We start from the raw sequence: 230686 nt of genomic DNA, 5'->3' as shown, positions 1-230686 counted from the left end.
AACTTGGGTATCAGAAGTGGAGTGATGAATGATGAGAATTCTAGTAATGAGTGACACGCACGGCGACGCCACAGTGATTGAACGCGTCGTTCAACATGAACAAGATGTCGATGCGGTATTCCATTGTGGCGATAGCGAATTATCTTTTGGAGCTACTGAATTTCGTAATATGTACAAAGTTAGAGGCAATTGCGATTACGATAAGCAATTTGCAGACGACGTTATTGCCGAAATCGATGGCCAAACAATCTATATGACACATGGCCATTTATACAATGTTAAAACAACATTATTACCACTTTCATACCGTTCAGCAGAAGTATCCGCTAACATCGTGTTATTTGGTCACTCACACTTGCTAGGAGCAGAGTTAATAGATGATACACTGTTTGTTAACCCAGGCAGCCTTCGCTTGCCTAGAGGGCGCAAGGAGAAGAGCTATGCCATCATCGAATTTGACGGTGCCAAATGGCAGGTCACATTCAAAACAGATACACATGAAAACATTTCACAAACGAGTTTTTCTATATTTTAAAAATAGTGTTGACATTATTTGAAATTCATTATATACTAAGTCTTGTCTTTCCCGTTGGAACGCGGGATTGCACATTACGTCTCAGTAGCTCAGCTGGATAGAGCAACGCCCTTTAAGTAATAGGAGCCTTTATACGGAAAAAAAACGTATAAAGTGGACGGTACCGTATCGGTGAAACCTTAACAGATCATGCTGATGGCAATACCGAGGAAACGAGATGATTCGAAGGACGACTTCGTAGGTAGAATCATTGAAGCTATACATACATATGCATAGTGAGAGGTTCCGTAGAGACTAAACGTACCGCACCTGAAACGGTGAAGTTATAGTCCAGACCATCAAACTGCACAAGCAGGTAGTGAAAACTATAGTGGTAAGCTAAGGCGTTGGTCGGGGGTTCGAATCCCTCCTGGGACATACTAAAGAAGCGGTGGAAACCGCGTTATATCAAGCCTCTTAACGATTTAGAGAATCGGTCAAAGTGGCGGTCAAATATCGGAATGTGATTCCGTTAAAACCGTTGCATATCGACTTCCTAAAACGTTAGGAGGTTTTTTTGTGTCTAAAAAACGCGATGGCTTAAATGTTAGCGCAGATTTAAACGGAATATTTGATTCGCGTTATAATGCTGCCAAATCCGTAGGCTTGACCGTGGAAAAGGCGCTAGAAATCGTTATTAAACAAATGACAACGGCAGGCTTACGACCTCGCACAATCAGCGATTATGAAACGTATGTAAAGGATTTTTCGAATAAAACAGGTGTTGAGTCACTAACGGACATGTCGGTGGATTCCATTTACGAATGGCTGGCACTAATGAACGTAAAGCCACAAACAAAGCTGTTCCGTCTTAAGTGTTTACGGGCGTTCTTGGGACGTTGTTACGATAACGGTTGGATTGCGGATAAATTTTGGCGAAATATTAATATTCGAGTTGATACCCCAGTCAAAGAAGGTGCGACAAATGACGATGTGCCTACATTATTGAGGATTCTCGATCTGACTGATTTCGTACAGTTACGTGATGCCGCGGCAATTTTAATAAAGTATCAGACTGGCCTTAGATTAGCGACAGTTACAGAGTTAGAAGAACATCATATTGACTTAGACGCGAAGTTACTTCGATTAGACGGCTCGATATTAAAGAATCGTAAAATGCTAATCCTCCCGTTTGATGATCGGCTTGCAAGAATACTCGACGCTCTTATGAAACAAAATGCGATTATTAGAAGTGAAAAATGTACAAAGAATCGGCTTATCTTTATTACGCAACAAGGTACTAAAATAGCGACCTCGCAGTCCAGCAACAATATTTCAAAACGGTTGAATATGTACAAGCGACAATATGGTCTTACGAATATTAACGCCCATGCACTGCGTAGAGGATTTGCAAAGGATATTTACGAGAAGTCGGGCGGGGATATTGCGCTAGTGTCTAAAGCGTGAGGGCATAGCGATTTTGGGGTTACAACAAGATATTATCGAAAATATTAAAGAATTGGTTATTGGAAGAAATGTATGGGTTATACTTTCTGTCATAATTTCAATGTTCGGACCTTATTTTTTAGGGAAATATAAAGAGAAAACTAAAAAAGTAAATGAAATGTTACCAATTATTTTACAAGAATATGTAAGCCCTATGTATAATGATTTAGTTAATACGGATATGAATAATATTGATGAAATCCGCAAATTTATTGACAAGTATGCTGAAAAGGAATCTTTATATAAGATTTCTGAACCATCGATTATTCATGGATTTTATCATACGAGGATTTTATTAAAATAAATAAAAGATGTTCCGATAACCAATGAAATTTTAGAAGAATTTAGAACATTATTTAATAGAATAGAAGATTACTATTGGTTTTTAATTCAAGAAATTACTGGGGATGTATATGGGAAATATGAAGGTTATGAAAAAAGTATTGTTGATAAATTAGAGAGAATATTAGTTCCTAGAATTAAAGTATGGTTAGATAAGATATTTGCCATTACTTTTCTTTTGATATTAATACACATGTTATTTACTATATTTAACATATATGAAACGGTACCTACCTTACCAAATTACATATTGAAATTATTTTTTATATGGAATATTACAATAGCTATGCTGGTGTATCTCTTTAACTTAAAGTATTACTCACGTTATAAAAATAATATTAGGAATAAACGTAGTATAAGTAATTCTATAGGCATAGGTAACATACTATATGACTTTGCTAAATTACAAGATGAAATTAATGCTAATGTAAAACAGCAAATGGAAACTGAACAAAGGTTACTTAATCCTAGATTATTCATCAATTAACACAGAATCCCGCCGAAAAGCTGATTAGTCAGCTTTTCGGCGGGATTCTCTTTTTCACTTAAAAAATGAAAAAAGAATCCATTTCTGTTAAGGTTAAATCGCCTAAGAACTAGCCAAAAGAAAGGATTCTTCTAATGATTAGATTACCGCAAACGACGCTTCATTTCAATCGCCAACTGAAATTATCCAATGATGGCGGCGAATTATCTTCTGATACAGGACATTTTTTATTCCGTGAGTTTGATGAAAAAATCGGCTTCTCCCAAACGATTGCCAAACATCTTCATTTAAAAGATGAACGCTCTTTTTGTATTCATCCAAACGAACATCTACTTCGTCAAAAAAGTAAAGAATGAATGGATTTTTACAATTGGGCGCCATTATTGAACAAGAGTTGGCGCCCATATTATACATAAGGGCCATATGATTCTGTAATAAGAATCTGGTTTTTTTAGTAATAAGGCTTAATGATAAGTACCTGTGTGAGAAACTTTCACGCACAGGTACTTTTTTATTGTTCATATATTTCACTTGAGATTGCATGTTCTGTTAATGGGAATATATAAGTCAGTGAGACAATAGCGAAAATTAGGTATACTCAATAGAAATACAACCAAACACTATACATGTAAAGACAGGTGATCATGATGAATGAAGGTAAAAGAATTTTAATTATTGAAGACGATCAAGAAATCAGTAAGCTGCTAAGCGTCATGTTAACAACAGCAAGTACAGATACGGTGTTAGCTTATTCGGGAACAGAAGGTCTGCTGCAGTTGCAAACTACTAGTTTCGACTTAATTGTATTGGACTTAATGCTGCCGGGAAAAAGTGGTGAGGAATTGATAGAAGAGATTCGAGAAGAAAGTTCAATTCCGATCATTGTCATTTCAGCCAAAGTGGATATCGAGAATAAAGTGAACGTATTGAAGATGGGCGCGGATGATTATATAACCAAGCCGTTTAATCAACAAGAGGTGGTAGCGAGAGTGGAAGTTCAATTGCGAAAGTCGAGTCTTCATCCGCTGCCGACAACGAAGATGGTGTGGCGAAAGCTGACTATGAATACAGAAAAACTGTCCGTGTCTTTAAATCAACAAGAACTGCAGTTGACCAATGCAGAATTTGATATTCTGTCTTTATTTATGCGTAATCCGGAGCGAGCGTTTTCTAAAAAGGACATTTATGAAAGCATTTGGAAAGGAACGTACTTTGGAGATGACAACACTATAAGTGTTCATATTTCGAATCTCCGCAAGAAGATTGCCGAACTTACTTCTCACGAATATATCAAGACGATTTGGGGGATCGGATTCATGCTTGTGTAATTCCTTATGAATTCTTTATGGTTTGCTTACAGTATGTTAAAGAGATCTGCGCTAAAGTATAGGTATCAAGAAGTTTAGCAAAGGAGTCACTAACATGGAGACTATTATTCAAACGTATCAACTAACGAAGACGTTTAAAGACGCGACCATCATCAAACCCCTCGATTTCTCATTACGAAAAGGAGAAATTTGTGCTCTAATCGGACAGAATGGATCAGGGAAATCGACGCTATTTAAAATGCTTGCAGGCCAATTACGTCCAACTGCAGGAGACATTCACTTGTTCGAAAAAACTGGAAGAGACGTAGCACAAGCAAGGAGAAGGATGGGCTTCTTAGTAGAAACGCCTGTCTTCTTCCCGGATTTTACTGCCTCTCAAAATCTGGAGTATTTCCGAATTCAGCGCGGCGTCGTTGAAAAGAAGCGTGTAGATGAAGTCTTGGAGATTGTCAGCCTCGCAAAAGAAAAGAGAAAACGGTTTAAAGACTATTCTATGGGCATGAAACAGCGATTAGGTATAGCTCTTTGCCTTCTGAGCAGTCCCGATTGTTTAGTTCTGGATGAGCCGATCAATGGGTTGGATGCAGAAGGTATTCGGGAAATTCGTAATTTATTGGTAAAACTGAATCAAGAAAAACAGATAACGATATTTATTTCCAGTCATATTTTAACAGAGTTACAATTGTTGGCGACACGTTTTGTGTTTATTAAGAACGGTGTCATTGTCGAGGATGTAAGTAAAGATTCACTACAAGAGAAAAGCCAGAAACAACTTCAACTTACGGTCGATGATACAGCTAAAACAGCGCAATTATTGGAACAGACATATGTAGATATCCAATTCAAAGTGCTTCCTAATCAAGTGATCATCATCCACAATCATGTCGAGTGCAGCGGAGACATCAATCGTCTATTACTGGATAATGGAGTATCCGTGAGTGAGTTCCGAATAGAAGCCCGGAATTTAGAGGAATACTTCTTGGAACTGGTTGGGGGGCATGGTCATGATTAATTATCTGAAAAGTGAGCAGTACCGCTTAGTGCGTAAAAAAACGCTGCATATAACCAGTCTCGTTTGCTTATTGCTGATTGTAGCCGCAGCAACTGTGCTGTACTATAATCAAAAGGCTGATCCGAATTTCCCTTATGCCACGACTCGATTTTTCTATTCGAATGTCATCGGCAGCGGTGGGCTTATTATCATTGTAAGCTTTCTCTATAATTTCAGTCTTACCGGCAAGGATGCAGCCTTACTGAAAAATGCAGTTTCTTTTGGTATATCCAGGAATACGATCTTCTGGTCCAAACTATTCATGACTTTAAGTTATTTCTTATTAATTAGTGTCTTGGGTATAGGTTTAATGATTGGATTGGGAGAGACGCTGATGACGAGTGATAGTCAGTCGGTTAAAGACTTTTTAACAGCACTCGTCAATATTTTGCCGATTGTATTCAGTGCATTTTTCCTCATACATTCGTTGAAAATGTTGAAGGTCGGTGAAGTCTATATCTTTATTCTCATGCTGCTAATCTTTGTGTTTTCGGGTGACTTGCTGCGAATCTTATTCCGACCGTTTACAAGTTTACATGAGGTATATAAGTATGCACCAGATACCTTGTTACATGAGAACTTACTAAATTTCATGAATCATACCGTACAATTCGGTTACCAACACTGGATTACAGGTGTGCTACTTTCTTTGATAGCTTTATTGATTGGAGTCACAAAGTTTGCGAAACAACCGATTGATTGAGAAAGGATGAATGAACGTGAGCAACTGGTTGATTATCATATTACTGATTTCACTGCTACTTGTTATGGTTGGAATATCTCTAGTACTTCATTGGGATATTAAAAAGATGACGAAACAATTAGAAGAAATCATTGGGAACTTCGGGACAAATGAAGTAGTTCGCACCAATACCCATAATAAGAACCTGGCCCGATTTGCTGCGAAAATCAACCAGCTCATTCATTTGTTTAAGCAAGATCAGCAGCACAATCACACTAGAGAAATGAATCTAAAGCGAGAAATCACCAATATCTCACATGATTTGCGAACACCTTTAACGTCTATCAAAGGGTTTTCGGAATTGTTATCTAATCCATCGTTAACTGAAGCAGAAAAGGACGAGTATCTGGCTGTTGTTCAAAAGAAAATCGATAATCTGACCAATGTTGTGGATTTGTTCTATGAACTCTCGCAACTGGATTCCTTGGACAAAAAAATGGTCATGGAGAAGAATTTTCTGGATCAAATAGTGGTAGAAGCGATGCTGACGTTTTATGGTGAGTTTGAGAAGAAGCGATTGCAAGTGCAGATAGATGAACATGCAGTTTCACCTATTCTGGCAGATAAGAAAGCTACAGATCGGATTGTAGCCAATATCATTCAAAATGCGCTAGCCTACAGCAAAAGTACTGTAACGATTGATTTGATAGAAGACAATGAGTATATCCGATTACGGGTTACAAATGACGTGGAGACGTTTAATGTTGCAGAACTTCAACGAATTTTTGATAGGACATTCAGGATGGACTCTAGTCGCACCGGCGAGCAACTTGGCTTAGGCTTGCATATTGTTCAGCAGCTTATCGAGAAACAAGGAGGAAACGCCGTCGCTGATGTTACTGGAGACGAATTTATACTAGAAGTTTCGTTTAAGAAGTGGGAGTAGGTTCGGTTATTCAAGTTGGATTAGAGCGCGATATAGATTTCGCACTAACGGGCATATTTAAAATAATTTAAGACGATGCTAGAACGTAATGGGCAGATGTAAAATGATGGCTAATAACAAATTTTATTTTATATTTGCGGCAATATTTCTTTCGGTATTATTAGTCGGTTGCAATCGTAGTACAGCTATAGACAAAGCTGAACAATATATTTCAACCGTCGAACAAATCGATATCCCAAATGACGTAAGAGTAATTGGCTTAGGAGAAGCGACACATGGGAACGTTGAACTTCAAGAGTTGAAAAAAGATGTATTCGAAGCTTTAATTAGAAACGAAAGTGTTCAAGTATTTGTGTTAGAGGGTGATTTTGGAGGTGGGCAGCAGATTAATCACTTCATTTTAGAAGGGAAGGGAACCGCTGAAGAAGCCGTGAACGCTCTTGATTATCACATTTATAAAACGGAGCAAATGATCGAATTTGTCCAATGGATGCATGATTATAATGCAACGGTGAGCGAAGATGGGAAGATATACTTTTATGGTAATGATATGCAACGCTATGATTACAATAAAAAAGGTCTGCTTGACTATTATAAAGTTGTAAATATTGATGCAGCAAACAAATATACAGATCAATTAGAAAACGTTTCAAACAATACAATGAGGGAGTTATCGCCAAAAACAGAACAAACCAACTAAAGTGATGGTATAATTTTGAAAAGATTAAGAGGTGAGCTATTATGTCGGAAGTGAAATTTGTTGAACTTCAAAAAGAACTTTTTTATTTATTTGAAAAAAGAAATTTTGAGGATGCCTATTCGCTTATTAATAAAGCACAAATAGAATTTCCTGAAAGATTAGAAAAAACAATTTATTGGAAAGCCTGTGTTTATTCTATTCAAGAGCAACAAGAGAATGCTGTTGCGGTCCTTGACGAAGGCTTAAAACAAGGGGTGTGGTGGAACCCGCATACATTAACTCGTGATCCAGATTTAAATAGATTACAAAATCTCGAAGAATTTAAGTACATAGTAAAGAAATGTGAGGACATCTAAGAAAGTAATAGACATAGTTCTGAATCGCAACTATTTACTTATGGTAATCAAAAATCAGATATAGGAATATTTTCTTTACATTGGAGAGGTTCGAGTGTAAAGGATTTTGCTCCTTATTGGTTTGACGATAATAGGTTAAATGATTATCTCTTTGGATTTCTTCAATCGTCTCAAGCCTATGGATACAATGCTTATTGTTGGGATAATCAAGATGTTGCACTTGAAGAAATTGCAAAATCATTTAAGGATTTTAAAGAAAATCACAACACAAAACAAGATATTCTTGCAGGTGCTTCTCAAGGAGGTAAATTAGCAATCGAGCTAAGTCTGAATAATAATCGTTTGGGCACTAAAGGATTTATTGCTGTAATACCAGCAATTCAAGATGTGTCATCAATAGAATGTCTATTAAAAGAAAATAGGGTAACAAATTTAAAGGGTTGCATAATCACGGGAGATAAAGACCCTTTTTATAATAAAACCCTTGAACTAATGCCGATTTTGGAGGCATACGACATACAGTGCAAATTAATTGTTAAAGAAGGATTAGGGCATTTCTTCCCTAGTGATCTTACTGCTTTATTAAAAGAAGCTGTTGAATATATATCGCAACCCGTATCACGCTAATAACTTGTTTTTTTATTGTGAATATTACTGGGATATGAATAGTGGTTTTTTGAAACAATCTGTTTTATAGCTTGATAATTGGGCTTTTGGATTAGAGAACATAAATGCAAATGAACGTAGCAGGCGGTATGCAAAGGATTTACTGGACAAGGAGAACTAAGTTTAGCTTTTATCACGAAAGCTCTAGTACACTACGATATAACGCTTATAACGCAGTGCCTAGACTAAGGTTTAGTGGAAGTTGTGGATAGTTTGAAGTAGATGCATTTCAATACGAATTTGCAACTACTTACTAAAATTATTACGTTTGATGTTGGCATCACATATTTTATGTGATGCATTTTTTAGTTTATTTAAAAATATAGAAAACACCTACAAATGATTTTAGGAGTAGTCGATACACTAATTTCAAATTTGTAGGTGTTTTACTTTGTCTTGCACCATCATCTAGAATTGACAAGTAATTGAGTATAAATTTATTATACTTAAATAATATTTTCATCCTTTATAAATTAAAAAAGCAACTGAGAAATTAATCCTAACCTATAATAATAGGTAAATGTAATGAATATTCAAAAATATATATATTGTGAATATTCATTTTTTAAGTATAATGTTCCTAGGTTGTGGGGGATACTTTACATATCAAAATGTTTTATGTTATTATCAAATGTCTGTAAAAAATATAGATGCTAATTATTTCTGATTTATATTATTTTTGAGTAAGGTCTTACCTTGCACTGGAAAATGTTTAACAAAAGTAGGAGGAAAATATGAACTTTGTTTTTTTAATCACGGGTTTACTGTTCGTATTTCTAATGGGTTACATATTTAGTTATGATCGCAAAGGAATACAGATACGTCCGATTATTATGATGCTGCTAGCACAATTAGTGCTTAGTTTTTTTATTCTTAACACTACTATAGGCTTGAGCATTATTGGAGGTGTTTCAAAGTTATTTGAAACATTAATGGGCTATGGTGTTGAAGGTGTTAACTTTGTATTTGGTGGAATGGAAAATGAGCCGGGAAGTGTGTTTTTCTTAAATGTTCTTTTACCAATTGTGTTCATCTCTATACTAATTGGTATTTTAAACTACATTAAGGTACTACCGTTCATTATCAAATATATAGGTCTAGGTATGAGTAAACTGAATGGTATGGGTAAGTTAGAAAACTACATAGCTGTATCATCTGCCTTATTTGGACAATCAGAAGTATTTTTAACTACGAAAGAGCAACTTGGTAAAATCTCTAAGCAACGATTGTATACATTATGTACTTCTGCTATGAGTGCTGTAAGCGTTTCCGTTATCGGTGCATACATGACCATGTTAGATCCTAAGTATGTTGTAGTAGGAATCATAGTCAATATTTTCTCAGCATTGATTGTTGCGAATTTACTTAATCCGTATAAGTTAAAATCAGAGGAAGATTATACGGTAGTAAGTGAAAATGCTGAACACAAAGAAAAAGAATCTTTCTTCCAAATGATTAGCGAAAGTGTTATGGATGGATTTAAAGTAGCGATTATTGTAGGTGCTATGCTAATTGGATTTATTGCTTTAATGACGATGATAAATAATCTGTTTGACCTAGTGTTCCACATTTCATTCCAAGACATCCTTGGTTATGTGTTTGCTCCAATTGCTTTCATCATAGGTATTCCTTGGTCTGAAGCTGTTGCAGCTGGTGGTATTATGGCGACTAAACTTGTCACGAATGAGTTCGTAGCGATTCTTAGTTTTAAAGATATGGCTGGAAACTTGTCGGATAAGACAATTGCGATTGTATCTGTATTTTTAGTGAGCTTTGCAAACTTTAGTTCAATCGGGATTATTACAGGTGCTGTTAAAGCTTTACATGATAAAAAAGGATCAGAAGTTGCATCATTCGGTCTAAAATTACTCTTTGGATCGACGCTTGCATCGATTCTATCCGCAACTTTAGTTGGTTTATTTATATAATTAACTGTGTTAATTGATGTTGCTGATTTTCATCTGTTACTAACGGGTGCGTCCGTATTGTAAACTTCAGCCAGAACTTTCTGGTTGAAGTTTTTTATTTTGGATTTAATTTATCAGTAGCTATGGGAGAACGTAAATGAACGCAGTGTTTAAGAATTTTTTATGTCATTTTGTCATTTTTGGAGCTATAGGTATTGTTAAAACAATCCGCATGTCTGAAAATACCTTGGCAGAGATAGCTTCATCAAGTTCTTCCGTCTTTTTTGAGACATGGTTGGAATGGTCAATAGTCGCATGAATATTTTCATGGCCAAATCTAGGAAATATTGATGGAATGTGAATCCGCGTTTTTTCGTATGTATATCTTTCCTTAAAAGTTATAAAGAAAGAGTAGCAAATAGCTACCCCTGTTGTATTGTTTAACGCTAGAAACTAGATTAAATCACGTGTTAGTCGAATTGCTTTTCCAATAATTTTCGCTGGATTATCCTCGGTTATGATGGTCGGTTCATACTGTGGATTATCTGGCATTAACATTATTATATTGCCCTGTTTTTTTACTCTTTTCAAGGTTGCTTCTGTGTCACCATTTAAAAGCACTGCAGAAATTTCTCCGTACTCAATAAAATTTTGTTCTCGGATCAACACTTTAGAGCCGTTTGGTATAGTAGGTTCCATCGAATTTCCTTTTGCGATTAAACCAAATAAATTGCCGCTTGGTAAACTATCGGCAATTTCGTACATAAAACCTTCTATATTTTCTTCTGCTAATATTGGATCCCCACAAGCGATAGTTCCTAGTATAGGTATTCGAACAGTTTGTGGAGATGTTTCAATTAAGTTAGTTGGATTTTCTTGCAGTATATAACTTTTAGGTAAATTAAAGTGGTCGGCTATTTTTTGTATAGCACCCATTCTTGGTGTGGATTTACCTAAAATCCATTTACCTGCAGCGGACTCACTTACACCAGCAATTCTTGCTAATTCGTTTTGATTCAAATTATATTCTGTTAATATTCTTTTTAAATTTGCTGAAATTATTGACTCCATTTGATTTTCTGCCACGTAATCACCTCTTTTTGTAATTAAATTATAGCATTTAATTATAGTTGTGTGCAATTTTTCTATACATATATAGAATTAAATTATATAAAGACTTGCAAGTAGAATTAAATTCTAGTAATATTGATTTCAAGAAGGGGGGAAAGCATATGGATGGCATCCAAATTTCACTGAAGGCAGCGAGAGTCAATGCTGAACTAACATTAGTAGACGCTGCAAAACGTATTGGTATATCACCAACCACATTGATTAAATGGGAAAAGCATCCGGGTAATTTAACACCCAATCAACAGAAAATTATCGAAAAAGTGTATAAATTCCCTACTGATTATATTTTTTTCGGGGGATAAAATAGAATTAAAATCTAATTTCATAAAACTTGACCCTCTAATTTCATTCTTGAAGAAGGCACTCATTGGTAATGTTGGGCTTGAAGAATTGAAGCAAGAATAATTATAAGGAATATATTGGTTAATGGTCAAACTTGAAAGGGAAATTAGTAGAAATCGGTGATCAATCAAAGAGAACATACTCATCCGTCCACAGTTTCATAGCCAGCTAGAATTGGGTTTTTCACAATGCTGAAATGTCGGAATTTTAAGGGAATAACCTCTATATGATTTTCAAGAGAGGGGTATGATTTTTGAAAATCAAAGTGAATAGAAAGATTAAATTACGTGGAAAAATCAATGATTTCTTCTTTAACGAAGAGGAGCTGTGCAGTGTAATTTTAGCATGTAGAAAGTTTTTACACCAAAAATTAGTTGAGGAGAGGAAGCTAAATGAAATCAACAGGTATTGTCCGTAAAATTGACCGATTAGGAAGAATTGTAATTCCTATAGAGTTACGTAATGTATTAGGAATCGAGGATAAGGATTCCTTGGAAATTTTTGTAGAAGGTAATCAAATTATCTTTCAAAAGTTCAAGTCTTATGATGAAAAGGTGATAGCGACACGTTTTAGATTGAAGGAGTTAATCCAGTATGAGACAGATCCTGGTAAATTAAAAACACTTACGGATGCCATAGAGCTACTAAAGTAAAATGACCAATAAAAAAGCTGATTACCTAGGCACTGTTAATCGGCAACAAAATAAGAAGGTATTTATCAACTAAAGTTAAATGCCATTCCAAAAACACTTCTTAAATGCTAACTGATTTTGATATTTTTAACAGCAATGATTTTCCGATTTACAAAAAAACAAACGTTTGGATTAAGTTCAATTGGTCCATAGGTTTGTTTTTTACTATACATAAGTTTTAACACAAATTTTTTATTAATAGTTTCACCTAAACATTCATGCACCTATTCACGAAATCTTGTCACGTTTCATAATAAGGGCAATGTTTACTAACTTTACGGATGAAACGTATGATATTTTTACGGTTTGAAAAATACCTTCTCCATATTCAAAGGATCAAAAAATATACGATATCCATTATAAATAGTGGACAAGCCATAACGTTGTTGGTATTTTTCTATAGCGTTATGCAAATATTGTGGGGTTATTTCTAAATGCAAACAAATGTCTTCCACTGTTGTATGATCTGTAACGTAACATTCAATTAATTTGTCTAAGGAAACAATCTTTTCATAACCCCATCTTCTAGCTACAAGCTCCAATTTCTGATTTTTAACATCTTCTAATTTTGTAATGTCCCCGTAGGTCGTTTCATAATGCCCGATTTCTTCGGCTAACACACAATGTTTTTCGTAAAGGCTTAAACGTTTATTTATTAATATTTGATTATCTATATAAAGTCCAGATAAACCTTTGGGCATTAATATAGATTCTGTGATGATTAAATGTTTATATTGCGCTATTAAAGCTTCGTATGACATATATTCACCTCATTATTTGCGTTGTGATTTAATAAAGTCGATGTAGTTTTTAATATCCTCCATTTCTTCTTCTGTCACGTCATCATCAATATGTGCTGCAATCGTTTCAATCGTTTTTTCTTTTAATGATAGTACTTTATTCGTTGCGAATGATGGGTCTATTTTGGATTTTTCAACGTTTAAAGCATTAGCGATTTTTTCGACATTTACAGGATTGATAAGCGTTTTGCAATTCAAATAATCGGAAAGAGTGCTTTTGGAGATGCCTGAAAGCTCACTCAGTTTGATTTGATTTAAGCTGTTCATTTTTATAAGTTCTTTTATATTTTTGGCAATCTCCTTTTTGAGCGGTAAATCTCTGTCTAGCATTTTGCTTCCTCCTATAATCCAAGTTATATAAATTCATCATAAAGTATAACCTCATAATAAACAAGAAAAAATCCGTAAAATTTCGGAATTAATATAAAACATCCGGATAAAACCGTTTTACAATCCGGTATTTTTCGGATAATATACAGGTAAGCACAAAAAGTAGCTGAGGATATGATGGCGGCATTATGTGCTAGAAGAGTGAATGTAGGGTATACACTTATTGAAGGTGCAGAAGCATTGGGCATTAACAAAGACACTCTTTCGGAATAAAAAAACACTACACATATATCTAGAAGTTTATTGTCAAGTATCTAAAAATGATATCGAGTCAATTCAGATTCTATTTTATTTGATATATAATCCGAATTTTATCGGATTTTAAAAGAGGATTAGATTGCCGAGCATCTTTCTGGCAGATCAAGTTTTAAGTTAAAGCGATTAAAATGGATCAGTTTCTAAAGTATAATTCCAGCGCATTTTTTCATCAGTGTATGGAAAACTACAAGTGGATATATGAATCCGTAAATTTAGGGAGGCATTGGCATGAAACAATTTGAGCATTTAATAAATTCAAAGTTTGTAGCTGTCTTAGGAAATTTGGATAAGCAATTAAATTCGCAAAATGTTGCAATACAGGAGAGTGAGGAAGCGGCTGAAACCATTATTTATAAGGGCAAGAAGCTGCGGAAAGTTTTTCGTAAATCCAACCCTGGCGACTATATTCGCTTTCATCATCTACCTCATTCGAACAGTCTCGAAATGAAAACTGTGAACGGGAAAATTTATAAAGTATATAAATCTGGTGGATACATGGATGGTGGCTTGTATTTCGACGAAGAAGGTAATGAAGTGGATGTGCTTGGTTGGATAGAAGATCCGGCTCCAGATGTATTTGAAATATGTGGTGTATGTGAAGCATCAGTCAATGTTCCTCTCATCAATCAACTCAACGAACAATTAACTATCAACAACCTGCACTCGATTATAGAAATGACCCAAGAACTGAATGCATATAAGAAGACCTACCAACAACAAGCTATTGGTTATTATTTTGCAGTAGATAGTACAAGTATACAGCTAACAGATAATACATTCTTGTCACTTTTTAATGATTATACAAGTGAAAATTTCGATGAAAGATATACAAAACTATCAGCTATAAATAATGGGGTGGAGGTGTTTTGTTTACAAGATAAGACTGAAAGGATTTTTGAGGGAAATAACAAAAGTTAATAATTCCATATAGCGAAAGAGGCCCCTATGCATGTTGCTACATGTATAGAGGGACCGCTTAAAAAAATGAACAGATCATTCTTCATCAGGAGGTTATCAAGACAAATCTATTCATTAATTAATGTATTAATGAATCATCGCTCCAAGTATTGCCTTCATTAGCACAAGAAGTGGCTTAAACGAACCATTTGCAAAAAATCTACTATTGGTTGCTAATTTCTAAACATATGAGAGACGGACAAAAATGGATTTATAAAATATATAAAGAATGGTTGAAGCAAATACAAGAGACAACAGAATTGGGTGTTGTGGAAACTACTGATTATTTAATTAGTTATGTAGATTTGCAGAGAAGTAGGTGAATACATTTTATATTTCGAATGGTCAGTACAAGATAGATTGTTATGTAAAAGGAGCAAAAAACCGCTAACACTATAAAATCTAATTGATCACTACTAGCAGAATGAAGATAATAATTAGGTATTAATAACTAATTTTGTAAAATATTAAATAATTATTTGATTTAGAACTAATGTTCGTATATTGTTGGGTTGTAAGTACTTACAAAATTCAAACAAAGGGGATGTTAGTATGGTGAAAATCTTTATTGATCCAGGACATGGTGGGAGCGATTCAGGAGCAACAGCAAATGGGATTCAGGAGAAAGATATTACGCTAAAAATTGGGATGAAAATTAGAAACATTCTGACAGCAGAATATAGTAATGTATCTATCTTAATGTCTCGTACAGGAGACACTTTCCCAAGTCTGTCGGATCGAACGAACGCAGCAAATGGATGGAGTGCGGACTATTTCCTATCGGTCCATATTAATTCTGGCGGAGGAACTGGGTTTGAAAGTTATGTATATCCAGGGGTTGGCGCACCCTCTACAACGTATCAAAATTACATTCACTCAGAAGTTCAAAAGTTGAACCAATTAACGGATCGTGGGAAAAAACAATCCGATTTCCATGTATTACGCGAATCAAATATGCCTGCGATTTTAACTGAAAATGGCTTTATCGATACTGCAAATGATGCTGCTAAAATGAAAAGTGATGCTTGGATTACGAATATAGCACGTGGGCATGTAAATGGTTTGGTTAAGTGCTTTAATCTCCCAAATAAAGATTCAGCTACTTTTCATACAGTGGTTTCAGGAGATACCGTTTATTCGTTGGGTATAAAATATGGTAGTACAGCTGATCAGATCAAAGAATGGAATAGTCTTGACAGTAATTATACGATAAACGTTGGACAAGTATTAAGAGTGAAATAGCAAAAAAATATCATAAAAGCATATCGAACAGGGTGTGTTTTTTACTATATGGAAAAGTTGGCGCAGGCTTGTAACATATGAGGAATTGTTAAAAAAGGAGAAAGGCTATTAGTATTTTTACTTATTAAATTAATAGTTAGGAAATTTTTCCTAACTATTAATTTTAGTTCGGACAGTATCAAATGGTTTCAATATATCTTCCAATGAAATTGGCCAGTACTGGATTTAATTCTAACTCTCTTGCCCAAACAGAAAGTTGGCCAACATGATGAATTTCGTGAGCAATTATATGGTGCAAAATCTAATTCAGTGTATATGTATCTTTATCCCATGGTACAGTTACAAGTTCATCTTTTAACTTTTCTAAATTTGTTTGTAAAAGCCGACTATTTCATCATGAAATGTATCTGGGAGAGATTTAACTGCATCAAGGGTATTGTAATTATTAAAATGAATAACGATATCTTCTTTACCTTGAATAGCATTAAGCCAGCTATATTCAACGTCAATGACATGAAATAGAGTATATAAAATACTGCCTGTTCCCCCGATGCGCTCTTTTAATAAATCTTTGCTTGTTAATTGATTACACCATTCAAACCATTCGTCTCTTACCTGCCAGTTATACTCAAAAAAAATTTATCATTAAGAATACTCCCAAATTTATGTTTGTGTAATAAAAATTAACTTTTTCATCCTTAATACCTTCTTTTTACTACTCAAAAAATCCTGCGTTATATACACAAATTACTCAATTTTTTACAAACGGTTCATCGTTGTTTTAAGGCAAAAACGCGTTCATAATATACAATAGTTAACATAAAAGATATATAATTCAATTATTATGGTGATAGGAAGTAAAATTATAAAGGAGAGGTGAAGTATGACAGAAACAAATAAATCTTCAAGAGGTGAACTTAAAGAGAATATTAAGTTTTCCATAATAATCCCTGCACATAATGAAGAAAAATACATTGGAAAATGTTTGGATTCAATTACTGAGGCATCAAAAGCATTTACAAATCAGACAGAAGTTATAGTTGTAGTAAATCGTTGTACTGACAAAACTGAGGAAATAGCACAGTCTTATAATTGTATTACATTAAAAAATAACGATAAAAACTTATCTAAAATCCGAAATGCGGGTGCTGAAATAGCGAGAGGTGAAATAATCATCACTATAGATGCTGATACCCAGATGACAGAGAATATGTTATCTAATGTAGATAAGCACTTAGCTTCAGGAAAATACATTGGCGGTGGGGTAAACGGGAAGTTTGAACGAGTTTCTTTAGGAATCATCGTATCTGCAATATTAATAATAGTCCCACTGCTCTTTAAGTATGGACCCATATCTGTAGGGATTTTCTGGTGCTATAAAAAAGACTTTATGGCAATCAAGGGATTTAATGAAAGAATGCTTATGGCGGAAGATGCGGATTTTGCTAAACGATTAAAAGAATGGGGCAAGAAGAATAATAAAAAGTACGGTACAATTAAAAATGGCATGATTACTTCATGCAGAAGATTTGATGCATATGGAGACTGGGCTTTACTCAAACAACCGCAAATAATTTTAGCCTATCTAAAGGGAAATGATCGAAAATATGCGGATAAAACATATTATGATAACCAAGAAAGATAGCTATGAGGCTTCGGTAGCAAAAAAACATGGAATGCATTAGTGAAATAAGATGAAAAATTCAATAATGCAATTTAACAAAACTAAAAATAATACGAGTCCTATAGATTTTTATATTTAGGTTAGGGGCTCGATCTCTTTAGAGTTTAGAGGAAACACAAATTAGACATGTCTAATTTGTGTTTCCTTTTTTATTTTTATCCAATTAAAGCATCCGTCTATTTCAGTAAGAAAAATTTAAAAGGACATATATCACCCGAATAGGGCGAAATAATTTTGAGGTAAATTTATGTTAACCCCTAAAAAACAATTGAATTCAAGCGGTGTATTAATCACCAAATGCAAATGTTAAAGCTGTCTCGCAAACAATTTTTCCATCAACTGTAGCTATTCCTTTTCCTTTCCCAATAGGACCTATTACACGAGTAATTTCAACTTCGAGACGTAGTTGATCTCCTGGCTTTACTTGCCGTTTAAATCGACATTTATCTATACCAGCTAAAAGACCTAGTCGTCCTTGATTTCCTTCTTTCGTGAGCATAACAACTGCACTTACTTGAGCTAATGCCTCTACAATTAATACTCCTGGCATAACCGGATAATTAGGAAAATGCCCATTGAAAAACTCTTCATTTGCAGTCACATTTTTAATGCCAACTGCTCTTTTTCCCTCTTCTAATTCTAAAACTCTATCTACTAAAAGAAATGGATAGCGATGCTTAATAATATCTTTAATTCTTTGAGTATCAAACAATACTTAATCCTCCATTACCATAAATTAAATTCCACTTTATTTTAACACCTAGTCTTATAAGTAGGTAATATTATTTTCTTTGACGAATCTACATTTACATTATGTGCAAAAAGTAAAAGCTAATAAATTCGGATAGATTTTTTATTTCTGTACAACTTTGATTTAATAATATTGTTATAGGTTTTGTTGAAAAGGAGAATAGAAGATGTAGTTTATATCTGATTTTCAAGAATATGACGAGCGTTGGTTAAGATGCAGGGTGCTTTCTAAATGATATTCTTCTATTGTATAAATTCTCATCACTCTCTCTATTTAATTATGTTTCAGTAGAAAAAATGTTAACAAATGAAGTAACGGTGACGTTAGGGAATTTTGATATGAATTATTCTTTTGGGACTATTGTGGAGGCTATTTGCTTAATAAGAATTTTATATAAACTGTATTCAAAACGACTGTAGACAATTTTGCTCGTATCTTAGGGAAATAGACTGCATAAGCTATTGGTCAAAGGTGATTTTTATTGAACTTGATCAAAATAAAAAAGGGGATGTATATGCAGAGAAAGCTTTCCTTATTATTGAAAGTAGTCATGCTAATGCTTAGCGTATTACTATTTGGCAATACGATTGACGCTGGTACTCAGGATGTATCCCAACTCAGAGATGACGTTGAAACCATTATAAAGGAAAAGTTGGACGGGGCAGAGGTGAGTATTTCTGTACGCCAGAAGGATTCTGGGCAGATGCTGTATTCATACAAAGGGAGTAAAGAGATTAAACCGGCGTCGAATATGAAGTTGTTGACATCTGCGGCGGCATTAGATGTGCTTGGCAACGACTATCGTTTTAAAACACAGTTATATACGAATGGTAAAATTGTGAATGGGCTTTTAAAGGGTGACTTGTACATAAGAGGAGAGGGTGACCCGACATTATCTAAAGAGGATTTGGAGCAGTTTGCAAAGACATTAAAGTCTAAAGGTGTGCAAACGGTGGATGGTCATTTAATAGGGGATGATACTTGGTTTGATGATGATTTACTAACGCCGGGAATTGAATGGGATGATGAGCCCTATTATTATGCCGCTCCGATTACAGCGCTAACGACTGCACCTAATACAGATTACGATACAGGAACAGTTATTGTGGATGTTGCGATAAAAGAAGGTGCTAAAGTTCCTACCATTAAAGTTACGCCATATATCGGGAATATGAAACTTATCAATAAGGTGAAAACGGTAGACGCAAATGAAAAGAACACATTAGAAATTACGCGACACTACAAGTCCAACCAAATTGTTATTAGTGGAAATTTACCAATAGGTCAAACAGAGCGAGAATGGATCACTGTAGAGCACCCGACATTATACACATTATCTTTGTTTCAAAAAGTTTTAAAGGATGCAGGTATTAAATTTAATAGTGAGCATGTGATTAAGTTATCCAAGACGCCTAAAATAGCTACTTTACTTGCGGGAAAAAAATCGATACCGCTTAAAGAAATCATGATTCCATATATGAAGCTGAGTAATAATGGGATTGCAGATATTTTAGTGAAAACAATGGGGCGAGTGGAGAAGAGTGAAGGTAGTACGAAAGCAGGGTTACAAGTCGTAAGAAAATATGGTGAATTATTGAAACTAAATATTCGGGCATGGACCTTTGAAGATGGCTCCGGCATGTCCCACAAGAATAGTGTATCGAGTAATGAATTTACGCAATTACTTTACAAAGTGCAAAAAGAAAAAACTTGGTATAAAACGTTTTACACTAGTTTACCAGTAGCGGCAAATTCTGAACGTATGATTGGTGGCTCGTTACGTAATCGCTTTAAGGATCCAGTAACAGCTGGAAAGGTATTTGCAAAAACAGGTGGCTTAAATGATGTCAATACATTAAGTGGTTATGTCCAAGCAGATAGCGGAAAGTGGTACATTTTCAGCATCCTTGTACAAAATAAATCAGACACCATTCCTGCCATTGATGATATTGTAACGGTCATTGCAAAAGAATTATAGGTAGAAAATAGCACCACCTAGTTGACGTATCAAATCAACTAGGTGGTATTTTTATGGTTTTACTACTAATGAAAAGTGTATGTGCATAGAGTATGTTTGAGGTGGTTATATGAAAAAAAATGAAGAAAATAAAATGAATAAAAAGGAACAACAGCTACAACAGTTCATACGTGAAAATGAGGGGGAAATTTTAACTTCAAATGAAGGGGTTAAAATTTCTGATGATGAGAATTCATTAAATGCAGGCGACCGTGGTCCAACGTTAATTGAAGATTTTATATTCAGAGAAAAAATGGCTCATTTTGACCGAGAACGTATTCCTGAAAGAGTTGTGCATGCCCGTGGATATGGGGCGTATGGTGAATTTGAATTGTATGCTTCACAAAAAGAATTAACAATGGCAAATTTCCTTCAAAACCCTGCTGTCAAAACCCCGTTATTTATTCGCTTTTCACAGGTAGCGGGTTCTAAAGGAGTAAATGAAACGAATCGAGATGTTCGTGGATTTGCGATTAAATTTTATACCGAAGAAGGTAACTTTGATTTAGTAGGAAATAATATTCCGGTGTTTTTCATCCAAGATAGCATTAAGTTTCCTGATTTGATCCATGCTGTTAAACCTGAGCCTAATAATGAAATTCCACAAGGACAAACAGCGCATGATACATTTTGGGATTTCATAGCAAACAACCAGGAGTCTGCGCATATGGCCATGTGGATCATGTCTGACCGTACAATTCCTAGAAGCTTCCGAATGATGCAAGGCTTTGGTGTAAATACATTCCGTTTAGTTAATGAACAGGGTAAATCAAGGTTTGTAAAATTTCATATAAAGCCAGTACTCGGTTTACGATCTCTTATTTGGGATGAGGCACAGAAAATAGGTGGTGCTGATTCGGATTATCATAGAAGGGATTTATGGACGAATATTGAAAAAGGCAACTATGCAGAATATGAACTCGGTATACAGGTACTAGAAGAGGAAGATGAATTTAAGTACGACTTTGATATATTAGATGCAACGAAAATATGGCCTGAAGAAGATATACCGGTTAAAATAATTGGCAAAATCACATTAAATCGCAATGTTGACAATGTATTCGCGGAAACGGAGCAAGTCGCACTTCACCCTGGAAATATTGTGCGTGGTATTGATTTTTCAAATGATCCCCTATTACAAGGGCGTCTGTTTTCTTATTCGGATACACAGTTCTATCGTGTAGGAACGAATCATCAGGAATTACCTATTAACCGTCCGATATGTCCGTTTCATAATAATCAAAGGGATGGTGCTGCGCGATATATCATTGATAAAGATCGAATAGCTTATCATAAAAACTCTCTTGCAGAAAATACACCGTATACTGTTCCGGGTTCAAAAGGTGGATTTGTCACCTATCCTTCTTTCGTCGAAGGGAGAAAGGTGAGGGCAACTGCTAAAAGTTTTGAAGATCATTTTTCACAGGCAAGAATGTTTTGGAATAGCATGTCACCTATAGAAAAAGATCATATTATGCATGCTTTTAGCTTTGAATTAGGCAAGGTGCAAAGTGTCTCTGTGCGTCAACAAGTCGTTAATATGTTAGCTAGAATTAGTACAGAATTGGCGACATATGTGGCTAAAGCTATAGGTGCTATTGTTCCGAATGTACAGGAGTCTCAAGTGACAAAATCATCACCGGCCTTAAGTCTATTTAACACTAAAGTTTTTCCAAATACTTTAAAAGTAGGTGTAATTCTTGAAACCGGGTTTAATGGTAGAGAGACTTCCTATTTCTTAGAGCAATGGAAACAAGCAGGACTTCAACCTGTTATTATTCATGATGAATTAGGTGTAGTAAGAGGTACTGACGGGGTTGAATTGAAAGTGGATGATAGCTTTTTAACTGGATCACCGCTTTTGTATGATGGACTGTATATTGGGGCAGGGCAAGATGTAAGTGACAATTTCCTGTGGAAAACGAAGTCGTATGTGATAGAAACATATAATCATTTCAAACCGATTGGCGCTTCAAAGTTGGCTGCACCAATCTTACAATCAATTGGTATTTTAGGGAAGCCAGGCGTTTTAGTCGAACAGAATCCAACAACGTTTGCGAATCAATTTATAGAAGCGATGACGATACACCGTTTCTGGCAACGTGCCTGATAATAATCGAATAATTTAGCGGAATAATCCAGGAAATCCTTAACTTAAGGGTGTCCTGGATTTTTATTTATGAGAAATAAACAAAATAACTAGGCATTTGTCACTCACGTATAAAAATCGCATACAATACTTTGAAACAAATTCTTTTGGGAAAAGGGGCTCTTAGTCAATGGCAAATTCGGATATGGATTTTACTAAGCCGGATGTGGAATTTTTCTTTGATATAAATAAAAACCGACTATTTACGCGAAACAATGAAAATTTTATTAATAGTTTAGGGAGAAATAATTTAAATACGCTAGGCAATGTGTCACTCTTTGATATTTTTCTAAGTAAAGACCGGATTATTGAGCCACATTATCACCAAAATGCTTCAGAATTGGTTTACTGCATTTCAGGATCTGCAGTGGTTTCTTTAATAAATCCTTTTACTAATAAAGTCTCACATATACCGATTACTCCTGGGCAAGTCGCCAATATTCCTCAAGGTTGGTGGCATTGGGAGATAGGTACTAAAGAAAATACGCATTTACTTGCTATATTTGATGCCCCTTATCCGGAATCTATATTAGGATCAGACCTCCTTACAAAAACACCGATTGAAGTGCTTGCATATGCTTATTGTTTAGATCTTAATCAATTGAAAAAAACGCTAGCTCCTTTAAATAACGAAACAATACTTATTGGGCCGACAGATAATTGCGGGGCACAACCTGAAAATATCAACATAGAACAACCTAGTGACCCTATGAGTAATTATCACCCTTATTATAATGCGGTACAGAATCCTTATTATTACGGGGGAGGACATTGATTATTCTCTGCTTGCTTTTGCTACTAAAAATCAAAAAAACGCTCCTAAAAATAGTTAATAATGAAAAACATTTGGCACGAAATTAAAACAACAAGGCTATTAAATAGTAGTCTTGTTGTTTTTTTGTAACTAAAGTAATCTGTAAATACAGGTGTGTTCATTAACCAATTTAAACCATTACTATTAAAGTGGTAGGGTGATATCCGCTACGGGATAGCACCGATCCGTGCAGGGTCTCGGTTCGCTTGCATTTCCCGCAGGAGTCGAGCACCCTCCGCTACAATCAATTAAAACAGGTAGTTACATACGTTAATATTGAACATAAAAAAAACTATTTTAATGGTAAATGACAACCTAATATTACCCTAATTAACACACCTGCTGTAAATATTTACTGAATTATTATTATCAAAAATATAAAAAGGCCACTCGCAATGAGTAGCCTTATCCATTTGCAATGTCTATAAAATTAACTAGCTGAAGGTATCGTGACAATCTAAATGAAAAGACGCCACCCAAAGGATGACGGCTTAGTTTTTTATTTAAATAGATTAATTGTCGTAATTACGATTGGTATAGCAAAGACGTCAATTAAGAATGCACCAACAATCGGTACGATTAAGAATGCTTTACGTGATGGACCATAACGGTTTACAACTGCGGACATATTTGCCATCGCATTTGGTGTTGCCCCGAGTCCATGTCCTGCAAAACCTGCAACCATAACAGCTGCGTCGTAGTTTTTTCCAAGTATACGGAATAATACGAAGATCCCAAACACCACGATAAATAGTACTTGGACAAAGACAATTGCAAATAACGGTAAAGCCAAATCTGCAATTTCCCATAATTTAATGCTCATTAATGCCATTGATAGGAAGATACCCAAAGTCACGTCACCGATTAAGTCGATACTCTTCATATGAATAGAATTTGGATTCACTTTGTCTAAAACATTACGTACAATGACAGCAGTGAACATCGCTCCGACATATCCTGGAAGGACAAATCCTGTTGCTTCTGAGAACAGTGTCCCTAAGTAAGTGCCGACAGCCATACAGAATGTAATGATAAATACTTGGAATAAGAAAGATTCAGATGTAATTGGAGAGTCATTCTCCTCATAGCTTGCAACTTCCGCGTCTTCTGAAGGTTTTAAATCATGTTTAGTGATTAAATATTTTACAATCGGGCCGCCTATAAGTCCACCAGCTACAAGCCCACATGTTGCCGCTGCTGCTCCAATAGTCATTGCAGAGGAAATACCTAAACCTTCTAATGTTTCACCAAATGCCGCCGCTGAACCGTGTCCACCTTCCATCGACACAGCACCCGCCATCATACCAATCAAGGGATGAAGGCCAAATAACGAAGCCAGTGAAACACCAATTATATTTTGCATAAGTGCTAAAAATCCACAAGCTATCCAGTAGATAACTAGTAATTTACCGCCGAGTTTTATTAATTTAAAACTAGCGCCTAAACCAATTGTCGTGAAAAAAGTAATCATAAATAGACTTTGTAGAGAAGTATCTAATACGATTTCTAATGTGTCTGTTGCTTTTAAAATAGTGGCAAGTGCAGCGAATATTAAGCCTCCAACAACAGGTGCTGGAATACAAAAACGCTTTAAAATGCCAAACTTTTTAATGAAAAAATTGCCTAATGTTAATAGTGCAACCGCTATAAAGACAGTTGTAATTTGATTAAACTCTAACATCTATGATTCCCCTTATGAAAAGATACTATTGCTTCGTTGACGAAATAAGCGCCTAGTTTTGTTGTTCTGCCGTCTTCGTCTAACGATGGATTTACTTCACAAATATCAAATGATACTGTCTTTTCTTGACTTGTCACAAACTGAATAATGGAACGTACAATTTGGGGTGATAATCCGAATGGAGATGGAGCGCTTACACCAGGAGCAAATGCGGCATTCAATACGTCGGTGCAAAGAGTCAACAAAACTGCATCATGGTTGTTGATAAATTCTTTTAATTGTTTCAAATAAAGTTGGGATGTGTCACCAAGTAGTACATCTTCATAAATATATTCGACACCCAGTTCATCAGCTTTTTCGAACAATTCCAATGTATTACCGTAGCGCTGAATACCAATTACGAAATAGTCAGTCTCGGAATCTTGTTCTAAAATTTGACGGAACATTGTACCTGAAGATGGCTCAACTTCATACGAGCGTAAATCAAAATGCGCATCGATATTCACAATACCAAGCTTTTTATCCGCTCCAATTGATTCTCTTACTCCTAAATAATGACCATATAATGTTTCATGGCCTCCTCCTAGAACGATACAAGTGGATTTATTATCTAAGATTTTCGAAACAGCTTTACTTAGTTCAATTTGAGCTTCCTCAAGATTCGTTCCTTGACAAGCTATATTCCCAGCATCTAGTAAACGATTGTCCACAGGTAGTACCCACGGTAAACTTGATAAGGAATTTCTTATAGCGTTTGGAGCACTTACTGCTCCGAGACGACCTTTATTTCTTCTGACACCTTCTTCGCATTCAAAACCTATAATGGTAGAACTAGGTGTATTGCTTTGTGCGATATTTTGGATGTTAATCGGTTCGACGACTTGATGATATCGAAAACTCACTCTGTTCGTCGGATGATCTATACGTCCTTGCCATTGTTCTTTATTTATCATTGTGTACATATATTCCACCTCAATGTTTTGAATTATGAAAATTGACCATTTGTTCATTATATATTTCATTATTTATAATTCCTAATATATAATTATTATAAAACGATAGTTAATAGCTATAAATAGTGAGGGTTATAAAGATGGATTTAAAACGATTAAATTATTTTGTGACAATTGTTAACTGCAAAAGTTATTCAAAAGCAGCGGAAAAACTGCATATCTCGCAACCTTCGCTTAGTAATGCGGTGAAGAAATTAGAGCAGGAAATCGGGGCACCGCTACTAGAAAGAAGTACACGGAAATTTGTCCTAACTGATGCTGGTGAACTGTTGTATTTGAGAGCCTCTGACATGCTATCCCAGATGAAAATTATGAACAAAGAGATGGAAGAAGTGATTGTAGAAGGCAAAGGTGTAATTGTACTTGGTATTATTGAATCGATTAAGACTTGGTTGCCAAGCATAATTTACTCATATAAACAGCGCTACCCTGTAATGGTATTTAAGCTTTTTGATGTGTTAGGAGCAGAGCATGTCATTAGATCACTAAAAAGTTATTCATCACATGCGATTATTACGAATCAGCTAATTTATGATGAGGATATCGTGTCGATTCCGCTATATACGGAGCGGCTTGTCGCAGTGCTACCATATGATCATCCGTTGTCACAAAAAGAGTTGTTGCATTTAGATGATTTGGAACAGGAAACTTTTATTATTAGTACGGATGGGTTTCAAACGAGGGCTGATGTTATTAATGCCTTCAAAACAGATAATTTGCAATTGAAGATTCATTTTGAAATTGAGCGCTTTGAGACAGCGCTATCTTTAGTGCGGGAAAATCTAGGGATTACAATTGTTTCTGAGAACTATGTTAATGGGGCGGTGGATAAGAGGATTATTCAAAGACCGATTGATCACCCAATGCTTGAGCGAACTGTTTATCTTGCCTATATGAAAAATCGCCATCTGCCTATTGCGATGCAACAATTCATACAAGCAGTTGAACAAAATTTCTAGACTGTAAAATATTATTAATAATTATGCTGGTAGAGTCTGGATGTAGCTATTATGTTTACTAAGAGCACTAGAAGTTAATAATAGTATAAAATAGCATGATTTTGATTTTTACTACGATAGATATATCGAGTTTCTACCTATAAAAAATATAAGAAAAATCTCTTGGGAATCACAATACTTTTTTATCATATATTACGTTCCCTATGTTCATTTACTATGAAATAAATTTTGACGTTGAAAAAGAAAATGTTTTTGTGAAAAAGCAACATATGATAAAATGGAGTGGGAGAGTGAGCATACTTGCGAAAAAAACGACGCAATATTCAAAAACAAGACAATGTCATCGTATTTCCCGGTACTATAGAAAAGCTAATTGCGGATGGGCATCATTTTGCAGAGCATTATCAATATGATTTAGCTGTGCAAGCTCTAAGTGAAGCTTTACAGTATACAGAAGGCGATGAAAGTACGCTCAGTGTATATGCTTTCTCCTTATATGAAACGCGAGACTTTGAAAAAGCGAAAGAGGCATGCGAGAAATTACTCGCTGTCGGACCTAATAAATACATAGAAGCGATGGAGCTATATCTTACTGTCTGTATGGAACTGAAAGAGTTCAATCAGGTGGAAGAATTGATCAAATCGTTACTTGAAGAACAGGTGATTCCTGAGGAGTCAATTCCTAAATTTATTCGCTTGCAAGAATTAAATGCCCGCATTGCGGAAAATATCATTCAGTCTAGTGAACCGGATGTTGAGGTGAAGATTGATGATGCTCAGTTTCAAAAGGATCACTTTTTCTCCCTATCGTATATGAGACAATTTCAATTGTTGCAAACTGTTCGTCAAGTGAATGTTCGTCATATAGAACAGGAGATTATAGCAATCATTGAAGATGAGCGAGTGCATCCTTTATTACAAAGTGAAGCGCTACTACTGCTAGTCAATCAACAGGTTAATACGACAGTCACAGTGACAAAATTCAATGTGCAACTTACTGTGAATCCTGCTGAACTAATGGCACCAAATGCCTTGCCGGTTACACATCAAGTTATGGATCTTGTCGAGGACGAGCTACAGCAGGAGCCATCAGCACTAGATATGGTACAGTATTTAATCACTAGGCATATTGCTGTGACTTATCCGTTTGAATGGTTTGATTATGATGCGCGGGAAATAGCGGATGGCTACACTGATTTTGTGCATGCAATGTTTGGTGAAGTGAAGGAAACCGACTACGACTTAATGGACTTTTTCCAAAAGTTGGAGCAACTTTCTGAACTACCTGACATATGAAATAAGTTGAAAGTATAGCTATCTATGATATACTAAAATGGTTGTCAAAATCGTAAAAACGAATCAATTGTCTAACATTTGAAATTATTTTTGGAGGTATTATAAATGTCAGTAAAATGGGAAAAACAAGAAGGTAATACTGGATTATTAACAGTGGAAGTATCTGCTGAAAAAGTTAACGAAGCTTTAGATCAAGCTTTCAAAAAAGTAGTAAAACAAATTAACGTACCAGGCTTCCGTAAAGGTAAAATGCCTCGTCAAATGTTCGAACAACGCTTTGGTGCTGAGTCTTTATACCAAGATGCATTAGAAATCTTAGTAAACTCAAACTATCCATTAGCGCTTGATGAAACTGGAGTAGAACCAGTTGATCAACCAGAAATCGACTTCGAAACGATTGCTAAAAACGAAGCGTTCACATTCACTGCTAAAGTAACTGTTCGCCCAGAAGTAACTCTTGGTGATTACAAAGGTTTAGAAGTAACTAAACAAGAAACTTCTGTAACTGATGAAGAAATCGAAGTTCAATTACAAGAGCAACAACAACGTTTAGCTGAACTAGTTGTTAAAGAAGATGAAGCAATCGTTACTGGCGATACTGCTGTAATCGATTTCGAAGGTTTCGTTGATGGCGAAGCATTCGAAGGCGGAAAAGGCGAAAACTACTCACTTGAAATCGGTTCTGGTTCATTTATCCCAGGATTTGAAGAACAATTAGTAGGTGCAAAAACTGGCGAAGCGAAAGAAGTTGAAGTAACTTTCCCAGAAGAATACCATGCTACTGAATTAGCTAACAAACAAGCTACTTTCAAAGTAACTATTAACGAAGTTAAAGGTAAAGAACTTCCTGAGCTAAACGATGATCTTGCAAAAGAAATCGACAGCGAAGTTGAAGGTTTAGAAGCTCTACGTACTAAACTTAAAGAAAAAACTGCAGCTGAGAAAGTAACAGCTTCAGAAACAGCTCTACGTGACGAACTTGTTGAAAAAGCAGCTGGAAATGCAACAATGGATATTCCGGAAGCTATGATCAACACTGAAATTGATCGTATGATGCAAGAATTCACTCAACGCCTTCAAATGCAAGGTATGAATCTTGAACTTTACTTCCAATTCTCAGGTCAAGATGAAGCAGCACTTCGTGGACAAATGAAAGCTGATGCTGAAAGCCGCGTTCGTGTATCATTAGTACTTGAAGCAATCGCTGAAGCTGAAAAAATCGAAGTAACTGAAGAAGATTTAGCAGCTGAGTTAGAAAAAATGTCTGCTCAATTTGGTATGGACGTTGAACAAATTCAAACTGCTTTAGGTGGTACTCATGTTCTAGAACACGATATCAAAATCCAAAAAACAGTTGAATTCATAGCTAACAACGCAAAAATTACTGAATAATATATAGCAACATGAAGTGATAGGACAAGGTGCGTGATTTTTAGCGTACCTTGTTTTATCACATACATAATAAGCACTTTGTGATACATAAAGAGAATTACGAAGCGACATGAAATAAGGTATTCGAAATCATTATATTTGATAATGTCAACGGAATCTTGTAACATTGTTGCTTGAATAGGGGTGAAATAATTGTTCAAATTTAATGATGAAAAAGGCAATTTAAAATGCTCATTCTGTGGCAAACCACAAGAACAAGTTCGTAAACTAGTTGCAGGACCAGGTGTATATATTTGTGATGAATGTATCGAGTTGTGTTCTGAAATTGTAGTTGAAGAACTAGGCACAGAAGAAGAAGTAGAACTAAAAGATATTCCGAAACCAAAAGAAATCCTTGCGATTTTGGATGATTATGTCATCGGTCAAGAGCGTGCAAAAAAAGCCCTTTCTGTTGCAGTATATAATCACTATAAACGTGTTAACTCAAACAGTGTAATTGACGATGTAGAACTTTCAAAATCAAATATTGTGTTAATCGGACCAACTGGTAGTGGTAAAACGTTACTAGCCCAAACATTAGCGCGTATTATTGATGTACCATTTGCTATTGCAGATGCAACATCTTTAACTGAAGCAGGATATGTTGGTGAGGATGTTGAGAATATTCTTCTTAAACTGATCCAGTCTGCAGATTACGACATTGAACGTGCTGAAAAAGGGATCATCTATATTGATGAAATCGATAAAGTAGCACGTAAATCAGAAAATCCATCGATTACACGTGATGTATCTGGTGAAGGTGTTCAACAAGCTCTTCTTAAAATCTTAGAAGGTACTGTTGCAAGCGTCCCTCCTCAAGGTGGACGTAAACACCCACATCAAGAGTTTATCCAAATCGATACAACGAATATTCTATTCATCGTTGGTGGTGCATTCGACGGAATTGAGTCAATCATTAAACGTCGTTTAGGCCAAAAAATAATTGGCTTCGGTTCAAACGATAAGAAAAATGAACCAGAAGATAATAACTTGATGAAACATTTAATTCCAGAGGACTTATTAAAATTTGGTTTAATTCCTGAATTTATTGGTCGTCTACCTGTTTTGGCGAGCCTTGAGCAGCTTGATGCTGATACGCTTGTTCAAATTTTAACTGAGCCTAAAAACGCGCTTTCTAAGCAATATCAAAAAATGATGGCACTTGATGATGTTGAACTCGATTTCGATCAAGATGCATTATTGGAAATTGCAAAAGAAGCAATCGAACGCAAAACAGGCGCTCGTGGATTACGCTCAATTATCGAAAATATTATGTTAGATGTTATGTTTGAATTACCTTCTCGTGATGATATTGCAAAATGTATCATTACAAAAGAAACGATTACAGAGAAGGCTCGTCCAAAACTTCTTCTTGAAGATGGAACTGAGTTAGAAACAGACAACGAGAAAACATCTGCTTAATCCCTGATTGAAAAGCTGGCTTCGATTAAGTGCCAATTAGCACTGCTCGAATGCCGGCTTTTTTTAAATGAAAATTCAGTTCATAAGGCTCATAAAAGTGCAAAGTTGAAATGGTAATCATTTCTTTACTTAAGAATGTTTGATTTGCGGGTAAATCGGACAAAATCTAATGGAGGTGATCACCCGTATGACTGAAGTGAAAAAGACGAAAAATATCCCATTATTACCTTTAAGAGGTTTACTCGTTTATCCCACAATGGTGTTACATATCGATGTAGGTCGTGAGCGTTCTGTTGCAGCTCTTGAGCAAGCAATGTTGGATGATAATCTTGTCTTTTTAGTGACGCAAAAAGAAATGAACATTGAAAATCCAACGTCAGACGATTTATACACAATCGGTACAGTCGCATATGTAAAACAAATGCTGAAGTTACCAAATGGCACAATCCGTGTATTAGTTGAAGGTTTAAATCGTGCGAAAGTAAATGATTACCGTGACGATGAAAAGTATGCAGTTGTGGATATTGAAAACTTTGATGACGCAAAAAGTGTTGATGTTGAAACAGAAGCATTAATGCGTACACTGCTTACTTATTTCGAAAAATACTCAAAAGCATCGAGCAAAATTACAACTGAAACTTATGATACAGTTGCTGATATTGAAGAGCCAGGACGCTTTGCGGATATGGTTGCTTCTTATTTGCCGTTGAAGATCAACGGTAAACAAGAAATTCTTGAAATCACTGACGTAAAAGAACGATTAGAAATTTTAATCCAGCGTTTACATGATGAGCAAGAAGTATTAAATCTTGAGAAAAAGATTAGCTCAAAAGTAAAACGTGCGATGGAAAAAGCTCAAAAGGAATTTTATTTACGTGAACAGATGAAGGCTATTCAAACGGAGCTTGGTGATCGTGAAGGCAAAACAGGTGAAGTGGCTGAGCTGAAAAAGAAAATTCAAGAATCGGGCATGCCTGATTCTACTTTAGAAGTTGCATTTAAAGAATTGGATCGTTATGAAAAATTGCCTGCAGCTGCAGCTGAAAGTGGAGTTATTCGTACTTATATTGATTGGCTCATTGCTGTACCATGGCAAGAAAAGACGGAAGATAGACATGATGTGAAAATGGCTGGAAAAGTTTTAAATCGTGATCATGAAGGTTTGGATAAAGTGAAAGAGCGTATCCTTGAATACTTATCAGTACGCCAACTGAAACAGTCACTACGTGGTCCGATTTTATGTTTGGCAGGACCTCCTGGAGTAGGTAAAACATCTTTAGCTAAATCAATTGCAGAAGCATTAAATCGTAATTTCGTCCGTATTTCACTTGGTGGTGTACGTGATGAATCGGAAATTCGTGGTCATCGTAGAACATATGTAGGTGCAATGCCAGGACGTATTATTCAGGGAATGAAAAAGGCAGGTACAGTGAATCCGGTATTTTTACTTGATGAAATTGATAAAATGTCGAATGATTTCCGTGGTGATCCTTCAGCTGCTATGCTTGAAGTGTTAGATCCAGAGCAAAATAATACATTTAGCGATCACTATATTGAAGAAACGTATGATTTATCAAATGTATTATTCGTTGCGACCGCAAATGATTTAAGTGCGATTCCTGGACCTTTGCTTGACCGTATGGAAATCATTTCAATTGCAGGATATACAGAGCTAGAAAAAAATGAAATTACGAAAAAACATTTGATTCCGAAACAATTAAAAGAGCATGGTTTAACGAAAACGCAATTGCAAATTCGTGACGATGCGATTATCGACTTAATTCGCTATTATACTCGTGAAGCAGGCGTTCGTGGCTTAGAACGCCAAGTTGCAACACTATGCCGTAAAGCAGCAATGCAAATTGTTGCAGGCGATAAGAAACGCGTTGTAATGGCTGCAAAAAACCTAGAAGATATTTTAGGGAAACATCGCTTCCATTATGGACAAGCTGAAACGGAAAACCAAATAGGTGTAGCGACTGGACTAGCGTATACAACTGTTGGCGGTGATACATTACAAATCGAAGTGTCTTTAACTCCAGGTAAAGGGAAATTGCAGTTAACTGGGAAACTTGGTGATGTAATGAAGGAATCAGCGCAAACTGCGTTATCTTATGTTCGTTCGAAATCAGAAGATCTGAATATTGATGCGGAATTCTTCGATAAGCACGATATCCATATTCACGTGCCAGAAGGTGCAGTGCCAAAGGATGGCCCATCAGCAGGTATTACGATGGTGACAGCTATTACATCTGCCATTACGAAACGTCCAATTCGTCGAGAAGTAGGAATGACAGGTGAAGTGACACTACGAGGGCGAGTGTTACCAATTGGTGGTTTGAAAGAGAAGACGTTAGGGGCGCATCGTGCAGGCTTAACGACAATTATTTTACCGAAAGACAATGAACGCGATCTTGATGATATACCAGAGAGTGTTCGTGAACAGCTTTCATTTAAGATAGTGTCAAACGCGGATGAAGTACTGAAAATAGCGTTAGACGGAGGAGAAGTATGAAAGTTCACAATGTAGAAATGGTCATTAGTGCAGTACGACCAGCACAATATCCAGAGGATGGTCTGCCAGAGTTCGCTTTGGCAGGACGATCCAATGTAGGGAAGTCATCTTTTATCAATCGTATGATTGGACGTAAAAGCATGGCCCGTATTTCATCAAAACCAGGGAAAACGCAAACGCTAAACTTTTATAAAATTGAAGAGCAGCTATTTTTTGTGGATGTTCCAGGTTATGGTTATGCAAAGGTTTCGAAATCTGAGCGTGAAGCTTGGGGCAAAATGATTGAACAATATTTTACAAGTCGCCCAATTTTAAAGGCAGTTGTGTTAATTGTAGATATTCGTCATAAGCCAACAGTTGATGACTGTATGATGTATGATTTTTTAAAGCATTATAATATTCCCGTTATCGTTGTTGCAACGAAAGCAGATAAAATTGTAAAAGGTAAATGGGATAAGCATAAAAAAGTCGTAAAAGACGTTTTAGATATGGACCCAAGTGATCCGCTTATTTTATTTTCATCTGAAAAAAGCATGGGTATGGACATTGCTTGGGCAGAGATTGAAAAAAGAATGTAAGAGTCTCATAGAAAGGGTACAAGGGTTAGATTCTTGTGCTCTTTTGTTATGTAAAGAATAGTTATGCGATTGTAGGGAAATTACTATTTAGAGCAAGGAGGTTGTCGTTCGACATTTTTTTTGATACACTTACATTATAATTATTATAAATAAGACGCATTATCCTATTTGCATTTCATATGCTGTTCACAATTAGAACTAGTAGTGAGTAACATTTATGCTATAATAGGAATCGTTGAATTAGATGAACGTGAGAGGTGTATAATTTCATGCATGCCATTGTAGTAGGCTTGAATTATAAGACAGCTCCAGTAGAAATTCGTGAGAAATTCTCTTTTATTGAAAGTGAATTGTCGAATGCTATGAGAGCTCTTCAAAGTCAAAAAAGCATATTAGAAAACGTAATCGTATCTACTTGTAACCGTACAGAAGTGTATGCTGTTGTCGATCAATTGCATACGGGACGACACTATATAAAACAATTCTTAGCTGACTGGTTCAAAGTGCCTGTTGAAACTTTTTCAGCACATTTGTACATTCGTGAAGACGAACAGTCAATGGAGCATTTATTCCGTGTGACTGCTGGAATTGATTCTATGGTACTTGGTGAGACACAAATCCTTGGACAAGTGCGTACAAGCTTCCTAAACAGTCAAGAAATCGGTGCAACAGGTACGGTGTATAATAAGTTATTTAAGCAAGCGATTACATTTGCAAAACGTGCGCATGGTGAAACAGCTATCGGCGAAAATGCAGTGTCTGTTTCTTATGCAGCCGTAGAGCTAGCGAAGAAAATCTTTGGCTCACTAAAACAAAAGCATGTCGCTATTTTAGGCGCAGGTAAGATGGGTGAGCTAGCGATCCAAAATTTGTATGGTAGCGGTGTAGGCAAGGTAACTGTCATTAACCGTACATTCGAAAAAGCGGAATTACTTGCTTCTAAATTTGAAGGTACAGCAAAATCAATGAAAGAGTTACAATGTACATTACTTGAAGCTGATATTTTAATCAGTTCAACTGGTGCGACTGAATATGTGATTGATTTTGAATTAATGCAATTTGTAGAACGTTTAAGAAAAGGAAAACCTTTATTTATGGTAGATATCGCCGTACCTCGTGACTTAGATCCACGCATTGGAGATTTACCAAATGTCTTCCTTTATGATATCGATGATTTGCAGGGCATTGTTGAGGCGAACTTAGCTGAACGTGAACGCGCTGCTAAGCAAATTACGTCAATGATTGATACAGAAATTGTCGAATTTCAAGATTGGTTATCAACGCTTGGTGTTGTTCCTGTAATTGCTGCGCTTCGTAAAAAAGCGGCAACAATTCAAGAAGAAACAATGCTAAGTATTGAAAATAAAATGCCTGATTTAACAGATAGGGAAAGAAAAGTATTAAGTAAACATACGAAATCCATCATTAACCAATTATTAAAAGAACCAATATTGCAAGCGAAGGAAATGGCTAGTTCAGCGAAAGCAAAAGAACAATTACAGCTATTCCAACAAATTTTCGGAATTGAAGATGCTGTACAAGATGAAGTAAAACAGCACCAATTAGAAGAAAAAAACCGTATGCAAAAAATAGCAGAAGAAGACCAATCTTCTAGTCCTGGATTATCATTTTAATGAACATTTCTAGGAGGCGTTTTCGTATCTGTATGGTAAACTAATAGATGCGAAAACGTCTTTTTTTCGAGCGAAAGTCAAAGATAAAGGAGTAAGTTTATGGCTGATTTGACGATGGCAAGGCTCCATGAAGCGATGGTCGTCTTATATGCAATCAGTCTTGTATTCTATTTTATAGATTATTTAAATAAGGATGCAAAAGCTCACCGAGTTGCATTTTGGCTACTTTCCATCGTATGGATGTTACAATCAGTATTTTTAGTACTGTACATAGTGGAAACACATCGTTTCCCTATATTATCGTTGTTTGAAGGAATTTATTTTTATGCATGGTTATTAATCACGATATCAATTCTTTTACATTGTGTATATCGTGTAGATTTACCTGTATTCTTTATCAACGTAATAGGATTTATCTTTATGACGATCCATACATTTGCACCAACGCAAATTGCACAATCACCAGTAGGAGAAGCTTTAAGCTCGGAGCTTTTATTTATCCATATCACATTTGCAATACTTTCGTATGTGGCTTTTTCACTATCGTTTGTTTTTTCGACATTATATTTGATTTTATATAATGTATTAAAGAAAAAGAAATGGACAAAGCAGTGGACGAGACTACCATCATTACAGCAAACTGAGAGTGGAATGACAGCTTCTCTATTAACGGGTATTCCGTTATTATTAATAAGTTTAATTTTAGGCTTACAATGGGCATATTTAATATTAGATAACCTATCTGTATTTGACGTAAAAATTATTGGCTCATTTATTTCATTGTTAGTATATTGTTTCATCATATATGGAAATCGAAAAGGGAAATTACATACGACTAGTTATGCATGGGCTCATGTGTATGCGTTTTTATTCGTAATTATCAATTTCTTCCTCGGAAGTAAGTTGTCTAATTTCCATCTTTGGTATTAAAGGGAAGGTTGGTTTATTGTGAGAAAAATAGTAGTAGGTTCAAGAAGAAGTAAGCTCGCTTTAACGCAAACAAATTGGTTTATCAATCAATTAAAACAAGTGGGTGTACCATTTGAATTTGAAGTAAAAGAAATCGTTACAAAAGGTGACCAAATTTTAGATGTCCAACTTTCTAAAGTAGGCGGTAAAGGGCTATTTGTAAAAGAAATCGAGCAAGCACTTTTCGATAAAGAAATCGATTTCGCCGTTCACAGTATGAAAGATATGCCTGCAGTTCTTCCAGAAGGGCTTGTTATTGGCTGTATCCCACCACGTGAAGACGCACGTGATGCATTCATCTCAAAAGGGCATGTGAAATTTGCCGATCTACCAAAAGGTGCTGTAGTCGGAACAAGTAGTTTACGCCGTAGTGCACAATTATTAGTGCAACGTCCAGATATCGAGATTAAATGGATTCGAGGGAACGTGGATACACGCTTAGCGAAACTTGAAACAGACGAATACGATGCAATCATTTTAGCAGCAGCAGGACTTAATCGTCTTGGTTGGAGCGAAGATGTTGTAACGGAATATTTATCTGCTGAAATGTGCGTCCCAGCTGTTGGACAAGGTTGTTTAGGTATTGAGTGTCGCGGTGAAGATACTGAATTATTAATAGAACTTGCAAAACTAACAGACAAAGCAACTTGGGAAGAAGCACATGCAGAGCGCGCCTATCTTGCGGCAATGGATGGCGGTTGCCAAGTGCCAATCGCAGGTTATGCAAAATATGACGGAAAACAAATAGAGTTAACTGGTTTAGTAGCAGCTCCAGATGCCTCTGTTATTTATAAAGAAACAGTGACAATGGAAGATGCTAAAGTAGTTGGTGAAGAAGTTGCTCGTATTTTAACTAAGCAAGGAGCCTTTGATTTAATTCAAAAAGTAAAGGCTGAGCAAGATGCTAACTGATTTACCTCTTAGCGGAGACAAAATCGTATTAACAGGCACGCATATTACAGCATCAGTGAAGAAGCAAATTGAACAACTAGGCGGTCAGGCTATACACCTACCGCTTATTACTGTTCATGAAATAGAAAACGACATGGACCGTGAACAGCTAGAGAAAAGTCAGCAGTACGATTGGTTGATTTTCACTAGTCAAAATGCGGTCCTTGCCTTTACACATAAAATACAGCGTTTTCATTTTCAAGCTTCAGATTGGTCTTGTAAAGTAGCTGCTGTTGGAACGAAAACAGCTGAAGTACTTGAAGCAATCGGCTTTGACATTGATTTTATGCCAACAATCTTTAGTGCAGATGTATTTGTTCAAGAGTTCCCAGCCGTTGCAGGGGATCGTGTAACCTGCCAGTTCTTTAAAGGTTCAATGGCAAAGGATACGATTGTCAAAGGCTTATCTTGTCATGTTGATGAATGGACCGTCTATGAAACGGTTCAAACGATGGAGCATACGGCAGAGCTTCTAACACTATTAAAAGAATCAACGAATGTAAGTGTTGCTTTTGCAAGCCCCTCTGCAGTGGACGTTTTTGCTAAGCATATTGCAAAGACGATAGGCTGGCAATCATTTTTGGTCCTAGCAATAGGTCATATAACGGAACAAGCACTGTTACAAGTGGGTGCTAAAGCTGATGTAATGCCAACAACTTATACAATGAAAGCGTTGATTCAAGAATTAGCGAATAGAAAGGAACATCTAAAATGAAAGAAATCACATTTAAAAGACATAGACGTTTACGCCAATCCGCTACTATGCGTTCAATGGTAAAAGAGACATATTTGCATAAAGAAGATTTTATCTACCCAATTTTCGTTATGGATGGCGAAAATATTAAAAATGAAGTATCTTCAATGCCAGGTGTTTTCCAATTTTCAATTGACCGTTTAGGCGAAGAAATGGATGAGGTAGTATCACTAGGTATTCCTTCAGTTATTCTTTTTGGCCTACCAGCTGAAAAAGACGAAGTAGGTTCTCAAGCATTCCATAATCATGGTATTGTCCAAGAAGCTATACGTTTTGTGAAAAAGAATTATCCGGAAATCGTTGTTATTGCGGACACTTGCTTATGTGAATTTACTTCTCATGGGCACTGTGGAGTTGTTAATGACAAAGAACAAATTTTAAATGATCCTTCACTAGATTTATTAGCAAAAACAGCAGTATCACAAGCAGAAGCAGGTGCAGATATTATTGCACCGTCGAATATGATGGACGGTTTCGTCGCGGCTATTCGCAAAGGTTTAGATAATGCTGGATTTGAAGATGTTCCAATTATGTCCTATGCAGTAAAATACGCTTCAGCATACTATGGCCCGTTCCGTGATGCTGCTGACGGTGCACCGAAATTTGGTGACCGTAAAACGTATCAAATGGATCCTGCAAACCGTATAGAAGCAATGCGTGAAGCAACTTCAGATGTAGAAGCAGGTGCAGATTTCTTAATCGTAAAACCAGCATTAGCCTATTTAGATATCGTACGGGATGTACGTAATAACTACGACTTACCGGTTGTCGCTTACAATGTAAGTGGTGAATATGCGATGGTCAAAGCAGCATCTATAAATGGCTGGATTGATGAAAAACAAACTGTTCTAGAAACACTTCTTGGTATGAAACGCGCGGGTGCAGATTTAATCATCACTTATCACGCGAAAGACGCAGTTCGTTGGATGGAGGGTAAATAATGACACGTTCATATGAAAAATCAAAACAAGCTTTTAAAGAAGCTGTAAATTTAATGCCTGGTGGCGTAAATAGCCCCGTTCGTGCATTTAAAGCAGTAGACATGGATCCAATCTTTATGGCTAGCGGTAAAGGCGCTATTATTACCGATATCGATGGTAATGATTATATTGACTATGTACTATCATGGGGTCCACTAATTATTGGTCACACACATCCTGATGTTGTAGCTGCTATTCAAAAAGTAGCTGAAACAGGTACGAGCTTTGGTGCTTCTTCATTAGTAGAAAATGAATTGGCAAAAGTTGTGATTGACCGCGTACCTTCAATTGAAATGATCCGTATGGTATCTTCAGGTACAGAAGCAACGATGAGTGCAATCCGTGCTGCACGTGGTTTCACAGGACGCGACAAAATTTTAAAATTCGAAGGAAGCTACCATGGACATGGTGATAGCTTACTTATTAAAGCTGGTTCAGGTGTAGCAACGCTAGGTTTACCAGACAGCCCCGGTGTGCCAATGGGAATCGCTCAAAATACATTAACTGTTCATTATAACGATTTAGAAGCTGCTAAACTTGTCTTCGAAAAATTCGGAGAAGAGATCGCTGCTGTAATTGTTGAACCAGTTTGCGGTAATATGGGCGTTGTTCCTCCACTACCTGGCTTCCTAGAAGGATTACGTGAATTAACAACAAACGCTGGCTCATTACTAATCTTTGATGAAGTTATGACTGGTTTCCGCGTTGGTTATACTAGTGCACAAGGACATTTTGGTGTAACACCAGATCTAACTTGTCTAGGTAAAGTAATCGGTGGTGGTTTGCCAGTAGGTGCTTTTGGTGGTAAACGTGAAATTATGGAGAAAATTGCTCCAGCAGGTCCAATCTATCAAGCAGGTACATTATCAGGTAACCCACTTGCAATGTCTGCAGGTTTAGCGACAATTAGTCATTTAAAACCTGAAACATATGATTACTTTACAAAATTAGGAGACCAATTAGAAGCAGGTTTCCGCGAAGCTGCAGAAACGTATAACATTCCTCACACAGTAAATCGAGCGGGCTCAATGATTGGTTACTTCTTAACAAATGAAAATGTTATTAACTTTGAAACAGCGAAAACATCTGACTTGCAATTATTTGCTGAATACTATGGTTTAATGGCGAATGAAGGTATCTTCTTACCTCCTTCACAATTTGAAGGCGTGTTCATTTCTACTGAACATACTGAAGAGCACATTGCAAAAACTGTTCAAGCCTTCCAAAAAGTATTTAAACAACTTGCTCGCTAATTAAAATATATGAAAAAGACCTTCTCAACGATGAGAAGGTCTTTTTTAGTGCATTTTAGGACTTGAATATTTAGATAAATAACAAAGGAGGGTAGTTGCGCAACAAAGGGTCTTATTTACGCAACAAACAACTGACTTAGCGCAACAAAGGGTCTTATTTGCGCAACAAATAACCGATGTAGCACAACAATTCTCCTTATTAGTACAACAACCCCTTCTACATCCATCCCGCAATGCATAATCACAATGTCACCTAGCATATAATCTATTAGAATATGAAGGAGGGCAAGCTATGCAACATATTTCCTGGGAAATCGCAGAGGGGTTTAATTTCCCCGAAAGTTTCGGTAAACCACAAGAAGCGTCAAATGTAAAAATCACACCTCGCTGGACACAGGAGGAGTCAGGTGAATCTGTTTTCTTAACCGGTATCTATCATATTTCCGCAAATGTAGCATTTGCAAAAGGAGAAGAACCACATCATGGCACTTCAACTTGGACTACAATTGAAGACTTAGATATGCAAGGTGAGTCAGGCTATTTTGAATATGCAGTGCCACTACATGTGAATTTACCAAAAGAACGAGTGAATAGTGATGTACCCGTACAATTAAAAGTAGACAAAATTGCGACTACATTCCAAGGTGATGGTAGTTGTCACTTTAACTGGCAAGCAACATGCCACTATGATGAACCACAAGTAGCTGTTGCCGAAGTAATAATTGAAAATTCTCCGTCACCAGTTGTTCAGGAAGTAATAGAGGAACCACAATCAGATGTATTTTTATGGGATTTAGAAGATACGTATACGATTAAATCATATGCACTAAAGGAAATCCGTAAATAGTAAATACCACAGTAACACTAAGAACATGAGCAAAATAATATCCCATGTCGTGGGAATAATAATCACGCGGATGCATTGAAAGCAGCAAATAGGGATGATTATATGCCGGCAGTAAAAACGTGTTCTTCGTAGCCAAGGTGGCAGGCAATAAGGGTTATATCTTCGACGTGACATGAAATTCAAACCTCCTTTCTAAAAAACTTGAAAATGCATTCGGTTTTCGATACAATTAGGTCATCTTAATATAGATGCATAGATAGGGAAGAGTAGAATGCATGGTGTTTGCCAAAGAGAGGAAACGTTTGGTGCGAGTTTCCGCTTACACACATTTGAAGGTCGCCCTGGAGCAGTTTCTGTGAACCTTATAAAGCTTAGCAGAAGCCGGTTAGAAGCCGTTATACAATGAAGTGTCAGCACGTTTTTTGTGTTGAAATAAAGGTGGTACCGCGAATTCAACTCCTTCGTCCTTTTTAGGCGATAGGAGTTTTTTTATTTGCAAAAAACTACAGAACACTTCGTTGTTAACAAGAAAATTAAAAGGAGGTCGTCAAATTGACAGAACAACAAACGACAACAATGCCTACGAAATACGATCCGCAGTCAATCGAACAAGGACGTTACGAATGGTGGCTAAAAGGAGAATTTTTTAAAGCACAACCTGAAAGTGGCAAAGAGCCATATTCAATCGTAATTCCACCGCCAAACGTAACAGGTAAACTGCACTTAGGTCACGCTTGGGATACGACATTACAAGATATCCTAATTCGTATGAAACGTATGCAAGGGTACGATGCACTTTGGTTACCAGGTATGGACCATGCGGGTATTGCAACGCAAGCAAAGGTAGAAGCAAAACTTCGTGAAGAAGGTATTTCTCGTTATGACTTAGGTCGCGAAAAATTCGTCGAAAAAACATGGGAATGGAAAGAAGAATATGCAGGTCATATTCGTGAGCAATGGTCGAAAATGGGCTTAGCTTTAGATTACTCTCGTGAACGATTTACATTAGATGAAGGCCTTTCTGATGCGGTTAAAGAAGTATTCATAAAACTGTACGAAAAAGGTTTAATCTATCGCGGTGAATATATCATCAACTGGGATCCAGCAGCTAAAACAGCGTTATCTGATATCGAAGTTATTTATCAAGATATTCAAGGGGCATTCTATCATATGCGTTACCCATTAGCTGATGGTTCGGGTGAAGTAGAACTTGCGACTACGCGACCTGAAACGATGCTTGGAGATACTGCAATTGCCGTGCACCCGAAAGACGAGCGCTACAAACATTTAATCGGTAAAAACGTTATCTTACCAATCGTAGGTCGTGAAATCCCAATCGTTGGTGATGAATATGTTGAGATGGAATTCGGTACAGGTGTTGTGAAAATTACACCAGCTCATGACCCAAATGACTTTGAAGTAGGTAACCGCCATGATTTACCACGTATTCTTGTGATGAACGAAGACGGCTCTATGAATGATAAAGCTGGTAAATACGAAGGTATGGACCGCTTCGAATGCCGTAAGCAAATCGTTCGAGACCTGCAAGATATGGATGTATTATTCAAAGTTGAAGAACATATGCACTCGGTAGGGCACTCAGAACGTTCTGGTGCGGTTGTTGAGCCATATCTATCTACACAATGGTTCGTTAAAATGCAACCACTTGCAGATGCATCATTAGAGCTTCAAAAAGACGAAGTAGGCAAAGTTAACTTTGTTCCTGCACGCTTTGAAAATACGTATTCTCGTTGGATGGACAATATTCGTGATTGGTGTATTTCTCGCCAACTTTGGTGGGGACATCGCATTCCAGCTTGGTTCCATAAAGAAACGGGCGAAATTTACGTAGGTAAAGATGCTCCAGCTGACGATGAAAATTGGGATCAAGATACAGACGTTTTAGATACATGGTTCTCATCTGCGTTATGGCCATTTTCAACTATGGGCTGGCCTGACGAAACAAACGAAGAATTTAAACGTTATTACCCAACAAATACATTAGTAACGGGTTATGATATTATATTCTTCTGGGTTTCTCGTATGATTTTCCAAGGTATTGAGTTCACAGGCAGACGTCCATTTGAGGATGTTTTAATTCATGGTTTAGTTCGTGATGAACAAGGTCAAAAAATGTCTAAATCCCTAGGTAACGGCGTTGATCCAATGGATGTTATCGAAAAATACGGTGCTGACTCATTACGTTACTTCTTAGCAACTGGTTCTTCACCAGGTCAAGATTTACGCTATTCAAATGAAAAAGTGGAAGCTGTTTGGAACTTCTCAAACAAAATTTGGAATGCTTCACGTTTTGCATTGATGAATATGGAAGGCATGACATATGATGAAATCGATTTAACTGGTAAAAAATCAGTTGCAGATCAATGGATACTAACTCGTTTGAATGAAACAATTGAACAAGTAACAAACTTAGCTGAGAAATTTGAATTTGGTGAAGTAGGTCGTCAATTATACAACTTCATCTGGGATGATTTCTGTGACTGGTACATCGAAATGGCGAAATTGCCATTATACGGTGAAGATGAAGCAGCGAAGAAAACAACGCGCTCTGTATTAGCATATGTTTTAGATAATACAATGCGCCTGTTACATCCATTTATGCCATTTATCACTGAAGAAATTTGGCAAAACCTACCTCATCAAGGCGAATCGATCACAGTAGCTGCTTGGCCGACAGTTGATGAAACATTAACTTCACAAGGACAATCGGCTAACATGAAATTATTAATGGATATTATCCGTGCTGTTCGTAACATTCGTGCTGAAGTACAAACACCAATGAGCAAAAAGGTACCTCTTTATGTTTCAGCTAAAGATGCTGCAACACTTGCTGTACTTGAAGATAACAAAGCATATATTGAAAAATTCTGTAACCCAGAGCCATTAATACTTGGCGAAGGCATTGAAGCTCCAGGTCAATGTATGTCAGCAGTTATTTCCGGTGCAGAACTCTTCTTACCTCTTGAAGGTTTAATCGATGTAGCGGCTGAAATCGAACGTTTATCACATGAACTTGAGAAATGGGATAAAGAAGTGAAACGTGTTCAAGGTAAACTAAACAATGAACGCTTCATTTCAAAAGCGCCAGAAGACGTTGTAGCTGCTGAACGTGAAAAAGAAGCAGACTATATTGAAAAATATGCAACAGTTGAGAAACGTATTAACGAATTAAAAAATATGTAAGAAAAAAATTGCTCAAGCATAATGCTTGAGCAATTTTTTTAATGAGCAAAATGTTAAAACAAATATTGGTCAGAAAATTATGAAAAGTATTGTGATGTCATTATGAAGTAAAACCTTTTCATTTTCGATAAGGATTCCTCGTATTACGAAAAGGCAAGCGGTAATTATAACCAAGATGTAATGTAAGTATTGACCGTTGAAATGCCTTATAATAGGAAGGTGACAAATTAGATATTAAGCACAATATACATACCAGGAGTGTTGAATCGTGTTTACAAATATAGAACAGTGTGTCGATTTTCTATCTTCATTAAAAAAAGGTAATAGTACTTCTATTCCATTAGAAGTCGTTAAATCACTTTTACATGAATTTGGCGACCCCGAGCGTACATTTAAAACAATTCACGTTGCGGGATCAAACGGTAAAGGCTCGACTTTAAATGCGTTAAAGGAAATATTAATGCACAGTCATGTTGAAAAAATAGGTTGCTTTGTCTCTCCGCATTTAGAGCGCATAAATGAGCGTATTACAATTAGTAACACGCAGATTTCAGACGAACAATTCCTCTATTACGTCAATAAAGTATTTGCAGCAATTGATGCAAAGAATGGCGTATATCCAAGCTTCTTTGAAATAATGACAATTGTAGCATTTCTCCATTTTGCAAATGAAAAAGTAGATGTGGCACTTATTGAAACAGGTATTGGTGGTAGCTTAGATTCGACAAATGTAATCGATCCACTTGTATCAATTATTACGACGATTTCTTTAGAGCATACAGCGATTTTAGGTGACACCTATGAAAAAATTGCCTATCAAAAGGGCGGTATTATTAAAGAAAATAGACCAGTTGTGACAACAGTAGAAAACGTGGAAGCATTAGCGGTTCTTCGCAAAATTGCAGAAGAACAGCACGCTCCTATAGCAATTTTCAATGAAGATTTTACAGCGATAAAAACCGCTCAAAAAGAACACACGCAGCTATTTAATTATGCTAAAGGCGATTATGTAATAAATGACATTGAATTACGTATGGCGGGTCCTCATCAAATAAACAACGCTTCATTAGCTATTACAACTGCCTTATTACTAAATGAATATGAGAACTTTTACATTACAGAAGAAGCCATTCGTATAGCGTTAAAAGAAGCAAAATGGGCGGGGCGTTTTGAAGAGTATGCACATCATATTGTAATTGATGGCGCACATAATCCTGAAGGAACGAAAGCATTGATAGCTACTTTAAAAGCTACTTATCCAACCCGTGAATATGATTTTATCTATGCGGCATTACAAGATAAGGATCACCAGAATAGTATTAAAATGATGGAGGAAGTCGCATCCTCTATGACATTTACGCAAATTAACATGCCAAATGCTGAGTCAGCAAAAGAACTTGCTGCATTATCGCATCATCACAAAACGCATTTTGATGCTAATTGGGAGAGCGCTTTGAAGCAGGCAGTTGAGCAAAAAGACGAAGAGCATGTATTGGTTATAACGGGTTCTCTCTATTTTATTTCAGAAGTACGAACTTTTTTGAAAAGTAAAGTTGAGCAATAACGAGGTGCCAAAATGATACCAAAATTAGACCATTATAAAAAAAAATGGGACGTGCACAGTGACGTCTCCATTAAACCAGGATTAACAGCGATTACAGAAGCATTAAAATTAGTCGGTAATCCGCAAGATAAGCTCTCTGTTATTCATGTAGCAGGTACAAATGGTAAAGGTTCCACGATTACATTTATAGAGCATATATGCCAAGCTCATGGCCTGTCTACAGCTACGTTTATGTCACCATGTATTGAAGACGTACATGATCAAATCAAGTTAAATGAACAACCAATTACGCCAGCAGAAATGGATGAGGTATTTCACATTATGGCGGATGCGGGACTAGATGATAAGCTTACAGATTTTGAACTTCTAACTGTAGCAGCTTTTCTGGCATTCGAGCGATTTGCACCTGACATTGCCATTATTGAATGCGGCATGGGAGGACGTTTTGATAGCACAAATGTTGTGATGCCTATTGTGTCAGTTGTTCCGAGTATCGCATTAGAGCATACGAATTTCTTAGGAACGACAATTGAAAGCATTGCGATGCACAAATCAGGCATTATAAAAGAAGGAAAGCCAGTAGTGACAGGGGCCCTCCCAGTAGAAGCGATGACTGTATTTACAACAGAAGCAGAGAAACTTCGTTCAGCATTACTTGTTTGCAATGAAGATTTCAACGTTTTAGAGGAAAATGCGACGGAAACATATATTGCAGAGGACATACGTATAATAAGTTTAATTCGTACGATGCCCGGTCTTCATCAGCGTAGTAATATGGCGCTAGCAATTACAGCATTTAACATAGTTGCACAAGAAAAAGGAATTAATATAAATGTTGAAGCCCTGCGTAATGGAGTGGAGGATGCTCAGTTAGCGGCACGCTTTGAACAACTTGCACCACAGCTTTATGTTGACGGAGCACATAATCCAGCGAGTGCGAAAAGTTTAGTAGAGACGATCCACGAAAAATTCCCGAATGAGCCAATTCATTTTATCGTTGGCATGTTAGGAGATAAAAATGTCCAAGGGGTTCTTGAAGAATTGGAAAAAGTAGGGACAACTTTTGCTTTTGTTGACGTTGCAAATGAACGTGCAATAGCTGCTAAAGATTTAAGTGAAATTAGTAAAGCTGAAAATAAATCGACAACATATGACATTTTAACTACTGTAAAAGAGAGAATGTTGTTGAATGAAGTGATTATCATGACTGGTTCCTTATATTTGCTTGCAAAATGGCGAAAAAAATTGAAGGAAACATTGAAGTGAATTTCAATAAATGGATGACTTTGGTAAAATGTTTTGCTATAATTACTTGAATGTAGGTATAAATGCTTATTAGAAGGGGTGCGAGAAGTGAATTTATCACTGAGATTCAAAAGGACAGTATTTGCTTTGTGGTTGGCTCTTGTCCCGCTTAGTTTATATTTGGTGTATCACTATTTCCCTCCACCAGCATACATTGAGTGGCCTAATTTTATCGGATTCGTAACTTTAGCAATAATAACTGCCATTTTTCCATTTGTCATAAATGGAGTGCCTTTATTTTTAATACAGTGGGTACACTTAGCGATTTTTTTGAAGTACGGCTTATTTGTAGAGTTAATCGTATTCCAAATTGTACTTATTCCATTCTCATACCGAGCCAAGTTACCAAGGTCAGAATTTTACCGAATTCCATGGAATTCGATTATGTTTTTCATTGTATCATTTATTAGTGGGGTATTTTTTATATTAATTGGTGGGAAATTTGGTTCGCTTAGTATTTGGCATATCGTAATCTTTGGTATTTTATATTTAATTATTAATACGTTAGTGAATCATGTTTTACTGAAATTTAGCTTAATCGTTATGAAAAAGCGAACACCATTTCTGACAAAAGATGATTATTGGGATTATTTGAGTATGCTATTCACTTTTCCTATGGGGTTATCACTATATTTACTGTTGGAATATGTTGGTTCCGTATCTTTTATTTTACTAGGTGCTCCGTTTCTTGTAGTAGCTCAAATTTTAAGAATGTATAGTACATCAGAAACAGCTAATCATTATCTTTCGATGACAGCTCATTTTGGCCATCAATTAGCGGATCATTTAACGAGTGATGAAGTTGTTGATTTATTTATGAAAAAAACAATTGAAATAATGCCTGTGGATCATGCTTATATTATTAATATTTGTGAAGATAATTTACAATTTCATAGAGCGCATACAAATGGTACAGATACGACTTTAGAGCTTTCACATGGCAATATTTTGAAAAGTCCCATACAAAAAATAGTGGACACTGAACAAACGATTGTCTATAGTCAGCAGACTGAATGGATAAGCATGGGGTTGGGTTTCTTACCTGTTGCAACGCAAAGTATAGTAATGATGCCAATCTCAAGAAATCAAAAAATGGTAGCAATCTTACTGCTAGCTTCAAATAAGAAAAAGTTTTTTGAAGAATATCAAATTCAGATTTTAGATTTATTATGTTCGTATTTTGCCGTTTCGGTAGAACGCTCGAGATATATGGAAGCAACATTGAATAAAAGTGAACGATGTGGTTTAACTGGGCTATACAATTACCGTTATTTTGAGGAGCAGCTTACGAAGAAAATGCAATCACTACTTGATGGTGAAATACGCCAACTATCGTTAATTATGCTGGATATTGACCATTTTAAAGGCATTAATGATACGTATGGCCATCAAAGTGGCAATATCATTTTATGTGATTTTGCTAGGTTACTAGAAGATGCAGTAGGAGACCATGGAGTATTAGCGCGCTATGGTGGTGAAGAATTCGTAATCTTACTACCGAATATGTCTAAAGGTGAGGCGTTTAATCTAGCGGAGGAGATTCGAATGGAAGTACAACAATCATCATTTGGAATCGAATCCGATTTAGGAGTCGAGCGTAAAAAAGAATTCGTTTCAATTACAACGAGCGTCGGCGTTTCAACTGCACCTGAGGATTGTGATAAGCCGATTTCTCTATTGAGGAATGCTGACAGAGCATTGTATGTAGGAGCTAAGCAAAAAGGTAGAAATCGTGTTGCGGAGTATGTGAAATAGGGAGAGTGAAGAGGCGATTCAAAGTCAATTTTCTGACTTTGAATCGCCTTTTTTGTTAATTTACAAGATTATCATGTTGAACATAAATAAAGTGATTGAAGTATAATGCACATACTTCCCTCGTTTAGTTAGATAGAATTAAAAGTAGAGAGAGCATTTCCAATGCGGATTGGAAATGTATTCAGTCAAGCATAAATATAAAAAATCTATTAATAGGGATAAACGAGTATAGAAATATTATTCTTCTAATATGTTCTCGCTAGAAGTTAATCTATTTCTTATATCAGGATCATTTATAATCGTTTCACCTATTAAGTTGTTAGAGGGGTGGGTGATTTTAGATCCTCCATTCATATTAAAAGTTTTACCAATAACAGATCCAATTATATCAAAGCCAGCTCCCATATAAATATCTGCATTTGGTGCAAGGATATATTGATTTGTAACGACATTGGCTCCGCCATCAAGTTTTACAGAAGAACCGCCAGATAAAATATCACCTATTATTATAGATCCAGCTGTTAGGTTCATATTTGCCTGTTTTGCATAAATTATTCCATATAATTTTGAAGCGCCAGAGAAATTAACTGGATACTGACCTTGATAATATATCTTTGCTTGTTTTGTATTATTGGATGTTGAAAGGATATCTCCTTTGACTTCATGTATTTTATCTTTTGCATAAATAGATAACTTAACTCCATTCTGGATTGTTATCTTTCCATTAGCCTCTAATGAAAGTCCATTAGTATAAATAGATAAAGAACCATTTCCAATAATAGTTAAATTAGAGTTGATAGAAAAAGTATCATCAATATAGAGCTCGCGATTGGAATTACCAATATCAATTGTAAATTCATTATTGGTTATCCTAATTTTATCGAAGCGTTGATCTTTGTTGATAGGGTAGATATCACCATCGTGATCATGAGTAGGATCTAAAAATTTATCTTCTGCGTATGCAGGTTTTTGACTATCAGTTTTCAATGAAAATTTATCATCTGGAAAATCTGGTAATTCATGAATAGGTACATTTTGAACTAATAGCTTTTCTAACAGATTTTCTTTAACTAGTAATGATTGCTCATATCTTGCTATATCTTTCTCATCATTTGAATATTTTACAGGGTTTAGAACTTCATAGGTTAAACAATCTGCATCAGGACCTGGATGTACTAGTTCAGTTGGTTTTGAACAGATCTTAGATCCACCAGAATGCATTTTAAATTGGTCTTCCTCTGCTGTAGCGACCTGTCCGAAAATACTACCATTATTCATAGATAAACTACCTTTTGTATGAACAGCGTATTTTGAAGTATAGTCTACATCAATATTTAACGCTACGTAAAAGTTTTGATGTAGAGTTCTCGTGTTTTTACTAGCAATTATCCCTTTGGATGTGATTTTATACTTTAATGTCTTGTTACTAAGGTTCTCACTCGAAACGGTTACAATTGCCTTTGGTTCATGATTGTTATTTTTCTCGAAATTAAGGAATGTGGTATCTGATAGAGGGATCTTATTTTGTACTTTGGTTAAAAACTCTTTTTCAAAATCAAATTTCTCTCTTTCTGATTGTTTCTCGCCAGTTTTAATTTCAGTAGAAAGATCAAGATATTCCTTTTTAGTGGCATCAAAAGCTGTCTTCACAATTTGATTCAATTGTTCTCGTCTCTGCACCAGCCCCGCTTCAGCAATATAGTAAGTCGCCTGGTCTATTCGTTCATTGTCAGAAATCTTCATTGTATTAGCAGTAGTGCTCATCAGTGCTAGACCAAGCACGGACGTAACAATCAGTACCATTAGGACTATGATCAGTGTATAGCCTTTTTCATTTCTTAAAGTGTGGTTTTTTTCAAATAAATCCCTCATTAGCTTCCACTCCTAACGACTATTTTTGTTTCAACCATTTTGCCATCAAGGTTTTTAATTTTAATATTCCATGAATTGTCTACGTATTTAACATGAAAGTTCCCGATATTTGTGGCAAAAGGTTCAGTGTTTTTGGTGATGCTATTTGTGCTTGCATCGAATCTGTACTCTATGTCTTTTATTTTTATCCCATCACTAATGGGGGTGATATCAGTCGTTTTTCTCATTTCTTTTGTAATCACTTTTAAGACATAAGAAACCTCATTGAGCTGTTGATTTTGATCTAATTGTTTGTCATATTGTTTGTAGCTTGATGCTTGTACATTAAATATTAAAGTAGCCACTAAGGCGGTTAAGACGATAGCAGCTAGTATTTCTACTAATGTTACACCTTTTTCATTGTGTACTATATTCCTCATTGTTTCCCTCATTTCCCTACGAATACATTTTCCATTTTTGCTTTCAGGGTATGCTCATTGTTTTCATAGACTTCAATGACGATATTCTTCAAATTAGGTGCACTGTTATTTTCTTTTAGCTTCAATTTAATAGTGATTTTGGAGTCCTTTTTAGCAAAGCCTGAACCATTCGGATCTTTTTCGTAATCTAAGCTTTGGATTGCTTGTTCGAGGATTTCCCTCACATCGTTATTTTTTTTCATTTCCATTTCTCTTTTAATAGCACTATAAATATCTTCCATCTCTGTTTGTGCAATATAAGTCGCACTTACCATATTTTCTGAGCTTTTCCCTGTTTTCGCTGTTTGTATAAAAAAAGTAAAAAATGCTGTCAATAAGATCGCCAATATAACAAAGGATGCCGTGACTTCGATCAGTGTGAAGCCTTTTTCATTTAAATGTGATTTGGTATTGAATATAGACATTATTACGAACCTTCCTTCTTTAGGTGAGTAGAACATATCTTTTATTAAAGAATATTAAGCCTTATAACTAGTGGAATATTTATTATTTTTAATTTGATCATAAATCCAACCCATATAAATTAAATAGTTAACCATAAATCATTATATAACTTTAATCATGCCTTTTCTGTGATATATAGCACATATAATTTCGATAATCCTTAAAAGTGAATTAAGAGTTGTGATAAAAGTCATATCTTTTTTTGGGATTTATATATACAATGTGTTTGGAATTGAATATATAAGCCTGTTTAAAAGGCAGATGTTAGGGGAATTTGGATATGAGGTTGTTTTCGAAAATTACAACAGTTGTAGTGCTAATATTCGGTCTTCTATTTTCAATAGAATATATCGATATAAAAGCACTAGCTGCTCCAAAGGGATCTACTATTGGGAATGTGGCTGTGGAAGAATTGTCGAAGAAAGAAATGAAACAGCAGTTGAATACAGCTATTGCTAACTGGTTAGATGCTGAAATTTATATAACTGTTGGAGAGGATGAGATTTCTTTAACCGGAGAAGATTTTATTTTCGATATAAATACATCTATTAAGCAATACGGAATACATACAGAAAGACCATGGTATGCGTTTTTTAGGGAAAAAAGAATCATACAAGAACCTTTAATAGTTGAAGCAAACTCTACTTTGATAGAAAAAATTGAAAATCAAACAAATGCAAAAGATGAAGATCTAACTGCTCGAGTTCTTGAAGCAGCGTCTTATTTGAAGAAATCTCCTATTAAGATTGATATTAAAGATTTATCGATAGAGGATGAGGATGTTGAAAGAATTGCTTTTGAAAAAATTGCATTGAATGACAGCCAAATGGCAGGTGCAAAGGATATTGCCGCTCGATTAAATGGATATATAATTGAGCCGGAAATTGAACTTTCATTTAACGACTTAGCTATTAATGCTACTAATAATCAGGATGTAATGTCTCTCGTAGCATCAGGATTGCACAGTGCAGTACTACAAAGTAGCTTTGAAATATCGGAAAGACATCAAGCAAGCGAAGTGCCGACCCATGTAAAACCAGGATATGAAGCAATAGTTAATCCTATCTTAAAGAAGGATTTTCGATTTATTTCACATAGTAAAGTACCAGCGAAAATTGTTGCGACAGTAAAATTAGAGAAATTAAAAATAGAATTATATTCACTACCAGGTAATCCAAAAGTGTCTGTCTTTGAAAAGGATAATAGGAGCGTCAAGCCTCGTACTATTTATCGATATTCTTCTTATTTGGAAGAAGGAGAAAGAGGAACAGCCCAACAATCAAAATCAGGCCTACAGCTATTGATTTATCGCACGATTACTAATGATGATGGAGATGAAAAGGCCGAATTAATCAGTCAGAACTACTACGCTCCGAAAAATGAGGTCATTGAGCTGTCATCAAAACAAACAACTATTGATATAGATTCGACAAGCTTGGAAGAAGCTCCAGAAGAATGTGATACAAATGATGCTTCATATATGTGCAATTCAACGAATGATAAGCGTAAAAAAGCAACAAAGAGTAAAAACGGTAGTCCTCTTCCGGAGGGAAGCTATTATACAGAAACAGGGGATATTGTAATACCTGGTAATACAAAATAAGGTGGCAAAGAGGTGAATGAACGATGAGCCGTGTGACGAGAAAAAGACTAGGAGATTTATTAGTTGAAGCAAACGCCATTACACAGGAGCAGTTAGATTATGCCCTACAAAATAGAAATGCTAATGAAAGACTAGGAGATTTTCTAATTCGAGAAAATTTACTAACAGAGCAATTATTAATTGAAGTACTAGAATTCCAATTAGGTGTACCTCATATTAGTATCAGTCAATATGCAATTGAACTAGAGCTTATTCAACTAGTACCAAAAGAATTAGCTAAACGTTCGTTATTAATGCCTTTGACGCGTGAAAAAAATAAATTACTCATTGCAATGGCCGACCCAATGGATTATTTCGCGATTGAAGAGGTTCGTATGGTGACGGGCTGCCAAATAGAAACGAGTATTGCGACGAAGGATGATTTATACCGTTCTATTTCTAAATATTATGATTTACAGGAAACAATGGATGCTGCGTTGAATGATTTTATACCTTTAGAAAAGGATGAAGAAACCGAAATTCTTGACGATGATTCTCCTATTGTTAAGTTAGTTAACCAAATTATTTCGAGTGCTGTTGTCCAGAGAGCTAGTGATATTCACTTTGACCCGCATGAAACAGAACTTTGTATTCGTTTACGTATTGATGGTGTATTAAAAACCGAGCGTTCCCTTCCAAAGCATATGCAAAATATGATCATCGCGCGTATTAAGATTATGGGGAATTTGAACATTACTGAAAATCGCTTACCACAGGATGGACGAATAAAAGCGAATATTAATCTTCATCCAGTAGATATTCGACTATCTACGTTACCTACTATTTATGGTGAAAAAGTTGTTATGCGTGTTTTAGATTTGAATAACTCGCACGGAGATATTAATAAGCTAGGTTTTTCGGCCAATAACTTAGTAAATTTTAATGGAATGATTTCAAAACCGAATGGAATTGTACTTATTACAGGTCCAACGGGTTCTGGTAAATCTTCCACATTATCTGCGACACTGCATCATTTAAATGGTGAAGATGTCAATGTAATTACAGTTGAGGATCCAGTTGAATATCAAATGGATGGGGTGAACCAAATTCAAGTTCGTGAAGAAATAGGATTGACCTTTGCTACCGGCTTAAGATCTATTTTACGTCAAGACCCAGACATCGTCATGATAGGTGAAATACGAGATTTAGAAACAGCTCAAATTGCGACGCGAGCATCTTTAACAGGTCACTTAGTATTAAGTACGTTACATACGAATAGTGCGGTTGAATCAATTTCAAGATTGTTTGATATGGGAATCGAGCCGTTTTTAATCTCTTCTTCAGTTGTCGGGATAGTGGCGCAGCGTCTTGTTCGGCGTGTCTGTCGTGATTGTGGTGAATATCATAACTTATCAATGCAGGAGTTGGATATCTTTGCAAAGCATAGTATTCGCGTTGAGAAAGTGAAGAGGGGTATTGGCTGCCCTTCATGTAGTAATACAGGGTACAGAGGGCGACTAGCGATTCATGAATTATTAGTAGTTGATGACCATGTGAAAGAATTAATATTAAACAAAGCGAGTATCGTAGAGCTTAAGAAGCATATGTATACCCAGGGTTATCGCACATTGTTGGAGGATGGACTGTTGAAAGTAGCAGAGGGCATCACAACGACGGAAGAAATATTACGTGTAGCAACAGATAATTAGGATGTGAGGAAATGACAAAATCAATCGTAGAATTACTTACTTATGCGGATGACAGTAATGCTTCAGATTTACATGCAACTGCAGGTGTACCACCATATTACCGTATTAATGGTCAACTGCAATCGTATGGAGAAGAGAAGCTGACACCTGAAGATTTAGAGTTAATGATTAAAGAAATTCTACCTCCACATAGACAGGAAGAATATGAAATAAAAGGTGAAGTCGATTTCAACTACTCACTACCAGGAAGATGTCGTTTCCGTATGAACGCTTATCATCAGCGTAATAGCTGCACTTTAGCAGCACGTAAAATTACATCTGAAATTCCAACTATCGAGCAATTAGGTATGCCTAAAGTATTGAAAAACTTATGTAGTAAACCTCAAGGTCTCATTCTTGTGACAGGTCCAACAGGTTCTGGTAAATCAACTACTTTAGCTGCAATGATCGATTATATTAATACGCATAATGCTAAGCATATTATTACGCTGGAAGATCCGATTGAATATTTGCATAAACATAAAATGTCGATTGTTAATCAAAGAGAAGTAGGTATAGATACGTTGAGTTTTACGACTGGCTTACGTGCAGCTCTTCGTCAAGATCCAGACATTATTTTAGTGGGAGAAATGCGTGATCATGAAACGATTTCAACAGCTATTACGGCTGCTGAGACAGGTCACTTAGTAATGGCGACACTGCATACAAGTAGTGCGCCAACTACGATTGATCGTATTATCGACGCTTTTCCACCTCATCAACAAAGTCAAATTCGTATTCAACTTGCTAATGTATTACAAGGCATTATTTCACAGCGCTTGTTTAAACGTATAGACAAGCCAGGTCGAGTAGCAGCAACAGAAATCTTAGTGCATACTTCGTCTGTTTCTAATTTGATACGTAATGATAAAGTACATCAAATCCCTAATGTTATGCAAACAAACCGAGCGCTTGGTATGCATACGATTGATAGTTCTATCCAACAGCTTTTAGCGAAGAAAATAATTGATTTTGAAATTGCCAAAACATATTTGAATGCAGGTGAATTTGCATGACAGTATATCGCTATAATGGGAGGTCATTAAAGGGAGCTGCCGAGAAGGGGATTATTGAAGCTGATTCAAAGCAATTAGCTGTTAAGAAATTACGAGATAAAGGTATTAACCCCCGACAAATTGAAGAGTCTAAAAGTATTTTACACAAAGACCTATCGCTTGGTAGTGGTGTGAAAAATGAGGACTTTGTTATTTATTGTCGTCAATTTGCAACGCTAATTCGTGCTGGAATTTCAATTGTAGAAGCAACGCGAATTTTAAGTGCACAAACGTCTAGTAAAGCTCTAAAAAAAGCCTTGAATGCTGTGGAAGAAGATATTCGCTCCGGTATTTCTTTTTCTGCTTCAGCAACCAAATCCCCAAAGGTTTTCCCAACGCTCTTTATCAATATGATGAAGGCTGGTGAAGCGACAGGTAATTTGGATGACACATTAGATCGCATGGCTTTTAGCTATGAGAAGTCGTTTAAATTGAAGAAAAAGATTCAGTCTGCTATGACGTATCCTATTGTTCTCGTAATATTAATCATCTTTGTCGCGGTCTTTATGCTACTATGGCTCGTTCCTAGATTTACAGAATCATTTGCTAGCTTCGGAGCGGAGTTACCAACGATTACGTTGATTGTTTTAGCATTTAGTGATGCATTGAGAAAATTCTGGTGGATCCTTTTGCTCGTAACCATAGCGGCAATGGGAGGATTTGTTTTCCTATATAAGAATAATAAGCAATTCCATTTTTATACGCATTATGCATTACTGAAAATTCCTATTTTCGGAAAAGTGCTTCAAAAGTCTGCGATTGCTCGTATGACAAGAATGCTGTCAACATTGTTTAGTAGCTCAGTGCCGATATTAAGTGCTTTAGCGATTGTAGAGAAAATTATTGGTAACCCTGTTATTGAAGAAGTTGTTAGTAAATCTAAGCGTTCATTAGAAAAAGGGAGTTCACTTGCTGAGCCGTTAGAGCAAAGTTGGGTATTCCCGCCGCTCGTCACGCAAATGGTGTTCATTGGTGAGCAAACGGGTTCTTTAGATTATATGCTAGAAAAAATTGCAGAGTTTTATGAAGATGATGTAGATCGCACTGTTGACTCATTGAAATCATTAATCGAACCTGTGATGATTTTACTTTTAGCAGCTATTGTAGGGTTTATCGTGGCGGCAATTATGTTACCAATGTTTAGTTTATACGAACAAGTTTAATAGATTTCAATTGAAGGGAGGTGAAAAAAGAAAATGTTAAATGAACGCGTACAACAAACAGCTAGTAATCAAGTTACATATAAAAAAGAAGGAGGTTTTATCATGAAAAAGATAAAACAAATGATGAAAAATGAAAAAGGTATGACATTAATAGAACTTTTAGCAGTAATCGTTATTATCGCGATTATCGCATTAATCGCTATTCCTGCGATTGGTAATATTATTAATAACTCTAAAGATAAAGCTATTTTATCTGATACATCTCAAATTATTGCAGGTGCTAAAATTGCTATTGCTGATGGAGCATGTGGTGGTGATAGTGCAATAAATTGTGATGAAAAAGTTTTAGCAGACTATATTGAAAAAGCTGATTTAGAAACGGGAGCTACTTACTTAGTTACAAAAAGTAATAGTGAGTATACGGTAAAATATAGCGGCCTCACGAAACTCACTGCAAAAGGAAAATACAGTGGATTAGCAGGGAATACAGGAATCACCAGCAAAGATTTAGCTGATTATATGAAAAATGGTAAAACGTCCAAGTAATCTTAATGTTTAGCTGATTATTAATCGCTTATTAAATAATTAGAATACAGTAGCTATTTGCTACTGTATTCCCTTTAATCTTTCGTTTGGGAAAGCCTATTACTCCCCCGGGCTTTCTCAAACGAAGTATTAAAAGGAGGTACGCTTATGATTTATAGAAAGAAAAAGCGACAGTTGTCGCTTGTATATAATGATTATGCAATGCAAGTTTTATCCGTAAGTTCGAATGATCTAACCCAGGCTATAGTAAAAGGGATTCCATTAGATGAAGGTATCGTGGTGGATGGTGTAATTGAGGATGAACTTGCTTTTTTTGAAGTTTTAAAGGAGCAAGTAAAACAGTGGGGTCTTAAAGGCCAAGCAGTGCGCTTTTTTGTGCCGGATCGTACAGTCATGATGAAAGTGATCGATCACCCACAAGAATTAAAGGACGAAGAAGCGATTAAAGAATTTGTGGAGATGGAGCTAGGGCGTTCGATTCATCTACCTTTTGAAGATTCGCTTATTGATATTTATGATGCACAGGCTGGGGATGGCAAAGCGACTTTATTTGCTACCAGTGCAGATGAAGTGCAGAAGCTGATAGGGCTTTTAGATGATGCTGGCTTAACTCCTGTTGTTGCGGATATTAAAGCGATTTCTAATTTGCGTTTGCTAGAACTTGTTATGCCGAATATACATAATAGCACAACCTTGATTACGGATTGGTCAATCAATGAACTTACCATAACGATTTATTCGCAAGGGGAAGTGGAATTTTTACGTTACCAAACGATTAATACAGAGCGTAGTAAGTGGCATTCTAAATATACCGAGGGTGGCTTTGAATATGTTTACGGTGATGAAAAAATGAATTATAAAACAGCATTAATGGAACCTTTATCTGAAATTGACCGTATTTTAAATTTCTATCATTACTCTTTAAATAAAGGCGAAAAAAATGTAGATGATATTGTGGTCATGGGAGATTCTCCAGAACTTCCTTATATCATTGATACGCTAGAAAGTCAGCTAACGTTGCCGATACATACTTTAACTGATCAAATGATTACTAGTAAGCTTCCCAATTTTAAGGCATCACAGTCAGGTTTGGCTGGCTTAGCTTTAAAGGAGGTAGAGTAGGGGATGCGTTTAGATATTAACCTCTTACCCCAGATAGAGAGAAAAAAATCAAATAGTTTGATCGTAGGGCTGTTAGTAGCTGTTTTATGTATAGGACTTCTTTTCGTTGGGGTGAAATATTTCACCTTAAATAGCGAGATTAAATTGTTGTCTACAGAGCAGCAAGCTTTAACGACAGAGATAGATACTTATAATGAAAAAATCGCCAATCTTCAGAAGGAATCACAAGGTTCTCTTGCGCAATCGGTGCAATTTGTTGAATCGGTTTCATATCCGGTTACGCCGATTATTGACAGTCTAGAAAGACATCTTGAATCGTACGAAAAGCTTACGAATATTAATTATGGTGATGAGGGTATTTTAGTGAAAATTGATTTTGAAACGCTTAAAGATGTCTCTATATATGTTCAAAAATTATTACTGGACAATTTATATTCAGATGTCCAAATTGAAAGAGTAGTGGCTTTTAAACCTGAAAAAGATGAGTATAAAAATGCCACTGCAGATGAGGACTTAGTCCCCCGTTATGCAGCAGAGATTAAATTAGCCATTAGTAATTCGAATTTACTTGCGGAGGTAGAACGTCCATGAGTTCATTAGGAAATAATAAGAAATCAGCATATATTCTAATTGGAGTAATTATCATCGCGTTGCTGTTCGCTATCTGTTATTACGTTGTCTATCCGAAGATGGAGGAGAGTAATTCATTAAAATATCAAATCGCTGATATGAAGGAAGAGTCAGCGACTTTGGCTGAGCAATTTGATATGATGCAAGGGGAGCAACAGGCTAATAAGAAAAGTATGAATGAGTTAAAAATGAAAGTGCCGTTAACTCGTGAGTTAGGTGAATTGCTTAATGCGATTGAACAAGTTGAATTAGTAAGTGAAACGAATGTGCTTGATGTTACATTTAACAACCATGATGCAGCTGTAAAAGAAACCATACAAATGGTTGAACAATCTGATACGGTCTCTACTGATGCTGATACTCAAGATCAATCAGATAGCAAAGATGTAGAAAATAGTGATAATAACGAAACTAAAATACCTGCTACTCCTGTTTCGCCTATTGCTTCTAGTAGCCTACCTGAAACATTAAAGTTAGTGACGATGAATCTATCAATTAGTGCACAAGATAAAAAGGAAATAAGAGCATTCTTAAAAGAAGTAGAAAAATTGCCTCGCATTATGCGTATTGACTCTGTCGAGTACGAGATACCAAATACCGAGGTACAAGGTGCAGGGACAATAGGAGGTCTTCAAGCAACAGTACAAATCACGACATTCTACTATGAAGGCTCAGTAGAAGAATAAAACTATAATATGAGGGATTTAGATGACAATTGTTTATGCCATATTCTTTTTTATATTTGGACTAGTATTTGGTTCGTTTTTTAATGTCGTTGGTTTACGAGTGCCTAAGGGGGAGTCTATTGTTCGACCACCTTCACATTGTACAAATTGTCAGAGGCAGCTATCAGCTATAGATTTAGTACCTGTTTTATCTTTTGTGTTTTTGAAAGGTAAGTGCAGAAGTTGTGGTGCAAAAATTCACTGGGTATATCCTTTGATGGAATTTTTAACAGGCATTCTTTTCGCGTTGGCTTATATGGAGCTAGGATTTGAGCCTGAATTAATTATTGCGCTATTGTTTATTTCGTTGTTAATTATTATTACAGTCTCAGATATTGCGTATATGTTGATACCTAATAAAATATTATTGTCTTTTGGTGTGTTTTTAGCTGCTGGACGTATTTTTGTTCAACTAGATCCATGGTGGGCTAGTATTATTGGAGCGGTTGGTGGATTTTTAATATTATTTCTTGTTGCTTTACTGTCGAAAGGCGGTGTAGGAGGGGGAGATGTTAAGCTTTTTTTCGTCATAGGGTTAGTACTAGGAATACTTTCGACATTACTTGCGTTATTTTTGGCATCGGTTATTGGTTTGGTAGCCGGTGTTGTTATGCTGAATTATCGAAAACAGGGGCGTAAAACTCCTATTCCTTTTGGTCCACCTATTGCGCTAGCGAGTATAATCGTCTATTTCTATGGTGATCAAATGCTCGAATGGTATATGAATTTGTTATTTTAACAAGATAAATTTTTTGGACAAGACGACAGGAGTCTTGTCTTTTTTTATGTGCCTCATGCTACCGTTAAGTAAGGGGTGATGATATGAAATTTGAATCTAGAAATAATAAAAAAATGCTATTATTCGCTATGATCCATGGTGCGATTATTGGTGTGGTTGGTGTGTTTCTATTTTTCATTGCATTGCATTATTTTGGTGGAGACGAAGAGTCGATTAGTGATGTTCAGAAGAAGGGGACAAATACGACGGCTAATGCTGAGATTGATAAGAAAGCCTATACATTTTATGCGCAACAATATGGTGTTTTTTCAAGTGAAGAAACAGCTAAAGAATTTTTAGCAAGCAATCCCAAACTGTATACGAGTGCAGTCGTATCATTTGATGATCAATATTATGTATGGTCAGCTGTTGCGACGAAGGAAAAAGATATTAAAGAAGTACTAGATAAAGAATCTTTTGTAAAAAAAATTAGTTTAAGCGGTGCGAAATGTGAGAGTCCGGCACTTATAGAAATGCCGAAAGTGCTTAGTGCATCAAAAGTGTCAAAGTTCACTTTTGAGGGGGCTAAGAAAAAAACTGATTCACCTGCTAATTGGGAATCTAATATTGCAGCGGTATCAAAGGTTTCGGACGATATAATGGTTGTTAGGTTACAGCTTATGAGCCATTATACAGCGCAAAATAAATGCCTTAAAATTGGATTTTGATGCGTTGGAAATGGGAGAATCTCGAATTTAGCACTTTTGAGAAAAAAGTCATTTCAATTATGATGTCAAAAAGGAGGGAATTGGAATGACTTTGAATCCAGTAACGACGATTGTTTTAGTAAGTCCAAGAGGAAATACTGAGGATATTTTTTCGCGTATTCAAGTTCCTTATGAGGTCGAGTATCACCATGTTGCTATCGATTATCCGCCAACTTCATCACCTTTGGATTTGACGATTTATTGTGCTTTTTTAACTTTATTGCGTCAGTTTAAGGTGGATCAGCAGAAGGTCTATATTTCAATGAAGAGGACGGTTAGTATCAATGATGAAATACTAAAACCACCAACTACTAGACAGGCTGCAAATCGCTATTTAACAAAGTTATCAAATCGGGAACATATAGTAACAACTGCAATTGCCGTAAGGTATCTTGGGCAAGTTACCATGCTTGTAGTGGAGTCGAAAGTGAAGATGAAAAGACTTTCGCAAAAAATAATTGAACATTATGTTGAAACCGGGGAACCTTTTGAGCACGATATTGGTTATAATGTACAAGGATTAGGAGCGAATTTATCGCAATCTATCGAAGGTGATTTTGATAATGTCGCGGGCTTACCCATCAACCATTTGCAAGAACATTTAGTTAACAACAACATTCTTATTGCAAAGGAAGGGGAGATAGTCGATGTCTACTGACACTATTCAACCGATGATGATCCGTGATGTGCACCAAGATGACCGCCCTAGGGAACGTTTAAAACGTCAAGGAGCAGAGAGCTTATCGAATCAAGAGCTAATTGCAATATTATTACGGACAGGGACAAAAGAAGAATCTGTTCTTCATCTTGCAAATCGAGTATTAACTTCTTTCGAACAGCTTCACGAATTAAAGCATGCAGCAATTGAAGAAATTATGTCTGTGAAAGGCATCGGAGAAGCTAAGGCTATTCAGCTACTAGCCGCTATAGAGCTTGGTAGAAGGCTGGCGCAACAACGTACTGAAGAGCGCTACACAATCCGCTCACCACAAGATGCCGCTACATACTTAATGGCCGATATGACTGCTTTGCTGCAAGAGCATTTCGTAGCTTTGTTTATGAATGTGAAAAACCAAATTATTCATAAGCAAACGATCTTTATTGGTAGTTTAAATGCTAGTATCGTTCACCCACGCGAAATTTTTCGTGAAGCTGTTAAACGCTCGGCTGCTTCGATTATTTGTGCGCATAATCATCCCTCGGGCAACCCCGCTCCTTCACCAGAAGATATTGAAGTGACAAAACGAATTCAGGAAGCCGGCTATATAATGGGTATAGAGCTTTTAGACCATGTCATTATTGGTGATCACCAATTTATAAGTTTAAAGGAGAAAGGCTACATGTAGCACTGTAATTTTTCTCTCTTTTCCGTTATAATGAAACTTATGATTTTATGACAGCTAAGAAAGTTATGGCTAAAGAGAAAGGAAGAAATATATAGTGTTTGGATTAGGTGGGAAAGATGTCGGAATTGACCTCGGCACAGCAAATACATTGGTATTTATTAAAGGAAAAGGAATCGTACTCAGAGAGCCTTCTGTTGTTGCGAAAAATACAAAATCAGGTGAAATCGTAGCAGTAGGTAACGATGCAAAAAATATGATCGGACGTACACCAGGTTCAATCGTAGCAATTCGCCCAATGAAAGATGGCGTTATTGCTGATTTTGATATAACTACGACTATGATTGAGTATTATTTACGTGAAGCAATGAAATCTTCAGGCGGTAACTGGAAAAAACCAAATGTCATGATTTGTGTACCTTATGGCATTACATCTGTTGAACAACGTGCAGTAATCGACGCTTCACGCCAAGCAGGAGCGAAAGATGCTTTCACAATTGAGGAGCCATTTGCGGCTGCTATCGGTGCGAACTTACCAGTTTGGGAACCAACAGGTAGTATGGTTGTTGATATAGGTGGTGGTACTACTGAAGTTGCGGTTATCTCTTTAGGTGGTATCGTAACAAGTGAATCTGTACGTGTTGCGGGTGACGCTATGGATCAAGCAATTACAGCGTACATTCGTAAATCATATAACTTAACAATTGGTGAACGTACTTCTGAGTCTATTAAAATGGAAATCGGTTCTGCTAGTACTGAAGGTCCTGAAGAACGCATGGAAATCCGTGGCCGTGATTTAGTAACAGGTTTACCAAAAACAATTGAAATTTCTTCTATCGAAATTGCTGAAGCATTACGTGAATCGATCTCTGCTATTATCGATGGCGTGAAGAAAACGTTAGAGCAAACTCCTCCAGAACTTTCTGCTGATGTTATGGAACGCGGAATTGTTTTAACTGGTGGTGGTGCACTACTTAAAAGCTTAGATAAAGTTATTAGTGGCGAAACAAATATGCCGGTATTTATTGCTGAAAACCCATTAGATTGTGTTGCAATTGGTACAGGTATGGCTCTAGATCATATTGATTTAGTGCGTCGTCAACAAACGAAAGGTTAAGGAGGTTTAGGCAATGCCACAGTTTTTCTCGAATAAGCGATTAATTTTGCTGCTTGTCGGCGTAATTTTCCTCGTGGCATTGATTAGCTTCTCCTTACGCGATCGTCAAAACGCATCGCTTCCTGAACAAATTATTAAAGATACGGTCGGTTTTGGACAATCATTAGTATCCAAGCCGACGCATTACGTAACAGGAATCTTTAATAATGTTGATGCATTATTAAACACGTATGATGAAAACAAAAGATTAAAATCGCGTTTGGAAGAATTTGCAGTACTGCAGGGCGAAGTCAATGATTTAAAGATCGAAAATGACAAGTTTAGAGATTTGGTTGACAAAAAAGAAGATTTAAAAAAATTCAATCCAATTCAAGCAACCGTTATTGCACGTAATCCCGATCAATGGGAAGAAAAGTTAATTTTGGACCAAGGTACGATGGATGGTATTAAAGTCAATATGGCTGTTAGAACATCTGAAGGTTTAATCGGTAAAATCGTACAAACTACACCGTATACTTCTGAAGTCGAATTATTGACTACGAATAATACGAATTATCGTGTATCCGCAGTTGTTTCAAATAAAAAGCAAGTATTTGGCTTAATAGAAGGTTTTGATGAAAAACGTAATGAGTTAATTTTGAAAAGAATTGACTCTAGTTTGAATGTGAAAAAAGGCGATAAAGTTATGACTTCTGGCTTAGGTGGTATTTTCCCGAAAGGTATTTTAATCGGTGAAGTGACAAAAGTTACGACAGATGATTTCGGTTTAACTAAATTAGCTTATGTGAAACCAGCTGCCAACTTTTCAATGCTAGATCATGTTATCATTGCAAAAAGAGACTCTATTAATATTGATGGCTCTGATGGTAGTAGTACAAATAAAGACCAGACGAATAAAATAAAATCTGACACGACTGGGGATGGAGAATGATGATGCGTTTTCTAATTCCTCTAGTCGCTGTTGTGCTGTTTTTTTTAGAAACGGAATTCGCCCTATTTTCTCCAATTGAATGGAATGGACAATTTGCTTATCTTGTACCGAGATTTTTAATACTATATTTGATTTTCCTTTCAATTTATTACAATAGAAAACGCGCAATGCTGTATGGATTAATTTTTGGACTCTTGTACGATATCTTCTATATTGATATTATTGGATTATATTCATTTTTGTATCCATTTATTTGTTTTATAGCAGGTTCTACAGTAAAATATATCCATCAACATTTATTTGTAACGACTACATTATCATTGCTATTAGTCGCATTATTAGAAATCGTATTATATCAATTTTTCTTATTGATTTCATTTACGACTATTCCATTTTCAGAATTTTTAAATCAGCGTCTAATACCAACTATGATAGCTAATTCAATTTATCTTATTATGCTTGGTTGGACTTTTAAATATTTAATACAAACGCGCGTATTGCAAAAAGCAAATCAATCCATTTTATAAAAAATCGTGAGGTGACGCATTTGACGACAAAGCAGCTAGTCTACATTAAAGGAACGAAGGATGGACTTGTACTACGGCTAGACGATCAATGTGCTTACTCAGAGTTAATCGATGAACTTAAGCGTAAGGTGTCCGAAGATGGTATGGAAGGTCAAGCTGAAGTCCAGATCCAATTAGGTAATCGATACTGCGATGATGAACAATTAAAAGACATTTTGCATATTGTTCAGCAATCCGAGCATTTAAAAGTTTCAAAGATTAAGAGCGATGTAATTTCTGTTGAGGAATGTAATCGTAGAGTGGTGGAAAGTCGGTCAGCTACTTATGTTGGCATCGTAAGATCGGGACAAACGATTCGTGCGGATGGTGACTTAGTCATTATTGGTGATGTTAATCCCAATGCTAGAGTAGAAGCTGGTGGTAGTATTTTCGTACTAGGGCGTTTGAAAGGAATTGCTCATGCGGGTGTAAAAGGTAACCGTGAAGCAGTTATAGCAGCGTCTTGGTTTGAAGCTACTCATTTACTGATTGCTGATTTAATGGAACTTATGACAAATGAATTGGCCGTTTTGTCTGAAACACCTGAAATGGAATGTGCGTACATACATTCAAATGGTCATATTACGATTGACCGCTTGCAAGATTTGCGTTTATTTAGACCAAATCTGTCGACGTTTAAAGGAGGAAGCTAATGTGGGAGAAGCAATTGTAATAACTTCTGGTAAGGGAGGCGTTGGTAAAACAACGACTACTGCAAATCTAGGAACTGCATTGGCCCTCCAAGGAAAAAAAGTATGTTTAGTTGATACAGACATCGGTTTACGTAACCTGGATGTTATCCTTGGATTAGAGAACCGCATTATTTATGATTTAGTAGATACTATTGAAGGTCGTTGTAAAATTCACCAAGCGCTTGTTAAAGATAAGCGCTTTGATGAGTTACTATTTTTATTACCCGCAGCTCAAACGACAGATAAAACAGCTGTAACACCACAACAGATGAAGCAATTAATTGGAGAATTAAAAAGAGATTATGATTTCGTATTAATTGATTGCCCAGCTGGAATTGAGCAAGGTTATAAAAATGCTGTTGCTGGTGCAGATAAAGCAATCGTTGTAACAACCCCTGAAATTTCTGCGGTACGTGATGCAGATCGTATTATCGGTCTTTTAGAACAAGAAGAAATTGAACCACCGAAATTAATTATTAACCGAATTCGTCCACATTTAATGAATCGTGGCGATACGTTAGATGTGAATGAAATTACAACACACTTATCAATCGATTTACTAGGCATCATTCCGGATGATGAAAATGTTATCAGCTCATCAAATAAAGGTGAGCCAATTGTGATGGAGCCATCCACACAAGCAGCATTAGCATACCGCAACATCGTCCGCCGGATTTTAGGTGAATCAGTACCCCTTATGACATTAGAAAGCGAAAGCAAGGGCGTATTCGCAAAGTTTAAATCATTATTTTCTAAGTAAAAGCTGAAGGTGCTCGTTCAGTTATCGAACTTCGAACTCGAACTTCGATAACTGGGGGCGTAACTGTTATGACTCAAGCTCAATCTTCACTGACTAGAAGCTTAACTTCTATGACTCAACCTACTCTAATTCTAGAGTAGGTTTTTTTATTGGAATTAATGAGTACGGTAATCAATTCAGATTGGTGAAAGTATCCCGTGCAATCATAACTTCACGCTGGATGCACGTAAACATCCTCTGAACAAACGTATTTTTTAAAGAACTCCAAATGCCTTTGATTACGTCACTCTTATAGAACCACCACAACCGATTCATAACAAAGTATAAATACACTACATAATGAATGAAGGGTCTACTTTTCTCATATATTGCAATAAAGAATAATATGAGGTGAAACGTTTGAAGAATAAAATGAAGTGGATAATGGCATTCCTCATTACATTTAGTGTAGTTGCTATTTCCTTGTTTGAAAAAAATGGGATGATGCAGACGAATATTAAAGAAATTACAAGTTCTGGAGAAGACTTTGTTATGCTACGGAATTGGACAAAGGGTTTACTCAATCCAGATGGTACAACACCTGATTCAATTACTGTAACAGCTCCTTTATATGAGGGGAAACTTGCTACATTCTCCACTATGCAACCATTTTCGAATGGTTCTTTGTTATCTTATAAAGAGAATATTAGCATTCGAGCAAGACAAGATGGACTCGTCATTTTTACTGGACATACACAATCACTTGGTAAGACGATGACAATTATTTATGAAAATGGCGAAAATGTAACATATGGATTTTTAGATGAGTTGACGATCTTGCCTTATACCTCAATTAAGGAGGGGGAGACGATTTCAAATTTAACGACGGGGCGTCTTTATTTACAGGTTGAGAAAAAGGGGACTATACTTGATTCAACAGCGATTAAAGAGTGGATCAAGTGAGTGGAAAAGTAAGGTTGTTGAAATTTCGTATACATCCAACGATGATACCAGTAATGATTTTATTATTGATGTCTGGTGATGTTGCTTATTATGCCATGATTTTCGGCTCACTAATTTGGCATGAGTGCGGTCATTTAATAGTGGCGGTCAAATATAAGCTCATTATTGAAGACTGCACGATTATGCCTTATGGAGGGGAAATAAGGCTCTCAAAAACACAGCGAGTCCGTAAAAAGCATAAGCTAGTTGTTGCGGCTGCGGGACCTATTGCAACGGTATTTCTGTTGTTATTGACGCTGCTCATGCCTGGGCCGATTCAAACTCCGTTAATGTACATACAGTTCTTTATTTTATCTATTAATCTAATGCCGATTTGGCCTTTAGATGGTGGGCGAATTATCGAAATTTTAATAAGCGGCAAGCAGCCGTTATATGAAATACATGAGTTGTTTTTACAGTATTCAATAATTACTTGCTTAGCAGTTGTGTTGTGCTGTATTTTTTTATTACCAAGATCAGTGATTGTGCTTTTTTTATTCATTTTTATATTGTTTCAGAATGTTATGGAATGGCGATACCGAAAATATACGAAAGCATTTGAAAAGTATGCATTGAACATATTGACGTAATAGTTTCAATGTGGTAGTATTTTAATGTTATTGTTTGTAGCACCCGTGCTACTACAACCGCGCTGAAAAGGTTTTAAGTATCTTTCGAGATCACCTGAATGAGGGCGAGTCTGAGTTATAAGAGGAGGTGCAGATATGTACGCAATTATCGAAACTGGTGGTAAACAAATTAAAGTTGAAGCTGGCCAAGAAATCTACGTTGAGAAATTAAACGCAGAAGATGGTGAAGTGGTTACTTTTGACAAAGTATTATTCGTTGGTGGCGAAGCAGTTAAAGTTGGTGCTCCATTCGTGGAAGGCGCTACTGTAACAGCTAAAGTTGAAAAACACGGTCGTCAAAAGAAAATCGTTGTTTTCAAACTTAAAGCTAAAAAGAACTACCGTCGTAAACAAGGTCACCGTCAACCTTACACTAAATTAGTAGTTGAAACTATCAACGCTTAATAGTGAGGTGATTAAAATGATCCAAGTAACGATTAATCACAATGAAAATAGACATGTAGCTTCATTTGAAATGAAAGGTCATGCAGATTTTGATGAATCAGGTAAAGATCTAGTGTGTGCAGGTGCATCTGCAGTTGCCTTTGGTGCTGTTAATGCTATGTACGAAATACTAAAGGTTGAACCAACAATTCAGCAAAAGGGTGAAGGTGGATATCTCCACGTCACATTGCCAACCAATCTAGATGAAGAATTAGACAGTCGACTACAATTAATTGTCCAAACAATGGTTGCGCAGTTGTATACTATTGTGCAAAGTTATGGGCAATTTATTCAGATATCATATTCCCAAATGTAGGAGGTGGAACAGATGATGTTATTAACTTTAGATCTTCAGTTTTTCGCTTCGAAAAAAGGGGTAGGTTCTACTCGTAACGGTCGTGACTCTGAGTCAAAACGCCTTGGAGCTAAACGTGCTGATGGTCAATTCGTTTCTGGTGGATCAATTCTTTACCGTCAACGCGGTACTAAAATTTATCCAGGTGAAAACGTTGGCCGCGGTGGAGACGATACACTTTTTGCAAAAGTTGACGGCGTAGTTAAATTCGAACGCTACGGTCGCGACAAGAAAAAAGTAAGTGTATACCCTGTCGCTCAAGAAGCTTAATTTCAAAAGCTAAGGACTGCATTTATTGCAGTCCTTTTTCATTCACTGGTAAAAAGTATGTTTTTAGTAACCAGTTCCTGTTCTAAATCGGCTTTCGCTTAAGTTAGCGGAAGCCTTGTTTTTCTAATGCGAGAAAAACCGATGAAAAATTGGTATACTGAAGACTGAACATCTTATTGGAGGAGCGTGTACGATGACTGAAAAGCCTCTCACCGTAAATGAAGTGCTACGCTTTGCACACCATGATTTTTTAAATCAGCTTCAACTAATTAAAATTAATCTTGATATGGAACGAGTTGGGAATGCTAAAGAGGTTGTTTCTGAAGTGGCTGAGCAATGTCGTATCTTTTTCAATATTAATCAATTAGGATTACCAAAAACGATTGAATGGTTACATACATTGAAATGGCGGTTCCCGTCTTATCAAGTAACGATTCAAAGTAACGTTGATTCTGAGGTGGATATAGCATTAGATGGACCGATTCAAGAGTATTTAGAGCGGACTGTCTCCTATGTATATTCTTCATTAAATCCGTATATAGAGCAAAATCTATCACTTCACATCAACTCAACGCAAGAACAATTAGTAATTTCATTTCATTTACAAGGCTCATGGGATATGGAGCCGTTCAAAGAAAAATTAGCACATCCATTTATAATGATCAAAGAAGAGCATTATACAAATGAAAATTGGTGTTATTGCTTAAATGCAAGCAAGGAGGGTATATAAATGTTTGTTGACCACGTCAAGGTTTATGTTAAAGGTGGTAATGGCGGAGATGGTATGGTAGCTTTCCGTCGCGAAAAATTCATACCAAATGGTGGCCCAGCAGGTGGCGATGGCGGTAACGGTGGGGATTTAGTCTTCATCGTTGAAGAAGGCCTACGTACATTAATGGATTTCCGTTATAAACGTAATTTCGAAGCAACTCGTGGTAATCACGGCATGAGTAAAAATCAGCACGGTAAAAATGCTGAAGATTATTATGTAAAAGTGCCACCTGGTACAATTGTAACTTCTGAGGAAGACGGTCGAGTTATTGCTGATTTAGTAGAACACGGTCAAACAGCTGTTATTGCTCGTGGTGGACGCGGAGGGCGAGGAAACTGTCGTTTTGCGACACCGTCAAATCCAGCGCCAGAACTTTCTGAAAAAGGCGAGCCAGGACAAGAACTAAATGTTATATTAGAGTTAAAGGTATTAGCTGATGTAGGATTAGTTGGTTTCCCAAGTGTAGGTAAGTCAACATTACTATCAGTTGTAACTGCAGCAAAACCGAAAATCGGCGCTTATCATTTCACAACAATCGTGCCGAATTTAGGTATGGTTGAGACGGAAGATGGCCGTAGTTTCGCAATGGCTGATTTACCGGGATTGATCGAAGGAGCGCACCAAGGTGTTGGACTAGGACATCAATTCTTACGCCATATCGAACGTACACGCGTAATCGTACATGTTATTGATATGTCTGGTATGGAAGGCCGCGATCCTTATGAAGATTTCTTAACGATTAACAAAGAATTAGAACAATATAATCTACGTTTAACAGAGCGTCCACAAATTATTGTTGCCAATAAAATGGACATGCCTGATTCGGAAGAAAACTTACAAGAATTCCGTGAAAAGGTAGGAGAAGATGCGCAAATCTTCCCAATTTCTGCTGTCTCACGTCAAGGTTTGAAAGAATTACTATTTGCAGTAGCTGACTTATTAGACGTAACACCTGAATTTGCATTGAATGATGTAGAAGAAGAAGAGACAGATGCAACTGTTCTATACAAACATGAGTCACAAGGTCCAGAATTCGAAGTTTCACGTACTGATGATGGTTCTTACGTATTAAGTGGAGACGGTATCGAAAGATTATTCAAAATGACTGACTTCAGTCGTGAAGATTCAATTCGACGCTTTGCCCGTCAATTGCGCGGTATGGGTGTTGACGATGCATTAAGAGAACGTGGCGCTGAAAATGGCGATACTGTTCGCTTACTTGAATTCGAATTTGAATTTATAGAGTAAGTATCTAGGGGGGAAAAGATGAAAAATGTAGCAGATCAACGCTATTATTTAGTACGCGAAGATGTTCTGACAGATGCCATGCAAAAAACACTCGAAGCGAAGTATTTATTACAGACGGGTGCCGTTTCTTCAATTTGGGATGCTGTCAAGCAAGTAGATTTATCTCGTAGTGCATTTTATAAATACCGAGATGCTGTTTTCCCCTTTCACTCTATCGTTCAAGAGCGTATTTTAACTGTTTTTTTACAGCTTGAAGACCGTAAAGGAACATTAGCCCGACTATTATTGACTGTAACTGAAACGCATTGTAATATACTAACAATCCACCAAACGATTCCTATTCAAGGAAGAGCGAACGTGACATTATCGTTAGATGTGACGGCGATGGATGTTGAGTTAGATGATTTGATGCAACAGCTTAAGAAATTAGATTTTGTAGAGTCAGCAGAGGTAATTAGTTCAGGAGCATTATAAGGGGGCTTTTTTGAAGTGGCATCAAAAGAGTGGGAAAATAGAGTGGCTTATTTAGGCCCAGTTGGCACGTTTACTTATTTAGCGACGCAAGGATTATTTCCAAACGAATGGCTTGTTCCTTACAAAACCATTCCAGAATGCATTGAAGCGGTCGCATCCAATCAAGTGGATTTAGCGGTTGTCCCTTTAGAAAATGCTCTAGAGGGATCTGTGCCGTTAACGATCGACTATTTATTTCATGAAGCGGATTTATATGTTGTTGGTGAGGTATTATCACCGATTGAACAACATTTAATGGTAAATCCAAATCATGCTGACAATTGGGAGGACATTGAGGGAATCTATTCGCACCCTCATGCTCTTGCTCAATGTCATAAATATTTGTTTAACAGATTTAGAGGAATCCCGTTGAATCAAACGACTTCTACAGCCGCTGCAGCGCAATTTATAGCAGAGAATCCGGAGCAATGTATTGCCGCAATTGGTAATTCTTCTGCAGCAGAAACATATGGCTTAAAAATCGTTGAACCTAATATTCATGATTTCCATTTTAACCATACACGCTTTTTCGTATTATCTCGTAGAAATCAGCGTATTGAACGAGAGCATCGCGAAGAGCAAGTAAAAACAACTGTAATGATTACATTGCCAAATGACCGTTCAGGGGCACTTCATCAAGTATTATCTGTATTTGCATGGCGCCAAATTAACTTAAGTAAAATCGAGTCAAGACCTTTAAAAACAGGCTTAGGCGATTATTTCTTTATCGTTGACGTACTGGAAGACGAAAATGCACCGATGATGAAAGGTGCGATGGATGAGCTATCTGCATTAGGTTGCTCAGTCAAATCACTCGGTACTTATTTTACATATAAACAATTGCCTGAACAGGGAAAATAATATGCACAAAAAATCCTCTTAGCTTAAGTGCTAGGAGGATTTTTGCATACATATATTTAATTCGGAGCAATTAAAAAGCCTTTATGTTGTAATTGCTGCACGGCAAAGTCTAATTTTTCTTCAGAGGAAGCAGAAATAAGGTGGATATGAATACCTTCTGTCAGCTCCAGTAAAAGATTGGATTTTGTATCGGCAATCTTTTGCATAAATTGTTGAACGTCATGGCGGCTAGAAACCATAATCGAAGCAGTTATTTCTCCGTATACTGCATGCTCAACCGTGACGTTTTTTACCGTGACACCGGCATCGACGAGTATGTTTAGCTCTTCTTCCGTATCAATAGATATATGACGGCATGCGATTTGGCGTTCACAGTGCGCTGACTCTATGTTAGCAGTAAATAATACATAACCTTGACTTGTGGCCATAATCGGTACGTTACGCGCCTTTAATAAAGCCATATCGCTGACAATTACTTGTCTTGACACATTGGCACGATTGGCAAGTTCAGTACCTGTGATTGGCTGACCTTCTTGCTTGAGCATGTCCAAAAGTATCTTTCTACGTTCTTCTCCTAATAATTTTTTCATCTAAATCACCTCGAATACAAGCATAAATAGCCCTTCTCATCTCATAGTGTAACATGAAAAGCCCTCACTGAAATACAAAACCTGGTGACCAATTGTGAAAGCTTTTCATATGATGTAAAGACGGAAGGAGGAAAAAAATGCGCACTCATACGGTCCAAAAAGGCGATACTTTATGGAAAATCGCAAGACAGTATGGCATTTCTTTTGAAGATTTGAAACGTTTAAATGCTCATTTGGCGAATCCTGATTATATCGTACCAGGTATGGAAATTTTCTTGCCTGCTGTACCGAGGAAGGAAGCGCCAGTTCACCCACATACGGACCCGATAAAAGAAGCACCAATACATCATCACCCGGTGAAAGAAGCACCAATACATCATCACCCGGTGAAAGAAGCACCAATACATCATCACCCGGTGAAAGAAGCACCGATACACCATCACCCGGTGAAAGAAGCACCGATACACCATCACCCGGTGAAAGAAGCACCAATGCATCATCATCATCATCACCCGGTGAAAGAAGCACCAATACACCATCATCACCCGGTAAAAGAAGCACCAATACATCCTCACCCGGTGAAAGAAGCACCAATACATCCTCACCCGGTGAAAGAAGCACCAATACATCCTCACCCGGTGAAAGAAGCACCAATACATCCTCACCCGGTGAAAGAAGCACCAATACATCCTCACCCGGTGAAAGAAGCACCAATACATCCTCACCCGGTGAAAGAAGCACCAATACCTCATCACCCGGTGAAAGAAGCACCAATACACCATCATCATCATCCGGTGAAAGAAGTACCGATACATCATCACCATCATCACCCGGTGAAAGAAGCACCAATGCACCATCATCACCCGGTGAAAGAAGCACCAATGCACCATCATCACCCGGTGAAAGAAGCACCAATGCACCATCATCACCCGGTGAAAGAAGCACCAATGCACCATCATCACCCGGTGAAAGAAGCACCAATGCACCATCATCACCCGGTGAAAGAAGCACCAATGCACCATCATCACCCGGTGAAAGAAGCACCAATGCACCATCATCACCCGGTGAAAGAAGCACCAATGCACCATCATCACCCGGTGAAAGAAGCACCAATGCACCATCATCACCCGGTGAAAGAAGCACCAATGCACCATCATCACCCGGTGAAAGAAGCACCAATGCACCATCATCACCCGGTGAAAGAAGCACCAATGCACCATCATCACCCGGTGAAAGAAGCACCAATGCACCATCATCACCCGGTGAAAGAAGCACCAATGCACCATCATCACCCGGTGAAAGAAGCACCAATGCACCATCATCACCCGGTGAAAGAAGCACCAATGCACCATCATCACCCGGTGAAAGAAGCACCAATGCACCATCATCACCCGGTGAAAGAAGCACCAATGCACCATCATCACCCGGTGAAAGAAGCACCAATGCACCATCATCACCCGGTGAAAGAAGCGCCAATGCACCATCATCACCCGGTGAAAGAAGCACCAATGCACCATCATCACCCGGTGAAAGAAGCACCAATGCACCATCATCACCCGGTGAAAGAAGCACCAATACACCATCATCACCCGGTAAAAGAGGCACCAATACACCATTACCATCCGGTAAAAGAAGTACCTATTATAGAACCAGTTCCAATCCCACATCTGCATCCACATGAACATTATCGTCCCGTCAAACAACGTATAGAGATTGTTGAAATGCACGAAGAAGAAGTAATAATTCAGCCGGTTAGAGAAAAGGTGCAGGTTCAACCATGCCCACCACCAGTGTGCCCACCACCAGTGTGTCCAACGCCAGTGTGTCCACCACCGGTAATGCAGCCATGTCCGCCGCCAATAATGCAGCCGTGTCCACCACCGGTAATGCAGCCGTGTCCGCCACCAGTAATGCAACCGTGTCCTCCAACAGGAATGCAACCATGGGATGGTATGCAGATGCCAATGCAGATGCCAATGCAGATGCCAATGCCAATGCCAATGCAGATGCCAATGCCAATGCCAATGCAGATGCCAATGCCAATGCCAATGCCAATGCAGATGCCAATGCCAACGCCAATGCAGATGCCACAAGCACAGGATAATTGGCAGCAACAACCGCAACAGCCACCGATGGGGATGCCACCAGTTCCTCCATCAGGATGGCAAATGCCTGAGTCAACAAGGGACTGTGGATTTGATGAATCATCAATGTTAGGTCATCATCACCATCACCATGGTCACCATCAACATATGCAACCGTTCGAACAAGGGCAGCAATGGATGCAACAAGAGCAAGTTCAAGGGCAGCAATGGATGCAACAGCCTGACTTCATGCCACAATTTGTTCCAATGCACCAATTTCCACAACATAGTATGCCACAATGGCCCCAGCAGCAATGGCACCAACCGCAACATGATATGCCGTCATTCCCAATGCCAAATTGGCCGACACCTTCGTGCGGTTGCCAGCCACAACCGAGAACCTCTGCAGATTTTTAATAATGTGAATCAGAGTGGTACTTTCAGAAGGATAAAGCCAAATGTTTGGCAATGGACTATAAATGGGCATAATTATTCGATTAAACGCTATGCGAATAAAACGACGGCAGATAAGATTCGTATAATTCATCAGCAATTAAAGAAGGTCAAATTTCCAAATATTTTACCGGTTATTGCAAGTGATGACCCTGCTACTATCGTGCAGCCATGGGTATCAAATGTGCATTCTGCAAAATTTAGTCGCGTTGAAGAACGGACAAAAACGTTAGAATTGTTATATCAGTTACACGCAACAAATAATGATATTAACTGGTCTGAGCTAGGGGTATTTTTTCCACAATATAATTTACAGTTAAAATGGCATGATCGTTTACTGAAATTCCAGGCAAAAAGAGAGCAGATTGCGAAGTTTTTAGGCGCACCAGCTGTGGATCAACTTATTATTTATGCAGAGCAAGCACTTAAAAGCATGAAGTTTGTAAAAAACAGCAAACCGACGATTTTGCACGGGGATGTTGTGCATCATAATTTTTTAATGACAGAGCAGGGCAAGTTGTATTTAATTGATTTTGACTTAGCGGCTGTTGGTCATGCTGAAGATGAAATCATTATGTGGATGCATCGAGTACTCCCGCATGTAGATTATAATTTGCCTAAACTTTTAGAGGAACAGCCACTTTTACGTGGATTACCGAAGGAGCGACTACTGGCGGTTCGTTATCCAAATGAGTTGTTAAGAGAATGGCTCTATGTGGATGTCATTGCAACTCAGCGTAAAAAGGCTTTCATCGAAGAACTTGTGGCATTTACGCATGTGGCACTCTCATCTTGGCCGAAATTATGGTATGATAGTGGAAGTCTGAAATAGAATAGGTGTTTGTCTTTTTTGAGAAAGGTACGCCAGATAAATGTTCAGATAGATCGCCAAGGCGATCTATCTTTTTCTACTGTCATTTGGACAAAGGTCTGACATTCTAACAAGAAGAATATTATGCTATAATCATAGCGCTGAATATAAGGAGAATTGCCATGTATGACTACATAATTGGACAAGTAACAAGAGTTACTCCTGAATATATCGTCATGGAACAGCAAGGAATTGGTTGGCAGCTGTATACGCCAAATCCCTTTGCATTCCGTGTACAAAAAGAATCTCTGCAGGTTTTTACACATCACCATATAAGAGAAGATGCGCAGCTTTTATTTGCTTTTCAATCATTAGAGCAGCGCGAATTATTCCGTAAGCTCATTCAAGTATCAGGTATTGGCCCAAAAGGAGCGATGGCAATTTTGGCGAGTGGCAATCCATCTCAAGTTATTCAAGCAATTGAACAGGAAGATGAAGTATTCCTCGTGAAATTCCCGGGTGTTGGGAAGAAAACAGCTCGACAAATGATTCTCGACCTAAAAGGGAAACTAGATGCGTTACTTGAAAATGTCGAGTTACCGAGTACAGAAGATGAGTTGCCACTATTTGGTGTGAATGCGAATAAACATGAGCTGGAAGAGGCATTATTAGCGTTAACAGCTCTTGGCTATTCTGAACGTGAGCTAACGAAAATTCGTCCACAGTTAGATGAGGATAACAAATTGACATCAACTGAAGCATATATGAAACGAGCATTACAACTATTGTTGAAACAAAAATAAATGAAAGGAGGAATAGTTCATGGACGAGCGCGTTATATCCGGCGAAATATCTAATTTTGATGAGCAGTTTGAGTTGTCACTACGTCCTCAAAATTTAGCTCAATACATTGGGCAGCAAAAAGTAAAAGATAACTTGAAAATATTTATCGAAGCAGCGAAAATGCGTGAAGAAAGTTTAGACCACGTGCTTCTTTATGGACCTCCAGGGCTTGGTAAAACGACTTTAGCGGCTGTTATCGCCAATGAGATGAATGTCAAGATTCGCATGACCAGCGGACCAGCTATTGAGCGTCCTGGGGATTTGGCGGCAATTGTTAGTTCGCTTGAGCCAGGAGACGTTCTTTTTATTGATGAAATTCATCGCCTACCACGCGCCATTGAGGAAGTACTTTATCCTGCAATGGAAGATTTTTGTTTAGATATCGTCGTTGGGAAAGGACCTGCAGCACGCTCTGTCCGACTTGACCTACCTCCTTTTACATTAGTAGGAGCAACTACTAGAGCAGGCGCACTATCAGCACCACTACGAGATCGTTTTGGCGTGTTGCTACGCCTCGATTATTATGACGAACTTTCATTAACTGAAATTGTTTGTAGAAGTGCTGAACTTTTTGAGGTGAAAATTGATAAAATAGCAGCAGGGGAAATTGCCCGCCGTTCTCGTGGGACGCCTCGTATTGCAAACCGTTTATTGAAGCGAGTTCGAGATTATGCGCAAGTCATTGGTGACGGTGACATTACGCTAGAAATGGCACAAGCTGCACTCGAGTTACTACAAGTTGATCCGTTAGGTCTAGATCATATCGATCACAAGTTAATTTCGACGATGATTGAACGTTTCCGTGGAGGCCCGGTTGGTTTAGATACAATTGCTGCAAGTATTGGGGAAGAATCTATGACGATTGAGGATGTCTATGAGCCCTATTTAATGCAGATTGGTTTCGTACAGCGAACGCCTAGAGGACGCTTAGCAACCGCCCTTGCTTATGAGCATTTTGGTTACCCGTTACCATCACAAACCTAAAACAAAAGGAAGTTAATAATGAAATTAGAAGACTTTGATTTTGCATTACCAGAAGAATTAATTGCACAAACACCTTTAAAAGACCGTACTTCAAGCCGCTTGATGGTAGTAGACCGTGAGTCCGGCGAAGTGACACATCATACATTCCGTGATATTATCGAAGAACTGCATGAAGGTGATTGCCTCGTATTAAATGATACACGTGTATTGCCTGCACGCTTAATGGGTGTGAAGGAAGAAACAGGTGCACATGTCGAGGTTTTATTATTAAAACAAACGGCTAACGAAGATGAATGGGAAACACTTGTGAAACCTGCGAAACGTGTGAAAATAGGCACTGAAATTACATTTGGTGAAGGCTTACTAAAAGCGACATGTACAGGTGAGTTAGATCATGGTGGCAGACTATTCAAATTTGACTACGAAGGTATTTTCTACGAAATTTTAGACCAACTTGGTGAGATGCCTCTACCACCTTATATTCGTGAAAAATTAGATGACCAAGATCGTTATCAAACTGTTTTTGCGAAAGAGCGTGGTTCAGCAGCAGCCCCAACAGCAGGTCTACACTTCACTGAAGAATTATTAGATGAAATCCGTGCAAAAGGTGTCAAAGTCACTTTCTTAACATTACATGTAGGCTTAGGAACATTCCGCCCTGTCAATGTAGAAACGATTGAAACACATGAAATGCACTCTGAATTCTATCATTTATCAGCAGAAACAGCAGCGCTTATTAACGAGACAAAACAAAAGGGCGGCAGTGTAATCTCAGTAGGCACAACGTCTACTCGTACACTTGAAACAATTGCAGAGCGCCATGATGGGAAACTTGTAGCAGATAGTGGCTGGACTGCGATTTTCATCTACCCAGGTTTTGAATATAAAGTAATTGATGGTTTAATCACAAACTTCCATTTACCAAAATCAACGTTAGTAATGCTAGTGAGTGCATTAACAACGCGTGAAATAATATTAAATGCTTATAATATCGCTGTACAGGAACGCTATCGCTTCTTTAGCTTTGGCGACGCGATGTTTATCCGCCCAAAAGCACAGAAAGGAAATTAATCAATGTCTCAAGCAATCAGATATGAGTTAATTAAAACAGATAAACAAACTGGCGCACGTCTTGGTATCGTGCATACGCCACACGGTTCTTTTGAAACACCAGCATTTATGCCAGTAGGTACACAAGCTTCTGTTAAAACAATGTCTCCAGAAGAAGTAAAAGATATGGGAGCCGGTATTATTTTAAGTAATACGTACCATCTATGGCTTCGTCCAGGTCACGATATCGTTCGTGAAGCAGGTGGTCTCCACAAATTTATGAACTGGGATCGCCCAATTTTAACTGATTCTGGTGGCTTCCAAGTATTTAGCTTAAGCCATATTCGTAAAATTGAAGAAGAAGGCGTTCATTTCCGCAATCACTTAAACGGTGATAAACTATTCCTAAGCCCTGAAAAAGCGATGGAAATTCAAAATGCACTAGGAGCAGATATTATGATGGCATTTGATGAATGTCCTCCGTTCCCAGCTACTTTTGAATATATGAAAGCAAGTGTTGAGCGTACTTCTCGCTGGGCTGAACGTTGTCTAGCGGCTCATGCTCGTCCACAAGACCAAGGTCTATTTGGTATTGTACAGGGCGGTGAATTTGAGGAGTTGCGTAAGCAATCTGCGAAGGATCTTGTATCAATGGATTTCCCGGGCTACGCAATCGGTGGTTTATCTGTAGGGGAACCGAAAGATATTATGAACCGTATGCTTGAATACACTACACCATTATTACCATCAGAAAAACCACGTTATCTAATGGGCGTAGGTTCTCCTGACTCATTAATAGACGGTGCCATCCGCGGTATAGATATGTTTGACTGCGTATTACCAACACGTATTGCTCGTAATGGTACATGTATGACAAGTGAAGGCCGATTAGTAATTAAAAATGCAAAATTTGCAAGAGATTTTGGCCCACTTGATCCGAACTGTGATTGCTACACTTGCCGCAACTATTCACGTGCGTACATTCGCCACTTGTTGAAAGCGGAAGAAACTTTTGGAATCCGATTAACTTCTTATCATAATTTATATTTCTTACAAGATTTAATGAGAAACGTAAGACAAGCGATCCGTGAAGATCGACTTGGTGATTTCCGAGAAGAATTTTTTGAAGCATATGGTTTCAACAAACCAAATGCAAAAAATTTCTGATTCTTGTATACTATTGAAAGATATAGAAAGGAGGATTTTATTTAATGGATATTATTAGCGGAATTGGTCCGATAATTCTAATGTTTGGTGTGATGTACTTATTATTAATTCGTCCAGCACAAAAACAACGTAAAAAAACGTCTCAAATGCAAAATGAATTATCTCGCGGTAACAAAATCGTGACGATCGGTGGATTACACGGTGAAGTAGACGCGGTTGACGATACAACAGTTATCATTAAAGTTTCAGACGGCACAAAAATGCGTTTCGAACGCGCAGCAGTAGGCCGTATTGTAGAAAGCTCAACAACATCTGAAGTATCTTTGGACAAGTAAAAGCTGAAGGCGGTCGTTAAAAAAGACTACTCCACACTTAAAAGTGTAGAGTAGTCTTTTTTTTGACATATTATCCTTAGTGAACGTAAAATCCAAAATAGATTGAACAGATTAAATGTTAAAAAACCAAAAGCAAATTCGATGCTTTTTTTGTATGAATTTCTAAATATTGCGCAATCTATATGGAAAAAGGAGTCGTTTATGAACGATTTAGTAATCATCTCATTTCGTACTTTCTTGTTATATTTTGTTATTTTGATTATTTTTCGCCTCATGGGAAAGCGAGAGGTTGGAGAGCTTAGCGTGATTGACCTTGTCATATTCATATTCATCGCAGAAGTCGCGGCATTTGCTATTAGTGATCCGCAGCGCAAAATATTGGACTCTATTTTGCCGATGATTATGTTGCTCATTATTCAAGTTATCATGTCATTTATAACTTTAAAAAATAAAAAATTCAGGGATTTAATTGAGGGCGCCCCAGTTACGATTATTCGGGATGGCGTTATTATGGAAAAAGAAATGAAGAAGCAACGTTATAATTTAGATGATTTATTTCAGCAGTTAAGAGAACAGCAGGTAGGCTCTGTTCAGCAAGTTTCCTACGCCTATTTAGAGCCGTCTGGCAACCTTTCTGTCTTCGTGAAAGATGAAGACCCCCCCATTCTACCGTTAATTGTTGATGGAGAGGTACAAAATCGTCATATCAAGTTAATACAAAAAACGGAAGGATGGTTAAAGGAAAAACTATTGGAGCAAGATATCATTGACGTTACAGAAGTGTTCTATTGCTGCTTTGAAAATGATGAACTGCATGTGCAAAAAAAGGAGTCGGCATTATAGTCGTTTCCGAATTGTTTTTGTTAAATACATGAAATCACGCCATCTAATTTGATGGAAGAGCGATAAAAGCCCAAACAGAATGCCAAGTGTAATGGCGCTATTCTCAACAACGGAAAGACCTGTAGTCGGCATTAGAATCGTTCGCAGTACGACAACGAAAATAAAGATAGCATAAGGAATGATAAATAAGCGGAAACCTGTTTGCATGTATTTTTTCTGGCGAATGGTTGCGATATGTAAAAAGGATGTGACAAGAACGCCGAAACCAATCGCAATGACTGCACCTTTTTCCTGTAACCCAGACTGAGAGGCAAGAACGAACATAACAAAAAGTTTACCGATACCACCATATACTGCATTCATCATCGCTGCATTCGCTTCATCAATTGCTTGGAGAATCGAATTTAAAGGGCTTTGGATATAATAAAAGAAAAAGACAGGCGATAATAATTTCACATAACCGCGATTTTCTTCTAAATGAAAGAGCTTCATCGCAAGTTCATCACCATGAATAAAGAAATACGTCGCTGCAAAGCAACCGACAAGCGTCGACAGCCTTAGTGAAATATGGACACGGTCTTTCAATAAACGCTGATTGCCACGAGCCACCGCATCACTAACTGCTGGTATGAGCACAACAGATAGAGCGTATGGCACAAATGCTGGGAATAATAATAACGGAATTAATACACCTGATATAACACCGTATAATTTCGTAGCAACTGCGGCCGTCATGCCTGCAAGAGTTAGGGCTTTTAAAAAGACAATAGGCTCTAAAAACCATGTAAATGTCCCGAAAATTCTACTGCCAGTTGAAGGAAGAGCAATTTTAAATATAGGATTTGGTGGGTAATATTCTTTAGTTGGCTGTAAAACACTAGAGCGCTTTACTTTTCGATAATGCCAATATAAATAAAGGAAAGCAAAAACTTCGGCAATCGCTGTAATGAGCATTGCAAATGCAGCAGTTTGAGCGGGCTCATCTGCATGCACGCCATATGGGAGTAAAAATGTGATGAGAATGATACGAATAATTTGTTCCATCGTTTGAGACCAAGCTGTTTCTGCAATGCGAGCAAGCCCTTGGAAAAATGATTTTAAAAGGGCTGATGCAGCGGCAACTGGAACTGTCGCTAATCCAACATATAAAATAAGCGTGGTCTGTCCGTCATGGAGTAAATTATTAGACAAAAATGGAATGAAAAACGTTAGCAGTGGAAATAAAATAATGCCAGCAAGAAAGGTCAATAGAGTAGCTGTTCTCATAACAGCGCTTAATTGTTCTTTCTTTTTTTTCGCATGCAGTTCAGCAATTATTTTTGCCACTGCAATCGGAATACCTAGTTGAATTAATGAGAGGAAGAAAATAAAAGCAGGATAAGCCGTCATATAAGTGCCGACAGCCTCTTCACCAGCAATCCTCATAAATTGCATTCGATATAAAAAACCTAAGAGCTTAGATAAAAATACAGCACCCATTAACAAGAAAGTGCCATGAAAAAAAGAAGTCAATACTATCCCTTCCTTCTCAATTCAAGAAAATTCGTATACAATTATCCTATGCAAGAACAGAAGCGGATAAAACTACCATAGAGGAAGTGAAATGATGACTATCGAATACGAGCATTTATTTCAAAAGTTTTTACCAGCTTTAATTAGTAAGAGAAATGAGTTTAAGATGCAAGGTTATAAGATGGTTACTGTTCAGGATATATGGGGAATTTGTGTGAAAAAGAAATGGCGTAAACGCAATATTCAAACGCTGCATGCCTATGAAATAGTAGAAGATTTATTTTCTCTTACAGCTGCGCAATACATGACATATTCCCAAATCGAGGAATCAAAGACATCAAATTGGTTTTCTGTTTTAAATCAAGATGAATTACAACTGCTATTACATCAGCAAGAACAAAAAGAACCACTGTAGAAAATAGTAATAAAGACGGTATGCGAATGCTAAAGGAACGATTTGACAGTAGGCTCAACGTGTTTCATAATAAACGTGTTGTGTTAAAAAGACCGGTAGTGAAGAAATAAATGGAATATTATACTGAAAACTGATTATTACTGATTTTCAGCCACTACTTTATAATTTATGAGTATTTAGTAGTAAGGTTTTTACAAGCTTTATGCATAAATTCATGTCATAATATAAATTATTGGATAAAATATTTTTCTAGTCATACCGTGGTATTTGTTTGAGGAGGAAGTTTGGATGAAATTAAGAAGCAGAATCGTTGCTTTTATGTTGCTATTAGTTGTATTTGGCGCAACGATGAGTACGACTGTTCAAGGAGTCTTGAACAATATTAAACTAGGCCTAGACTTACAAGGTGGCTTTGAAGTTCTTTATCAAGTAGAGCCATTAAAAAAAGATGGTCCGAAGATTACAGAAAACGATGTTAAAGATACAACAGACGCACTTTTACGTCGTGTAAATGCACTTGGTGTAAGTGAACCGAGTATTCAAGTGGAAAGTGGTGAACGTATCCGGGTTCAATTAGCAGGTGTTAAGGATCAAGAATCTGCTCGTGAACTACTGGCAACTGAGGCCAATTTAACATTCCGCGATGTCAACGACAACATTTTGTTAGACGGAAGTGATTTGAAACAAGGCGGTGCAACGGATTCTTTTGATGATCAGAATCGCCCAATGGTTACTTTAAAATTAAAAGATCCAGCAAAATTTGCTGAAGTAACAAAAGAAATTTTAGCCATGGGAGAACCAAATAATGTGTTAGTCATTTGGTTAGACTTTGAAGAAGGCAAAGATTCATACGCAGAGGAAGTTAAAAAAACAGAACCTAAATTTGTTTCGGATCCACGCGTATCACAAGTAATCAACTCTTCAGATGTTCAAATTACAGGCACATTCACTGTTCAACAAACAAAAGATTTAAAAGGTGTTTTAAATGCAGGTGCATTACCTGTTAAATTAGATGAAATTTATTCGACTTCAGTAGGTGCCCAATTTGGTGACCAAGCGCTGAAAAGTACTATTTTTGCAAGTATCTTAGGTATTGCATTAATCTTTATCTTCATGCTTGTATATTACCGTCTACCAGGTCTAGTCGCTAATATTACATTAACAATCTTCACATTCTTAGTTCTTGTCATCTTTGACTGGATTAATGCAGTTCTTACGCTACCGGGTATTGCGGCAATTGTACTTGGAGTAGGGATGGCCGTGGATGCCAACATTTTAATGTACGAGCGTATTCGTGAGGAATTACGCGTAGGTAAGTCGATTAAGGCGGCATTCAATTCGGGTGCAAAATCATCATTCACAGCTATTTTCGATGCCAATATTACAACGCTTCTTGCAGCAGCTGTATTATTTTACTTTGGGACAAGCTCTGTTAAAGGTTTTGCAACAACATTAATCATTAGTATTTTAGTCAGCTTTATCACAGCTGTTTGGGGAACCCGTATTTTACTAGGTTTACTTGTAAACAGCGGATACTTTGATGGGAAAACGGGTTGGTTTGGTGTTAGTAAAAAGAAAGTACACAAAATTGAAGAAGGCGTGGACACATTAGATTTATCAACACGCTTTGATAAGTTAGATTTTGTGCACAATCGTAAAAAATACTATGCAGCTTCACTTATCTTTATTATTGCAGGATTTACTATTTTGGGAATCTTCAAGCTTAACTTAGGTATTGATTTCTCAAGTGGTACACGAGTGGAAGTCCAAGCTGAGCACAAGTTAACAAAAGATGAAGTATCTGATTTCATCACTAAAATTGGCTTTGAATCAGAAGATATTGTTATTTCTGGTGATAAGAGTGATATCGGTGTTATACGTTATAAAGACGATTTTACAAAAGATGAAGTGAAAAAAGTTAAATCAGAATTTAAGAAAGAATTTGGCCACGACCCAAGTATCAGTACAGTATCTCCAACTGTTGGAGAAGAGTTAGTGAAAAATGCAATCAAAGCATTGTCACTTGCTGCACTTGGCATCATTATTTATGTAGCTTTCCGTTTCGAATGGCGCATGGGTGTCGGTGCGATTGTGTCATTACTGCATGACGTATTCTTTATGGTCGCGTTATTTAGTTTCTTCCGCTTAGAAGTGGATATTACGTTTATCGCCGCAGTATTAACGATCGTTGGCTATTCAATAAACGATACAATTGTAACGTTTGACCGTATACGTGAAAACCTACATCGTGTTGGTAAAATTAAAGATGAAGAAGAGCTTGCTAATATTGTCAACAAATCACTTCGTCAAACTTTAGGACGATCTGTGAATACAGTATTAACAGTAATTATTGTAGTCGTAGCATTATTGCTATTTGGTGCACCATCTATCCAAAACTTCTCGATCGCATTATTAATCGGGTTAATTACAGGTATGTATTCTTCAATCTTTATCGCAGCCCAAATTTGGTTCTCACTAAAAAAACGTCAAATGAAAAAACAAGGCAACTTAGACGTTGGTAAAAAGAAATCACAATGGGGAACAGACGAACCAATGGTATAACTAAATGCTGAAGGAACTCGTTCCTTTGACTACTCCGCACTTAAATAGTGCGGAGTAGTTTTTTTGTTTGTTGAAATATCCAGGGTGAGCATGGAATTCTGGAATTTGAGCACCGACTTCACTGACTGAAGCCCAACTGGGAGGCTCGACTTCAATGACTGAGCTCAGCTATGATGACTTAAGCCCAAGCTTCATTGACTGGAGACTCAGCTATGATGACTCAAGCTCAAACTCAAACTTCAATGACTGGAGAACCAACTATGATGACTCAAGCCTAAGCTTCACTGACTGAGGTCAGCTATGATGACTCAAGCTCAAGCATCAATGACTGGAGACTCAGCTATGATGACTCAAGGCCAAGCTTCAATGACTGGGGGCTCAACTATGATGACTCGAACCTAAGCTTCAATGACTGAGCTCAGCTATGATGACTCAAGCCCAAGCTTCACTGACTGGAGATTCAACTATGATGACTCAAGCTCAAGCATCAATGACTGGAGACTCAGCTATGATGACTCAAGCCCAAGCATCAATGACTGGGGAACCAACTATGATGACTCGAGCCCAAGCTTCGATGACTGGGGAACCAACTATGATGACTCGAGCCCAAGCTTCGATGACTGGGGCCCCAACTGTGATGACTGAAGCCCAAGCTTCAATGACTGAGGTCAGCTATGATGACTCGAGCCCGAGCTTCGATGACTGGAGAACCAACTATGATGACTCGAGCCCAAGCTTCGATGACTGGGGGCCCAACTATGATGACTCGAGCCCAAGCTTCGATGACTGGGGCCCCAACTGTGATGACTGAAGCCCAAGCTTCAATGACTGAGGTCAGCTATGATGACTCGAGCCCGAGCTTCGATGACTGGAGAACCAACTATGATGACTCGAGCCCAAGCTTCGATGACTGGGGGCCCAACTATGATGACTCGAGCCCAAGCTTCGATGACTGGGGCCCCAACTGTGATGACTGAAGCCCAAGCTTCAATGACTGAGGTCAGCTTCAATGACTGGAGACTCAGCTATGATGACTCGAGCCCAAGCTTCGATGACTCGAGCCCAAGCTTCGATGACTGGGGACCCAACTGTGATGACTCGAACCCAAACCTCAAAGACTGAGGTCAGCTATGATGACTCGAGCCCCAGCTTCGATGACTGGGGGCCCAACTATGATGACCCGAGCCCAAGCTTCGATGACTGGGGCCCCAACTGTGATGACTCGAACCCAAACCTCAAAGACTGAGGTCAGCTATGATGACTCGAGCCCAAGCTTCGATGACTGGGGCCCGACTATGATGACTCAAGCCCAAGCTTCACTGACTGGAGATTCAACTATGATGACTCGAGCCTAAGTTTCAATATAAGTCGTCCATTCGCTTTAGTAAATTTTTTTTGTACAAAGAAGTGTGAACCAATTCAGCAAAGTGTTAACTAAAAAATTCAAATGATTGTGACGAAGGAACAAGAAATTCAACAGCTAAAAGGCACACCGGCAAATTGAAAACAATCGCTGATGTTAAGATATGAATTTGTTTCAGTATGAAATAAAATTAATTTTCATAGACAAACCTTTAGGATGACTATACCTAAAGGTTTTTTTCATGGGCTAAATTAGGTATAATGAAACGCGTAAGGAAGTGACAGAATGGTAATGACAACAAAAAGATGGCGAATAGAAAAACCTGATGAAACAATAGTGAAAACGTTTCAAAAGGAACTAAACATTCCTTCTATTTCTGCAAAAATATTAGCCGCACGTGGTTTTGATACAGTCGAATCTGCACGTGCTTTTTTAAATATAGATGAAAAATCTATACACGACCCATTCCTATTGCACGGTATGCAACAGGCAGTGGACCGTATTCATCAAGCGATTAATAATGATGAGAAAATTCTCGTATATGGTGATTATGACGCCGATGGTATAACAAGTACATCTGTCATGATGACCGTTTTAAGAGATTTGGGCGCGAATGCAGCGCACAAAATTCCAAACCGTTTTACAGATGGCTATGGACCAAATGAGCGGCTATTCCGTGAAGCACATAGTAATGGCTTCCAATTAATTATTACAGTTGATAACGGTATTTCAGGTAACCATGAGGTGCAAGTGGCAAAAGAGCTTGGAATGGATGTCATTGTGACAGATCACCATGAAATAGGGGAAGAATTGCCACCAGCTGATGTTATCATCCATCCAAGACATCCTGAAGGGAATTATCCATATGGTGAGCTTGCAGGCGTTGGCGTGGCATTTAAAGTGGCTCATGCTTTGTACGGTGATTATCCAAAGCATCTCTTAGAGTTTGTTGCTATTGGGACGGTAGCTGATTTAGTGCCCTTATTAGATGAGAATCGTTATTTAGTGAAGCAAGGCATTCTAGCTCTACAAAAATCATCAAGACCGTCGATCAAAGCATTAAGCACGGTAACAAGTACGAAACAAAATGAAATAACTGAAGAAACAATCGGTTTTAGCTTTGGACCGAGATTAAATGCATTAGGACGTCTTGGTGATGCTAATCCTGGCGTAGATTTTTTGCTAGAAGAAGATCAGGCCAGTGCTACAACAATGGCAAACTTATTAAACGATAAAAATAAGGAGCGCCAAGGAATCGTTTCAGATATTACGGAGCAAGCTGTTGCAATGGTTGAAAATATCGACGAAATCAGCAACTCGCAAGTGCTCGTTATTGCTGAAGAGGGCTGGAATCCAGGCGTCGTAGGAATTGTAGCTTCTAGACTTGTTGAAAAATATTATAAACCAACGATTATTTTATGTATTGATACGGAAAAAGGTATTGCAAAGGGTTCAGCTCGAAGTATCGAAGGGTTTAATATGTATCAGGAGCTTGCAAAAAATCGTGAAATTTTACCCGCATTCGGTGGGCATCCAATGGCAGCAGGTATGACACTTGCGATGGAGGACGTTGATGAATTACGTGAGCGACTTAATCAGCAGGCCAGAGCATGTCTGACAGAGGATGATTTAATTCCAATTTTACAAGTAGATATCCCGCTGAAAATTGATGAGATTGATACGGATTCAATTGCAGAAGTGCGCGAATTGGCGCCATTCGGTATGAGTTTTTCTAAACCTATATACGGTATTGAGGACGTTCATATCCAATCAATGCGAAAAATTGGTGCGAATGAAGATCATATGAAGATGGAAATCGGTCAACCAAATGCCACAATCGATGCAGTAGGTTTCCATAAAGGGTATCTTGTTGATGAGTTGACATATGGTATAAACGTATCCTTTGCAGGGGATTTACAAATTAATGAATGGAATGGTCGAAAGAAACCGCAATTCATGATATCTGACGTGCGTACAGATGAATGGCAGCTATTTGACTTGCGAGGTATTAGACAAGTGGCTAGATGGCTACAAACCGTACCTGTGGAAGAAGCTACTTTTATAGCGTTCAAACCTGATACAATGCAGTTTTATGAATCATTAATTCCGAAGCAAATTATTCCTTATAGTGACGAACTTGTGATAGAAAACGTTAGTCCTTATATTGTCTTATTGGATATGCCACAAGACGTTCATAATTTAGAAGCATTACTTTCAAGTGTCAAACCGACGAGAGTTTATGCTCATTTCTATATCCCAGATTCGCATTATTTCGACGGCATGCCTACACGTGAGCAGTTTGGCTGGTACTATACGTTTTTGAATAAGCGTCGTGAGTTTCATTTGAGACAGCATTTAAATGATTTGGCAAAGCATAAAGGTTGGAGCCGTGATATGCTAATTTTCATGACAGAGGTGTTTTTTGAACTCGGTTTTGTTACAATAGAAAACGGTCTTGCAAAAATAGTAGAAGATGCACCTAAGAAACAGTTAACGAGTGCAGTAGCTTACAAAAAACGCACGCAACAAATGGACTTAGAACAAACCTTATTATATGCACCATATAAAGATTTAAGAGAGTGGTTTGACGCGAGATTAACCGCTCAAACAGTTTCTGAGGAGGAACAGTAATGGATTTAAAAAAATATGTAACTACAGTTGAAGGCTGGCCAAAAGAAGGCATTTCTTTCAAAGATATCACAACAATTATGGACAATGGGAAAGCATACCGATATGCCACAGACCAAATTGTTGAATATGCTAAAGAAGTAGGTGCTGAATTAATAGTTGGACCAGAAGCTCGTGGTTTCATAACTGGATGTCCAGTGGCTTATGCGCTAGAAATTGGTTTTGCTCCTGTTCGTAAACCAGGAAAACTACCTCGTGAAGTAATCAGTGCTGATTATGGTTTAGAATATGGCAAAGATACATTAACGATGCACAAAGATGCTGTTAAACCTGGTCAAAAAGTATTAATCGTTGACGATTTACTTGCAACTGGTGGTACAGTAGCTGCGACCATCCAACTTATTGAAGAATTAGGTGGAGAAGTAGTAGGTTGTGCATTCTTAATCGAATTAGAAGAACTTCATGGTCGTGACAAAATTAAAGGGCATGATATATTTACATTAATGAAATACTAATTTCCCCTGAACCTCTTTGCTATTGCAGAGAGGTTTTTTATTATTAAGGAAATTATAAAATTTTGCACGGAGGAAGATGTAGGTGTTCTATATACTGGATGCGTCCACCTCTGAGAGCACTGCACTTTATTCTTTTGTCGAATATATTCGAATAGTCAGCGCTTTTCTTCAAATAACCTTTACAACAGGGTTGTTTTTTTTATACAATGAAAGTTATATCTAATCGGAAAATTTATGGAATAGGGTGGCTAACATGGCGAAGGATCAAGTGATGACAGTAGAAGACGTTTTCGCAACTCTTTCTTCTTATATGAATACCGAACATGTTGCTTTTGTACAAAAAGCATATGAGGTTGCGAGAGAAGCGCATAAGGAACAGTTTCGAAGCTCGGGGGAGCCTTATATTTTACATCCCATCCAAGTAGCAGGTATTTTAGCAGAACTTCAAATGGACCCTGAAACTGTATCTGCAGGTTTTTTACATGATGTTGTAGAAGATACCTCGGTAACACGTGGGGATCTTGTCGAAGCGTTCAGTGAAGATGTCGCTATGCTTGTAGATGGTGTAACAAAGCTAGGTAAGATTAAGTATAAATCGAAAGCAGAACAGCAAGCTGAAAACCACCGTAAAATGTTTGTCGCAATGGCGCAGGATATCCGCGTTATTTTAATTAAGTTAGCGGACCGTCTACATAATATGCGCACATTAAAGCATTTACCTGTTGAAAAGCAAAGACGCATTTCAAAGGAAACACTTGAAATCTTTGCACCTCTAGCGCACCGTTTAGGAATTTCAGCAATTAAATGGGAGTTAGAGGATACTGCACTTCGTTACTTAAACCCACAGCAATATTACCGCATCGTTAACTTGATGAAGAAAAAGCGTGTAGAACGTGAAGCTTATTTATCATCTGTTATGGGTGAAATTCATACACAACTTGATGATATTGATATAAAAGCGGATTTATCAGGTCGTCCAAAACATATTTACAGCATTTATCGCAAAATGGTCGTGCAAAATAAGCAGTTTAGTGAAATTTATGATTTACTAGCAGTCCGTGTGATTGTCGATAGCATTAAAGATTGTTATGCTGTTTTAGGTATTGTGCATACGCTTTGGAAGCCAATGCCAGGCCGTTTTAAAGATTACATTGCAATGCCAAAACAAAACTTATATCAATCATTGCATACGACCGTTATTGGACCTTACGGCGATCCATTAGAAGTACAAATTCGTACGATGGAGATGCATAATATTGCGGAGTTCGGGGTTGCGGCGCACTGGGCGTATAAAGAAGGCAAGAATATCGATATGAGCAAATCGAATATCGATAGCAAATTGACTTGGTTCCGAGAGATTTTAGATTTCCAAAACGAATCTTCTGATGCAGAAGAATTTATGGAATCACTAAAATTTGATTTATTCTCTGATATGGTTTATGTTTTTTCTCCAAAAGGAGATGTCATGGAATTACCAGCTGGATCCGTGCCAATTGACTTCGCATACCGCGTGCACTCTGAAATAGGCAATAAAACAATCGGTACTAAAGTGAATGGTAAAATGGTACCGCTTGATACACCGCTGAAAACAGGCGATATTGTTGAAATTATGACATCTAAGCAATCATTCGGCCCAAGCCGAGACTGGCTGAAGCTTGCGCAATCTTCACAAGCCAAAAATAAAATTAAACAGTTTTTCAAAAAGCAATTGCGTGAAGATAATGTTGATAAGGGCCGCGAATTAATTGAAAAAGAAATAAAAGAGCAAAACTTCGATCCTAAAGAAGTGTTAACAGCTGAAAACTTCAAACGTGTTTGTGAGAAAATGAACTTTGCTAGTGAAGATGATTTAGTAGCAGCTGTTGGCTTCAATGGTATGACGGCGCAACAAGTCGTAAATCGTCTTGCTGAAAAAATCCGTAAACAACGAGACCATGAAGAAGCACTAGTAAAAATTACGAAAGAAATGAATTCACCAGAAAAGAGAAAACCTACTGAGTCTGGTGTTGTAGTAAAAGGCTTAGAGAATCTACTTATTCGACTTTCTCGTTGCTGTAGTCCAGTTCCAGGTGATGAGATTGTTGGTTTTATCACAAAAGGTCGCGGAGTTTCTGTTCACCGTGCAGATTGTCCGAATGTGCAAGCAAGTGAAGAACAAGAACGCTTAATCGATGTTGAGTGGGGTTCTGCTATTGCCGATGAGAAGAAAGAGTACTCTGTGGATATCGAAGTGTCAGGTTATGATCGCCCAGGCTTGTTGAATGAAGTGATGCAAGTTGTCAATGAAGCGAAAACGAATATTAGTGCTGTAAGTGGTAGAGCTGACCGTGATAAATTAGCTACAATTAACTTAACTATTCGTATTCGAGATATTAGTCATTTATACAAAGTTGTCGACCGGATTAAACAAATTCCAGAGATATATTCTGTACAACGTGTGACAAACTAAGATAGGAGTTTTCATTTTGAAAGTAGTTCTGCAACGTAGTAGAAAAGCATCTGTAACTGTAGATGGACAAATTACAGGTGCTATTGAGCAAGGTTATGTATTATTAGTAGGGATAACAAATGGTGATACACAAGCTGATGCTGATTATTTAGCGAATAAAATCGCGAAAATGCGTCTATGGGAAGATGCAGATGGCAAGATGAATCACTCCATTATGGATCATGGTGGAGCTATTTTATCCGTTTCACAATTTACTTTGTATGCTGATACACGTAAAGGCAATCGTCCAAGCTTTATCGAAGCGGCGCGTCCTGAGGAAGCCAAACCTATGTGGGATTATTTTAATGAGACACTTCGTAATTTAGGTTTAAGTGTTGAAACAGGAGTTTTTGGAGCTATGATGGATGTCCAATTAATGAATGCTGGACCTGTAACGATTATCATCGAATCGAAATAATCAAAGTCACAAACCTTTGCCGATAAAACGAATGAAGTAGAACCATATTTTTATTCTGTGACTGTATCGTTTGTTTGGAAAAGGGTCGTCATGCAATTCAAGTAAAAAGTAACACCAGATTACCTAACAATCGTCATTAAAGGAACGCCTATTTATGTACGTATGAAGGAAATCATCTGGCTAACTGAAGCACAATTCATAACGTGAAAATCATAAACACTCTTTTTCCTACATACAATCTCGTATATAGAAAAAGGGGTGTTTTTTTGCTCCACCTGGTCAGCAAGCTATAAATTGAACTACCGAATCCTGATTACGGTGATGCTAATGCAGCGTCGATCGTTCAGAAGCTGTTAGGAGGCGAATTTGGCGAGGTGTCGATATTGAACAACTAAATGTATCAATCATTCAACTTCCGTCAAAAACATAAGCTAAAGCCTTTTTACGATGTAGTAGCAAGTATTAAAGCCGAAGAGTTTGGCCATGGAAGGGTGCAAAAATACCAGATTTGGATGATTTACCAGAAGAATTTGCTCCGGGAATCGGACCAGAAGAATTTAAAGCAATTGCCAAGCGCTTAATGGAAAATCTATAAAAACAGCCTTACTCTAGCATTCTAGTGAACGCTGTTGAGTAAGGCTGTTAGTTGTTAAATCAAATTATTGCGCTTTAAAGTAGTTGTGGATACCAAGTGCAATACTTCTACTTACATTCGTTTGGTGTGCTGAATTGATTAGTTTGCTACGATCCTCAATATTAGAAATAAAACCAACCTCTAAAAGGATAGAAGGAACAGTAGCCATACGGTTTACGTAAAAGCCATATTGTTTGACGAGTCTGTTCTTACTTCCCATAGCTGGTTGATAAGAGTTGTGTACAGCGTTTGCTAGTTGTCTACTTTTTGTTGGATAGGGATTACCTAAAGAATAATATGTTTCAGTCCCTTTTGCTGTAGCACTTGCTGAATTCATATGAATACTAACGAAAATATCTGCTTTTTTCGTTTTCGCCAAGTTGACACGACATTGTAAATCTATTGTTTTGTTTGGAGATATCGAGCAAGCCGAATATTGACTACGTGTTGTATAAACAGTGTAGCCCATACTTTCTAACTGGCTTTTTGTTTTTAAAGTAAATGCATATGTGAGTGAGGCTTCTGTATAACCACCACCGCCTGCACCAGGGTCAGAACCACCATGTCCTGCATCTAATATAATCGTCTTTTTAGATGTAGCAACTGGGTTTGTAGCTGGATCTGTTAATGTTATATAACTATTCGATGTATTATTTGAAATCCACCCTTTTTTGCCAGGTGCATATTCCACATAAACCCATTCATTTGACGGGTAAGTTGCGTATTGTAGTACTGTATAGTAATTACCGGCATTGGCTTGAGATAGAATCGTCCCTTTCGTATTCGGTTTTGAACGAATATTTAAATAGCCAGATTGAATATTGATATATTCTAGTTTTGAAGGCTTAGAATAAGTTACATTGTCTTCAGGTGTATCAGTTGGTTCTTCTGGTTCTTCCGGTTCTTCTGTTGGTAAATCTTCTAAATCCTCTTCTTCATTTGGGTTAGAAGTTTGTGTTGTCGGTTTTTTTGTACTGATTTTACCGTACGCAGTTTTGGAAGAAACCCACCCTTTTTTAGAAGTCTTGTATTCAATGTGTATCCAGTCACCTGACTGTTTTAAAATTTTAAATACGCTCCCTTTTTTTACTGTACCAAGAATAGCAGTACCAGCCGTTGAAAATGCTTTTTCTCGGACATTTAAATCAGCAATTGTTACAAGGAAATATTTACCGACGTTATCGTTTGTTGCTGCTGTATTTGTAGTATTAGACGAAGTAGTTGTTTTAATTGTTAAATAGCTTTTAGAAACCCAGCCTGTGTATTTGTCAGTCTTGATTCTTACCCAGCCATTTTTTTCATCTAAAACAGTTCCTTTTGTCCCTTTCGTTAATTTTCCGAGACTTTTAAATGTCGCTGCAGCTCCTGAGCGTATGTTAAGGTTGTCCACTTTAGCAGTTGCTGTTTTTGTTGCTTTGGAAACAGTAGTCGTTACTTTAGATAAGTATTTTGAAGAAACCCACCCTGTTTTTCCACTATACTTTACTTTAAACCATGTCCCTTTAGTAGATATTTTTGTTAATTTTTTGTCTTTTGGGATTGAGGTAAGTTTTTTAGTACTCGTACTAGGACCTTCGCGTAAAGTAAGTTGACTAGCCGTCACTTTGTAAGACGTTGAAGCCGCAGCTTCTGTATGTACTGGTTGGTAAAAATATGAGCAAATCAGAATGGTGATAAGTAGAAAATTACTAAACAATTTTACTATTTTTTTATTCATGTTCATCCTCCTTTATCTCTATTGTAAAAGAAAGTGACCTGGAAAATCTATAGTTTTTCAAAATTGTTGACATATTTGTTTAGATTGAGTAAAATATTTAGTAATCTGAATTTATCAAAATCACCTTTGACCGAGCAAGTAACTATATTTATTTGGCTGATGAGAGAGGAAAAGACGTGGCTGAAATCTTTTCTACAGTACAGTATAGTGAATAACACTCGAGAGGTTTTTCTTCGAAAGGCATTTGCTTATTAGGGGAAAACGGAATCGGCCGTTATCCGACATGAGAGGGTTTAGTTTTTACTAGATCAACTAGGGTGGAACCGCGGAAGCTTATACAGCTCTCGTCCCTTGCATTTAATGCAAGGGGCGAGGGCTTTTTTTGTTTCATCATAGATAATCGTGAGATAAAGGACATAGTACGTCCGCAGTAAATCTAAATTTTGAAAGGAGTTAATGGGATGAATTATAAAGTACCTAGAGGCACTCAAGATATCTTACCTGGACAATCTGAAAAATGGCAAAAGGTAGAGGAAATTATTCGTCATCTATGCCGAGTGTACAGATACCAAGAAATTCGCACACCAATTTTTGAGCAAACGGAATTATTCCAGCGCAGTGTTGGTGATACGACGGATATCGTGCAAAAGGAAATGTACACATTTAAAGATAGAGGAGATCGCTCATTAACACTTCGCCCAGAAGGTACAGCTGCTGTTGTGCGTTCTTACGTTGAACACAAAATGTTCGGTCAACCTGATCAACCAGTGAAATTATCATATATTGGGCCCATGTTCCGCTACGAGCGCCAACAAGCTGGTCGTTATCGTCAATTCGTTCAATTTGGTGTAGAAGCTATCGGCAGTAAAGATCCCGCAATAGATGCAGAAGTAATCGCTCTTGCGATGGACGTATATGAAACAGCTGGATTGAAAGATTTGAAACTAGTTATTAACTCATTAGGTGATGCAGACGTTCGCGGGGCACACCGCGATGCTTTGATCAAACATTTCAAACCCCATATCGTGGAATTCTGCTCGGATTGTCAAAATCGTTTAGAAAAAAATCCACTACGTATTTTAGACTGTAAAGTGGATCATGAAAATCCATTAATGGCTACAGCACCAGCATTAACGGATTATCTAAATGAAGAATCTGCAGCATATTTTGAAGAGGTAAAAAAATATTTAGACGTCCTAGGTATTACGTATGTAGTGGATCCTAACTTAGTACGTGGCTTAGATTATTATAATCACACAACTTTCGAAATTATGAGTACAGCTGAAGGCTTAGGCTCTATTACTACTTTATGTGGTGGTGGCCGTTATAATGGGCTTGTTGAACAAATCGGTGGTCCTGAATCACCAGGTATCGGTTTTGCAATGAGTATCGAACGCCTATTACTTGCTCTTGAAGCGGAAGGACGCACGCTTGATACCGAAAATTCACTAGCTATGTACATCGTTGCCATGGATGATCAAGCGAAGCTAAAAGCAGTAGAATTAGCAAGCTCATTTAGAGCAAAAGGTATTTCAACTGAGCTCGATTACGCTAGTCGTAAAGTGAAAGCACAGATGAAATCAGCCGACCGCCTAAATGCGAAATGGGTAATGGTTCTTGGTGAATCAGAATTAGCTGAGCAAGCTGTTAATGTGAAAAATATGGAAACAGGTGACCAAGAAAAAGTGCCTTTCCATGATTTAGTGAACTATTTAACAAAACATAAGGAACAATAATTGGAGGAACTAATGATGGCAAAGAGAACACATGAATGTGGGATATTACGCGGCGCTCATGAAGGCGAACGCGTCGTATTAAAAGGATGGGTACAACGCCGTCGCGATTTCGGTGGACTAATTTTCGTTGACCTACGTGACCGTACAGGACTTGTACAAATTGTATTTAACCCAGAAAACTCACAACAAGCATTAGATATCGCAGATACACTTCGTAACGAATTCGTTATTGAAGTACAAGGTAATGTTGCATTACGTGCGGAAGATCAAATCAATCCAAACATGGAAACTGGTATGGTTGAGGTATTTATAGATGATGTAACAATTATTAATAAAGCAAAAACACCACCGTTTGCAATCGAAGACCGTACAGAAGTAAACGAAGATATTCGTTTAAAATATCGTTATTTAGACTTACGTCGTCCAGTTATGTTTGATACGTTCAAACTTCGCTCTGACGTTACAAAAGTCATCCGTAATTTCTTACAAGATGAAGGTTTCCTAGAAGTAGAAACACCAATCTTAACAAAATCAACTCCAGAAGGCGCACGTGATTACTTAGTTCCTTCACGAGTACATGATGGCGAATTCTATGCATTGCCACAATCACCTCAATTATTTAAGCAATTATTAATGGTTGGTGGATTTGAACGTTACTTCCAAATCGCACGATGCTTCCGTGATGAAGATTTGCGTGCTGACCGTCAACCAGAATTCACTCAAATCGATATGGAAATGAGTTTCATGTCACAAGATGAAATCATCGAATTAAACGAGAATTTAATTCAAAAAGTCATGAAAGAAGTAAAAGGTGTCGATATTCCAGCACCATTCCAACGCATGCCTTACAAAGAAGCGATGTCTCGTTACGGTTCTGATAAACCAGATGTGCGCTTTGGCCTAGAACTTACTGACTTAAGCGATGTTGTTGCGGGTTGTAACTTTAAAGTATTCGCAAGCACTGTTGAAAATGGTGGTCAAGTAAAAGGTCTAAACATTAAAGGTGCAAACGATAAATATTCTCGTAAAGATCTAGACGAATTAACAAAATTCGTAGGCCGTTACGGTGCGAAAGGTCTTGCATGGATTAAAGTAACTGAAGAAGGCTTAACTGGTCCAATCGGTAAATTCTTCGCTGACGAGTACGGTGAAAAATTAGCTGAACGTATGCAAGCTGAACCTGGCGATACTTTAGTATTCGTAGCAGATAAACCTTCTGTTGTAGCAGCATCACTTGGCGCTCTACGAGTGAAACTAGGTAAAGAATTAGAGTTGATCGACCAATCACGCTTTGCATTCCTATGGGTCACTGACTGGCCATTATTTGAATACGATGAAGATGATGATCGCTACTATGCAGCGCATCACCCATTCACTCGTCCATTCGATGAAGACATCGAAAAAATGGATACGGAACCAGGTGCAGTACACGCACAAGCTTACGATATCGTATTAAATGGTTACGAGCTTGGTGGCGGATCATTACGTATTCACGAAAAAGATTTACAAGAAAAAATGTTCAAAACGCTTGGTTTTACAGATGAAGAAGCGCAAGATCAATTTGGTTTCTTAATGAATGCCTTTGAATATGGTACTCCTCCACATGGTGGTTTAGCATTCGGTCTGGATCGTTTCATCATGCTACTTGCTGGTCGCGACAACTTACGTGACACAATTGCATTCCCTAAAACAGCTAGCGCAAGCTGCCTGTTAACAGAAGCACCAAGTGCAGTATCAATGGATCAATTAGATCAATTGCATATTCGTACAAAAACACTTGCTGATGAAGATTAATCATTAGTTAAAAGACCCCGTAATCTAAGTGATTACGGGGTCTTTATTTAATGAAAAAAAGCTGCCGTTTTTTCATTTTATTATTTGGATTATTCTAACTACTTATGCTATTATATATTTAACACGAATCCTGATGTGTTCGTTAGATGCTTATCAGTTTTGACCGAACATAATATCGTCGGGAGTTCATATTTTGAAATGGCAAGCATGCCCGTAATGGGACGTTTAAAGTTTTGAAGAGGACACCCACCTGCTCAATGCGGGTTCAAAACGATTTGATTTTAAGACGGCATGATCGGGATTCGTTATTTCTGAAATTAAACCTCTCAATGAAAATTGAGGGTCTTTTTTTGTTGATTTTCATTGTTTAAACTACTTTTTTGATGGGAATTCAGTTTGTATTAGCATTAATCGAGAACAAATATAGTTAACTTGGCATGTTAGGTAAGTCGTTTAAATTCATAGTAGAAATAACCATTATTCTTTTTAATATGGCCATTATTTTGTATGGTTAAACAACTTTTTTCTTTTTTTATTGGCTTCCTTAGAAAGTATGCGTTAAAGTGTAAGTAAATAAATTGAAATGAGTTGGTAATGCAATGGAGATGAATAATAATATTAAAACAGCACTAGAGGTTGAAACGATTGAAAATCTAGAGGCGTTATATGACCGAGCATTTATGATTGTCAAAGAGGCAGTAGAAGCGGGGTCTAAAAACTTTGGTTTAGCCACTGGTGGTACGATGTTGCCACTTTATGATCGCATTCGCAATAGCAAACTCGATTTTACAAAATGCCAAAGTGTGAACCTAGATGAATATGTAGGTTTGTCGAAGACACATCCCGAAAGTTACATAGCATTTATGAAACAACAGTTATTTCATGAAAAGCCATTTAAGAAGTCTAACTTACCAGATGGCGAGGCAATAGATCCATCCGCAGAAGCTGCTCGTTATGAAGAACTTTTGAAGCAATTAACGCTGGATTTCCAACTATTAGGTGTTGGTGAAAATGGACATATAGGTTTTAATGAGCCAGGTACATCTTTTGACAGTGGAACGCATATTGTAAAGCTGTCAGATTCAACGAGACTGGCAAATGCAAGGTTCTTTCCCTCACTTGATGAAGTACCTACTGAAGCTATTACAATGGGAATCGCCTCTATTATGCGTGCAAAGCAAATTTTGTTAATCGCGGTTGGCGAGAAAAAGCGTATGGCCTTAGAAGCGTTGTTGAAAGATGAAGTGACGGAGAGTATACCGGTAACTATTTTGAAAAACCATCCGAATGTCATTGTGTTAACTGATTTAGCCATTTAAATATTGGATTCAGCGAGACTTCTAAGTGAACGGATAAGGTAAAATCTGTCCAAGCATACTTAGAAGTTTTTTAGTTACTAAAAATAATAAATAAAGTGTGAGGGGAAGTATTAAATGGAAATGCAAGAGAATATATTTACAATAGGAGAAATACATTTTGCCAAAGTAATGAATGCGATATTAAAAGTTTTCGGTTTATTATGGGGTGGATCATGTGAGAAAAGTGTAATATATCTGTATTTTCAGCCTAATCTAAACTTACTATTCTATCTATTCAGAAATGTTTTTTTAGAAAAAGATGAATTTCTTCTTTCCATTTACTTGTAAACGCTTTATAATTGGTATAGACAACTATACCAAGTGGAGTTTAGAAAATATAAAGGAGGTTGTTTCATTGCTAAATTTTTTGACAAAAATTGGTAAGTCCTTAATGTTCCCAATTGCTACATTGCCAGCAGCGGCGTTACTAGTTCGTTTTGGTCAACCAGATATGCTTGATCTTCCTTTTCTAGCAGCGGCGGGTGATGGTATATTAGGTCATTTGCCGATAATCTTCGCTATTGGTATAGCTATGGGATTAGCATTTGATGGTAGTGGTGGTGCAGCATTAGCAGGTGCAGTAGCGTATTTAGTTTTAAACTCTGCTTTAGAATCAGTTGATAAAAATATTAATATGGGTGTTTTTGGTGGTATTATTTCTGGTATTATCGCTGGGACATTATATAACAAATTTTATAACATCAAATTTCCAGAGTGGTTAGCGTTCTTTGGTGGACGGCGATTCGTCCCGATAATAACGGCAGCTGTTATGACCATATTAGCTAGTATACTAGTTTTTGTATGGCCTCCAGTACAAAGTGTAATTGATGCTGCAGGTAATTGGGTATTAGATGCAGGTATGCTTGGGGTAGGTGCATATGGATTTTTAAATCGTTTATTAATTCCAACTGGTTTACACCATGTTATTAACACGGTTGTATGGTTTGACTTTGGGTCGTTCACTGATGCAGGTGGCAAGATTGTTAAGGGTGAAATCAATCGTTTCTTAGCAGGAGATCCAACAGCCGGACCATTTTTATCTGGATTCTTCCCAATTATGATGTTTGGATTACCAGCGGCTTGTTTAGCAATGTATGCTGCAGCGAAGAAAGAAAAACGTTCGATCGTCGGCGGTATGTTTGTAAGTATCGCATTAACAGCTTTTTTAACGGGTGTTACAGAGCCAATTGAGTTTTCATTCATGTTCTTATCGCCAATACTATATATAGTACATGCATTACTTACTGGTATTTCCATGATGATTTCATATGGGTTTGGTGTTCATGACGGCTTTGGGTTCTCAGCTGGTTTTTCCGATTACATCTTAAATTTTGGAATAGCTACGAAACCACTATTATTAATACCAATTGGACTCTTTATGAGTGTTTTATACTTTGTTATTTTCTACTTCTTGATTATCAAACTAGATTTAAAAACACCTGGTCGTGAAGATGATGAAGATGGGGAAGTAAACGTTGGGGGAACAGAGGATGAAGTATTAGATGCAAAAGCATTCTATACAATTGAAGGTCTTGGAGGTAAAGAAAATATCGTTGCCATTGATTACTGTACAACCCGACTTCGCTTAACTTTAAAAGATGCAGGTTTAGTAAATGAACAGCAACTGAAAAAATATGGTGCTCGTGGTTTGAAGAGCATCAATAAAACAAATGTTCAAGTTATTATTGGAACAGCAGTGGAATTTTTAGCCGATGCAATGAAATCACGTATTGCAAAAGGGAATCCGCCATTACAACATGATGTTGTTCTAGAGGATAATGTATCAATAGAAACAGGCGAGAAATTAAAGTCTGAAGATTTCGAAATGCCAATGACAGGTGAAATCATTTCATTAATAGCAGTTCCTGATCAAGTATTTTCTTCAGGTATGATGGGGCCTGGTTTTGGGATTAAACCAACGGAAGGTATCGTATGTGCACCGTTTGATGGAAAAGTGTTAAATGTTTTCCAAACAAAACATGCGATTGCTTTATTATCTGATACGGGTGTTGAAGTATTAATTCATATTGGGTTGGATACAGTAAAATTAAAAGGTGAGGGTTTTGAGTTACTAGTTGGAGAAGGTCAAATTATTCAGCGTGGTGATCAATTATTAAAGATTGATTTAGAGTATATCGATGCCAATTCGCCATCTACAGTAACACCGGTTATTTTCACAAATTCACAAGATAAAACAATTACAATTTTAAAACAGGGTATTCAATCACAAGGTACTTCATCGATTATAGACTTAAAATCGGTTTAAGAAGTAAAATAGGGAATTGAAAACCAGAAAGAGCGTAGTGTTTTTTCTGGTTTTTATATGGGAGAGATAGAAAATGAGTGGAACAATTCTAATTACTAACATAACGATTGTTAACTATGATCAAGAAGCATTTGTCAGTGACATTTACCTAGCAGAAGGAAAAATTGCTAAAGTTGGTACGGGCTTAGATGTTCAAGCACAACTTACTATTGATGGAACTTCTAAGGGCTGGATTGTTTTTCCTGGATATATTGATATGCATATACATGGCTCTGCTGGTTTTGACGTTATGGATGCAACAGAAGTGGCGCTGCGAGGTATTGCGCGTTCATTGCCAAAGGAAGGTACGACAAGTTTTCTTGCGACAACAATGACACAGTCAGCGGACGCAATTGAATCAGCCCTTCAAAATGTTGCTACATTTGAAGGTGATGAAGATGAAGCGGAAATTTTAGGGATTCATCTTGAAGGACCGTATATTTCTAAAAAAAGGGCGGGTGCACAACCACTTGAATATATTATTGAACCCGATGTTAGGCAGTTTAATCATTGGCAAGCACTTAGCGGAGGGCGAATAAAGCAAATCACAGTAGCTCCGGAAGCGAACAATGGCTTTGCTTTTACCGAAGTTGTAAGTAAAGCAGGGGTCGTCGTTTCCTTAGGGCATTCAGATGCTACATTCGATGAAATTGAACATGCAGTGAAAATCGGTGCAAAACAAGCTACTCACCTTTATAACCAAATGCGGCCTTTTCATCATCGTGAACCGGGTGTTGTCGGAGCTGTGTTTTTAGAAGATGATTTACAGGTAGAAATTATTGCAGACTTTGTACATAGTCATCCAAAGTCTGTGAAATTTGCCTACCGGTTAAAGGAAGCATCTCGTATTATTTTGATTACGGATGCGATGAGAGCGAAAGGGCTTGACTATGGTATGTATGATTTAGGCGGACAACCTGTACATGTAACGGAAACAGGTGCACATTTATGTGATGGAACGCTAGCGGGTAGCGTATTAACAATGGCCCAAGCGGTAAAAAACGTACAATCTGTCACTGGATGTTCACTCCAAGAATTAGTTATGATGTCTTCAACAAATGCGGCGAAACAACTGAATTTACCGTTGAAAGGGTATATTGGTGCAGGCATGGATGCGGATTTAGTCATTTTAGATGCAAATTTAAATGTACAAAAGACCATCTGTCGCGGTAAAGTTGTATTTGGGAAAGAATAACAAGTTGTAAGTGGATATTTATTGACTGCACGAAAGGTGGTGAAAAGCTTGTTAGATAAAAACTCACCCGTTCCAATTTATGTACAAATAGAAGAATTATTAAAGAACAAAATTTTTGATGGGGAATTTAAGATTGCTGAAAATATTCCTTCTGAAAGAGAGCTTTCTGAGCAATTAGGTGTTAGTCGTATGACGGTAAGGCATTCAATAACGAATTTAGTGAATAGCGGTTTACTTTATCGAGAAAAAGGGCGGGGTACATATGTAGCGAATCCGAAATTAGAACAGCCTTTAAATGGTTTGACTAGTTTTACGGAAGATATGCGATTAAGAGGATATGAGCCAAGCAATAAACTTATTCGATTTGAAAAGCTTATACCTTCTATTGATATTGCGAAAGCTTTGCAAATGAAACCCGAAGATGAAGTATTTTCTGTAGTACGGATTCGTAATGCTGATCAGAAACCAATGGCTATTGAACGAACTTATATACCAGTAGATATAATCCCAGATTTAGATAAAAACATGATATTAGGTTCTTTATATTCGTTGATTGAAGAGCGACACCATCAAAAAATCGACCATGCCTCTCAACAAATGGAAGCAGCACTTGTAACAAAAGAGGATAGTAAGCTACTCAATATAGAGCAGCCATCCGCTGTATTGATTATTGAGAGAAAAAGCTTTTTAAGCACTGGCGTACCGTTTGAATTAGTACGTAGTACGTATCGTGCGGACCGCTATAAATTTATTACTGAAATACAGAGGTGATAACATGCATCAATACTTTCAAGAGGTACAACATCTATTAAACATTGTAGCAGTAGAGGAACAATCGAGTATGAGAAAAGCCGCTCAACTGATTTCGGAACGCATTCAAGGAGGGGGCATCTTACAGCTGTTTGGCTGTGGGCATTCACATTTGTTGGCACAAGAAGCATTTTTTCGTGCAGGTGGGTTAGTCCCTGTTGAAACAATTTTTATAGAACCATTAATGCTACAAGCAGGTGCATTAACTTCTTCAAATAATGAGAAGGATCCAAACTTCATAGCAAATCATCGTCATATACTAGATTTCAAGCCAAATGATGTATTAATCATCATTTCAACATCAGGTAGAAATGTTGTTCCGATTGATGTAGCCATACTAGCGAAAGAAGCTGGAGTGCTTGTAATCTCCTTGCAATCTCTTGAATATAAGGAGCATGCTGCAACAAAACATAAGTCAGGGCAACGTTTAGAAGAAGTAGTAAATGTAGTTTTAAATACGCATATTCCGATAGGTGATGGTGTCCTATGGCATGATAGCGTGCAATATGGACCTGCCTCATCAACAGTAGGTTCTGCTATTTTAAATACGACAATTTGTCAAGTAATTGAAATTTTGGCTAGCACGGGTGAAGATCTCCCTGTGTTTGAAAGTGCAAATTTAGATGGCAGTAAAGAACGTAATGAATTAATGATAGAAAGATATAGTAATCGTATAAACTTTTAACTTGATTCAGCAGAATTCTCCACTTCTATAAATGGTGAGATGAATGTAACAGATATATACAATTCAGTGGGAGTCTAAACCCGGTTGATTAAAGTTAAAGCCTCCGGCGGATGCCACAGATTTTTTCTGCGACGAAAGCGAAGCGTCAGGAGCAAATACGCCAAGGCGAATTTGAATAAATTTAAGTATTGGGGAGATTATTATGGAAAAAACATTTAAAATTACGAGTCCAGTAGGGTTACATGCTCGACCATCGACAGTATTAGTTGCAGGAGTAACGCCGTTCGCATCGGTAATCCAAATCAAGTACAAAGATAAAACAGTCAATTTAAAATCAATTTTAGGTGTTATGTCACTAGGTGTTTCAGAGGGTGAAGTAATTACCATCAAAGCAGAGGGTTCAGATGAAGAAGCAGCAATTGCAAAAGTGGCAGAATTAATGATTTCAGAAGGACTTGGTCAAGAATGTTAGAGATTAGAGGTATTGCAGTATCTAATGGAATAGCTATTGCGAATGCATATTGCTTAGTAGAACCCGATCTTTCCTTTGAAAAATTGGCAATTACTGATGTTGAGGCGGAGAAATTACGTTTTCAAGAAATTATTATAAAAACAAAAATTGAACTTGAAACAATTCGTGAAGCAGCTAAAAAGAAATTTGGCCATGATAAAGCAGAGATTTTTTCTGCGCATATATTAGTCCTACAAGATCCTGAAATGCTGTCAGCAATCGAAGGACAAATCAGTGCGGGCGTTAATGCTGAATTTGCATTACAAGAAACAGCAACGATGTTTATCGGATTATTTGAATCAATGGATAACGAATATATGCAAGAGCGAGCTGCAGATATTCGTGATGTAGCTAAGCGTTTGCTAGCCAATTTGTTAGCTATCGAATTGCCTGACTATAGCCGTTTATCAAAGGATGTTATCATTGTTGCGGAAGATTTGACCCCGTCGATGACTGCTCAGCTCGATAAAACGCATGTGAAGGGATTTGTAACAAATATTGGGGGGCGTACATCGCATTCAGCTATACTGGCGAGAACGATGGAGATTCCTGCAGTTGTTGGTACCAAAATAGCAACAACGGATATCCCTCACGGTGCAAGACTCATTTTGGACGGCTCAAAAGGGACTGTTATTTTAGATGCCACTGAAGAAATTGCTGCAGAGTATTTAGTTGCGCAGGAAGCTCTTATTGCTGAGCGTGAACTATTCCAACAATTTGTGACAGCAGAAAGCGTTAGTGCTGATGGGCATCCTGTAGAGTTAGCTGGCAACATAGGTAAGCCAGAGGATGTGGAGAATGTATTAGCTAATGGCGGTGATGGCATTGGCTTATTTCGTACAGAGTTCCTATATATGGACCGTCAAGAATTACCAACAGAAGAAGAGCAATTCGTCGCGTACAAAACAGTTTTAGTAAATATGGGGAATAAACCGACTGTCGTTAGAACGTTAGATATTGGTGGAGATAAGGAATTACCATATTTGACTTTGTCGCATGAGATGAATCCTTTCTTAGGACTAAGAGCAGTGAGGCTTTGTTTGGATCAGCAGGATATTTTCCGTACACAGCTACGTGCACTTCTCCGTGCAAGTACATATGGTAATTTGAAAATTATGTTTCCAATGATTGCAACATTAGACGAGTTCCGACAAGCGAAATCCTTATTACAAGAGGAACAGGAAAAGCTACTCGCTGAAGGAATAGAGGTTGCAAGGGATATTGAAATTGGGATGATGGTAGAAGTTCCATCAGCGGCTCTAATTGCGGATTTATTTGCCAAAGAAGCAGATTTTCTTTCAATTGGTACGAATGATCTAATTCAATATACGTTAGCCGCAGATCGTATGAACGAAAAAGTCTCCTATTTATATCAACCATTCCATCCAGCAATTTTGCGCCTAGTAAAAATGGTGATTGATGCTGCCCATGCTAATGGCAAATGGGTAGGAATGTGTGGAGAGATGGCTGGAGATGAAATAGCTGTACCAATTCTGCTTGCTTTAGGTTTGGATGAATTTTCTATGAGTGCATCTTCTATTTTACGAACCCGTGGACAAATTTCTAAGCTCTCAAAACAAGAAATGGCACAACATTTGGAACGAATCCTAACATTTTCTACATCAGCAGAAGTAGAACAATATATGGAGAAATTATTGAATTTGAACAATTAATACGTGTTTCGATCTCTATTAGTGAAAAATAATGCAGTATAGACAGATTTTTTTCAGGCATATTAAAATGTCGGCAAATCCCGTAGATTGGTGTTGTCGGCATTTTTTATACAAAAAAATGTCATAAAACCTATTTTGTTGTCAGCAATAGACGGGGAAATAAATATCGTTTACAAAGGGGGAGCTACAAATGATTCAATTAGTACCATCACAAGATAATGAACAAGTTCATCGTTTACGAGATTATAGCTTTTCGAATAAATATATTGGAGAAAAAAGAAATGATTTTCAATATTGGGTAGAATATAGTACTACGATTGGAGCATATGATGAAAGAAAATTAGTTGGTCAATTGCTCGTGCTCCCATTGAATATGACAATCCATCAGACCTCTTACAAAATGGGGGGCATAGGTTTTGTATGTACTTATCCAGAGTTTCGAAATCGGGGGATTATGAAAAAATTGATGATTCGAGCTTTGGAAGAAATGCGGAAAAATGGTCAAAGTGTTTCAGTATTAGCACCATTTTCAGTATCTTTTTATCGCTATTTCGGTTGGGAGTTATTTTTTGATAAGTTGAATTACAGCATACCAAGTGAAGCCTTCCCTAATTTCGGTAACGAGTTAGATGATGTCAAACGCTTCAGTTTTGAATGGCTTGAAGAGCAACTTTTTGAAGATGTCTGTACTTTTTATAATGACATTGCAAAGAATATGAATGGCTTTATGAAACGTGATGGTGCTTGGTGGAAAAGAATTCACCGCAGAGAGCCGGATAGTCATTTTGCAGCTTATTATAAGGACGATAAAATCCAAGGTTTTGTACGCTATCAAATCCAAAACCTCACATTTATCATAAAAGACTTTGTAGTAAAGGATTATTTGGCAGAGCAGGCCCTGTGGCGATATATTTCTTCCCATAGTGCAAGTGTCTATCGTATAACAGGTAATACGGCAGCTACAAATCATTTTGGCTTCCATTTTAATCAACCACAATTTAAAAAAGAACTTGTTCAAGATTGTATGGTGAGAATTGTGGATGTTACGGCATTTTTAAGTGAATACAGTTGGGCTGAGCTGACAGAACCAATGTATTTACGCATTCAAGATCATTTTGCACATTGGAATGAGCAACTGTATTGTATTACAAATAACGGTGATGTAGAAATAGTTGAATCAGATCTCATTGTGGATGATAAAGTTTTATCTTTATCTATTAATATTTTCTCAGCTATGATCGTTGGTTATTTAACCGTTTCAGAGGCCGCGCTATATGCGAAGCATCAACCGCATGAAGCGACTCTAATGGCATGGGAACAGGCTTTACGAAAAGAAAAGCCGTCTTTCTATGAGTATTTTTAACGATTGTCAAAACAGATTTATTGAAATAATCAAAAATTTTTGAAAAAAACTTTGGACTATACCAGTTTAGAAATAGGGCAGTAATTTCAAGGTGTATTAGCCTATGCCAATTACTTATTACGTAAAAAATGGAAAAGAAAGCGCTTTAAAGGTATTGTGGTATAGACCAATGTCTGCTATTCTCAATTTAGGCGTTATATTAAATAATAAGGGGTGCTCTATATGAAAAATATTATGTTAGTTTGTGTTGCTGGTATGAGTACAAGTTTACTAGTAACTAAAATGCAAAAAGCTGCAGAGTCAAAAAATTTAGAGGCAGAAATTTTCGCGATTTCAGAAAGTGAAGTTGATTCAACACTGCAAAGTAAAGCAGTAGATGTCTTATTATTAGGACCTCAAGTACGTTATTTAAAAGGTTCATATGAAACAAAATATAAAGATAAAAATATCCCAATCGAAGTCATTAACATGACAGATTACGGCATGATGAATGGTGAAAAGGTATTGACTCAAGCACTTAATCTAATAGGATAATCAAGGAGGTATAAGGGTCATGCAAGAAACAGAATTAATGCAGTCAATCATGGGGCTGATATTACATAGCGGCAACGTGAAAAGTGATTGTATGGAAGCAATCCAACTAGCTAAAAAAGGAAATGTTAGCGCTGCCAAAGAGAAAATTACTATAGCAAACAAATCGTTGGTGGAAGCACATCATTCACAAACAGCTTTATTAACACAAGAAGCTAGAGGAGAAAAAGTCGAAGTTTCTTTGCTACTTATTCACGCACAAGATCACTTAATGAATGCGATTACTTTTAAAGATTTAGCTTCAGAAATGATTGATTTATACGAACGTGTTGAAGGGGCTTAACATCAATTTTGATGTTTACCACATAAATAGGCTATAACACAAAGGAGAGTGGAGAGGGATGTTTCGTTTTTTTGAGGAGAAGTTCGTTCCAGCAGCAGCGAGGATTGGGAATCAAAGGCACTTAGTTGCAATTCGTGACGGCTTTATTACAATTATGCCGTTAACAATTGCAGGTTCGTTAGCAGTAATAATCAATAACTTACCGATTAAAGGTTATCAAAAATTAATGGATTCAATTTGGGCACATGGAACATGGACGCAATGGGGGGGGAACGTGTGGAGTGCGACATTCGCCATTATGTCTCTACTTCTTGCCTTTACAGTTTCGTACCATTTAGCTAAAGGCTATGGTAAAGATGGCTTATCTGCCGGGGCAATTGGTTTATCTTGCTATTTGACATTCGGAACATTCGGTGAAGGCGGCTTAAGTGGTCTAACCACAGGAACCGGTGGTATATTCGTTGCATTAATAGCTGCACTCGTATCTTCGGAACTGTTTTCACGGTTATCTGGTAACAAGCGTTTATTGATTAAAATGCCTGATGGTGTTCCACCGGCAGTTACAAAATCATTTGCGGCATTATTACCCGCTATTATTACAATTTCATCATTTGCTTTAGTAAGAACAATCATTTCAACAAGTTTTGATATGCCTGATATTATTTCATCATTCTACGCAACAGTGCAAGAACCATTTATGGGTTTAACAAACACATGGGTTGCAGCCTTGATCTTAGCATTTGTTCCTGTATTCTTCTGGTCATTTGGTATTCACGGTGCAAATATTATCGAACCATTCATGCAAACTATTAATGCTGATGCAATTGCTAACAACGTTCAAGCACTTAATGCAGGTGAAGTTGCACCATATATTATTAACAAACCATTCTTTGATGCTTTCGTAAATATGGGTGGGTCTGGTACAACAATTGCTTTAGTTATTGCTATATTCCTTTTCGCTAGAAAGAATAAGCAGTACACTACGGTAGGTAAAGTTGGTGCCGCACCTTCGTTATTCAATATTAATGAGCCATTGATGTTTGGTTTACCAATCATTTTAAATCCAAGCTTAGTTATTCCGTTTGTTCTAACACCAATGATCAATGTATCAATTGCTTATTTCGTAACGAAATGGGGATGGGTTCCAGCAGCAACAGTTGCGACGCCTTGGATGGTTCCACCAGTCATCAATGGATGGTTAACAACGCAATCATGGACAGGTGGAGTATTAAGTGTCGTATTAATCGCTATTTCCGTTTGTATCTACTTACCGTTCATAGTGGCAGCATCGAGAACTAAAGTAGATAAAACAGAAGGAAAACAACAATCTACAACAAATCAATCAGAACTAATGAAAAAACCAGAAGCAGAAAAAGTAACCGTTTAATAGATGGTAAGCGGAGGTATTCAAATGAGAAGATTAGGAATTTCGATTTATCCTCAACATAGCACACTTGAAGAAATGCAAATCTATATACAATATGCACATGACAGCGGTTTTAGTCGCATTTTTACTTGTTTAATGTCTATGAAGAATGATGAGGAAAGAGCAAAGTTACAACAAATCAATCAATTTGCACAACAGCTTGGGTTTGATATTTCCGCTGACATCGCTCCGCAAGTATTTGAGGACTTAGGCTTAACTTATCGAGATATTGCCTTCTTTAAAGAGCATTATCATATAGCTGCATTACGCTTAGATATGGGATTCTCTGGACAGGAGGAGGCGTTCATGTCATTGGATGCTTCTAACTTAAAGGTCGAGCTGAATATTAGTAACGGCACCAAATATGTCGAAAATATTTTGTCCTATGAACCAAACCGTGAAAATATAATTGGTTGTCATAATTTTTATCCTAGAAAATATACAGGTCTTTCGAGAGAACATTTTATTAAATCTTCTAAGCTATTCAAAGATAATCATATCCGTACTGCGGCAATGATTTCTTCGAATAACGCAACATTTGGACCTTGGGAGGAAACACCATACGGCTTACCTACTTTAGAGGAGCATCGAGGCTTACCAATCACAGTTCAAGCGAAGGATCTTTGGCATACAGGCTTAATTGATGATTTAATCATTGGGAATATGTATGCATCTAAAGAAGAGCTTCAAGAACTAGGGAAACTGAATCGTCATAAATTAGAGCTTGCTGTTACACCTTCAGTAGAAAATGCTGAGGTGGAAAATAAAATCATTTTTGAAGAACCTCACTTTAATCGTGGGGATGTCTCTGAATATGTCATTCGCAGTACGCAACCTCGTGTGAAATATAAGGCGGAACATTTTCCTTCGCACGATATAAAAGACATTCAAGTAGGGGATATCACGATCGATAATAATGGAGATAAACGCTACAAAGGTGAGTTACAAGTTGCTCTAAGAAATATGCCGAATTCAGGAAGTACGAATATAGTAGCTAAAGTTGTACCTGAGGAAATTTATTTGCTTGAGAGAATTCGACCTTGGGAGTCATTTGGTTTTAGTAAGTTAGAAAAAGAAGGTTAGAATGAGTAAAAGGATTGGGTGCTATGTTCTATAGTCCTCAATCCTTTTTCTTATCATTTAGAATGAAATTAGCTAGGAGGATGAACATGTTTGTATTAGCAATCGATGGTGGTGGCACTAAGACATGTGCAGTAATCAGTGATGAATTTGGACATATTCATGCAATGGTGACGATTGGTAAAAGTAATCCAACAACAATGAGCCAAAAAGAATTTGAACTAGCGATTCAGCAAGTATTAACGACCCTAAACTCACAAAATCCAACAGCTTTTGCCTTAGTTTCAAGTTGTTTTGCTGGTATGGCAGGTGTAAATGAAAAACAGTATGACAATTTGTTATTGCAGATTTTACAAACTTATTTACCCGAGCATACAACGATTGGACTAGCAAATGATGCGATTAATGCATTGTATGCTGGAACATTAGGAGCTGAGGGCATTGTCCAAATAGCAGGTACAGGTGCCATTACATTAGGTCTAGATGAACAGCATCAAATGGTTCGTACAGCAGGTTGGGGTTATTTATTTGACGATGAAGGCAGTGGTTATGATTTAGGTGTACAGGCTTTAAATGCTGTATTTAAGGCTTATGATGGTAGAGGGCATAAAACAAATCTATCAGCTAGACTATGTCAACACTTTCAAATAGATGACATTCCAAAAATTATTGAACTTGTTTATGGCGAAGTTCATCCAAGGGCGGTTATTTCACCACTCAGTTTATATGTATGTGAAGAGGCAACTAATGCGGATGTTGTTGCACAGCAAATTATCAAAAGAGCTTGTGAAAATTACTTCCTATCCATTAAAGCTTGCTTTGATCAAATGGCTTGGTCCAAAGAACGGATTTCCGTAGTGCTAGCGGGCGGTGTGTTTTCAAATGTGGAACTTTTTCTACCGACACTTCAAAAGTTAGCGCAACAAGAGACAGTAGAAATTCAGTTCCAGCCTTCACTCGTCCCGCCAATTGGTGGAGCAGTTGTAGGAGGACTTAAACAATGTGGGCAGTACATAGAGTCAAGTTTTGTGGAAATTTTCAATGAACAAATGTTGAAGCTAGAAAGTGAAGATTAAGTGATAATATAAGCAATGCTGTTGTTTACCCCGATAAGCTACGTTCACCCAAACATCGTCATTATCTCGGGTTGCTGTTTTCTTTAAAGAATTTAGCGGAATTCATGTTAACTTACATATTTCTCACGACAATCCTTGCAATCACGGAGCTTTTTGTATATATTTTTCACGTTACCTATTTTCTTAGTAATAGGATAGGATTACTCACAAAATTTAAATAAACGGAGTGAAAGTGATATGTTACACCAATTTTCACGTAATGAATTAGCCATTGGAACAGATGGCGTAGATTTGCTTAAAAATACAACAGTTGCGATTCTTGGTATTGGCGGTGTTGGATCATTCGCTGCAGAAGCTTGTGCAAGAAGTGGCGTTGGTCGCATCATTCTAGTTGATAAAGATGATGTAGATATTACGAATATTAACCGTCAACTAGTCGCTTATATGTCTACAATTGGCCGTTCAAAATCAGCTGTCATGAAGGAAAGAATTGCGGATATTAACCCGGAGTGTGAAGTCATCGATTTGCATATGTTCTATACAGAAGAAACATACGAAAAATTCTTCAGTTATGAGCCGGACTATGTGATTGATGCGTCGGATACAGTTATTTATAAAATTCACATTATGAAAGAATGCTTAAAACGCGGTGTGAAAATTATTGCAAGTATGGGTGCTGCTAATAAAATGGACCCAACCCGTTTTAAAATTGCAGATATTTCAAAAACACATACAGATCCACTTGCGAAGGTCATTCGTGTGAAATTGCGTAAAGAGGGTATTAAAAAGGGCATACCTGTTATCTTCTCTGATGAGAGCCCAATCGTTGTTCGTCCGGATGTAGTGGAAACTGTCGGTAAACCTAATGCAGAAATTCGTAAAGCGCAATTACCCCCATCATCAAATGCGTTTGTGCCATCATCTGTTGGTTTAATCGCCGCGAGCTGGGTTGTACGTGATATTGTGCGAGATATAACGATCCAAACGGTACGAGACTAAGCTTAAAGTTTAGAGACTTCCCTTTCATGAAACAAAAATAGTGCAGAAGCAAATATGCTTTTGCGCTATTTTTTTTTGGCCTAAAAGGTAAATTGACGAACTTTTGGATAAAAATATTAAATTACCAATTGACTACCATATCGGGAGCTGTTATATTTTATATATCGACAGACGATATATCTGCTAGCGATATAAAGAGGTGAATAAATCTATACGGATACTGCTTCTAAAATAGCTCATTATCACCGGATTATTACGATACGAAGTGCAATAATCGTATTAAATGTAATCATGCTTTTCATTAATCTTTTCTTAGTTAAAGTATCAGATGTTACGCATTTCGCTATGGGTGTTAATGTAGGTATGGCATTTTCCTTTTTTATTGTCATTCTTAGCATACTCAATAAAAAGAGGAAACTAAAAAACTCGCAGCTACTGTTCCATAATTAAAAATGAAGCAAAAACTAAACTACTATTGGATATTACGTATTGTTTTCAGGAATGGCTAGTCCAGATACGATGCTTATCAAGGTGTTCTCTTATTTTCCGTTTACATCAGGAATGATTATGCCACTACGCATTGGGGCTACTGATATTGCGGCAACAGAGCCGATGATTTCACTCGGTGTACTTATTGCGACTGTAGTCTTCCTATTCATGCTTAGCCTCTCGTTCTACAAACGTAGCGTATTAACATATAGCTCGGGTGGTATTATCCAAAAAATCAAAACGGTTTTAAAAGTTACGACATGATCCAATTCTAATGTGTGTAGATGTTATACATCAAAAATACAAAAGTAAATCCCCCACTTAAGCTTTAATTTCCAAAGCCGCGAGCTGGGGTATGTGTGATATTGTGCGAGACTAAGCTTTAAGTTTAGAGACTTCCCTTTCATGAAATAATAATAGTGCAGAAGCAAATATACTTTTGCGCTATTTTTATGTAATAGATACCATTAATGATATTAAATGGGCATAAATGTATTGACAAACATATCGTCTGCTGATATATTTTTTATGTCGGATGCTGATATATCTTCCATAGATGTAAAGAGGTGGATTTTATGCAACAACATGCTCCTTTAACAGAGGGGGTTTATTATATTTTGTTAGCTTTATATGAGCCAAGACATGGATATGGCATCATGCAATTGGTGGAGTCATTAAGTAATGGGCGGGTGCAGCTTGGTCCAGGTACATTATACGGGGCGATTAAGTCTTTAGTGCAGAAAAAGTGGATTGTACCCTATGAAGAAGATGGGAGGAAAAAGGAATATGTCATCACAGCTCTTGGCAAAGAAGTTGTCGAAGATGAGCTGAGACGTTTAAAAGAATTATATATGAATGGGCAAAATATACTGAATCAGGAGGGTCCTTTATGATAACAGCGCATCGCTTTTTTATCGATTATGAAAAGGAGGAAAAATGGCTAGATGCTCAAAGCCAAAAAGGATTACATTTAAAAAAAGCAATCCCTTTCTATTATCAATTTGAAGAAGGTGTCCCAGAGAAATATACTTATCGCTTAGTATTATTACCAAAGGATCGTAAGGAGTATTTAGAGTTTTTAGCCTCTACTGGAGTGGAGATAGTAGCGATTTTTATTCTTTGGGCATATGTCCGAAAAAAAGAAGAAGAGCGTCCATTTGAATTGTATTCGGACAGTACATCTAAAATCGCTTATTTGTGTAAAATTTTATTTCTCTATAGTTTTGTATTCATTTTAAATGTAGCTAGTTCAATTCTAAATTTTGTTGTATCGACTAGTGTATGGACTGGGTTAATTAATGCTAGCGCATCGCTAATAATGTTGATCGCAATGGTGCAAGTGTATACAAGAATACGGGCCTTACAAAATGAGCGAGAAATTTTTCATAAATAAATTGAATACATATCTGAGGTACATACGTATAGATAGTATATTCAGAAATTAGAATAAAAGGAGACTTCCAATGGCATTAGTTATTAAAGAGGTAACAAAACGTTACCAGGATTTTGTGGCAGTGAACAACCTTTCTTTCAAAATTGAGAAGGGCGAGATTTTCGGCTTAGTTGGTCAAAATGGAGCTGGGAAAACGACGACATTCCGAATGATTTTAGATTTGCAGGAAACGACTAAAGGAGAAATTTCTTGGAATGGTAAGTCCATTCATTCAATTGATCGTGATTTACTCGGTTATTTACCAGAGGAACGCGGTATTTTCCCTACGATGCCAGTCGAAGATCAGCTATACTTCTTCGGTGAATTAAGAGGTTGTAAGAGAAAAGATTTAAAGAAGGATGTCGAGTATTGGATTAAGCGTTTTGAACTTGAAGATAAGCGTAAAGCAAAGGCTGAAACGTTATCAAAAGGAAATCAACAAAAAGTTCAGCTTATCGCAAGCTTTATACATAAGCCAGAGTTTTTAATATTAGATGAACCATTTAGTGGGCTAGATCCAGTGAATAAAGATTTATTAAAAGATGCCATTTTAGCCCTAAAGGAAAATGGTACGACGATTTTATTTTCAAGTCATCAGATGGAGAATGTAGAAGAGCTTTGTGATCATTTATGCTTGTTAAAACAAGGAGTATCACTGTTTTCTGGTAGTTTACTAGATTTGAAAAAGCAATATGGTAAAACGAAGCTAACAATTCGTACAGAGATGACTGTAGCAGAGCTTGAAGCATTAGCTGGCGTTAAGCATGTACAAATGGGTAAGGAGCAATTTACACTTACTTTAGAAGATGAGTCATACGCAAAAGAGATTTTCGATATCGTCTCTAATGGCGGTTATATCGAAAAATTCAGCCTAGATTATTTATCTCTAGATGAAATTTTCAAAGATAAGGTAGGTGGCAGTAATGTCTAAGTTTTGGCTATTAGTGAAGCAACTTTATAAGCAAAAAATTAAAGCGAAGTCATTTATTTTCTCTATTCTTATATATATTGTAGTCATTAGTTGTGTTATGTTCTGGTCAGATATTAAAGAGGCATTGTTTGCAGAGGAGCCATTGAAGATTGCTGTATTAAATGATACTGAAGCAGATTTAAAAGCGTTATTTACTTCTAGTCCAGATGTAGAATTTTCATTCCCAAAAGAAGAGGAAGCTGCAGTTGAGAAAAAGGTTAGGGATGAAGATTTAGATGCGGCGATTTTTATTCAAGATAAGGGTGGATCGTTAGTAGCAGAAATTGCGACATTTAAACCGCTAACGTTTAATGATCAGCAAAGTGTATCTTCTAGTATTCAATATGCAGGGAAGATTTATGAAGTACAGCAACTTAATTTATCAGCGGAGCAAGCGGATAAAATTTTGCAATCTGAAACGACTATTTCAATGAAAAATTTGAATGAGGAAACAGCTGGTGGGAAAAGTGAAGATGAGAAAGCGGCTGGAATTGGCGCTTCATTTTTAGTTGGATTTTTAATCTACTCGTTTGTGATGTCATTCTTATCGATGATTACGACAGATGTGGCATCTGAGAAGGGATCTCGCGTTTTAGAAGTACTACTTGCGAGCATCAAACCAGCTACACATTTCTTAGCGAAATTAACGGGGACATTTTTACTCGCGTTAACGCAAATTGTAGTTTTACTTACAGTACAATCGTTATTATTTATGTTAGTAGATGGTGGTTCGAAATGGGATAAAGTTATTGAAGTGATAAATGGACTGTCTGCAGGCTATGTTGGTTATGCGATTGCGTTTTTATTATTAACAATCGTATTATTCCTTATTATGGGTGCCCTGCTTGGTTCGCTTGTGTCAAAAGTAGAGGAGTCGAGTCAAGCGATGATGCCGGCTATGATGTTGGGCCTTGCTGGATTTTACGTTTTACTATCAGGTATGTATAGTCCAGATACGATGCTTGTGAAAGTGTTCTCTTACATTCCATTTACATCTGGAATGGTGATGCCACTACGCATTGGGGCTACTGATATTGCGGCAACAGAGTCGATGATTTCACTCGGTGTACTTATTGTGACTGTAGTCTTATTATTCATGCTTAGCTTATCGTTCTACAAACGTAGCGTATTAACATATAGCTCGGGTGGTATTATCCAAAAAATCAAAACGGTTTTAAAAGTAACGACATGATTAAAAGAAGTACCTTTGGCGTACTATGTAGTAAATGACAAGCGATTGAATAAATTTTTACCATGGGAATTAAGAAGTAGTATAGATTAAAGTTTTGATCTTTTATAAGAATAAGAGCGTGTATTGGAAAAATCCATTCAATACATGCTTTTTTATTTATCTAATTTTCATAAATATAGGGTCTAATGATGGGTTTTTATTAGTTTTCTGCAACTTGAGTAAAAGTACGAAAATAATATATTTAAACTATTCACAATAATGTTATAATTATGAAAAATAGGTGTAAATATGGGGAATGTGAAATTTTGTTTACTACTAATGATAATGTCTAAACCAATAGTGAGGGAGTGTTTTAATCAGAATTTCAATACTAAGATTTAAAAACCAATAATGAGAAATTCCAGATTGTCTAAATTATACTGAACACTAAGTAGTCGGTCAGTTCACTAAAAAAGAGTGGTACTCTCAGTAAAAAGAAATAGATTAAAATGATTTTTAATTGTTCAATTATAGTTGCTGAGTAACAGAATACGAAGTTATTTGTTAGATTAAAGAACTTATCTGTCCATAAATTCAAAAAAGTAATTATCATTTAATTTCAGGGGAAATAATTTATTTATTGGGGTGGATGAATTGAAAGTTATAGAAGAATTGGAGAGGTTTCATTTTGCTACGGTAGAAATGGATGATGAGCATACAGAATTTGAATCTGCATTAAAACTAATTACAGATGGAAAAGACGGTTTAGCTGCAGAGAAGTTGAAACATCTTTATTGTGATTCTCAAGGTCTTTCATTACGGGGTCTATGTGCTCAAATTTTATTTGAACTTTATTTTGTTAAATCCGAATGGAAACAAATAGAGCTTCTCGGCCTTTTTGATGAACCTAGTATTGAAAAAAGCAATCGATTAATTGCGAAAGCTTGTAGTCAGTTTGAACAAACGACATTCATTTTTCAAAACAATCAAATATGTATTCCTATGCAACTAAGCAGATCTGGCTCACCAACGATTGAGGTAATGATTAATGGACATAAGAAGTGCTTTTGGTTAGATACTGGAGCAATGATGACAGTCATTTCTAATTCTTTAGCAAAAGATTGTCATATTAACTTAATTAAAGATAAAGAATTTCAGGTGGAAGGTTCAACTGATCAAAGTTCGGGTACCGATTTGGCCTTAATCGATTCAATTGTAATAAAGGATCTATCGATTCGTAACCAGCCTACATTGGTGTTAATGGATGATTTGTTAACGATTCAAAACCCTGATACGAAAGAGATAATGATTATTGATGGAATTATTGGATGGGATATCATTCAACATATCTATTTGGAAATTGATTATAGTCAGGACAAAGTAACGATTCAGAAACCAAAACGAAAAGATGATGCGGAGAACAACCTTTTCTTTTGTGGGTATCCAATTTTGAAAGTGAAGTCAAAGAATCAAGTTCCCTTGTTTTTCGGATTAGATACCGGTGCAAATAAGTCCCATTTTGGACAACCTCTCCTATCGAAAATCGGTAATCTGAAAATAGAGAAAAGATTTGTCCAAACTGGAGGCATCGGGGGGGAGATAGAAAGAGAAATAGATAGCCTTGAAAATTTAATTGTTTATTTGAATGATGATCAATCCATAAGTTTGCACAACGTAAGGAAGGTATTGATAGAACTTGCTACTTTCTTTAAGCTAGATGGAGTTTTTGGGAGTGATATTGCTAAAGATGGGCGCTTGATTATTGATTATACCAATAGAAAGATTGAGCTTCTGCCTATAAAAAAGTATTGATGTTAATAGTGTAATGGACTGTTTAGATCAAACTTTTTTCAAAAGAGTCTATATATACTAAAATATTAAAGCTGAAAAAGATGGTTTAAACAAACTTTATTCTAAAGCTACAAATAGAAGGATAGATAAAGCAAATTTCTTCTGCTTATCTACCCTTCTATTTTTGTTTGAAAAAGAGAACAAAATATCGATATTTTCTATAGTCAAGACAATTAATGATATTGTAGGGATTGCTTTTATTTCTTAAACGATTTCAGCTTATCATAAATCCCAGCCATGCGTTTTTCTTCGCCGGCAATGACAGGTTTGTAATATTCGGTGCCGACAAGTTCGTCAGGCAAATATTCTTGATCGACCCAACCTCCGAAAGTGCCGATAGGTGTGTTATGTGGATACTGATAGCCCTCTACGCCTAATGTTTTTGCGCCTGTATAATGGGCATCACGTAAATGCATAGGAATGTCGCCTGTTTTTCCAGCATGAATACCAGCAATGGCTGCGTCAATTGCTGAAATGGCTGAATTCGATTTGGACGCTAAGCACATTTCGATAACGGCTTGAGCTAATGGGATACGTGCTTCAGGTAAGCCAAGACGTTCAGCCGCTTGCACAGCTGCTAGGACATGCCCCCCTACTTCGGGATTTGCAAGACCTACATCTTCATAACCCATAACGAGTAGTCTGCGTGATACGGCAACTAAGTCACCATTTTCTAAACAGTGCGCTAGATAGTAAAGTGCAGCGTTTGTATCACTCCCTCGTACGGACTTTTGTAAGGCAGATAACAAATTATAAAAATGCGAGCCTTTTTTATCGCCGAATACGCCGATACGTTCTGCTAGATTTTTGACTGTTGAATCCTGTACAATCGTTTCATTATTCTCTTCATCAGAGGCATAGTAAACTGACTCCAATAATGTTAATGCTTTTCGTGCATCTCCGTGTGCAGCTGTAACAATTTTATCGCGTTGTAAGTCAGTTAAGCGAATCGTATAGCGGCCAAGACCTCGCTCTTTATCTTTTAAAGAACGTAGCACAAGTGCATCGATATCTTCATATGTTAAGCGTTTCAATTGTTTGATCTCGCCACAGCGAGAGCGAACGGCAGGATTGACGTCATGGAAAGGATTTTCCGTGGTTGCGCCGATTAGAACAATGGTTCCATTTTCTACATGTGGTAGTAATGTATCTTGTTGTAGTTTATTGAAACGATGGATTTCATCTAAGAATAGGAGTACTTTACCTGTTAGCTGTGCTTCAGCTACTACATCTTCCACATCTTTTTTTCCAGCACGCGTTGCGTTTAAAGCGAAAAAAGGCAGGCGAGAAGTGCCGGCAATGGCATAGGCAATCGATGTTTTTCCGATTCCGGGTTCGCCGTAAAGTAATATAGAAGGAACATGTCCATTTGTAATCATTTTATATAAAGTGGTACCTTTTCCGATAATATCCTGTTGACCTACGACTTCATCTAAATTGCGTGGTCGCATGCGAAATGCGAGTGGTTCATTTGGCAAACTGATTGCCTCCTCTCGTACGTTTGTTCTATTTTGAAGCTTGTAACATTTATGATAAAGCATTCCCGAGTAGAATGGAAGGAAATATGCTATACTTTATCGTATAAATGTAAGCTATTATATAGAGGTGTAAACTTTGAAAATCTCAACTAAAGGCCGTTATGGTCTCACAATTATGATCGAATTAGCAAAACAATATGGACAGGGCCCAATTCCTTTGCGACAAATTGCAGCAGATAACAATTTATCAGAGGCCTATTTGGAGCAACTTGTCTCACCACTTCGAAACTCAGGTTTAGTGAAGAGTGTACGCGGGGCTTATGGTGGTTATATGTTATCAAAACCTCCACATTTAATCTCATCAGCAGATGTCATTCGTGTACTTGAAGGACCGATTCAGCCAGTTGAAGGAATCGAAAACGAGGCACCACCTCAGCGACAGCTTTGGATGGATATTCGTGATGCTGTGAAAAATGTATTAGATACAACTTCATTAGAGGATTTAGCTGCTTATAAAGAACAAGATTCTGATGACGGCTATATGTTTTATATTTAAAGGAGATTTTTTACAATGAATGAAATTTATCTAGACCATGCAGCCACTTCTCCAATGCATCCAGACGTTATTAAGAAAATGACGGAACTGATGGGCACTGTGTTCGGCAATGCATCTAGTATTCATAGTGTTGGGCGTAATGCACGTAAATATTTGGACGATGCAAAAACTATTTTTGCACGATCAATCGGTGCCAATGACCATGAAATCATTATGACGAGTGGTGGTTCTGAAGCGGATAATTTAGCGATTTTCGGTACGGCGTATGCGCGTCGGGAAGAAGGTCTCCATATTATTACGTCTCAAATTGAACATCATGCTGTGTTGCATACTTGTGAACGTCTTGAAAAACAAGGCTTTAAAGTGACGTATTTACCTGTCAACGAACAAGGGATAGTTTCCGTCCAAGATTTTAAAAAAGCACTAACAGATGACACGATTTTAGTGACAATTATGTATGGTAATAATGAGGTCGGATCAGTACAACCGATTAAAGAAATCGGTGCTTTATTGAAAAATCATCAAGCCTCGTTCCATACGGATGCTGTCCAAGCTTATGGCGTGGAAAAGCTCGACGTGGGTGATTTACAAGTCGATTTATTATCGGTTTCTTCTCATAAATTGAACGGCCCTAAAGGGTTAGGATTCCTATATCAACGTGATAATACGCCGTTACAACCAGTTTTGGTTGGTGGAGAACAAGAGCGTAAACGTCGTGCCGGTACAGAGAATATCCCGGCAATCGGTGCATTTGCAGAAGCTGTAAGTATTGCACAAACTACTTTAGAGATGAAGCAACAGGAATTTGTTAGCTTCCGTAAAGCATTTTTAAACACACTAGATCAAGATAAGATTGATTATCATGTGAATGGTGATACTATTAATTATTTACCACATGTATTGAATATTAGCTTTGCAGGTATGGATGTTGAATCCTTCCTAGTGAACTTAGATATGGCAGGAATTGCTGCATCAAGTGGCTCTGCGTGTACAGCAGGATTAGTCGATCCTTCGCATGTGTTAGTAGCAATGTATGGCAAAGGTGCGGCAGAACTACGTGATTCGATTCGTTTTAGCTTTGGACTTGGACTAACTTTAGAAGATGTTCAATTGGCTGCTGATAAAACGGTTGAAATTGTCCAACGATTAGCGAAATAAAAGAAAAAAGGTGAATGATATGAACGCAACAAAAGACCCTTCAAAAACACGCGTTGTTGTCGGCATGTCTGGAGGAGTCGATTCTTCAGTTGCTGCGTATTTATTGAAAAAACAAGGCTATGACGTGATTGGCATCTTCATGAAAAACTGGGACGATACAGATGAATTTGGTGTTTGTACTGCAACGGAAGATTATGATGATGTTATTAAAGTATGTAACCAAATCGGCATCCCTTATTATGCAGTAAACTTTGAAAAGCAGTATTGGGATAAAGTTTTCACATATTTTTTAGAAGAATACAAAGCAGGACGTACCCCAAACCCGGACGTTATGTGTAATAAAGAAATTAAATTCAAAGCGTTTCTTGAGCATGCATTAAAACTTGGTGCTGATTATTTAGCGACAGGTCACTATGCACAAGTAGCTGAGCGTAACGGTGAAACAGTCATGCTACGCGGAAACGACGATAATAAAGATCAAACGTATTTCTTAAACCAATTATCACAAGAACAATTATCAAAAGTAATGTTCCCAATTGGTCATTTAGAAAAGCCAAAAGTGCGTGAAATTGCGCTTGAAGCAGATCTTGCAACTGCAAAGAAAAAAGACTCAACAGGCATTTGCTTCATCGGTGAACGTAACTTTAAACAATTTTTAAGTCAATACTTACCGGCTCAACCAGGTAATATGGAAACAATGGACGGCGTCGTTATGGGTAAGCACGACGGTTTAATGTACTACACAATTGGTCAACGCCATGGTTTAGGTATCGGCGGAGAAGGCGATCCTTGGTTTGTAGTAGGGAAAGATCTAGAGAAAAACGTGTTATTAGTTGGACAAAATTTCCATAATGATAAGCTTTATTCTCATAGCTTAACAGCTGTGAAATTAGGCTTTACTTCAAATAAACCAAAGCATGAGAAATTTAGTTGTACGGCTAAATTCCGTTATCGCCAACAAGATACACCTGTTGAAGTTGAAATACTGGGAGAAGATCAAATACGTGTTACTTTTGAAGAACCAGTACGTGCCATTACACCAGGACAATCGGTCGTATTTTATGATGGCGACGAATGTCTAGGCGGCGCAACGATTGATGAAGTCTTTAAAGACGGTAAAAAACTAACTTACGTTGGTTAATAGGAGTGGAATTAGTGGATTTTAACGAACAAGGTATAAAAGCTATTCAAGAAAAGCGTTATGAAGATGCTGTCCAAGCTTTTACACAAGCGATTGAAGAAGAGCCAAATAACACAGTAGGTTACATTAACTTTGGTAACCTACTTGCTTCTATGGACGAAACGGAAAGAGCAGAACGCTTTTTCCAAAAAGCCATTACTTTAGATGAAAAAGCTGCAACAGCCTACTATGGTTTAGCGAATCTTTACTATAATAACGAGCGCTTTATGGAAGCTGCAAAGTTATATGAAATTGCCATTCGCCTCGGTATTGAAGGTGCAGATGCTTTTTATATGCTTGGTAAAAGTTTCGAGCGCGCTGGTGAAACAAAATTAGCCCTGCCATATTTACAAAGAGCCGCAGAACTAGCACCTGAAGATGTTCAAGTGCGACTAGCTTTTGGTATTTTACTATGCTCACTAGAAATGTTCGATGTGGCACAAAAAGAATTACAATATGTTATCGATGAAGATTGGAATAATGCAGATGCTCACTACAATTTAGGTGTTCTCTTTGCAGTCTCAACTGAACGTACAGAAGATGCAATATATCACTTAAAGCAAGCATTTACACTACAACCTGATTTTGATCAAGCGCGTTATATCCACGATATGATTGCGATGAACCACCAATAAAAAGGAGGTGACAGTGTTGACTGAAAATCTATCATTGTTTCAAGAAGAACAGCTATTTATCGTCGGTCGGCCTGTCGTCTCTATCTTTCATAATCCCCAGAATTTATTTTCTATTATTAAGTTGAAAATTCAAGAAACGAATACAACGTATAAAGAAAAAGAAGTTATAGTGACAGGCTTTTTTCCGTCTGTCGTTGAAGAAACGTTGTATCGTTTTACGGGGCAATTGAAGCAGCACCCGAAATACGGTTTGCAATTTCAAGCGGCCACTTTTTTAAAAGAGATTCCAGGTACTGAACAAGGTGTCGTGCATTATTTATCAAGTGATCTATTCCCAGGCATCGGTCATAAAACGGCTGAAACGATTGTTAAAAGACTAGGGAAAGATGCCATCAAAATTATTATTAATAATCCTGATGCGCTCGATGAAATTCCACGACTTACGGAAGATAAAAAAGAGACATTACGTACCGTGCTAGAGCAAAATCTAGGGCTGGACCGTATTATGATTCAATTAAATGAATGGGGCTTCGGTCCACAGCTTGCAGTCAAAATTTATCAAATGTATGAAAATGAAGCGATTCAACTATTAACGCAAAATCCGTATCGCCTCATTGAAGAAATTGAAGGTATTGGCTTTCAACGTGCAGATGAATTAGGCGCTAAATTACATATTACGGGTGATCATCCGGATCGTATAAAGGCTGCAATCTTGCACCTTTTAAACGTTAGTGCACTATCAGAAGGCCATGTCTTTATGGATGCAAAAGATATACTACCACAAGCCAAAAACCTCCTCGAAATGAGTCAAGCATTTGAAATTCCATTTGATGCTATTTCAAAAGCATGTATTGAACTTCGTGAGGAAAGTAAAATTTGTGGTGAAGAAACCCGTCTGTATATGCCTTCCCTTTATTTTTCAGAAATTGGCATTGCTTCGAAAATTACAGAGCTCGCCCAAAAGAATGAAGAGCAATCCGCGTTCCCTACATCCGAAATCCGAAAATTTATCGGTGATGCAGAGGAACGTTTTGGTGTTTCATACGCTGAAACGCAAGTGGATGCCATTGAAAAAGCTATTAACTCGGCTGTTATGATTTTAACGGGTGGACCTGGTACAGGGAAAACGACAGTTGTCAAAGGTATTGTGGACGTTTACGCAGAGCTTCATGGTTTATCTTTGGACCCAAAGGAGTATGCTGCAAAGGACGAGCCATTCCCAATAGTACTAGCTGCACCAACAGGGAGAGCTGCAAAGCGCCTTAGTGAATCAACTGAATTACCAGCGATGACAATCCATCGTTTGCTCGGCTTTACAGGACAGGATAAGGAAGAGGAAACGGAGAAGGAAGTAGGCGGTCGACTCATCATCATAGACGAAATGTCGATGGTGGATACTTGGCTTGCACATCAATTATTAAAATCGTTAAATGATGATTGCCAAGTTATTTTTGTTGGCGACCAAGATCAATTACCACCAGTGGGTCCTGGACAAGTGTTAAAAGATTTACTCGCATCTAAAGCGATTCCAACGGTTGAATTAACAGATGTTTATAGACAAGCGGACGGTTCATCTATTATTGAACTTGCTCACCAAATGAAAAAAGGCGAAATGCCACAAAACATACTTGCCAAAACATCTGACCGCTCCTTTATCCAAGCTACGTCCGATCAAATAGCAGATGTTATTAAGCAGGTCGTGTCAAGTGCCGTGAAAAAGGGCTTCTCTATTCATGATGTTCAAATATTAGCGCCGATGTATAGAGGTCCTGCTGGTATTGATGCCATCAATAAAATGATTCAAGAGCTCGTTAATCCAAAGAAAACAGAGAAGCGTAAGGAAATAACATTTGGCGATGTCACTTATCGTATTGGTGATAAAATATTACAGCTCGTCAATCAGCCGAATAGCAATGTTTTCAACGGTGATATGGGTGAAGTAATTAGTATTATCAAAGCGAATGAAACAATCGAGAAGCAAGATTTACTCGTAGCTTCTTATGACGGTATTGAAGTAACGTATCAACGTGGTGATTTGAATCAGATTACACTTGCTTACTGCTGTTCGATCCATAAATCGCAAGGTAGTGAATTCCAAACGGTCATTATGCCTGTAGTACGTGGTTATTCGAAAATGCTACGAAAAAACTTACTTTATACAGGTATTACACGAGCAAAAAACTTCCTTATTCTTTGTGGCGAAGTCGATGTTTTTAAATACGGTATGCTTAGAACGGATGATCTGCAACGCCAAACGACTTTAGCACATCGCTTGGAACAAGTTGAGGTGTTAGAAGCTATTGTAGAGTCTGCAGACCAGGAAATGATACAAGCGCCTAAAGAAATGAAGTTAACAACAATTGCCGAAGAGGACGAACAGTTATTCATTGGTTCACAATCTTTAGATGCCAAAAATTATTTAGATATTCATCCCTTAATCGGTATGAAAGGCGTTAGTCCTTATGATTTTCTTGAAGAAGAGAATTGACAGATACAGCGACCTTTTTTAAAATAGGATTGAGTCCATATTTGAAAACAATTGTATTTTCGAATATTTTAACTAACAACACATATATCGCTTAAAACTGCGAAGGATAAAAGTACAATATGGAAAGTGTGCAGAAAGAGGTTTCAAGGCTGCGAGAACCTTCACCAACCATTTTGGAAAGCTCATCCTGAGTACAGCTAATCCCTGTCGTTTGCCGCGTTAAGGCTTAATGAAGAGACAATAGATGCAAGATTTATCTATTGTAACTAGGGTGGTACCGCGAATTTTCAACCTTCGTCCCTTTTATAGTGGATGAAGGTTTTTTATTGTCTAAAGGAGGAAAACACATATGCAAACAGCAGCAGAAATTCGTCGTAAATTTATCGAGTTCTTTGAAGAAAAAGGACATAATCAAGAGCCAAGTGCTCCACTTGTACCAATCAATGATCCCTCATTATTATGGATTAACTCTGGGGTAGCAACATTAAAGAAATACTTTGATGGTCGCGTTATTCCTGATAACCCTCGAATTGTAAATGCACAAAAATCAATTCGTACAAATGATATTGAAAACGTAGGTAAAACAGCTCGTCACCATACATTTTTTGAAATGTTAGGTAACTTCTCAATTGGTGATTACTTTAAAAAAGAAGCGATTCATTATGCTTGGGAATTTTTAACTGATGAAAAATGGATGGGCTTTGAAGGTGAAAAACTTTCTATTACAATTCACCCTGAAGATATAGAAGCATATACAATCTGGAAAGACGAAATCGGCATTCCTGAAGAGCGCTTAATCCGTCTTGAAGGTAACTTCTGGGATATCGGTGAAGGTCCAAGTGGTCCAAACTCTGAAATTTTCTACGACCGCGGAGAATCTTATGGAGCAGACGAATCAGATCCTGAGTTATATCCAGGTGGCGAAAATGAACGCTACTTAGAAATTTGGAATCTTGTGTTCTCTGAGTTCAACCACAATCCTGATGGCACATATACACCACTACCAAAACAAAATATTGATACAGGTATGGGGCTAGAACGTATGGCTTCCGTTGTCCAAAATGTACCAACAAATTTTGATACCGATTTATTTATGCCAATTATTGAGCATACTGAACGCATTTCTGGTGAAAAATATCACGTTGATGTGAACAAAGATGAAGCATTCAAAGTAATCGCTGACCATACTCGTACAGTAGCATTTGCAATTGGCGACGGAGCACTACCGTCAAATGAAGGTCGTGGCTATGTGTTACGTCGATTATTGCGCCGTGCTGTGCGATATGCAAAACAATTAGGTATCGAAAAACCATTTATGTTTGATTTAGTACCAACAGTTGGTGAAATCATGGTTGACTTCTATCCAGAAGTAAAAGAAAAACAAGAATTCATCATGCGTGTTATTAAAAACGAAGAAGTACGTTTCCACGAAACATTAGACGGTGGCTTAGCAATCTTCAATGAAGTTGTGGCAACACAGAAGGCAGCAAACTCATCTATCGTTCCGGGTAAAGATGCATTCCGCTTATATGACACGTATGGCTTCCCTGTTGAATTAACAGAAGAATACGCTGAAGAAGTAGGTATGACTGTTGATCACGAAGGTTTTGAAAAAGAAATGGAAGCACAACGTAATCGTGCTCGTGCGGCTCGCCAAGACGTTGACTCTATGCATGTTCAATCAGAAGTATTAGCTAACTTAAAACAAGAAAGTACATTTGTTGGTTACGAAAGTTTACAAACTGATACAAAAGTAGCTGCAATCGTTGCAAATGGACAAGAAGTAACAGTAGCTTCTGAAGGTGAAGAAGTGTTAGTTATCTTGTCAGAAACACCATTCTATGCTGAATCAGGTGGTCAAATTGCTGACCATGGTACAATCTCAAATGATTCATTTTCTGCCTCTATTAAAGATGTGCATAAAGCACCAAATGGCCAAAGTTTGCATACCATCATTGTAGAAACAGGCGAAATGCATGTTGGGGATGACGTTCATGCGACAGTAGATCGTCATGCTCGTAATCATACTATTAAAAATCATACAGCCACTCACCTTTTACAACGTGCGTTAAAAGACACATTAGGTGCTCACGTCAACCAAGCGGGTTCTTATGTAGGACCAGACCGTTTGCGTTTTGACTTCTCTCACTTTGGTCAAGTAACAAAAGAAGAGTTAGAAACAATCGAACGTATGATTAATGAGAAAGTTTGGGATGATATCGCTGTTGTTATCGAAAATAAAGCAATTGACGAAGCAAAAGCAATGGGTGCAATGGCTCTATTCGGTGAAAAATATGGTGATGTAGTACGTGTTGTACAAGTGGGTAACTATTCATTAGAACTTTGCGGTGGTATTCACGTAGAACGCACATCACAGATTGGCTTCTTCAAAATCGTTTCTGAAGGTGGAATTGGTGCGGGTACTCGACGCATTGAAGCTGTAACAGGTAAAGCAGCATTTGAGGCGGCTAAAGAAGAACAACATGTTTTAGAACAAGCAGCGGCATTATTAAAAGCAAATCCAAAAGATTTAGTTGCTCGTGTTGAAGGTTTACAACATGATTACAAAGAACAACAACGTGAAAATGCAGCACTTTCTTCTAAAATTGCGAACGCTCAAGCGTCTAATATTTTATCTGCAGCTCAAGAAATCGGTGGCGTCACAGTTCTTGCGACAAAAGTAGAAGCAAAAGACAACAATCAACTACGTCAATTAATGGATGACTTAAAAGAAAAAATGACGAATAGTGTAATTGTTTTAGGTGCTACTGAAGGCGATAAAGTCATGTTAATTGCAGGTGTTACAAAAGATATAGCTGGTGGAAACTATCATGCTGGTAACATCGTCAAAACTGTAGCAGAACAATGTGGAGGTAAAGGCGGCGGCCGCCCAGATATGGCGATGGCTGGAGCAAAAGAAGGCTCTAAACTTGCAGAAGCGCTAGAATCTGTTTATGATTATGTAAAATCTATTTAAAAGGTATCCTGATTACGGTATACTTACTATTGAATAGAAGGTTTTTATACTTTCAAAAACTTAAAGTGAGGTGCTGAGCATGAGTTCGTTCGATCAAACGATGAAATTTAATTTTCCGGAAGAATCTATGGAACAAGAAGTAAAGGAAACTATGCTTCATGTTCATGCGGCACTAGAAGAAAAAGGGTATAATCCGATTAATCAGATTGTTGGTTATCTGCTGTCAGGCGATCCGGCATATATTCCTCGTCATCAAGAGGCTCGTAATAAAATTCGCAAGTTAGAGCGTGACGAAATATTAGAAGAACTTGTGAAATTCTATATTAAAAAGAATAACGAGGCGTAATAATGAGAATAATGGGTTTAGATGTTGGTTCTAAAACAGTTGGAGTAGCAATCAGCGATGCACTAGGTTGGACTGCTCAAGGAATTGAAACTGTAAAAATCGACGAGGAAAACGAGGAATTTGGTATCGACCGAATTCGTGAACTTGTCCAATCATATGGAGTAACGGAATTCGTAGTTGGATTCCCAAAAAATATGAACAATACTGTTGGTCCTAGAGGAGAAGCTTCTATGCGCTATAAAGAGCTACTAGAAAAGACCTTCTCTATGCCTGTAACACTTTGGGATGAGCGTCTAACAACGATGGCTGCGGAGCGTCTGCTAATTGAAGCGGACGTCCGTCGCAAAGATAGAAAAAAAGTCATTGATAAAATGGCTGCGGCTATGATCCTTCAAGGATTTTTAGACCGAAAACAATTATGAGGTGAATATTATGACAAACGAACAAGAGCAAGAACAACGCAACATTACAATCGTAGATGAAGAGGGCAACGAACAATTATGTGAAGTACTACACACATTTGACTCTGAAGAGTTCGGCAAATCTTACGTACTTTACTTTGTAATCGGTTCTGAAGATGAGGAAGGCGAAGTAGAAATCTTTGCTTCAGCATTCACTCCATCTGAAGATGGCGAAGACGGTGAATTAGCACCAATCGAAACAGAAGCTGAATGGGATCTAATCGAGCAAGTTGTAAACGACCTTGATGAAGACATCGAAGCTGAATAAATTTTAATTAAACAAGAGGTGAAAAGTATGTCAAACGAACAAGAGCATGATCATAAGCATATCCATCTGATCGATGATGAAGGAAAAGAACACACATATGCTGTTCTTTATGAATTTACAGTAGACGCTACTGAAAACTCATACGTTCTTTATTATGAAGAGGGCGTTGAAGAAGGCGAACAAGTTGAAGTTTTCGCTGCTAAAACAATTGTATCAGAAGATGGCGAACTTGAATCGCTAGAAGAAATCGAAACAGATGAAGAGTGGGATATGGTTGAAGAAGTATTGAACACACTTGACGCTGAATTTGGTGAAGAGTAATCTGTTAGTTTTTATGAAAGCGGAATGGTTTTTGCATTCCGCTTTTTCTTTATGAAAATAGTTTTTATAGGTAATAGGAGGACAGCAAGTGGATCAGGAAACTCAAAAAAAGGAAATGCTGAACAAAATGAAGGAACGTAAAAAGGAAGTAAAAACCGTTCGTAAAATAGTTTTTATCATTGCTTTTGCATTTATTATTGTTGCGGCCATAATTAGTATAAGCATGTATTTTTATGTATCCGGTGCATTAAAACCTGTTGACTCTGAGTCAAACAAAACAGTGAAAATCGAAGTGCCAATCGGCTCAACAATCGATTCAATCGCTGTAATACTTGAGAAGAAGAACATCATTAAAGACGCCAAAGTCTTTAAGTACTATACAAAATTCAAAAATGAATCAGAGTTCCAAGCAGGTACGTACAAATTAACAAAAGCGATGACGATTGATGAAATTATCAAAAGCTTGAAAACTGGGAAAGTCTATCGACAACCGACATCTACATTAACAATTCCAGAAGGATTGACGTTAGATCAAATCGGCGCACGTATTGCGAAGAATACAACATATACGACGGACGAGTTTATGACCCTTGTAACGAGCAAAGAATTCGTGAAAAACATGAAATCAAAATATCCAGAATTGATTACAAAAAAAGTGAACAATAAAGACATTCGTTACGTATTAGAAGGCTATTTATATCCTTCAACCTACTCATTCTTTGCAGAGGATCCAACTTTAGAAGAAATTGTCGAGCAAATGATTGCGCAAACGAATACAGTCGTAACACAATATAGCGTTCAGTTAAAAGAAAAGAAAATGAGTGTTCATGAATTTTTAACATTTGCATCATTACTTGAACGTGAAGCAACTGCTAAAACAGACCGTGAAACAATCGCAAGTGTTTTCTATAACCGTCTTGAGACAGGTATGCCATTACAAACAGACCCAACAGTTTTATATGCATTAGGCGAGCATAAGGACCGTGTCTTATACAAAGACTTAGAAGTGAAACATCCTTATAACACGTACAAAGTGAAAGGTTTACCACCAGGTCCAATTGCCAATGCGGGGAAAGAATCTTTAGATGCGGCGATTAGTCCAGCTGATACGCCATACTTATACTTCTTAGCAGATAAAAATGGCATCAATCATTTCGCAGAAAAGTATGAAGACCATCTAAAAAATGTTGACAAATATATCAAGTAAACACCTGTAGAAGAAAAGCAGTACTCGCTTTTCTTCTATTTTCATGATAATATAAAGTGTATTTTTGATACTTAAGGAGCTATGAAAGTATGAACATTTCGGATTCATATATTCAAACCTTCATCCAACCAAGAAACGAATTGCTAATGGACATGGAACGCTTCGCGGAAGAAAATCATGTACCCATTATGCAATTACCTGCAATCGAGATATTGCTTCAAATGCTACGTATACAACAGCCAACATCTATTTTAGAAATAGGGTCAGCCATTGGCTATTCCGCTATTCGTATGGCAGAGACATTACCACAATGTCAGGTTGTGACGATTGAACGTGACGCTCTGCGTATTCAACACGCAAAACAATTTATTGCACAATCGGTTGCTAAAGAGAATATTGAGTTACTTGAAGGAGATGCGTTAGAAGTGGATGTGGAAAGTAATCATCCAACTTTTGATGCTGTTTTTATTGATGCGGCAAAAGGTCAGTACCAACGCTTTTTTGATAAATATAGTCCGCTAGTTCGTTCCGGCGGTATACTATATATCGATAATATGTATATGCATGGCCTATCAGATTTAGATATGAAAGAAGTGCCAAGAAGAAAAAGAACGATGATCCGCAACCTACATCATTTTGCAGATTGGATTATTAATCATCCTGATTATCAGTCCACTTTTTTTCCAGTAGGGGACGGATTGTTGATATGTATAAAGAGGTGACCATTCATGAAGAAACCTGAATTACTCGTTACACCACAATCTGTTGCACATGTTGAAGCACTCATCCAAGCTGGAGCGGATGCTTTTTTAATAGGTGAACAACAATTTGGTCTACGTTTAGCAGGTGAATTTTCAGTAGAACAAGTAGCTGCAGCAACTGAAAAAATCCATGCAGCAGGTAAAAAAGTGTATGTCGCAATGAATGCAATTTTCCATAATGATCGTGTAGACTCACTTGCGCCGTATATGCGAAAATTAGCGAAAATTGGCGTTGATGCAATCGTCTTTGGCGATCCCGCAATGATCGTTGCACGTCGTGAAGCAGAAGTGACTATTCCACTACATTGGAATCCAGAAACAATTGCAACGAACTGGTTCCAAGCAGACTACTGGGGTAAACGCGGTGCTACTCGTACTGTTTTAGCTCGTGAGTTAAGCATGGACGAAGTGATTGAGATTAAAGAAAATACTGAAGTTGAAATCCAAGCTCAAGTGCATGGTATGACTTGTATGTTCCAATCAAAACGAGCATTACTTGGTAACTATTTCTTATACCAAGATAAAGCAATGGAAATTGAAAACCGCAAAGACAATCGTAATATGTTCTTACATGATGACGAGCGTCACAACAAATACCCTATCTATGAAGACTTAAATGGTACGCATATTTTCAGTCCGAATGATATGTGTATTATTGATGAATTAGATGAGTTATTCGAAGCGGGAATTGATTCATTTAAAATTGAAGGTGTACTTCAATCACCTGAATATGTTGTCACTGTTACAGAATGCTATCGCAAGGCAATCGATGCATATGCTGAATCAGCTGATCAATATTACGATATCAAAAATGACTTATTAGCAAAAATTGAAGAAATTCAACCTGCAATTCGTCCATTAGATACTGGATTCTATTTTAAAGAAACAGTCTACTAAGAAAGGAGAGGTACACTTTGACATTATTACAAAATGATCGCATCAGCGAAATCATTGATGGCAAACGAGTCATCGTGAGAAAACCAGAATTATTAGCGCCAGCAGGTAGCTTAGAAAAACTCAAAATTGCTGTACACTATGGTGCGGATGCTGTATTTATCGGCGGACGTGAATTCGGTTTACGCTCAAATGCGGGCAACTTCTCCATTGACGAAATGCGTGAAGGTGTTGAATTCGCTAAAAAATATGGAGCGAAAATTTATGTCACAACGAATATTTTTGCACATAATGAGAATATGGACGGTCTTGAAGACTATTTACGTGATCTAGAATCAGCGGGTATTACTGGTATTATCGTAGCCGACCCATTAATTATTGAAACTTGCCGTGAAGTGGCCCCAAAAGTTGAAATCCATTTAAGTACGCAGCAATCTTTATCCAACTGGAAAGCAGTGCAGTATTGGAAAGAAGAAGGCTTACACCGCGTCGTTTTAGCGCGTGAAACAGGCGCTGAGGAAATCAAACTTATGAAAGAAAAAGTAGATATAGAAATCGAATCTTTCGTACATGGTGCTATGTGTATCGCTTATAGCGGACGCTGTGTACTTTCTAACCATATGACAGCTCGCGATTCCAACCGTGGTGGCTGTTGCCAATCATGCCGTTGGGACTATGATTTATATGAAGTTGAAGATGGAGTAGAAAAACCATTATTTACTGAAAATGAAGAAGCCTTTGCTATGAGCCCAAAAGACTTAAAATTAATCGAATCCATTCCGAAAATTATCGAGCTTGGTATCGATTCATTAAAAGTGGAAGGCCGTATGAAATCTATTCACTATGTAGCAACTGTTGTAAGCGTATACCGCAAAGTAATGGATGCATACTGTGCAGATCCAGATAACTTCAAAATCGACAAAGCTTGGTTAGAAGAACTGGATAAATGTGCAAACCGTGAAGCAGCTTCATCGTTCTTTGAGGGTGAACCGAGTTTTGAACAACAAATGTTTGGAGAGCACGGTAAACAAACGAAATACGATTTCGTAGGTATGGTACTTGACTATGATAAAGAAACAAAAATGGTTACATTGCAACAACGTAACTTCTTCAAACCAGGTGAAGAAGTGGAATTTTTCGGTCCTGAAATTGAAAACTTCCGCGTAACACTTGATGAAGTATGGGATGAGGACGGCAACGCACTAGATGCAGCACGTCACCCATTACAAATCGTGCGCTTCAAATGCGAAACAGAAGTATTCCCACATAATATGATGCGTAAGGAGAACCGTTAATGAATAAAAAACGTCCTGTTGTTATTGGGATTGCTGGTGGTTCTGGTTCAGGTAAAACGAGTGTCACACATGCAATTCATGATGTATTCAAAGATCACTCTGTCGTAGTAATTGAACAAGACTATTATTATAAAGACCAGAGCCATTTAGAATTTGAACAACGTTTATCAACAAACTATGACCATCCAAATGCATTTGACACAGATTTATTAATCGAAGATGTTAAACGTCTTTTAAATAGACAAGCCATTGAAAAACCAGTGTATGACTATGCCTTACATACACGTGCAAAAGAAACAATTCACATCGATCCACAAGATGTCATTATTTTAGAAGGTATTTTAGTTTTAGAAGATGAACGTCTACGAGATTTAATGGATATTAAATTATTCGTTGATACTGACTCCGATTTACGTATTATCCGTCGTATCATTCGTGACATTAACGAACGTGGTCGCTCAATCGATTCAGTTGTTGAACAATACTTATCAGTCGTTCGTCCGATGCACAATCAATTCATCGAACCGACGAAGCGATATGCCGATATTATCATCCCTGAGGGTGGTCAAAATGAGGTAGCAATCGACTTAATGGTAACAAAAATTAAAACAATTCTTGAATCTGAAACTATTGTGTAATATGATATTTATGGATTGGCAATATTTTCATACAAACTATGTCGCATTCTTTCTTAAGTAGCGGCATAGTATTTTTATTAAGTAGTGAATTATCTAAGGAGTGAAATACTTTGTCAAATGAAAAACAATACCCTATGACTGCTGCGGGTAAGCAGAAATTACAAGACGAAATAGAATACCTAATCTCAACGAAACGTAAAGAGGTCGTAGAGCGTATTAAGATTGCTCGTAGCTTCGGTGACCTTTCCGAAAACTCTGAGTACGATGCAGCTAAAGACGAACAAGGTTTCGTTGAAGGCCGTATCACAACTCTTGAAGCAATGATTCGTAACGCTGTAATCATCACTGATGATCAGTTAAGCAATGATTTTGTAGCACTTGGAAAAACGGTTACATTTTTAGAACTTCCTGATGGTGATGAAGAAACATACACAATCGTTGGTTCTGCAGAAGCAGATCCAGTAGAAGGTTTGATTTCAAATGACTCACCAATCGCTAAAGGTCTACTAGGCCGTAAAGTCGGTGAAGAGTTAAAAGTTTCTACACCAGGTGGAGACATGGACGTACGTATTATTACAATTAAATAAAATGATTATGCAAAAAGGCTTATTCTAAGTGGATGAGCCTTTTTTTGCTTGGGGCAATGAAACAATTCATGGTAGGATATAGACAATAGAGAGTTTACTAGGGGGAATCAAAATGGCTGATACTAAACGTCGATACAACCCACAACCTAATCGACCACAAGGTAAAAAGAAAAAAATGGATAAAGTACTAAATGGACTAATAGGTGTCGTTGTACTTCTTATACTCGTTGTTGCGGCAATGATTATTATAGGTGGTAAATCAGATGATAACGATAGTGCAAAAGAAAATATTACAAAGCAACCAGAAACAACGGTAACACAGAAACCGGCTGAAGAAGACACTGAAGAGCCTGAAGAACAGGAAGAACCGGAAGAACCGGTTGTTACTGAAGAAGATAAAAAGGATGACGATGAAGATATAAATGATGCAGATGAAACTACTACTGAAGAGAACAAAGGTGACTCAGCGATTGTAGATTCGGAAGATAAAACGCAAACAAACAGCGATGCATCTTCGAACAATAACTCAACTTCATCAGAAGATAAAACAAATAGCGCAACAGCAGAAAAAGAATCTTCAAAAGATCCTGTTGTCAAAGAAGTCATTAAAGACTCTAATTGGAAGCCAACTGCAACTGCGCAAAAGGATTCTGAAGGTGCTCATAATTCCAACTATGACAAAAACTCAACTGACTGGAAAGAGAAAATTACAACGCTTTCTACAACAACAGGCTTAGCTGAGAATGATATGATTGTTTGGTATATTAAAAATGGTGGTAGCCCTGATACAGCAATCGGTATCGTTTCTTCAAATGATAAAAAAGATAAATACCGAGTGAATATGAAATGGGTTAAAAACAAAGGTTGGAAACCAACGAAAATGGAAGTATTAAATACATTAACCGGTGCTTATTAACCATACATTATTAATTGAAAATGATTTTCTAGAAAAAACAAAAGCGTCCATCCAAAATCTTGACGGATGGACGCCTTTTGTTTATGTTTATAGAAGTGTCGAAAAAAGAAAGGCGGAAAAACATGAAAATCGCAGTAATCGGTGCAATGGAAGAAGAAGTAGAACTACTTCGTGCAACACTTGAAAATACATCTGCAACAACAATTGCAAATAGTGAATATACAACAGGTACATATAAAGGACATGATGTTATTTTACTTAAAAGTGGAATCGGTAAAGTAAATGCAGGGATGTCTACTACAATTCTTTTACATCAATTCAAACCAGAAGTCGTGATTAACACAGGTTCAGCGGGTGGCTTTGATGAAAACTTAGAAGTAGGAGCAGTGGTCATTTCTGATGAAGTACGTCACCACGACGTAGATGCGACTATTTTTGGTTATGAAATGGGCCAAGTACCTCAATTGCCTGCAGCTTTTAAAGCTGATGACTTACTTCGTAAAGTAGCTGAAGAGGCTGTAGAAGAGCTTGGAGAGCATCAATATGCAACGGGCCTAATTGCAACAGCAGATTCATTTATGAACGATCCTGAACGTGTAGAGCTTGTGAGAAGCTATTTCCCACAAATGAAGGCAGCAGAGATGGAAGCGGCAGCTGTAGCGCAAGTTTGCTACCAATTCGGTACGCCATTCGTTGTAATCCGTGCATTATCTGATATTGCTGGAAAACAATCTAATATTAGCTTTGATGAATTTTTACCTGTCGCAGCCAAGCACTCAACTGAAATTGTCTTACGCGTCATTTCAAAATTATAAACGTTCACAGTTTTGCCTATTATTTGACGGAAGTTGTACATATATCATCTTATCTAATGTAATATCCAAATGGTAAAATAGGAGTAGGGATGCTACACACTATTCTAGGGATGTTAGGGGGATTTGACATGGTATTTTTAATGGCAGGTGCAATGATAATCACAGCGCTAGCTAGTTTAATTATTACAGCTGAAACGTCTGACTAGCATGGATTACAAATAAGCTCTCTCTGAGATGCGTCTCAGAGGGAGTTTTTTTCATGTTTAAAATATTGATAGAGCTTGATTAATGCACGTTTTTCAATACGAGAAACATAGCTTCTAGAAATGCTCAACTTTTTGGCAATCTCTTTTTGAGTCAGCGGTTCAAAAGTGCCGAGTCCGTAACGGTTTTGGATAATTTCAAGCTCTCTTTCATCTAATTTATCGAGATGTCTGTATAAATGTTGCTCTTCTTCCTGTTGTTCAATTATCACATCAGTTGGAGGTTCATCACTTTGCAGTAGATCTGTAATTTCTAATGCGTTACCATCTTTATCAGTACCAATCGGTTCGAATAAAGAAACATCCTTTTGTACTTTCTTCTGAGCTCTCAGAAACATTAAGATTTCATTTTCAATACAACGTGCGGCATAAGTAGCTAATCGTGTCTTTTTATCCGGCGTGAAGCTACTAACAGCCTTCATTAAACCAATAGTCCCGATGGAAATATAATCATCGAGCTGTTCGTGTTTCGGGTGGAATTTTTTCACGACATGGGCAACAAGGCGCATATTACGTTCGACAAGCTCGAGTTTCGCTTGTTCATCGCCTGCTAAATAGCGTTCCAAACAAAGGGCCTCTTCTTCCTTCGAGAAGGGTTGAGGGAACGCCTGACCTTTCAAATAGCCGACGATTACGGGAAGCTCCATCCACATCTGGATGATGGCAGTTAATAGTGCACTCATTTTAAGACATCCTTTCTGTCATCGTTCATCAATATATGACAGCTTGTGGTTGTCTAAGTACGCAAAAAAAACGACCAAATTACTTGGTCGCTTCAGTGGATTTCATTAAACTTTTTTCAATGAGAAATTACTTATCATTAAAATAGATAAAATCGGGAACAAAAACATATAGAATACCGTTGATAGAGTAGAGATAAAAAAGAATGATGCCGTTAAGAGAGCACCTGCTGCTGTAATTGGCAGACCGGTGAAAAAGCCATTTGATTCTGTAATGTTGAAACGAGCAAGTCTGAATGCACCGCAAGCCATGTACATGACGGTCACAACCATTCCAACTGCGCCGAATTGAATTAATACCATTTTATACATTAATAACGCAGGAGCAACGCCGAATGATATAATATCACTCATCGAGTCGAGTTGTTTGCCTAACTCTGATTCCTGGTTATATTTTCGTGCTACTTTGCCATCGTAGCGATCTAATAGGGCAGCTATAAAAATAAATAACACACTGTAATTATATGATTCATTGATGGTAGCCATAATCGACGCACCACCAAAAGATAGATTGCCAATAGTGATTAAGTTTGCTAAATGTGATTTCATTTTTTTAACTGTGGTATCCACTTTGTGAAGTAAGAACAATGGACAACACTCCTTTGTTATTCAGTATTAGAACATTATACTTCTTTTATATAGTTACGTAAATCTTTTTTGGAATGGGGGACAAAGCATTATGAAAGAAAAACTTTATCAAAAAGCGATTGAACTGACGAATGGCAAGTGGTCGTCGGTACTTTTAAAACGCTTTACAACATCTACTATAAGTAAGAAGATAATTCCGTCCTATATTGATATATACGATATTAAGACAGCTGAGGTTTCAAGAAATATACAATCTTTTACGAGTTTGCATGATTTTTTTACACGAAAGCTATCATCTGAAGCAAGACCTTTTGACAAGGACGCATCCGTTTATGTAAGTCCTGTTGATGCTAAAATTGAATCCTTTGGAGCAATTGAAAATAATACGTCATTTTTCGTTAAAGGAAAAACATATGATTTAGTCGACTTATTAGGTAAAGAAGAACATGCGAAAACGTTTGAAAATGGCCAGTTTATCGTATTTTACTTAAGTCCAGCTGATTATCATCGCATTCATAGTCCTATTGATGGTAAAGTGATCCGTCAGTATACACTTGGTGCAAGGTCGTATCCGGTAAATGGTACAGGACTTATGTACGGTAATAAGCCGATTTCAGGCAATTACCGTAGTATTACAGAGCTAGAAACGGTGAATGGTGCTCATTGTGACGTCATAAAAGTAGGAGCAATGTTCGTCAATTCAATCCAATTGACGAATACGTCGACAACCTGGGAAAAGGGTGAGGAAGTAGGTTATTTCACTTTCGGTTCGACCGTAGTTATGCTTTTTGAAAAGGACTGTGCTAAGTTCCTTGAAAATGTTGTGAAGGATGGACGCGTTCGTGTGGGAGAAGCATTCGCACATATGTTATAATCGTTAAAGTAAATTATAGAGGTATACGTCTATTGTGGTGAGTAATCATTACAATGACGGTGACTATGATAGATAAGGGGAACATGATTTGTATAACTTTTTAATGCCAAAAGAATTTGTCACATCGGTTTATCAAATTACGCCTGACAAACTAAAGCAGCTTGGTGTTCGCGGAATTATTACAGATTTAGATAATACGCTTGTCGAATGGGACCGCCCAGATGCAACGGAGAAACTTATTGAGTGGCTAAAAACAATCCGTGATGCGGGTATCAAAGTGATGATCGTATCGAATAATGGCGAGCTTCGTGTGAAAGCATTTGCTGATCCACTAGAGCTACCTTATATTTGCAAAGCGCGTAAACCATTAAGTAAAGGATTCAAGCAAGCGCTAATGGAGTTGAATCTGAAACCACAAGAAGTCATCATGGTAGGCGATCAAATGCTAACAGATGTACTTGGTGGAAATCGTATTCACGTACACACCATTTTAGTCAAGCCAGTTGCGCAATCAGACGGCTTTGTCACACGCTTTAATCGCATGGTCGAAAGACGTGTCTTTCATAATTTGAAAAAACAAGGTGTCAAAACTTGGGAGGAATAAATAAATGAATGAAATGCTAAATTGTATCGGCTGTGGAACAACAATTCAAACGGACGATTCAAAAGCGCCAGGTTATGCACCGGCTTCATCTTTAGAAAAGGAAAATATCATCTGCCAACGATGTTTCCGTTTAAAAAATTACAACGAGTTACAACCAGTTTCACTAACTGATGATGATTTCTTACGTATTTTAAACGGTTTAGGACAGCAAAATGGCCTAATCGTTAAAATTGTTGATATTTTCGATTTCAACGGAAGCTGGCTACCAGGCTTACACCGCTTTGTAGGCAATAACCCAGTATTATTAATTGCCAACAAAGCAGATTTATTACCGAAGTCAGTGAAAAAACAAAAAGTTATTAACTGGCTGAAGCTAGAAGCAAAAAAACTAGGCTTAAAACCGATTGATGTCATGCTTGTTAGTGCGCATAAAGGTATGGGTATGCAAGAAGCGATGGCTGCAATTGACGAATATCGTCGTGGACAAGATGTCTACGTTGTCGGCTGTACGAATGTTGGAAAATCAACTTTCATCAACCGCATTATTAAACAGGCTACAGGCGAAAAAGAAGTTATTACGACCTCTTATTTCCCTGGAACGACTTTAGATATGATTGAAATTCCTTTAGAAGATGGCAAGGCAATCTTCGATACACCAGGGATTATCAATCATCATCAAATGGCACATTATTTAGACCCGTCTGAACTTAAATATATTATGCCGAAAAAAGAAATTAAACCGAAAGTATTCCAATTGAATTCAGGTCAAACATTATTTGTAGGAGCATTAGCGCGCTTTGATTTCATTCAAGGGGAACGCTCTGCTTTCACTGTTCATATTGCGAATGACTTACAGATTCATCGTACAAAATTAGAAAATGCGGATGACTTATATGAAAACCATAGAGGTGAATTATTAGCACCACCTTCTGAAAAGTATATCGATCAATTGCCGGAACTAGTACGTTATGAATTCTCGATTAAAGAAGCGAAAACAGACATTGTCTTTTCTGGTTTAGGTTGGATTACAATTCAAGATGCAAATGTTGTCATTGCGGCATATGCTCCTAAAGGTGTGGAAGTTCAAGTTCGTCCATCTCTTATTTAGGAGGATTTTACATGAAAAAATGGTTTGCGGTTATTGGAGATCCGATCGAGCATTCGATGTCTCCAACTATGCATAATCAGTGGTTTTCAGAAGAAAATTTAGATTCATCGTACTTACCCATTCACGTGCTACCTGAGCAATTAGAAGAAGCTATAAAGTCTTTGCAATTGCTTGGGGCAAGTGGCTGGAACGTGACGATTCCACATAAAACGGCTATCATTCCGTTTTTAGATGAGATAGATGTTATGGCCGAGAGAATGGGTGCAGTGAATACGGTTGTGAGACAAGCTGATGGCAAGCTGAAAGGCTATAATACAGATGGCCTCGGCTTTGTCCGCTCACTTGAGGAAGCAATTGGTGACGCGCATCGTGATGGTAATGTGTTATTAATCGGTGCTGGCGGGGCAGCAAGAGGCATTGCCTTTGCTCTGCAGCATACAGGATATCATTCCATTACGATTGCAAATCGTACTGTAGCAAATGCAGAACAAATTTGTACAGAGCTTGGCGGTCAGGCAAAAGCAATATCACTGAAGGAAGCAGAAATAACTTTAGGTGATTATGATATTTTAATTCAAACAACACCAGCTGGTTTAAAAAATGGCACATTACAACTACCATTTGAACTAGATCAGCTCAGAACTAAAGCAATTGTGGCGGATATTGTGTATAATCCATTAATGACGCCATTTTTGCAGGCATCGAAACAGCGGGGAGCAATCGTGGTGACGGGATTGGGTATGTTCGTACACCAAGGTGCTTTAGCATTCAATCATTGGCTAGGGCAGTTCCCAAATACGACTTCTATGAAGAAGTCATTAACGGAGCAATTAGGAGGAAGACATGTTAACAGGTAAACAAAAACGTTTTTTACGTGCAGAAGCACACCATTTAAATCCAATTTTCCAAGTAGGTAAAGGCGGAGTAAATGACGCATTAATTAAACATATTAGAGAAGCGCTTGAAGTGCGTGAACTAATTAAAGTAAGAATTTTAGATAACTGTGAAGAAGATAAGCATGATGTATCAGTAGCATTAGCAAAAGGTGCTCGTGCAGAACTTGTGCAACTAATCGGTTTAACAGTTGTGTTATATAAAGAATCTCGTGAAAACAAGCGTATTGAACTACCAAAATCGAAATAAGGATTTGGTTATATGCGAAAAATTGGTCTATTAGGTGGCACGTTTAATCCACCACATAATGGTCATTTGATGATGGCAAATGAAGTATATGATGCTCTTGGGCTTGATGAAGTAAGGTTCATGCCCAATGCCATCCCACCTCATAAGCTGACGCCTGACGATGCGACGACGGCCGACCGTAAGAAAATGACAGAGCTGTCTATCAATCCGTATACGCATTTTAAGCTTGAGCCTTATGAAATAGAGAGCGGCGGTATTTCTTATACGTATGAAACGATGAAGAACCTTACAACAAGAGAACCTGACTGCGAATTTTATTTTATTATCGGTGGAGATATGATTGATATGCTTGACAGCTGGTATAAAATTGATGAGCTAATGGAACTTGTGAAGTTCGTTGGTGTCAATCGTCCTCATACGAAAGCAGAAACGACACTGCCTGTGCAGATGATAGCGGCGCCACTTATTGACTTATCGTCCACTTTGATTCGCGAGCGTATGCAGGCGGATCGAACGGTGACTTTTTTAGTACCAACAGAAGTTGAACAGTATATACGAGAGGAAGGGTTATATGGAACGCAGTAACTTATTATTAGCGATGAAAGACCGTATGCCTGAAAAACGTTATATCCATACAATTGGTGTTACAGACACTGCAATTGCATTGGCAGAACGCTTTGGGAGCGATCCGAAGAAAGCAGAAATTGCAGCCATCTTGCATGATTCATGTAAATATGCTGACAGAGATTGGATGGAAAAGAAAATCATCAAGAAAAAGATGAATCCAACTCTATTAAAGTATCATCATGAACTGTGGCATGCGCCAGTGGGAGCTTATGTTGCGAAAAAAGAATTTGATGTACGAGATCAAGACATACTAAATGCCATCCGTTTCCATACAACAGGGCGTAAAGCGATGAGCGATTTAGAAAAGATTATTTATATTGCGGATATGATTGAACCGAATCGCAGATACCCTGGTGTAGCTGACTTACGAGCAGCTGCTAAGGTTGACGATTTAAATGAAGTGATGATTAGATGTGTCCGCCATTCCATCACATTTTTAATAAGTAAAAATCAGCCGGTATATCCGGATTCATTCAAATGTTATAATGATTTGATGTTAAAGAGAGGACAAGTGAAAGAATGACTAAAACTTTATTACAACTTGCATATAAAGCGGCAGACGACAAACGTGCGGAGGATATCGTCGTAATGAATATGCAAGGCGTTTCACCATTAGCAGATTATTTCATCGTTTGTCATGCCAATTCTGATCGTCAAGTACAAGCAATTGCGCGTGAAATGGTAGATGTAGCGCATAAAGAGGGCTATGAAGTGAATCGATTAGAAGGCTTTGACTCAGCACGCTGGATATTAGTAGATATGGGCGATGTTGTGGCACATGTTTTCCACCGCGATGAACGTAATTTTTACAACTTGGAACGTTTATGGGGAGATGCTCCATTCGTTGATGTTGAAGAGTAATGAGTAGCTATCAACGTTTTGCCGAAGTATACGATGCATTAATGACGGATATTCCGTACGACGCTTATGTAGATTGGGTAGTGAAGAATGCCCCGAGCAGTTCTTTTCCGAAGTTATTGGATGTAGGATGTGGCACGGGTGTGATGGCTACTAAATTTACACATCAAGGATATGCTGTTAGTGGTGTTGATATATCTGAAGAAATGCTAGCTATTGCAAGTGGACGCTTTACAGAAGAAAAACTGGCTATACCATTATTTTGTCAATCGATGGACGAGCTAGATGGATTTTCAGATTTAAATGTTGTGACGATTCCGATTGATTCACTAAATTATTTAGAGGATGAGGCGGCTGTTATTGCTACATTTAAGAGTATTTATGCAGCACTTTGTGATGGTGGTCATTTATTCTTTGATGTGCACTCATTATTCAAAATGGATACTATTTTCTTAGATGGTCCATTTACGTATGATGACGGGGAAATTACGTATATATGGGATACGGAGATGGGAGAAGCTCCTCATTCTGTACACCATGATATGACGTTTTATGTACAAGCAGATGAGCAACTTTTCGAACGTTTTGAAGAGTATCATTATCAGCGTACATTCCCGGTAGAACAATACATGACTTGGCTGCGTGATGCTGGATTTTCTACAATTACAATTACAGCAGATTATACAGCAGAGGCACCAACAGCAGGGTCAGAACGATTATTCTTCCATGTTGTAAAATAAACTCTTTTCAAATATTGGAAAATATTATATAGTGGAATTAGCTTCGTATGTTATGCCTTCTGAAAAGAAAGGATGGTGCGGACTAATTCCTTCTTTTTTAAAGCAGTATGGCAAAAAGTATCTCCTCCCAGGGATCGTGATTTTGTCGTGCTTTTTTTATTTCTACTTCTCCCAAAAATCGTCGGCCCCTCCCCAAACCGACATATTCGAAACAATCCCAGAAGAAACAAAAACGAATGAACAGCCAAATATAGAGCAGCAGGAAGGACAAGGCATCGTCGCGGATACATCGATCATTGTGGATGTTAAAGGTGCAGTCAAAAATCCAGGCGTCTATTCATTATCTGCAGAGAGCCGTGTTATTGATGCGATTTTACTTGCTGGGGGCTACGCCAAAAATGCCGAATCAGTCGGCATTAATCATGCCCAACGTTTGCAAGATGAAATGGTCATTTATGTGCCTAAAATCGGTGAAGAACCATCTGAAATGCAAGCAATCGCAAATGTTCAGCAAACGGCATCAGTCCCATCAACGCAATCTGCAGGGGCAAATCCAACCTTATCAGCTGGCGGTCAGCCTGATAAGGTGAATTTAAATACGGCTGATGAAGCAGCACTAATGACTTTAAATGGAGTAGGTCCTGCAAAGGCAAAAGCGATTTTAAGCTATCGTGATGACAGCGGTCCGTTTAAAACGATAGAGGATATTAAAAATGTCACAGGAATTGGCGATAAAACGTTTGAAAATTTACGCGATTATATAACCGTTCAATAAATGATGCATTGACGGTTGTAATGGATTGTGGCTAAATTTATAGTAGAACGATTTATTCAGGAGGCATTTCATATGGAGCGTATTACGTGGGATCAATTTTTCATGGCACAAAGCCATTTATTAGCATTAAGAAGTACATGTACAAGATTAGCTGTTGGAGCGACAATCGTACGCGATAAACGTATTATTGCAGGTGGATATAACGGCTCGATTTCTGGAGACGACCATTGTATCGATAAAGGGTGCTACGTTGTAGACAATCATTGTGTACGCACAGTGCATGCAGAAACTAACGCATTATTGCAATGTGCAAAATACGGAACACCAACAAACGGGGCTGACTTATATGTGACGCATTTCCCTTGTTTACCGTGTACAAAGTCTATCATTCAATCAGGTATTCATAATTTGTTTTATGCAACGGATTACAAAAATAATGAATATGCTATTGAATTGTTTAAGCAAGCTGGCGTTAATCTTGTACATGTTCCATTTGATGAACGTAAAATTGACTTTTTAAGCAATGAGAAAATGGCGCTGTACGTTGAATTATTAAATAAACTACGTGACAGCGGTGCTTCAGATGAGGAGTTGGCTCCATTTGAAGAGAAGGTGAAGGAGTTATTTGGCAAAGAAGTTTCCAACATAAAATGATTTACTTTGCTTTGCCGATTTTACTTGCCACGATTGCTGCGCATGAATCGGTAAAGCTACTCTTTATACTAATCCCCTATAGTGTTTGGCTATATTTCAAGAAAGAAAAAAATTGGATGATCCTTTGTGTAATCATCCTAACCCTCTCCTCTTATAGTTATTTCTCGCATACTTTATCAGCAAGAACGACCTCTATCCCAAATGAAATGAACATTACTTGGACCGATAAATATACGATAAATGGCCAGAAGCTCAGAGGTTTTGCGCAATTATCAAATGGTCAAAAGGTATATATTGTTTGTACATTCCAATCTGAACAACAGAAGGATAAATTTAAAGAACAACCCTTAAGCGGCACAGTTTTTCGCGTGACTGGTGAGTTAGTTGCACCTGAAATGCCTGCGCACCGCTATGCTTTCTCCATGGGGAAATATATCGATAATAATGGTGCCCAAGGAATTTTTGAAGTAAAGAGTTTTCATTATGTAAAAAAGGAGAAATCATTAGCTGCCTTTTTTGCAGAGCAACGATTTAAAGTGAAAAAGCATATTGAAGAGACTTTTCCAGATAGTTTAGTAGCTGAAGCACAGGCATTGATCATTGGTGAACGTGAAAATGTCGATATGGATGTCGAGCGAGCTTATCAGAAACTTGGTATAACACATCTATTTGCTATCTCAGGCTTGCATGTTGCGCTCATTTCGATGCTCGTGTATGAATTGCTGCTAAGGTTACATATACGCAGAGAACATGCGACAGTGGTGATTATGATTGCACTGCCCATATATGCTTGCGTAGCTGGAGGTGCACCGTCTGTCTGGCGGGCGGTATCAGTTGTGGAGCTCGTGATGATTAGTCGGATTGTATCCAATCGCTTAGCAATTGATGATGCATTGGCAATTAGTTTTATCGGTTTCGTATTATTGCAACCAAGTGTAGTATTTCAAATTGGCTTCCAGCTATCTTATTTGGCAACGGTGTCATTAATTTTTTCAGGAAAATTATTTTCACATGCCAAAAATTGGTGGCAGCAATCATTTGCGATTACATTTGTTTGTCAGCTCTTAGTTTATCCTTTATTGCTCTATCATTTTTTTGAAATAAGCTTATCGTCTTTTATCGCGAATATTTTTTTCGTACCGGTATTTTCATTTTTCGTGTTACCGGCGAATTTATTGTTATTACTACTAACTTATGTTGCAAGTCCATTAGCGAGGTATTGTTTCTTTGTTTATGAGCCGGCACGTGAATTATTGTCTGGAGTTATTATGTGGTTACAGGCAATACCTTATCAAATGTGGACGCCGGGAAGGCCTTCAATATGGCTTCTACTATTTGCATTCGCTAGTGTCATTGTGGTGCTAATTCAAATTGAACAGAAGAGGCATTGGCTACTCATCGCTGTATCACTTTTGTTACCGGTATTTTTCATTCATGAAAGTCCTTCTTGGCATCGCGATTTGAAGATTACTTTTTTAAGTGTCGGACAAGGAGATTGTGCCATTATTGAATTACCCCTTCGAAAGACAGTGTATGTTATTGATACGGGAGGATTGTTACGATTCAATCAGGACGCATGGAAGGAGTCTAGCAAGCCTTATGAAGTAGGGCGGAGAGTTGTTGTCCCTTATTTAAAAGGAAGCGGTATACGGGCTGTAGATACGCTTATATTGACTCATGCGGATGCGGATCATGTTGAAGGTGCTGAAGAAGTAATGGAAGAGGTGCGTGTCAAGGAAATTCATATATCACCAAACTCTTGGCAAAAGTCGGTCATGCAAGATATTGTAGAAATCGCGAAAAAAGAGCGCATCCCGATTCGTGAACAAATGGCAGGAAAACGTTGGGTGAAAGAGGATACAATATTGACATATTTATCTCCAACAGATTCAGTGTATGAAGGAAATAATGATTCCCTTGTTTTACTATTACAGCATGCTGGTTTTCAAGCACTGTTCACAGGGGATCTAGAAGAGCCGGGTGAGTTGAATTTGGTGAAAAATCAAACACAAGCTATTACGAATATAGATATATTGAAAGTTGGACATCATGGTAGTAAAACGTCTTCCTCAGAGCCTTTTTTGAAACTAGTACAACCAACTTTATCTATATTTTCAACAGGACTGAATAATCGCTATGGTCATCCGAATAAAGATGTTGTCGCGAGAATTCAGGAATTACAGCTACCAACCTTAAATACTGCAGAAGTGGGAACAATCGAGGTAAGTATCACAAAGGGCGGGTTTATGGTGTTTAAAACGATTAATCTCTCTAAACAGAAAAAGACATCGTCAAATTGACAATGTCTTTTTTACTCTATTTTAAAGAGCTGCGTAATCGATAACAGTTGCAATGATGAACATAAGTGCGAAAAACACGAATGATACGCCAAAACCTATACCAGAGTCGATTGCGTCGTTACGCTTTGATTGTACATTTTCTTCAAATGGATTCATTGCTACCCCTCCTAATTCTTTTTAATTATACGGTAACACTATTGAAAAAGCTATATCGAAAAGGCAAAAATAGAGGCCAGCACTATAATGACACAGATTGTTCAAACTCACAGATTGAAAAAAATACGGTATACTATAAGCAATGTCAATTTGAGGTGAGACTATGTTTTCAACATTATGGAAAAATATCAAAAAAGGTGATTTACAGCCTGTCTATTTACTTGCTGGCTTAGAATCTTATTTTATAGATGAAACGATTCGACGCATTAAAACAAAGCTTGAAGAAGAGGGTGAAATCGAAACAATCACAATCGATTTGGATGAGTCACCAATTGACTTTGTGATCGATGAATCGGATACAATACCATTCTTCTCAAGTCGAAAATTAATCATAGCTAAAAACACATCGTTTTTAAAAGCAACAGAAAAAGGCAAAGAGAAAATCGACCATGACTTAAAACGATTAGAAAAATGGCTGGATCATCCGTCAGACACATCTATTACAATTTTCATCGCACCATATGAAAAGTTAGATGAGCGTAAAAAAGTAACGAAGCTGATGAAGGAACGCGCTGTTTATATGCTTGCTGAAACACCGAAAGAGCAGGATCTAACTGTATGGGTGCAAAATGAAGTGAGCCAGCAACAGAAGGTGATTGATCAAGAGGCTGTTGGTAAATTAATTGAGCTTGTAGGGATGGATATGCTCCATCTGCAATCTGAAATTGAAAAGTTGAGCTTATACTTAGGTGAAGAGGATGCAATTACACTAGCTTTAGTTGAGGAAATGGTAGCAAAAACGCTTGAGCAGGATGCTTTTAAAATGCTGAATGCTTATTTACGCCATGATGTCTCTGAGGCACTAACAATTTATCACGATCTTATTCGTCAAAAACAGGAGCCAATTGCACTTGTAGCATTACTTGCATCGCAAATTCGCTTAATGTCTAATGTTTATTATTTACTAACCAAAGGCTATCATTCGCAGCAAATTGCAAAACATCTAAAGGTTAATCCTTACCGTGTGAAACGGATTGTTGAGGATCGTCGGAAAATTTCAGAGGACAGCCTATTAAAAGTATTATTTGGTTTGAGTGAAGTCGATTATAAGTTAAAAACGATGAGTGGGCGACGAGAACGTTATTTAGAATTATTTATGATGAGACCAATTTAAGGGGAAAGCATTCACAGTTGTGGGTGCTTTTTTCATTTTAGAAAAATAATTTAAATACAAAAAAAGACTAGAGAATGATCTCTAGTCCCTTTGAATCCATATAGGATTAAGCTTTTTTCATTAAACGAGCTTTTTGACGAGAAGCTGCGTTTTTGTGGATTAAGCCTTTAGATGCTGCTTTATCTAATGATTTAACAGCAACGCTTAAAAGTTCTTTTGCGTTCTCTTCTTTAGCAACTAAAGCAGTTTCAGCTTTTTTCACAGCAGTACGCATAGCAGATTTCACTTGCGAATTTTGTGCATTAACTTTTGCGTTAGTTTTTACGCGTTTGATAGCAGATTTAATATTTGGCATTAACTTTCACCTCCTAAAAAGGATCGAGATGAGTAAATTCTCAACTGTTTCGAGTGTCTATACAACAGTCATCATTTTAGCAAATCATAAAATAAAAATCAAGCTTGAAATGCAAAGAATATTTACTTGACAGTTGGACCAAAATAAAAGGTGAGGTGATTAGTTTGGAAAAAAACAATTGGTATCGTACAGATTTACTAGATGAGACGGAAGAATTTATTAATCATAGGACTAAAGAACAAAGAGAAAAATTGCACGATGCATCAGGAATAAAAGTGTTAGAAGAAGATCGGCAACGTGTGAAAATTACGCGTGTAGATGTCAATTCAAATGGGGCAGAGGAAATCGGTAAGAAGCAAGGTACTTATTATACTTTAACAATTCCAACATTAACAACAGACGATGAGGATGGTTTCAAGCAGCTTGGGAAAGTTCTTGCTGAGGAATTAACAACACTCCATCCTTATATCAAAGGTAATACAGACAATAAAGTGCTCATCATTGGGTTAGGAAATAAAACAATCACGCCAGACGCAGTTGGCCCCCTTACCATTGATGAGCTGCAAAATAGTGTGAAGCCAATCCAAGAGCGCTGTATTATTTATGCACCAGGTGTGACTGGGCAGACAGGCTACGAAACGAGTTCTTTTATAAAAGCATTAGCGGAGCAAATCAAACCCGCACTAGTCATCGTTATTGATGCACTTGCAACAAGAGCGAGTAATCGCCTTTGTAAAACGATTCAAATGACGGATACAGGTATTCATCCTGGCTCTGGTGTAGGCAATATGCGCTTAGAAATTTCAAAAGAAACAATTGGTTGTCCTGTAACGGCTATCGGATTACCAACTGTTGTTGATGGTCCAGTCCTTATTGCAGATGCTGTCGATACGCTCTTCAAATCAATTGCGGCTAAAATTCATGAAAAAAACAGTCCATCATCCGCTTTGTCGGTTACACCATGGCGGCCCTCAGATACGTCTAACATGAGCCTAGACGTGTTGAAGCCGATTTTTGGTGAATGGTCGACTTGGCCAAAAGAAGAGCGTCTACAGCTCTTTGAAGAGTCTCTCGTTGGACATGATCGGTTATTTGTAACGCCGAAAAACATCGATGAGTGGGTGCACAACTACGCATATCTGATTTCCGATACATTAACAGAGTGGATTGAAAGTACGTAAAATGTTCTAATCATCTGTCCTCCTCCATACAGTAATAGGAGGAGGGGATGTTAGATGCGACGGAAAATGCAAATGTGGATTGGTCTTTTATGCTTTTTCTTTATGCTTCCAATTATTACCGTGAAGCTACCAATCTGGCCACAGCAAGAGGCAACGCCAGCATCAAAACAAGATACTAAAATAGTTTATGCAGCCAATACAGCCACTGAGAAAAAGGCTTTAATAGGTAATAATGACGCTTCATTTCAAACGCTACTATATTTCACGCATTCCCATGAAGCTTACTATCCTATCTTGAAAAGCCAAAATAAGAAAATAACAGCCTATCATGACGCAACGAATGTTTTCCAACTTGCTTCAATCATCCAAGCCCATTTTAAACAAAACGATCTCTCAACTGACATTTTAGAAGTGGACACGATGACAGAAATGCAGAAGAAAAATATAGCGCTTTATAAAGCGTACGCCGCTGTAAGGCCGTATGTGAAAAAACAATTAGAAAAAAAAGAATATGATTTAGTACTTGACATCCATCGTGATTCAGCAGGTAAAAAAGCCACAACAACAACCTTGAACGACGAAAAGTACGCACGAATCGCTATAGTTGTTGGTGGTGAAAATAAACAGTACAAATTTAATGAAGCCTACGCCGAGCAACTATCCATGCATTTAAATAAACTCGTCCCAAATATCTCAAGAGGTGTTATGAAAAAAGAAGGTTCTGGTGTAAATGGAATATACAACCAAGATCTTTCGAAAAAACTGCTAGTAGTTGAACTAGGTGGAGTTGATAATACCGAAGATGAATTAAATCGCACCATTGCCGTTTTAGCAAGAGCAATTGCGGAAGCTTTTCCAAATGAAAAATCATCATAATATTGCATAAAATAGCTGTTCACTGCTATAATTCAAAATAGTTTATATAGGAGTGGACACGCATGAACAGAGAAGAACGTTTGAAACGCCAAAAAAATATTAGAAATTTCTCCATAATTGCTCATATTGACCACGGGAAATCAACATTAGCAGACCGTATTTTGGAAACAACAAAAAGCTTATCTTCCCGTGAAATGAAAAATCAACTTCTAGATTCAATGGATTTAGAAAGAGAACGTGGAATTACAATCAAATTAAATGCTGTACAGCTGCATTACCAAGCAAAAGATGGAGAGATTTATACATTTCATTTAATCGACACACCTGGACACGTCGATTTTACTTATGAAGTGTCTCGTAGTCTTGCAGCTTGTGAAGGTGCTATTTTAGTTGTCGATGCTGCACAAGGCATCGAAGCACAAACACTTGCGAACGTTTATCTAGCATTAGATAATGATCTTGAAATTCTTCCTGTTATTAATAAAATCGACTTGCCTTCAGCAGATCCAGAACGTGTACGTCAAGAAGTAGAGGATGTCATCGGTTTAGATGCATCTGAAGCTGTACTTGCTTCTGCAAAAGCAGGTATTGGTATAGAAGACATTCTAGAACAAATTGTTGAGAAAGTGCCAGCGCCAACCGGTGATCCTGAAGCACCACTAAAAGCGTTAATTTTCGACTCTTTATATGATTCTTATCGTGGTGTAATTACATACATCCGAGTGATGGAAGGAACAGTCAAAGCAGGCGATAAAATTCGCATGATGGCAACTGGTAAAGAATTCGAAGTAATTGAAGTTGGAGTGTCAACACCGAAGCCAACACTATGTAAAGAATTAACTGTCGGCGATGTAGGTTTCTTAACAGCATCTATTAAAAACGTTGGAGATACGCGCGTAGGGGATACGATTACATTTGCAAGTAATCCTGCAACAGAGCCACTTGCGGGTTATCGTAGATTAAACCCAATGGTATATTGCGGTCTATACCCAATAGATACAGCAAAATATAATGATCTTCGTGATGCTTTAGAAAAACTAGAGCTGAACGATTCAGCATTACAATACGAACCTGAAACTTCTCAAGCATTAGGCTTCGGATTCCGTTGTGGGTTCTTAGGCTTACTTCATATGGAAATTATTCAAGAGCGTATAGAACGTGAATTTAAAATCGATTTGATCACAACAGCACCGAGTGTAATTTACAATGTGCATATGACAGACGAGTCTGAAGTCAAAGTGGACAACCCGTCCTTGATGCCAGATCCTCAAAAAATCGATCGCATTGAAGAACCTTATGTAAAAGCAACAATTATGGTTCCAAACGATTATGTTGGCGCTGTAATGGAAATCTGCCAACGCAAACGTGGTAACTTTATGACAATGGATTATATTGATACAACTCGTGTAAGTATTTTCTATGAAATTCCACTTTCGGAAATCGTTTATGATTTCTTTGACCAATTAAAATCAAGTACGAAAGGTTACGCTTCTTTCGATTATGAATTAATCGGCTACCAACCTTCTAAATTGATGAAAATGGATATTCTTTTAAACGGTGAACAAGTCGATGCGCTAAGTTTTATCGTCCATAACGACTTTGCTTATGACCGTGGTAAAGTAATCGTTGAAAAACTAAAAGGATTAATTCCGCGACAACAATTCGAAGTACCGATTCAAGCAGCAATCGGACAAAAAATTGTTGCACGTTCAACAATTAAAGCAATGCGTAAAAACGTTCTAGCAAAATGTTACGGTGGGGATATCTCTCGTAAACGTAAACTGTTAGACAAACAAAAAGAAGGTAAAAAACGCATGAAGCTAGTAGGCTCAGTCGAAGTTCCTCAGGAAGCATTCATGGCAGTGCTTAAGATGGATGAAGACTAGTAATAATAGTTGCCATAGCAAAAAACGGAGAGCGAAAGAAGCTCTTCGTTTTTTTTTTTTTTAAATGGCAAGATACATTTGTCCTAATCTGCAATGTATAGTATGATTATAAAGTCCTTTTTTACTTAGGTTGTGGCAAAGCTGAAAAAGAAAGCAATTAGTACCTCTAAATCCGTTCTTTATGGCATTTTAATTAAAGTGCGATTAGTTAAATCATTTGAAAAACGACATACTTTAAAAGTTATTGGATTTTTAGTTTAATAAATAAAGGTGTAAATAATAATTGGTCATCTTAATGAAACACATTTCGGACATATTTCGACATTTTTCGTCAAAAATATGTGTTGGTAGGTTCTCAGATGACAGTAATTTTGATAAGCTTGTTTATCACTGTATATACAGTGATAATATGAATAATGAAAAGTAAGGAGTGAGTTCAAATCGATTATCATGATGAAAATGACCGTTTGGATCTCTTAATGGCAACAATAGAAGCGGGTCTTGTAGCGTTTGAGGCGCGTGTAGCATATATGCAAGAGAAATTGAATGAATTTAAACAAGAGCAACCAACTATACAACCGCAAATTATTGAATATAAACAAGCAATTTAAAGAAGTTACAGTGAGAGCAATCGATCGCTGTAACTTTTTTTATTTCTAAAAAACGATGATTCTTCATCGTTTTGCGTTTTGAACTAAATGCATTAGAATAAAACTACATGTTTAGAACGTGAATTTTCACAAGAACAGAAAAATTCTCTACAAGAAAGAAGGAATCAAATTGGCTAGAGGCGTTTACATACACATTCCATTTTGCCATCAAATTTGCAATTATTGCGATTTCAATAAAGTATTTTTTAAAAACCAGCCAGTTGATGAATATATAGAAGCACTTGGCACAGAAATGAAGTTATGGTCTGAGGACAAGCAGGCTTTCAGTCATATAGAAACTATTTTTTTAGGTGGTGGCACTCCGACATCTTTGTCACCGACGCAGCTGTCACGCCTTTTAACTTTGATTAAAACGTATATTCCAATGGAACATGTCACAGAATTTACATCAGAGGCAAATCCGGATGAATTAACGAAAGAAAAACTAGAAGTGCTTTATAAAGGTGGCGTCAATCGAATAAGCCTCGGTGTACAAGCATTCCAACCAGAGTTATTAAAAAAACTAGGACGCACACATTCAAATGAACATGTTTTTGAAACGTTAAAGGAAGCAAAAAAAGTAGGCTTTACGAACATTAGCATCGATTTAATGTATGGGCTGCCTGGTCAAACGGTGGAAGAATGGAAAGCAACGCTAGAAGTGGCATTTGGTTTAAATCTTCCTCATTATTCAGCATACTCTCTTATTGTCGAATCAAAAACAATTTTTTATAACCTAATGAACAAGGGGAAATTGAGTTTGCCTGGTGAAGATTTAGAGGCGGATATGTATGACATATTAATGCAACAAATGGAGGAGCATGGCTTCCATCAATACGAAATTAGTAATTTCAGCAAAGATGGGCATTCTTCTATTCATAACCGTATTTATTGGGATAATGATGAATACGCTGGCTTCGGCGCAGGAGCGCATGGCTATGTAAATGGCATTCGCTATTCTAACCATGCACCATTGAAGAAATATATAAGCTCATTAGAAGCAGGGGAAAAGCCGATCCTTAAAACACATGTGGTAACACAAGATGAGAAAATGGAAGAGGAGATGTTTTTAGGTTTACGTAAAACAGCTGGTATTTCAAAAAAACATTTTCAAGCTAAATTCAATTGTACAATTGAAAGTGTGTATAGTAAAAAGCTTAAATTGCTCGTTTCAGCAGGACTTTTATCAAACGATGAAGCCGCTGTGAAGTTAACGAAAAAAGGCCGCTTCGTAGGAAATGAAGTTTTTGAAGAATTTTTACTCTAAACACATGCGTTTCCGTTGACATAAAATAATAGATTTGATAAGTTAATTATAGTATTAGCACTCTTCTTAAGTGAGTGCTAACAGAGGTGATGATCATGCTAACAAATCGGCAGTTACAAGTATTGCAAGTAATCGTAGATGACTTCATATTGTCAGCGCAACCAGTTGGCTCTCGACAAATTTCGAAGAAGGAAGGCATTACTTTTAGTCCAGCTACCATTCGTAACGAAATGGCGGATTTAGAAGAGCTAGGTTTCCTAGAAAAAACGCATACTTCATCGGGGCGAGTTCCGTCTGAAAAAGGTTACAGATTTTATGTGGATCATTTGCTTAAGCCTCAAATAATTACAACAAACGAGATTCACAAAATCCAATCTGTTTTCCAAGATCGGATTATGGAAACTGAACAAGTCATTCGGAAGTCCGCTACGATTTTATCTGAATTGACGTCTTACACATCTATATTATTAGGACCAGATGTCCAGCTGCATAAAGTAAAAAGATTTTCAATCGTACCATTAACAGCGGATTCTGCAGTTGCTATTATCGTGACAGATAACGGCCATGTAGAGAATCGCATTTTCTCATTACCGGAGGATTTCTCTCCATCGGATATAGAAAAGGTCGTAAATATTTTAAATGAACGGCTGATAGGTGTACCACTTGAGCATCTGCAAATGAAGCTTGAGTTTGAAACTGCAGCAGTCATTAAGCAACATCTCGGGACTTATGGCGGATTACTTTCGTCATTAATAGACGTGACAGCACATCAATCAGAAGGTAAACTCTTCTATGGTGGCAAAACGAATATGTTCAACCAACCAGAGTTCAATGACTTAAACAAAGTCAGAATGTTAATGGAATTAATGGAAAAAACAACTCAAATCCAATCGATTTTCCCTTTGAACCAAGCTGGGATTCAAATCCGTATTGGATCTGAAAACAACCATTTAGCCATGGAGGAATGCAGTGTGATCACTGCATCTTATTCAGTAGGTGAGGGACAAAGTGGTTCAATTGCCATCATTGGTCCTACAAGAATGGATTATCGACGTGTCGTTGCATTACTCGACTTCATGAGTGGCGATTTAACGCGCCAACTGACACAAAAACTTCGGTAGAGAGCGACATTATAGGAGGATGAAACGTGTCTGAAACAAATGAATTTAAAGAGCAAGTTGTAGAAGAAAACACAGTTGTTGAAGAACAACAAAATGTACAAGAAGAAAGCACAGTAGAAGCTGAAGTGACACCTGAATTATCACTTGAAGAACAACAACGAGTGGAACTTTCAGCACTAGAGTTAAAGCTAGATGAAGAAGAAAGTCGTTACCTTCGATTACGTGCTGATTATGACAATCTAAAACGCCGCACACAAACAGAACGCGTGGCACAAGAAAAGTATCGTGCACAAAATTTGCTAACGGATTTACTTCCGGTATTAGACAATTTCGAACGAGCTTTACAAGTTGAGGCTAAAACGGAAGATGCCGAATCCATGAAAAAAGGGATTGAGATGGTATACCGTTCACTAATAGAAGCAACATCAAAAGAAGGCTTAGAACCTGTAGCAACTGAAGGGGAAACGTTTGATCCAAACGTCCACCATGCAGTTATGCAAGAGCAAGATGATTTAAAAGAAGTAGGAATCGTCCTACAAGAGCTACAAAAAGGGTATAAGCTAAAAGACCGTGTACTACGACCAGCAATGGTTAAAGTTAATGAATAAATTTCTAATCGAAAAAATGAATGAAATCTAGGAGGACAATGTAATGAGCAAAATTATCGGTATTGACTTAGGGACTACAAACTCATGTGTATCAGTTTTAGAAGGCGGCGAACCAATCGTAATCGCTAACAAAGAAGGCGCACGTACAACGCCATCAGTTGTGGCATTCAAAAATGGTGAGCGTCAAGTTGGGGAAGTAGCAAAACGTCAATCAATTACAAATCCAAACACAATTATGTCGATCAAGCGTCATATGGGTACAGATTATAAAGTAAATGTCGAAGGTACAGACTATAATCCGCAACAAGTATCAGCAATGATTTTACAACACTTAAAAGACTATGCTGAAGACTATTTAGGCGAAACAGTAACAAAAGCAGTTATTACAGTTCCTGCTTACTTCAACGATGCACAACGTCAAGCAACGAAAGACGCTGGTAAAATCGCTGGTCTTGAAGTTGAACGTATTATTAACGAACCAACAGCTGCAGCACTTGCATATGGTTTAGAAAAAACAGATGTAGACCAAACAGTTCTAGTATTTGACCTTGGTGGTGGTACATTTGACGTATCTATCCTTGAACTTGGTGATGGTGTATTTGAAGTTAAAGCAACAGCTGGCGATAACGCTCTTGGTGGAGATGACTTTGACCAAAAAATTATTGACTATTTAGTAGCTGAATTCAAAAAAGAAAACGGCATCGACTTAGGAAAAGATAAAATGGCTTTACAACGTCTAAAAGACGCTGCTGAAAAAGCGAAAAAAGAATTATCAGGTGTAACTACAGCTCAAATCTCACTACCATTTATCACTGCTGGTGAAGCTGGTCCATTACACTTAGAAGTATCACTATCACGTGCGAAATTTAACGAAATCACTGCTGATCTAGTAGAACGTACTATGATCCCAACTCGTCAAGCGTTAAAAGATGCTGGCTTATCTGCTTCAGAAATTGATCAAGTAATCCTTGTTGGTGGTTCAACACGTATACCTTCAGTACAAGATGCTGTGAAAAAAGAAACAGGTAAAGAACCTCATAAAGGTGTTAACCCTGATGAAGTAGTAGCAATGGGTGCTGCTGTACAAGGTGGCGTATTAACTGGGGATGTGAAAGACGTTGTACTTCTTGACGTAACTCCACTATCACTTGGTATCGAAACAATGGGCGGCGTATTCACTAAATTAATCGACCGTAATACAACAATCCCAACATCAAAATCACAAACATTCTCAACAGCAGCAGACAACCAACCGGCTGTAGATATTCACGTATTACAAGGTGAGCGTCCAATGGCTGCTGATAACAAAACTTTAGGTCGTTTCCAACTTTCTGATATCCCAGCTGCACCACGTGGCATCCCTCAAATCGAAGTAACTTTCGATATTGATAAAAACGGTATCGTAAACGTTAAAGCTAAAGACCTTGGCACTCAGAAAGAACAAACAATTACTATCCAATCTGATAGCTCATTATCTGAAGCTGATATCGAACGTATGGTAAAAGAAGCTGAAGCGCATGCTGAAGAAGATAAAAAACGTAAAGAAGAAGCGGAACTTCGCAACGAAGCTGATCAACTTGTATTCCAAGTAGATAAAACAATCACTGACCTTGGTGAACAAATTACTGAAGACGAGAAAAAATTAGTTGAAGATGCAAAAGAAGAGCTTACAAAAGCAATTGAAGTTGGAGAAGTTGAAGGTATCAAAACTTCTAAAGAAAAATTAGAAGGCATTCTTCAACCGCTTGTGATGAAAGTATACGAACAAGCTGCTCAACAACAACAAGCAGCAGAAGGCGAACAAGGCCCAACAGCTGACAAAAAAGATGACGGCGTAGTCGATGCAGACTTCACTGAAGTTGACGACAAGAAATAATATCAAAAAATAGAGCACTTCTTTAATTGCTCTTGAAATTAGAATAGTGCATAGAAACTTCATGCATTGTTGTTTTGGGAAAAGCCAAAGACCGCTCTCGGGCTTTGGCTTTTTTCCATGTTTTTTGCCATTTGTTTTTTCCATGTTACAATGTATTTTATGTGAACGGAGCGTGAGAGTGGAAATGAATAAACGTGATTACTATGAAGTGTTAGGATTAACAAAATCCGCTTCAAAAGAGGAAATAAAAAAAGCTTATCGTAAATTATCAAAACAATATCATCCTGACTTAAACAAAGAAGCGGGAGCAGAAGAGAAATTCAAAGAACTTGCTGAAGCTTATGAAGTATTAAGCGATGAACAGAAAAAAGCACGCTATGACCAATACGGTCACCAAGATCCAAATCAAGGATTTGGCGGAGGAGGCTTCGGTGGTGGAGATGGCTTCGGCTTCGAAGACATTTTTAGTTCCTTCTTTGGTGGAGGAGGCGGTGGCGGTCGTCGTCGTGATCCAAACGCACCGACAAAAGGTGACGATTTGCAATATCGCATGAATATTAACTTCGAGGAAGCGGTATTCGGTAAAGAAACTGAAATTGAAATTCCTCGTGATGAAACATGTGAAACTTGTCATGGCTCTGGTGCAAAACCTGGGACATCTAAAGACACATGTTCTCACTGTAATGGCCAAGGTCAAGTAAATGAAACTGTGAATACACCATTTGGTCAAATGGTTAACCGTCGTACTTGTGGTTCTTGTAAAGGTACGGGCCAAATTATTAAAGATAAATGTTCAACTTGTCATGGTGTTGGAACGACTAAAAAACGTAAAAAAATCAAAATCACTATTCCAGCAGGTGTAGATGATGGTCAACAACTACGTGTGAGCGGTCAAGGTGAAGCAGGCACGAATGGTGGTCCAGCGGGCGATCTTTACATCGTTTTCCATGTTCGTGAATCTGAACAATTCGAACGTGATGGCGACGATATTTATTTGGATTTACCAATTACTTTCCCACAAGCAGCACTTGGTGATGAAATTGAAGTGCCAACTGTTCATGGTAAAGTGAAAATGAAAATTCCAGCAGGAACTCAATCTGGAGATAAATTCCGACTTAAAGGAAAAGGTATCAAAAACGTACATGGTTACGGTATGGGGGATCAACATGTCATCGTACGTGTTGTAACACCGAAAAAACTAACCGAAAAACAAAAACAAATTTTGCGCGAATTTGCTAGCATTTCAGGAGATATCCCGGAAGAGCAAGGTAGCACATTATTCGATAAGATTAAAAACAAATTTAAAGGTGAATAAGGGAGTTGATTGCAAGTGAAATGGTCGGAACTATCCATCCACACAACTACTGAAGCGGTTGAAGCAATTTCAAATATTCTGCACGAAGCTGGAGCAAGCGGTGTTGTGATAGAAGATTCGAAAGACTATGCGAAAGAACGTGCAGATCAATTTGGCGAAATTTATGATTTAAATCCAAGCGATTTCCCTAAAGACGGAGTCATTGTTAAAGCTTACTTATCTGTAACAAGCTTCTTAGGTGAAACCATTGAAGAGATTAAACTTGCAATCAATAATCTTGTTAACTATGACATTAATATTGGACACAACAAAGTGACAATAAGTGAAGTTAACGAGGAAGATTGGGCAACTGCCTGGAAAAAATATTATCATCCTGTGAAAATTTCTAACCGTTTCACAATTGTCCCGACTTGGGAAGAGTATGAGCCAGTAAACAGCGATGAGCTTATTATTGAACTTGATCCAGGTATGGCCTTTGGTACAGGTACTCACCCTACAACTGTTTTATGTTTACAAGCATTAGAAAAAACAGTGCAGGAAACGAATACAGTAGTTGATGTTGGTACGGGTTCAGGTGTTTTAGCAATCGGAGCTGCAATGCTCGGTGCAAAGCATGTCCATGCACTTGACTTAGACGAAGTAGCTGTACGCTCGGCTGTCGAAAACGTCCAGCTAAATAAAGTTGAAGACCATATCGATGTTATGCAAGGCAATCTATTAGATACTGTTAAGGAACCTGCAGACATTGTTGTTGCCAATATTTTAGCTGAAGTGATTATGACTTTTACAGATGATGCTTACACGATTGTAAAACCAGGTGGCCTATTCATTACTTCAGGAATTATTGAAGCGAAGAAGGAAGATGTAAAAGCATCTTTAGAAAAAGCTGGCTTTACGATTGAAGAAGTGATGATGATGGAAGATTGGGTAGCAATTATTTCACGAAAATCAGTAAATTGATGGAGTGTTACTATGCAACGATATTTTATAAATGAATCTTTCGATAATCAATTAGCTATTATCAGTGGTGAAGATGCACACCATATTTCAAAAGTGATGCGTATGCGTATAGGCGAAGAAATTATTGTCGTGCATAAAGGCGTGGCAACAATCTGTCGAATTGCGGACTTAACTGAGCAAGGGGTTCATGTAGAAAAGACAGAAAAGATACTCCCTTCTCCTGAACTACCAATTCAAGTAACGATTGCTTGTGGTTTGCCAAAGGGCGACAAGCTTGATTTAATCGTCCAAAAGTCAACAGAGTTAGGAATGTATGCATTACTTCCTTATGAAGCTGAACGTTCAATCGTCAAATGGGATGGAAAAAAAGGTAAGAAGAAGCAGGAGCGCTTACAGAAAATTGCAAAGGAAGCGGCGGAGCAATCGCATCGTACGCATATTCCAACAATTGAAGAGCTTGTAAGCTTCTCACATTTGCTAAAAAAAGTATCGGAATATGATGCCGTTTTCTTAGCTGATGAAGAGGATGCCAAACAACTTGAACGTACGCGGTTTGCTGACCAATTGAAAAAGGTGTATGATTATAAGTCAATCCTTGTCATATTTGGTCCTGAAGGTGGTATTTCTCGAAAAGAGGCTACTGCTTTACAAGGATTAGGGTGTCAATGCATTTCTTTAGGACCGAGAATTTTACGAGCTGAAACAGCACCGTTTTATGTACTATCCGCAATTTCTTATGAATTTGAATGAAAGAGGTGACGAGCCTTGTCTTCAGTGGCTTTTCATACATTAGGATGTAAAGTGAATCACTATGAAACAGAGGCAATTTGGCAACTGTTTAAAGATGAAGGTTATGAACGCAAAGAATTTGACCATCAGGCAGATGTCTATGTAGTTAACACTTGTACGGTAACGAATACAGGAGATAAAAAAAGTCGCCAAGTTATTCGCCGTGCTATTAGACAAAATCCTGATGCCGTTATTTGCGTAACAGGATGTTATGCTCAAACTTCTCCAGCAGAAATTATGGCAATTCCCGGTGTGGATATTGTCGTCGGTACACAAGACCGTACAAAAATGATTGGTTATATTGAGCAATACAAGAATGAACGTCAACCAATTAATGCTGTACGTAACATTATGAAAAATAGGATTTATGAAGAGCTTGACGTACCGTATTTTACTGACCGTACGCGTGCTTCATTGAAAATCCAAGAAGGCTGTAATAACTTCTGTACTTTTTGTATTATCCCGTGGGCACGTGGTCTAATGCGCTCTCGTGATCCACAAGAAGTGATTCTACAAGCTCAGCAACTTGTTGATGCCGGTTATTTAGAAATTGTCTTAACAGGAATCCACACAGGTGGTTATGGTCAAGACTTAAAAGATTATAATCTAGCACAATTATTACGTGACTTAGAAGCCAAAGTAAAAGGCTTAAAACGTCTACGTATTAGTTCGATTGAAGCGAGTCAATTATCGGATGAAGTGATCGAGGTACTTCGCGATTCTAACATCGTCGTAAATCACTTACATATCCCCATCCAATCTGGTTCTGACACTGTACTTAAACGTATGCGTCGTAAATACACGATGGAATTCTTCGGTGAGCGCTTAGACCGCTTACGTGAGGTATTACCACATTTAGCTGTTACTTCTGACGTTATCGTTGGTTTCCCAGGTGAAACAGAAGAAGAATTTATGGAAACATATAACTTCATCAATCACCACAAATTTGCTGAACTGCATGTATTCCCATACTCTAAACGTACAGGGACACCAGCAGCTCGTATGGAAGACCAAGTCGATGAAGAAGTGAAAAATGAACGCGTACACCGTTTATTAACACTAAATGACCAACTTGCAAGAGATTATGCTTGTCAGTTCGAAACTGAAGTATTAGAAGTGATTCCAGAAGAACGTATTAAAGAGGGTGCCGAAGCAGGGCTTTACGCCGGCTATTCGGACAACTACTTGAAAGTCATCTTCGAAGGCGATGAAGAGATGATTGGTAAACTAGTAAAAGTGAAAGTTACTAAAGCTGGCTATCCGCATTCTGAAGGGCAATTTGTACGTGTAATAGACGAAGTACTGGCAAATTAAACGATATTCAAACAACTTTTTATTATAAACCTCACCAAAATCGATTTTAAAGTCGATTGGTGGGGTTTTAATTTAGGTAAATTTAGATTACAGCCATTAATGGTTTCTCACAATTTGTTGCGTACGCAAAATAATAAGAATAAATGATTAAAATAAGCTGTATCTGTGCATATTATTTTATCTATCGATGTTATAGTATTAAGAAATTTGATTGATGAGGAATAAGTGTATGATGTACTTTTGTCAGTACAACGCACTCAATTTATCGCTTAGTACAGGAGGAATTTTTCACGAAACGTGTAGAAAAAAATAGCATTAATCACTGGTAGAGCATCAGGCATCGCTTTATCAGCAGCGATATTATTAGCTACAGACGCTGCTATTTTTATAGCAGGCGAGTTGATTAACTAATTTCAACCAGCACTATTAAAGTGGTAGGTTGATTTCCGCTACGGGATGCTCGCTTTCCGCGGGCAAGCACCGAGCCGTTTCCTTCGCTAAGTGCAGGGTATCGGTTCTCTTACATTTCCCGCAGGAGTCGTGCACCCTCCGCTATAATCAATTAAAAAATGTAGTAACATACGTTAGTATTGAACATAAAAAACATTTTAACGATAAATAATACCCTAATATTTCCCTTATCAACACACCTGTTTTTATTGTAAAGAAATGATATCCTATCATATAAGTTGACATCTAATATCGGAACTAACACTATCTCGAAACGTCATAAAAAGTAAAGACATACTAGCAAAGATAGTTTCCTCGAGGTAACTATCTTTGTTTTTGCTTAAAGTTGGAAAGGAAACTATAACCATGTTAAGATGAAGTTGTACGTACAACTATGTAACTAAAGGAGTTATTATTTATGACTAAAAACTATGCATTATTAATCGATCATACATTACTGAAACCCGAAGCGACAAAAGAACAAATTGCAGTATTATGCCAAGAAGCCAGAAAATATAACTTTGCTTCTGTATGTGTAAATCCTGTTTGGGTAGCAGAATCTGCAAAACATCTTGAAGGTGCTGAATCAGTCGTTTGTACAGTTATTGGTTTCCCATTAGGTGCGTCAACTAGTACAACGAAAGCATTTGAAACAAAAGATGCTATTGCAAATGGTGCTAGTGAAATCGATATGGTTATTAATATTGGTGCACTAAAATTAGGTCAGCTTGATGTTGTTAAAGCAGATATTCAAGCCGTTGTTGATGCAGCGAATGGTACTTTAGTGAAAGTAATTATAGAAGCATGCTTACTTACAGATGAAGAAAAAGTAATAGCTTGCAAATTATCACAAGAAGCAGGCGCTGATTTTGTGAAAACGTCTACTGGCTTTTCAACTGGTGGAGCAACACCAACAGATATTGCGTTAATGCGTAAAACTGTTGGGCCAGATATGGGCGTAAAGGCTTCAGGCGGTGTTCGTAGTTTGGAAGATCTTGAAGCTATGGTTGAAGCAGGAGCTACTAGAATCGGTGCAAGCTCTGGCGTGAACATTATGAATGGATTAAAATCAGAATCTGAATATTAATTCAAGCATGAGTATTGACCAATTTGTATCAATAAGGTATAATTTTTTAGTACACAGCATTAACATATTTTTTGTGGTAATGTTCGTATTCGATGTGTGTTCGGAGGGAGGGAAAAAGAGATGTCAAAAACTGTCGTTAGAAAAAACGAATCGCTTGAAGATGCTCTTCGCCGCTTCAAACGTACTGTTTCTAAAAGTGGTACAATTCAAGAGGTTAGAAAACGCGAATTTTATGAAAAACCTAGCGTAAAACGCAAAAAGAAATCAGAAGCTGCACGTAAACGTAAGTATTAATTTTATTTCCTAGACAATCCCTACGTTAAAAACACGCACCATCATGATTGATTAAAATTGCAAATAACCTAAACCGAGAAATCCTTGTGATTTCTCGGTTTATTTTTGTGCTATATTTGTATATTGCTTCTGACGAGCGTTCGTTTGGCGATCTATGTTTTAATAGAAATAGAGAGAAGGTAATTAATAGAATGCGTAGGTGATGGTGATGCATTATATATGGATGGCTTTACAATTTATTGCAGTAGGCTTCGTCATTTATGTAGTTAGTGGTCGTTTAATAGGCACGAAACTAAATTTTCTCAAAAGAGTACTTTCTGCCACTCTTAGTGTGGTTTTTACAACTTTTGTCTATTGGTATTCTTATTTACGACATACCGATTATAAAAACGAAGACATGGTGCAAGCGGTGACAAATGTTAGTACGCTTGTATGGATTGGCAGTATGCTTTTAATCGCCATGTTATTTTATTTAATATTAGAGCTATTTGACCCCATTCAGCTAGGTGCTAAAGGTGAACGGTTGACTGGACAAAAAAATATTGTCACAAGATTTCGCAGTCGTTTTCATCGGCAAAAAAGGCTAGTGGAAGTGTTTCAAATCGCCTTTAAACACGGCATTGGTAAGGCGTTGAAGTATAAACGTACTTATGAAAATGATCGTTATTTAGCCATTGCACTTCGTAATATGTTGGAAGAATGCGGTGGTATCTTCATTAAATTCGGGCAAGTTTTATCTGCGCGTAAAGATATTTTTCCTACTGTTTTCATCGAGGAATTATCCAAGCTTCAACAACATGTCAAACCGATGACTACTGAACAAGTAGAGAAGAGGTTGGAACAAGATTTAGCCATGCCGATTTCACAAGTATTCCGTAGTTTTAACAAGCAGCCGATTGCTTCAGGTTCTATCGGTCAAGTACATAAGGCTGTTTTACAGGAAAATGGCAAAGAGGTTGTTGTCAAAATATTGCGAACAGATATCAGATCTATTATGCATAAGGATTTAGATATTTTACTGCATTTTTCAAGTTGGCTTGTAGAAGAATCAACATGGGCGGAAAATTTAGGCTTCCATCAGCTTGCGAAAGGCTTTGCTAATAGTTTACTAGAGGAAATTAATTTTGAGATGGAAGAACGCAATATGGAGCAAGTTTCTAATTCGCTTTCTAAAAGTAAAAATAATGTTAAAATTCCCCATGTTTATAAGCAGTACAGCAATGAATATGTATTAGTTTTAGAATACATGCATGGTGTCAGCATTTATGAATACCAAAAAGTTTTAGAAAGTACAAAAGTGAAAAAGTATGATTTACTTAGTTCCATTTATGATAGCTTTTTAGAGCAAATGTTAGTAGCTGGTGTCTTTCATGCGGACCCGCATCCAGGTAATATTTATGTACTAAACAATGGTACGGCTGCATTTTTGGATTTTGGAGCAGTCGGTAGACTTGGTCCGATACAGCAAAAGGGCTTGAGAACACTGTTTATTGGTATTGAGCGTAATGATCCGGGTATTGTATTAGAAGGTCTGAAAACGTTAATAGAAAATCCTGATGGAATGGATGAAGAAGGATTATTGCAAGCTTTAAGCCAATTGTTAATTCAATTGCAGTATTTAGATAAAATATCAACTGAGGAGCTTGTGCAGACGCTATTTACCGTTATCCAGCATTATGAATTGAAGCTCTATCCTATGGTAGGTGTGGCTTTGCGCGCATTAATCACATTAGAAGGCACGCTAAATGGTGTAGATTCTACTTTCGATTTATTTTCAGAGGCAAAACATTTTACAGCTAAAAATAAAAGGGCATTTGTGTCCATTTCGAGCGGGACAGAACTAAAAGAACATTTACAACAAGAGCTTATCATGTTATTACCTATGCTCAACCAGCTGCCAAGAAAGTTAGATCATATTACAACGAGGCTAGAGAAGGGCCAAATGAAGGTTAAGCTGGATATGTTCTCTAATAAAGAGAATACGTTATTTATATCACAATGGTTCTCGCTTTTTATTTTATTAATGGTTGGTATTACGTTTGGGGTTATTTCTGTAGCACTTTTAGCGATTTCGCAGTTCATCGATACAGCTTATGCTGTTTATTTGAATACGGTATCTTATTTAGGGTTATTTTTAAGTGCTGTATTACTTGTGAGATTGTCTGTTCAAGCGATCCGAAATTCAAAGCGCGCGTTATAAAAGAAGTAAAATCCGTCTTCCATTTGAGGGCGGATTTTTATTTGCAGTAATTTTGAAACTTTTATGCTGTATAACCGTAAATTAAGTATGGCATGATACATAGTAGAAGGGAGGGGAAAAGTTGCAGCAATTTAAAAAGATCCGACTGTTATTTACGATGCTCATGTTCTTCATATTACTTTTACCACTTACGCCAGTTTTTGCGAAAAGCGAAGTGTACCATGTGCCGGTGGAAAAAGAAGTAGAGAAAGGTTTACATGCATTTTTGCAAAGAGCGTTTAAAGAAGCAGATGAAAGCGGTGCCAAGGCAGTTGTTTTGGAGATTCATACACCAGGTGGATTTGTTAATGCAGCGGGAGATATTGCGAAGCTAATGGATGAAACACCACTCCGAACAATTGCTTTTATAAATAAAGATGCTCACTCAGCGGGTGCATTTCTAGCATTGCATGCCGATGAAATTTATATGGTTCCTAACGGTACAATAGGAGCAGCGGCAGTTATTGATTCTGCTGGGAATATGGCAGATCAAAAAGCGAATAGTGCATGGTTAGCACAAATGCAAGCAGCGGCAGAAACATCTAATCGAGAACCTAAATATGCTCTAGCTATGGCTGATGTATCTTTTGCATTACCAGAATTTAGAGCGGCAGAAGGGAAATTATTAACGCTGACAGCAAGTGAAGCGTTAAAAGTTAATTATTCTGAAGGAACTGTCTCTTCGTTGCAAGAACTACTAGTGAGAACGGGTTTAGACGGAGCAGAAATTGTAGAAATTGATGTATCTTTTGCTGAGCAATTAGCTAGATTTATCACAAACCCAGTTATTGTCCCTATACTTTTATCAATTGCTAGTTTAGGATTAGTATTAGAGTTATACTCACCAGGTTTTGGTGTACCAGGGGCTATGAGTATAGTAGCCATTATTTTATTTTTCTTCGGCCATTTAGTTGCTGGATTTGCTGGATATGAATCCATCGTATTATTAATTGTCGGCATTATACTAATAGTGGCGGAATTTTTCTTACCTGGTGGTATTATTGGCTTTTTGGGTTTTGGCGCGGTAATTTTAAGTCTATTATTAGCTGGTGCTAATGTGGCCCATATGGCTTATTCGATACTAGCGGCTCTATTAGTAGCAGTTATAGGAATGGTGATTCTAATGAAATTCTTCGGTAAAAAGATGACGATGCTAAACAAGATGGTGTTGAAAGACGCAACAGATACAGAGCAGGGTTATGTATCAAATGTTAACCGCGTAGAGCTTATTGGCAGAGAAGCTGTTACTTCAACACCTCTAAGACCTTCAGGTGCAATTATGCTTGAGGGAGAAAGAATTGATGTCGTCTCTGAAGGCGGTTACATCGATGCACAAAAGAAAGTCAACATTATTAAAGTTGAGGGACCTCGTATCGTTGTAAGAGAGGTACTCTAAATCTAAGGAGGATGTATTAAATGGCAGCATTAACAGCTGGATCGATTTCGGTAATAATCGGAATTGTTGTCGTATTTATAATTTTAGCCATATTATTTACTTTCGTTCCTGTTGCACTGTGGATATCCGCATTAGCAGCCGGTGTAAAAGTAAGTATCTTCACATTGATTGGTATGCGTTTACGTCGAGTAATTCCATCGCGTATCGTCAATCCGTTAATTAAAGCACATAAAGCAGGTTTACCTGTGACGATTAATCAATTAGAAAGTCATTACCTTGCAGGTGGTAACGTAGACCGTGTTGTAAACGCGTTAATCGCGGCTCACCGTGCTAATATCGAATTAACATTTGAACGCTGTGCAGCAATCGATCTTGCAGGTCGTGACGTATTAGAGGCTGTTCAAATGTCGGTTAACCCAAAAGTAATTGAAACACCATTTATTGCTGGTGTTGCAATGAACGGGATTGAAGTAAAAGCGAAAGCACGTATTACAGTACGCGCGAATATTGAACGTCTTGTCGGTGGTGCGGGTGAAGAAACAGTTGTTGCTCGTGTAGGTGAAGGTATTGTTAGTACAATTGGTAGCTCTAAAAGTCATACCGATGTACTAGAAAACCCTGATATGATTTCCCAAACTGTCTTATCTAAAGGATTAGATTCAGGTACGGCGTTTGAAATCTTATCGATCGATATCGCGGACGTTGATATCGGTAAAAACATTGGTGCAGAATTACAAATTGAGCAAGCGCAAGCGGACAAAAATATTGCACAAGCGAAAGCTGAAGAACGTCGTGCAATGGCTGTAGCAAACGAACAAGAAATGGTTGCCAGAGTACAAGAGATGAAAGCGAAAGTAGTAGAAGCTGAAGCTGAAGTTCCGTTAGCTATGGCAGAAGCACTTCGTACAGGTAACTTCGGTGTTATGGATTACATGAACTATCAAAATGTGCAAGCTGATACAAGTATGCGTGATTCAATAAGTAAGATTAATAAAGATTCACCTGATCACACTAATGACAATCAATAAGTAAACGTCAACCTATAGGAGGGAGGCACTTCCATTGGAAGGAATCATCCTGTTATTAATTTCACTAGCTATTGGTGCCATTTTCAAGGATAAAAAAACTGAAGATAAACAAGCGCCAAAAAAACGCCCTGTTCAAAAACCGCAGACTACTCAGCAAAGACCTACGCAACAACGAAAGCCTGAGCCTGCGAGAGCAGAACGTTCGCGTAGCTTAGAAGATTATGCGAAAAAAGTTTTCAGTGATCTTGAAAAACAATTTGGTGAACAGCCAAAAGTTAAAACAGCAAAAGAATTTGTAGAAGAAAAAGTAGTGCCTGTTCAGGAAAGAGTTCGTGTTGCGGATAGTTCGAGAAATTCGGATAGCCCAAGATCTACACGGCCGGCCATGTCTCGCATGAAAGAAGCACCCAAAAAGGCGAAACAAACCGATAAAAGTGCATTTAATTTCCCGCAAACTCAAAACGAATTAGTACAATCCATTATGATGGCCGAAATATTAGGTCCACCAAAATCGAAGCGCTAATACATGACCCCCGCTCTCTTTGCATATGCTATAGAGAAGGGGGTTTTTGTATGTCGAAACGGCTTTTTCAGCTACTGCCTCTTATCGAAATTGAAAACTTCCAAACGATCCAGTTAAGAGGGAATATTACAATCCAGAAAATTAGTGAACAACAGGTAGCATTTATGCATGAAGATTTTATTATTCATATTCAAGCAAAAGAGCTGCAAATCCAAGTGCTAAAGGACGAGCTCGTTGCTTTGAAAATGAATCATTTAGAAAAAATGACAATCGAAAAATGGCAGGAGAGTTAGCTTGCAAAGGCATGGATGGAATAATCGCAAACTGGAGTTAGAAGTGACGCAAAATGATCGCCTTCCTGGATTTTTACGGGCTTTAGCAAAGGCTAATATACCTCTTAAGAAGATGAAAACAACGAAGCACCATGTGACATTTCAAACGACGCGTAAGCATCTACCAGTAATTCGTAAGCTCAGACGCAAATATCATATGAAAATGACGATAGACTGGCTCGATGAAGAAGTTATTTTACGTAATGAATGGCTCGTGCATATAGGTTTATTATTACTAATCATCGTGCCATTATGCGCATCGCAATTCATCTGGTCAGTCGACATTGATGCTTCTACTCCGGAGCAGGAGGAAGAGCTGCAAAAGAGTTTATATATATTGCAAATATCCCCGCCATTTTTAAAGAGTAAGCTACCAGACGAAACAATTATTAGACAACAGATTTTACAAGATCAGCGAGAGTTATCCTGGGTGCATATTCATCAGGAAGGAAGCAATCTCACCTTTTCACCAATCCCTTCTCCAAAGTTAGAAACTGAGATAGTAGAAAAAGAACAACCGAGTCACTTAATTGCTAAAAAGAGTGGAGTCATTACACATTTTAACTTAACGAAGGGAGAACGTGCTGTAGAGGAGAATAAGGCCGTTTATACGGGTGATTTGCTCGTCACCGGTATATTAAAGCAAGGTGAGAAAGAAATCGTCTACGGAGCTGAAGGGGAGGTATTTGCGGACTACTGGATAGAGGCGTCGTTCACATTACCAAGAACAATCGATTATAAAGTTCCAGGTGAGCGACATTATGAGTTAAGGTGGAAAAAAGACAAAGTAAAAAAGGGTGATGACTGGCAAAATGTGAAGCTACCAAAATGGTTAGCCAAGTACGTCGAGCTTTCAGTCACGCAACAGAGTACAACAAAACAGCTAAAATTAGATGAGCAATCGGTCGAAAAAGTACTATTACCGCTTTTGCATCAAAAATATGTCAATGAATTGCCATCTAAAACGGTCATGAAACGGGAAAAACTTTTGCAGGTTGCTATTGATAATGATACAGTAAAGGGGAAAGTATTGTTTTTGGTAAACGAAAACATTGCAGTTAAACAAGTGATTTATCAAGGAGATTGAGCATGCTAGAACAACAACCAACCCAATTAAACGTGCAAGATCCTAACGAAGCAGTAATGCTTTTAGGTATATCAGATGTAAATATGAAATTGATTGAAACGGCTTTTAATGTGCAAATCATTACACGTGGTGAAACAATTCATATTGTCGGTGATGAAAGCCAAAAAGACGATGCAACGAAATTACTAGAGCAATTGTTAAAAGTTATTCGAAAAGGTATTAATATTAACCAACGCGATGTTTCAACAGCACTTGAAATGGCTAAAAACGGTACGATTGAATATTTTGCGGAGCTATATGATGAAGTGATTGCCCGAAATACAAAGGGGAAAATGATTCGTGCCAAAACGATTGGTCAGCGCGAATATATTCAAGCGATAAAAAATCGTGATTTAACTTTTTGTATCGGGCCTGCTGGAACGGGAAAAACGTATTTAGCGGTAGTCATGGCAACACAAGCACTAAAAAATGCTCAGGTGAAACGGATTATTTTAACGCGTCCTGCAGTAGAAGCTGGCGAAAGCTTAGGTTTCTTACCAGGCGATTTAAAGGAAAAAGTCGATCCGTATTTACGTCCTTTATATGATGCTCTGCATGATATTTTGGGCGCTGAACAAACGACACGCCTAATTGACCGTGGAACGATTGAAATTGCGCCACTTGCTTATATGCGTGGACGTACGTTAGACGATGCTTTCGTCATTCTAGATGAAGCTCAAAATACAACGAAGGCACAAATGAAGATGTTCTTAACTCGTCTTGGCTTCGGCTCGAAAATGGTTATTACAGGTGATAAAACGCAAATTGACTTACCAAAAGGTGCAATATCAGGTTTAACAAATGCTGAGTACACTTTACAGGGTGTTAAGGATATTCATTTCCAAATCCTTGAGCAAGGCGATGTTGTTCGTCATCCACTTGTAGCGAAAATTATCCAAGCGTATGAAGAGGAAAAATAATGTATTAGACTACGCAACGCTCATTATCTGAGTGTTGCGTTTTGTTTTTATACGGCATGAACTTTGTCAATTTTAAATTAAAATTCTCAATTAAATATATTTTTTTATAATATATAGAAATGTAAACTATATTTTTTGTGAAAAAAATGTCAATTGTTGATATGATAGTCTATAGATAGGAGGTGGCTGTATGGATGCTTTTCTAAAAAAGCTAATGCAGTACTTTCGTTTTCCGGTATTACTAGCCATCATATTAATAGTTACAGGCATTTTGCAATTTTCACTTATGCTTGGAAATGTGAGAGGCGAACATTTTGATTTAAAACTATTTCAATTATCGCCGGATACGATACGATCGATTAAAACGGTAGAAGATACAGTAAAAACGGAGGAAGATAGAGAGCAAGTAGCCAGCGAAATAAAGCCTGTTTATCATTATTCCGCAGAAATTGCGACAAATCGTGCATCGATGATCAAGTCGATCTTTGACTATGTATTAGAAGTAAAGACGTCGATTGAAGACGGACAATCTAAAAAAGAAAAAGAAGCTGTTACGGAACAACGTGTAACAGAGCTGCGAAAAAAATTAATTGCATTAAAAACAGATGGGCAAGGCTTGCAGTTCACCGACCAGGAATTGACAACGTTGTTTGCGCTAGATAATGATTCTTTACGTAAAACGCGTGATGAGTTAACTGCCATGGTGAAGGAGCAGTTGTCTGGGCCAATTCGTTCAGAACAGGTATCAGAGGTAAAAGCGAAAATCGATAAGGAAATCCGAGAAAAAGCTGATTTCCCAGAAGTAATTCGTGCAACACTTATATCGATAGGCCGTTTTTCTATCATGGAGACGGAAAAGCAAGATACAGATTTAATGAAGGAACAAGTAGAGCAAGCTAAGGCCAATATTGATCCGGTGCGTATTTTGCAAGGTCAGATTATCGTGCAAGAAGGGCAAGTGATTGACCGGGATGTGTTCCGCCAGCTAGAGTTAGCGGGAATGCTAGCTGAGCATACATCATTTAAACCGATTGTTGGTCTAGTTTTATTAATCATTTTACAAATGTCGTTTTTCTTTGCTATATTCAACAACTGGAAAGCGGAAGACAGAACAAAAACTCGGGATTTAATCATTACAGTGATGATTTACTTATTATCAATTGTCGTAATGGAATTATTGGGTCTTGTATCAAATGAATTTGACGTGATGATCGGTTTCCTTTTCCCTGTTGCCATGGCACCAATGCTGATTAGGCTACTGATTAATGAACGTATCGCCATTATTATGACCATTATGACTGCAGTTGCAGCCGGTGTCATTTTCCAAGAGGGCTATGCAACTGTTATTCAAATGGAAGTGTCTTTATACATTATTTTTGGTGGACTTAGCAGTTTGTTTTTTATTAAAGGGATTGAAAGACGTTCGCGAATTTTACAAACAAGTATGAGTATCGCCTTAGTGAATGCGACGTTCATCACCTTCTACTTACTGCTGACACAATCTACATATGGCATGAGGGAATTGGCGTATTATTTAGTCGCCGCAATCGTTTCTGCATTATTGTCTGGGGCACTAACTTTAGGGCTATTACCATTTATCGAGTCTGCATTTGGTATGCTATCATCCTTTAGATTAATCGAGCTATCCAGTCCTAATCATCCATTGTTAAAAAAGATTTTAGTAGAAACACCTGGTACTTATCATCATAGTGTGATGGTAGCAAATCTTGCTGATGCTGCATGTGAAGCGGTTGGAGCAGATGGTTTGCTTGCAAGAGTGGGTTGCTATTATCATGATATTGGAAAGACAAAACGCCCAGGATTTTTTGTGGAAAACCAAATGGGGACGATTAATCCTCATGATAACTTGCCAGCAAAAACGAGCCGCGATATTATTATCGCACACGCTGAGGACGGAGCTAAGCTGTTGGAATCGCATAAAATGCCAAAAGAAATTATAGACATTGCACGCCAACATCACGGGACAAGTCTTTTGAAATTCTTTTATTATAAAGAGAAGGAAGAAAATCCTGCTGTAGATGAAGCAAGTTATCGTTACCCTGGACCGAAGCCACAAACGAAAGAAATTGCTATAATAAGTGTAGCGGATAGTGTAGAGGCTGCTGTTCGTTCGATGAAAGAACCAAATGCGGAGAAAATCCAAAAGCTGGTTCATGCCATCACACAAGATAAATTACAGGATGGCCAGTTTGATGAATGCGATCTTTCCATTCGTGAGCTGAAAACGATTGAAGCTGTTTTTTGCGAAACGTTAAATGGTATCTTCCATTCACGTATCGAATATCCGAAGCCAAAATAAGCCTAGGAGGCAATCATATGAGTTTAAACATTGATTTTTTAGATGAAACATCCCAAGTAAAGGATTCTGATATCGAGCTAGTAGAGAAATTATTACAACATGCTGCGACAGTTGAAAATATTGAAGATGAAACAGAATTATCAGTAACATTTGTAACGAATGAGGCGATTCACGAAATTAATCGTCAGTACCGCCAAAAGGATGCGCCAACAGATGTCATTTCCTTCGCACTTGAAGAAATGGGTGAAGGTGAAGTAGAAATCATTGCAGAAGGTATGCCACGAATTTTAGGCGATATTATTATTTCAATCGACCGTACAAAAGAACAAGCTGATGAATATGGACATTCATTTGAACGTGAATTAGGATTTTTAGCTGTTCATGGCTTCTTACATTTACTTGGTTATGATCATATGGTGTCAGATGATGAAAAAGTAATGTTCGGCAAACAAGATAAAATTTTAGAAACTTACGGCTTAAGCCGTGATGCTGATGGACATTCGTAAACTTTTCAAATCATTTCGTTATGCATTTCAAGGAGTTTTGCATGCATTTCGTGAGCAAAATTTCCGTTTCCACGTATTAGTAGCTATCATGGTTATTAGTGCTGGATGGCTAACAGGATTATCGCAAACGGAGTGGTTTGTGATTATTATTGTCATCGCCATTATGCTCACCCTTGAAATGCTTAATACGGCAATTGAGAGAGTAGTGGATCTTGCCACATCCGAAATACACCCGCTTGCCAAGCAGTCCAAGGATCTTGCAGCAGGTGCTGTACTTGTATTTGCATGTGCAAGTGCTATAATCGGAATACTCATCTTTCTGCCAAAATGGATGAATTTATTGACGTGAGGTGCTTCAATTGAACAAACTTGAATTAATGGAAGAATCTAAAAAAGGGCGCGAAAATGCGTATGTTCCTTATTCGAAATTTAAAGTAGGTGCAGCACTACTGACAAAAGACGGTAAAGTTTACCGTGGCTGCAATGTCGAAAATGCTGGATACAGTATGACGAACTGTGCAGAGCGTACAGCAATGTTCAAAGCTGTTTCCGAAGGCGACAGAGAGTTTTCAGCATTAGCTGTTGTTGCAGATACCGAAGGCCCTTGCTCACCATGTGGTGCATGCCGCCAAGTTATTGCAGAATTTTGTGCACCAGATATGCCAGTATACTTAACAAATTTAAAAGGCGATGTTCAAGAAACGACAGTTCGCGAACTTTTACCAGGCGCCTTTACACCGGAGGATTTAATGAATGCAGGAAAATAATCAATTCAAATCAGGCTTTATCTCAATTATTGGTCGACCAAACGTAGGGAAGTCAACATTTCTAAATCATGTCATCGGCCAGAAAATCGCTATTATGAGTGATAAACCCCAAACAACTCGTAACAAAGTACAAGGTGTTTTCACACAAGATAACAGCCAAATGATTTTCATCGACACACCAGGGATTCATAAACCAAAGCATAAATTGGGAGAATTCATGTTAAAAGTGTCTAAAAACACGTTGCGTGAAGTGGATGTTATTATGTTCATGGTCAACGCAACTCAAAAGTTAGGGAAAGGCGATGAGTTCATTTTAGAAATGCTTGAAGGCAATGAAACACCTGTCTTTTTAGTTATTAATAAAATTGACCAAGTGCATCCGGATAACCTATTACACACAATTGAAGATTATAAAGAGAAATATGATTTTGCTGAGATCATACCAATTTCTGCGCTACAAGGTAGTAATGTCGATCGTTTACTTGAGACGGTTGAAAAGTATTTACCTGAAGGACCTCAATATTACCCAGCTGACCAAGTAACGGATCACCCTGAGCGCTTCATCATCTCAGAATTAGTACGTGAAAAAGTATTGCACTTAACACGTGAGGAGATTCCACATTCAATCGCAGTACAAGTCGATAAAATTTCAAAAGAAGAAGACAAAGAAATGATTCGTGTCATGGCTACAATTATTGTAGAACGTGATTCGCAAAAAGGGATTGTCATCGGGAAAAAAGGAGCTCTATTGAAAGAAGTAGGCACCCGCGCACGTAAAGATATCGAAATGCTTCTAGGTAGTAAAGTATACTTAGAACTTTGGGTAAAAGTGCAAAAAGATTGGCGTAACAAAGCATCTCAATTACGCGACTTTGGTTTCCGAGAAGACGAATATTAAGATAGGGAAGTGAAGGCAATTGCTGAATAAATGGGAAGGCATTGTCTTAAAAACACAACCATATGGCGAGACCAATAAAATTGTCACGTTTATGACGCGAGAAGCGGGCAAGGTGACGGCAATGGCTCGTGGTGCGAAAAAACCATCAAGCCGTCTAGCCTCAGTTACGCAACCATTCACATATGGTTCCTTTTTAATACAACAAGGACGTGGTATGGGCACTGTGCAACAAGGAGAACCGCTTGAATCGATGCGTCATATTCGTGAAGATATTGTAGCAACGGCCTATGCAAGTTATGCGGTTGAACTCGTCGATCGTTTAATTGAGTCAGAAAAAGCGGAGCCCTATGCTTTTGAAGTATTAGTGCAGGCATTACGTGCCATTGAAGAAGGATATGACCCAGAAGCTATTTCTTTGTTTGTTGAATGGAAAATGCTTCCCTTTACAGGCGTACAGCCGATTTTGCATGAATGTGCAAGCTGTAGCGCTATTGATGGGGAATTTGCCTTTTCCTTCACACAAGGTGGCTTCCTTTGTCATCGTTGTTTCCACAAGGACCCGTATATTATTCGCCTAACACCAACTCAACTAAAGCTCATCCGTATGTTCTACACTGTGCCGATTGAGAAAATAGGCAAGCTGACGTTAAAAAAAGAAACGAAAAAGTTTATAAAAAAAATTGTTACAACAATTTATGAAGAACAAACAGGGCTACGTTTAAAATCGAGGTCGTTTATCGACCAACTTGAAAAGACACCCCTACTGTTCGGAGCAAATTTTGACGTTAAAAAAGAATCACCTGAAGAAACAGAAAACCCACAAGTGGACGAAGATTGATTCGCTGCTTGTGGGTTTTTGTGTGTTGTTGGGGCTAAAGTTTTGCCCTAAATTGCTAGCGTACTCTATTATTGTTGATTTTATAATAGAAATATTTTGTTGCAAGCGCGGAATGTGGTTCCACGAACTTAATGGTGTTTCCTATGCTCGAAATATAGAGTTTAATGCTCATTTTGGATATTCTAACCAAATAAAAAGACTACTCCACATTAAAAAGTGTGGAGTAGTCTTAGCGTGCTGCTTCAGCATTAAAGTGAGATATCCAGCTACAGCGGCCAGACTCTCGAGGTCACTTGGGCCCACAGGATGTGGGTCATGCAACCGTTGCGGCAGGACGCCGCGAACTTAGGTTGCCTTCCTTTTTTCTCGGTCGAAAACTAAAAGATGTTTTCGATTCGAAGGTTCCAGTGCTTGTCGAGTCTAGACGGCCGCTTCAGACGCTAGCTGATTACGACGTTTCGGTCGGGCACTCAAAGTCAAATGGCGACTTTGGCTTCCGCCCTCCAACGTGTTTCACAGCTGAACGAGCGCCTTCAGCATTTAATATTAAAATTCCAAATGTTTTGCAATATACGCTTTAACATCTGCGATTGGCATACGTACTTGTTCCATTGAGTCGCGGTGACGTACTGTTACTTGAGCGTCTTCAACTGAGTCGAAATCGTATGTGATACAGAATGGTGTACCGATTTCATCTTGACGACGGTAGCGTTTACCAATTGATTGAGATTCGTCATAATCCACTGCGAATTCTTTGCGAAGCTCTGCCCAAACGTCCGTAGCTTGCTCAGCTAATTTTTTTGAAAGTGGTAGTACAGCTGCTTTGAATGGAGCTAAAGCAGGATGGAAGCGAAGAACTGTACGTTTGTCGTCGTTTTCTAATTCTTCTTCGTCATAAGCGTCACATAAGAACGCAAGTGTTACACGGTCTGCACCTAATGATGGCTCGATGCAATATGGTACATAGCGTTCGTTTGTCGTAGGGTCGATATAAGTGAAATCTTCACCTGAATGTTCCATATGACGTTTTAAATCGAAATCTGTACGAGACGCTACGCCCCAAAGCTCGCCCCAACCAAATGGGAATTGGAATTCGATATCAGTTGTTGCATTTGAGTAGTGAGAAAGCTCGTCATCTTCGTGATCTCGAAGGCGCATGCTGCTTTCAGACATTTTCAAGTTTAATAACCAGTTTTTACAGAAGTCTTTCCAGTAAGCGTGCCACTCTAATTCAGAACCAGGTTTACAGAAAAATTCAAGTTCCATTTGTTCGAATTCACGAGTACGGAAAGTGAAGTTCCCTGGAGTAATTTCGTTTCGGAATGATTTACCGACTTGCGCAATACCGAATGGTGTACGTTTACGCATAGAACGTTGTACGTTTTTAAAGTTAACGAAAATACCTTGTGCTGTTTCAGGACGTAGGAAAACTTCGTTTGTTGATGATTCAGTTACACCTTGGAAAGTTTTGAACATTAAATTGAATTGACGGATATCCGTGAAATCTTGTGCACCACAATCTGTGCATTTTACGTCAAACTCATTCATAACTTCAGCCATTTTTTCGAATGACATACCATCTACAATAATTTCTTGACCTTTTGCAAGTGCTGCATCCTCGATCAATTTATCGGCACGGTGGCGTGATTTACATTTTTTACAGTCAATCATTGGATCATTAAAGTTACCAACGTGACCTGATGCTACCCAAGTTTTTGGATTCATAAGGATGGCAGCGTCAAGACCAACATTATATTGTGATTCCTGTACGAATTTTTTCCACCATGCTTTTTTTACGTTATTTTTAAGTTCGACACCTAGTGGACCGTAATCCCAAGTATTAGCTAATCCACCATAAATCTCAGAACCTGGGAATACGAACCCGCGATGTTTTGCTAAACTAACAATACTTTCCATTGATTTTACCATGAAAATCCCTCCAAAATAGTATATGAAAATAAGAAAGCACCCGTCTCCGGGCACAATGCCCGGGGACGAGTGCGTAATGACCCGCGGTTCCACCCCGATTGACTAAGAAATCTTAGTCCTCTTTAATAAAATAAGCTCCCGGCTGCCTTTTCTCATTTCGTGTAGGCTTGCACGATCCCTACTCGCTGCACGTTGAAACGATACTTATATTCCGTTCATTGCCTGTATGATTTGAACACATTGTAACACGCGTTTGTTTTCTTAGCAATATATATAGATATAGTATATAATAATTAAGTATTGAGTATGACACTTTTTGAGGCGGTGAGTCCAATAGAACTCAACAAACGTCAGGATGAGATCTTAGAAATTGTTAAAGGGAATGGTCCTATTACAGGGGAACAAATTGCTGAGCGTCTTTCACTGACTAGAGCAACACTAAGACCGGATCTAGCCATATTAACGATGGCAGGCTTTTTGGATGCTAGACCGCGTGTAGGTTATTTTTATTCAGGTAAAAAAACAGGACAGGCTGTTATAGATAGCATGATGAATATGAAAGTGAAAGATTTTCAATCGATTCCGGTTGTTGTATCTGAGAATATTTCTGTATATGATGCCATCTGTCAGATGTTTTTAGAAGATGTAGGTACTCTTTTCGTTGTGGACAAAAACGCTTATTTAACAGGCGTTCTATCACGAAAAGACTTACTGCGCACGAGCATTGGGAATCAGGACTTACATAACATTCCGGTGCATATTATTATGACAAGAATGCCTAATATTGCATTTTGCTTGAAGACAGATGGGTTAATTCAAGCAGCGAATAAGCTTATTGAAAGACAAATTGATGCGCTACCTGTCGTAATCGAACACCCAGATGGCTACGAAGTCATAGGTCGATTAACAAAAACAAATATTACGCGAGCATTTTTATCGCTTGCTGATAATCATGATTTGTGAGGTGATGCTTTCAATGAATAAATTAGCCGTATTTATAGTTTCTGATTCGGTTGGAGAGACAGGCGAACTTGTCACAAAGGCGGCAATCAGTCAATTTAGACCAGGTATGCAGGATACATTTTTGAAACGTTTTCCTCATGTCGAAAGTTTGGAACAGTTAAATGAAATTGTTCATTTAGCTACTGAACAGGGAGCAATTATTGTTTATACACTTGTCAAAGAAGAAATGCGTTCTTATGTTCAACATTTATCAGACAATATGCTCGTTCCATCAATCGATTTAATGGGACCATTAATGGCAAGATTAGAAGAAACTTTAGCAGTCCGGCCTGTTGAAGAGCCCGGTCTTGTCCGTAAGTTAGATGATGATTATTTTAAAAAAATAGAAGCCATTGAATTTGCAGTTAAATATGACGATGGCCGCGATCCTAGAGGTTTATTATTAGCAGACATCGTGTTAGTAGGTGTTTCAAGAACATCAAAAACGCCTTTATCACAGTATTTAGCTCATAAACGTTATAAAGTGGCAAACGTACCTCTCGTTCCAGAAGTGGAACCACCAGAGGAATTATTTTTAGTTGATCCCAAAAAATGCTTTGGACTTGTTATTTCTCCTGAAAAGTTAAATAATATAAGAATAGAGCGTTTAATTGCACTCGGTTTAAATGACGGTGCGAACTACGCAAAACTTGATCGAATAAAAGAAGAAATCACACATTTTCAAAAAGTTGTTAGCCGCATAGGTTGTCATGTCATTGATGTGACAAATCGTGCTGTAGAAGAGACAGCAAATGATATACTTCACCGCATTCAATTACCGATAAAATGATGTGAGTATGCAAACCGCCCCCGTACTTGGGGAGGTTTTTTTGTTTGTATTATAAAAAAGTGATAGATTTTTCAGATAAAATGTTTTATAATAAAAAATTGTGGTAAAAATATATATAGGTATTTTACCTTTCCATTTAATAAAATAATATTTTTATGTCGAAATATGCAGGACTTTTTAATGATTATCTCGAATTCAGTTATTAGCAAGTAAAGATGGTGATGGAGTGGCTCAAAGAATACCTGAAGAGATTATTGAACAAATTCGTTCACAGGCAGATATAGTTGATGTCATAAATGATTATGTGCAGTTAACGAAGCGAGGAAGAAACTGGTTTGGTTTATGCCCATTTCATGGTGAACAGACACCTTCTTTTTCTGTATCTACAGATAAACAAATATTCCATTGCTTTGGTTGCGGAGCTGGAGGGAATGCTATTACATTCTTGATGGATATAGACCATATTCCATTTCAAGAGGCGGTCGCGAAGTTAGGTGATCGTGTTGGCGTTCATGTAGAGATATCAACATCTGAAGAACACACGCATCCGATTTCTAAAGAAGAAGGGCGGATGAAAGAAGCTCATGCTTTTGCTGCTGAATACTATCAGCATCTCCTACTCAATACTGAAGAAGGAGAAAAAGCACTTATATATTTAGAACAAAGAGGATTTACGAAAGAACTTATCGAATCTTATGGCATTGGCTGGTCTTTGCCGCATTGGGATTCGTTAACTCAATTGCTAACACGTAAAGGCTTTGAGTTACAAGAAATGGAACAGTCCGGGCTCATTATTCAAAGGGAAGATGGTTCGGGATGGTTTGACCGTTTTCGGGAAAGAATAATGTTTCCTATCAAAGATGATAGCGGTAGAATTATCGCTTTCTCTGGTCGGATTATCGACCACACTGGGGAAGACGCCAAGTATTTAAACAGTCCTGAAACACCCATTTTTCATAAAGGGCAAGTTCTTTATAATTTGGATCAAGCTCGCCCTATCATTCGTAAAGAAAGAAAAATCGTATTATTTGAAGGTTTTATGGATGTTTTGTCAGCTAAAAAGGCAAATGTCCATAATGGTGTTGGCACAATGGGGACATCCCTTACGATGCAACATTTGAACAAGATAAAACGTCTAGCTGAACGTATTATTGTTTGTTATGACGGTGATAAAGCCGGCTGGGAGGCTGCAAAGCGAGCTGCGGAAATGTTACACGCAGAAAAGATGAAAGTAGATGTGGCAGTACTCCCAACTGGTCTCGATCCCGATGACTATATAAAGCAGTTTGGAGAAGAATCTTTTAAATCAAAGATCATCGAAGAACCGCAAAGCTATATAGCATTTATGCTAATGTATGCACGGCGAAACAAAAACTTCCAATTTAATAATGATATATTGCAATATGTGGATGAGGCCTTGAACTATTTAGTTGGAGGAATCTCACCAATCGAGAAAGAATTATATATAAAGCAAATATCGACAGAGACGAATATTTCGGAAGATACGCTAAATATGCAACTTCGTCAGAAGGAAGGTCAGCTGGCTCAAAACTCTAAAAGGCAAGAGCAACAACAGCAACAACAGGCCGCTCCACAACAAATGCGCCTCCCTAAAAAGAAAATCACAGCGATAGACCGTGCAGAAAGATTACTCTTAGCACATATGTTGCATAACATTGACGTTGTAGATCGAATTCGTATAGAGGAGTATGAGCCATTCGTAAGAGATGATTATTTAGCTATATATGTGCACTTAATTGGTTTCTATGAAAGCCATCAAAAATCAGATTATCAGCGTTTTGCTGAAATTTTAGAAGACAGTGAATTACGAAAAATTGCAATGGAAGCAGCTTTAACAGATCGTGACCCTGAGCATCTCGAAGAAGAGATTGCAGATTGCTTGAAACAAGTTCAAAAGTATAAAATTGAGCAGCAAATTCAAGATAAGAATCACGCATTAAAAGAAGCGGAGAAAATGCACGACTTTGGAAATGCATTAAAGCTTTCACAAGAAGTAATTGATTTAAGAAAATCGTTATCGGCAATGTGATGCGGATTCGGTTGTTGGAGGAGGAAACACCTATGGCAGACAAGTCAAAACGTACTAAACCAGTTGTTGAACATGAACACACACTAGAGGAAGCGAAAAAGCTTTTACTCGAATCAGGTAAAAAAAATGGTGAACTAACATACGCAGAAATTGCAGATAAACTACAATCCTACGAAATGGAAGCAGACCAAGTAGAAGAATTTATCGAGCAACTAGAATCTAAAGGTATTGAGTTAGGTGGTAAAGACGGTGATGAGGAAAATCTTGATCGTCTATTAAAAGGTAACGCTAACGAAGAAACGTTTGACTTGAATGATTTAAGTGTTCCACCAGGCGTTAAGATTAATGACCCTGTAAGAATGTATTTAAAAGAAATTGGCCGCGTAGATTTATTAAGTGCTAAAGAAGAAATTGCTCTTGCAGAACGTATTGAAAAAGGTGATGACGTAGCACGAAAACGTTTAGCAGAAGCTAACTTACGACTAGTTGTAAGTATTGCAAAACGCTATGTTGGTCGTGGTATGTTATTCCTTGATTTAATCCAAGAAGGTAATATGGGTCTTATCAAAGCAGTTGAAAAATTCGACTACCGCAAAGGATTCAAATTTAGTACGTATGCAACTTGGTGGATTCGTCAAGCTATCACTCGTGCAATCGCTGACCAAGCAAGAACAATTCGTATCCCTGTGCATATGGTTGAAACGATTAACAAATTAATTCGTGTGCAACGTCAACTTTTACAAGACTTAGGTCGCGAACCGTCTCCTGAAGAAATCGGAGAAGAAATGGATTTAACGCCTGAAAAAGTTCGTGAAATTTTGAAAATTGCACAAGAACCTGTATCACTTGAAACGCCAATTGGTGAAGAGGATGATTCACACTTAGGAGACTTCATCGAAGACTCTGAAGCGCAATCACCATCTGACCATGCAGCTTATGAGTTATTAAAAGAACAATTAGAAGATGTACTAGATACATTAACTGACCGTGAAGAAAATGTATTACGCTTACGTTTCGGTTTAGATGACGGACGTACTCGCACTCTTGAAGAAGTTGGGAAAGTATTTGGTGTAACGCGTGAGCGTATTCGACAAATCGAAGCGAAGGCTCTAAGAAAATTGCGCCATCCATCGCGTAGTAAACGTTTAAAAGACTTCCTAGAATAGTACTTAAGGCACTCCTTGACGGGGGTGCCTTTCTTATTCGAATAAGGTAAAATTATGGATGAAAATGGTTTCTAAAGTTGGGGGACTTTATAATGAAAAATCAACGAAAAGAAATGATCCTAAATGAAATCTTATTTTGGAAGAAAAATAACTTATTACCGGAGCATTATTGTAACTTTTTAGCCACCTTATATGCGGAAGGGGAAGAGTTAGAGTCTACTAAACTCAAAGTAAGTTCAAAAAATGCTGTTCTCGCAAAAGAGCGCTCAAATAGAACGTGGCTCATAGCTCTTTTGGGTGTGGGTACAATCGCGCTACTCGCGCTACTATTTATGATGAGTGCGAAATTTGTTATATTACCAATTATTGTTGTAACAATAGCTATTGTTGGTCTACTATATTACGTCTTTCAATTTGCCGCTAATAAGACTGTAATAGTAACAATGGCATTTGCTGCAGCAGCTCTTTTACTATTAGGTTTATCTGTCAAAATCACTGAAGTCTATTTGCCTTTTAGCAATTTAGCGATGCATATGGCGCTCATAATAAATTGTGTTCTATGGTTAGTTTCAGGTAAAAGGATGAAGTTAATCTACTTTACTATCTCTGGTGCAGGTGGATTGTTAATTGTTCTATTAAATATTATCTTCTTCTGAAAAAAACGTATTTTCTCGTAAAATACGTTTTTTTCTATGATTATCCAATTTATTTCTGTATAATCTAATGCGTAAGCGTATTCACAAAGGGGAGTGATTGTATGAATTTTGACCTTTCACAAGAACAACAAATGATTCGTAAAACAATGAAGGAATTTGCGGATGAAGTTGTGGCACCAGGAGCAATTGAACGCGATCGCACGAAAGCTTTTCCAAAAGAGATTTTCAAACAGCTTGCTGACATGGGGATGATGGGCTTGCCATTTGAAGAGGAGTACGGAGGAGCAGGTGCAGACACGACAAGTTTTGCCATAGTGACAGAAGAATTGAGCCGAGCATGCGCCTCAACAGGTATTACATACTCCGCTCATATTTCACTTGGGGGAGCACCACTTCATTTATTTGGAACAAAAGAGCAAAAGGAAAAATATTTAACACCTATTTGTACAGGTGAATCATTCGGCGCATTCGGTTTAACAGAGCCAAATGCTGGTTCTGACGCTGGGGGTACTGAAACACAAGCAAAAGTAGACGGCCAAGATTTCGTTATTAATGGTAGCAAAGTTTATATTACTAATGCCAGCTATGCCAAACATTTAGCGCTTACAGCTATTACAGGTATAGAAGATGGGAAAAAAGAAATTAGCGCCATTATTGTTCCGACAAATGCTGAAGGATTCACTATTTTAGATCGTTACGAGAAAATGGGCTTAAATGCTTCAAATACAACGGAACTTATTCTTGAAAATGTACGTGTACCGCAAGAAAATTTACTTGGTAAAAAGGGACATGGTTTCCGCCAATTCCTAGTCACATTAGATGGTGGACGAATCGGTATTGCAGCTATGGCAGTGGGGATTGCCCAAGCTGCTTTCGAGCGAGCGCTCAGTTACTCAAAAGAACGTAAGCAATTCGGTCAAACGTTATCATCTTTCCAGGTTACACAGTTTAAACTTGCAGACATGGCAATGAAAATAGAATTGGCAAGAAACATGGTATATAAAGCGGCTTGGTTAAAAGACGCGGGAAGACCATTTACAAAAGAGGCAGCAATGGCTAAGCTATACGCTTCAGAAGTAGCGATGGAAATTGCTGATCAATCGATTCAAATCCACGGCGGATATGGCTACATGAAAGAATATGAAGTCGAACGCTATATGAGAGATGCAAAGCTGCTAGAAATTGGCGAAGGAACCTCAGAAGTACAAAGGATGGTCATTGCTCGCCAAATCGGATGTTAATGTGACGATTATGGCAATTTTGTCACATTCGGACGAAAACTTACCCTTTAGGTCTTTTCGTTTTCGATAGAATGAAGTACAATATTATGTGTTGACTGATTCTATTTAATTAGAAAAAGACTGAACTTATGAGGAGGGTTAATTGATGAAAAAGAATCCGATTATTCCGTATATCCTAATCATGGCTTTTGGTATTGGTTTGATTTTCTTCATGTCTCTTGGTGGACCAGACAAAAAAGCTGAAATTGCTAAAGGCGATGAAGGTAAAACTGAGGAATCAGCTGGTGCTTTCGATCCTGAAGCAGCTGTTGCAAAATCATGTGTCGCTTGTCACGGTGAAAACCTTGAAGGCGGTGGTGGACCAAACCTACACGGTACTGGTTTATCAGCTGATGAAGTGAAAGAAATTCTTCACAACGGTAAAGGTGGTATGCCTGCTGGTATACTTAAAGCTGAAAGTGAAGCTAACATTGAAGCAGTGGCTAAATATATCGCTGATTTAAAATAATTAAATCACCATATATTTACAAGCCCTTATTCTCCTTAGAGGATAAGGGTTTTTCTATGCAAAAATGCGTATTTTCGTTACAATATTACTTGAAGGGAGGCTTCTGCCATGAACGCACAAAAATTATCAAAACGCCTAGAAAGCGTTGCAAAATTCGTACCACAAGACGCGATTATCGCTGATATTGGTAGCGATCATGCTTATTTACCTTGCTATCTCGTCCATAACAATATTGCCAAGAGCGCTATTGCCGGCGAAGTAGTAAAAGGCCCTTATGAATCAGCATGTCAAGAAGTCCAAAAGGAACAACTGACAACTAAAATTACTGTAAGACTTGCAGACGGCCTCGCAGCCATTGAACCAGAGGACGGCGTTACAGCCATCACAATTGCAGGTATGGGTGGTCCACTTATCGCAACTATTTTAGAGAAGCATCCTGAAGTGCTAAAAGGTGTCGAACGGCTTATCTTACAACCAAATATACACGCTAAAGTTATTCGTGAATGGGCACTACAAAATAGCTGGAAAATCATCGATGAGGTCATTCTCTCAGAGGACGATAAAATTTATGAAATCCTCGTATTAGAACCTGGCGATATGCATTTAAGTGAAATCGAACAGCTTCTAGGTCCAGTCCTACAACAACAGCATTCTGAAGTCTTCCAAAGTAAATGGACAAGAGAAATTGACCAATGGGGCAATGTTCGAGAAGCATTACAAAAGGCTGAACAAACACCGGAAATCGTGGCAAAATCAGCTGAGCTAGCACATTTAATTGCAACGGTTGGAGAGGTACTGAAACGATGAAAAAAACCAATGGTCAAGAAATCATTCAGCTTTTCGAAAGCTGGTCACCAAAAAAGTTAGCTGCAATGGACAATGATCCAATCGGTCTTCACGTCGGTACACTAAACAAAACTGTCACAAAAGTACTTGTGACACTCGATGTTAATGATGCAGTCGCAGAAGAAGCCATAGCAAATGGCTGTGAGCTCATCATCGCACACCACCCACCGATTTTCCGAAAGCTCTCAACACTGCGTACTGACACACCTCAAGGTCAGCTTTTCGAAAAATTAATCAAAAATGATATCGCAGTCTATGCCGCACATACAAATTTAGATGTCGCTGAAGGCGGAGTGAACGATTTACTTGCTGAGGCGCTAGGTCTACAAAATTATAATGTTCTCGTACCAACTTTTAGCGAAGCAATGTTCAAGTTAGCTGTCTTTGTGCCAGTTGATCATGCAGAACAACTACGTACAGTGCTTGCTAGAGCAGGAGCAGGGCAAATCGGTAACTACGACTCATGTAGTTACACACTACATGGTGAAGGGCGTTTCCGTGCACTTGCTGGAGCAAAACCATTCACTGGAGAAGTAGGCGAGATACACGTCGAACAAGAAGTGAAAATAGAAGTCGTCATCCCACAATCAATCAAAAACAAAGTTCTTCGCGCGATGCTAAACAGCCATCCATACGAAGAACCAGCATATGACGTCATGCCACTTGAAACAGCAGCAAAAGAAATGGGCCTTGGCCGTATCGGTAAACTACCATCAGCCATGACACTTAAACAATTTGCTGAACATGTAAAAAAATCACTACAAGTTCCAGCAGTACGTGTTGTAGGAAACCTTGAATCGCAAGTTTCTAAAATTGCCGTACTAGGTGGCGACGGCAACAAATACATCCATGCTGCAAAACGTGCGGGAGCAGACGTCTATGTAACGGGCGATCTATACTTCCACGTCGCACAAGACGCAGAAGAGATTGGCCTTCAAATTGTAGACCCTGGTCACCATGTCGAAAGCGTTATGAAAGTAGGCGTAGCTAACAAAATGCAAACCCTATGCCAGCAACAAAAACTAAACTGCGAATTTATTCCGTCTAAACTCTCAACCGAACCATTCCAGTTTGTTTGATATTAGGAGGAAATGAATAAGGAACCTGCCAAAAATGAAATTTCGGCAGGTTTTTTTGAGTAGTTTAGGTGAGGCAAGTGGCCGAATGATAAAAGAAAGTACTTGAGTCATAGAAGATGGAGCTTGAGTGATAAAAGAAAAGACCAGAGTCAAAGAAGGAGAACCCAGTTATAAAAGCTGAAGTTTGAGTGGTCATCCAACCTATCAGACCAAAAAAGCCCCTAATGTCAACTTTCAACATCAGAGGCTCTGTAAACTTATTCCGAAGCAGGGTATGGTTCGATTTTGATAACCGGCTTAGGTGTTTTAATTTTTGGTAGGATTCTATCTATTGTGACAGAGCGTTCCAAGCTGTGTGTAGTTGGGTCTGCTGGTTCGAATTGATCAAGGAAATTGATAACTTCCTTGACGATAGGTGTTGGCGTAGAGGCACCAGCTGTGACACCTACTGTGTCAACGCCTTCTAACCATTCTAATTTTAATTCAGAAAGGTCTGCGATGCGGAAAGATTTCGTATGTGCAATTTCTTCAGAAACTTGAGTTAAGCGGTTGGAGTTATTACTTTTTGGATCTCCAACAACGATTAACAAATCAGTTGCACCAGCTTGTTTTGCAACAGCTTCTTGGCGTACTTGAGTTGCAAGACAAATTTCTTTATGCACTTCGATGTTTGGGAACTTCTCTTCTAGGCGCTTCATTAAATGTGCTACATCCCATTGACTCATTGTCGTTTGGTTTGTCACAAGTAATTTTTCTCGATTTAATACTAGATGGTCGATATCTTCAAGAGATTGCACTAAATGTACATGATCAGGTGCGACACCAATGGCACCTTCTGGCTCTGGATGGCCTTTTTTGCCGATATAGATGATGTCATATCCCTCTTGTGATTTTTCGGCGATTAAATCGTGGGTTACAGTTACGTCTGGGCATGTGGCATCAATTGATACTAAGCCTTTTTGACGTGCAACTTCACGAATTTCAGGAGATACCCCGTGAGCTGTGAAAATGACTGTACCTTTGTCAACTTTGTCTAAAATGTCTTTACGGTTTGCACCATCAAGCGTAATAATTCCGTCTTGTTCAAATGCGTCCGTTACATGTTTATTATGAACGATCATTCCGAGAATATAGATAGGTCTAGGTAGTGTTTTATCTAATGCAGCGTTGCGCGCGATGACCATGGCATCGACAACACCATAGCAATATCCTCGTGGCGTGATTTTAGTTACTTGCATGATCCGAACTCCTTTCATTGCTCGTTGAATTCTATTATAACGGACAGTCCATCTTTATACAAAGAATCGGTTACGATTTCATTAAAATGGCGGTTGGAATATGCGTGGTGTTGATGGTTTTGTTATTTCAGGCGGGTTACTTCGAATTTCAGGGGCAGAGCTGTTTCTTCCAAACAACCCCCCTCCTCGGCTAGCTGCAGGAGAGCTCGTTTCTTGTTCTTTAGTAGCTGCTCCGTCAGTAGGTGACGGAATTGATTTAAAACCTTTGTATAATTTATAGAGAGCAGGTAAGTTTTGGAACATTGGCGACATTTGCTTAAAAATAGGGGTGAATTGTTGTGCAGTCGACATAAATTTATCAGCAGTTGCCAAATATTGATCCATCTTCGCCAAACCGCCTACAGCACCGGCTACATTGCCAATACCGGCAGCTCCAGGGCCGGCAGCAGCGGCAGCGCCCCTAGCAAACATGCCAGCAGCGCCAGCCCCAGCCCCAGCAGCGCCTCTACCAAACATACCAGCAGCCTCAGGAGCAGCAGCAGCGGCGCCCCTAGCAAACATGCCAGCCCCAGGTCCAGCCCCAGCCGCACCTCTAGCAAACATACCAGCAGCCTCAGGAGCAGCAGCGGCCCCCCTAGCAAACATGCCTGCAGCCCCAGGAGCAGCATTCCCAGCCCCTCTAGCAAACATGTTAGCAGCGCCAGGAGCTGCGCCACCAAATGCACCCCCGGCTTGCGATAAACCTTGCGCAAACGGATAAAATGATGAATATCGCATTGATGTTCTCCTTTCGATTGAAATTTGCACATTTTTATCAAAATCAGCCCTTATTTTTCAAAATAATAGCCGCCTTGAATTGACGTACGTAGTATTAATAGATATCATATGCAAATGGTCTACTAAATGTACGAATCATGTTACAATAAGGTAAGTAAGTTAGGAGGGACAATTATGTCCAAATATTCAGATTACAATTTTCAACCTTTTTTGCAAAATGCAATTAAGAAATTAGGCTTCACAGAACCGACGCCTATCCAAAAGGAAATTATTCCGCTCGTTTTAAAAGAGAAAAGTGCAATCGGACAAGCGCATACAGGTACAGGGAAAACACATAGTTTCCTTATTCCAATCGTAGAACGCATCCGTGCAGATAAAGAGGAAGTGCAAGCGGTCATTGCTGCACCAACTCGTGAACTTGCAACACAAATTTACGCAGAGTTGCAAAAACTGATTGAAGAAACATCGATCCAAGCCAAATTGTTCATCGGGGGTACAGACAAACAACGCTCAATCGATAAACTAAAAACACAACCGCAAATCGTTGTCGGTACACCAGGACGTATTCGTGATTTAGTTGATGAAAAAGCATTGTTATTATATACAGCGCCGATTCTAGTGGTAGACGAAGCAGACCTTGCATTCGACATGGGCTTCATCGAGGATATCGATAAATTTGCTTCTCAAATGCCAGAAAACCTTGAAATGTACGTATTCTCTGCAACAATTCCTGAGAAATTACAACCTTTCTTGAAAAAATACATGTCTTCGCCAGTCCACATTAAAATGGATGATAAACGACCAGTAGCGGAAAACTTAGATTTCTATTTAGTATCAACACGTAGTAAATCAAAAAATAGCCGCTTACTTGAAGTGATGAAAACAATCAATCCGTATTTAGCAATTATCTTCACCAATACACGTTCACAAGCGAACTATGTTGCTGATTTCTTAGCAAATAACGGCGTAAAAGCAGGACGTATTCATGGAGATCTTTCACCACGTGATCGTAAAAAAGTGATGAAACAAGTACGTGACCTGGAATTCCAATACATTGTTGCAACAGATCTTGCTGCACGTGGCATCGATATTCCTGGAGTCAGCCATGTTATTAACTACGAATTGCCTTCTGATTTAGAATTCTTCATTCACCGCGTAGGCCGTACAGCTCGTGCAGGTAACAAAGGAACGGCTATTACTATTTTCGAACCGTCTGAAGAAGATGGAATTGCACGTGTTGAGAAAATGGGTATACCATTCCAACCAAAAGACATTAAGAATGGCCAACTAGTGGACATGAAAGAACGTCATGCACGCCAAAACCGTGAGAAAAAAGAAAATGCTATCGACAAAAAAGCGAAAGCACTTGTCCGTAAACCTAAAAAGGTTAAACCAGGCTACAAACGTAATATGAAATGGGAAATGGACAAAGTTAAAAAACGTGAACGTCGTTTGAAAAACCGCCAGAAATAATTAAGGGGGGACCACAGACCATGCTTATTGGCTCACACGTATCTATGAGCGGCAAGAAAATGCTGCTAGCTTCTAGTGAAGAAGCGGCATCCTACGGGGCATCCACTTTCATGATCTATACAGGTGCTCCTCAAAATACGCGCAGAAAACCAATTGAAGAGTTGAATATTGATGCAGGACAATTGCATATGACGGAGCATGGACTATCGAATATCGTTGTCCATGCACCATATATTATCAATATCGCAAATACGACAAAACCTGAAGTATTCGCACTTGGTGTTGATTTCCTTCAAAAAGAAATCGAACGTACAGCAGCAATTGGAGCAAAACAAATTGTCTTACATCCAGGTGCCCATGTTGGCGCAGGTGCTGACGTTGGTATTGCGAGAATCATCGAAGGACTAAACGAAGTCTTATCACAAGATTATCCAGTTCAAATCGCCCTCGAAACAATGGCAGGTAAAGGCTCTGAATGTGGTCGCACATTCGAAGAACTTGCTCAAATTTTCGACGGTGTGAAAAACAACGAACGTCTGTCTATTTGCTTTGACACTTGTCACACACATGATGCAGGTTATGATATTATAAATGATTTTGACGGAGTACTAGAAAATTTCGATAAAACGATTGGTATCGATCGCATCAAAGTGCTTCATATCAATGATAGTAAAAATGTTTGTGGAGCAGCGAAGGACCGTCACGAGAATATCGGCTTTGGTCATATCGGCTTTGACGCCTTAAACCGCATCGTCCATCATGAAGCATTCCGAGATGTACCGAAAATTTTAGAAACACCTTTTGTTGGTACAGATGCAAAAAATAAAAAAGCACCATATGCTTATGAAATTGAAATGTTCCGCAGTCAAACTTTTATGCCTGAGAAAATCGATGCATTAAGAGGGGAATAACTTTGATTTAAGAAGACTTCTCACCTAAAAAGGTGAGAAGTCTTCTTTTGTTGTGTGCTATTATAATCTGATTGTCATGATGAACTAAAACGTTACCTACCAAACTGTTTTAGTAGATCTGCTGTTTTCTGTTTACCAATGGCCTTCTCAATATCCCGCATAACGTGATCGGGTATACCCATTAGCACCCATTGAAGGGAAAAGGACGATAATAGTGGGCGCAACTTTTGAATTTCTTTTTTCGATAATGGAATCTTATAATGTTTCGCATAGAGGGCAAGCTCCTCATCCGATTTGCCTTGGAATTCCTGTACTAATGAAACATAATCCATACATTCACCCTTTCAAGTATTCGTACTTTACAAAGTGCCATCTTTCACTTATACTAATATTTTGTAAATCGTAATGATTCTGAATTAGAAAGAAGCGAAGAATATGGCGCAACTGCCTTTAATCGAATTAAAAAGTGTTTCATTCCAATATGACTATACGCAAGTGTTAACAAATATTTCTTTAAAAGTAGAGCAAGGCGATTTTCTCGCATTACTTGGTCCAAACGGCTCGGGGAAATCCACACTGTTAAAGCTCATTTTAGGTTTAATGAAATCAACATCTGGCCAAATCGAATTGTTCGGACAGCCAGCAAATACATTTAAACATCGTGAGTGGATTGGTTATGTTTCACAAAAATCAAACTCCTTTAACTCGGGTTTCCCAGCAACAGTCAAAGAAGTTGTTGCAAGTGGCTTAACAAAGAAGATTGGTCTTTTTAAGCGCCACTTAGCTAGTCAAAATTCTAAAGTAATACAAGCATTACGAGATGTCGGCATGGATGGCTTTGCGGATCGTAATATCGGTGAGTTGTCAGGCGGACAGCAGCAGCGTGTCTTTATTGCAAGAGCGCTTGTCGCAGAGCCGAAGCTATTAATCTTAGATGAGCCGACGGTTGGGATTGACCACGAAAATGTGCAGTCATTTTATGATATGCTCGCAAGCTTAAATGAGGACCATCAAATGACAATGATTTTAGTGACACATGACGTTGATACAGTTTCAAATCGAATTAGCCATGTTGCTTGTTTAAATCAAACGATTCATTTTCACGGCTTCAAAAATGATTACGATTCTTTATCAGCCGATCAATTGAATGCTTGGTATGGTCACGTTGTACGTAAAATTCACCATACTAAAGAGGAGAAGACGCAATGATTTCATCTATCCTACATTATGAATTTTTACAAAACGCATTTTTATCCGGCATTATTATCGGAATCATTGCACCGTTACTTGGGGTTTTCATCGTCGTCAGAAGACTATCGTTAATTGCAGATGCACTCAGCCATGTAACCCTTGCAGGGATTGCAGGAAGTCTTTATTTAAGCCAAACATTCACGGGGCTAGCATTACTTAATCCGCTGTATTTAGGGATTGTTGCATCTGTTAGTGGCTCTGTATTAATCGAACGCTTACGTCGTCTCTATAAGCATTATGAGGAGCTAGCTATTCCGATTATTATGTCGGGTGGGATAGGGATTAGTGCAATCTTTATCTCACTTGCAAAAGGATTTAGCACGGATTTATTTAGTTATTTATTTGGCTCAGTATCCGCTGTTAGCAGACAGGATTTATTCATAGTTGTGGCAATTGCAGTGTTAGTGCTAGCCTTTATTTATTTATTTTATAAAGAATTATTCGTTTTATCATTTGATGATGAATATGCAAAGGCAAGTGGCTTACCAGCTAAATGGATTCACTTATTATTTATGATTATTACAGCACTAGTGATCGCTGCTAGCATGCGCATTGTTGGTATTTTACTAGTGTCGTCATTGATGACGTTGCCAGTTGCAGCAAGTATTCGTATTGCGAAGGGCTTTAAACAAGCCATTCTCTATGCGATTGTATTCGGTGAAGCAGCGGTAATTGCGGGGCTTGTATCAGCCTTTTACTTAGACTTAGCACCGGGTGGTACGATTGTCGTCATCTCTATATTGATTTTATTAGTTGTCATTATTGGCAAAAAGATTTCGATGAGCGTACGCGCTTAGTTTAGAAGGGAGAGTTAGGGTATGAATATTTCAAAAGCATGGGAAATATTAAAAGAAAGTGGCTATAAAAAAACGGACAAACGAGAACAAATCTTAGAAATGTTTGCCGCTACAGAAAAATATTTAACGGCCCGTGACCTACTAGTTGTGATGAAGAAAGACTACCCTGGCATGAGTTATGACACAATATATCGTAATCTTGCAACCTTTGTTCAATTAGGAATTCTTGAAGAAACCGAGCTTTCCAGTGAGCGCCACTTCCGCATGCAATGTGAAACAGAGCACCATCATCACCATTTCATCTGTATGGCGTGTGGCAATATTAAAGAAATTCATCTCTGCCCAATGGACCTCCTACAAGAGCAGCTACCATCATACGAAATCGATGATCACAAATTCGAAATTTATGGCAAATGTCCAGATTGTCGTAATTGTCAGCACAAATAAAATGTAGACCAATAAAGACAAGCACTTTCCACAAATGGAAGGTGCTTGTTTTGTTATGAGAAGGGCTTATCTTTCACAAGCAATGCCGTCTGAATCGCGGTCTTTCGTAGCATTTGCTGCATAAAGTTTTGCAGAAACAGTTGGCGTATATTTTGTTTTTCCGCCTTTATTTTTCACTTTGTCATTTTTAGCAACGCCGCCTTTGTAGACTTTATTGAGTTCTGTGCAATTTTTGAACGTTTTAGCTGAAGCATCTGTTTCTAACGGGAGAACGGATAATCCGAGAAGTAATGTTGTTGTGAATGTTGCAAATAATGTTTTTTTCATAGTAATACCTCCGTAGTTCAAATGTTGTAAATAATACAATATATACCATACCATATATTACTGAAAATAATACGATAAGATTGATAAACCTTGAATATAGAGTGCGTAGTAAAAATGTATTAGAGTGGATTGTATGACTACACGAATGGGAGAATGATGATGAGAAGTTTACTAATAGGAGCCATTTCAGCAATTCTTACTATAGCTATTTTGGGCGTTGCCATATATACATTTGTTGCGAAATTAACAGATACAGCAGCAATTCAAATTGAAAAAGTGCAAGTTGAAGATGGACAAATATTACATGTGAAAGGAGATTTCACTGAAAGCGCCAGACAATATGCAGGTTATACTTTTGATATTATGGATGGAAAATTTTATCTGAGAATGAAGACAGTGCTCGCAGGAGGTCAATCAGGCGGCTTTGATTTTACTATAAAGGACCCGAATTTAGCGAATGTAGAAGCGATATATTTGCAAGGAACTAGTAGTGAAGACCAAGTATTACTTTGGACACTAAAAAAGAAGATTAACGTTGACTATGAAAGTGAATAGAAAACCCCTACCTTCTACTAATTTAGTAAAGGGTAGGGGTTTTCAATCTATCTATTATCGTTTTCTGAATGGGAAATCAATTATAAAATCGAGTTCTATTTCAACTACATCTAAAAGAGGTAATGAAATGATGACTAATAATGAAAGTAAAAAACAGTTTACAAGGATCTTTCTATTAGTAAGCGAATGTTCTTTCTTAAAAAAGCTGATTACATATTGTATTAAATATAGGAAAATAAAAATATTTGTAAACGTGTTGATATTACTTTGCCAATCAGACAATGGGCTCCTCTCCTCTAACTTCCGGATTAAAAGGCAAGTTATTGAATTTGACTAAGTGGTTCATTCTTATTAGGTTCTTTAACAGTAATTTTCTCACTCTTTTTTTCTGAACTTGTTCTTTTAATAAAGAATGCTAAGATAACTCCTATAACCGCAACACCTGCAGATACTAAGAATGCATCATTAATCCCTTCAATTGTTGCTTGAGCCATAATTTGTTGTTTCATCTGTACTAATACTTCTTTTGTTGGAGGTGCAGATAGTTTGCTGATAGCTTCTTCCAATAATTCTTTACCATGAGTAACTGAACGATTGGACATAATTGTTACAAGAAGAGAACCACCTACAGCGCCAGAAACTTGTTGTATCGTACTATTCATAGCGGTACCATGTGGCGTGAATTTAGCAGGTAGCTGATTTAAACCATTTGTCATAACTGGCATCATAACCATCGAAATCCCAAACATACGCACTGTATATAATATGACTAAATTTGAGTATTCAGTAGTAGCAGTCAATTGACTAAAGAAGTAAGTTGTTACAACGGTAATGACTAAACCCGTTATTGCTAACGCTTTCGCTCCGAATTTGTCGAATATTTTACCCGTAATAGGAGACATAATACCCATCACAATAGCACCAGGTAACATCAGTAAACCTGAATCTATGGGAGAAATCCCTCGAATGCTTTGTAAATAGATTGGCATTAATAACATAGCTGAGAACATAGCCATATTAAGTGTGAAAGAAATGACGGAAGAAAGAGCAAACATAGGATATTTATATACTCTTAAATCAAGCATAGGTTCATCTAATTTGAATTGGCGGAAAATAAAGCAAATAAGTGAAACGACACCAACTGCAAGTGTTATTATTACGATTGGATCATCCCAACCTTTATTACCAGCTGAACTGAAGCCGTATAAAACCCCACCAAATCCTAATGTAGAGAAAACAAGAGATAAAAAGTCTAATGTTGCAGTCACTTTCTCTTTTGTATCATGTAATTTAAAGAATGCTAAAATCAATACTAATATTGAAATAGGAGCGATGACAAAGAATAAAGTTGACCACTCATAATGTTGAATAATCCAACCTGATAAAGTAGGTCCGATTGCTGGAGCAAAGAACATGACTAAGCCGAACATCCCCATTGATGTACCACGTTTTTCTGGTGGAAAGGTTGTAAACATGACATTCATTAGAAGCGGCATAATAATTGCTGCACCTGAAGCTTGAATCATTCTAGCCGCTAATAAAACAGGGAATGCAGGAGCAAATCCTCCTAAAAGCGTACCAATTGAAAATAGTCCCATCGCGATTAAGAATAATCTTCTAGCATTATATTTTTTTATTAGAAAGGCAGTAGTAGGAACCATAATTCCGTTCACTAACATATACCCTGTTGATAACCATTGAACGGTTGCTGCACTTACGTCGAAATCCTTCATGATTGAAGGTAAGGCAATATTCAATAATGTATTACTCAGTAAAGCAACGAATGCACCCGTCATCAATATAAATAACAGGCCATACGAAGGTTTTGCTTCTGTGTCTTTCATGTAGAATACATCTCCTTTTATGAATTAATACAAATTATACCGATAGTCCAAAAGTAGACTAACAGTTTGTAGATACTTATAATACATCCACTGATTTTATTAATCAAGCAAAAAATGAACTATCAGTCCAAAAAAAATCCGATGGTTCATTGTGGTATGATTGAATTATGAAAAATAACAGGTTAATTTTAAAGGAGTTTATATATGAATAAACGAAAAAAGCATGTTATAGAAAAAACACATGAATTATTTATAGAAAAGGGCTATCATGCTACGTCGATACAAGAAATCTTAGATCACAGTGGTATTTCTAAAGGATCATTTTACAATTATTTCCCTTCGAAAGCAGATCTATTTAAAGCTGTATTTAAATTAATGTTAGATGAAACAAAAGAGAAAATGGACAAGATTGTGATTGGTGAAGATATCTCAGATGTGAACGTTTTTATAGAGCAAGTAGTTCTAACGATGGGGGTCAATCGACATAATAAATTACAACAGCTTTTAGATGATGTCATTGTTTCGCATGATCCAGATTTAATTAAGTTTATTAAGGATTTTAAATTTATGTTTTTAAAGTGGGTACATGGGCGATTCCTCAATATCCTTCCAGAGGATAAGCAAGCATATTCATTTGACTGTGCCATTATCTTTATGGGAATAATGCAAAACTTCCTTCAAACAAGTAAGATGTTACGTGAGAAAATTTCAGATAAGCAAATTGCTAAATATGGTATGGATCGTGTTATGAATATATTAGAAGATATAAGTAGAGAAGGTATTCGTTTATTCACACCGGATCATGTAAATAAATTATTTCCAGAAGGAGATAATGAGGATTCTTTTGACAATGAACTATCCTTTACAACACTAGGGTTAAGGAAAGAAATTGAAAAAGTATTTGCTAAAGACGAGTCAAGACGAGATACGTACTTAAAACTTTTGTATTTTATCCAAGAAGAATTGATGAATAAAGAAGAGCCGCGTGCATTTCTAATCGAAAGTGCATTATCCAGTTTAAAAAGATGTGCTGAAATTAATTCAACTCCCTATTTTGAAAAATACTATAAGATTTTGACTAAAATGGATTACAACGTGATTGAATAGACAAATAAGGTAGTAAAAGCAGTAGCTTTTACTACCTTATTTAATGCGAAAATACCAAATTAACCCAATGATAAAGAAACATATTGTCGATCTCCTGCGCCAATTTGCCATGCACCTTTAACAAATTAGGTTTTCAAAATAGTAATTCAACCGATAGTGAAAATGATATTGAGCAAAAAATCATTTCCTTCTATATCTAATTATTGGTAGGGATTTCCAGTGCAGTTTCAATCATTTTCTCATTTTCTCTATTTACAACGGGGAGGAATATAGTTACTATTAAAGTAGTAACGCATTATATTGTGAGAGTTAGGGAGATGGTTTACATGATGGAATTGGATTTATATACGCTTTTATTATTAATTGCATTTGGCTTTTTAGCAGCATTTATTGATTCTGTTGTTGGTGGGGGCGGTTTGATCTCAATTCCGGCTTTAATGTTTACAGGGCTTACACCAGGTACAGCGATTGCGACGAATAAGCTGGCGGGATCAATGGGGTCACTGGCAAGTACGATTTCTTTTTTTCGTTCAGGAAAAATAGATTTTAAAGTAGTCGGAAAATTTTTCCCACTCGTTTTCTTTGGTTCGATGTTAGGTGCTTGGTTTGTACACTTTATATCTCCAGAAGTACTGAAGCCACTCGTGCTTATACTGTTAATCGCTGTAGCAATTTATACAATCTTCAAAAAAAACTGGGGTCAAAAATCGACTTATGTGAAGCTAGCTAAGAAAAAGGCGCTATTATTTACAGCTGTTATGATCATTATCGGTTTTTATGATGGCTTTTTAGGGCCAGGAACAGGTTCTTTTTTCATCTTCGCATTCTTAATGATCGGCTTCGATTTTTTACAAGCAGCTGGTAGTGCGAAGTTTTTGAATTTTGCTAGTAATATTGCGGCGCTTATTATGTTCTTGTTTCTCGGCGCTGTTAATTTTTCATATGGGATTCCAATGGGGCTTGCGATGATTGTTGGAGCTCTTGTTGGTTCAAAATTTGCGATTAAAAAAGGTGCACGTTATGTGCGCGTGTTATTTATTTTTGTGACGGTGATATTAATCGTTAAAAACGTACTTGATTACTTGAATATTTTGTAAAAAAAGACCTTCGCAAAATTAAAATGCGAAGGTCTTTTTTAATTATAATGAGAAAAATTGTTCTCTTTCAGTTGCAATCCATTTCTCTACTATCGCATCTTGATTTTTGACTAAACGATTGACTAGAATATCATGCCAAATATAGTTTTCTAATAAGTAAATATGAACTGGATCATCGGTATAAAAAGCAGTTTCTCTTTCCGTAATAGAGGGACCGTAAATCATTTCTTTTCCATCAATAGATAAGATAAACCACTTTTGGTGACCAATATTCTTAGTATAAGAAGTCGTGCGGTGATAATCTAAACCAGCTAATGGCTGTTCAACTTCAAAGACAATCCCTTTTAGTGCACATAATTTAGTCGCTTTTTGTAAATCGGATAGAAGCTCCTCATACATGTCTCCCCAAATGGAAATGACTATTTTTTTCTCTGCTTTTTTCAGTAAAGTGCGACAGTAAGAGAGAATATGCTCAGCACCTTTTAATGTAGCTACACGATTATCAGGTGTCAGTTCAGTTTTCTCAAGATCTTTTAACGACTCACTAATAGACTCGAAATTAGTGCGCCAGTTTACCTGCATCGATTCTAAAAAGACATCGACAGGTAGCGGAGAATATTGCGCAGCATCATTGATTTCCTCTTTTAGAACGATTCCTTGTTGCTCAAGTCCATTTAAAATTTCATAAATACGAGCACGTGGGATGCCAGAGTCCTTACTTACTTGATAAGCACTTGCAGAGCCAATTCGCACTAATGCCAAATATGCTTTGGCTTCATATTGGTTAAAGCCAAGCGACTGCATTTTTTTTATAATGTCTTGCACAAGACCACCTCAGTACATTCGTCATTCTAATACTATCATATCAAATAGTATGAAGACTTGCTTGTACTAAAATGGATGAAGGAGGATGAATTTTGTTTTTGTTCACGAATTTGAAGTTTACTGACAACATCGAAAAAAAACGCAACTAAATATATATGGAGGTATGGTGAATCTCGTCACTCTAAAGAAGTTGTCCCCATCATCGTAGACAATATGCGTGAAAAAATAGGTTAAACAGTGTGCTTGTTCCGGAATATTTCGACATCGAAAAAGTATAATAGGAAGAAAGGACTTTCTTTATGGTCCTTCTTTTTATTTATTCAATAAAAGAATTGAAGAAGATTAACATTGTCTGTAGACTTATTAAGTAGAGGATGTGATGATGCAATGAGAAAAGCAAGTTGGTACTTATCGATTTTCAGTTTGGCTTTGATGTTTATTTTAACTAGTGCTAGTCATGAGGGAATGGATGTGTCAGCGGCTTCAAAACCAGTTAACGTTTCCTCTGTAAAAGGCCTAAAAACAATCTTATCTAAGGCCATGCATAACTATGACAGGGAGTTAACGGTTACTTATAAAGGAAATATAGATCCTAAATTGAAGCAAATAAATGGGATAGTGGAGCAAGTATTAGCAGAAGATGATTATCTTGCAGGTAGTTTTAGAGAAAGCAAAAGTCATTTTAGATATACGTCAAGTTCAGCCACATTAACATACACGTTTTCATATCACACAACTAATAAGCAAGAGCAATATGTGAATGCAGAGGTAAAGAAGATAATAAAAAAAGAAATATCTAACAAGATGAGTGATTATGAAAAAGTAAAAGCGATTAATGATTATATCGTGTTAAATACAAAGTACGGAGCAGACACAAAAGCAAGTGCACATTCTGCATTTGCTGTTTTTAAGGAAGGTAAAGGGGTTTGCCAAGGATACACGTTAGCCGCATATAAATTGTATAAAGCGGCAGGAATTGATGTTCAGTATGTTGTAGGTAATGTTGATCAAGTCGCTCATTCATGGAATCTAGTGAAGGTTGAAGGCAAGTGGTATCATGTCGATTCTACTTTTAATGACCCGACACCAGACCGAGCAGGTGTTGTAAGCTACAAATACTTCTTACTTTCGGATTCAGCGCTAGCCGAAGATCACTATTGGATGAAAAAGGACTACAAAAAAGCGACTGCAAAAACGTATGATTTTATAAGAAATGCCCAAGACTTTGAACAAGATGAAAAACTGTTTTATTATACTAATAAGACAGATCACTCAGCCATCTATAAACGTAATATTAAAAACAACACAGAAGTGAAACTAGCGGACACTACAGCAAAATATTTGGTAAAAGCAGGAGACTGGTTATACTTCAATAATGATGATCAATATGGCTATTTAACACGTATTCATACAAATGGCACACAGCAAGAGCAGTTAAATAAACAGTATTCAAGTGATTTGAAAGTGAAAGATAATAAGCTCTACTATTTGGTTGATGATGAAGAACAGATATTGAATTTAGTAGAAGTCGTAGCGGTTTCATCAAATGAAGGTTTTTGGCATAGGTTCTTTTTTATGAAATACTTTAGCCCTTCATGAATTTCCTGGGAAATAACAGAGGCGTTTCATAGTCATAATAGACTAATGAAAACGTCTTTTCTATTAGATAAAATAAAATTTTTTAAAAAAGAAACTTTTTAAATTCTTAATCGTAAATAGTAATAGGTAGTATAATTAACTAGAAAACAAGTGGTTTTAAGTCTTACATAATAAGATAGGAATTATATTACCAAAAACCATCAAGAAAATTACAGTTTATACAGAGTTTAATTTATCGGAAAAGAATTATATACCTAGTTATTGATTCCTTTATGATAGAAATTTATGGAAATGTATATTTTCTGTGAAAAAAAGTAGTGAATTTGTAGTCTATCAATCTTTTTGTTGGTAGAAAACATCAAAATGATAACAAAATTATCGGATTAGTTATTTCTTAGTTTATAGAAATAATTGTATAAAATTAATTTTCAAGTTATCATCGAAATAAGGTAGAATTTATAGGTATAGGGAGTGCTTGACTGTGGGAATTAATTTGCAAAAAGGTCAACGAGTTGATTTAACAAAAGGTAAAGCGGATTTAAATCGTATAGTGGTAGGTTTAGGATGGGATCCCGTTGGTAAAAGTGGCGGTGGCGGTCTTTTAGGCGGTTTATTCGGTGGCGGCAGCAGTAATAGTAATATTGACTGTGATGCTTCAGTTTTAATGTTGAAGGATGGTCATTTACAAGACGGAAAAGATGTAGTTTATTTCGGTAAATTAAAAAGTAAATGTGGCTCGGTTCAGCATTCTGGCGACAACTTAACAGGTGATGGTGATGGCGATGACGAGAGTGTGACAGTCGATTTAAAAGCTGTCCCAGCAGCCTACGATAAGCTTGTCTTTGTTGTGAATATTTACAACAGTGTGAAGCGCAAGCAGCACTTCGGATTGATTCAAAATGCGTATATTCGCGTATATGAACCTTCGACAGGAAATGAGCTCATTCGTTACAATTTATCAGATAATTATTCTGATTTAACAACACTAGTTACTGGGGAAATTTATCGTCATAACGATGAATGGAAATTCGGCGCTATTGGTGATGGTACAACAGATGCGAAATTAGGCGATGTGTGTAAGAGATTTCAAAAATAATAAATAAAACTTTAGGAGGAATTTAGAATGGCTTCAGTTTCATTGCAAAAAGGACAAAAAGTAGATTTAACAAAAACAAACCCTGGTTTAACAAACTTAGTAGTTGGTTTAGGTTGGGATACAAACAAATATGATGGTGGCGGAGACTTTGACCTAGATGCTTCAGTATTCTTATTAGCTGGAAACGGCAAAGTTGCTGGCCCAGAAGATTTCGTCTTCTACAACAATACAACAGGTGCTGCTGGAGCTGTTGTACACTCTGGTGATAACTTAACAGGTGATGGTGATGGCGATGATGAAACAACAAAAGTGTCATTAAACCAAATTCCAGCAGCTATTGAACGTGTAGCATTTACAGTGACAATTCATGATGCTGAAGCACGTAGTCAAAACTTTGGTATGGTTTCAAATGCCTTCATCCGCGTAGTGAATGCTGATACTAATCAAGAAATCGTACGCTACGATCTTGGAGAAGATTTCAGTATTGAAACAGCAGTAGTAGTTGGAGAAATTTATCGTCACGGTGCAGAATGGAAATTCAATGCAATTGGTGCTGGCTACCAAGGCGGCTTAGCAGCACTTTGTAATGATTATGGCTTAAGCGTAGATTAAGATATTAAATTTAACTTGAGAGGGTGTCTAACTTATGGCAATTCAACTAAGTAAAGGTCAACGTATTGATTTAACGAAAAACGATCCAAGTTTAAAAAATATTGGTATTGGTTTAGGGTGGGATACTAAACAGTTTGATGGCGGTCAAGATTATGATTTAGATGCATCTGTGTTCTTATTAGATGCGTCTGGAAAATGCCGCAACGAACAAGATTTTATCTTCTACAATAACTTAACAAGTACAGATCAATCCGTTACACATACAGGTGATAATCGTACGGGTGAAGGTGATGGAGATGATGAGAAAGTTTTAGTGGATTTAAGCAAAGTATCTCCACAAATCGATAAAATCGTTGTGACTGTCACGATTCATGATGCAGAACTACGTCGCCAAAACTTTGGACAAGTATTAAATGCGTACGTTCGTCTACTAAATGAAGATTCTCAAGCTGAAGTGTTACGCTATGACTTAGGTGAGGATTTCAGCATTGAAACAGCTGTTGTTTTCTGTGAATTATACCGCAACAATAATGAATGGAAATTCGCAGCTGTAGGTTCAGGCTACCAAGGCGGTTTAGCGGCATTAGTGAATGCTTACGGGCTACAATAAATCTGCTTGTAGACATACAACTTAATATGTAATAACGGAGGAAGTAAATTGGAAATATTAAATGGGATATTAGATACATACGCCCAATTTTTTAATTGGGAAATGTGGGGACAAGTATTAACTGATCCCGTTTCTTGGGGCTTAATTGGCTCTCTTGTTGTGATGGAAGGACTTTTGTCGGCGGATAACGCTCTTGTATTAGCCGTTTTAGTAAAACACTTACCTCCTGAAAAAAGAAAAAAAGCACTACTTTACGGCATGTTTGGCGCTTACTTTTTCCGATTCATATTTATTGGAATAGGTGTCTACCTTGTAAAATTCTCTCTTGTTAAAATTCTAGGTGCTGCATATTTAGGGTGGATTGTATTCTCTCACTTTAGAAATAAAGGCGGAGATGATGATGCCCAAGAGTTCAAAAAAGGTGGTTGGACTGTACGCGTCTTTGGTTTATTCTGGGCGACTGTTATTTCAGTTGAATTAATGGATATCGCTTTCTCAGTTGACTCCATTTTAGCTGCTTTTGCAATCTCAGACCAAGTTTGGGTTCTACTATTAGGTGGTATTCTAGGAATTATTATGATGAGAACGATTGCGGGTATATTCCTTACATTAATCGAGAAAGTACCGGAGATGGAAACGACAGCCTTCGTCTTAATCGCTATTATTGCGCTTAAAATGTTCGCAGGTGTATTTGGATTCCATATGCAGCATACAACTTTCTTCCTCATTTTAATTTTGGCTTTCTTAGGTACATTCGTTGTACATTTCAGAAACAAGAAAAAGCTTGATAATATGTAATACTTGGAATGAAGGCGTTCTATTAGTCGTACGATATGAGACTCTTAGAACGCCTTTTTCTATTAATAATAACAATTTATAGCGTTGGAGAGAAGAAGATGAGACATTTTGAGTATATGCAAAACGATATTTTCTACAAAATACCAGAGCACTTTACAAAATGGGATGATCCTAAGGAACTGGCATATTCTTTAGGTGCGACGTTATATATGCCTGGTACTTTACCAAAATTAGATGAAGTGATTCAAAATCGGAAATATCCTGATTTGACCTCGCTTGTAATAGATTTAGAGGATGCTGTTGGAGACGATGATTTACTAGTCGCTGAGGATTTAGTCATTACCGCTATAGAAAAAATATTTGACAATTATCTATTGGATTCCTCGATATTAGAGAATATGCCTCTAGTGTTTATTCGTGTCAGAAATCCCGAACAACTACAACGGTTAATACAGAAGATAGGCGAAAAGCAAGTCGTATTGACAGGTTATGTATTCCCGAAATTTGGCGTTGAAGTTGGTGCAAAATATTTTGCCATGCTAGCTGAAACAGCGCAGCAATATACGTTGAAAATATATGGTATGCCAATATTAGAAACGCCGGATGTTATTTATAAAGAGCGACGACTAGAAAATTTGTTTGCGATTAAAGAGTTGTTAAATGAATACCGTAAGCATGTCTTAAATGTTCGCATTGGTGCAACAGACTTCTGTGGTATTTATGGTATAAGGCGCCGCGCAGATTCTACGATTTATGATATATCCATCATTCGTGATTGCATGACGGATATTATTAATGTTTTTAGACGTCAGCCAGATGCTTATGTGATTTCTGGGCCTGTGTGGGAATACTTTAGCAATCAGCGTGTGCTTAAACCAATGCTACGTCAAACACCGTTCTTAAATAAGGGTGCAATTGATCAACGTCAGGCAATTTTGGATGAATATATAGATGGGCTTGTGAAAGAGGTATTGTTAGATAAGCAAAATGGTATTTTAGGTAAAACAATTATTCACCCAACCCATATTCGTTTTGTGCATGGATTATATGCTGTGACGCATGAAGAGTATTGCGATGCGGTTAGTATTATGGAGCATAATAACGGTTCAAAAGGTGTTTTGAAAAGTCAGTATGAAAATAAGATGAATGAGATGAAGCCGCATAGCTTTTGGGCGGAGCAAATAATAATGCGAGCAAAATTTTACGGTGTATTAAATGAATCAGAGGATTTTACAACTCTGCTATTAAATTCGGATGGTGAGATGGATGCAGATAGATCAGTACAAACAACGATTACCGATTTTAGGTGATTATCAGATTACGGTAACTTTAGATCACAATCCTTTTGGTTTTGAGATTGAGGATTTATTTCAAATGGCTACGCGTATTAACAAAAAACGAGGCTTTCTTTTTGTCAGTAAAATGCTTGGAAAGCATTTAGCTGTTGAGCCGCAAATGCCGTTATTAGTTGGTACATTACTTAGTATGCGTTATATGGATTGTATATATGGAGAAAAGGCTATATTGCAGGAGCAAGTGGCCCGTGCTATGAATCGAGAAGTCGATTTACAAGAAACTGTACAGCTTGTTGCAAAACAGCCAGTCCAATTGCCAGATGAAACACTTTTTATTGGCTTTGCAGAAACGGCAACGGCGCTAGGGCATGCTGTATTCCGCTATTTTGATTCAAATGCGACGTATATTCATACGACACGCGAGTCTGTAAATGAGCTTCAGCCTATTATCTGTTTTGAAGAGGAGCATTCTCATGCCACGAGCCATCGTGTTTATTCTACGAATGCTGCCGTTTTTGAGCAGGCTAAACGTATCGTATTAGTTGATGATGAAATGACAACTGGAAATACTGTTATTAATATTATAGAAACGTTGAAAAATCGTTTCCCACATATTAAGCATTATACGGTTATGGCAATTTTAGATTGGCGTTCACAGGAGCAGCAAGCTATTTTCGCTCGTTTAGAGCAGGAATGGGGCATTACAATTCAGTTTTTATCGATCGTGCAAGGACGTTTTGAATTGCACAGTGTACCGTTATTAGATGAGCAGCAATTGGAAAATCCAGAGTACAAAAAGGCTGAAATTCAAGTGGTTGATGTGGAGATAGATGCATACCATCCATATACGTCTACAGATGAACGGAACAAGGTCAATGAAGCCTATTATCTACAAGGAACAGGCCGTTTTAGCTTAAAAGCAGAGTTGCATCATGATATAGATGCAACTCTACAACAAATTGCTAAGAAGTTAGGTGGGTTGCGTACAACTGGCTCAGCGCTCGTCGTTGGTACAGGAGAATTTATGTATATGCCGATGCGTATCGCGTCATTTATGGGGCCGAATGTGTATTTCCAATCATCTACAAGGAGTCCGATTTATCCTTCTTTAGAGGAAGGCTATACGATTTCACAGAAATGGGCTTTCGATTGTCCTGAGAATAACGGAGTAGTGAACTTCTTATATAATTTAGAAACATATCCATACACGGAACTTTTCCTTGTTTTAGAACGTATTGCAAATAAGCAGGCCTTAGATGAAGTGATACAGCAACTTGAGAAGCTCAATATCGAGCATATTTATATCGTAGTGATGAATAAGGAGAGAAATCAAAATGATTGAATTAATAAATAAACCAGATATGATGGGGAGTTATAAGGCAGATGACGCTGTTTTCTTGCTGCGTGACTTAAGTACATTATCATTAGAAATAAGCAATGAAGAGCGTGAACGTCTTATTCAATCAGGGACGCATTATTCTGAAATGCTACCGATTGAATATCAGCCGTCTGAGGAGTATTTAGCTTTATTCCACCGGACACTTGCTGATTATGCTAAACGTATCGCAATTGCTGTTGGCGTTGTGGCAGAGCAAATAAAACTACGTAAAGGTCTTGAAAATTTGGTGTTAGTTAGTTTAGCGCGAGCGGGAACACCAATTGGCGTGCTTATTAAGCGCTATTTCAAAGAGCGTTACAATGTCGATGTTCCACATTATTCCATATCTATTATACGTGGTAGAGGTCTTGATGAGACAGCTATTCGTTATATTTTCGAACAGCATCCAACAGCGGCTATTCAGTTTATCGACGGCTGGACAGGGAAAGGTGCGATTACGAAAGAGCTAGACAAGTCTTGTGCGCATTTTAATGCACAAAATAAGTCACAAATTGAAAGTGAATTGGCTGTTTTGGCAGACCCAGGTCACTGTGTTTCGCTTTACGGTACGCGCGAGGATTTCCTTATTCCATCAGCTTGTTTAAATTCAACGGTATCAGGGTTAGTTAGCCGTACAGTTTTGAATTATAGCTTTATGGAGAAGGGTGATTTCCATGGGGCAAAGTATTATAAAGAGCTACAAAGTTCCGATGTGTCGAATTTATATATTGAAGCGGTTTCTGATCATTTCGAACTTGTGACTGAAGAGGTTCAAGAAATTCTCACCAAGCGTCTTTTAGAAAATACAACACCGACATGGCAGGGAATGAAAGCAGTACAGGCCATTCAAGAAGAAATGCATATTACAGATGTTAATCTTGTGAAGCCAGGCGTAGGGGAGACAACGCGCGTCTTACTGCGAAGAATACCATGGAAAATATTAATCAATCCTGCATGTATAGAGGATTTAGAACATGTATTGTTATTAGCGAAAGATAAAAATATCCCTATAGAAGAGTACTCTAATATGTCCTATTCTTGTTGTGGACTAATAAAAAACGTATAGAGGAGCTAAAATTGTGATACTTTTTACATCTGATTTAGACAGAACGTTAATCTATTCTAGTCGAATGATGACACTCTATCCACCAGCTTCAGCGAAAACTGTAGTGGAGCGTAAAGGTGATGAAATTATTAGCTGGATGACGGATGACACGATTGATTTGTTAAAGGAAGTGCGAGAGAAAACGATTTTCGTTCCTGTTACGACACGTGCTTTATATCAATATAAACGTATTCATCTTATGCAGGAGTTAAATCCAGCAGTTGCGATTACGAGTAATGGTGGTACTGTTTTAGAAAATGGTAAGCCAGATGATGTATGGGCAAAGCAATTGCGTAAAACGATTGAAGATACCTCAATTCCTGATGAAGAGATGCTACAAGTATTTAAAAATATGAAGCATGACGATTGGATTGAGCGTTCTTTTTATTTTGACGATTTATTTTATTTATATCACGTTAATTTAGAGCGCGTGCGAGCAGATGAATTGCAACAGTTAAAAGAGGAATTCCATAATCTTGGCTGGCATGTTTTATTGCAAAATAAAAAGCTATATTTTATTCCAAATGTGTTAACGAAGGAAGCGGCTATTTCGTATATCAAAAATAAATATAGCTATGATTACCATTTTGCAGCCGGTGATTCAATAATGGATTACAATATGTTGGCTATTTCGGATCGTGGTTATACGCCGTTGCACGGGGATTTAAAGGATGAACAGCCACAAAAATTGAAACAAACAGTCTATTCGAAAGAAAATGGATCTGCCTTCACAAAAGAGCTACTACAAGATGTTCTAGTACGCGCAAATCATGTTACACTATAGGGGACAAAGTATAAAAAAATTTAGTTCAAACACACTCTGTTAGAAAGGAGGAGTTTGTATGAGGAATATGCAAATAGAGCCTATTTTACATAAGGATACAGCGGATTGGCAGGAGTTGTTTTTTTCGTCTAGCAAAGTTAGGGCGCTTTATGAAAGTGACGATACTGTATACCGCTTTAGCCGTATTGCCCTCCGAGTACTCGGTGTTCCAGTAGAAGAAGACAGTTACTTTAATACGTTATTTGATATGGGCAAAAACGAGGCAGTACATGTGTTAAGTGAAGAATTAGACAAATATATCGACCCAAAGGATTTTCAAGCTGTGCAAGATATATTGAAAGTACATCTTGAAACACCTAAAGGCTTGTCCATTAATCGATTAGTGGCAATGATGTATGGTTATCAGTTAATACCACAAAATCCTAATGCTTTTATCAATAAGCATTTGCAGCTGTCTACAATAAAAATTATTGAACTATTTCAACAGCAGCAAGCAGCAGGATTATTGTCGAATGAGTTTAGACGTTTCCTGATTGATATTGTGAAATGGCTGAAGAATCACTGGGCAAAATGGTCAGCAGAGCTAACGATTGGAGACGATTTTCCGAAAGTTGTATGGTACGGGGAGGCAACGATTAGTCAACGATATTTTTTATTATTATTAATGGAGCTAGGTTGTGATGTGCTTCTCTTTTCACCAACTGGGGAGGATGCGCTAAGCGCACTCGATCCTTTAGGGCAGTTTTCTGTTGTATATAGCTATAAGACGACAACAACATTACAGCCGTTTCCTGATAAATTACGCGAGCGTCAAGCGACTGTTGGTTATCGCTCAAGCAAGCATTTTGATAAATTAATGCATGATCAGCAATCCGGCGTGTATAAGCCTTGGCAATTTAAGGATCATTTACCTCGCTCCATTACATTACGTACAACATACGATGATATATTTATCTACGGTCACGAAAAAGCGATGGTACGTCCGGAGTTCAAAGTTATCGGAGAGCAAATCTATATCCCTGTTATATTTGCTAAAATAGCTGGTGTATCGGCCGACCGCGAAGAATATTGGGCGAATATGCACAAGCTTTTAGAAGGTTCAAATGTACAGTTTGTGAAGGCTTTTCCTTATATGAAAAGCAGTAAGGCCAATTTCCAGTTCCATTATAATCACTGTTTAGAAAAGAATGAACTGTCACCTGCTAAAATGATGGCAAGTGATTGGTGGCAATATGGACAGCTACAAGAATCGTTGCAGCAAGCGATTGCGCACACGATTAAGGATTGCTGCGAGCATCCGGGATTACTTCCGTTAAATCATGAAAAACCGTTAGATTTACAGTTATTCATGTTCAAACAGGCGGCATTGATTCCAGTAGAGATCCTTCGTTTGCTTCAGAACTTTGATTTTTCGCAGGAAATTCCTCGATTAGTGCTGTACCATTCTCAAATGGACGGAGAACTTACGCGTGAGGATGCCGCATTGCTTACCTTCTTAAACCGCTTAGGTGTAGATATTATTGTCTACAATCCAACTGGGAAATTAGATTTAGAAATGTATATTGAAAAGGATAATTTCGATGTGCATTTACTTGAGCATATGGTCTTTGATTTACCATATGAAGAGCCTCAAACAAAGCCAAATTCAATCATAAAAAAATTCATTCATAAGTTTTTGTAGCTTATGACTAAGGAGTTCTTACGATGTCAGATCTTGTTGCAATAGGAAAAGATGGATTAAACGAACAAACCGCAAATGAAATGAAGCTACAGTTACGTCAAGAGCCAGATGTTCAAAAAATTGCGAAGACAATTGATATTAGAAACCAAGTAGACTTGTTATCCCTTGGTAAGGAGCCTGCAATTAAATTATCTCGCTTCTCTGATCGTATTTTAGATACGATGACGGTTTCTAAACTAGATCAATCAAGTGAGTTATTAACACAATTAGAAAAATTAATGAATAAATTCGATAAAAACGAACTTATGAAAGAACCAGGAATGTTCGATAAAATCTTCAAGCGTGCGAAGCAAAAAGTGGAAGCACTTTTTAACAAATATAATACGCTTGGAAAAGAAATCGAGAAAATCCATGCTCAATTTATGGTGATTGAAGATGAATTAAAAAGCAATAACCGCGATTTAGAAGGGCTTTATCAAGAGGACATTGAATATTATTTTGAGCTTGAGAAGTATATTGTAGCAGCAGAGATGAAGCTAGAAGAGGTGAAACTAACATTAGTCCCTGAATGTGAGGCACGTGTTAGTGGCGGTAATCAGATGGCACGCATCGAGCTAGAAAACCTTCGTACAGTGCAAGAACTATTAGAACGCAAAGTAGATGACCTAGAAAAAGCTCGTATGGTAGCAGTTATTGCAGCACCACAAATTAAAACGATGCAACGTGGAAATAACGATCTAGTCGCTAAGATTAATAGCGCATTTGTTACTACAATACCCGTCTTTAAAATGGGGATTATTAATGCTGTAAATGCACGTCGTCAAAAGCTACATGCAGATTCTTTAAATGCCTTTGAAGACCGTGCTAACAAAATGCTACAAGATGTTACAAGCGATATTATGCAACAAAGTGTGGAAATTGCTAAAAGTGCTGGTAGCTCAAGCATCAAGATGGAGACAATTGAAAATATGTGGGACACAATTGTGACAGGTATTGATGAGTACAAACATGTAAAAGAAGAGCAGGCAATCCAGCGAGTAGAAGATAAAAAACGCTTGGAAGCCATTCGTGAGGATGCAAAACGCGTACTATCTGGTAACTAATAAAAAAAATCTCAGCCGATTATTACAGGCTGAGATTTTTTTTATTTACTTCCAGAAACCCAGTTCATACCCCAGTTATAAGCTCTGTCCATGTCTTTATGACCACTGAAATATTCCACTAAGCGCTCTACTTTAAATGTATCATTATTGACGTTTTCAATCATTGCGATAGCACACATATTCTTGCCGTTACGGTGTTCATCTAGGCGTACTTCAATATCGGGCCCGGCATTGTATTTAAGCGTTACAACGCCATCAGCCTCAGCCCAATTCGCTACCCCTTCATAGATGAAGCTATAAATAAGTATACGCTTAATATCTTTTACTTTTGCGCCATTAATGCGTAGGTTTTCTCCGCCAGTAGCGCTACCTGTACGGTCATCTCCATCTAGCTCTATGAAAGGGGAACGAGTAAAGGAACCAAACGCATTTCCTAACGCTTGTACACAACTACGATCGCCATTTTTCATCTCGAATAAGCAGCCGAGGTCTAGATCTATACCTTTAGGTTGTGATCCGAAGATGGAAGAAAGCAATCCACCGCCACTCTTACCTGCTTTTTGGTTCCAGTTTAGGTTTACTAGTATTTCCCCAATTTGTTGCTGATTATCTTTTGAAAGATTTATAGATTGTCCTTTTTTCTTTAGCTCAATCTTATTTAAATTGACCACTGTATCATCTCCTTCATTGATATATGACTTACTTCCAATTATACATATATTCGGTAGTAAGTCATCATGATATTATTAAAGTATAAAACTTGCATTTAGTTCACGATAATTTAAGAACTAAACGGAAGCCTTTTGTCATTAAATCATTCATATTATGTTCGAATGTCTCAATCGTGTCGGAGCAATCGATATAGTTAAAGTTAAGACCTTGCAACTTGGCCTTTTGAATATTGGTAGAAAGAATACATACTTATTGCGGAATATCATCAGCCAATAATTCACCACAAATATCTATTTGTATGCGCTCAGTCGGTAGTATTGTAAATAATTCACGAGCCACACGGAGGGCGTATTTACAAACAAAATCTTGGTAAAGTTGCACTTCTTTTTCTACTAGAAAATTATTATATATGCTAAGCGTCCTAAAAGTGTTAGAAAGAAGAAGGTTAAAATACTAAATAGAATGAGCATTCTTTTCTCGAGTAAATTCATCACCGAAACGTACTTCCTTTTCATCTGTGTTTTGGAACATATAGCTACTATACGAAAGTTTAATAGCATGGATCAGGCCAATAAGCATCAAATTTGATAATAGAGAACTACCACCATAACTAAGGAATGGCAAGGTCACTCCGGTAACAGGTAACAAACCAATCGTCATACCAATGTTTTGGAAAATTTGGAACGCTAATAATCCAATAATGCCTGCCGCTATTAGGAAAGTAAATTGCTTTTTAGCATGTAGTGCATGGAAAACCATACGATGTAATAATAAGAAAAATAACACAATGACGACAGCACCACCGATAAACCCTGTTTCCTCAGCAATTGTAGAAAATATGAAATCCGTATGTTTTTCAGGTACATATACATTATTTCGTAAATAGCCTTTACCGCCAAGTAAGCCAGTGCCAATAGCTAAAAGTCCTTGCTTTGTCTGGAAGGCTGAATCACTAAATTCAAAAGGGTGAAGCCAGCCGTTGATACGAGATACTTGGTGCGGGGACAAACCTCCTAAAATCTTCTCGGTGAAAAAGCTATTGAACCGAAAATAAATAATGACAATTGTACTTAGTATAACTGTTGGAATAAGCGTAATAATTGCTAGTAGCTGCTTTTTTACACCAGAAAAATAAATCATCGGTATAAGCATGGCCGTGTAAAGCATCAACATACCTGTATCAGGCTGCTTGTACACGATGAGCATCGGTGGAATGACGACAATAGCAATTTTCGTTAAGAGCCATAAATCTGTTATGTATGTTTGAACTTGCCCTTTAGTATTATGACTTTCAATGAGCTTAGCAACGACAAGTAAATACGCGAACTTCAAAAACTCTGAAGGCTGAAAGGTTCCGATTAATTTTATTTGATACCAAGATTTTGCATGATTGATGGGTCTTGCAATACTTTCAGGCGCAAAAATAAGGACGATTAATAAGAGTACGATTACTGCATAAAAGGGCCATGATATTTTCTTTAATTGTTTTAAATCTAATCGCGCAACAGCGTACATGAGGACGAAGCCAATACAATAAAAAATAATTTGCTTTACTACAAAGGCACCACTGTATTGCCCGAAATTAGTACTACTTGAGTGTATAAATAAGCAGCTAATTAATGCGAACAAAATGAGATATGTATTAATTTGCCGATCCATTTGAATTTTCATTTGTACTTCCCCTATTCCGTTCGATATACAAATAGTAACGACTATTAAAGAAGAAGGTTCCAAAACTTTCTATTTATGTATATATGAACAGAGGTGAAAAACAATAGTTAGTTTCAAAAAAAGTATCTACAAATAAACTAGCATTAGCGAATGTGACTTCTAAACGATAAGATTAATCGGCAGCTAAAAAAGTCATCAGTTAAATTTCAAAATCGAATCCAAAGAGCAAAGTATATAAATGAATGTATTGTACGCTCGTGCCGCATGGAAAGACGATAAAACAGATTATATAATGTTTGCCAATCCTGTTACAATTTAAGAGAGTTTATGACACCTTACTTTTCCCGTAGTATAATGATGGGAAAAGTAAGCTGTTGCTTTTTGGCAACTCAAAGGGGAGAAACTACTTGAAAGCATGGAAAATGCTATTATTCATAGTGTTGACGCTAGTGGTTGTCAGTGCTTGTGGAAAAGATGATAAAACTGTTAAAACGAAAGAAATAAAAATACCAGATACCGAAGAATATAAGTCATTATATGCTCAAGGCGTTAATGAGGAGGGTGTCGGTACAAATGACACTAGAAAGACGATTTCAGATCAGAAAATAATCCAAACATTTATTGAAAAAGTAAATCTAATGGAAGTGATTAAACCGAAGTTAGAAGAAGATACTGCAAATGTGAAAGAACTGCATAATCAGGGGAATTATATTATTGCCCTATCGAAATCCGAAGATGTGAACGGAAAAACGTACAAATTGTATTTCTTAAAAGATGGTACGGTGTTCTTTCAAGATCCAGTGAAAAAAGAAATGACCTTTATGTCAGCACAGAAAGACACAGCTCTCTATGAGGAAGTGAAAGGGCTATTAGATATTCAATTTTAATAGTATGAAACAAAAAAGCTATTACGCAAATTTTGCGTAATAGCTTTTGTATTGTTTAGTAAATTATAACAAGTTGAATTGTGGATAACATTATTACAAGGTGTCGGCTGCATCCAGCTCCGAGCACCACACCTTCGAGGTCACTTCGAACCCTCATGCGAAGTCAAAGAGCGACTTCACGTCGGGCCCTCCAGTGCTTGTCGTGTGTAAACGGGTGCTCTACGCTTTTGTTCTTTTAAATTCCGAATTCCTTTTTGATCCAGTGATTGGCTTCTTGCCAGTTGTTTACACGAATCACGCCATTTGGAATAGGTTCGCGATTATAAGGTGCATCAAATAATAGCACAGGGATGTCTAATTCTTCATAAAGTTGCACGGCATTTGCATGCTTGTCTTCGAAAAAGGCATGGACATCGTATTCACGAGCTTTAATCGCTTTATTGACTGGCCCTACAATGTCAATTTTGTCATATGGTACATTAAATTGTTTAAACCATTCATATGTGACATTTGTAGAATTGTCCTCACGAGCCGTAATGTAATAAAGCTCTACATCTTTTTGCCATGCAGTTAAAATGGCTTGTGCGTCTTGTTGGATCGGTGAAGACATATAAATTTCAGGCTCATTTTCTCTAAACCATTTGAAAAAATCTTCCTTCTCGACAGGGAACGCAGCAGTTAGGTCATATTGTGTAATATCTGTTAGTGCTAAATTGACGTTAAACGCTTTGTTAATATGAGGCAGAAGCGATTCTGGAGTTGTTACGGTACCGTCAATATCGATGCCAAAACGGTAGTTTTTTTTCATTTCATTGCCCCCTATATGCTTTGCTATGCTTGTGCGTTTTCAGCTTTTTCAGCGTCTCGTTTTTTATAATATTCTTCAGCTAGTTTATCAATTTCGATTTTCAGCTCTTCAACCATCGTTGCTTCAGGTACTTTACGAACGGTTTTACCTTTCATAAATAGTAAACCTTCTCCACGAGCACCAGCGATACCGATATCGGCTTCACGTGCTTCACCAGGGCCATTTACAGCGCATCCTAGTACAGAAACTTTAAGTGGTGCTTTAATCGTTTGTAAATATTCTTCTACTTCATTCGCAATTGAAATTAAGTCAATTTCAATACGGCCACAAGTCGGGCATGAAATAAGTGTCGGAATATCGGAAGCTAAGCCGAATGTTTTTAATAGCTCACGAGCTACTTTTATTTCTTCAACAGGATCGGCACTTAATGATATACGCATCGTATTCCCAATACCTTTACTTAAAATGGCACCAAGGCCAGCTGCAGATTTAATCGTACCTGAGAATAATGTACCTGATTCTGTAATACCTAGATGAAGCGGGTAGTCAAATGCACGAGAGGCTTTATCGTACGCTTCAATTGCTAAGTTTACATCAGAAGCTTTCATAGACACGATAATATCATGGAAATCCAAGTCTTCTAAGATTTTAATATGGTGTAAGGCACTCTCAACCATACCATCTGCAGTAGGGTAGCCATATTTTTCAAGGATTTTACGTTCTAATGAACCAGCGTTTACACCAATACGAATTGGTACACCTTTTGCTTTTGCTGCATTTACAACAGCTTCTACTTTTTCTTTACGACCGATGTTACCAGGATTAATACGAATTTTGTCAACACCTGCATCGATTGCTTTTAAAGCTAATTTGTAGTCAAAGTGAATATCCGCTACTAGAGGGATATGAATACGTTTTTTAATTTCAGCTAACGCATCAGCCGCTCTTTCATCTGGACAAGCGACACGAACGATTTGACAGCCAGCTTCTTCTAAACGAAGAATCTCAGCTACAGTTGCTTCTACGTCATGTGTTTTAGTTGTCGTCATACTTTGTATGATTACTTCATTGCTTCCGCCAATAGTTAAGTCACCTACGCGAACTTTACGCGTGTTAGTACGGTGAACGATTTCATTCATGAAAACTCTCTCCTTCATAGGCTCAAAAATAAAGCCTTCACTGTACACTATTTTAGCAGTGTTCGAAAGTAAATGACAAGGAAGAAACATTAATTGATTATTCTGTACATGAATGAGCGTTTTTTGTACGGAATGGCAGTTGAATTGTTTCACCTGGTTTAAAGGATTGCTTCAATAAATGTGGATTCAATTCATAAAAAAGCTCCAAGCGTTCCGCAAAGGTCATCTTCTCTTCAGAAGGGTAGACTGCGAACAGTGACTGGAGGGTATCTCCTGGAATTGTGCGTACGACGATAGTTTGAATATCTGGTACTTCAACACAGGTCTCCTCAATAGGTTCTTTATAAAAAGCTGCTAGCGGGATTGTACCCTCTAGTAGATCGACTTTTAACATATAAGCAATAATAAGAATGACGACTGCAGAAAAGAATATACGCAAAAAAATCTCCCCCTTCGTTCAATATATGAACAAGAGAGAGATTCATTCGTAGCATTTCTACTATTTTTTTATTTTCGGATATTTCGTTACAGCAACAGCGATATAAGCAATCGTAATGGCTATAGAAATCACTGTCACAATCGAGCCATTGAGTGAGGTGAAAGATAGCGAATTTGATAAGATAGTAGCGAGTGTTATAGCTAGGGCAGTAGTACGCCAAATATGGCGGTATTCACCGCGGTGACCCATCATTTTCAGTAAAATGACGCCTACAAAGCCATATATACTTATTCGTAGAAATGTTAAAAATGATGTAATGATAAATAAAAAAACGAAGGCAAAGGGATAAAGTAGCCATTTAATATCATCTAAGTATTCCGATAGTCCTTCTAGCTGCATCGATTCTCCACCAGAGCCCATACCAGTAAGGAATTTGCTAAACGAGATCACGGTGATGAAGGTGATTAGTAAAAAGACGTATTGAATCACTTTGCCTATTGGAAGCAATCGATAAGCAGCGAGTTTTTTTGGATGAAGTATACTGTCTACTAATAATTGATAATGTTTAATTTTCATGTTTAGTCATTCTCCTTCCTTGTTATTTTACCATGAGTCGATTGCACTTAGTAATTGTCTTCATTGTGAACAAATCTCTTATAATAGGTATGAGAATATTAAGCGATTGTAAATTTTTACGATACTACTTTACATATTGTTTACGTTTTCTTCATAATGAAGCAGACTGAATAGAATTGCAGGGAGTTGACAGCAGGTGAGTCTAAATTGGCAAGATATGCTATTCCAGTTCTTAGGAGGTTTAGGGCTATTTTTGTTTTCTATTAAATATATGGGGGACGGTCTACAAAAGTCAGCAGGAAACCGTCTCCGTGATATGTTAGATCGTTATACGACTAATCCAGTTATGGGCGTATTAGTCGGTATTTTAGTAACGGTGCTCATGCAATCGAGCTCCGGTACGACGGTTATTACAGTAGGGCTTGTAAGCGCAGGTTTCATGACACTTCGTCAAGCGATTGGCGTTATTATGGGTGCTAATGTTGGGACGACGATTACAGCATTTATTATTGGCTTTGATATCGGTCAATTTGCGTATCCACTTTTAGCAATCGGTGCAGTGTTGCTATTTTTCTTTAAGAAAAATACGGTTCAAAATATTGGACAAATCATTTTTGGGCTCGGTGGATTATTTGTAGGGTTGGAACTAATGAGTAGTGGTATGAAGCCACTGCAGGAGCTATCTTCATTTATGAATATGGCGTTACATATTAGCGAACACTCTATACTCGGTGTCATTTTCGGAACGATTGTGACATTAGTCGTTCAGAGTTCAAGTGCCACTGTTGGTATTTTACAAGGATTATATGGAGAAGGCTTAATGCCACTTCAAGGGGCGTTACCGATTTTGTTCGGTGATAATATCGGTACGACAATTACAGCTGTGTTAGCGTCCATTGGTGCTTCAGTAGCAGCTCGTCGTGCAGCGGCAACACATGTGTTATTCAATGTTGTTGGAACGTTTATTTTTCTGCTCATTTTACCTCAGTTCACACTATATATTGAATGGCTTGCGGGTGTTTTTGGGTTAGAGTCGAAAATGCAAATTGCTTTTGCACATGGTACGTTTAATGTAGTAAACACGATGATTCAATTACCGTTAATTGGTGTATGGGTATATATCGTGACGAAGGTTATTCCTGGTGAGGATTCTGGTATTGAATACAAACCAAGAAACTTAGATCCACATTTTATCGAAACATCACCGGCTATCGCTATTGGACAAGCGAAGGAAGAAATATTACGTATGGGTGAATATAGTGTTAGAGGGTTAGAGGAGACATTTGAATACTTGAAAACAGGTGATAAAAAATACGCCACAACCACTTTGCAGTATGAAGAGGCGATCAATAGTTTAGATAAGAAAATCACGGATTACTTAGTGAAGGTTTCTGTCCAACCATTGTCAGATACTGATTCAGCTAGGCATCATGTTTTACTTGAAAACGTCCGCGATATTGAGCGCATTGGAGATCATTTTGAAAATATCGTTGAGTTAATAGATTACAAAGCGATGAATGGTGTGCAGCTAAGTGAACTATCGATTACTGATTTATCGGAAATGTTTACATTAACGATTGAAACTGTTCAAAAGGCTATTTTAGCACTTGATACATCTGATCATGGATTGGCAATGGACGTGACGAAAAAAGAGGAGCTCATTGATCAAATGGAGCGTACTTTTAGAAAAAAACATATTCATCGGTTAAATCTTGGTGAATGTTCGGCGCATGCAGGTATCGTCTTTACAGATATCGTTAGTAATTTGGAACGTATAGGTGATCACGCTGTCAATATCGCCGATGCTATTTTAGAAAAACATTAAGGGGTGATTCAATGGGGATAATCGCGTGGATTTTAATTATTGCGAGTTTTATTATTGCGTTTGTCGGATTGGTTTATCCGATAATTCCGTCCGTTTTATTTATACTAGTAGGTTTTATTTTATACGGAGCTTTTTATAGCTTCGGAGATTTACCGTGGTGGTTCTGGCTTATCCAAATTCTATTTGTCGCTTTGTTATTCGGAGCAGACACATTAGCAAATGCTTTTGGGGTGAAAAAGTTCGGAGGTTCAGATGCAGGTATGTGGGGGAGTACGATTGGTTTATTAATTGGACCATTCGTTATTCCATTTGCGGGTATACTAATAGGACCATTCCTTGGAGCGGTTATTGCGGAGTTAATCGTTACGAGAAGCAGTATAAAACAAGCGGTTCTTACTGGTATTGGTTCACTTGTTGGTTTCTTAACGTCTATCGTTACAAAAGGGATTATTCAAATCATAATGATCGTACTATTTGTTATTGTGATATAAATTGTTTTGCAAGTTGGCAATCTTTCGGTCAAAAGGCTGAAATCGAATGTTTTAGTGAATAATGTTTGAACGAAAGCACTAATTTTGATAATCTAAGAGTGTAGTTAATACTTATTGATCCTGAGGAGGAAATTTAATCATGGCTTATGAATTACCAAAATTACCTTATGCATATGATGCACTAGAACCACATATCGACGCAACAACAATGGAAATTCACCATACTAAACATCACAATACTTATGTACTAGGCTTAAACGCTGCTCTAGAAGGCAAATCAGAATTCGCAGGAAAATCAGTTGAAGAAGTTATTGCTAACTTAGATGCTGTTCCTGAAGAAGTACGTACAGCTGCACGCAACCACGGTGGCGGTCACGCTAACCACTCATTATTCTGGGAATCTTTAGCTGCAAATGCAGGTGGAGCTCCAACTGGCGAATTAGCAGCTGCAATTGATGCTAAATTCGGTAGCTTTGATGCTTTCAAAGAACAATTCGATAATGCTGCAAAAACTCGCTTCGGTTCAGGTTGGGCTTGGTTATCAGTTGCTAACGGCGAATTAGAAATCTCTTCAACTCCAAACCAAGATTCACCAATCATGGAAGGTAAAAAGCCATTATTAGGTCTTGATGTTTGGGAACATGCTTACTACTTAAACTACCAAAACCGTCGTCCTGACTACATTGGTGCTTTCTGGAATGTAGTAAACTGGGATAAAATTACTGAACGTTTCGCAGCTGCAAAATAATCCATTTTAAATGAAACAAAGTACGTACCTTTGACGTCAACAAGGTGCGTGCTTTTTTTATGGTATAAGAATACATAAGATTGTGTTTGACCTTTCTTGAGCCATACATAGCACTCTATTTATTTATTGCAAAAAAGAAAGCAATTCGAGTATATTAGACCTCGCTACGGTGTGTTTTTGTGCTGAAAATGATATACTACTAATTGTGAATTAAGCGGAAGGGGGGGCATTGCATGCGTCAAAAAAATCCATCTAAAAAGAAACGTGCTGCTAGTGTCAAAGCAAAACAGCGTGCAAATCTTTCGTTTCGTATGAATATACTTTTCTTTTCAATTTTTTTATTGTTCTCTCTATTAATTTTGCGTCTAGGTTATATGCAAATCGTTAAAGGCGAAGATTATGTTAGAGAATTAGCGCGAACTGAAGAAGTAACGGTGAATTCTAGCGTTCCTCGTGGCCGTATATATGATAGACTTGGCCGGGTTTTAGTTGATAATGAACCAAAGAACGCGATTACTTATACGAAACTACAAACAACAACAACAAAAGAAATGTTGGAAGTTGCCAAAAAACTCGCGAAGTTAGTTAAAATGGAAACGAAACCAATTACGGACCGAGATAAAAGAGACTTTTGGATTACGCTAAATAAAGAAAAGGCTTACGCCAAAGTAAGTGAAAAAGAAAAACGGGAAATTTCGAGTAATTCAGAACTTAAAGCCAAAGAACAGCAAAAAGCGCTAGATCAATTAGTGCGTGATCGAATTACAAACAAAGAATTAAAAGAATTTACGAAAAAGGATTTACAAGTGTTAGCTATTTATCGATTAATGGCTGCAGGCTACTACTTATCTCCACAAATTATTAAAAGTGATAATGTGACAGATAAAGAGTTTGCTATTGTATCAGAGCATTTATCAGAGCTGCCTGGTGTGAATACTACAACAGATTGGGCTCGTGTGAAAAAGTCTGCATTAAGTATTTTAGGGTCAACTACAACACCTAGGGAAGGCATTCCAAAGGATATGGTTGAATATTATTTAGCGCGTGACTACTCTCGTAATGATCGGGTTGGTAAAAGTTATATTGAACAACAGTATGAAGAACTATTACAAGGTCAAAAGGCCGTTGTCAAAAATGCTACAAACGGTAAAGGACAAGTTGTTGATACAGTAACTTCGTCAGAAGGATCACCAGGGCAAGAATTAGTGCTTACGATTGATAGTGAATTACAAGAAAGCCTTGATAAAATTGTTGAAGAACAATTATTAAAAGCCAAGTCAGAAGGTGGCTCTTCATTACTTGATCGTGCTTTCCTAGTAATGATGAATCCAAACACGGGTGAAATCTTATCGATGGTTGGTAAGAAACTCGAGACAGATGATAATGGGAAAATGACTGTTAATGACTATGCAATTGGTTCATTTACATCTGCTTATGAAGCAGGATCTGTTATTAAACCAGCAACACTTTTAACTGGTTATTCGTTAAATGCCATTACAACAAATGAAATATTTATTGATGAACCAATCAAGATTCTGCATACTGCTCCTAAAAAGTCCATTTTCAATCAGAGTGGTCGAATTTCTATGGATGGCTTGACTGCCTTAGAGAGATCTTCCAACGTTTATATGTTTAAAACAGCTATGAAAATTGCAGGAGTAAACTATGTGCGAGAAGCAGGTTTACGAGTGACATTAGAGGACTTTACAAAAATTCGTAATTCATACGCACAATTTGGTTTAGGAGTAAAAACAGGTATAGATTTACCAGGTGAATTTGAAGGTTATAAAGGGAATGAAACGATTTCCGGTAAATTACTTGACTTAGTAATTGGTCAGTATGATACTTTTACACCTCTACAATTAGCACAATATATCTCAACCATCGCTAATGGTGGTAAACGAATTCAACCACATTTTGCGAAAGAGATTCGAGAGCCATCTGTTGATGGAAAAACATTAGGGCCAATCGTAAAAGAACTGGAACCTACAGTTTTAAATACGATTGACAATTCTAAAACAGAAATAGATTATGTTAAGAACGGAATGCACCGTGTATACTTTGGTAGTCAAGGTACAGGAGCTTCTTCCTTCCGGGATGCAAAGTTTGATGCGGCAGGTAAAACAGGTACAGCAGAGACTGTCTATTATGGACCAAAGAAAAGCGCTTACGGAACAGAAACATTAAGTATCACTCATGTTGGCTTTGCTCCTTACGATAATCCTGAAATTGCTTACGCAGTAGTTGTACCATGGGTTACAACAGGTACAAACTATACGGCTATCAACAACATTATTGCCCGCCAAGCTGTAGATAAGTACTTTGAAATCCAAAAGAAAAATACGAAAAAAGCGAAACAAAAAGTAGGCGAAAAAATTCAAAAGCCTATTACAAAAGAGCAAATCGATGAAGAAGATGCGCAGAAAATGGACGAACAATAATATGACTTTCTTCTATATAATATAGTCTAACGCCTCCCATTGTATAAATGACAATGGGAGGCGTTTTTGTTTATATTATTAATAAGGTTCTATAATATTGGTTGGGGTTTTCAAACAATTGAAGACAAAAAAATGCACG

General features: G+C 37.6%; 224 protein-coding genes, 1 other RNA gene, 5 pseudogenes and 4 other annotated features (1 of these 234 cut by a window edge). Of the genes and pseudogenes, 196 read left to right on the top strand and 34 right to left on the bottom strand.

From position 1 onward, the window contains the following. From JFL43_RS01135 to JFL43_RS01075, 14 genes and pseudogenes are all read left to right on the top strand, one after another. Positions 1 to 25, top strand: the end of a protein-coding gene (locus tag JFL43_RS01135) for an XTP/dITP diphosphatase (RefSeq protein ID WP_200747573.1). 578 nt of this gene lie to the left of the window's left edge; 25 of the gene's 603 nt are visible here — the last part of the coding sequence; its start codon lies off the left edge, out of view; the stop codon is at positions 23 to 25. A gap of 3 nt (positions 26 to 28) precedes the next feature. Next, positions 29 to 535, top strand: coding sequence for a metallophosphoesterase (locus JFL43_RS01130; RefSeq protein WP_325166612.1), 507 nt, complete (start codon positions 29 to 31; stop codon positions 533 to 535). 558 nt (positions 536 to 1093) lie between these two features. Further along, entirely contained in the window at positions 1094 to 1981 is an 888-nt protein-coding gene (locus JFL43_RS01125; RefSeq protein WP_200747572.1) for a tyrosine-type recombinase/integrase, read from the top strand. A gap of 13 nt (positions 1982 to 1994) precedes the next feature. Further along, positions 1995 to 2324, top strand: coding sequence for a hypothetical protein (locus tag JFL43_RS01120; protein ID WP_200747571.1), 330 nt, complete (start codon positions 1995 to 1997; stop codon positions 2322 to 2324). 659 nt (positions 2325 to 2983) lie between these two features. Beyond that, positions 2984 to 3193 (top strand): annotated as a pseudogene (locus JFL43_RS01115) (transposase); the annotation flags it as partial. Between the two features lie 303 nt (positions 3194 to 3496). Continuing rightward, entirely contained in the window at positions 3497 to 4177 is a 681-nt protein-coding gene (locus tag JFL43_RS01110; protein WP_200747680.1) for a response regulator transcription factor, read from the top strand. Between the two features lie 94 nt (positions 4178 to 4271). After that, positions 4272 to 5189 carry an ATP-binding cassette domain-containing protein gene (locus JFL43_RS01105; protein WP_200747570.1) on the top strand — a complete coding sequence of 306 codons (918 nt, stop codon included), beginning with the start codon at positions 4272 to 4274 and terminating at the stop codon, positions 5187 to 5189. Then, positions 5182 to 5931 (top strand): ABC transporter permease, encoded by a 750-nt coding sequence (locus JFL43_RS01100; protein WP_200747569.1) that lies wholly within the window; start codon positions 5182 to 5184, stop codon positions 5929 to 5931. The genes JFL43_RS01105 and JFL43_RS01100 overlap by 8 nt, the downstream gene beginning before the upstream one ends. A gap of 106 nt (positions 5932 to 6037) precedes the next feature. Then, positions 6038 to 6856, top strand: a complete 819-nt coding sequence (locus JFL43_RS01095; RefSeq protein WP_234447530.1) for a sensor histidine kinase — start codon at positions 6038 to 6040, stop codon at positions 6854 to 6856. Between the two features lie 103 nt (positions 6857 to 6959). Continuing rightward, on the top strand, positions 6960 to 7556 hold the full coding sequence (locus tag JFL43_RS01090) for an erythromycin esterase family protein (protein WP_234447529.1): 597 nt from the start codon (positions 6960 to 6962) through the stop codon (positions 7554 to 7556). Positions 7557 to 7597: 41 nt separating this feature from the next. Continuing rightward, positions 7598 to 7912 (top strand): hypothetical protein, encoded by a 315-nt coding sequence (locus JFL43_RS22245; protein WP_234447528.1) that lies wholly within the window; start codon positions 7598 to 7600, stop codon positions 7910 to 7912. Between the two features lie 342 nt (positions 7913 to 8254). After that, positions 8255 to 8539: a hypothetical protein gene (locus JFL43_RS22240; RefSeq protein ID WP_234447527.1), complete on the top strand. Its 285-nt coding sequence runs from the start codon at positions 8255 to 8257 to the stop codon at positions 8537 to 8539. A gap of 773 nt (positions 8540 to 9312) precedes the next feature. Beyond that, complete coding sequence (locus JFL43_RS01080) at positions 9313 to 10506, top strand: NupC/NupG family nucleoside CNT transporter (RefSeq protein ID WP_100794435.1); 1194 nt, start codon at positions 9313 to 9315, stop codon at positions 10504 to 10506. 136 nt (positions 10507 to 10642) lie between these two features. Beyond that, positions 10643 to 10804: a hypothetical protein gene (locus tag JFL43_RS01075; RefSeq protein WP_200747567.1), complete on the top strand. Its 162-nt coding sequence runs from the start codon at positions 10643 to 10645 to the stop codon at positions 10802 to 10804. Between the two features lie 134 nt (positions 10805 to 10938). Here JFL43_RS01075 and JFL43_RS01070 read toward each other — a convergent pair whose 3' ends face one another. Then, positions 10939 to 11571, bottom strand: a complete 633-nt coding sequence (locus tag JFL43_RS01070) for a LexA family protein (protein WP_325166611.1) — start codon at positions 11569 to 11571, stop codon at positions 10939 to 10941. Positions 11572 to 11717: 146 nt separating this feature from the next. Here JFL43_RS01070 and JFL43_RS01065 point away from each other — a divergent pair, with 146 nt between their 5' ends. Continuing rightward, positions 11718 to 11918 carry a helix-turn-helix transcriptional regulator gene (locus tag JFL43_RS01065; protein WP_100794434.1) on the top strand — a complete coding sequence of 67 codons (201 nt, stop codon included), beginning with the start codon at positions 11718 to 11720 and terminating at the stop codon, positions 11916 to 11918. Between the two features lie 432 nt (positions 11919 to 12350). Beyond that, positions 12351 to 12611 (top strand): AbrB/MazE/SpoVT family DNA-binding domain-containing protein, encoded by a 261-nt coding sequence (locus JFL43_RS23145; protein WP_200747566.1) that lies wholly within the window; start codon positions 12351 to 12353, stop codon positions 12609 to 12611. Between the two features lie 338 nt (positions 12612 to 12949). Here the strand turns inward: JFL43_RS23145 and JFL43_RS01055 are convergent, their stop codons facing one another. Beyond that, positions 12950 to 13411, bottom strand: coding sequence for an ImmA/IrrE family metallo-endopeptidase (locus JFL43_RS01055; protein ID WP_100794432.1), 462 nt, complete (start codon positions 13409 to 13411; stop codon positions 12950 to 12952). 12 nt (positions 13412 to 13423) lie between these two features. Next, positions 13424 to 13780 carry a helix-turn-helix domain-containing protein gene (locus JFL43_RS01050; protein ID WP_100794431.1) on the bottom strand — a complete coding sequence of 119 codons (357 nt, stop codon included), beginning with the start codon at positions 13778 to 13780 and terminating at the stop codon, positions 13424 to 13426. Between the two features lie 546 nt (positions 13781 to 14326). On the opposite strand from JFL43_RS01050, the gene JFL43_RS01045 reads away from it, so the two are divergent. Continuing rightward, positions 14327 to 15016 (top strand): hypothetical protein, encoded by a 690-nt coding sequence (locus JFL43_RS01045; RefSeq protein ID WP_200747565.1) that lies wholly within the window; start codon positions 14327 to 14329, stop codon positions 15014 to 15016. A gap of 591 nt (positions 15017 to 15607) precedes the next feature. Next, the gene (locus JFL43_RS01040) at positions 15608 to 16297 is read left to right on the top strand and encodes an N-acetylmuramoyl-L-alanine amidase (RefSeq protein ID WP_200747564.1); all 690 of its coding nucleotides are present in this window, start codon (positions 15608 to 15610) and stop codon (positions 16295 to 16297) included. A 178-nt stretch (positions 16298 to 16475) separates the two neighbouring features. On the opposite strand, the pseudogene JFL43_RS01035 reads toward JFL43_RS01040, so the two are convergent. Further along, a pseudogene (locus JFL43_RS01035) lies at positions 16476 to 16936 on the bottom strand (DinB family protein). Between the two features lie 244 nt (positions 16937 to 17180). Between JFL43_RS01035 and JFL43_RS01030 the strand changes: the two are divergent. After that, positions 17181 to 17942 (top strand): glycosyltransferase, encoded by a 762-nt coding sequence (locus tag JFL43_RS01030; RefSeq protein WP_200747563.1) that lies wholly within the window; start codon positions 17181 to 17183, stop codon positions 17940 to 17942. Positions 17943 to 18267: 325 nt separating this feature from the next. Here JFL43_RS01030 and fabZ read toward each other — a convergent pair whose 3' ends face one another. Next, the gene (gene fabZ, locus JFL43_RS01025) at positions 18268 to 18693 is read right to left on the bottom strand and encodes a 3-hydroxyacyl-ACP dehydratase FabZ (protein ID WP_200747562.1); all 426 of its coding nucleotides are present in this window, start codon (positions 18691 to 18693) and stop codon (positions 18268 to 18270) included. Positions 18694 to 19246: 553 nt separating this feature from the next. Between fabZ and dacB the strand changes: the two genes are divergently transcribed. The 3 genes from dacB to JFL43_RS01010 all read left to right on the top strand — a co-directional run bounded on the left by dacB (position 19247) and on the right by JFL43_RS01010 (position 23673). Continuing rightward, the gene (gene dacB / locus JFL43_RS01020) at positions 19247 to 20710 is read left to right on the top strand and encodes a D-alanyl-D-alanine carboxypeptidase/D-alanyl-D-alanine endopeptidase (protein WP_200747561.1); all 1464 of its coding nucleotides are present in this window, start codon (positions 19247 to 19249) and stop codon (positions 20708 to 20710) included. Between the two features lie 109 nt (positions 20711 to 20819). Then, a complete protein-coding gene (locus tag JFL43_RS01015; RefSeq protein WP_200747560.1) occupies positions 20820 to 22859 on the top strand; it encodes a catalase in 2040 nt (679 codons plus the stop codon). A 169-nt stretch (positions 22860 to 23028) separates the two neighbouring features. Continuing rightward, the gene (locus JFL43_RS01010; RefSeq protein WP_200747559.1) at positions 23029 to 23673 is read left to right on the top strand and encodes a cupin domain-containing protein; all 645 of its coding nucleotides are present in this window, start codon (positions 23029 to 23031) and stop codon (positions 23671 to 23673) included. A gap of 538 nt (positions 23674 to 24211) precedes the next feature. Here JFL43_RS01010 and gltS read toward each other — a convergent pair. Next, on the bottom strand, positions 24212 to 25393 hold the full coding sequence (gltS, locus tag JFL43_RS01005; protein WP_200747558.1) for a sodium/glutamate symporter: 1182 nt from the start codon (positions 25391 to 25393) through the stop codon (positions 24212 to 24214). Next, positions 25387 to 26355 carry a formimidoylglutamase gene (gene hutG, locus JFL43_RS01000; protein ID WP_200747557.1) on the bottom strand — a complete coding sequence of 323 codons (969 nt, stop codon included), beginning with the start codon at positions 26353 to 26355 and terminating at the stop codon, positions 25387 to 25389. Before hutG ends, gltS begins: the two co-directional genes overlap by 7 nt. Before the next feature lie 131 nt (positions 26356 to 26486). Between hutG and JFL43_RS00995 the strand changes: the two genes are divergently transcribed. The 17 genes from JFL43_RS00995 to JFL43_RS00915 all read left to right on the top strand — a co-directional run bounded on the left by JFL43_RS00995 (position 26487) and on the right by JFL43_RS00915 (position 49823). Then, positions 26487 to 27365 (top strand): LysR family transcriptional regulator, encoded by an 879-nt coding sequence (locus JFL43_RS00995; RefSeq protein WP_200747556.1) that lies wholly within the window; start codon positions 26487 to 26489, stop codon positions 27363 to 27365. 300 nt (positions 27366 to 27665) lie between these two features. Further along, positions 27666 to 28661 (top strand): tetratricopeptide repeat protein, encoded by a 996-nt coding sequence (locus JFL43_RS00990; protein ID WP_200747555.1) that lies wholly within the window; start codon positions 27666 to 27668, stop codon positions 28659 to 28661. Positions 28662 to 28766: 105 nt separating this feature from the next. After that, complete coding sequence (tig, locus tag JFL43_RS00985; RefSeq protein ID WP_200747554.1) at positions 28767 to 30053, top strand: trigger factor; 1287 nt, start codon at positions 28767 to 28769, stop codon at positions 30051 to 30053. Positions 30054 to 30245: 192 nt separating this feature from the next. Further along, positions 30246 to 31514 carry an ATP-dependent protease ATP-binding subunit ClpX gene (clpX, locus tag JFL43_RS00980; RefSeq protein WP_100794416.1) on the top strand — a complete coding sequence of 423 codons (1269 nt, stop codon included), beginning with the start codon at positions 30246 to 30248 and terminating at the stop codon, positions 31512 to 31514. A 187-nt stretch (positions 31515 to 31701) separates the two neighbouring features. After that, positions 31702 to 34029 carry an endopeptidase La gene (gene lon / locus JFL43_RS00975; protein WP_200747553.1) on the top strand — a complete coding sequence of 776 codons (2328 nt, stop codon included), beginning with the start codon at positions 31702 to 31704 and terminating at the stop codon, positions 34027 to 34029. Further along, positions 34026 to 34607, top strand: a complete 582-nt coding sequence (gene yihA, locus JFL43_RS00970) for a ribosome biogenesis GTP-binding protein YihA/YsxC (RefSeq protein WP_100794414.1) — start codon at positions 34026 to 34028, stop codon at positions 34605 to 34607. The genes lon and yihA overlap by 4 nt, the downstream gene beginning before the upstream one ends. Before the next feature lie 269 nt (positions 34608 to 34876). Continuing rightward, positions 34877 to 36241, top strand: a complete 1365-nt coding sequence (gene hemA / locus JFL43_RS00965; protein WP_100794413.1) for a glutamyl-tRNA reductase — start codon at positions 34877 to 34879, stop codon at positions 36239 to 36241. Between the two features lie 99 nt (positions 36242 to 36340). Beyond that, positions 36341 to 37171 carry a cytochrome c biogenesis protein CcsA gene (ccsA, locus tag JFL43_RS00960; RefSeq protein ID WP_200747552.1) on the top strand — a complete coding sequence of 277 codons (831 nt, stop codon included), beginning with the start codon at positions 36341 to 36343 and terminating at the stop codon, positions 37169 to 37171. Positions 37172 to 37189: 18 nt separating this feature from the next. Next, positions 37190 to 38122 (top strand): hydroxymethylbilane synthase, encoded by a 933-nt coding sequence (hemC, locus tag JFL43_RS00955; protein WP_200747551.1) that lies wholly within the window; start codon positions 37190 to 37192, stop codon positions 38120 to 38122. Further along, a complete protein-coding gene (locus JFL43_RS00950; protein ID WP_200747550.1) occupies positions 38112 to 38876 on the top strand; it encodes a uroporphyrinogen-III synthase in 765 nt (254 codons plus the stop codon). Before hemC ends, JFL43_RS00950 begins: the two co-directional genes overlap by 11 nt. Continuing rightward, positions 38873 to 39856, top strand: coding sequence for a porphobilinogen synthase (hemB, locus tag JFL43_RS00945; protein ID WP_200747549.1), 984 nt, complete (start codon positions 38873 to 38875; stop codon positions 39854 to 39856). Before JFL43_RS00950 ends, hemB begins: the two co-directional genes overlap by 4 nt. Then, entirely contained in the window at positions 39856 to 41148 is a 1293-nt protein-coding gene (gene hemL, locus JFL43_RS00940; protein ID WP_100794408.1) for a glutamate-1-semialdehyde 2,1-aminomutase, read from the top strand. Before hemB ends, hemL begins: the two co-directional genes overlap by 1 nt. A gap of 292 nt (positions 41149 to 41440) precedes the next feature. Then, entirely contained in the window at positions 41441 to 41995 is a 555-nt protein-coding gene (locus JFL43_RS00935) for a hypothetical protein (RefSeq protein ID WP_100794407.1), read from the top strand. Positions 41996 to 42239: 244 nt separating this feature from the next. After that, positions 42240 to 42467: a binding site (T-box leader), on the top strand. Positions 42468 to 42571: 104 nt separating this feature from the next. Then, positions 42572 to 45199, top strand: a complete 2628-nt coding sequence (locus JFL43_RS00930) for a valine--tRNA ligase (protein WP_200747677.1) — start codon at positions 42572 to 42574, stop codon at positions 45197 to 45199. A gap of 268 nt (positions 45200 to 45467) precedes the next feature. Further along, positions 45468 to 46763, top strand: a complete 1296-nt coding sequence (locus JFL43_RS00925; RefSeq protein ID WP_200747548.1) for a bifunctional folylpolyglutamate synthase/dihydrofolate synthase — start codon at positions 45468 to 45470, stop codon at positions 46761 to 46763. Between the two features lie 12 nt (positions 46764 to 46775). Continuing rightward, on the top strand, positions 46776 to 48029 hold the full coding sequence (locus JFL43_RS00920) for a bifunctional folylpolyglutamate synthase/dihydrofolate synthase (protein ID WP_200747547.1): 1254 nt from the start codon (positions 46776 to 46778) through the stop codon (positions 48027 to 48029). A gap of 87 nt (positions 48030 to 48116) precedes the next feature. Beyond that, the gene (locus tag JFL43_RS00915) at positions 48117 to 49823 is read left to right on the top strand and encodes a sensor domain-containing diguanylate cyclase (RefSeq protein WP_200747546.1); all 1707 of its coding nucleotides are present in this window, start codon (positions 48117 to 48119) and stop codon (positions 49821 to 49823) included. A 237-nt stretch (positions 49824 to 50060) separates the two neighbouring features. Here JFL43_RS00915 and JFL43_RS00910 read toward each other — a convergent pair whose 3' ends face one another. The 3 genes from JFL43_RS00910 to JFL43_RS00900 are packed head-to-tail and all read right to left on the bottom strand — an operon-like array spanning position 50061 to position 52578. Continuing rightward, a complete protein-coding gene (locus tag JFL43_RS00910; protein WP_200747545.1) occupies positions 50061 to 51695 on the bottom strand; it encodes a pilus assembly PilX family protein in 1635 nt (544 codons plus the stop codon). Then, a complete protein-coding gene (locus JFL43_RS00905) occupies positions 51695 to 52114 on the bottom strand; it encodes a prepilin-type N-terminal cleavage/methylation domain-containing protein (RefSeq protein WP_200747544.1) in 420 nt (139 codons plus the stop codon). Before JFL43_RS00905 ends, JFL43_RS00910 begins: the two co-directional genes overlap by 1 nt. Before the next feature lie 8 nt (positions 52115 to 52122). Continuing rightward, a complete protein-coding gene (locus JFL43_RS00900; RefSeq protein WP_200747543.1) occupies positions 52123 to 52578 on the bottom strand; it encodes a type IV pilus modification PilV family protein in 456 nt (151 codons plus the stop codon). Positions 52579 to 52898: 320 nt separating this feature from the next. On the opposite strand from JFL43_RS00900, the gene JFL43_RS00895 reads away from it, so the two are divergent. The 26 genes from JFL43_RS00895 to pheA all read left to right on the top strand — a co-directional run bounded on the left by JFL43_RS00895 (position 52899) and on the right by pheA (position 74156). Beyond that, positions 52899 to 54221: a G5 domain-containing protein gene (locus JFL43_RS00895; RefSeq protein WP_200747542.1), complete on the top strand. Its 1323-nt coding sequence runs from the start codon at positions 52899 to 52901 to the stop codon at positions 54219 to 54221. A gap of 23 nt (positions 54222 to 54244) precedes the next feature. Next, on the top strand, positions 54245 to 55909 hold the full coding sequence (locus JFL43_RS00890; RefSeq protein ID WP_200747541.1) for a GspE/PulE family protein: 1665 nt from the start codon (positions 54245 to 54247) through the stop codon (positions 55907 to 55909). 11 nt (positions 55910 to 55920) lie between these two features. Next, positions 55921 to 56964, top strand: coding sequence for a type IV pilus twitching motility protein PilT (locus tag JFL43_RS00885; RefSeq protein ID WP_200747540.1), 1044 nt, complete (start codon positions 55921 to 55923; stop codon positions 56962 to 56964). Continuing rightward, on the top strand, positions 56961 to 58166 hold the full coding sequence (locus tag JFL43_RS00880; RefSeq protein ID WP_200747539.1) for a type II secretion system F family protein: 1206 nt from the start codon (positions 56961 to 56963) through the stop codon (positions 58164 to 58166). Before JFL43_RS00885 ends, JFL43_RS00880 begins: the two co-directional genes overlap by 4 nt. Before the next feature lie 102 nt (positions 58167 to 58268). Further along, entirely contained in the window at positions 58269 to 58712 is a 444-nt protein-coding gene (locus JFL43_RS00875; protein WP_234447525.1) for a prepilin-type N-terminal cleavage/methylation domain-containing protein, read from the top strand. A gap of 147 nt (positions 58713 to 58859) precedes the next feature. Then, complete coding sequence (pilM, locus tag JFL43_RS00870) at positions 58860 to 59834, top strand: type IV pilus biogenesis protein PilM (protein ID WP_200747538.1); 975 nt, start codon at positions 58860 to 58862, stop codon at positions 59832 to 59834. 3 nt (positions 59835 to 59837) lie between these two features. Beyond that, positions 59838 to 60425 (top strand): PilN domain-containing protein, encoded by a 588-nt coding sequence (locus JFL43_RS00865; RefSeq protein ID WP_200747537.1) that lies wholly within the window; start codon positions 59838 to 59840, stop codon positions 60423 to 60425. Next, complete coding sequence (locus JFL43_RS00860; protein ID WP_200747536.1) at positions 60422 to 61150, top strand: hypothetical protein; 729 nt, start codon at positions 60422 to 60424, stop codon at positions 61148 to 61150. The genes JFL43_RS00865 and JFL43_RS00860 overlap by 4 nt, the downstream gene beginning before the upstream one ends. Before the next feature lie 22 nt (positions 61151 to 61172). Beyond that, positions 61173 to 61928, top strand: coding sequence for a prepilin peptidase (locus JFL43_RS00855; protein WP_200747535.1), 756 nt, complete (start codon positions 61173 to 61175; stop codon positions 61926 to 61928). Between the two features lie 83 nt (positions 61929 to 62011). After that, on the top strand, positions 62012 to 62635 hold the full coding sequence (locus tag JFL43_RS00850) for a hypothetical protein (protein WP_100794401.1): 624 nt from the start codon (positions 62012 to 62014) through the stop codon (positions 62633 to 62635). Between the two features lie 85 nt (positions 62636 to 62720). After that, a complete protein-coding gene (locus JFL43_RS00845) occupies positions 62721 to 63332 on the top strand; it encodes a Maf family protein (RefSeq protein WP_100794400.1) in 612 nt (203 codons plus the stop codon). After that, positions 63322 to 64020, top strand: coding sequence for a RadC family protein (gene radC / locus JFL43_RS00840; protein ID WP_100794399.1), 699 nt, complete (start codon positions 63322 to 63324; stop codon positions 64018 to 64020). Before JFL43_RS00845 ends, radC begins: the two co-directional genes overlap by 11 nt. Before the next feature lie 94 nt (positions 64021 to 64114). Next, positions 64115 to 65134 (top strand): rod shape-determining protein, encoded by a 1020-nt coding sequence (locus JFL43_RS00835; protein ID WP_100794398.1) that lies wholly within the window; start codon positions 64115 to 64117, stop codon positions 65132 to 65134. Positions 65135 to 65147: 13 nt separating this feature from the next. After that, a complete protein-coding gene (mreC, locus tag JFL43_RS00830; RefSeq protein ID WP_100794397.1) occupies positions 65148 to 66065 on the top strand; it encodes a rod shape-determining protein MreC in 918 nt (305 codons plus the stop codon). Beyond that, the gene (mreD, locus tag JFL43_RS00825; protein WP_200747675.1) at positions 66065 to 66592 is read left to right on the top strand and encodes a rod shape-determining protein MreD; all 528 of its coding nucleotides are present in this window, start codon (positions 66065 to 66067) and stop codon (positions 66590 to 66592) included. Before mreC ends, mreD begins: the two co-directional genes overlap by 1 nt. 20 nt (positions 66593 to 66612) lie before the next feature. Continuing rightward, positions 66613 to 67284, top strand: a complete 672-nt coding sequence (gene minC, locus JFL43_RS00820; RefSeq protein WP_200747534.1) for a septum site-determining protein MinC — start codon at positions 66613 to 66615, stop codon at positions 67282 to 67284. Position 67285: 1 nt separating this feature from the next. Next, the gene (gene minD / locus JFL43_RS00815; RefSeq protein ID WP_100794395.1) at positions 67286 to 68083 is read left to right on the top strand and encodes a septum site-determining protein MinD; all 798 of its coding nucleotides are present in this window, start codon (positions 67286 to 67288) and stop codon (positions 68081 to 68083) included. 399 nt (positions 68084 to 68482) lie between these two features. After that, entirely contained in the window at positions 68483 to 69025 is a 543-nt protein-coding gene (locus JFL43_RS00810; protein WP_200747533.1) for a peptidoglycan DD-metalloendopeptidase family protein, read from the top strand. After that, complete coding sequence (locus tag JFL43_RS00805) at positions 69022 to 69654, top strand: site-2 protease family protein (protein WP_200747532.1); 633 nt, start codon at positions 69022 to 69024, stop codon at positions 69652 to 69654. Before JFL43_RS00810 ends, JFL43_RS00805 begins: the two co-directional genes overlap by 4 nt. Positions 69655 to 69699: 45 nt before the next feature. Continuing rightward, positions 69700 to 69776 (top strand) — a sequence feature (ribosomal protein L21 leader region). A gap of 13 nt (positions 69777 to 69789) precedes the next feature. After that, complete coding sequence (rplU, locus tag JFL43_RS00800) at positions 69790 to 70098, top strand: 50S ribosomal protein L21 (protein WP_100794392.1); 309 nt, start codon at positions 69790 to 69792, stop codon at positions 70096 to 70098. Between the two features lie 16 nt (positions 70099 to 70114). Then, positions 70115 to 70453, top strand: coding sequence for a ribosomal-processing cysteine protease Prp (locus tag JFL43_RS00795; RefSeq protein ID WP_100794391.1), 339 nt, complete (start codon positions 70115 to 70117; stop codon positions 70451 to 70453). A 15-nt stretch (positions 70454 to 70468) separates the two neighbouring features. Continuing rightward, positions 70469 to 70762, top strand: coding sequence for a 50S ribosomal protein L27 (gene rpmA / locus JFL43_RS00790; RefSeq protein ID WP_100797998.1), 294 nt, complete (start codon positions 70469 to 70471; stop codon positions 70760 to 70762). Positions 70763 to 70955: 193 nt separating this feature from the next. Next, positions 70956 to 71492: a Spo0B domain-containing protein gene (locus JFL43_RS00785; protein ID WP_200747531.1), complete on the top strand. Its 537-nt coding sequence runs from the start codon at positions 70956 to 70958 to the stop codon at positions 71490 to 71492. Beyond that, on the top strand, positions 71493 to 72782 hold the full coding sequence (obgE, locus tag JFL43_RS00780) for a GTPase ObgE (RefSeq protein WP_100794389.1): 1290 nt from the start codon (positions 71493 to 71495) through the stop codon (positions 72780 to 72782). An 18-nt stretch (positions 72783 to 72800) separates the two neighbouring features. Continuing rightward, the gene (locus JFL43_RS00775; protein ID WP_100794388.1) at positions 72801 to 73256 is read left to right on the top strand and encodes an ACT domain-containing protein; all 456 of its coding nucleotides are present in this window, start codon (positions 72801 to 72803) and stop codon (positions 73254 to 73256) included. A gap of 15 nt (positions 73257 to 73271) precedes the next feature. Then, positions 73272 to 74156, top strand: coding sequence for a prephenate dehydratase (gene pheA, locus JFL43_RS00770; protein ID WP_200747530.1), 885 nt, complete (start codon positions 73272 to 73274; stop codon positions 74154 to 74156). Positions 74157 to 74212: 56 nt separating this feature from the next. On the opposite strand, the gene JFL43_RS00765 is transcribed toward pheA, so the two are convergent. Beyond that, positions 74213 to 74746 (bottom strand): transcription repressor NadR, encoded by a 534-nt coding sequence (locus tag JFL43_RS00765; RefSeq protein ID WP_200747529.1) that lies wholly within the window; start codon positions 74744 to 74746, stop codon positions 74213 to 74215. Between the two features lie 105 nt (positions 74747 to 74851). Next, entirely contained in the window at positions 74852 to 76318 is a 1467-nt protein-coding gene (locus tag JFL43_RS23280) for a hypothetical protein (protein ID WP_407701923.1), read from the bottom strand. Here JFL43_RS23280 and JFL43_RS00755 point away from each other — a divergent pair. From JFL43_RS00755 to JFL43_RS00720, 8 genes are all read left to right on the top strand, one after another. Next, positions 76255 to 77247, top strand: coding sequence for a hypothetical protein (locus JFL43_RS00755; protein WP_200747694.1), 993 nt, complete (start codon positions 76255 to 76257; stop codon positions 77245 to 77247). The two genes, JFL43_RS23280 and JFL43_RS00755, sit on opposite strands and share 64 nt — an antisense overlap. Before the next feature lie 4 nt (positions 77248 to 77251). Beyond that, the gene (locus tag JFL43_RS00750) at positions 77252 to 78115 is read left to right on the top strand and encodes a phosphotransferase (RefSeq protein ID WP_200747528.1); all 864 of its coding nucleotides are present in this window, start codon (positions 77252 to 77254) and stop codon (positions 78113 to 78115) included. Between the two features lie 161 nt (positions 78116 to 78276). Next, positions 78277 to 78897 (top strand): Holliday junction branch migration protein RuvA, encoded by a 621-nt coding sequence (gene ruvA, locus JFL43_RS00745; protein ID WP_200747527.1) that lies wholly within the window; start codon positions 78277 to 78279, stop codon positions 78895 to 78897. 19 nt (positions 78898 to 78916) lie between these two features. Further along, the gene (ruvB, locus tag JFL43_RS00740) at positions 78917 to 79921 is read left to right on the top strand and encodes a Holliday junction branch migration DNA helicase RuvB (protein ID WP_200747526.1); all 1005 of its coding nucleotides are present in this window, start codon (positions 78917 to 78919) and stop codon (positions 79919 to 79921) included. An 18-nt stretch (positions 79922 to 79939) separates the two neighbouring features. Then, the gene (gene queA / locus JFL43_RS00735) at positions 79940 to 80992 is read left to right on the top strand and encodes a tRNA preQ1(34) S-adenosylmethionine ribosyltransferase-isomerase QueA (RefSeq protein ID WP_200747525.1); all 1053 of its coding nucleotides are present in this window, start codon (positions 79940 to 79942) and stop codon (positions 80990 to 80992) included. 3 nt (positions 80993 to 80995) lie between these two features. Next, a complete protein-coding gene (gene tgt, locus JFL43_RS00730) occupies positions 80996 to 82138 on the top strand; it encodes a tRNA guanosine(34) transglycosylase Tgt (protein ID WP_100794380.1) in 1143 nt (380 codons plus the stop codon). 44 nt (positions 82139 to 82182) lie between these two features. Next, positions 82183 to 82473, top strand: a complete 291-nt coding sequence (yajC, locus tag JFL43_RS00725; protein ID WP_100794379.1) for a preprotein translocase subunit YajC — start codon at positions 82183 to 82185, stop codon at positions 82471 to 82473. Between the two features lie 201 nt (positions 82474 to 82674). Continuing rightward, entirely contained in the window at positions 82675 to 83316 is a 642-nt protein-coding gene (locus JFL43_RS00720; RefSeq protein WP_200747524.1) for a DUF421 domain-containing protein, read from the top strand. On the opposite strand, the gene JFL43_RS00715 is transcribed toward JFL43_RS00720, so the two are convergent. Next, on the bottom strand, positions 83311 to 84828 hold the full coding sequence (locus tag JFL43_RS00715) for a putative polysaccharide biosynthesis protein (RefSeq protein ID WP_100794377.1): 1518 nt from the start codon (positions 84826 to 84828) through the stop codon (positions 83311 to 83313). The two genes, JFL43_RS00720 and JFL43_RS00715, sit on opposite strands and share 6 nt — an antisense overlap. Before the next feature lie 91 nt (positions 84829 to 84919). Between JFL43_RS00715 and JFL43_RS00710 the strand changes: the two genes are divergently transcribed. The 8 genes and pseudogenes from JFL43_RS00710 to JFL43_RS00675 form a co-directional block, all read left to right on the top strand. Further along, positions 84920 to 85243, top strand: coding sequence for a post-transcriptional regulator (locus JFL43_RS00710; protein WP_234447523.1), 324 nt, complete (start codon positions 84920 to 84922; stop codon positions 85241 to 85243). Positions 85244 to 85531: 288 nt separating this feature from the next. Continuing rightward, positions 85532 to 87805, top strand: a complete 2274-nt coding sequence (secDF, locus tag JFL43_RS00705) for a protein translocase subunit SecDF (RefSeq protein ID WP_200747523.1) — start codon at positions 85532 to 85534, stop codon at positions 87803 to 87805. A 1648-nt stretch (positions 87806 to 89453) separates the two neighbouring features. Continuing rightward, positions 89454 to 91799: a single-stranded-DNA-specific exonuclease RecJ gene (gene recJ, locus JFL43_RS00700; RefSeq protein ID WP_200747522.1), complete on the top strand. Its 2346-nt coding sequence runs from the start codon at positions 89454 to 89456 to the stop codon at positions 91797 to 91799. After that, the gene (locus tag JFL43_RS00695; protein WP_100794373.1) at positions 91799 to 92311 is read left to right on the top strand and encodes an adenine phosphoribosyltransferase; all 513 of its coding nucleotides are present in this window, start codon (positions 91799 to 91801) and stop codon (positions 92309 to 92311) included. The genes recJ and JFL43_RS00695 overlap by 1 nt, the downstream gene beginning before the upstream one ends. A gap of 253 nt (positions 92312 to 92564) precedes the next feature. Continuing rightward, the gene (locus JFL43_RS00690; protein WP_200747521.1) at positions 92565 to 94760 is read left to right on the top strand and encodes a RelA/SpoT family protein; all 2196 of its coding nucleotides are present in this window, start codon (positions 92565 to 92567) and stop codon (positions 94758 to 94760) included. Positions 94761 to 94776: 16 nt separating this feature from the next. After that, positions 94777 to 95217, top strand: a complete 441-nt coding sequence (gene dtd, locus JFL43_RS00685) for a D-aminoacyl-tRNA deacylase (protein ID WP_200747520.1) — start codon at positions 94777 to 94779, stop codon at positions 95215 to 95217. A gap of 117 nt (positions 95218 to 95334) precedes the next feature. After that, positions 95335 to 95424, top strand: a pseudogene (locus JFL43_RS23275) (hypothetical protein); the annotation flags it as partial. A gap of 86 nt (positions 95425 to 95510) precedes the next feature. After that, positions 95511 to 95702: pseudogene (locus JFL43_RS00675) on the top strand (manganese catalase family protein); the annotation flags it as partial. Between the two features lie 174 nt (positions 95703 to 95876). On the opposite strand, the gene JFL43_RS00670 reads toward JFL43_RS00675, so the two are convergent. After that, the gene (locus JFL43_RS00670) at positions 95877 to 97568 is read right to left on the bottom strand and encodes an SH3 domain-containing protein (RefSeq protein WP_200747519.1); all 1692 of its coding nucleotides are present in this window, start codon (positions 97566 to 97568) and stop codon (positions 95877 to 95879) included. A 117-nt stretch (positions 97569 to 97685) separates the two neighbouring features. Beyond that, positions 97686 to 97923: a binding site (T-box leader), on the top strand. Positions 97924 to 98029: 106 nt separating this feature from the next. On the opposite strand from JFL43_RS00670, the gene hisS reads away from it, so the two are divergent. The 18 genes from hisS (at position 98030) to JFL43_RS00580 (ending at position 116453) form a co-directional block, all read left to right on the top strand. After that, positions 98030 to 99304 (top strand): histidine--tRNA ligase, encoded by a 1275-nt coding sequence (hisS, locus tag JFL43_RS00665; protein WP_100794368.1) that lies wholly within the window; start codon positions 98030 to 98032, stop codon positions 99302 to 99304. 15 nt (positions 99305 to 99319) lie between these two features. Continuing rightward, a complete protein-coding gene (gene aspS / locus JFL43_RS00660; protein ID WP_200747673.1) occupies positions 99320 to 101098 on the top strand; it encodes an aspartate--tRNA ligase in 1779 nt (592 codons plus the stop codon). Positions 101099 to 101222: 124 nt separating this feature from the next. Then, positions 101223 to 101404, top strand: a non-coding RNA gene (gene ssrS, locus JFL43_RS00655) — 6S RNA. Positions 101405 to 101697: 293 nt separating this feature from the next. Further along, the gene (locus JFL43_RS00650) at positions 101698 to 102417 is read left to right on the top strand and encodes a glucosamine-6-phosphate deaminase (protein ID WP_325166610.1); all 720 of its coding nucleotides are present in this window, start codon (positions 101698 to 101700) and stop codon (positions 102415 to 102417) included. A 114-nt stretch (positions 102418 to 102531) separates the two neighbouring features. Further along, positions 102532 to 102744, top strand: coding sequence for a hypothetical protein (locus tag JFL43_RS00645; RefSeq protein WP_200747518.1), 213 nt, complete (start codon positions 102532 to 102534; stop codon positions 102742 to 102744). 67 nt (positions 102745 to 102811) lie between these two features. Further along, positions 102812 to 104722 (top strand): N-acetylglucosamine-specific PTS transporter subunit IIBC, encoded by a 1911-nt coding sequence (gene nagE / locus JFL43_RS00640; protein WP_200747517.1) that lies wholly within the window; start codon positions 102812 to 102814, stop codon positions 104720 to 104722. A 73-nt stretch (positions 104723 to 104795) separates the two neighbouring features. Beyond that, complete coding sequence (gene nagA, locus JFL43_RS00635) at positions 104796 to 105956, top strand: N-acetylglucosamine-6-phosphate deacetylase (protein WP_200747516.1); 1161 nt, start codon at positions 104796 to 104798, stop codon at positions 105954 to 105956. Between the two features lie 48 nt (positions 105957 to 106004). Continuing rightward, positions 106005 to 106727 carry a GntR family transcriptional regulator gene (locus JFL43_RS00630; protein ID WP_200747515.1) on the top strand — a complete coding sequence of 241 codons (723 nt, stop codon included), beginning with the start codon at positions 106005 to 106007 and terminating at the stop codon, positions 106725 to 106727. 4 nt (positions 106728 to 106731) lie between these two features. Then, positions 106732 to 107451, top strand: a complete 720-nt coding sequence (locus JFL43_RS00625; RefSeq protein WP_200747514.1) for a sugar isomerase domain-containing protein — start codon at positions 106732 to 106734, stop codon at positions 107449 to 107451. Positions 107452 to 107650: 199 nt separating this feature from the next. After that, on the top strand, positions 107651 to 107923 hold the full coding sequence (locus JFL43_RS00620) for a phosphocarrier protein HPr (RefSeq protein WP_100794361.1): 273 nt from the start codon (positions 107651 to 107653) through the stop codon (positions 107921 to 107923). Continuing rightward, positions 107917 to 109635 carry a phosphoenolpyruvate--protein phosphotransferase gene (gene ptsP / locus JFL43_RS00615; protein WP_200747513.1) on the top strand — a complete coding sequence of 573 codons (1719 nt, stop codon included), beginning with the start codon at positions 107917 to 107919 and terminating at the stop codon, positions 109633 to 109635. Before JFL43_RS00620 ends, ptsP begins: the two co-directional genes overlap by 7 nt. Before the next feature lie 190 nt (positions 109636 to 109825). Continuing rightward, the gene (locus tag JFL43_RS00610; RefSeq protein ID WP_200747512.1) at positions 109826 to 110998 is read left to right on the top strand and encodes a GNAT family N-acetyltransferase; all 1173 of its coding nucleotides are present in this window, start codon (positions 109826 to 109828) and stop codon (positions 110996 to 110998) included. A gap of 222 nt (positions 110999 to 111220) precedes the next feature. Beyond that, on the top strand, positions 111221 to 111532 hold the full coding sequence (locus JFL43_RS00605) for a PTS sugar transporter subunit IIB (protein WP_100794358.1): 312 nt from the start codon (positions 111221 to 111223) through the stop codon (positions 111530 to 111532). 19 nt (positions 111533 to 111551) lie between these two features. Next, entirely contained in the window at positions 111552 to 111872 is a 321-nt protein-coding gene (locus JFL43_RS00600) for a PTS lactose/cellobiose transporter subunit IIA (protein WP_200747511.1), read from the top strand. Positions 111873 to 111930: 58 nt separating this feature from the next. Then, positions 111931 to 113259 (top strand): PTS sugar transporter subunit IIC, encoded by a 1329-nt coding sequence (locus JFL43_RS00595; RefSeq protein WP_200747510.1) that lies wholly within the window; start codon positions 111931 to 111933, stop codon positions 113257 to 113259. Positions 113260 to 113283: 24 nt separating this feature from the next. After that, positions 113284 to 114381, top strand: coding sequence for a DUF871 domain-containing protein (locus JFL43_RS00590; protein WP_200747509.1), 1098 nt, complete (start codon positions 113284 to 113286; stop codon positions 114379 to 114381). 86 nt (positions 114382 to 114467) lie between these two features. After that, positions 114468 to 115454, top strand: coding sequence for an N-acetylglucosamine kinase (locus JFL43_RS00585; protein ID WP_200747508.1), 987 nt, complete (start codon positions 114468 to 114470; stop codon positions 115452 to 115454). A 237-nt stretch (positions 115455 to 115691) separates the two neighbouring features. Further along, positions 115692 to 116453, top strand: coding sequence for a tRNA threonylcarbamoyladenosine dehydratase (locus JFL43_RS00580; protein WP_200747507.1), 762 nt, complete (start codon positions 115692 to 115694; stop codon positions 116451 to 116453). 242 nt (positions 116454 to 116695) lie between these two features. Here JFL43_RS00580 and JFL43_RS00575 read toward each other — a convergent pair whose 3' ends face one another. Next, positions 116696 to 116842 (bottom strand): hypothetical protein, encoded by a 147-nt coding sequence (locus tag JFL43_RS00575; protein ID WP_200747506.1) that lies wholly within the window; start codon positions 116840 to 116842, stop codon positions 116696 to 116698. Between the two features lie 85 nt (positions 116843 to 116927). On the opposite strand from JFL43_RS00575, the gene JFL43_RS00570 reads away from it, so the two are divergent. The 6 genes from JFL43_RS00570 to JFL43_RS00545 all read left to right on the top strand — a co-directional run bounded on the left by JFL43_RS00570 (position 116928) and on the right by JFL43_RS00545 (position 122327). Beyond that, the gene (locus JFL43_RS00570) at positions 116928 to 117206 is read left to right on the top strand and encodes an ABC transporter permease (protein WP_325166619.1); all 279 of its coding nucleotides are present in this window, start codon (positions 116928 to 116930) and stop codon (positions 117204 to 117206) included. 311 nt (positions 117207 to 117517) lie between these two features. After that, positions 117518 to 117835, top strand: a complete 318-nt coding sequence (locus JFL43_RS00565; RefSeq protein WP_200747505.1) for a PadR family transcriptional regulator — start codon at positions 117518 to 117520, stop codon at positions 117833 to 117835. Beyond that, on the top strand, positions 117832 to 118335 hold the full coding sequence (locus tag JFL43_RS00560; RefSeq protein WP_200747504.1) for a DUF2812 domain-containing protein: 504 nt from the start codon (positions 117832 to 117834) through the stop codon (positions 118333 to 118335). The genes JFL43_RS00565 and JFL43_RS00560 overlap by 4 nt, the downstream gene beginning before the upstream one ends. A 70-nt stretch (positions 118336 to 118405) precedes the next feature. Next, on the top strand, positions 118406 to 119305 hold the full coding sequence (locus JFL43_RS00555; protein ID WP_200747503.1) for an ABC transporter ATP-binding protein: 900 nt from the start codon (positions 118406 to 118408) through the stop codon (positions 119303 to 119305). Continuing rightward, positions 119298 to 120536 (top strand): ABC transporter permease, encoded by a 1239-nt coding sequence (locus JFL43_RS00550; RefSeq protein ID WP_200747502.1) that lies wholly within the window; start codon positions 119298 to 119300, stop codon positions 120534 to 120536. Before JFL43_RS00555 ends, JFL43_RS00550 begins: the two co-directional genes overlap by 8 nt. A 633-nt stretch (positions 120537 to 121169) precedes the next feature. Further along, on the top strand, positions 121170 to 122327 hold the full coding sequence (locus tag JFL43_RS00545) for a retropepsin-like aspartic protease (RefSeq protein WP_200747501.1): 1158 nt from the start codon (positions 121170 to 121172) through the stop codon (positions 122325 to 122327). Positions 122328 to 122563: 236 nt separating this feature from the next. Here JFL43_RS00545 and JFL43_RS00540 read toward each other — a convergent pair whose 3' ends face one another. Next, entirely contained in the window at positions 122564 to 123844 is a 1281-nt protein-coding gene (locus JFL43_RS00540; RefSeq protein WP_200747500.1) for a replication-associated recombination protein A, read from the bottom strand. A 136-nt stretch (positions 123845 to 123980) separates the two neighbouring features. On the opposite strand from JFL43_RS00540, the gene cymR reads away from it, so the two are divergent. The 18 genes from cymR (at position 123981) to mtnN (ending at position 141347) form a co-directional block, all read left to right on the top strand. Further along, on the top strand, positions 123981 to 124400 hold the full coding sequence (cymR, locus tag JFL43_RS00535) for a cysteine metabolism transcriptional regulator CymR (protein WP_100794343.1): 420 nt from the start codon (positions 123981 to 123983) through the stop codon (positions 124398 to 124400). Positions 124401 to 124415: 15 nt separating this feature from the next. Then, on the top strand, positions 124416 to 125558 hold the full coding sequence (locus JFL43_RS00530) for a cysteine desulfurase family protein (RefSeq protein ID WP_200747499.1): 1143 nt from the start codon (positions 124416 to 124418) through the stop codon (positions 125556 to 125558). A gap of 19 nt (positions 125559 to 125577) precedes the next feature. Next, positions 125578 to 126699, top strand: coding sequence for a tRNA 2-thiouridine(34) synthase MnmA (gene mnmA / locus JFL43_RS00525; RefSeq protein ID WP_200747498.1), 1122 nt, complete (start codon positions 125578 to 125580; stop codon positions 126697 to 126699). A gap of 14 nt (positions 126700 to 126713) precedes the next feature. After that, positions 126714 to 127373 carry a tetratricopeptide repeat protein gene (locus JFL43_RS00520; protein ID WP_200747497.1) on the top strand — a complete coding sequence of 220 codons (660 nt, stop codon included), beginning with the start codon at positions 126714 to 126716 and terminating at the stop codon, positions 127371 to 127373. Positions 127374 to 127389: 16 nt separating this feature from the next. Next, positions 127390 to 129861 carry an SF1B family DNA helicase RecD2 gene (recD2, locus tag JFL43_RS00515; protein ID WP_100794339.1) on the top strand — a complete coding sequence of 824 codons (2472 nt, stop codon included), beginning with the start codon at positions 127390 to 127392 and terminating at the stop codon, positions 129859 to 129861. Positions 129862 to 129951: 90 nt separating this feature from the next. Beyond that, positions 129952 to 130166 (top strand) — a binding site (T-box leader). Between the two features lie 44 nt (positions 130167 to 130210). Continuing rightward, positions 130211 to 132838: an alanine--tRNA ligase gene (gene alaS / locus JFL43_RS00510; protein WP_200747496.1), complete on the top strand. Its 2628-nt coding sequence runs from the start codon at positions 130211 to 130213 to the stop codon at positions 132836 to 132838. Between the two features lie 79 nt (positions 132839 to 132917). Beyond that, positions 132918 to 133184: an IreB family regulatory phosphoprotein gene (locus JFL43_RS00505; protein WP_100794337.1), complete on the top strand. Its 267-nt coding sequence runs from the start codon at positions 132918 to 132920 to the stop codon at positions 133182 to 133184. A gap of 2 nt (positions 133185 to 133186) precedes the next feature. Beyond that, the gene (gene ruvX, locus JFL43_RS00500; RefSeq protein ID WP_200747495.1) at positions 133187 to 133606 is read left to right on the top strand and encodes a Holliday junction resolvase RuvX; all 420 of its coding nucleotides are present in this window, start codon (positions 133187 to 133189) and stop codon (positions 133604 to 133606) included. Between the two features lie 10 nt (positions 133607 to 133616). Next, complete coding sequence (locus JFL43_RS00495; RefSeq protein WP_100794335.1) at positions 133617 to 133913, top strand: DUF1292 domain-containing protein; 297 nt, start codon at positions 133617 to 133619, stop codon at positions 133911 to 133913. A gap of 27 nt (positions 133914 to 133940) precedes the next feature. Then, positions 133941 to 134234 (top strand): DUF1292 domain-containing protein, encoded by a 294-nt coding sequence (locus JFL43_RS00490; protein WP_100794334.1) that lies wholly within the window; start codon positions 133941 to 133943, stop codon positions 134232 to 134234. 88 nt (positions 134235 to 134322) lie between these two features. Beyond that, positions 134323 to 135441 carry an endolytic transglycosylase MltG gene (gene mltG / locus JFL43_RS00485; protein ID WP_200747494.1) on the top strand — a complete coding sequence of 373 codons (1119 nt, stop codon included), beginning with the start codon at positions 134323 to 134325 and terminating at the stop codon, positions 135439 to 135441. Between the two features lie 89 nt (positions 135442 to 135530). Further along, complete coding sequence (locus JFL43_RS00480) at positions 135531 to 136163, top strand: O-methyltransferase (RefSeq protein WP_200747493.1); 633 nt, start codon at positions 135531 to 135533, stop codon at positions 136161 to 136163. A gap of 6 nt (positions 136164 to 136169) precedes the next feature. Continuing rightward, positions 136170 to 137099 carry a peptidase U32 family protein gene (locus JFL43_RS00475; protein WP_100794331.1) on the top strand — a complete coding sequence of 310 codons (930 nt, stop codon included), beginning with the start codon at positions 136170 to 136172 and terminating at the stop codon, positions 137097 to 137099. Positions 137100 to 137116: 17 nt separating this feature from the next. Beyond that, positions 137117 to 138391 carry a peptidase U32 family protein gene (locus JFL43_RS00470; protein WP_200747492.1) on the top strand — a complete coding sequence of 425 codons (1275 nt, stop codon included), beginning with the start codon at positions 137117 to 137119 and terminating at the stop codon, positions 138389 to 138391. After that, positions 138391 to 139029, top strand: coding sequence for a uridine kinase (gene udk, locus JFL43_RS00465; RefSeq protein ID WP_100794329.1), 639 nt, complete (start codon positions 138391 to 138393; stop codon positions 139027 to 139029). The genes JFL43_RS00470 and udk overlap by 1 nt, the downstream gene beginning before the upstream one ends. A 110-nt stretch (positions 139030 to 139139) precedes the next feature. Then, positions 139140 to 139616 carry a transcription elongation factor GreA gene (gene greA / locus JFL43_RS00460; RefSeq protein WP_100794328.1) on the top strand — a complete coding sequence of 159 codons (477 nt, stop codon included), beginning with the start codon at positions 139140 to 139142 and terminating at the stop codon, positions 139614 to 139616. A gap of 112 nt (positions 139617 to 139728) precedes the next feature. Further along, positions 139729 to 140532, top strand: coding sequence for a YrrS family protein (locus JFL43_RS00455; protein WP_200747491.1), 804 nt, complete (start codon positions 139729 to 139731; stop codon positions 140530 to 140532). Between the two features lie 122 nt (positions 140533 to 140654). Then, a complete protein-coding gene (gene mtnN / locus JFL43_RS00450) occupies positions 140655 to 141347 on the top strand; it encodes a 5'-methylthioadenosine/S-adenosylhomocysteine nucleosidase (protein ID WP_200747490.1) in 693 nt (230 codons plus the stop codon). A 241-nt stretch (positions 141348 to 141588) separates the two neighbouring features. On the opposite strand, the gene sigK is transcribed toward mtnN, so the two are convergent. Both sigK and pssA read right to left on the bottom strand, forming a co-directional pair. Further along, positions 141589 to 142293, bottom strand: a complete 705-nt coding sequence (gene sigK / locus JFL43_RS00445) for an RNA polymerase sporulation sigma factor SigK (RefSeq protein WP_100794326.1) — start codon at positions 142291 to 142293, stop codon at positions 141589 to 141591. Positions 142294 to 142398: 105 nt separating this feature from the next. Further along, a complete protein-coding gene (gene pssA, locus JFL43_RS00440) occupies positions 142399 to 142938 on the bottom strand; it encodes a CDP-diacylglycerol--serine O-phosphatidyltransferase (RefSeq protein ID WP_200747489.1) in 540 nt (179 codons plus the stop codon). A 91-nt stretch (positions 142939 to 143029) separates the two neighbouring features. Here pssA and JFL43_RS00435 point away from each other — a divergent pair, with 91 nt between their 5' ends. From JFL43_RS00435 to JFL43_RS00380, 12 genes are all read left to right on the top strand, one after another. Beyond that, a complete protein-coding gene (locus JFL43_RS00435; RefSeq protein WP_200747488.1) occupies positions 143030 to 143812 on the top strand; it encodes a phosphatidylserine decarboxylase in 783 nt (260 codons plus the stop codon). A 103-nt stretch (positions 143813 to 143915) separates the two neighbouring features. Continuing rightward, positions 143916 to 144416 (top strand): YqeG family HAD IIIA-type phosphatase, encoded by a 501-nt coding sequence (locus tag JFL43_RS00430; protein ID WP_198517946.1) that lies wholly within the window; start codon positions 143916 to 143918, stop codon positions 144414 to 144416. Between the two features lie 4 nt (positions 144417 to 144420). After that, the gene (gene yqeH, locus JFL43_RS00425; RefSeq protein ID WP_100794322.1) at positions 144421 to 145524 is read left to right on the top strand and encodes a ribosome biogenesis GTPase YqeH; all 1104 of its coding nucleotides are present in this window, start codon (positions 144421 to 144423) and stop codon (positions 145522 to 145524) included. An 11-nt stretch (positions 145525 to 145535) separates the two neighbouring features. Next, on the top strand, positions 145536 to 146381 hold the full coding sequence (gene aroE / locus JFL43_RS00420; RefSeq protein ID WP_200747487.1) for a shikimate dehydrogenase: 846 nt from the start codon (positions 145536 to 145538) through the stop codon (positions 146379 to 146381). After that, positions 146368 to 146667 carry a ribosome assembly RNA-binding protein YhbY gene (yhbY, locus tag JFL43_RS00415; RefSeq protein WP_100794320.1) on the top strand — a complete coding sequence of 100 codons (300 nt, stop codon included), beginning with the start codon at positions 146368 to 146370 and terminating at the stop codon, positions 146665 to 146667. The genes aroE and yhbY overlap by 14 nt, the downstream gene beginning before the upstream one ends. A 12-nt stretch (positions 146668 to 146679) precedes the next feature. After that, the gene (locus tag JFL43_RS00410) at positions 146680 to 147252 is read left to right on the top strand and encodes a nicotinate-nucleotide adenylyltransferase (RefSeq protein ID WP_100794319.1); all 573 of its coding nucleotides are present in this window, start codon (positions 146680 to 146682) and stop codon (positions 147250 to 147252) included. Further along, a complete protein-coding gene (gene yqeK / locus JFL43_RS00405; protein WP_200747486.1) occupies positions 147239 to 147817 on the top strand; it encodes a bis(5'-nucleosyl)-tetraphosphatase (symmetrical) YqeK in 579 nt (192 codons plus the stop codon). The genes JFL43_RS00410 and yqeK overlap by 14 nt, the downstream gene beginning before the upstream one ends. Continuing rightward, entirely contained in the window at positions 147814 to 148155 is a 342-nt protein-coding gene (rsfS, locus tag JFL43_RS00400) for a ribosome silencing factor (protein WP_100794317.1), read from the top strand. The genes yqeK and rsfS overlap by 4 nt, the downstream gene beginning before the upstream one ends. Further along, positions 148155 to 148892: a class I SAM-dependent DNA methyltransferase gene (locus tag JFL43_RS00395; protein WP_200747485.1), complete on the top strand. Its 738-nt coding sequence runs from the start codon at positions 148155 to 148157 to the stop codon at positions 148890 to 148892. The genes rsfS and JFL43_RS00395 overlap by 1 nt, the downstream gene beginning before the upstream one ends. Before the next feature lie 136 nt (positions 148893 to 149028). Next, positions 149029 to 149667, top strand: coding sequence for a helix-hairpin-helix domain-containing protein (locus JFL43_RS00390; protein ID WP_325166618.1), 639 nt, complete (start codon positions 149029 to 149031; stop codon positions 149665 to 149667). A gap of 72 nt (positions 149668 to 149739) precedes the next feature. Beyond that, positions 149740 to 150321 (top strand): ComE operon protein 2, encoded by a 582-nt coding sequence (locus JFL43_RS00385; RefSeq protein ID WP_200747484.1) that lies wholly within the window; start codon positions 149740 to 149742, stop codon positions 150319 to 150321. Then, positions 150318 to 152621: a DNA internalization-related competence protein ComEC/Rec2 gene (locus JFL43_RS00380; protein WP_200747483.1), complete on the top strand. Its 2304-nt coding sequence runs from the start codon at positions 150318 to 150320 to the stop codon at positions 152619 to 152621. The genes JFL43_RS00385 and JFL43_RS00380 overlap by 4 nt, the downstream gene beginning before the upstream one ends. Before the next feature lie 21 nt (positions 152622 to 152642). Here JFL43_RS00380 and JFL43_RS00375 read toward each other — a convergent pair whose 3' ends face one another. Further along, a complete protein-coding gene (locus JFL43_RS00375) occupies positions 152643 to 152777 on the bottom strand; it encodes a YqzM family protein (RefSeq protein ID WP_100794313.1) in 135 nt (44 codons plus the stop codon). A 163-nt stretch (positions 152778 to 152940) separates the two neighbouring features. Here JFL43_RS00375 and holA point away from each other — a divergent pair, with 163 nt between their 5' ends. Further along, positions 152941 to 153951 (top strand): DNA polymerase III subunit delta, encoded by a 1011-nt coding sequence (holA, locus tag JFL43_RS00370; protein WP_200747482.1) that lies wholly within the window; start codon positions 152941 to 152943, stop codon positions 153949 to 153951. A 106-nt stretch (positions 153952 to 154057) separates the two neighbouring features. Here the strand turns inward: holA and rpsT are convergent, their stop codons facing one another. Then, a complete protein-coding gene (gene rpsT / locus JFL43_RS00365; RefSeq protein ID WP_100794311.1) occupies positions 154058 to 154306 on the bottom strand; it encodes a 30S ribosomal protein S20 in 249 nt (82 codons plus the stop codon). A 164-nt stretch (positions 154307 to 154470) separates the two neighbouring features. Here rpsT and gpr point away from each other — a divergent pair, with 164 nt between their 5' ends. The 27 genes from gpr (at position 154471) to recO (ending at position 182873) form a co-directional block, all read left to right on the top strand. Then, on the top strand, positions 154471 to 155487 hold the full coding sequence (gene gpr, locus JFL43_RS00360; RefSeq protein WP_100794310.1) for a GPR endopeptidase: 1017 nt from the start codon (positions 154471 to 154473) through the stop codon (positions 155485 to 155487). A gap of 54 nt (positions 155488 to 155541) precedes the next feature. Continuing rightward, a complete protein-coding gene (spoIIP, locus tag JFL43_RS00355) occupies positions 155542 to 156363 on the top strand; it encodes a stage II sporulation protein P (protein WP_200747481.1) in 822 nt (273 codons plus the stop codon). Positions 156364 to 156425: 62 nt separating this feature from the next. Beyond that, positions 156426 to 158249, top strand: a complete 1824-nt coding sequence (gene lepA / locus JFL43_RS00350) for a translation elongation factor 4 (RefSeq protein ID WP_100794308.1) — start codon at positions 156426 to 156428, stop codon at positions 158247 to 158249. 479 nt (positions 158250 to 158728) lie between these two features. Then, on the top strand, positions 158729 to 158860 hold the full coding sequence (locus JFL43_RS22930; protein WP_267907739.1) for a hypothetical protein: 132 nt from the start codon (positions 158729 to 158731) through the stop codon (positions 158858 to 158860). A 169-nt stretch (positions 158861 to 159029) separates the two neighbouring features. Beyond that, on the top strand, positions 159030 to 160166 hold the full coding sequence (gene hemW / locus JFL43_RS00345) for a radical SAM family heme chaperone HemW (protein ID WP_200747480.1): 1137 nt from the start codon (positions 159030 to 159032) through the stop codon (positions 160164 to 160166). Positions 160167 to 160261: 95 nt separating this feature from the next. After that, positions 160262 to 161287 carry a heat-inducible transcriptional repressor HrcA gene (hrcA, locus tag JFL43_RS00340; RefSeq protein WP_100794306.1) on the top strand — a complete coding sequence of 342 codons (1026 nt, stop codon included), beginning with the start codon at positions 160262 to 160264 and terminating at the stop codon, positions 161285 to 161287. A gap of 26 nt (positions 161288 to 161313) precedes the next feature. Next, complete coding sequence (gene grpE, locus JFL43_RS00335) at positions 161314 to 161895, top strand: nucleotide exchange factor GrpE (RefSeq protein WP_200747479.1); 582 nt, start codon at positions 161314 to 161316, stop codon at positions 161893 to 161895. Between the two features lie 43 nt (positions 161896 to 161938). Continuing rightward, positions 161939 to 163771, top strand: a complete 1833-nt coding sequence (dnaK, locus tag JFL43_RS00330) for a molecular chaperone DnaK (protein WP_200747478.1) — start codon at positions 161939 to 161941, stop codon at positions 163769 to 163771. 184 nt (positions 163772 to 163955) lie between these two features. Beyond that, entirely contained in the window at positions 163956 to 165086 is a 1131-nt protein-coding gene (dnaJ, locus tag JFL43_RS00325; protein ID WP_200747671.1) for a molecular chaperone DnaJ, read from the top strand. 15 nt (positions 165087 to 165101) lie between these two features. Next, positions 165102 to 166046: a 50S ribosomal protein L11 methyltransferase gene (prmA, locus tag JFL43_RS00320; protein WP_100794303.1), complete on the top strand. Its 945-nt coding sequence runs from the start codon at positions 165102 to 165104 to the stop codon at positions 166044 to 166046. Between the two features lie 12 nt (positions 166047 to 166058). Beyond that, positions 166059 to 166796: a 16S rRNA (uracil(1498)-N(3))-methyltransferase gene (locus JFL43_RS00315; RefSeq protein ID WP_200747477.1), complete on the top strand. Its 738-nt coding sequence runs from the start codon at positions 166059 to 166061 to the stop codon at positions 166794 to 166796. A 15-nt stretch (positions 166797 to 166811) separates the two neighbouring features. Further along, positions 166812 to 168149, top strand: coding sequence for a tRNA (N(6)-L-threonylcarbamoyladenosine(37)-C(2))-methylthiotransferase MtaB (gene mtaB, locus JFL43_RS00310; protein ID WP_200747476.1), 1338 nt, complete (start codon positions 166812 to 166814; stop codon positions 168147 to 168149). 868 nt (positions 168150 to 169017) lie between these two features. Further along, on the top strand, positions 169018 to 169686 hold the full coding sequence (gene deoC, locus JFL43_RS00305; RefSeq protein WP_200747475.1) for a deoxyribose-phosphate aldolase: 669 nt from the start codon (positions 169018 to 169020) through the stop codon (positions 169684 to 169686). A gap of 120 nt (positions 169687 to 169806) precedes the next feature. Next, complete coding sequence (gene rpsU / locus JFL43_RS00300) at positions 169807 to 169980, top strand: 30S ribosomal protein S21 (protein ID WP_097148319.1); 174 nt, start codon at positions 169807 to 169809, stop codon at positions 169978 to 169980. 208 nt (positions 169981 to 170188) lie between these two features. Beyond that, positions 170189 to 172180 carry an ABC1 kinase family protein gene (locus tag JFL43_RS00295; protein WP_200747474.1) on the top strand — a complete coding sequence of 664 codons (1992 nt, stop codon included), beginning with the start codon at positions 170189 to 170191 and terminating at the stop codon, positions 172178 to 172180. Positions 172181 to 172337: 157 nt separating this feature from the next. Beyond that, positions 172338 to 173615 (top strand): NfeD family protein, encoded by a 1278-nt coding sequence (locus JFL43_RS00290; RefSeq protein WP_407701926.1) that lies wholly within the window; start codon positions 172338 to 172340, stop codon positions 173613 to 173615. A 20-nt stretch (positions 173616 to 173635) separates the two neighbouring features. Continuing rightward, positions 173636 to 174643, top strand: a complete 1008-nt coding sequence (gene floA, locus JFL43_RS00285; RefSeq protein ID WP_200747473.1) for a flotillin-like protein FloA — start codon at positions 173636 to 173638, stop codon at positions 174641 to 174643. A gap of 34 nt (positions 174644 to 174677) precedes the next feature. After that, on the top strand, positions 174678 to 175166 hold the full coding sequence (locus JFL43_RS00280; protein WP_100794295.1) for a hypothetical protein: 489 nt from the start codon (positions 174678 to 174680) through the stop codon (positions 175164 to 175166). A gap of 50 nt (positions 175167 to 175216) precedes the next feature. Beyond that, positions 175217 to 175459 carry a hypothetical protein gene (locus JFL43_RS00275; RefSeq protein ID WP_100794294.1) on the top strand — a complete coding sequence of 81 codons (243 nt, stop codon included), beginning with the start codon at positions 175217 to 175219 and terminating at the stop codon, positions 175457 to 175459. A 1-nt stretch (position 175460) separates the two neighbouring features. Then, the gene (locus JFL43_RS00270; RefSeq protein WP_100794293.1) at positions 175461 to 176585 is read left to right on the top strand and encodes a sporulation protein YqfD; all 1125 of its coding nucleotides are present in this window, start codon (positions 175461 to 175463) and stop codon (positions 176583 to 176585) included. Between the two features lie 2 nt (positions 176586 to 176587). Next, the gene (locus JFL43_RS00265; protein WP_100794292.1) at positions 176588 to 177544 is read left to right on the top strand and encodes a PhoH family protein; all 957 of its coding nucleotides are present in this window, start codon (positions 176588 to 176590) and stop codon (positions 177542 to 177544) included. A gap of 190 nt (positions 177545 to 177734) precedes the next feature. Then, complete coding sequence (locus tag JFL43_RS00260; protein WP_200747472.1) at positions 177735 to 179864, top strand: HD family phosphohydrolase; 2130 nt, start codon at positions 177735 to 177737, stop codon at positions 179862 to 179864. Positions 179865 to 179881: 17 nt separating this feature from the next. Further along, positions 179882 to 180370, top strand: a complete 489-nt coding sequence (gene ybeY, locus JFL43_RS00255; RefSeq protein ID WP_100794290.1) for an rRNA maturation RNase YbeY — start codon at positions 179882 to 179884, stop codon at positions 180368 to 180370. Continuing rightward, positions 180357 to 180719: a diacylglycerol kinase family protein gene (locus JFL43_RS00250; RefSeq protein WP_200747471.1), complete on the top strand. Its 363-nt coding sequence runs from the start codon at positions 180357 to 180359 to the stop codon at positions 180717 to 180719. The genes ybeY and JFL43_RS00250 overlap by 14 nt, the downstream gene beginning before the upstream one ends. 10 nt (positions 180720 to 180729) lie before the next feature. Then, positions 180730 to 181137 (top strand): cytidine deaminase, encoded by a 408-nt coding sequence (locus JFL43_RS00245; protein WP_200747470.1) that lies wholly within the window; start codon positions 180730 to 180732, stop codon positions 181135 to 181137. Further along, on the top strand, positions 181124 to 182035 hold the full coding sequence (era, locus tag JFL43_RS00240; protein ID WP_100794287.1) for a GTPase Era: 912 nt from the start codon (positions 181124 to 181126) through the stop codon (positions 182033 to 182035). Before JFL43_RS00245 ends, era begins: the two co-directional genes overlap by 14 nt. A 19-nt stretch (positions 182036 to 182054) precedes the next feature. Further along, entirely contained in the window at positions 182055 to 182873 is an 819-nt protein-coding gene (gene recO, locus JFL43_RS00235; protein WP_200747469.1) for a DNA repair protein RecO, read from the top strand. Positions 182874 to 183419: 546 nt separating this feature from the next. Here recO and JFL43_RS00230 read toward each other — a convergent pair. Continuing rightward, positions 183420 to 184802, bottom strand: a complete 1383-nt coding sequence (locus tag JFL43_RS00230) for a glycine--tRNA ligase (RefSeq protein WP_100794285.1) — start codon at positions 184800 to 184802, stop codon at positions 183420 to 183422. A 324-nt stretch (positions 184803 to 185126) separates the two neighbouring features. Between JFL43_RS00230 and JFL43_RS00225 the strand changes: the two genes are divergently transcribed. The 9 genes from JFL43_RS00225 (at position 185127) to JFL43_RS00185 (ending at position 194140) form a co-directional block, all read left to right on the top strand. Continuing rightward, on the top strand, positions 185127 to 185765 hold the full coding sequence (locus tag JFL43_RS00225) for a helix-turn-helix transcriptional regulator (protein ID WP_100797992.1): 639 nt from the start codon (positions 185127 to 185129) through the stop codon (positions 185763 to 185765). A 13-nt stretch (positions 185766 to 185778) separates the two neighbouring features. Continuing rightward, positions 185779 to 186594: a pyruvate, water dikinase regulatory protein gene (locus JFL43_RS00220; RefSeq protein ID WP_100794284.1), complete on the top strand. Its 816-nt coding sequence runs from the start codon at positions 185779 to 185781 to the stop codon at positions 186592 to 186594. A gap of 226 nt (positions 186595 to 186820) precedes the next feature. After that, entirely contained in the window at positions 186821 to 188644 is a 1824-nt protein-coding gene (gene dnaG, locus JFL43_RS00215; RefSeq protein ID WP_200747468.1) for a DNA primase, read from the top strand. A 32-nt stretch (positions 188645 to 188676) separates the two neighbouring features. After that, entirely contained in the window at positions 188677 to 189810 is a 1134-nt protein-coding gene (gene rpoD / locus JFL43_RS00210) for an RNA polymerase sigma factor RpoD (protein ID WP_100794282.1), read from the top strand. Between the two features lie 92 nt (positions 189811 to 189902). Beyond that, positions 189903 to 190466 (top strand): hypothetical protein, encoded by a 564-nt coding sequence (locus JFL43_RS00205; protein WP_200747467.1) that lies wholly within the window; start codon positions 189903 to 189905, stop codon positions 190464 to 190466. A gap of 101 nt (positions 190467 to 190567) precedes the next feature. Next, complete coding sequence (locus tag JFL43_RS00200; protein ID WP_100794280.1) at positions 190568 to 191707, top strand: acyl-CoA dehydrogenase family protein; 1140 nt, start codon at positions 190568 to 190570, stop codon at positions 191705 to 191707. Positions 191708 to 191852: 145 nt separating this feature from the next. Then, on the top strand, positions 191853 to 192215 hold the full coding sequence (cccA, locus tag JFL43_RS00195) for a cytochrome c550 (protein WP_100794279.1): 363 nt from the start codon (positions 191853 to 191855) through the stop codon (positions 192213 to 192215). A 108-nt stretch (positions 192216 to 192323) separates the two neighbouring features. Beyond that, a complete protein-coding gene (locus tag JFL43_RS00190; protein ID WP_100794278.1) occupies positions 192324 to 193022 on the top strand; it encodes a tRNA (adenine(22)-N(1))-methyltransferase in 699 nt (232 codons plus the stop codon). Further along, positions 193019 to 194140, top strand: a complete 1122-nt coding sequence (locus tag JFL43_RS00185; RefSeq protein ID WP_200747466.1) for a Nif3-like dinuclear metal center hexameric protein — start codon at positions 193019 to 193021, stop codon at positions 194138 to 194140. The genes JFL43_RS00190 and JFL43_RS00185 overlap by 4 nt, the downstream gene beginning before the upstream one ends. A 257-nt stretch (positions 194141 to 194397) precedes the next feature. Here the strand turns inward: JFL43_RS00185 and JFL43_RS00180 are convergent, their stop codons facing one another. Both JFL43_RS00180 and JFL43_RS00175 read right to left on the bottom strand, forming a co-directional pair. Next, positions 194398 to 195378: a 4-hydroxy-3-methylbut-2-enyl diphosphate reductase gene (locus JFL43_RS00180; protein WP_100794276.1), complete on the bottom strand. Its 981-nt coding sequence runs from the start codon at positions 195376 to 195378 to the stop codon at positions 194398 to 194400. An 81-nt stretch (positions 195379 to 195459) separates the two neighbouring features. Further along, positions 195460 to 196155 carry a YqfQ family protein gene (locus JFL43_RS00175; protein WP_234447519.1) on the bottom strand — a complete coding sequence of 232 codons (696 nt, stop codon included), beginning with the start codon at positions 196153 to 196155 and terminating at the stop codon, positions 195460 to 195462. A gap of 174 nt (positions 196156 to 196329) precedes the next feature. Here JFL43_RS00175 and JFL43_RS00170 point away from each other — a divergent pair, with 174 nt between their 5' ends. Both JFL43_RS00170 and JFL43_RS00165 read left to right on the top strand, forming a co-directional pair. After that, complete coding sequence (locus JFL43_RS00170; RefSeq protein ID WP_100794274.1) at positions 196330 to 197628, top strand: DEAD/DEAH box helicase; 1299 nt, start codon at positions 196330 to 196332, stop codon at positions 197626 to 197628. A gap of 20 nt (positions 197629 to 197648) precedes the next feature. Further along, positions 197649 to 198539: a deoxyribonuclease IV gene (locus JFL43_RS00165; RefSeq protein ID WP_200747465.1), complete on the top strand. Its 891-nt coding sequence runs from the start codon at positions 197649 to 197651 to the stop codon at positions 198537 to 198539. A 92-nt stretch (positions 198540 to 198631) separates the two neighbouring features. Here JFL43_RS00165 and JFL43_RS00160 read toward each other — a convergent pair whose 3' ends face one another. Beyond that, positions 198632 to 198871 (bottom strand): hypothetical protein, encoded by a 240-nt coding sequence (locus JFL43_RS00160; protein WP_100794272.1) that lies wholly within the window; start codon positions 198869 to 198871, stop codon positions 198632 to 198634. A 103-nt stretch (positions 198872 to 198974) separates the two neighbouring features. On the opposite strand from JFL43_RS00160, the gene JFL43_RS00155 reads away from it, so the two are divergent. From JFL43_RS00155 to JFL43_RS00145, 3 genes are read left to right on the top strand one after another with little or no spacing between them, the layout of a single operon-like run. Further along, positions 198975 to 199748, top strand: a complete 774-nt coding sequence (locus JFL43_RS00155) for a metal ABC transporter ATP-binding protein (protein WP_100794271.1) — start codon at positions 198975 to 198977, stop codon at positions 199746 to 199748. Next, a complete protein-coding gene (locus tag JFL43_RS00150) occupies positions 199745 to 200587 on the top strand; it encodes a metal ABC transporter permease (protein ID WP_200747464.1) in 843 nt (280 codons plus the stop codon). The genes JFL43_RS00155 and JFL43_RS00150 overlap by 4 nt, the downstream gene beginning before the upstream one ends. Before the next feature lie 21 nt (positions 200588 to 200608). Next, positions 200609 to 201034, top strand: coding sequence for a Fur family transcriptional regulator (locus JFL43_RS00145; RefSeq protein ID WP_100794269.1), 426 nt, complete (start codon positions 200609 to 200611; stop codon positions 201032 to 201034). A 66-nt stretch (positions 201035 to 201100) separates the two neighbouring features. Here the strand turns inward: JFL43_RS00145 and JFL43_RS00140 are convergent, their stop codons facing one another. After that, positions 201101 to 201361 (bottom strand): excalibur calcium-binding domain-containing protein, encoded by a 261-nt coding sequence (locus JFL43_RS00140; RefSeq protein ID WP_100794268.1) that lies wholly within the window; start codon positions 201359 to 201361, stop codon positions 201101 to 201103. Between the two features lie 159 nt (positions 201362 to 201520). On the opposite strand from JFL43_RS00140, the gene JFL43_RS00135 reads away from it, so the two are divergent. Further along, entirely contained in the window at positions 201521 to 201916 is a 396-nt protein-coding gene (locus JFL43_RS00135) for a hypothetical protein (protein ID WP_200747463.1), read from the top strand. 320 nt (positions 201917 to 202236) lie between these two features. Here JFL43_RS00135 and JFL43_RS00130 read toward each other — a convergent pair whose 3' ends face one another. Beyond that, positions 202237 to 203760: a DHA2 family efflux MFS transporter permease subunit gene (locus JFL43_RS00130; protein ID WP_100794265.1), complete on the bottom strand. Its 1524-nt coding sequence runs from the start codon at positions 203758 to 203760 to the stop codon at positions 202237 to 202239. A 204-nt stretch (positions 203761 to 203964) separates the two neighbouring features. Here JFL43_RS00130 and JFL43_RS00125 point away from each other — a divergent pair, with 204 nt between their 5' ends. Further along, complete coding sequence (locus tag JFL43_RS00125) at positions 203965 to 204867, top strand: TetR/AcrR family transcriptional regulator (RefSeq protein ID WP_200747462.1); 903 nt, start codon at positions 203965 to 203967, stop codon at positions 204865 to 204867. Between the two features lie 326 nt (positions 204868 to 205193). Continuing rightward, positions 205194 to 205964, top strand: a complete 771-nt coding sequence (locus JFL43_RS00120; protein WP_200747461.1) for a sulfite exporter TauE/SafE family protein — start codon at positions 205194 to 205196, stop codon at positions 205962 to 205964. A 42-nt stretch (positions 205965 to 206006) separates the two neighbouring features. Here JFL43_RS00120 and JFL43_RS00115 read toward each other — a convergent pair whose 3' ends face one another. Continuing rightward, positions 206007 to 206789, bottom strand: a complete 783-nt coding sequence (locus tag JFL43_RS00115) for a TrmB family transcriptional regulator (RefSeq protein WP_200747460.1) — start codon at positions 206787 to 206789, stop codon at positions 206007 to 206009. 387 nt (positions 206790 to 207176) lie between these two features. Here JFL43_RS00115 and JFL43_RS00110 point away from each other — a divergent pair, with 387 nt between their 5' ends. The 11 genes from JFL43_RS00110 (at position 207177) to JFL43_RS00060 (ending at position 218850) form a co-directional block, all read left to right on the top strand. Then, on the top strand, positions 207177 to 208388 hold the full coding sequence (locus JFL43_RS00110) for a transglutaminase domain-containing protein (protein WP_200747459.1): 1212 nt from the start codon (positions 207177 to 207179) through the stop codon (positions 208386 to 208388). Positions 208389 to 208869: 481 nt separating this feature from the next. Next, positions 208870 to 209484 carry a TerD family protein gene (locus tag JFL43_RS00105; RefSeq protein ID WP_200747458.1) on the top strand — a complete coding sequence of 205 codons (615 nt, stop codon included), beginning with the start codon at positions 208870 to 208872 and terminating at the stop codon, positions 209482 to 209484. Between the two features lie 27 nt (positions 209485 to 209511). Continuing rightward, positions 209512 to 210096, top strand: coding sequence for a TerD family protein (locus tag JFL43_RS00100; RefSeq protein WP_100794259.1), 585 nt, complete (start codon positions 209512 to 209514; stop codon positions 210094 to 210096). Between the two features lie 34 nt (positions 210097 to 210130). After that, on the top strand, positions 210131 to 210706 hold the full coding sequence (locus JFL43_RS00095) for a TerD family protein (protein WP_200747457.1): 576 nt from the start codon (positions 210131 to 210133) through the stop codon (positions 210704 to 210706). A 48-nt stretch (positions 210707 to 210754) separates the two neighbouring features. After that, complete coding sequence (locus tag JFL43_RS00090; protein ID WP_200747456.1) at positions 210755 to 211504, top strand: TerC family protein; 750 nt, start codon at positions 210755 to 210757, stop codon at positions 211502 to 211504. A gap of 98 nt (positions 211505 to 211602) precedes the next feature. Beyond that, positions 211603 to 212814: an HpcH/HpaI aldolase/citrate lyase family protein gene (locus tag JFL43_RS00085; protein WP_200747455.1), complete on the top strand. Its 1212-nt coding sequence runs from the start codon at positions 211603 to 211605 to the stop codon at positions 212812 to 212814. After that, positions 212771 to 214141 (top strand): phosphoribosyltransferase family protein, encoded by a 1371-nt coding sequence (locus JFL43_RS00080; RefSeq protein ID WP_200747454.1) that lies wholly within the window; start codon positions 212771 to 212773, stop codon positions 214139 to 214141. The genes JFL43_RS00085 and JFL43_RS00080 overlap by 44 nt, the downstream gene beginning before the upstream one ends. After that, entirely contained in the window at positions 214134 to 215243 is a 1110-nt protein-coding gene (locus JFL43_RS00075) for a cysteine protease StiP family protein (RefSeq protein ID WP_200747453.1), read from the top strand. The genes JFL43_RS00080 and JFL43_RS00075 overlap by 8 nt, the downstream gene beginning before the upstream one ends. Before the next feature lie 13 nt (positions 215244 to 215256). Beyond that, positions 215257 to 216066: a hypothetical protein gene (locus JFL43_RS00070; protein WP_200747452.1), complete on the top strand. Its 810-nt coding sequence runs from the start codon at positions 215257 to 215259 to the stop codon at positions 216064 to 216066. Positions 216067 to 216124: 58 nt separating this feature from the next. Further along, a complete protein-coding gene (locus tag JFL43_RS00065; RefSeq protein ID WP_200747451.1) occupies positions 216125 to 217747 on the top strand; it encodes a YceG family protein in 1623 nt (540 codons plus the stop codon). A gap of 23 nt (positions 217748 to 217770) precedes the next feature. Next, on the top strand, positions 217771 to 218850 hold the full coding sequence (locus JFL43_RS00060) for a toxic anion resistance protein (RefSeq protein WP_200747450.1): 1080 nt from the start codon (positions 217771 to 217773) through the stop codon (positions 218848 to 218850). Between the two features lie 41 nt (positions 218851 to 218891). Here JFL43_RS00060 and JFL43_RS00055 read toward each other — a convergent pair. From JFL43_RS00055 to JFL43_RS00050, 3 genes and pseudogenes are all read right to left on the bottom strand, one after another. Continuing rightward, positions 218892 to 219518 (bottom strand): annotated as a pseudogene (locus JFL43_RS00055) (TerD family protein); the annotation flags it as partial. 253 nt (positions 219519 to 219771) lie between these two features. Continuing rightward, positions 219772 to 219903 carry a hypothetical protein gene (locus tag JFL43_RS22925; protein WP_267907738.1) on the bottom strand — a complete coding sequence of 44 codons (132 nt, stop codon included), beginning with the start codon at positions 219901 to 219903 and terminating at the stop codon, positions 219772 to 219774. A gap of 72 nt (positions 219904 to 219975) precedes the next feature. After that, positions 219976 to 221193 (bottom strand): FtsW/RodA/SpoVE family cell cycle protein, encoded by a 1218-nt coding sequence (locus JFL43_RS00050; protein WP_200747448.1) that lies wholly within the window; start codon positions 221191 to 221193, stop codon positions 219976 to 219978. 407 nt (positions 221194 to 221600) lie between these two features. On the opposite strand from JFL43_RS00050, the gene JFL43_RS00045 reads away from it, so the two are divergent. Beyond that, positions 221601 to 222080, top strand: coding sequence for a hypothetical protein (locus tag JFL43_RS00045; protein ID WP_100794248.1), 480 nt, complete (start codon positions 221601 to 221603; stop codon positions 222078 to 222080). Between the two features lie 235 nt (positions 222081 to 222315). Here JFL43_RS00045 and JFL43_RS00040 read toward each other — a convergent pair whose 3' ends face one another. From JFL43_RS00040 to JFL43_RS00025, 4 genes are all read right to left on the bottom strand, one after another. Continuing rightward, positions 222316 to 222888, bottom strand: a complete 573-nt coding sequence (locus tag JFL43_RS00040) for a 5' nucleotidase, NT5C type (RefSeq protein ID WP_200747447.1) — start codon at positions 222886 to 222888, stop codon at positions 222316 to 222318. A 23-nt stretch (positions 222889 to 222911) separates the two neighbouring features. Further along, on the bottom strand, positions 222912 to 224027 hold the full coding sequence (gene ispG / locus JFL43_RS00035; protein ID WP_234447518.1) for a flavodoxin-dependent (E)-4-hydroxy-3-methylbut-2-enyl-diphosphate synthase: 1116 nt from the start codon (positions 224025 to 224027) through the stop codon (positions 222912 to 222914). A 97-nt stretch (positions 224028 to 224124) separates the two neighbouring features. Further along, positions 224125 to 224466: a hypothetical protein gene (locus tag JFL43_RS00030; RefSeq protein ID WP_234447517.1), complete on the bottom strand. Its 342-nt coding sequence runs from the start codon at positions 224464 to 224466 to the stop codon at positions 224125 to 224127. 60 nt (positions 224467 to 224526) lie between these two features. Then, positions 224527 to 225042: a DUF1189 family protein gene (locus JFL43_RS00025; protein ID WP_234447516.1), complete on the bottom strand. Its 516-nt coding sequence runs from the start codon at positions 225040 to 225042 to the stop codon at positions 224527 to 224529. A gap of 196 nt (positions 225043 to 225238) precedes the next feature. On the opposite strand from JFL43_RS00025, the gene JFL43_RS00020 reads away from it, so the two are divergent. From JFL43_RS00020 to JFL43_RS00005, 4 genes are all read left to right on the top strand, one after another. Next, entirely contained in the window at positions 225239 to 226867 is a 1629-nt protein-coding gene (locus JFL43_RS00020) for a Na/Pi cotransporter family protein (RefSeq protein ID WP_325166609.1), read from the top strand. Positions 226868 to 226878: 11 nt separating this feature from the next. Further along, positions 226879 to 227358, top strand: a complete 480-nt coding sequence (locus JFL43_RS00015) for a DUF456 domain-containing protein (RefSeq protein WP_100794244.1) — start codon at positions 226879 to 226881, stop codon at positions 227356 to 227358. A 139-nt stretch (positions 227359 to 227497) separates the two neighbouring features. Then, positions 227498 to 228106: a superoxide dismutase gene (locus JFL43_RS00010; protein WP_234447515.1), complete on the top strand. Its 609-nt coding sequence runs from the start codon at positions 227498 to 227500 to the stop codon at positions 228104 to 228106. Between the two features lie 233 nt (positions 228107 to 228339). Continuing rightward, positions 228340 to 230547: a peptidoglycan D,D-transpeptidase FtsI family protein gene (locus tag JFL43_RS00005; RefSeq protein WP_200747446.1), complete on the top strand. Its 2208-nt coding sequence runs from the start codon at positions 228340 to 228342 to the stop codon at positions 230545 to 230547. Positions 230548 to 230686 lie beyond the last annotated feature (139 nt).

Origin of the sequence: Viridibacillus soli, assembly GCF_016612995.1 — a bacterium.
Taxonomy (GTDB): domain Bacteria; phylum Bacillota; class Bacilli; order Bacillales_A; family Planococcaceae; genus Viridibacillus; species Viridibacillus soli.
The sequence above is the reverse complement of the archived record's forward strand: the minus strand, read 5'-3'. Positions and strand labels throughout refer to the sequence as shown.

Excerpts from the sequence above, each read along its gene's own strand:
- recJ (WP_200747522.1), top strand. The coding sequence starts at position 89,454 with ATGGTAATGACAACAAAAAGATGGCGAATAGAAAAACCTGATGAAACA.
- spoIIP (WP_200747481.1), top strand. The coding sequence starts at position 155,542 with ATGCGACGGAAAATGCAAATGTGGATTGGTCTTTTATGCTTTTTCTTT.
- JFL43_RS01065 (WP_100794434.1), top strand. The coding sequence starts at position 11,718 with ATGGATGGCATCCAAATTTCACTGAAGGCAGCGAGAGTCAATGCTGAA.
- pilM (WP_200747538.1), top strand. The coding sequence starts at position 58,860 with ATGATTTATAGAAAGAAAAAGCGACAGTTGTCGCTTGTATATAATGAT.
- JFL43_RS00910 (WP_200747545.1), bottom strand. The coding sequence starts at position 51,695 with ATGAGGGATTTATTTGAAAAAAACCACACTTTAAGAAATGAAAAAGGC.
- JFL43_RS00605 (WP_100794358.1), top strand. The coding sequence starts at position 111,221 with ATGAAAAATATTATGTTAGTTTGTGTTGCTGGTATGAGTACAAGTTTA.
- JFL43_RS00495 (WP_100794335.1), top strand. The coding sequence starts at position 133,617 with ATGACAAACGAACAAGAGCAAGAACAACGCAACATTACAATCGTAGAT.
- JFL43_RS00250 (WP_200747471.1), top strand. The coding sequence starts at position 180,357 with ATGGACATTCGTAAACTTTTCAAATCATTTCGTTATGCATTTCAAGGA.
- JFL43_RS01130 (WP_325166612.1), top strand. The coding sequence starts at position 29 with ATGATGAGAATTCTAGTAATGAGTGACACGCACGGCGACGCCACAGTG.
- JFL43_RS00040 (WP_200747447.1), bottom strand. The coding sequence starts at position 222,888 with ATGAAAAAAAACTACCGTTTTGGCATCGATATTGACGGTACCGTAACA.
- ptsP (WP_200747513.1), top strand. The coding sequence starts at position 107,917 with ATGTTAGAGATTAGAGGTATTGCAGTATCTAATGGAATAGCTATTGCG.
- JFL43_RS00290 (WP_407701926.1), top strand. The coding sequence starts at position 172,338 with ATGCTCATGTTCTTCATATTACTTTTACCACTTACGCCAGTTTTTGCG.
- JFL43_RS00480 (WP_200747493.1), top strand. The coding sequence starts at position 135,531 with ATGAACATTTCGGATTCATATATTCAAACCTTCATCCAACCAAGAAAC.
- JFL43_RS00645 (WP_200747518.1), top strand. The coding sequence starts at position 102,532 with ATGGAAATGCAAGAGAATATATTTACAATAGGAGAAATACATTTTGCC.
- JFL43_RS00015 (WP_100794244.1), top strand. The coding sequence starts at position 226,879 with ATGGGGATAATCGCGTGGATTTTAATTATTGCGAGTTTTATTATTGCG.
- mtnN (WP_200747490.1), top strand. The coding sequence starts at position 140,655 with ATGAAAATCGCAGTAATCGGTGCAATGGAAGAAGAAGTAGAACTACTT.
- sigK (WP_100794326.1), bottom strand. The coding sequence starts at position 142,293 with ATGAGTGCACTATTAACTGCCATCATCCAGATGTGGATGGAGCTTCCC.
- ruvB (WP_200747526.1), top strand. The coding sequence starts at position 78,917 with ATGGACGAGCGCGTTATATCCGGCGAAATATCTAATTTTGATGAGCAG.
- JFL43_RS00900 (WP_200747543.1), bottom strand. The coding sequence starts at position 52,578 with ATGTCTATATTCAATACCAAATCACATTTAAATGAAAAAGGCTTCACA.
- rplU (WP_100794392.1), top strand. The coding sequence starts at position 69,790 with ATGTACGCAATTATCGAAACTGGTGGTAAACAAATTAAAGTTGAAGCT.
- JFL43_RS00230 (WP_100794285.1), bottom strand. The coding sequence starts at position 184,802 with ATGGTAAAATCAATGGAAAGTATTGTTAGTTTAGCAAAACATCGCGGG.
- JFL43_RS00100 (WP_100794259.1), top strand. The coding sequence starts at position 209,512 with ATGGCTTCAGTTTCATTGCAAAAAGGACAAAAAGTAGATTTAACAAAA.
- yqeK (WP_200747486.1), top strand. The coding sequence starts at position 147,239 with ATGGAACGCAGTAACTTATTATTAGCGATGAAAGACCGTATGCCTGAA.
- yqeH (WP_100794322.1), top strand. The coding sequence starts at position 144,421 with ATGAATGAAATGCTAAATTGTATCGGCTGTGGAACAACAATTCAAACG.
- JFL43_RS01100 (WP_200747569.1), top strand. The coding sequence starts at position 5,182 with ATGATTAATTATCTGAAAAGTGAGCAGTACCGCTTAGTGCGTAAAAAA.
- JFL43_RS00080 (WP_200747454.1), top strand. The coding sequence starts at position 212,771 with ATGCAGATAGATCAGTACAAACAACGATTACCGATTTTAGGTGATTAT.
- mnmA (WP_200747498.1), top strand. The coding sequence starts at position 125,578 with ATGAACGCAACAAAAGACCCTTCAAAAACACGCGTTGTTGTCGGCATG.
- JFL43_RS00315 (WP_200747477.1), top strand. The coding sequence starts at position 166,059 with ATGCAACGATATTTTATAAATGAATCTTTCGATAATCAATTAGCTATT.
- JFL43_RS01090 (WP_234447529.1), top strand. The coding sequence starts at position 6,960 with ATGATGGCTAATAACAAATTTTATTTTATATTTGCGGCAATATTTCTT.
- yihA (WP_100794414.1), top strand. The coding sequence starts at position 34,026 with ATGAAAGTTCACAATGTAGAAATGGTCATTAGTGCAGTACGACCAGCA.
- JFL43_RS00455 (WP_200747491.1), top strand. The coding sequence starts at position 139,729 with ATGGCTGATACTAAACGTCGATACAACCCACAACCTAATCGACCACAA.
- JFL43_RS00380 (WP_200747483.1), top strand. The coding sequence starts at position 150,318 with ATGATTTACTTTGCTTTGCCGATTTTACTTGCCACGATTGCTGCGCAT.
- alaS (WP_200747496.1), top strand. The coding sequence starts at position 130,211 with ATGCAAACAGCAGCAGAAATTCGTCGTAAATTTATCGAGTTCTTTGAA.
- JFL43_RS01075 (WP_200747567.1), top strand. The coding sequence starts at position 10,643 with ATGAACGCAGTGTTTAAGAATTTTTTATGTCATTTTGTCATTTTTGGA.
- JFL43_RS00135 (WP_200747463.1), top strand. The coding sequence starts at position 201,521 with ATGAGAAGTTTACTAATAGGAGCCATTTCAGCAATTCTTACTATAGCT.
- dnaJ (WP_200747671.1), top strand. The coding sequence starts at position 163,956 with ATGAATAAACGTGATTACTATGAAGTGTTAGGATTAACAAAATCCGCT.
- JFL43_RS00885 (WP_200747540.1), top strand. The coding sequence starts at position 55,921 with ATGACAAAATCAATCGTAGAATTACTTACTTATGCGGATGACAGTAAT.
- JFL43_RS00175 (WP_234447519.1), bottom strand. The coding sequence starts at position 196,155 with ATGCGATATTCATCATTTTATCCGTTTGCGCAAGGTTTATCGCAAGCC.
- JFL43_RS00050 (WP_200747448.1), bottom strand. The coding sequence starts at position 221,193 with ATGAAAATTCAAATGGATCGGCAAATTAATACATATCTCATTTTGTTC.
- JFL43_RS00155 (WP_100794271.1), top strand. The coding sequence starts at position 198,975 with ATGGCGCAACTGCCTTTAATCGAATTAAAAAGTGTTTCATTCCAATAT.
- JFL43_RS00220 (WP_100794284.1), top strand. The coding sequence starts at position 185,779 with ATGAATAAATTAGCCGTATTTATAGTTTCTGATTCGGTTGGAGAGACA.
- JFL43_RS00845 (WP_100794400.1), top strand. The coding sequence starts at position 62,721 with ATGACTTTGAATCCAGTAACGACGATTGTTTTAGTAAGTCCAAGAGGA.
- JFL43_RS00180 (WP_100794276.1), bottom strand. The coding sequence starts at position 195,378 with ATGCAAGTAACTAAAATCACGCCACGAGGATATTGCTATGGTGTTGTC.
- JFL43_RS00690 (WP_200747521.1), top strand. The coding sequence starts at position 92,565 with ATGGCGAAGGATCAAGTGATGACAGTAGAAGACGTTTTCGCAACTCTT.
- radC (WP_100794399.1), top strand. The coding sequence starts at position 63,322 with ATGTCTACTGACACTATTCAACCGATGATGATCCGTGATGTGCACCAA.
- hisS (WP_100794368.1), top strand. The coding sequence starts at position 98,030 with ATGAATTATAAAGTACCTAGAGGCACTCAAGATATCTTACCTGGACAA.
- JFL43_RS00505 (WP_100794337.1), top strand. The coding sequence starts at position 132,918 with ATGAGTTCGTTCGATCAAACGATGAAATTTAATTTTCCGGAAGAATCT.
- JFL43_RS00580 (WP_200747507.1), top strand. The coding sequence starts at position 115,692 with ATGTTACACCAATTTTCACGTAATGAATTAGCCATTGGAACAGATGGC.
- JFL43_RS00860 (WP_200747536.1), top strand. The coding sequence starts at position 60,422 with ATGAGTTCATTAGGAAATAATAAGAAATCAGCATATATTCTAATTGGA.
- JFL43_RS00590 (WP_200747509.1), top strand. The coding sequence starts at position 113,284 with ATGAGAAGATTAGGAATTTCGATTTATCCTCAACATAGCACACTTGAA.
- JFL43_RS00025 (WP_234447516.1), bottom strand. The coding sequence starts at position 225,042 with ATGAAAATTAAACATTATCAATTATTAGTAGACAGTATACTTCATCCA.
- JFL43_RS00130 (WP_100794265.1), bottom strand. The coding sequence starts at position 203,760 with ATGAAAGACACAGAAGCAAAACCTTCGTATGGCCTGTTATTTATATTG.
- JFL43_RS00595 (WP_200747510.1), top strand. The coding sequence starts at position 111,931 with ATGTTTCGTTTTTTTGAGGAGAAGTTCGTTCCAGCAGCAGCGAGGATT.
- mreD (WP_200747675.1), top strand. The coding sequence starts at position 66,065 with ATGATGCGTTTTCTAATTCCTCTAGTCGCTGTTGTGCTGTTTTTTTTA.
- JFL43_RS01040 (WP_200747564.1), top strand. The coding sequence starts at position 15,608 with ATGGTGAAAATCTTTATTGATCCAGGACATGGTGGGAGCGATTCAGGA.
- JFL43_RS00560 (WP_200747504.1), top strand. The coding sequence starts at position 117,832 with ATGATAACAGCGCATCGCTTTTTTATCGATTATGAAAAGGAGGAAAAA.
- JFL43_RS01110 (WP_200747680.1), top strand. The coding sequence starts at position 3,497 with ATGAATGAAGGTAAAAGAATTTTAATTATTGAAGACGATCAAGAAATC.
- obgE (WP_100794389.1), top strand. The coding sequence starts at position 71,493 with ATGTTTGTTGACCACGTCAAGGTTTATGTTAAAGGTGGTAATGGCGGA.
- JFL43_RS00085 (WP_200747455.1), top strand. The coding sequence starts at position 211,603 with ATGAGACATTTTGAGTATATGCAAAACGATATTTTCTACAAAATACCA.
- JFL43_RS00890 (WP_200747541.1), top strand. The coding sequence starts at position 54,245 with ATGAGCCGTGTGACGAGAAAAAGACTAGGAGATTTATTAGTTGAAGCA.
- deoC (WP_200747475.1), top strand. The coding sequence starts at position 169,018 with ATGACTAAAAACTATGCATTATTAATCGATCATACATTACTGAAACCC.
- JFL43_RS00165 (WP_200747465.1), top strand. The coding sequence starts at position 197,649 with ATGCTTATTGGCTCACACGTATCTATGAGCGGCAAGAAAATGCTGCTA.
- JFL43_RS00855 (WP_200747535.1), top strand. The coding sequence starts at position 61,173 with ATGACAATTGTTTATGCCATATTCTTTTTTATATTTGGACTAGTATTT.
- yajC (WP_100794379.1), top strand. The coding sequence starts at position 82,183 with ATGGATATTATTAGCGGAATTGGTCCGATAATTCTAATGTTTGGTGTG.
- JFL43_RS01055 (WP_100794432.1), bottom strand. The coding sequence starts at position 13,411 with ATGTCATACGAAGCTTTAATAGCGCAATATAAACATTTAATCATCACA.
- JFL43_RS00205 (WP_200747467.1), top strand. The coding sequence starts at position 189,903 with ATGAAAAATCAACGAAAAGAAATGATCCTAAATGAAATCTTATTTTGG.
- JFL43_RS00880 (WP_200747539.1), top strand. The coding sequence starts at position 56,961 with ATGACAGTATATCGCTATAATGGGAGGTCATTAAAGGGAGCTGCCGAG.
- JFL43_RS00670 (WP_200747519.1), bottom strand. The coding sequence starts at position 97,568 with ATGAATAAAAAAATAGTAAAATTGTTTAGTAATTTTCTACTTATCACC.
- JFL43_RS00185 (WP_200747466.1), top strand. The coding sequence starts at position 193,019 with ATGAAAAAAACCAATGGTCAAGAAATCATTCAGCTTTTCGAAAGCTGG.
- JFL43_RS00060 (WP_200747450.1), top strand. The coding sequence starts at position 217,771 with ATGTCAGATCTTGTTGCAATAGGAAAAGATGGATTAAACGAACAAACC.
- ruvA (WP_200747527.1), top strand. The coding sequence starts at position 78,277 with ATGTATGACTACATAATTGGACAAGTAACAAGAGTTACTCCTGAATAT.
- nagA (WP_200747516.1), top strand. The coding sequence starts at position 104,796 with ATGAGTGGAACAATTCTAATTACTAACATAACGATTGTTAACTATGAT.
- tgt (WP_100794380.1), top strand. The coding sequence starts at position 80,996 with ATGTCTCAAGCAATCAGATATGAGTTAATTAAAACAGATAAACAAACT.
- JFL43_RS00600 (WP_200747511.1), top strand. The coding sequence starts at position 111,552 with ATGCAAGAAACAGAATTAATGCAGTCAATCATGGGGCTGATATTACAT.
- JFL43_RS00125 (WP_200747462.1), top strand. The coding sequence starts at position 203,965 with ATGAATAAACGAAAAAAGCATGTTATAGAAAAAACACATGAATTATTT.
- JFL43_RS00410 (WP_100794319.1), top strand. The coding sequence starts at position 146,680 with ATGCGAAAAATTGGTCTATTAGGTGGCACGTTTAATCCACCACATAAT.
- JFL43_RS00150 (WP_200747464.1), top strand. The coding sequence starts at position 199,745 with ATGATTTCATCTATCCTACATTATGAATTTTTACAAAACGCATTTTTA.
- JFL43_RS00795 (WP_100794391.1), top strand. The coding sequence starts at position 70,115 with ATGATCCAAGTAACGATTAATCACAATGAAAATAGACATGTAGCTTCA.
- JFL43_RS00905 (WP_200747544.1), bottom strand. The coding sequence starts at position 52,114 with ATGAGGAATATAGTACACAATGAAAAAGGTGTAACATTAGTAGAAATA.
- JFL43_RS00920 (WP_200747547.1), top strand. The coding sequence starts at position 46,776 with ATGATACCAAAATTAGACCATTATAAAAAAAAATGGGACGTGCACAGT.
- JFL43_RS00585 (WP_200747508.1), top strand. The coding sequence starts at position 114,468 with ATGTTTGTATTAGCAATCGATGGTGGTGGCACTAAGACATGTGCAGTA.
- JFL43_RS00295 (WP_200747474.1), top strand. The coding sequence starts at position 170,189 with ATGCATTATATATGGATGGCTTTACAATTTATTGCAGTAGGCTTCGTC.
- JFL43_RS00190 (WP_100794278.1), top strand. The coding sequence starts at position 192,324 with ATGAACGCACAAAAATTATCAAAACGCCTAGAAAGCGTTGCAAAATTC.
- gltS (WP_200747558.1), bottom strand. The coding sequence starts at position 25,393 with ATGTTAGAGTTTAATCAAATTACAACTGTCTTTATAGCGGTTGCACTA.
- JFL43_RS00950 (WP_200747550.1), top strand. The coding sequence starts at position 38,112 with ATGCTAACTGATTTACCTCTTAGCGGAGACAAAATCGTATTAACAGGC.
- JFL43_RS00140 (WP_100794268.1), bottom strand. The coding sequence starts at position 201,361 with ATGAAAAAAACATTATTTGCAACATTCACAACAACATTACTTCTCGGA.
- JFL43_RS00110 (WP_200747459.1), top strand. The coding sequence starts at position 207,177 with ATGAGAAAAGCAAGTTGGTACTTATCGATTTTCAGTTTGGCTTTGATG.
- queA (WP_200747525.1), top strand. The coding sequence starts at position 79,940 with ATGAAATTAGAAGACTTTGATTTTGCATTACCAGAAGAATTAATTGCA.
- hrcA (WP_100794306.1), top strand. The coding sequence starts at position 160,262 with ATGCTAACAAATCGGCAGTTACAAGTATTGCAAGTAATCGTAGATGAC.
- JFL43_RS00625 (WP_200747514.1), top strand. The coding sequence starts at position 106,732 with ATGCATCAATACTTTCAAGAGGTACAACATCTATTAAACATTGTAGCA.
- JFL43_RS22930 (WP_267907739.1), top strand. The coding sequence starts at position 158,729 with ATGGCAACAATAGAAGCGGGTCTTGTAGCGTTTGAGGCGCGTGTAGCA.
- era (WP_100794287.1), top strand. The coding sequence starts at position 181,124 with ATGCAGGAAAATAATCAATTCAAATCAGGCTTTATCTCAATTATTGGT.
- JFL43_RS00995 (WP_200747556.1), top strand. The coding sequence starts at position 26,487 with ATGGATTTAAAACGATTAAATTATTTTGTGACAATTGTTAACTGCAAA.
- JFL43_RS00565 (WP_200747505.1), top strand. The coding sequence starts at position 117,518 with ATGCAACAACATGCTCCTTTAACAGAGGGGGTTTATTATATTTTGTTA.
- JFL43_RS00010 (WP_234447515.1), top strand. The coding sequence starts at position 227,498 with ATGGCTTATGAATTACCAAAATTACCTTATGCATATGATGCACTAGAA.
- lon (WP_200747553.1), top strand. The coding sequence starts at position 31,702 with ATGACTGAAGTGAAAAAGACGAAAAATATCCCATTATTACCTTTAAGA.
- JFL43_RS00785 (WP_200747531.1), top strand. The coding sequence starts at position 70,956 with ATGACTGAAAAGCCTCTCACCGTAAATGAAGTGCTACGCTTTGCACAC.
- JFL43_RS00895 (WP_200747542.1), top strand. The coding sequence starts at position 52,899 with ATGAGGTTGTTTTCGAAAATTACAACAGTTGTAGTGCTAATATTCGGT.
- JFL43_RS23145 (WP_200747566.1), top strand. The coding sequence starts at position 12,351 with ATGAAATCAACAGGTATTGTCCGTAAAATTGACCGATTAGGAAGAATT.
- JFL43_RS00530 (WP_200747499.1), top strand. The coding sequence starts at position 124,416 with ATGAATGAAATTTATCTAGACCATGCAGCCACTTCTCCAATGCATCCA.
- ispG (WP_234447518.1), bottom strand. The coding sequence starts at position 224,027 with ATGAATGAAATCGTTCACCGTACTAACACGCGTAAAGTTCGCGTAGGT.
- JFL43_RS00065 (WP_200747451.1), top strand. The coding sequence starts at position 216,125 with ATGAGGAATATGCAAATAGAGCCTATTTTACATAAGGATACAGCGGAT.
- rpmA (WP_100797998.1), top strand. The coding sequence starts at position 70,469 with ATGTTATTAACTTTAGATCTTCAGTTTTTCGCTTCGAAAAAAGGGGTA.
- mreC (WP_100794397.1), top strand. The coding sequence starts at position 65,148 with ATGCCACAGTTTTTCTCGAATAAGCGATTAATTTTGCTGCTTGTCGGC.
- JFL43_RS01080 (WP_100794435.1), top strand. The coding sequence starts at position 9,313 with ATGAACTTTGTTTTTTTAATCACGGGTTTACTGTTCGTATTTCTAATG.
- aspS (WP_200747673.1), top strand. The coding sequence starts at position 99,320 with ATGGCAAAGAGAACACATGAATGTGGGATATTACGCGGCGCTCATGAA.
- JFL43_RS00200 (WP_100794280.1), top strand. The coding sequence starts at position 190,568 with ATGAATTTTGACCTTTCACAAGAACAACAAATGATTCGTAAAACAATG.
- JFL43_RS00005 (WP_200747446.1), top strand. The coding sequence starts at position 228,340 with ATGCGTCAAAAAAATCCATCTAAAAAGAAACGTGCTGCTAGTGTCAAA.
- udk (WP_100794329.1), top strand. The coding sequence starts at position 138,391 with ATGAATAAAAAACGTCCTGTTGTTATTGGGATTGCTGGTGGTTCTGGT.
- JFL43_RS00375 (WP_100794313.1), bottom strand. The coding sequence starts at position 152,777 with ATGAATCCATTTGAAGAAAATGTACAATCAAAGCGTAACGACGCAATC.
- JFL43_RS00490 (WP_100794334.1), top strand. The coding sequence starts at position 133,941 with ATGTCAAACGAACAAGAGCATGATCATAAGCATATCCATCTGATCGAT.
- dnaK (WP_200747478.1), top strand. The coding sequence starts at position 161,939 with ATGAGCAAAATTATCGGTATTGACTTAGGGACTACAAACTCATGTGTA.
- JFL43_RS01030 (WP_200747563.1), top strand. The coding sequence starts at position 17,181 with ATGACAGAAACAAATAAATCTTCAAGAGGTGAACTTAAAGAGAATATT.
- JFL43_RS01105 (WP_200747570.1), top strand. The coding sequence starts at position 4,272 with ATGGAGACTATTATTCAAACGTATCAACTAACGAAGACGTTTAAAGAC.
- JFL43_RS01095 (WP_234447530.1), top strand. The coding sequence starts at position 6,038 with ATGACGAAACAATTAGAAGAAATCATTGGGAACTTCGGGACAAATGAA.
- JFL43_RS01050 (WP_100794431.1), bottom strand. The coding sequence starts at position 13,780 with ATGCTAGACAGAGATTTACCGCTCAAAAAGGAGATTGCCAAAAATATA.
- JFL43_RS00095 (WP_200747457.1), top strand. The coding sequence starts at position 210,131 with ATGGCAATTCAACTAAGTAAAGGTCAACGTATTGATTTAACGAAAAAC.
- JFL43_RS00475 (WP_100794331.1), top strand. The coding sequence starts at position 136,170 with ATGAAGAAACCTGAATTACTCGTTACACCACAATCTGTTGCACATGTT.
- ybeY (WP_100794290.1), top strand. The coding sequence starts at position 179,882 with ATGAGTTTAAACATTGATTTTTTAGATGAAACATCCCAAGTAAAGGAT.
- yhbY (WP_100794320.1), top strand. The coding sequence starts at position 146,368 with ATGTTAACAGGTAAACAAAAACGTTTTTTACGTGCAGAAGCACACCAT.
- holA (WP_200747482.1), top strand. The coding sequence starts at position 152,941 with ATGTTTTCAACATTATGGAAAAATATCAAAAAAGGTGATTTACAGCCT.
- JFL43_RS00260 (WP_200747472.1), top strand. The coding sequence starts at position 177,735 with ATGGATGCTTTTCTAAAAAAGCTAATGCAGTACTTTCGTTTTCCGGTA.
- JFL43_RS00775 (WP_100794388.1), top strand. The coding sequence starts at position 72,801 with ATGAAAAATGTAGCAGATCAACGCTATTATTTAGTACGCGAAGATGTT.
- hemB (WP_200747549.1), top strand. The coding sequence starts at position 38,873 with ATGAAAGAAATCACATTTAAAAGACATAGACGTTTACGCCAATCCGCT.
- ruvX (WP_200747495.1), top strand. The coding sequence starts at position 133,187 with ATGAGAATAATGGGTTTAGATGTTGGTTCTAAAACAGTTGGAGTAGCA.
- JFL43_RS00550 (WP_200747502.1), top strand. The coding sequence starts at position 119,298 with ATGTCTAAGTTTTGGCTATTAGTGAAGCAACTTTATAAGCAAAAAATT.
- JFL43_RS00435 (WP_200747488.1), top strand. The coding sequence starts at position 143,030 with ATGAAAGAAAAACTTTATCAAAAAGCGATTGAACTGACGAATGGCAAG.
- rpsU (WP_097148319.1), top strand. The coding sequence starts at position 169,807 with ATGTCAAAAACTGTCGTTAGAAAAAACGAATCGCTTGAAGATGCTCTT.
- JFL43_RS00875 (WP_234447525.1), top strand. The coding sequence starts at position 58,269 with ATGAAAAAGATAAAACAAATGATGAAAAATGAAAAAGGTATGACATTA.
- JFL43_RS00850 (WP_100794401.1), top strand. The coding sequence starts at position 62,012 with ATGAAATTTGAATCTAGAAATAATAAAAAAATGCTATTATTCGCTATG.
- lepA (WP_100794308.1), top strand. The coding sequence starts at position 156,426 with ATGAACAGAGAAGAACGTTTGAAACGCCAAAAAAATATTAGAAATTTC.
- JFL43_RS00275 (WP_100794294.1), top strand. The coding sequence starts at position 175,217 with ATGTCGAAACGGCTTTTTCAGCTACTGCCTCTTATCGAAATTGAAAAC.
- JFL43_RS00430 (WP_198517946.1), top strand. The coding sequence starts at position 143,916 with ATGCCAAAAGAATTTGTCACATCGGTTTATCAAATTACGCCTGACAAA.
- JFL43_RS00575 (WP_200747506.1), bottom strand. The coding sequence starts at position 116,842 with ATGACAATAAAAAAGGAAAATGCCATACCTACATTAACACCCATAGCG.
- JFL43_RS00935 (WP_100794407.1), top strand. The coding sequence starts at position 41,441 with ATGCAACATATTTCCTGGGAAATCGCAGAGGGGTTTAATTTCCCCGAA.
- hemL (WP_100794408.1), top strand. The coding sequence starts at position 39,856 with ATGACACGTTCATATGAAAAATCAAAACAAGCTTTTAAAGAAGCTGTA.
- JFL43_RS00160 (WP_100794272.1), bottom strand. The coding sequence starts at position 198,871 with ATGGATTATGTTTCATTAGTACAGGAATTCCAAGGCAAATCGGATGAG.
- JFL43_RS00120 (WP_200747461.1), top strand. The coding sequence starts at position 205,194 with ATGATGGAATTGGATTTATATACGCTTTTATTATTAATTGCATTTGGC.
- ccsA (WP_200747552.1), top strand. The coding sequence starts at position 36,341 with ATGGCTGATTTGACGATGGCAAGGCTCCATGAAGCGATGGTCGTCTTA.
- secDF (WP_200747523.1), top strand. The coding sequence starts at position 85,532 with ATGAAATTAAGAAGCAGAATCGTTGCTTTTATGTTGCTATTAGTTGTA.
- JFL43_RS00755 (WP_200747694.1), top strand. The coding sequence starts at position 76,255 with ATGCACCATCATCACCCGGTGAAAGAAGCACCAATGCACCATCATCAC.
- JFL43_RS00145 (WP_100794269.1), top strand. The coding sequence starts at position 200,609 with ATGAATATTTCAAAAGCATGGGAAATATTAAAAGAAAGTGGCTATAAA.
- JFL43_RS00720 (WP_200747524.1), top strand. The coding sequence starts at position 82,675 with ATGAACGATTTAGTAATCATCTCATTTCGTACTTTCTTGTTATATTTT.
- JFL43_RS01015 (WP_200747560.1), top strand. The coding sequence starts at position 20,820 with ATGAAAAAAAATGAAGAAAATAAAATGAATAAAAAGGAACAACAGCTA.
- rpoD (WP_100794282.1), top strand. The coding sequence starts at position 188,677 with ATGGCAGACAAGTCAAAACGTACTAAACCAGTTGTTGAACATGAACAC.
- hemA (WP_100794413.1), top strand. The coding sequence starts at position 34,877 with ATGCATGCCATTGTAGTAGGCTTGAATTATAAGACAGCTCCAGTAGAA.
- JFL43_RS00170 (WP_100794274.1), top strand. The coding sequence starts at position 196,330 with ATGTCCAAATATTCAGATTACAATTTTCAACCTTTTTTGCAAAATGCA.
- JFL43_RS00865 (WP_200747537.1), top strand. The coding sequence starts at position 59,838 with ATGCGTTTAGATATTAACCTCTTACCCCAGATAGAGAGAAAAAAATCA.
- tig (WP_200747554.1), top strand. The coding sequence starts at position 28,767 with ATGTCAGTAAAATGGGAAAAACAAGAAGGTAATACTGGATTATTAACA.
- JFL43_RS00395 (WP_200747485.1), top strand. The coding sequence starts at position 148,155 with ATGAGTAGCTATCAACGTTTTGCCGAAGTATACGATGCATTAATGACG.
- JFL43_RS01010 (WP_200747559.1), top strand. The coding sequence starts at position 23,029 with ATGGCAAATTCGGATATGGATTTTACTAAGCCGGATGTGGAATTTTTC.
- JFL43_RS00650 (WP_325166610.1), top strand. The coding sequence starts at position 101,698 with ATGGAGATGAATAATAATATTAAAACAGCACTAGAGGTTGAAACGATT.
- cccA (WP_100794279.1), top strand. The coding sequence starts at position 191,853 with ATGAAAAAGAATCCGATTATTCCGTATATCCTAATCATGGCTTTTGGT.
- rsfS (WP_100794317.1), top strand. The coding sequence starts at position 147,814 with ATGACTAAAACTTTATTACAACTTGCATATAAAGCGGCAGACGACAAA.
- JFL43_RS00695 (WP_100794373.1), top strand. The coding sequence starts at position 91,799 with ATGGATTTAAAAAAATATGTAACTACAGTTGAAGGCTGGCCAAAAGAA.
- JFL43_RS00265 (WP_100794292.1), top strand. The coding sequence starts at position 176,588 with ATGCTAGAACAACAACCAACCCAATTAAACGTGCAAGATCCTAACGAA.
- floA (WP_200747473.1), top strand. The coding sequence starts at position 173,636 with ATGGCAGCATTAACAGCTGGATCGATTTCGGTAATAATCGGAATTGTT.
- JFL43_RS00610 (WP_200747512.1), top strand. The coding sequence starts at position 109,826 with ATGATTCAATTAGTACCATCACAAGATAATGAACAAGTTCATCGTTTA.
- JFL43_RS00710 (WP_234447523.1), top strand. The coding sequence starts at position 84,920 with ATGATGACTATCGAATACGAGCATTTATTTCAAAAGTTTTTACCAGCT.
- rpsT (WP_100794311.1), bottom strand. The coding sequence starts at position 154,306 with ATGCCAAATATTAAATCTGCTATCAAACGCGTAAAAACTAACGCAAAA.
- JFL43_RS00555 (WP_200747503.1), top strand. The coding sequence starts at position 118,406 with ATGGCATTAGTTATTAAAGAGGTAACAAAACGTTACCAGGATTTTGTG.
- JFL43_RS00930 (WP_200747677.1), top strand. The coding sequence starts at position 42,572 with ATGCCTACGAAATACGATCCGCAGTCAATCGAACAAGGACGTTACGAA.
- hutG (WP_200747557.1), bottom strand. The coding sequence starts at position 26,355 with ATGTACACAATGATAAATAAAGAACAATGGCAAGGACGTATAGATCAT.
- JFL43_RS00765 (WP_200747529.1), bottom strand. The coding sequence starts at position 74,746 with ATGAAAAAATTATTAGGAGAAGAACGTAGAAAGATACTTTTGGACATG.
- JFL43_RS01045 (WP_200747565.1), top strand. The coding sequence starts at position 14,327 with ATGAAACAATTTGAGCATTTAATAAATTCAAAGTTTGTAGCTGTCTTA.
- dacB (WP_200747561.1), top strand. The coding sequence starts at position 19,247 with ATGCAGAGAAAGCTTTCCTTATTATTGAAAGTAGTCATGCTAATGCTT.
- JFL43_RS00075 (WP_200747453.1), top strand. The coding sequence starts at position 214,134 with ATGATTGAATTAATAAATAAACCAGATATGATGGGGAGTTATAAGGCA.
- JFL43_RS22245 (WP_234447528.1), top strand. The coding sequence starts at position 7,598 with ATGTCGGAAGTGAAATTTGTTGAACTTCAAAAAGAACTTTTTTATTTA.
- JFL43_RS00385 (WP_200747484.1), top strand. The coding sequence starts at position 149,740 with ATGGAGCGTATTACGTGGGATCAATTTTTCATGGCACAAAGCCATTTA.
- aroE (WP_200747487.1), top strand. The coding sequence starts at position 145,536 with ATGAAAAAATGGTTTGCGGTTATTGGAGATCCGATCGAGCATTCGATG.